Annotated in this window: 201 protein-coding genes, 2 tRNA genes and 1 pseudogene; 124 read left to right on the top strand and 80 right to left on the bottom strand. The window is 66.0% G+C overall.

Annotation, left to right across the window (positions count from 1 at the left end; translation table 11 throughout):
- Positions 1–397: 397 nt before the first annotated feature.
- Both ACIBK2_RS18760 and ACIBK2_RS18755 read right to left on the bottom strand, forming a co-directional pair.
- Complete coding sequence (locus ACIBK2_RS18760; RefSeq protein WP_396968800.1) at positions 398–916, bottom strand: DUF1990 family protein; 519 nt, start codon at positions 914–916, stop codon at positions 398–400.
- 235 nt (positions 917–1,151) lie between these two features.
- Positions 1,152–1,673 (bottom strand): M23 family metallopeptidase, encoded by a 522-nt coding sequence (locus ACIBK2_RS18755; protein WP_396968799.1) that lies wholly within the window; start codon positions 1,671–1,673, stop codon positions 1,152–1,154.
- A gap of 856 nt (positions 1,674–2,529) precedes the next feature.
- Here ACIBK2_RS18755 and rpsB point away from each other — a divergent pair.
- The 7 genes from rpsB to ACIBK2_RS18720 all read left to right on the top strand — a co-directional run bounded on the left by rpsB (position 2,530) and on the right by ACIBK2_RS18720 (position 8,638).
- Positions 2,530–3,432, top strand: a complete 903-nt coding sequence (gene rpsB, locus ACIBK2_RS18750) for a 30S ribosomal protein S2 (protein ID WP_396968798.1) — start codon at positions 2,530–2,532, stop codon at positions 3,430–3,432.
- 100 nt (positions 3,433–3,532) lie between these two features.
- The gene (gene tsf, locus ACIBK2_RS18745) at positions 3,533–4,357 is read left to right on the top strand and encodes a translation elongation factor Ts (protein WP_396968797.1); all 825 of its coding nucleotides are present in this window, start codon (positions 3,533–3,535) and stop codon (positions 4,355–4,357) included.
- 253 nt (positions 4,358–4,610) lie between these two features.
- On the top strand, positions 4,611–5,339 hold the full coding sequence (pyrH, locus tag ACIBK2_RS18740; RefSeq protein ID WP_396968796.1) for a UMP kinase: 729 nt from the start codon (positions 4,611–4,613) through the stop codon (positions 5,337–5,339).
- Positions 5,340–5,389: 50 nt separating this feature from the next.
- Positions 5,390–5,947 carry a ribosome recycling factor gene (gene frr / locus ACIBK2_RS18735; protein ID WP_357378401.1) on the top strand — a complete coding sequence of 186 codons (558 nt, stop codon included), beginning with the start codon at positions 5,390–5,392 and terminating at the stop codon, positions 5,945–5,947.
- A 387-nt stretch (positions 5,948–6,334) separates the two neighbouring features.
- A complete protein-coding gene (locus ACIBK2_RS18730) occupies positions 6,335–7,177 on the top strand; it encodes a phosphatidate cytidylyltransferase (protein ID WP_396969221.1) in 843 nt (280 codons plus the stop codon).
- 52 nt (positions 7,178–7,229) lie between these two features.
- Positions 7,230–7,910, top strand: a complete 681-nt coding sequence (locus ACIBK2_RS18725; RefSeq protein WP_396968795.1) for a hypothetical protein — start codon at positions 7,230–7,232, stop codon at positions 7,908–7,910.
- A complete protein-coding gene (locus ACIBK2_RS18720; protein ID WP_396968794.1) occupies positions 7,907–8,638 on the top strand; it encodes a hypothetical protein in 732 nt (243 codons plus the stop codon). Before ACIBK2_RS18725 ends, ACIBK2_RS18720 begins: the two co-directional genes overlap by 4 nt.
- Before the next feature lie 45 nt (positions 8,639–8,683).
- Here the strand turns inward: ACIBK2_RS18720 and ACIBK2_RS18715 are convergent, their stop codons facing one another.
- Positions 8,684–9,058 carry a lipopolysaccharide assembly LapA domain-containing protein gene (locus tag ACIBK2_RS18715; RefSeq protein WP_396968793.1) on the bottom strand — a complete coding sequence of 125 codons (375 nt, stop codon included), beginning with the start codon at positions 9,056–9,058 and terminating at the stop codon, positions 8,684–8,686.
- Between the two features lie 126 nt (positions 9,059–9,184).
- Here ACIBK2_RS18715 and rlmN point away from each other — a divergent pair, with 126 nt between their 5' ends.
- Positions 9,185–10,294, top strand: a complete 1,110-nt coding sequence (gene rlmN / locus ACIBK2_RS18710; RefSeq protein ID WP_396968792.1) for a 23S rRNA (adenine(2503)-C(2))-methyltransferase RlmN — start codon at positions 9,185–9,187, stop codon at positions 10,292–10,294.
- 32 nt (positions 10,295–10,326) lie between these two features.
- On the opposite strand, the gene ACIBK2_RS18705 is transcribed toward rlmN, so the two are convergent.
- Complete coding sequence (locus ACIBK2_RS18705) at positions 10,327–10,956, bottom strand: nucleotidyl transferase AbiEii/AbiGii toxin family protein (protein WP_396968791.1); 630 nt, start codon at positions 10,954–10,956, stop codon at positions 10,327–10,329.
- 28 nt (positions 10,957–10,984) lie between these two features.
- Positions 10,985–11,326: a hypothetical protein gene (locus tag ACIBK2_RS18700; protein WP_396968790.1), complete on the bottom strand. Its 342-nt coding sequence runs from the start codon at positions 11,324–11,326 to the stop codon at positions 10,985–10,987.
- 382 nt (positions 11,327–11,708) lie between these two features.
- Here ACIBK2_RS18700 and ACIBK2_RS18695 point away from each other — a divergent pair, with 382 nt between their 5' ends.
- The 5 genes from ACIBK2_RS18695 to ACIBK2_RS18675 all read left to right on the top strand — a co-directional run bounded on the left by ACIBK2_RS18695 (position 11,709) and on the right by ACIBK2_RS18675 (position 17,262).
- The gene (locus ACIBK2_RS18695; protein WP_396968789.1) at positions 11,709–12,410 is read left to right on the top strand and encodes a Crp/Fnr family transcriptional regulator; all 702 of its coding nucleotides are present in this window, start codon (positions 11,709–11,711) and stop codon (positions 12,408–12,410) included.
- Positions 12,411–12,536: 126 nt separating this feature from the next.
- Positions 12,537–13,313 carry a hypothetical protein gene (locus ACIBK2_RS18690; protein ID WP_396968788.1) on the top strand — a complete coding sequence of 259 codons (777 nt, stop codon included), beginning with the start codon at positions 12,537–12,539 and terminating at the stop codon, positions 13,311–13,313.
- Positions 13,310–15,580 carry a hypothetical protein gene (locus tag ACIBK2_RS18685; RefSeq protein WP_396968787.1) on the top strand — a complete coding sequence of 757 codons (2,271 nt, stop codon included), beginning with the start codon at positions 13,310–13,312 and terminating at the stop codon, positions 15,578–15,580. Before ACIBK2_RS18690 ends, ACIBK2_RS18685 begins: the two co-directional genes overlap by 4 nt.
- A gap of 84 nt (positions 15,581–15,664) precedes the next feature.
- Complete coding sequence (locus ACIBK2_RS18680) at positions 15,665–16,669, top strand: hypothetical protein (RefSeq protein ID WP_396968786.1); 1,005 nt, start codon at positions 15,665–15,667, stop codon at positions 16,667–16,669.
- A 122-nt stretch (positions 16,670–16,791) separates the two neighbouring features.
- Positions 16,792–17,262: a Pycsar system effector family protein gene (locus tag ACIBK2_RS18675; protein WP_396968785.1), complete on the top strand. Its 471-nt coding sequence runs from the start codon at positions 16,792–16,794 to the stop codon at positions 17,260–17,262.
- 244 nt (positions 17,263–17,506) lie between these two features.
- On the opposite strand, the gene ACIBK2_RS18670 is transcribed toward ACIBK2_RS18675, so the two are convergent.
- Entirely contained in the window at positions 17,507–17,821 is a 315-nt protein-coding gene (locus tag ACIBK2_RS18670) for a hypothetical protein (protein ID WP_396968784.1), read from the bottom strand.
- A gap of 412 nt (positions 17,822–18,233) precedes the next feature.
- Between ACIBK2_RS18670 and ACIBK2_RS18665 the strand changes: the two genes are divergently transcribed.
- Positions 18,234–18,572 carry a DUF397 domain-containing protein gene (locus ACIBK2_RS18665; protein WP_396968783.1) on the top strand — a complete coding sequence of 113 codons (339 nt, stop codon included), beginning with the start codon at positions 18,234–18,236 and terminating at the stop codon, positions 18,570–18,572.
- Positions 18,573–18,647: 75 nt separating this feature from the next.
- The gene (locus tag ACIBK2_RS18660; RefSeq protein ID WP_396968782.1) at positions 18,648–19,544 is read left to right on the top strand and encodes a helix-turn-helix domain-containing protein; all 897 of its coding nucleotides are present in this window, start codon (positions 18,648–18,650) and stop codon (positions 19,542–19,544) included.
- Positions 19,545–19,593: 49 nt separating this feature from the next.
- Here ACIBK2_RS18660 and ACIBK2_RS18655 read toward each other — a convergent pair whose 3' ends face one another.
- Positions 19,594–20,394: an SAM-dependent methyltransferase gene (locus ACIBK2_RS18655; protein WP_396968781.1), complete on the bottom strand. Its 801-nt coding sequence runs from the start codon at positions 20,392–20,394 to the stop codon at positions 19,594–19,596.
- A gap of 455 nt (positions 20,395–20,849) precedes the next feature.
- Here ACIBK2_RS18655 and ACIBK2_RS18650 point away from each other — a divergent pair, with 455 nt between their 5' ends.
- From ACIBK2_RS18650 to ACIBK2_RS18635, 4 genes are all read left to right on the top strand, one after another.
- Positions 20,850–21,491, top strand: a complete 642-nt coding sequence (locus ACIBK2_RS18650; protein ID WP_396968780.1) for an Rv3235 family protein — start codon at positions 20,850–20,852, stop codon at positions 21,489–21,491.
- Positions 21,488–23,161 (top strand): cytochrome P450, encoded by a 1,674-nt coding sequence (locus ACIBK2_RS18645; protein WP_396968779.1) that lies wholly within the window; start codon positions 21,488–21,490, stop codon positions 23,159–23,161. Before ACIBK2_RS18650 ends, ACIBK2_RS18645 begins: the two co-directional genes overlap by 4 nt.
- A gap of 237 nt (positions 23,162–23,398) precedes the next feature.
- Positions 23,399–24,703 carry a cytochrome P450 gene (locus ACIBK2_RS18640; protein ID WP_396968778.1) on the top strand — a complete coding sequence of 435 codons (1,305 nt, stop codon included), beginning with the start codon at positions 23,399–23,401 and terminating at the stop codon, positions 24,701–24,703.
- 335 nt (positions 24,704–25,038) lie between these two features.
- Positions 25,039–25,824 (top strand): SAM-dependent methyltransferase, encoded by a 786-nt coding sequence (locus ACIBK2_RS18635; protein WP_396968777.1) that lies wholly within the window; start codon positions 25,039–25,041, stop codon positions 25,822–25,824.
- Between the two features lie 4 nt (positions 25,825–25,828).
- Here ACIBK2_RS18635 and ACIBK2_RS18630 read toward each other — a convergent pair whose 3' ends face one another.
- Both ACIBK2_RS18630 and ACIBK2_RS18625 read right to left on the bottom strand, forming a co-directional pair.
- Positions 25,829–27,253 (bottom strand): ATP-binding protein, encoded by a 1,425-nt coding sequence (locus ACIBK2_RS18630; protein WP_396968776.1) that lies wholly within the window; start codon positions 27,251–27,253, stop codon positions 25,829–25,831.
- Positions 27,254–27,438: 185 nt separating this feature from the next.
- Entirely contained in the window at positions 27,439–28,116 is a 678-nt protein-coding gene (locus tag ACIBK2_RS18625; RefSeq protein ID WP_396968775.1) for a hypothetical protein, read from the bottom strand.
- Positions 28,117–28,371: 255 nt separating this feature from the next.
- Between ACIBK2_RS18625 and ACIBK2_RS18620 the strand changes: the two genes are divergently transcribed.
- The 4 genes from ACIBK2_RS18620 to ACIBK2_RS18605 are packed head-to-tail and all read left to right on the top strand — an operon-like array spanning position 28,372 to position 36,499.
- A complete protein-coding gene (locus ACIBK2_RS18620; protein WP_396968774.1) occupies positions 28,372–29,658 on the top strand; it encodes a TIGR02679 family protein in 1,287 nt (428 codons plus the stop codon).
- Positions 29,659–29,694: 36 nt separating this feature from the next.
- On the top strand, positions 29,695–31,233 hold the full coding sequence (locus ACIBK2_RS18615) for a TIGR02677 family protein (RefSeq protein ID WP_396968773.1): 1,539 nt from the start codon (positions 29,695–29,697) through the stop codon (positions 31,231–31,233).
- Positions 31,230–32,480, top strand: coding sequence for a TIGR02678 family protein (locus ACIBK2_RS18610; RefSeq protein ID WP_396968772.1), 1,251 nt, complete (start codon positions 31,230–31,232; stop codon positions 32,478–32,480). The genes ACIBK2_RS18615 and ACIBK2_RS18610 overlap by 4 nt, the downstream gene beginning before the upstream one ends.
- The gene (locus ACIBK2_RS18605) at positions 32,477–36,499 is read left to right on the top strand and encodes a TIGR02680 family protein (protein ID WP_396968771.1); all 4,023 of its coding nucleotides are present in this window, start codon (positions 32,477–32,479) and stop codon (positions 36,497–36,499) included. Before ACIBK2_RS18610 ends, ACIBK2_RS18605 begins: the two co-directional genes overlap by 4 nt.
- Positions 36,500–36,517: 18 nt before the next feature.
- Here the strand turns inward: ACIBK2_RS18605 and ACIBK2_RS18600 are convergent, their stop codons facing one another.
- Positions 36,518–36,703, bottom strand: coding sequence for a hypothetical protein (locus tag ACIBK2_RS18600; RefSeq protein ID WP_396968770.1), 186 nt, complete (start codon positions 36,701–36,703; stop codon positions 36,518–36,520).
- A 99-nt stretch (positions 36,704–36,802) separates the two neighbouring features.
- On the bottom strand, positions 36,803–37,276 hold the full coding sequence (locus tag ACIBK2_RS18595) for a DUF6194 family protein (protein ID WP_396968769.1): 474 nt from the start codon (positions 37,274–37,276) through the stop codon (positions 36,803–36,805).
- A gap of 61 nt (positions 37,277–37,337) precedes the next feature.
- Between ACIBK2_RS18595 and ACIBK2_RS18590 the strand changes: the two genes are divergently transcribed.
- From ACIBK2_RS18590 to ACIBK2_RS18580, 3 genes are all read left to right on the top strand, one after another.
- Complete coding sequence (locus tag ACIBK2_RS18590; protein ID WP_396968768.1) at positions 37,338–38,060, top strand: MerR family transcriptional regulator; 723 nt, start codon at positions 37,338–37,340, stop codon at positions 38,058–38,060.
- A gap of 159 nt (positions 38,061–38,219) precedes the next feature.
- On the top strand, positions 38,220–38,492 hold the full coding sequence (locus ACIBK2_RS18585; protein ID WP_396968767.1) for a hypothetical protein: 273 nt from the start codon (positions 38,220–38,222) through the stop codon (positions 38,490–38,492).
- A 233-nt stretch (positions 38,493–38,725) separates the two neighbouring features.
- Positions 38,726–39,013: a hypothetical protein gene (locus tag ACIBK2_RS18580; protein WP_396968766.1), complete on the top strand. Its 288-nt coding sequence runs from the start codon at positions 38,726–38,728 to the stop codon at positions 39,011–39,013.
- Positions 39,014–39,164: 151 nt separating this feature from the next.
- Here the strand turns inward: ACIBK2_RS18580 and ACIBK2_RS18575 are convergent, their stop codons facing one another.
- The 4 genes from ACIBK2_RS18575 to ACIBK2_RS18560 form a co-directional block, all read right to left on the bottom strand.
- A complete protein-coding gene (locus tag ACIBK2_RS18575) occupies positions 39,165–40,115 on the bottom strand; it encodes an alpha/beta fold hydrolase (RefSeq protein ID WP_396968765.1) in 951 nt (316 codons plus the stop codon).
- 103 nt (positions 40,116–40,218) lie between these two features.
- Complete coding sequence (locus tag ACIBK2_RS18570) at positions 40,219–40,917, bottom strand: BTAD domain-containing putative transcriptional regulator (RefSeq protein WP_396968764.1); 699 nt, start codon at positions 40,915–40,917, stop codon at positions 40,219–40,221.
- A 279-nt stretch (positions 40,918–41,196) separates the two neighbouring features.
- Positions 41,197–41,670 carry a calcium-binding protein gene (locus ACIBK2_RS18565; RefSeq protein WP_396968763.1) on the bottom strand — a complete coding sequence of 158 codons (474 nt, stop codon included), beginning with the start codon at positions 41,668–41,670 and terminating at the stop codon, positions 41,197–41,199.
- 55 nt (positions 41,671–41,725) lie between these two features.
- Complete coding sequence (locus ACIBK2_RS18560; RefSeq protein WP_396968762.1) at positions 41,726–42,901, bottom strand: FAD-dependent oxidoreductase; 1,176 nt, start codon at positions 42,899–42,901, stop codon at positions 41,726–41,728.
- An 84-nt stretch (positions 42,902–42,985) separates the two neighbouring features.
- Here ACIBK2_RS18560 and ACIBK2_RS18555 point away from each other — a divergent pair, with 84 nt between their 5' ends.
- Positions 42,986–43,573 carry a TetR/AcrR family transcriptional regulator gene (locus ACIBK2_RS18555; protein ID WP_396968761.1) on the top strand — a complete coding sequence of 196 codons (588 nt, stop codon included), beginning with the start codon at positions 42,986–42,988 and terminating at the stop codon, positions 43,571–43,573.
- Positions 43,574–43,647: 74 nt separating this feature from the next.
- Here ACIBK2_RS18555 and ACIBK2_RS18550 read toward each other — a convergent pair whose 3' ends face one another.
- Positions 43,648–45,642, bottom strand: coding sequence for a glycosyl hydrolase family 18 protein (locus tag ACIBK2_RS18550; protein WP_396968760.1), 1,995 nt, complete (start codon positions 45,640–45,642; stop codon positions 43,648–43,650).
- A gap of 406 nt (positions 45,643–46,048) precedes the next feature.
- Positions 46,049–46,906, bottom strand: coding sequence for a C1 family peptidase (locus tag ACIBK2_RS18545; RefSeq protein WP_396968759.1), 858 nt, complete (start codon positions 46,904–46,906; stop codon positions 46,049–46,051).
- A 57-nt stretch (positions 46,907–46,963) separates the two neighbouring features.
- On the opposite strand from ACIBK2_RS18545, the gene ACIBK2_RS18540 reads away from it, so the two are divergent.
- The 3 genes from ACIBK2_RS18540 to ACIBK2_RS18530 all read left to right on the top strand — a co-directional run bounded on the left by ACIBK2_RS18540 (position 46,964) and on the right by ACIBK2_RS18530 (position 49,995).
- The gene (locus ACIBK2_RS18540; RefSeq protein WP_396968758.1) at positions 46,964–47,836 is read left to right on the top strand and encodes a papain-like cysteine protease family protein; all 873 of its coding nucleotides are present in this window, start codon (positions 46,964–46,966) and stop codon (positions 47,834–47,836) included.
- Between the two features lie 735 nt (positions 47,837–48,571).
- Entirely contained in the window at positions 48,572–49,423 is an 852-nt protein-coding gene (locus ACIBK2_RS18535) for an inositol monophosphatase family protein (protein WP_396968757.1), read from the top strand.
- Between the two features lie 14 nt (positions 49,424–49,437).
- Entirely contained in the window at positions 49,438–49,995 is a 558-nt protein-coding gene (locus tag ACIBK2_RS18530) for a hypothetical protein (RefSeq protein ID WP_396968756.1), read from the top strand.
- 214 nt (positions 49,996–50,209) lie between these two features.
- On the opposite strand, the gene ACIBK2_RS18525 is transcribed toward ACIBK2_RS18530, so the two are convergent.
- Positions 50,210–50,623: a DUF5997 family protein gene (locus ACIBK2_RS18525; protein ID WP_396968755.1), complete on the bottom strand. Its 414-nt coding sequence runs from the start codon at positions 50,621–50,623 to the stop codon at positions 50,210–50,212.
- 36 nt (positions 50,624–50,659) lie between these two features.
- Between ACIBK2_RS18525 and ACIBK2_RS18520 the strand changes: the two genes are divergently transcribed.
- Positions 50,660–51,601 (top strand): LysR family transcriptional regulator, encoded by a 942-nt coding sequence (locus ACIBK2_RS18520; protein WP_396968754.1) that lies wholly within the window; start codon positions 50,660–50,662, stop codon positions 51,599–51,601.
- A 238-nt stretch (positions 51,602–51,839) separates the two neighbouring features.
- Here ACIBK2_RS18520 and ACIBK2_RS18515 read toward each other — a convergent pair whose 3' ends face one another.
- Positions 51,840–52,172: a hypothetical protein gene (locus tag ACIBK2_RS18515; protein ID WP_396968753.1), complete on the bottom strand. Its 333-nt coding sequence runs from the start codon at positions 52,170–52,172 to the stop codon at positions 51,840–51,842.
- Positions 52,173–52,310: 138 nt separating this feature from the next.
- Positions 52,311–52,580 (bottom strand): DUF2631 domain-containing protein, encoded by a 270-nt coding sequence (locus tag ACIBK2_RS18510; RefSeq protein WP_357378463.1) that lies wholly within the window; start codon positions 52,578–52,580, stop codon positions 52,311–52,313.
- Between the two features lie 153 nt (positions 52,581–52,733).
- On the opposite strand from ACIBK2_RS18510, the gene dxr reads away from it, so the two are divergent.
- The 6 genes from dxr (at position 52,734) to ACIBK2_RS18480 (ending at position 60,358) form a co-directional block, all read left to right on the top strand.
- Entirely contained in the window at positions 52,734–53,873 is a 1,140-nt protein-coding gene (dxr, locus tag ACIBK2_RS18505) for a 1-deoxy-D-xylulose-5-phosphate reductoisomerase (RefSeq protein WP_396968752.1), read from the top strand.
- A gap of 188 nt (positions 53,874–54,061) precedes the next feature.
- Positions 54,062–55,255, top strand: a complete 1,194-nt coding sequence (locus ACIBK2_RS18500; RefSeq protein WP_396968751.1) for a M50 family metallopeptidase — start codon at positions 54,062–54,064, stop codon at positions 55,253–55,255.
- Positions 55,256–55,479: 224 nt separating this feature from the next.
- Positions 55,480–56,079 carry a hypothetical protein gene (locus ACIBK2_RS18495; protein ID WP_396968750.1) on the top strand — a complete coding sequence of 200 codons (600 nt, stop codon included), beginning with the start codon at positions 55,480–55,482 and terminating at the stop codon, positions 56,077–56,079.
- A gap of 246 nt (positions 56,080–56,325) precedes the next feature.
- Positions 56,326–57,483, top strand: a complete 1,158-nt coding sequence (ispG, locus tag ACIBK2_RS18490) for a flavodoxin-dependent (E)-4-hydroxy-3-methylbut-2-enyl-diphosphate synthase (protein WP_396968749.1) — start codon at positions 56,326–56,328, stop codon at positions 57,481–57,483.
- A 111-nt stretch (positions 57,484–57,594) separates the two neighbouring features.
- Complete coding sequence (locus ACIBK2_RS18485; RefSeq protein ID WP_396968748.1) at positions 57,595–58,461, top strand: GNAT family N-acetyltransferase; 867 nt, start codon at positions 57,595–57,597, stop codon at positions 58,459–58,461.
- Positions 58,462–58,549: 88 nt separating this feature from the next.
- Entirely contained in the window at positions 58,550–60,358 is a 1,809-nt protein-coding gene (locus tag ACIBK2_RS18480) for a penicillin-binding transpeptidase domain-containing protein (RefSeq protein ID WP_396968747.1), read from the top strand.
- On the opposite strand, the gene ACIBK2_RS18475 is transcribed toward ACIBK2_RS18480, so the two are convergent.
- The 6 genes from ACIBK2_RS18475 to ACIBK2_RS18450 all read right to left on the bottom strand — a co-directional run bounded on the left by ACIBK2_RS18475 (position 60,352) and on the right by ACIBK2_RS18450 (position 63,821).
- A complete protein-coding gene (locus ACIBK2_RS18475; RefSeq protein WP_379284663.1) occupies positions 60,352–60,510 on the bottom strand; it encodes a hypothetical protein in 159 nt (52 codons plus the stop codon). The two genes, ACIBK2_RS18480 and ACIBK2_RS18475, sit on opposite strands and share 7 nt — an antisense overlap.
- A gap of 347 nt (positions 60,511–60,857) precedes the next feature.
- Positions 60,858–61,358: a peroxynitrite isomerase gene (locus ACIBK2_RS18470; RefSeq protein ID WP_396968746.1), complete on the bottom strand. Its 501-nt coding sequence runs from the start codon at positions 61,356–61,358 to the stop codon at positions 60,858–60,860.
- Positions 61,359–61,551: 193 nt separating this feature from the next.
- Positions 61,552–61,749: a hypothetical protein gene (locus ACIBK2_RS18465; RefSeq protein ID WP_396968745.1), complete on the bottom strand. Its 198-nt coding sequence runs from the start codon at positions 61,747–61,749 to the stop codon at positions 61,552–61,554.
- 145 nt (positions 61,750–61,894) lie between these two features.
- On the bottom strand, positions 61,895–62,371 hold the full coding sequence (locus ACIBK2_RS18460) for a hypothetical protein (protein WP_396969220.1): 477 nt from the start codon (positions 62,369–62,371) through the stop codon (positions 61,895–61,897).
- A gap of 25 nt (positions 62,372–62,396) precedes the next feature.
- Positions 62,397–63,449 carry a MerR family transcriptional regulator gene (locus ACIBK2_RS18455; protein ID WP_396968744.1) on the bottom strand — a complete coding sequence of 351 codons (1,053 nt, stop codon included), beginning with the start codon at positions 63,447–63,449 and terminating at the stop codon, positions 62,397–62,399.
- Positions 63,450–63,491: 42 nt separating this feature from the next.
- Positions 63,492–63,821, bottom strand: coding sequence for a winged helix-turn-helix transcriptional regulator (locus ACIBK2_RS18450; RefSeq protein WP_396968743.1), 330 nt, complete (start codon positions 63,819–63,821; stop codon positions 63,492–63,494).
- A gap of 72 nt (positions 63,822–63,893) precedes the next feature.
- On the opposite strand from ACIBK2_RS18450, the gene ACIBK2_RS18445 reads away from it, so the two are divergent.
- From ACIBK2_RS18445 to ACIBK2_RS18435, 3 genes are all read left to right on the top strand, one after another.
- Positions 63,894–64,646, top strand: coding sequence for an SDR family oxidoreductase (locus ACIBK2_RS18445; RefSeq protein ID WP_396968742.1), 753 nt, complete (start codon positions 63,894–63,896; stop codon positions 64,644–64,646).
- Positions 64,647–64,752: 106 nt separating this feature from the next.
- Positions 64,753–65,688: a phosphotransferase family protein gene (locus ACIBK2_RS18440; RefSeq protein WP_396968741.1), complete on the top strand. Its 936-nt coding sequence runs from the start codon at positions 64,753–64,755 to the stop codon at positions 65,686–65,688.
- 255 nt (positions 65,689–65,943) lie between these two features.
- Complete coding sequence (locus ACIBK2_RS18435) at positions 65,944–66,387, top strand: DUF4254 domain-containing protein (RefSeq protein WP_396968740.1); 444 nt, start codon at positions 65,944–65,946, stop codon at positions 66,385–66,387.
- 1 nt (position 66,388) lies between these two features.
- On the opposite strand, the gene ACIBK2_RS18430 is transcribed toward ACIBK2_RS18435, so the two are convergent.
- The gene (locus ACIBK2_RS18430) at positions 66,389–66,889 is read right to left on the bottom strand and encodes a hypothetical protein (protein WP_396968739.1); all 501 of its coding nucleotides are present in this window, start codon (positions 66,887–66,889) and stop codon (positions 66,389–66,391) included.
- A gap of 92 nt (positions 66,890–66,981) precedes the next feature.
- Entirely contained in the window at positions 66,982–68,364 is a 1,383-nt protein-coding gene (locus ACIBK2_RS18425; RefSeq protein ID WP_396968738.1) for an APC family permease, read from the bottom strand.
- Positions 68,365–68,574: 210 nt separating this feature from the next.
- On the opposite strand from ACIBK2_RS18425, the gene ACIBK2_RS18420 reads away from it, so the two are divergent.
- Together ACIBK2_RS18420 and ACIBK2_RS18415 are read left to right on the top strand one after the other, a co-directional pair.
- Positions 68,575–69,390: an ABC transporter permease gene (locus tag ACIBK2_RS18420; protein WP_396969219.1), complete on the top strand. Its 816-nt coding sequence runs from the start codon at positions 68,575–68,577 to the stop codon at positions 69,388–69,390.
- On the top strand, positions 69,387–70,217 hold the full coding sequence (locus ACIBK2_RS18415; RefSeq protein WP_396968737.1) for an ABC transporter permease: 831 nt from the start codon (positions 69,387–69,389) through the stop codon (positions 70,215–70,217). Before ACIBK2_RS18420 ends, ACIBK2_RS18415 begins: the two co-directional genes overlap by 4 nt.
- Here ACIBK2_RS18415 and ACIBK2_RS18410 read toward each other — a convergent pair.
- Positions 70,214–71,077, bottom strand: a complete 864-nt coding sequence (locus ACIBK2_RS18410) for a helix-turn-helix domain-containing protein (RefSeq protein WP_396968736.1) — start codon at positions 71,075–71,077, stop codon at positions 70,214–70,216. The genes ACIBK2_RS18415 and ACIBK2_RS18410 overlap by 4 nt on opposite strands.
- A gap of 253 nt (positions 71,078–71,330) precedes the next feature.
- Here ACIBK2_RS18410 and ACIBK2_RS18405 point away from each other — a divergent pair, with 253 nt between their 5' ends.
- Positions 71,331–71,759 (top strand): ribonuclease domain-containing protein, encoded by a 429-nt coding sequence (locus tag ACIBK2_RS18405; RefSeq protein ID WP_396968735.1) that lies wholly within the window; start codon positions 71,331–71,333, stop codon positions 71,757–71,759.
- A 523-nt stretch (positions 71,760–72,282) separates the two neighbouring features.
- Positions 72,283–72,642 carry a DUF4254 domain-containing protein gene (locus ACIBK2_RS18400; RefSeq protein ID WP_357379344.1) on the top strand — a complete coding sequence of 120 codons (360 nt, stop codon included), beginning with the start codon at positions 72,283–72,285 and terminating at the stop codon, positions 72,640–72,642.
- Positions 72,643–72,852: 210 nt separating this feature from the next.
- On the opposite strand, the gene ACIBK2_RS18395 is transcribed toward ACIBK2_RS18400, so the two are convergent.
- From ACIBK2_RS18395 to ACIBK2_RS18360, 8 genes are all read right to left on the bottom strand, one after another.
- Positions 72,853–76,146, bottom strand: a complete 3,294-nt coding sequence (locus ACIBK2_RS18395; protein WP_396968734.1) for a hypothetical protein — start codon at positions 76,144–76,146, stop codon at positions 72,853–72,855.
- Positions 76,147–76,262: 116 nt separating this feature from the next.
- Entirely contained in the window at positions 76,263–76,859 is a 597-nt protein-coding gene (locus ACIBK2_RS18390; RefSeq protein WP_396968733.1) for a DUF4126 domain-containing protein, read from the bottom strand.
- A 137-nt stretch (positions 76,860–76,996) separates the two neighbouring features.
- A complete protein-coding gene (locus ACIBK2_RS18385; protein ID WP_396968732.1) occupies positions 76,997–77,794 on the bottom strand; it encodes an ABC transporter permease in 798 nt (265 codons plus the stop codon).
- Between the two features lie 4 nt (positions 77,795–77,798).
- Complete coding sequence (locus ACIBK2_RS18380; protein WP_396968731.1) at positions 77,799–78,695, bottom strand: 2-aminoethylphosphonate ABC transporter permease subunit; 897 nt, start codon at positions 78,693–78,695, stop codon at positions 77,799–77,801.
- A gap of 112 nt (positions 78,696–78,807) precedes the next feature.
- On the bottom strand, positions 78,808–79,998 hold the full coding sequence (locus ACIBK2_RS18375) for an ABC transporter ATP-binding protein (RefSeq protein WP_396968730.1): 1,191 nt from the start codon (positions 79,996–79,998) through the stop codon (positions 78,808–78,810).
- 28 nt (positions 79,999–80,026) lie between these two features.
- On the bottom strand, positions 80,027–81,100 hold the full coding sequence (locus tag ACIBK2_RS18370; RefSeq protein ID WP_396968728.1) for a 2-aminoethylphosphonate ABC transporter substrate-binding protein: 1,074 nt from the start codon (positions 81,098–81,100) through the stop codon (positions 80,027–80,029).
- An 83-nt stretch (positions 81,101–81,183) separates the two neighbouring features.
- Positions 81,184–81,873: a phosphonatase-like hydrolase gene (locus ACIBK2_RS18365; protein ID WP_396968726.1), complete on the bottom strand. Its 690-nt coding sequence runs from the start codon at positions 81,871–81,873 to the stop codon at positions 81,184–81,186.
- 8 nt (positions 81,874–81,881) lie between these two features.
- Positions 81,882–83,009, bottom strand: a complete 1,128-nt coding sequence (locus ACIBK2_RS18360) for a TIGR03364 family FAD-dependent oxidoreductase (RefSeq protein ID WP_396968724.1) — start codon at positions 83,007–83,009, stop codon at positions 81,882–81,884.
- 98 nt (positions 83,010–83,107) lie between these two features.
- Between ACIBK2_RS18360 and ACIBK2_RS18355 the strand changes: the two genes are divergently transcribed.
- On the top strand, positions 83,108–83,887 hold the full coding sequence (locus ACIBK2_RS18355) for a GntR family transcriptional regulator (RefSeq protein ID WP_396968722.1): 780 nt from the start codon (positions 83,108–83,110) through the stop codon (positions 83,885–83,887).
- A gap of 829 nt (positions 83,888–84,716) precedes the next feature.
- Positions 84,717–84,954 (top strand): annotated as a pseudogene (locus tag ACIBK2_RS18350) (UTRA domain-containing protein); the annotation flags it as partial.
- Here ACIBK2_RS18350 and ACIBK2_RS18345 read toward each other — a convergent pair.
- Complete coding sequence (locus ACIBK2_RS18345) at positions 84,899–85,879, bottom strand: C1 family peptidase (RefSeq protein WP_396968720.1); 981 nt, start codon at positions 85,877–85,879, stop codon at positions 84,899–84,901. The pseudogene ACIBK2_RS18350 and the gene ACIBK2_RS18345 sit on opposite strands and share 56 nt — an antisense overlap.
- A gap of 140 nt (positions 85,880–86,019) precedes the next feature.
- On the opposite strand from ACIBK2_RS18345, the gene ACIBK2_RS18340 reads away from it, so the two are divergent.
- Positions 86,020–86,661 carry a papain-like cysteine protease family protein gene (locus ACIBK2_RS18340; protein ID WP_396968718.1) on the top strand — a complete coding sequence of 214 codons (642 nt, stop codon included), beginning with the start codon at positions 86,020–86,022 and terminating at the stop codon, positions 86,659–86,661.
- A complete protein-coding gene (locus tag ACIBK2_RS18335) occupies positions 86,658–87,239 on the top strand; it encodes a hypothetical protein (protein WP_396968716.1) in 582 nt (193 codons plus the stop codon). The genes ACIBK2_RS18340 and ACIBK2_RS18335 overlap by 4 nt, the downstream gene beginning before the upstream one ends.
- A gap of 285 nt (positions 87,240–87,524) precedes the next feature.
- Here ACIBK2_RS18335 and ACIBK2_RS18330 read toward each other — a convergent pair whose 3' ends face one another.
- Positions 87,525–88,535 (bottom strand): LLM class flavin-dependent oxidoreductase, encoded by a 1,011-nt coding sequence (locus tag ACIBK2_RS18330; protein WP_396968714.1) that lies wholly within the window; start codon positions 88,533–88,535, stop codon positions 87,525–87,527.
- A 142-nt stretch (positions 88,536–88,677) separates the two neighbouring features.
- Here ACIBK2_RS18330 and map point away from each other — a divergent pair, with 142 nt between their 5' ends.
- The 5 genes from map (at position 88,678) to ACIBK2_RS18305 (ending at position 92,578) form a co-directional block, all read left to right on the top strand.
- A complete protein-coding gene (gene map, locus ACIBK2_RS18325) occupies positions 88,678–89,541 on the top strand; it encodes a type I methionyl aminopeptidase (protein ID WP_379284638.1) in 864 nt (287 codons plus the stop codon).
- Between the two features lie 100 nt (positions 89,542–89,641).
- On the top strand, positions 89,642–91,186 hold the full coding sequence (locus ACIBK2_RS18320) for a cobyric acid synthase (protein ID WP_396969218.1): 1,545 nt from the start codon (positions 89,642–89,644) through the stop codon (positions 91,184–91,186).
- Between the two features lie 95 nt (positions 91,187–91,281).
- The gene (locus ACIBK2_RS18315) at positions 91,282–91,578 is read left to right on the top strand and encodes an AbrB/MazE/SpoVT family DNA-binding domain-containing protein (RefSeq protein ID WP_396968712.1); all 297 of its coding nucleotides are present in this window, start codon (positions 91,282–91,284) and stop codon (positions 91,576–91,578) included.
- Positions 91,575–91,967 (top strand): PIN domain-containing protein, encoded by a 393-nt coding sequence (locus ACIBK2_RS18310; RefSeq protein WP_150405688.1) that lies wholly within the window; start codon positions 91,575–91,577, stop codon positions 91,965–91,967. The genes ACIBK2_RS18315 and ACIBK2_RS18310 overlap by 4 nt, the downstream gene beginning before the upstream one ends.
- 47 nt (positions 91,968–92,014) lie before the next feature.
- Positions 92,015–92,578 (top strand): alpha/beta hydrolase, encoded by a 564-nt coding sequence (locus tag ACIBK2_RS18305; RefSeq protein ID WP_396968710.1) that lies wholly within the window; start codon positions 92,015–92,017, stop codon positions 92,576–92,578.
- Between the two features lie 84 nt (positions 92,579–92,662).
- Here the strand turns inward: ACIBK2_RS18305 and ACIBK2_RS18300 are convergent, their stop codons facing one another.
- On the bottom strand, positions 92,663–93,700 hold the full coding sequence (locus tag ACIBK2_RS18300) for an alpha/beta hydrolase (protein WP_396968708.1): 1,038 nt from the start codon (positions 93,698–93,700) through the stop codon (positions 92,663–92,665).
- A gap of 206 nt (positions 93,701–93,906) precedes the next feature.
- Here ACIBK2_RS18300 and mqo point away from each other — a divergent pair, with 206 nt between their 5' ends.
- The 7 genes from mqo (at position 93,907) to ACIBK2_RS18265 (ending at position 101,350) form a co-directional block, all read left to right on the top strand.
- Positions 93,907–95,436, top strand: a complete 1,530-nt coding sequence (gene mqo, locus ACIBK2_RS18295) for a malate dehydrogenase (quinone) (protein ID WP_396968706.1) — start codon at positions 93,907–93,909, stop codon at positions 95,434–95,436.
- Positions 95,437–95,454: 18 nt separating this feature from the next.
- Positions 95,455–95,904, top strand: a complete 450-nt coding sequence (locus tag ACIBK2_RS18290; protein ID WP_396968704.1) for a GNAT family N-acetyltransferase — start codon at positions 95,455–95,457, stop codon at positions 95,902–95,904.
- A 151-nt stretch (positions 95,905–96,055) separates the two neighbouring features.
- Positions 96,056–98,083, top strand: a complete 2,028-nt coding sequence (locus tag ACIBK2_RS18285) for a magnesium chelatase subunit D family protein (RefSeq protein ID WP_396969217.1) — start codon at positions 96,056–96,058, stop codon at positions 98,081–98,083.
- A 58-nt stretch (positions 98,084–98,141) separates the two neighbouring features.
- Complete coding sequence (gene cobO, locus ACIBK2_RS18280) at positions 98,142–98,756, top strand: cob(I)yrinic acid a,c-diamide adenosyltransferase (RefSeq protein WP_396968702.1); 615 nt, start codon at positions 98,142–98,144, stop codon at positions 98,754–98,756.
- Positions 98,757–98,868: 112 nt separating this feature from the next.
- Complete coding sequence (locus ACIBK2_RS18275) at positions 98,869–100,416, top strand: cobyrinate a,c-diamide synthase (RefSeq protein ID WP_396969216.1); 1,548 nt, start codon at positions 98,869–98,871, stop codon at positions 100,414–100,416.
- 95 nt (positions 100,417–100,511) lie between these two features.
- Entirely contained in the window at positions 100,512–100,898 is a 387-nt protein-coding gene (locus ACIBK2_RS18270) for a cobalamin biosynthesis protein (RefSeq protein ID WP_396968700.1), read from the top strand.
- Between the two features lie 83 nt (positions 100,899–100,981).
- Positions 100,982–101,350 (top strand): VOC family protein, encoded by a 369-nt coding sequence (locus ACIBK2_RS18265; protein ID WP_396968698.1) that lies wholly within the window; start codon positions 100,982–100,984, stop codon positions 101,348–101,350.
- A 1-nt stretch (position 101,351) separates the two neighbouring features.
- On the opposite strand, the gene ACIBK2_RS18260 is transcribed toward ACIBK2_RS18265, so the two are convergent.
- Together ACIBK2_RS18260 and ACIBK2_RS18255 are read right to left on the bottom strand one after the other, a co-directional pair.
- Positions 101,352–102,449, bottom strand: coding sequence for a hypothetical protein (locus ACIBK2_RS18260; RefSeq protein ID WP_396968696.1), 1,098 nt, complete (start codon positions 102,447–102,449; stop codon positions 101,352–101,354).
- A gap of 9 nt (positions 102,450–102,458) precedes the next feature.
- Complete coding sequence (locus ACIBK2_RS18255; RefSeq protein ID WP_396968694.1) at positions 102,459–103,589, bottom strand: phosphotransferase family protein; 1,131 nt, start codon at positions 103,587–103,589, stop codon at positions 102,459–102,461.
- Between the two features lie 320 nt (positions 103,590–103,909).
- Here ACIBK2_RS18255 and ACIBK2_RS18250 point away from each other — a divergent pair, with 320 nt between their 5' ends.
- Positions 103,910–105,289 carry a DoxX family protein gene (locus ACIBK2_RS18250; RefSeq protein WP_396968692.1) on the top strand — a complete coding sequence of 460 codons (1,380 nt, stop codon included), beginning with the start codon at positions 103,910–103,912 and terminating at the stop codon, positions 105,287–105,289.
- 17 nt (positions 105,290–105,306) lie between these two features.
- On the opposite strand, the gene ACIBK2_RS18245 is transcribed toward ACIBK2_RS18250, so the two are convergent.
- A complete protein-coding gene (locus tag ACIBK2_RS18245; protein ID WP_396968690.1) occupies positions 105,307–106,266 on the bottom strand; it encodes an isopenicillin N synthase family dioxygenase in 960 nt (319 codons plus the stop codon).
- A gap of 6 nt (positions 106,267–106,272) precedes the next feature.
- Positions 106,273–106,755 carry a nucleoside deaminase gene (locus ACIBK2_RS18240; RefSeq protein WP_396968688.1) on the bottom strand — a complete coding sequence of 161 codons (483 nt, stop codon included), beginning with the start codon at positions 106,753–106,755 and terminating at the stop codon, positions 106,273–106,275.
- 97 nt (positions 106,756–106,852) lie between these two features.
- Here ACIBK2_RS18240 and ACIBK2_RS18235 point away from each other — a divergent pair, with 97 nt between their 5' ends.
- Complete coding sequence (locus ACIBK2_RS18235) at positions 106,853–108,376, top strand: PucR family transcriptional regulator (protein WP_396968686.1); 1,524 nt, start codon at positions 106,853–106,855, stop codon at positions 108,374–108,376.
- 6 nt (positions 108,377–108,382) lie between these two features.
- Here ACIBK2_RS18235 and ACIBK2_RS18230 read toward each other — a convergent pair whose 3' ends face one another.
- Positions 108,383–109,768, bottom strand: a complete 1,386-nt coding sequence (locus ACIBK2_RS18230) for a purine-cytosine permease family protein (RefSeq protein WP_396968684.1) — start codon at positions 109,766–109,768, stop codon at positions 108,383–108,385.
- Between the two features lie 94 nt (positions 109,769–109,862).
- The gene (locus ACIBK2_RS18225) at positions 109,863–110,834 is read right to left on the bottom strand and encodes a hypothetical protein (protein ID WP_396968682.1); all 972 of its coding nucleotides are present in this window, start codon (positions 110,832–110,834) and stop codon (positions 109,863–109,865) included.
- 239 nt (positions 110,835–111,073) lie between these two features.
- Here ACIBK2_RS18225 and cobA point away from each other — a divergent pair, with 239 nt between their 5' ends.
- Both cobA and ACIBK2_RS18215 read left to right on the top strand, forming a co-directional pair.
- On the top strand, positions 111,074–112,279 hold the full coding sequence (cobA, locus tag ACIBK2_RS18220; RefSeq protein WP_396969215.1) for a uroporphyrinogen-III C-methyltransferase: 1,206 nt from the start codon (positions 111,074–111,076) through the stop codon (positions 112,277–112,279).
- A 47-nt stretch (positions 112,280–112,326) separates the two neighbouring features.
- Positions 112,327–113,787, top strand: coding sequence for an MFS transporter (locus ACIBK2_RS18215; protein ID WP_396968680.1), 1,461 nt, complete (start codon positions 112,327–112,329; stop codon positions 113,785–113,787).
- Between the two features lie 19 nt (positions 113,788–113,806).
- Here the strand turns inward: ACIBK2_RS18215 and ACIBK2_RS18210 are convergent, their stop codons facing one another.
- From ACIBK2_RS18210 to ACIBK2_RS18200, 3 genes are all read right to left on the bottom strand, one after another.
- A complete protein-coding gene (locus ACIBK2_RS18210; RefSeq protein WP_396968678.1) occupies positions 113,807–114,220 on the bottom strand; it encodes a PPOX class F420-dependent oxidoreductase in 414 nt (137 codons plus the stop codon).
- A gap of 97 nt (positions 114,221–114,317) precedes the next feature.
- Complete coding sequence (locus tag ACIBK2_RS18205; protein WP_396968676.1) at positions 114,318–115,685, bottom strand: aspartate aminotransferase family protein; 1,368 nt, start codon at positions 115,683–115,685, stop codon at positions 114,318–114,320.
- A 44-nt stretch (positions 115,686–115,729) separates the two neighbouring features.
- Positions 115,730–117,220, bottom strand: coding sequence for a CoA-acylating methylmalonate-semialdehyde dehydrogenase (locus ACIBK2_RS18200; protein WP_396968674.1), 1,491 nt, complete (start codon positions 117,218–117,220; stop codon positions 115,730–115,732).
- 167 nt (positions 117,221–117,387) lie between these two features.
- Here ACIBK2_RS18200 and ACIBK2_RS18195 point away from each other — a divergent pair, with 167 nt between their 5' ends.
- From ACIBK2_RS18195 to ACIBK2_RS18175, 5 genes are all read left to right on the top strand, one after another.
- Complete coding sequence (locus tag ACIBK2_RS18195) at positions 117,388–118,956, top strand: PucR family transcriptional regulator (protein ID WP_396969214.1); 1,569 nt, start codon at positions 117,388–117,390, stop codon at positions 118,954–118,956.
- Between the two features lie 85 nt (positions 118,957–119,041).
- Complete coding sequence (locus ACIBK2_RS18190; RefSeq protein ID WP_396968672.1) at positions 119,042–119,719, top strand: NADPH-dependent F420 reductase; 678 nt, start codon at positions 119,042–119,044, stop codon at positions 119,717–119,719.
- Between the two features lie 581 nt (positions 119,720–120,300).
- Complete coding sequence (locus ACIBK2_RS18185) at positions 120,301–121,350, top strand: hypothetical protein (RefSeq protein WP_396968670.1); 1,050 nt, start codon at positions 120,301–120,303, stop codon at positions 121,348–121,350.
- Entirely contained in the window at positions 121,337–122,386 is a 1,050-nt protein-coding gene (locus tag ACIBK2_RS18180; protein ID WP_396968668.1) for an iron-containing redox enzyme family protein, read from the top strand. Before ACIBK2_RS18185 ends, ACIBK2_RS18180 begins: the two co-directional genes overlap by 14 nt.
- Positions 122,359–123,318, top strand: a complete 960-nt coding sequence (locus ACIBK2_RS18175; RefSeq protein WP_396968666.1) for a DMT family transporter — start codon at positions 122,359–122,361, stop codon at positions 123,316–123,318. The genes ACIBK2_RS18180 and ACIBK2_RS18175 overlap by 28 nt, the downstream gene beginning before the upstream one ends.
- 469 nt (positions 123,319–123,787) lie before the next feature.
- On the opposite strand, the gene ACIBK2_RS18170 is transcribed toward ACIBK2_RS18175, so the two are convergent.
- Positions 123,788–124,519, bottom strand: a complete 732-nt coding sequence (locus tag ACIBK2_RS18170; RefSeq protein WP_396968664.1) for a hypothetical protein — start codon at positions 124,517–124,519, stop codon at positions 123,788–123,790.
- Positions 124,520–124,722: 203 nt separating this feature from the next.
- Here ACIBK2_RS18170 and ACIBK2_RS18165 point away from each other — a divergent pair, with 203 nt between their 5' ends.
- Positions 124,723–125,352 (top strand): metal-dependent phosphohydrolase, encoded by a 630-nt coding sequence (locus tag ACIBK2_RS18165; RefSeq protein WP_396968662.1) that lies wholly within the window; start codon positions 124,723–124,725, stop codon positions 125,350–125,352.
- Between the two features lie 163 nt (positions 125,353–125,515).
- Here ACIBK2_RS18165 and yaaA read toward each other — a convergent pair whose 3' ends face one another.
- Entirely contained in the window at positions 125,516–126,259 is a 744-nt protein-coding gene (gene yaaA, locus ACIBK2_RS18160; RefSeq protein WP_396968660.1) for a peroxide stress protein YaaA, read from the bottom strand.
- A gap of 58 nt (positions 126,260–126,317) precedes the next feature.
- Between yaaA and ACIBK2_RS18155 the strand changes: the two genes are divergently transcribed.
- Both ACIBK2_RS18155 and ACIBK2_RS18150 read left to right on the top strand, forming a co-directional pair.
- Positions 126,318–128,075: a proline--tRNA ligase gene (locus ACIBK2_RS18155; protein WP_396968657.1), complete on the top strand. Its 1,758-nt coding sequence runs from the start codon at positions 126,318–126,320 to the stop codon at positions 128,073–128,075.
- A 1,146-nt stretch (positions 128,076–129,221) separates the two neighbouring features.
- The gene (locus ACIBK2_RS18150) at positions 129,222–130,973 is read left to right on the top strand and encodes an acyl-CoA dehydrogenase family protein (protein WP_396968655.1); all 1,752 of its coding nucleotides are present in this window, start codon (positions 129,222–129,224) and stop codon (positions 130,971–130,973) included.
- 56 nt (positions 130,974–131,029) lie between these two features.
- Here the strand turns inward: ACIBK2_RS18150 and ACIBK2_RS18145 are convergent, their stop codons facing one another.
- Entirely contained in the window at positions 131,030–131,464 is a 435-nt protein-coding gene (locus ACIBK2_RS18145; RefSeq protein WP_396968653.1) for a ferritin-like domain-containing protein, read from the bottom strand.
- A 73-nt stretch (positions 131,465–131,537) separates the two neighbouring features.
- The gene (locus ACIBK2_RS18140) at positions 131,538–132,140 is read right to left on the bottom strand and encodes a hypothetical protein (RefSeq protein ID WP_396968651.1); all 603 of its coding nucleotides are present in this window, start codon (positions 132,138–132,140) and stop codon (positions 131,538–131,540) included.
- A gap of 195 nt (positions 132,141–132,335) precedes the next feature.
- Between ACIBK2_RS18140 and rimP the strand changes: the two genes are divergently transcribed.
- From rimP to ACIBK2_RS18100, 8 genes are all read left to right on the top strand, one after another.
- Positions 132,336–133,010, top strand: coding sequence for a ribosome maturation factor RimP (gene rimP / locus ACIBK2_RS18135; protein ID WP_396968649.1), 675 nt, complete (start codon positions 132,336–132,338; stop codon positions 133,008–133,010).
- Complete coding sequence (gene nusA / locus ACIBK2_RS18130) at positions 133,007–134,038, top strand: transcription termination factor NusA (protein WP_396968647.1); 1,032 nt, start codon at positions 133,007–133,009, stop codon at positions 134,036–134,038. The genes rimP and nusA overlap by 4 nt, the downstream gene beginning before the upstream one ends.
- 68 nt (positions 134,039–134,106) lie before the next feature.
- Positions 134,107–134,466, top strand: a complete 360-nt coding sequence (locus ACIBK2_RS18125) for a YlxR family protein (RefSeq protein ID WP_396969213.1) — start codon at positions 134,107–134,109, stop codon at positions 134,464–134,466.
- A 110-nt stretch (positions 134,467–134,576) separates the two neighbouring features.
- The gene (gene infB, locus ACIBK2_RS18120) at positions 134,577–137,615 is read left to right on the top strand and encodes a translation initiation factor IF-2 (RefSeq protein WP_396968645.1); all 3,039 of its coding nucleotides are present in this window, start codon (positions 134,577–134,579) and stop codon (positions 137,613–137,615) included.
- Positions 137,616–137,712: 97 nt separating this feature from the next.
- A complete protein-coding gene (locus ACIBK2_RS18115) occupies positions 137,713–138,003 on the top strand; it encodes a DUF503 domain-containing protein (RefSeq protein ID WP_357378586.1) in 291 nt (96 codons plus the stop codon).
- A gap of 24 nt (positions 138,004–138,027) precedes the next feature.
- Positions 138,028–138,471 (top strand): 30S ribosome-binding factor RbfA, encoded by a 444-nt coding sequence (rbfA, locus tag ACIBK2_RS18110; RefSeq protein WP_357378588.1) that lies wholly within the window; start codon positions 138,028–138,030, stop codon positions 138,469–138,471.
- A gap of 13 nt (positions 138,472–138,484) precedes the next feature.
- A complete protein-coding gene (locus ACIBK2_RS18105) occupies positions 138,485–139,486 on the top strand; it encodes a bifunctional oligoribonuclease/PAP phosphatase NrnA (protein WP_396968642.1) in 1,002 nt (333 codons plus the stop codon).
- A gap of 256 nt (positions 139,487–139,742) precedes the next feature.
- Positions 139,743–141,158 carry an MATE family efflux transporter gene (locus ACIBK2_RS18100; protein WP_396968640.1) on the top strand — a complete coding sequence of 472 codons (1,416 nt, stop codon included), beginning with the start codon at positions 139,743–139,745 and terminating at the stop codon, positions 141,156–141,158.
- Positions 141,159–141,202: 44 nt separating this feature from the next.
- Here ACIBK2_RS18100 and ACIBK2_RS18095 read toward each other — a convergent pair whose 3' ends face one another.
- Positions 141,203–141,607, bottom strand: a complete 405-nt coding sequence (locus tag ACIBK2_RS18095; RefSeq protein ID WP_396968638.1) for a hypothetical protein — start codon at positions 141,605–141,607, stop codon at positions 141,203–141,205.
- Between the two features lie 228 nt (positions 141,608–141,835).
- Between ACIBK2_RS18095 and ACIBK2_RS18090 the strand changes: the two genes are divergently transcribed.
- The 4 genes from ACIBK2_RS18090 (at position 141,836) to ACIBK2_RS18075 (ending at position 145,178) form a co-directional block, all read left to right on the top strand.
- Positions 141,836–142,792, top strand: coding sequence for a metallophosphoesterase family protein (locus ACIBK2_RS18090; RefSeq protein ID WP_396968636.1), 957 nt, complete (start codon positions 141,836–141,838; stop codon positions 142,790–142,792).
- A gap of 123 nt (positions 142,793–142,915) precedes the next feature.
- Positions 142,916–143,584 carry a 4'-phosphopantetheinyl transferase Npt gene (gene npt, locus ACIBK2_RS18085; protein ID WP_396968634.1) on the top strand — a complete coding sequence of 223 codons (669 nt, stop codon included), beginning with the start codon at positions 142,916–142,918 and terminating at the stop codon, positions 143,582–143,584.
- A complete protein-coding gene (truB, locus tag ACIBK2_RS18080; RefSeq protein ID WP_396968632.1) occupies positions 143,584–144,501 on the top strand; it encodes a tRNA pseudouridine(55) synthase TruB in 918 nt (305 codons plus the stop codon). The genes npt and truB overlap by 1 nt, the downstream gene beginning before the upstream one ends.
- Positions 144,502–144,755: 254 nt before the next feature.
- Positions 144,756–145,178, top strand: a complete 423-nt coding sequence (locus ACIBK2_RS18075) for an EF-hand domain-containing protein (protein WP_396968630.1) — start codon at positions 144,756–144,758, stop codon at positions 145,176–145,178.
- A 9-nt stretch (positions 145,179–145,187) separates the two neighbouring features.
- Here ACIBK2_RS18075 and ACIBK2_RS18070 read toward each other — a convergent pair whose 3' ends face one another.
- From ACIBK2_RS18070 to ACIBK2_RS18060, 3 genes are read right to left on the bottom strand one after another with little or no spacing between them, the layout of a single operon-like run.
- Positions 145,188–145,877, bottom strand: a complete 690-nt coding sequence (locus ACIBK2_RS18070; RefSeq protein WP_396968628.1) for a GntR family transcriptional regulator — start codon at positions 145,875–145,877, stop codon at positions 145,188–145,190.
- Positions 145,864–146,595 carry a maleate cis-trans isomerase gene (locus ACIBK2_RS18065; RefSeq protein WP_396968626.1) on the bottom strand — a complete coding sequence of 244 codons (732 nt, stop codon included), beginning with the start codon at positions 146,593–146,595 and terminating at the stop codon, positions 145,864–145,866. The genes ACIBK2_RS18070 and ACIBK2_RS18065 overlap by 14 nt, the downstream gene beginning before the upstream one ends.
- Positions 146,596–146,610: 15 nt before the next feature.
- Positions 146,611–147,351 carry an Asp/Glu/hydantoin racemase gene (locus ACIBK2_RS18060; RefSeq protein ID WP_396968624.1) on the bottom strand — a complete coding sequence of 247 codons (741 nt, stop codon included), beginning with the start codon at positions 147,349–147,351 and terminating at the stop codon, positions 146,611–146,613.
- Between the two features lie 86 nt (positions 147,352–147,437).
- Here ACIBK2_RS18060 and ACIBK2_RS18055 point away from each other — a divergent pair, with 86 nt between their 5' ends.
- From ACIBK2_RS18055 to ACIBK2_RS18045, 3 genes are all read left to right on the top strand, one after another.
- Entirely contained in the window at positions 147,438–148,403 is a 966-nt protein-coding gene (locus ACIBK2_RS18055; RefSeq protein ID WP_396968622.1) for a D-2-hydroxyacid dehydrogenase, read from the top strand.
- A gap of 14 nt (positions 148,404–148,417) precedes the next feature.
- On the top strand, positions 148,418–149,818 hold the full coding sequence (locus ACIBK2_RS18050; protein WP_396968620.1) for an amidase: 1,401 nt from the start codon (positions 148,418–148,420) through the stop codon (positions 149,816–149,818).
- A 187-nt stretch (positions 149,819–150,005) separates the two neighbouring features.
- Entirely contained in the window at positions 150,006–150,800 is a 795-nt protein-coding gene (locus tag ACIBK2_RS18045; protein WP_396968618.1) for an alpha/beta fold hydrolase, read from the top strand.
- A 146-nt stretch (positions 150,801–150,946) separates the two neighbouring features.
- Here ACIBK2_RS18045 and ACIBK2_RS18040 read toward each other — a convergent pair whose 3' ends face one another.
- A complete protein-coding gene (locus tag ACIBK2_RS18040) occupies positions 150,947–151,441 on the bottom strand; it encodes a DUF3830 family protein (RefSeq protein WP_396968616.1) in 495 nt (164 codons plus the stop codon).
- A gap of 89 nt (positions 151,442–151,530) precedes the next feature.
- Positions 151,531–152,772 carry an aspartate aminotransferase family protein gene (locus ACIBK2_RS18035; protein WP_396968614.1) on the bottom strand — a complete coding sequence of 414 codons (1,242 nt, stop codon included), beginning with the start codon at positions 152,770–152,772 and terminating at the stop codon, positions 151,531–151,533.
- 145 nt (positions 152,773–152,917) lie between these two features.
- Between ACIBK2_RS18035 and ACIBK2_RS18030 the strand changes: the two genes are divergently transcribed.
- Positions 152,918–154,387: an NAD-dependent succinate-semialdehyde dehydrogenase gene (locus ACIBK2_RS18030; RefSeq protein ID WP_396968612.1), complete on the top strand. Its 1,470-nt coding sequence runs from the start codon at positions 152,918–152,920 to the stop codon at positions 154,385–154,387.
- The gene (locus ACIBK2_RS18025) at positions 154,384–155,469 is read left to right on the top strand and encodes a tartrate dehydrogenase (protein ID WP_396968610.1); all 1,086 of its coding nucleotides are present in this window, start codon (positions 154,384–154,386) and stop codon (positions 155,467–155,469) included. Before ACIBK2_RS18030 ends, ACIBK2_RS18025 begins: the two co-directional genes overlap by 4 nt.
- A 122-nt stretch (positions 155,470–155,591) precedes the next feature.
- On the opposite strand, the gene ACIBK2_RS18020 is transcribed toward ACIBK2_RS18025, so the two are convergent.
- Positions 155,592–156,260, bottom strand: coding sequence for a metal-dependent transcriptional regulator (locus tag ACIBK2_RS18020; RefSeq protein ID WP_396969212.1), 669 nt, complete (start codon positions 156,258–156,260; stop codon positions 155,592–155,594).
- A 236-nt stretch (positions 156,261–156,496) separates the two neighbouring features.
- On the opposite strand from ACIBK2_RS18020, the gene ACIBK2_RS18015 reads away from it, so the two are divergent.
- From ACIBK2_RS18015 to ACIBK2_RS18000, 4 genes are all read left to right on the top strand, one after another.
- On the top strand, positions 156,497–157,468 hold the full coding sequence (locus ACIBK2_RS18015) for a bifunctional riboflavin kinase/FAD synthetase (RefSeq protein WP_396968608.1): 972 nt from the start codon (positions 156,497–156,499) through the stop codon (positions 157,466–157,468).
- Positions 157,469–157,654: 186 nt separating this feature from the next.
- A complete protein-coding gene (gene rpsO, locus ACIBK2_RS18010) occupies positions 157,655–157,924 on the top strand; it encodes a 30S ribosomal protein S15 (protein ID WP_194834828.1) in 270 nt (89 codons plus the stop codon).
- 373 nt (positions 157,925–158,297) lie between these two features.
- Entirely contained in the window at positions 158,298–160,577 is a 2,280-nt protein-coding gene (locus tag ACIBK2_RS18005) for a polyribonucleotide nucleotidyltransferase (RefSeq protein WP_396968605.1), read from the top strand.
- 86 nt (positions 160,578–160,663) lie between these two features.
- Complete coding sequence (locus tag ACIBK2_RS18000; RefSeq protein WP_396968602.1) at positions 160,664–161,959, top strand: M16 family metallopeptidase; 1,296 nt, start codon at positions 160,664–160,666, stop codon at positions 161,957–161,959.
- A gap of 131 nt (positions 161,960–162,090) precedes the next feature.
- Here ACIBK2_RS18000 and ACIBK2_RS17995 read toward each other — a convergent pair whose 3' ends face one another.
- A complete protein-coding gene (locus ACIBK2_RS17995) occupies positions 162,091–162,420 on the bottom strand; it encodes an ArsR/SmtB family transcription factor (RefSeq protein ID WP_396968600.1) in 330 nt (109 codons plus the stop codon).
- Between the two features lie 93 nt (positions 162,421–162,513).
- Here ACIBK2_RS17995 and ACIBK2_RS17990 point away from each other — a divergent pair, with 93 nt between their 5' ends.
- Complete coding sequence (locus tag ACIBK2_RS17990; protein ID WP_396968598.1) at positions 162,514–163,734, top strand: MFS transporter; 1,221 nt, start codon at positions 162,514–162,516, stop codon at positions 163,732–163,734.
- Positions 163,735–163,807: 73 nt separating this feature from the next.
- A tRNA-Gly gene (locus ACIBK2_RS17985) sits at positions 163,808–163,879 on the top strand.
- 127 nt (positions 163,880–164,006) lie between these two features.
- Here the strand turns inward: ACIBK2_RS17985 and ACIBK2_RS17980 are convergent.
- The gene (locus tag ACIBK2_RS17980) at positions 164,007–164,477 is read right to left on the bottom strand and encodes a MarR family winged helix-turn-helix transcriptional regulator (RefSeq protein ID WP_396968596.1); all 471 of its coding nucleotides are present in this window, start codon (positions 164,475–164,477) and stop codon (positions 164,007–164,009) included.
- A gap of 85 nt (positions 164,478–164,562) precedes the next feature.
- Here ACIBK2_RS17980 and ACIBK2_RS17975 point away from each other — a divergent pair, with 85 nt between their 5' ends.
- Positions 164,563–165,444 (top strand): VC0807 family protein, encoded by an 882-nt coding sequence (locus ACIBK2_RS17975; RefSeq protein ID WP_396968594.1) that lies wholly within the window; start codon positions 164,563–164,565, stop codon positions 165,442–165,444.
- Here the strand turns inward: ACIBK2_RS17975 and ACIBK2_RS17970 are convergent.
- The 3 genes from ACIBK2_RS17970 to ACIBK2_RS17960 form a co-directional block, all read right to left on the bottom strand.
- Positions 165,431–166,345: a transglutaminase-like domain-containing protein gene (locus ACIBK2_RS17970; protein ID WP_396968592.1), complete on the bottom strand. Its 915-nt coding sequence runs from the start codon at positions 166,343–166,345 to the stop codon at positions 165,431–165,433. The genes ACIBK2_RS17975 and ACIBK2_RS17970 overlap by 14 nt on opposite strands.
- 92 nt (positions 166,346–166,437) lie before the next feature.
- Complete coding sequence (locus ACIBK2_RS17965; RefSeq protein ID WP_396968590.1) at positions 166,438–167,373, bottom strand: FAD-dependent oxidoreductase; 936 nt, start codon at positions 167,371–167,373, stop codon at positions 166,438–166,440.
- Positions 167,374–167,766: 393 nt separating this feature from the next.
- Entirely contained in the window at positions 167,767–168,174 is a 408-nt protein-coding gene (locus tag ACIBK2_RS17960) for a hypothetical protein (protein ID WP_396968588.1), read from the bottom strand.
- A 207-nt stretch (positions 168,175–168,381) separates the two neighbouring features.
- On the opposite strand from ACIBK2_RS17960, the gene ACIBK2_RS17955 reads away from it, so the two are divergent.
- Entirely contained in the window at positions 168,382–169,785 is a 1,404-nt protein-coding gene (locus ACIBK2_RS17955; protein WP_396968586.1) for a pentapeptide repeat-containing protein, read from the top strand.
- Positions 169,786–169,985: 200 nt separating this feature from the next.
- On the opposite strand, the gene ACIBK2_RS17950 is transcribed toward ACIBK2_RS17955, so the two are convergent.
- The 3 genes from ACIBK2_RS17950 to ACIBK2_RS17940 all read right to left on the bottom strand — a co-directional run bounded on the left by ACIBK2_RS17950 (position 169,986) and on the right by ACIBK2_RS17940 (position 172,424).
- The gene (locus tag ACIBK2_RS17950) at positions 169,986–170,381 is read right to left on the bottom strand and encodes a VOC family protein (protein ID WP_396969211.1); all 396 of its coding nucleotides are present in this window, start codon (positions 170,379–170,381) and stop codon (positions 169,986–169,988) included.
- 139 nt (positions 170,382–170,520) lie between these two features.
- Positions 170,521–171,603 carry a sensor histidine kinase gene (locus tag ACIBK2_RS17945; protein ID WP_396968584.1) on the bottom strand — a complete coding sequence of 361 codons (1,083 nt, stop codon included), beginning with the start codon at positions 171,601–171,603 and terminating at the stop codon, positions 170,521–170,523.
- Positions 171,600–172,424, bottom strand: coding sequence for a response regulator (locus tag ACIBK2_RS17940; protein WP_396968582.1), 825 nt, complete (start codon positions 172,422–172,424; stop codon positions 171,600–171,602). The genes ACIBK2_RS17945 and ACIBK2_RS17940 overlap by 4 nt, the downstream gene beginning before the upstream one ends.
- A 494-nt stretch (positions 172,425–172,918) precedes the next feature.
- Here ACIBK2_RS17940 and ACIBK2_RS17935 point away from each other — a divergent pair, with 494 nt between their 5' ends.
- Both ACIBK2_RS17935 and ACIBK2_RS17930 read left to right on the top strand, forming a co-directional pair.
- The gene (locus tag ACIBK2_RS17935; RefSeq protein ID WP_396968580.1) at positions 172,919–174,040 is read left to right on the top strand and encodes a DUF418 domain-containing protein; all 1,122 of its coding nucleotides are present in this window, start codon (positions 172,919–172,921) and stop codon (positions 174,038–174,040) included.
- Positions 174,041–174,512: 472 nt separating this feature from the next.
- Positions 174,513–175,625 carry an alcohol dehydrogenase catalytic domain-containing protein gene (locus ACIBK2_RS17930; RefSeq protein WP_396968578.1) on the top strand — a complete coding sequence of 371 codons (1,113 nt, stop codon included), beginning with the start codon at positions 174,513–174,515 and terminating at the stop codon, positions 175,623–175,625.
- 231 nt (positions 175,626–175,856) lie between these two features.
- Here the strand turns inward: ACIBK2_RS17930 and ACIBK2_RS17925 are convergent, their stop codons facing one another.
- Positions 175,857–176,297, bottom strand: coding sequence for a MarR family winged helix-turn-helix transcriptional regulator (locus tag ACIBK2_RS17925; RefSeq protein WP_396968576.1), 441 nt, complete (start codon positions 176,295–176,297; stop codon positions 175,857–175,859).
- A gap of 87 nt (positions 176,298–176,384) precedes the next feature.
- Between ACIBK2_RS17925 and ACIBK2_RS17920 the strand changes: the two genes are divergently transcribed.
- Genes ACIBK2_RS17920 through ACIBK2_RS17910 form a run of 3 tightly spaced genes read left to right on the top strand, consistent with a single transcriptional unit; the run spans position 176,385 to position 177,581 of the window.
- Positions 176,385–176,807, top strand: coding sequence for a MarR family winged helix-turn-helix transcriptional regulator (locus ACIBK2_RS17920; RefSeq protein WP_396968574.1), 423 nt, complete (start codon positions 176,385–176,387; stop codon positions 176,805–176,807).
- 49 nt (positions 176,808–176,856) lie between these two features.
- Entirely contained in the window at positions 176,857–177,138 is a 282-nt protein-coding gene (locus ACIBK2_RS17915; protein WP_379284547.1) for a type II toxin-antitoxin system Phd/YefM family antitoxin, read from the top strand.
- Entirely contained in the window at positions 177,138–177,581 is a 444-nt protein-coding gene (locus tag ACIBK2_RS17910; RefSeq protein WP_396968571.1) for a type II toxin-antitoxin system VapC family toxin, read from the top strand. Before ACIBK2_RS17915 ends, ACIBK2_RS17910 begins: the two co-directional genes overlap by 1 nt.
- Here ACIBK2_RS17910 and ACIBK2_RS17905 read toward each other — a convergent pair whose 3' ends face one another.
- Positions 177,582–178,403 carry an alpha/beta fold hydrolase gene (locus tag ACIBK2_RS17905; protein WP_396968569.1) on the bottom strand — a complete coding sequence of 274 codons (822 nt, stop codon included), beginning with the start codon at positions 178,401–178,403 and terminating at the stop codon, positions 177,582–177,584.
- Between the two features lie 134 nt (positions 178,404–178,537).
- Between ACIBK2_RS17905 and dapB the strand changes: the two genes are divergently transcribed.
- From dapB to ACIBK2_RS17870, 7 genes are all read left to right on the top strand, one after another.
- Positions 178,538–179,284: a 4-hydroxy-tetrahydrodipicolinate reductase gene (gene dapB / locus ACIBK2_RS17900; protein WP_396968567.1), complete on the top strand. Its 747-nt coding sequence runs from the start codon at positions 178,538–178,540 to the stop codon at positions 179,282–179,284.
- 13 nt (positions 179,285–179,297) lie between these two features.
- The gene (locus tag ACIBK2_RS17895) at positions 179,298–179,807 is read left to right on the top strand and encodes a hypothetical protein (protein ID WP_396968565.1); all 510 of its coding nucleotides are present in this window, start codon (positions 179,298–179,300) and stop codon (positions 179,805–179,807) included.
- Positions 179,808–179,984: 177 nt separating this feature from the next.
- Positions 179,985–180,440, top strand: coding sequence for a flavodoxin family protein (locus ACIBK2_RS17890; protein WP_357378660.1), 456 nt, complete (start codon positions 179,985–179,987; stop codon positions 180,438–180,440).
- Positions 180,441–180,605: 165 nt separating this feature from the next.
- Positions 180,606–181,292: a response regulator gene (locus tag ACIBK2_RS17885; protein WP_150405770.1), complete on the top strand. Its 687-nt coding sequence runs from the start codon at positions 180,606–180,608 to the stop codon at positions 181,290–181,292.
- A gap of 22 nt (positions 181,293–181,314) precedes the next feature.
- Complete coding sequence (locus ACIBK2_RS17880; protein WP_396968562.1) at positions 181,315–182,598, top strand: ATP-binding protein; 1,284 nt, start codon at positions 181,315–181,317, stop codon at positions 182,596–182,598.
- The gene (locus ACIBK2_RS17875; RefSeq protein WP_396968560.1) at positions 182,591–183,610 is read left to right on the top strand and encodes a hypothetical protein; all 1,020 of its coding nucleotides are present in this window, start codon (positions 182,591–182,593) and stop codon (positions 183,608–183,610) included. Before ACIBK2_RS17880 ends, ACIBK2_RS17875 begins: the two co-directional genes overlap by 8 nt.
- Positions 183,611–183,640: 30 nt before the next feature.
- Positions 183,641–184,840 carry a winged helix-turn-helix domain-containing protein gene (locus ACIBK2_RS17870; protein ID WP_396968558.1) on the top strand — a complete coding sequence of 400 codons (1,200 nt, stop codon included), beginning with the start codon at positions 183,641–183,643 and terminating at the stop codon, positions 184,838–184,840.
- Between the two features lie 171 nt (positions 184,841–185,011).
- Here ACIBK2_RS17870 and ACIBK2_RS17865 read toward each other — a convergent pair whose 3' ends face one another.
- Positions 185,012–185,455, bottom strand: a complete 444-nt coding sequence (locus tag ACIBK2_RS17865; protein ID WP_396968556.1) for a hypothetical protein — start codon at positions 185,453–185,455, stop codon at positions 185,012–185,014.
- A gap of 282 nt (positions 185,456–185,737) precedes the next feature.
- On the opposite strand from ACIBK2_RS17865, the gene dapA reads away from it, so the two are divergent.
- Positions 185,738–186,586 carry a 4-hydroxy-tetrahydrodipicolinate synthase gene (gene dapA / locus ACIBK2_RS17860; protein ID WP_379284854.1) on the top strand — a complete coding sequence of 283 codons (849 nt, stop codon included), beginning with the start codon at positions 185,738–185,740 and terminating at the stop codon, positions 186,584–186,586.
- Positions 186,587–186,746: 160 nt separating this feature from the next.
- Positions 186,747–188,780: a ribonuclease J gene (locus ACIBK2_RS17855; RefSeq protein WP_396968554.1), complete on the top strand. Its 2,034-nt coding sequence runs from the start codon at positions 186,747–186,749 to the stop codon at positions 188,778–188,780.
- 62 nt (positions 188,781–188,842) lie between these two features.
- Here the strand turns inward: ACIBK2_RS17855 and ACIBK2_RS17850 are convergent, their stop codons facing one another.
- Both ACIBK2_RS17850 and ACIBK2_RS17845 read right to left on the bottom strand, forming a co-directional pair.
- Positions 188,843–189,403: a hypothetical protein gene (locus tag ACIBK2_RS17850; RefSeq protein WP_396968552.1), complete on the bottom strand. Its 561-nt coding sequence runs from the start codon at positions 189,401–189,403 to the stop codon at positions 188,843–188,845.
- Between the two features lie 29 nt (positions 189,404–189,432).
- Positions 189,433–189,813 carry a DUF4189 domain-containing protein gene (locus tag ACIBK2_RS17845; protein ID WP_396968550.1) on the bottom strand — a complete coding sequence of 127 codons (381 nt, stop codon included), beginning with the start codon at positions 189,811–189,813 and terminating at the stop codon, positions 189,433–189,435.
- A 219-nt stretch (positions 189,814–190,032) separates the two neighbouring features.
- Between ACIBK2_RS17845 and ACIBK2_RS17840 the strand changes: the two genes are divergently transcribed.
- Positions 190,033–190,656: a TIGR03085 family metal-binding protein gene (locus tag ACIBK2_RS17840; protein ID WP_396968548.1), complete on the top strand. Its 624-nt coding sequence runs from the start codon at positions 190,033–190,035 to the stop codon at positions 190,654–190,656.
- A gap of 223 nt (positions 190,657–190,879) precedes the next feature.
- On the top strand, positions 190,880–193,471 hold the full coding sequence (locus ACIBK2_RS17835) for a DNA translocase FtsK (protein WP_396968546.1): 2,592 nt from the start codon (positions 190,880–190,882) through the stop codon (positions 193,469–193,471).
- A gap of 59 nt (positions 193,472–193,530) precedes the next feature.
- On the opposite strand, the gene ACIBK2_RS17830 is transcribed toward ACIBK2_RS17835, so the two are convergent.
- On the bottom strand, positions 193,531–194,793 hold the full coding sequence (locus ACIBK2_RS17830; RefSeq protein ID WP_396968544.1) for a hypothetical protein: 1,263 nt from the start codon (positions 194,791–194,793) through the stop codon (positions 193,531–193,533).
- Between the two features lie 441 nt (positions 194,794–195,234).
- On the opposite strand from ACIBK2_RS17830, the gene ACIBK2_RS17825 reads away from it, so the two are divergent.
- A complete protein-coding gene (locus ACIBK2_RS17825) occupies positions 195,235–195,768 on the top strand; it encodes a hypothetical protein (RefSeq protein WP_396968542.1) in 534 nt (177 codons plus the stop codon).
- A 104-nt stretch (positions 195,769–195,872) separates the two neighbouring features.
- Here the strand turns inward: ACIBK2_RS17825 and ACIBK2_RS17820 are convergent, their stop codons facing one another.
- Positions 195,873–196,919: an alpha/beta fold hydrolase gene (locus tag ACIBK2_RS17820; RefSeq protein ID WP_396968540.1), complete on the bottom strand. Its 1,047-nt coding sequence runs from the start codon at positions 196,917–196,919 to the stop codon at positions 195,873–195,875.
- 440 nt (positions 196,920–197,359) lie between these two features.
- Between ACIBK2_RS17820 and ACIBK2_RS17815 the strand changes: the two genes are divergently transcribed.
- A complete protein-coding gene (locus ACIBK2_RS17815; protein WP_396968538.1) occupies positions 197,360–198,349 on the top strand; it encodes a M48 family metalloprotease in 990 nt (329 codons plus the stop codon).
- Positions 198,350–199,203: 854 nt separating this feature from the next.
- Positions 199,204–199,593 carry a helix-turn-helix domain-containing protein gene (locus ACIBK2_RS17810; RefSeq protein ID WP_396968536.1) on the top strand — a complete coding sequence of 130 codons (390 nt, stop codon included), beginning with the start codon at positions 199,204–199,206 and terminating at the stop codon, positions 199,591–199,593.
- 288 nt (positions 199,594–199,881) lie between these two features.
- On the opposite strand, the gene ACIBK2_RS17805 is transcribed toward ACIBK2_RS17810, so the two are convergent.
- On the bottom strand, positions 199,882–200,397 hold the full coding sequence (locus tag ACIBK2_RS17805; protein WP_396968534.1) for a hypothetical protein: 516 nt from the start codon (positions 200,395–200,397) through the stop codon (positions 199,882–199,884).
- A gap of 69 nt (positions 200,398–200,466) precedes the next feature.
- Positions 200,467–201,153, bottom strand: coding sequence for a GAP family protein (locus ACIBK2_RS17800; protein WP_396968532.1), 687 nt, complete (start codon positions 201,151–201,153; stop codon positions 200,467–200,469).
- A gap of 384 nt (positions 201,154–201,537) precedes the next feature.
- Between ACIBK2_RS17800 and ACIBK2_RS17795 the strand changes: the two genes are divergently transcribed.
- Positions 201,538–202,281: an MBL fold metallo-hydrolase gene (locus ACIBK2_RS17795; RefSeq protein WP_396968530.1), complete on the top strand. Its 744-nt coding sequence runs from the start codon at positions 201,538–201,540 to the stop codon at positions 202,279–202,281.
- A 42-nt stretch (positions 202,282–202,323) separates the two neighbouring features.
- On the opposite strand, the gene ACIBK2_RS17790 is transcribed toward ACIBK2_RS17795, so the two are convergent.
- The 3 genes from ACIBK2_RS17790 to ACIBK2_RS17780 all read right to left on the bottom strand — a co-directional run bounded on the left by ACIBK2_RS17790 (position 202,324) and on the right by ACIBK2_RS17780 (position 203,644).
- Positions 202,324–202,491, bottom strand: a complete 168-nt coding sequence (locus tag ACIBK2_RS17790; RefSeq protein WP_396968528.1) for a hypothetical protein — start codon at positions 202,489–202,491, stop codon at positions 202,324–202,326.
- Positions 202,492–202,608: 117 nt separating this feature from the next.
- Complete coding sequence (locus tag ACIBK2_RS17785) at positions 202,609–203,028, bottom strand: hypothetical protein (protein ID WP_396968526.1); 420 nt, start codon at positions 203,026–203,028, stop codon at positions 202,609–202,611.
- 540 nt (positions 203,029–203,568) lie between these two features.
- Positions 203,569–203,644: transfer RNA gene (locus ACIBK2_RS17780), tRNA-Arg, on the bottom strand.
- A 489-nt stretch (positions 203,645–204,133) separates the two neighbouring features.
- On the opposite strand from ACIBK2_RS17780, the gene ACIBK2_RS17775 reads away from it, so the two are divergent.
- The 7 genes from ACIBK2_RS17775 (at position 204,134) to ACIBK2_RS17745 (ending at position 217,678) form a co-directional block, all read left to right on the top strand.
- Positions 204,134–205,027 (top strand): RHS repeat-associated core domain-containing protein, encoded by an 894-nt coding sequence (locus ACIBK2_RS17775; protein WP_396968524.1) that lies wholly within the window; start codon positions 204,134–204,136, stop codon positions 205,025–205,027.
- 1,849 nt (positions 205,028–206,876) lie between these two features.
- Entirely contained in the window at positions 206,877–213,263 is a 6,387-nt protein-coding gene (locus tag ACIBK2_RS17770) for a PA14 domain-containing protein (protein ID WP_396968522.1), read from the top strand.
- Positions 213,264–213,867: 604 nt separating this feature from the next.
- Positions 213,868–214,356 carry a hypothetical protein gene (locus ACIBK2_RS17765; RefSeq protein WP_396968520.1) on the top strand — a complete coding sequence of 163 codons (489 nt, stop codon included), beginning with the start codon at positions 213,868–213,870 and terminating at the stop codon, positions 214,354–214,356.
- 446 nt (positions 214,357–214,802) lie between these two features.
- Positions 214,803–215,150, top strand: coding sequence for a GntR family transcriptional regulator (locus tag ACIBK2_RS17760; protein WP_379284505.1), 348 nt, complete (start codon positions 214,803–214,805; stop codon positions 215,148–215,150).
- Positions 215,147–215,464, top strand: coding sequence for a hypothetical protein (locus ACIBK2_RS17755; protein ID WP_396968518.1), 318 nt, complete (start codon positions 215,147–215,149; stop codon positions 215,462–215,464). The genes ACIBK2_RS17760 and ACIBK2_RS17755 overlap by 4 nt, the downstream gene beginning before the upstream one ends.
- 496 nt (positions 215,465–215,960) lie before the next feature.
- Positions 215,961–216,275: a hypothetical protein gene (locus tag ACIBK2_RS17750; protein WP_396968516.1), complete on the top strand. Its 315-nt coding sequence runs from the start codon at positions 215,961–215,963 to the stop codon at positions 216,273–216,275.
- A 1,178-nt stretch (positions 216,276–217,453) separates the two neighbouring features.
- Positions 217,454–217,678: a hypothetical protein gene (locus ACIBK2_RS17745; RefSeq protein WP_396968514.1), complete on the top strand. Its 225-nt coding sequence runs from the start codon at positions 217,454–217,456 to the stop codon at positions 217,676–217,678.
- Positions 217,679–217,979: the final 301 nt, after the last annotated feature.

The following is a 217,979-nucleotide window of genomic DNA, read 5'->3' as shown; positions in this document are numbered from 1 at the left end:
GCGCGCGATTGCCCGCGACTCTGCTGGCCGCGCGCGCGATTGCCCGCGACTCTGCTGGCCGCGCGCGCGATTGCCCGCGACTCTGCTGGCCGCGCGCGCGATTGCCCGCGACTCTGCTGGCCGCGCGTGGGATTGGCCGCAGCCGTGCTGGCCGCGCGCGCGATTGCCCGCGACTCTGCTGGCCGCGCGTGGGATTGGCTGCAACCGTGCTGGCCGCGATCGTGCTTGGCCGCGTGCGGGAGTTAGCCACGACCGCGCTGCCGCTCGCGGGATTGGCCGTATGCGCGATTGCCTGCAACCGTGCTGCCCGCTCGCGGGATTGGCCGTATGCGCGATTGCCCGCGACCCTGCTGCCTGCACGTGCGACCGTTCTCACTCTCGGGTCATGCAGTCCAAGTCACGCTGAGGTGGGCAGGGTTTTGATGTATCGCCCTGCGATGAAGCGTTGGATGAGGCGGACCACCGGACCGCCGAGCCGGGTGTACCAGGTCCCGGGACGCGAGAACGCGGTCACGATGCCGTAGACGGACTCGTCGGCCGGGTCGTATTCGACCGCGAACAGCTCCTCACCGATTTCCGGATGCCCGGGCAGCGTGCCGTAGGCGAACCCGCGCTGATCTGGCGCGGCGAGCACGTACACCACCCGGCACGGCGCGATGATCGCCAACGGCCCGACGCCGAGTCGCACCGTCAGCCGCGTACCCGGCTCGGCCTGCACGGTCGACGCATCATGAAAGATGCCCGTGCCCTTCTGCATCCGATAGTCGAGAATCGCCGTCCCCGCATGCTCGAACAGCGCGCGCCCGTGCCCGATCCGCCGCCGCAGCCGAAATCGGTGATACCCCTCCGGTAACTCGCTACTAGTGGCACCGACTTCCGGATAGGTGAACGGCGGATCACTGGACGGATGCTCCATGCTCTGATCTTCACCCTCCGCCGACACCGTTGGGAAGCGTTCGGCAGCGTCTGTTCGGACACGCCGCACGCCTCGCGCGGGCCATCATCGCTCCGATGCGACGCGGGTTCGACGCGCCGGACGTTACTGCCCGGCACTGGCTCGGCCGGATGCGCGGTTGTCAGAAATCGGGCGGTCTCGTCTGGACTATCTCGAGACGCATCGCATCGGCGCGATGGGCGCAGAGCAGGCGAACTCAGGGCGGGGCAACCGGCTTCAGCCGGAGCGGGCTCAGATGTAGCAGGCCGAGCGGGTCCAAGTACTCACGTCGTCGCCGACCGCCACCCTCGCTGCGTAATCCCCAGTGCAGACAAGTCCCGCACCCTTCGTGCCCGGCTTCTAAGGTGCCGATCCATGTACCCCGCGTGACCCGGCGCCCGACCGAAACCTCGGCGCGCACCGGCTCATACGTGGTCCGCAGCCCACCTGGATGATCAATCGACACCACCGGCTTGTCGGCCACCATCCCGGCGAACACCACGATCCCGTCCCCAGCCGCCAGTACCGCCTGCCCTGGCGCACCGGCCAAATCGACCCCGCGATGCCCCGGCAGCCAGTCCTGCGCAGGCTTGTCGAACCGCCGCGACACAGTCGGCCGAGGCTGCAGCGGCCAACTGAACGACACCGCGGGCGCGGCAGTCGCGACCGGTTCCGCACCGGTCAGCAGGACAAGAGCGATGAGTGCTGCCGCGAAGAGCCGTGCCCGGTTGCTCGACATCACCCGAGATCACTTGGTCGGCAACGCCAACGGAGCCGGCGACACGAGCCCGCAGAACTCAGAATCACTCGGCGACATGAAAAATGTTGCGGGACCGACATATTCGCAGAATTCGGGATCCAGCGGAGATATCGCAAACGGATCGAGACCGCAGTCCGCCGCATCCGACGACGCGAATAACCCAGTCGGACCGAAGGACGCGCACAATCGCGGAACACCCGGCGGCGGCGATATCCGAACCCCGTCCGCCACCCGCAGCGGCGCCGGATGCACCAGCCCGCAGAACGAACCCGTGCACGCCCCGGGCACGGGTTCGTTCCGCGGCCGCCCGCCGATCAAGGCCGCCGTGCTCGGCTCGACCGCATCGTGCGCGGCCGCAGTGGAAGGCGGCGCAGTCAACACGGCGAGCACGAAGAAAAGCGGTATGACCAGCGTCGTCATCGAAGAAATCGGATTCGAAGGCATGCCACAAAGCCTCATCCGGCCAACCGGATCGCGGTACCCCCACCGCCCGGATTGTGGACAACTTTCCCAACTGTGGACATCGCCCGTTCCACCTGTCGCGACCACCGCCACGTGCCCCTGACAGGCCGATTTAGCAGCTGGACTCCTAAGACGTAGACTGATCGGGCGGTCTGTGCGTGCATGGACCGACTTCGCGCGCCACCCCGTGCTTGTTCGCAACGGCGCTGTTCGAATCGACTCAGCAAAACTCGGTTCGTAGCGGTGCCTGTGCGGAGCAGGGAGTCGTCGGCTGGTCCCACCCTCGAGGTCGGGTCCGACGGTTCGGAGGCGCCAGGGCAGCGAATCACCGATTCGCTGCGTCAACCGGCAACGAAAGAGAGATACGGGAGCTATGGCTGTCGTAACAATGAAGCAGCTGCTTGACAGCGGCGCACACTTCGGACACCAGACACGGCGCTGGAACCCGAAGATGAAGCGGTTCATCTTCACCGACCGCAACGGCATCTACATCATCGACCTGCAGCAGACGCTGACCTACATCGACAAGGCCTACGAGTTCGTCAAGGAGACTGTCGCCCACGGTGGCACCGTTCTCTTCGTCGGCACCAAGAAGCAGGCCCAGGAGTCGATCGCGGCCGAGGCGACTCGCGTCGGGATGCCCTACGTCAACCAGCGCTGGCTGGGTGGCATGCTCACCAACTTCTCCACCGTGCACAAGCGCCTGCAGCGCCTCAAGGAGCTCGAGGCCATGGAGCAGACCGGTGGTTTCGAAGGTCGCACCAAGAAGGAAATCCTCATGCTCACGCGTGAGATGAACAAGCTGGAGCGCACCCTCGGTGGTATCCGCGACATGGCCAAGGTGCCCTCGGCCATCTGGGTCGTCGACACCAACAAGGAGCACATCGCCGTCGGCGAGGCGCGCAAGCTGAACATCCCGGTCATCGCGATCCTGGACACCAACTGCGACCCCGACCTGGTCGACTACCCGATCCCGGGTAACGACGACGCGATCCGTTCCGCCGCACTGCTCACCAAGGTCGTCGCCTCCGCGGTGGCCGAGGGCGTGCAGGCGCGGGCCGGCCTGTCCTCCGGCGACGACAAGCCGGAAGCGGGCGCGGGCGAGCCGCTGGCCGAGTGGGAGCAGGAGCTGCTCGCGTCGGCCGCACCGGCCGCTGAGGCCCCTGCCGCACCGGCCGCCGAGGCCCCTGCCGAAGCCGCCGCTGAGGCCCCTGCCGAAGCACCGGCCGAGGCCGTTGTCGAGGTTGCCGCTGTGGAGACCCCGGCCGAGGCCTGAGTCTCGTAACTCGCTGTTCCAGCGGTGATCACCAACGCGTGCGATGGTGATCACCGCTGCCCAGTACTCAAGCACTTTCTCCGAAGGAGGCTCGCCACCGATGGCGAACTACACCGCTGCCGATGTGAAGCGGCTCCGGGAGCTCACCGGCTCCGGGATGATGGACTGTAAGAACGCGCTGGCCGAGACCGACGGTGACTTCGAAAAGGCCGTCGAGATCCTGCGCATCAAGGGTGCGAAGGACGTCGGCAAGCGTGCCGAGCGCACCACCGCCGAGGGCCTGGTCACCGCCAAGGGCGGCGTCATGGTCGAGATCAACTCCGAGACCGACTTCGTCGCCAAGAACGCGGAGTTCCAGGCGCTGGCCGATCAGATCGTGGCTGCCGCCGCGGCTGCCAAGCCCGCCGACCTGGACGCGCTCAAGGCCGTCGACCTCGGCGGCCAGACCGCCGACGAGGCCGTGCAGGCGCTCGCCGCGAAGATCGGCGAGAAGCTCGAGCTGCGTCGCGTGATCTCGCTCGACGGCCCGGTCGCCACCTACCTGCACAAGCGTGCCTCGGATCTGCCGCCGGCTGTCGGCGTGCTGATCGAGTACCAGGGTGAGGGTGACGCGGCGGCCGAGGCCGCCCGCGCCGCCGCCATGCAGGTTGCCGCGCTCAAGGCGAAGTACGTTACCCGCGACGAGGTTCCGGCCGACATCGTGGAGAACGAGCGCCGCATCGCCGAGCAGACCGCTCGCGAAGAGGGCAAGCCCGAAGCCGCACTGCCGAAGATCACCGAGGGCCGCGTCAACGGCTTCTTCAAGGACGTCGTGCTGCTCGAGCAGTCGTCGGTCACCGACTCGAAGAAGACCGTCAAGGCCCTGCTGGACGAGGCCGGGGTCACCGTGACCCGCTTCGCCCGCTTCGAGGTCGGCGCCAACTGATCGCGCCCCGCGACCGCCCCGGTGCCCACCGAGATGGACCCGCGGGACCGGGTCTAGCCGCACTCATAGCACCATAGCGAGCAGGCCCCCCGTCGACCGATTTGCCGGTTGACGGGGGGTCTTCTTATGCCGCCGAACACACATAGGGCAGGATAGGGGCCGCTCCGTGTTGAGGAGCCTTTCCGAGCTGCCGAATTCTGTGACGCACTTGTCTGCCGAGAACAACGTTGACCGCCGAAGGAGAAGAACACCCATGACGGACCCGGGGATCGATCGCCCAGGATATCGCCGGGTGCTTCTCAAGCTAGGTGGGGAGATGTTCGGCGGCGGCCGGGTCGGCCTCGACCCGGACGTGGTGCAGACGGTCGCCGAGCAGATCGCCGAGGTGGTCGCCACCGGCGTGCAGGTGGCCGTGGTGATCGGCGGCGGCAACTTCTTCCGCGGCGCCGAGCTCGAGGAGCGCGGCATGGAACGCGCCCGCTCGGACTACATGGGCATGCTCGGCACCGTGATGAACAGCCTTGCGCTGCAAGACTTTCTGCAGAAGCAGGGCATCGACACCCGGGTGCAGACTGCGATCACCATGGGCCAGGTCGCCGAGCCCTACCTCCCGCTGCGCGCCAAGCGCCACTTGGAGAAGGGCCGCGTGGTCATCTTCGGCGCGGGCATGGGCATGCCGTACTTCTCCACCGACACCACCGCCGCCCAGCGTGCGCTGGAGATCGGTGCCGAGGTGGTGATGCTGGCCAAGGCCGTCGACGGAGTGTTCACCGCCGATCCCAAGATCGACGAAGCCGCCACCATGTACTCCGAGATCACCCACAAAGAGGTCATCGAGCAAGGGCTCAAGGTCGCCGACGCGACGGCCTTCAGCCTGTGTATGGACAACCAGATGCCGATTCTGGTGTTCAATTTGTTGACCAAGGGCAATATCGCCCGAGCGGTCGCCGGTGAGAAGATCGGCACATTGGTTCGGTCCTGACCCCGCGACCCGCGGATCATGACGATGACGACGCTGTGGAGGAAACGGTCGTGATTGATGAAGCGCTCTTCGACGCCGAGGAGAAGATGGAAAAGGCTGTCACGGTAGCGAAAGACGATCTCGCAGGCATCCGCACCGGACGTGCCAACCCGGGGATGTTCACTCGGATCGTCGTCGACTACTACGGCTCGCTGACTCCCATCACCCAGATGTCCAGCATCACGGTGCCGGAGCCGCGCATGGTCGTGATCAAGCCGTACGAGCAGGCTCAGCTCGGCGCGATCGAAACCGCCATCCGCAACTCCGATCTCGGTGTCAACCCCACCAACAACGGTGACATCATTCGCATTTCGGTGCCGCAGCTGACCGAGGAACGTCGCCGTGAACTGGCCAAGCAGGCCAAGGGCAAGGGGGAGGACGCAAAAGTGTCGATCCGCAATGTCCGCCGCAAAGCCATGGACGAACTGTCGCGCATCCAGAAGGATGGCGAGGCGGGTGAGGACGAGGTCGGGCGTGCCGAGAAGGACCTCGACAAGACCACCGCCAAATATGTCGGCCAGATCGACGAACTGGTCAAACACAAAGAAGCTGAACTGCTCGAGGTCTGACGCTGACGACGGCGCGCCGCCGATCGAACGCAGCAGGCCCGCCGGGCGGGGGACGAACGGAACGACGAGTTGAGCGACGGGACAATCGTGGCCGAGAACGCCGCCGCGACCGGTGCGGCTGAGGAGCCGAGGCCGGTGAACGGCACAGCTGAGACGAGGCAAGAGCGCGTGCGCGATGCGGAAGCGTCGAGTTACGAGCCTTTAGCCTCGGCTGTGGCGTCCGATCACGACGCTCCGGCCACCGATGGTGTTTCGTCGTTGGGCGCGCACGATGGTGCTGCGCCGTCCAGCGTGTCCTCTTGGGGACCTGATGCGGTGATCACCGAGCAGGCTGTTCCGGCTGTCTCCGCTGCTGAGCACGACCCCGAGGCACATGGTCCCAACGCGGTGCTCGCTGCCGCTCCGGCGTCCGGTTCCCGCGCGGGCCGGAATCTGCCCGCGGCGCTCGCCGTCGGTTTCGGGCTCGGCCTCTCACTCATCGCGATCCTGCTGTTCGTGCCGAAGGTGTTCATCGGTGTCGTCGGAGTCGCGGTCGGCGTCGCCACCTGGGAGGTCGCCAAACGGCTTCGCGAAGCCGACGTGCTGGTGCCGCGGATTCCGCTCATCATCGGCGGCCAGGCCGTGTTCTGGCTCGGCTGGCCCTACGGTGCGAGCGGCGTTGCCGGTGCCTTCGCGGCCACCGCGCTGACCTGCATGGTGTGGCGCCTCTTCGACCACGGACTGCAAACCGCACCGCGAAACTTCCTGCGCGACACCGCCATTGCCATCTTCACGCTGGCCTGGATCCCGCTGCTCGCCTCGTTCGCGACGCTGCTGCTGCTCGAACCGGACGGCAACCTGCGGGTGCTGACCTTCATGATCCTGGTCGTCTGCTCCGACGTAGGCGGTTACGTCGCCGGGGTGCTGTTCGGCAGGCATCCGATGGTGCCGTCGATCAGCCCGAAGAAGTCCTGGGAGGGCTTCGGCGGCTCCCTCGTCTTCAGCGTCATCGGCGGCCTGCTCACCGTCACCCTGCTGCTCGACGCCAACTCGATGATCGGCGTCGTCCTCGGCATCGGCCTCGTCCTGGTAGCCACCTGCGGCGACCTGATCGAATCCCAGATCAAACGCGAACTCGGCATCAAGGACATGGGCACCCTGCTCCCCGGCCACGGCGGCATCATGGACCGCCTCGACTCCATGCTCCCCTCCGCCTTCGTCTCCTGGCTCGTCCTCAGCACCCTCCTCTGACCAGGCACTATAAATTCTTGCCAGTCTCTCTATAAGAATTTATACTCGCAAGATGTCCGAGACCAGGCTGTCGCGCGCTGAGATCGCTGTGCTGTCGTTCCTCCTCGGCAGCCCGGCTCCCCAACGTCAGGTCGGCATCGCGGGAGCCACCGGCGTGACGCAGGCGCGAGTCTCACAAATCCTGTCTGCCGCCGATGCGCTCGGCTGGACGGAGCGGGCCACGGACGGCTGGCAGGTTCGGCGTCCACGTGAGCTGTTCGAACGCCTCGTCGCCACTCGCCCACCCAAGGTGGACGTCGTCGAGGCCTGGTACAGCCTCGACACCATGTCGCGACAGATCGAACTCGCGTTGGAACACGCATCCGCTCAACGAGTTTCGCTCCAGGTCTGCGGCGACTGGGCGGCGGATCGGGTAGCGCCGTGGCGTATCCCGGACATCGTCTATCTGCATGCCGACGCGCGTGTGGAGCTGGAAACGGCCGGTTTCGTCCCGGTCGAAACGGGTCCCGCCGATGCGACCGTCGTGGTGACCGTCGGCAAGATCGCGCCAGGACTACACCTCGACCCGGCGATCGCCACGGCGATGGGCGGGCCTCCTGCGCAAGCGTGGCCGCTCGCACCCATCACCGAGATAGCCCGGCATGTCCTCGCCGGCGACGGGCCCGACGCTGCCGAGGCCGTAGCCGAGCTCGAACAGCGGTTCCTCAGCGCACGCAGCGAGCTCGTCGCATGATCGAACTGGAGATCGAGAGCAGTTCGCGGGCCGAGGACGGTGCCTATCTGGCGCTGGCCGATGCCGCCGCCGCGGCGACCGCGCTGGATTCGTGGGCAGTGGTCGGCGGCCACATGGTCAATCTCCATGTGCTGCGCAGCGGCGTCTCGATTCCGTTGCGCGCGACCAGAGATGCCGATCTCGCCGTAGAACTGGTCACCATTCGAGACGGTGCCCTGCTGGATCGATTGCGCGGCATGGGCTATGACAATCCGCGGGCCGGCAACCGGTTCGAACGTTCGGTCGGTGGCACCGCCGCGACGATCGACCTGCTCGCGCCCTCGTTCACCAACCGGCACGTCCCCGATCTCGACGCGGGACCGATCGCCGTCGACGGCATCCCCGCGCTGCACGTGGCGCTGGCGCGTACGCCGGCGTGGATCGCCCTCAGCGCCACACTGATCGACAGCACCCGGGTGTCCGCCCGAATCGCGATCCCGGACATCGCGACCGCCCTCTGCCTCAAGGTCTTCGCTTACGCACAGCGACTCGCGCCGCGTGATGCCGAAGACATCGGGCGGCTGCTGGAGTGTGGATATGCCGACCGGGCATCCTGGCCCAGCGGAACCACCTTCACCGAAGCACTCGACCTGTTGCGGGAGTACTTCGACAAGCCGGGACACGCGCTGCGGAAGTGGACCGGAAATCCGGCACGCATCCGTGCCCTTGTTCGTGCGCTTACTCCTTGACGGTCCAGCGGTGCCGCCTGTCTGATGCCCCGAACCTACTCGCGACTACTTCTTCGCGGCGCGACGCAGTTGGAGGATGCGGACGCCGCCGACCAGGGCCATGACCAGCGCGCCGCCGATTACCGACAGTAGGACGGCGACGCCGAGTGGCAGGGAGAAGTGCCAGAAGAACAGGCTGACGTCGACCTGGTCGAGGTTCTGCAGGATGAAGACCAGCAGCACGATCAGGATCAGTGCGCCTGCGATCAGGCCGATCCAGGTGTTGCCGGTGCGCGAGGACAGCGACTGGCGGTGCTTGGCGGCGGGGACCGCCGGTGGGGTGGTGGTGGCGGGCGGCCCGGCTGCCGGGGGAGCCGTGGTGATCGGCTCGTCCGGGAAGGCCGGTTCGGGATCCGGCAGGTGGTCAGCATTGGTGGACATATCCCGATCATTGCCCACTGCTATGACAGTTACACGTATTTCCCGGCAACGAACTGGTCATGTCGGAGGCGCCAGCGCACGGGCGAGTGTGCGGCCTATTCGCCCAGATGGGAGAATGGAGGAACTATGACCGTCTCCCTGCCCCTCGTTTTCGATGCTCCGCGCCGTGGCATGCCGCCCCGGCACCTCGCCGACCTCGACGCCGAGGGCAGGCGGGCGGCCATCGAGGAGCTCGGATTGCCGAAGTTCCGCGCCGACCAGATCGCCCGCCAGTACTACGGCAGGCTGCAGGCCGACCCGGAACAGATGACCGACTTGCCCGCGCCGGTGCGCGAAAAGATCGGCGCGGCGTTGTTCCCGCCGCTGATGTCGGTCGTCAAGCACGTCGCCTGCGATGCGGGCGAGACGCGAAAGACCTTGTGGCGCGCGGGCGACGGCACCCTCCTGGAAAGCGTCCTCATGCGCTACCCGGACCGCGCCACCCTCTGCATCTCCAGCCAAGCAGGCTGCGGCATGGCCTGCCCGTTCTGCGCGACCGGCCAGGGCGGTCTGAACCGCAACCTGTCCACCGCTGAAATCGTCGACCAGGTCCGCGCCGCGGCCGCCGCCATGCGCGACGGCGAGGTCGCCGGCGGCCCCGGCCGCCTGTCCAACATCGTCTTCATGGGCATGGGCGAACCCCTGGCCAACTACAAGCGAGTAGTCGCCGCGGTCCGCCGCATCACCTCCCCGTCCCCCGACGGCTTCGGCATCTCCCAGCGCAACGTCGTCGTCTCCACCGTCGGCCTGGCCCCCGCCATCCGCAAACTCGCCGACGAAAACCTCTCGGTTACCCTCGCCGTCTCCCTGCACACCCCCGACGACGAACTCCGCGACACCCTCGTCCCGGTCAACAACCGCTGGCCGATCTCCGAGGTCCTCGACGCCGCCCGCTACTACGCCGACAAGTCCGGCCGCCGAGTCTCCATCGAGTACGCGCTGATCCGCGACATCAACGACCAGCCATGGCGCGCGGACCTGCTCGGGCAGAAGCTGCACAAGGCGCTGGGCTCACGCGTGCACGTCAACGTGATCCCGCTGAACCCGACCCCGGGCAGCAAGTGGGATGCCAGCCCGAAACCCGTTGAGGCCGAGTTCGTTCGGCGCGTTAATGCGCAGGGTGTGCCGTGTACCGTCCGCGACACCCGCGGCCAGGAAATCGCCGCTGCCTGCGGGCAGCTCGCTGCCGAAGGCTAGATTGCCGCGTCAGCGTGCGGTCCGGGCTGTTCCTACTCGGCCAAGAGTTCCTGTCGCCAGTCAGCGAATCGTCGCCGCATGAGGGTAATGAGATCGAGCGGGATCGCGTACTCCGCGAATGCGTCGTCGGTGATCTGGCTGAGTGCGCCAAGTGCGTCAGCGAACATTCGAGGGGTGAAGCCGTTGTCTGCGTTCCCGGCGAGTTCGAGCAGTCGATCGCGGCTGTAGTGGCCGCTGGTGATCGCGGCGTCGATGTCGAGGAAATCTCGGGGAAGTGCTCGCCCGTAGAGTGCGCACATCTTGTTGGCGACGGCATCGTCGGGATGCAGGACCGGTCCGATGTCGAGCAGGACCGGAGGGTGCGCTCGCCAGTCGGCCGACAGCTCCAGTTTGTCTGCGCTGGCGTTGGATTCGGTGGGTGAGGAGACCAGGAGACGTGCGAATGTGTCGCCGTTCATTGTCGTGTCGACAACGTATCCGTGTTGTTCGAGGGCGGCGATGACGGCCTTGACTGCTCCGGGAAAGTCCGCTCGGCGGTGCCAGTCGGTGAACAGGTCGACGTCGCCGCTGGGACGGTTGCCCATGCCGTGGGCACGGATGGCGTAGCCGCCAGCGAGGGCGAAGCCGTGATTGCCGGCTACCGCGAGTGCGATTTCTGCCAACTTGCGATGGCGTGGTTCCACTGGATACCTACGCCGAGGCCAGTCGGCTGAGTTGCGCGAGTTCGGGGAACCGGTTTTCCCAGGCGCGCTTGATCTGCAGGGGAAGCCACATGTAGGACCAGAGCCGTTTGAGAACTGCTTCGTTGAGGTAGGAGTTCAGGTCGGTTGGGTTGGCGGCTTCGTTGATCACTGTGCGGTAGAGGTCGACGATTCTGCCGGGACGGTCCAGGTCGTATTCGGCGTGGCCGGACCAGTCGAGATGCGACGGGAGATTGACGATGCCACTGGTCGGGCCGGTAAGGAGGTGCAGATCCTCGGGCACAGCGACAGGCTTGTGGTACCTCGGCTGGTCGTTTGTTGGTTCTGGCATCTTCCCTCCCTATTGGCATGTTGCTCGCCTGGTCAGCTTACCGTCGGCGTCCGACGGACGGTGTGGGACGACGCGCACGTATTTCCGCAGGTCAACTCGTTTGTAGGAAGGTAGTTACGGGCGAACCCTTGGCCAACTACAAGCTTGGGCAGATGCTGCACAAGGCGTTGGGCTCGTGAGTGCACGTCAGTGTCATCCCGCTGAACCCTGCTTTCGTGGCAGTACTGGAAAGCACTCCAACGTTGTTGATCTGCAGTATCTTTCACAGGCAAGGTGTCCGCGACGGCGTCGTGGTGCGGAACGGCGGGGCGGATTCGCAGAGTGCTTCTTGAACGTGTTTGTTGAAGACTCGGCGATAGGAGTTGTCGGGGAGGAGTTCACCATGGACAGCTCGACGTGGCCCGTTGGCACCCTGATGGCTCGGCTGACCACGGAATCTGGCCGTGACCTGCTCGGATTGGCGAGACCGCAGCGGTTTCCGGTGGGTACTGTCTTGATCAGCCAGGGTGATCTGCGGAACCATGTTTTGTTACTGAGGTCTCATGATCCGGCGCGGTCGGCCTGCGTGAAGATCACCGCTGCTTCTCGCAGTGGCCAGCAAGGTCTGCTCGGTATCAGGGTCAGTGGCGATGTGGTGGGGGAACTCGCGGCACTGCGTGGCACGCCACGCATGGCGACGGTGACCACTTGCACCGATGCGGTCGTGCACACCATCGCGCAACGCGACTTCCTCGATTTCCTCAACAGCCGCGCCGACGGGTGGGAGGCGTTGTGCCGAATGATCGCGGATCGACTTGACTGGGCAAACCGCCGCCGCCTCGACTTCGCAGGATATGAGGTACCGATCCGATTGGCCAGGGTGCTGCTCGAACTTGCTGAACAGTATGGCAAGGCGGTCGCGGGCGGTTACGAGCTCGGCGTTCGGCTTTCCCAGACGGAGCTCGGCGCGCTCATCGGGGCACGTGAGGACACCATTAGTTCGGCTTTACGGCAGCTACGTGCACGGGGCCTGGTATCCACGGCGTACCGCGCCGTCACGATTACTGACCTCGAGCTTTTGCGGGCTTACGCCGACGACTTCTGAACTTCGCAGCAGAGTCCTGATTTATCCGGGGTCTCGGTATGCGAACCATGTCACGCTCGGAGTGTTCATGCGAGTGCGGCAGTGCGGAACCGCCTTCGGCGCATCAGTTGAGGAAGGACGGCGGCCTTGGCCAGGAATACAGAATTCAGTCTGCGAGTACTGCTTTCAGTGGACGCGGTCGGTTACGGGGCCGGTGACGATCAGCGTCATCGAGCAATCCAGACCGGTCTACTTGCTGTACTGGACCGTGCCGCTGCCCAGGCAGGACTCGATAGGTCCGAATGGGCGAAGCAACAAGCCGGGGACGGGGAACTGGCGATTCTGCCTGCCGATCAGTCCGATCGAGAGCCGGTAATCGTTGATGACTTTGTCCGGGAGTTGAGCGCAGCGCTCGCACGGCACAACGAAGATCTGAAGGACGAGGCGCGACTGCGCTTGCGCCTCGCAATACATTTTGGCGCTGCGGCTCCCGGGGCCAACGGGTATGTGGGGAAGGGGGTCGTCGTTGTTTCTCGCCTAGTCGAGTGCACCCAGATCAAGAATGCGCTGCGCGTGATGCGCACAGCGAACTTGGCGGTGATTATCTCTGCTCAGGTGTTCAACGACGTGGTGGTGCCGAGATACACCGCACTTCCCAGGACTGCGTTTCGTGAAGTGCCGGTCCGGCATAAGGAGTTCGCCGAATCAGCGTACCTACTCCTGCCTGGATATGACATGTCAGCCGTCGAGTTCCCGCCGATGGAAGGCGACGAGGATCCGGGTGCCACCGAGACCCAAGCCGGTAGTGGGTCGCCCGAGCCCGGACCATCGTCCGGCGGTAGACAAGCCACTGTGTCGACAACGGTCAACGGTAACGTCGCGATGCCGCACGGCGTCATCGGAATGGTGTGGAACGAGCGATGACCGACTCCGAGGAAAAGGTTGCGGAAGCCGTTCCGGATCCTTCGCACAGCGAGCAACCTGTCGGTGCCGAGAGTCCGCAGCCTGCTGGGAAAATGGCGAACAGCGATACGTCTGCTGAGTCGCCGTCCACACCCGAATCGCCGGCAGCGAGTCCAGGGGGCGACGCCTCCGATGACAAGCCACCGAAGCATGATTCGAATCGTAGTTCGGAAAAGCGCACGGTCTACTTCAACCAGTACTTCAACGGCACGGTCCAAGCGTCCGGTTCTCGGTTCGGCGTCTCGGACCCGTCAGCCACTCCGGGGCCATTGACAGGGAAGCTCAACAACTCTGATATCGAAGATCTCGCCCTGGGGTATGTCCGGCCGAAAGCATTCAGCAATGCATTCGAGGCGTTACAGCGCGCTCACGCCATCGTGCTCGAAGGTCCGTCCGGCATCGGGAAACGGGCCGGTGCAACGATGCTATTGCGTGAACTGGCGAGTGGTCCTTTGATCGCGCTGCCGCCGACGATGTCGGCGAAACAGCTTGCTACCTATGACTACGAGGTAGGCAGAGGATACCTGGTGACCGATAGCGAACACACCGGCCGCCGGGCGGACTCCGAGCACGAGTGGCATGCCGTTCGCGATCAGGTCTGTGATGGCGGCGCTTGGTTGGTGGTGACCGGACCGGTGACCACCGGACGAGACTCGGAGTTCGTTCCCAGAGTCGGTTGGCAGCGCCCGGATACGCGTGCTGTTCTCAGGGCTTGGCTGGGGTCGAGTGACATCACCGATGCCGAGTTCGATGTGAAGATCGCCGAGATCGAGTCATGGGTGCCTTCCGAGTTCGCTTTCGCGGACCTGCGGCAGATCGTGGTGCTGAGCGGAGATGGGGCCGAGCCGATGGTACTGAGTGAGGTGTTCGATGAAGGTGCCCATCAACGGGTGATCGAATGGTTCGACACGGTCGGGCAGGCCTCGCGACGAAATCTGTTGACCGTCACTGTCGCTGCTTTTCTCGGCCGTTGCGGGCAGCGCACATTCGAATCGTGCTTGATTGAGTTAGAGCAACGCTTCGCGCACACTGAGGCGAAATCGGATGATAAGCCCGAGTCGTCCTCTCAGCGCGCCGACTCGTCTCCTCAGCGCGTCGATACAATCCCGGAACTTCGCAGCGCCATGCTCGATGACAAAGCCCTGCTGCATCTCTCGGTCGAATCAGGCATCACACCACGGTCCTTCGTCGACTTCCGAGAAAGCAGGTACCGGGAGCATGTCATCGCAGAGTTATGGCTACGGATGGATGTCGCTTTCTGGAACACGGTGCGTGATTGGTTGTGCCATACCCTATCTGGCTCCCCGGAAGGTGACGCGACTCTGCACGAGCGCACGATCGCGGAAGCCCTGCTGATGCTCGCAAGCATCTCCTTCGATGAGGTCGCTGATGCCTATCTCGAACCTTGGTCGCGTGGCGAGCATGGTTTTGCCTGCCGGGATATGGCGATCTTCCTGCTTTGGGATATGTGTGCGGGCACGGTGTTAGCGCCTGCCGCACTGCAGATCGCGGTGCGTTGGGCCGAATCAGGCACTGCCCTCCAGAAGTGGACCGCTGCGTTTGCCTTGAGCGGTGTCCTCGGAGTCCGGTACCCCGAGGAAGCGACTCGACAGTTGTGGCGGTTGATCGTTCGAAGCGGCAACCAAGACGCGGTAGAACGATGCCAAGTAATGGCAGAACTGTTCGCGAGGTTGGCAACGCGGTCCCCGCAGGCGGACACGGTTCTAGTCTTTCTCGAGAGCAAGCACCGCGATGCGCGGCTAGGTCCGAGGAGTCGGTTGCTGGTCGAATGCGCGATTGCTGAGACGCTTGCGGTTCAAGACGGGGTCACGGAGCGATCGGCTGTATTCGGCCACCTGAACAATACCCCAGGCGGACTGGAACCGGTCGTTCGACTATGGGCTATTACACTGCGCGGCAGTGTCTTTAGAAAAGGGGCGCTCGACGCACTGCTCGACGGCCTCCGCGATCTCACCGAGATCTGCACGGAACCCGAGCAAACCGCCCGGGCGCTCGCCGCGGAGTTCACTCGGATACTGCCGACGCGTGAACGCCGAATGCTCGCACACAACCTCGCGTTCCGTCACCGGCAGCGCATCGCTGTGGTCTCGAAGCGGCGGGCCATCCGGCATACCACAGTGTCCGCAAAGGTGGCTCAGCGCGAAGTGCGCGTCGCTGAGTTGGTGCGAATCATGTTGACACTATTGACAATTGACCACGTGGATTGAGGTATTGAGATGCGATATCCGATTCTCGACCAACGGCATCTCGACAGGGTTCCCCGGCGAGCGTTGCGCCGAAGGGTACGTGAAATGAAGGATCTACCGAGACCGAGTGCGCATCAGGTCCTGGTCTATCGAGCCAACGGTGAGTTCTTTGTTGACAAAGGGGAGATGAGGGCATCGGATAGTGTCGTAGTGGCGGCGACGCACGTTAGTCTCGTCGATATCAGCCTGCATGCCCCGGTTGTCGTCGAGATCGTGGTACCGGCCGCCGACGCAACGACTTTCACCATTCAGGTCACCTACGAGTGTACGGTCACGGATCCGATACTGGTCGTGCAGCACGGCCGAGCGGATGCCCGCTCCTTCTTGGAGGGGCATCTCCGTGCGAATCAGCGGATCTCCGAGCTCGCTCATGGCCATACCTTTGCCGAGATCAACACGGTGCGCAGGAAACTCAATGCGTGGCTCCTTGATGACGCCGTGCATAACCCACCGGTGGAACCGGGCATCGAAATCAGGGTGTCGAGCGTCGAAGTGCTGATGCCGTCCGAATTGACGTTCTTCGAGCGCAGGCGACGAGAAATTTGGCAATCGACGATCCTGGCGGCAGAACGTGCGAGCCTTGTCTACTCGCTGACAAGCACACTTGAAGCTCATGGTCTGGAAAGACGAGAGTTGCGCCAGCAGCGCGAGCGGAAACTGGAAGCGGGACTGCGTGGCTCACACCTGGACGAGGTCGAGAAACACCTCGAAAAGCTGGGAGCAGGACCACAATCCGCGCTCTATTTGGCGTATATCAGCGGGGAACTGACATCGGAAGAGCTCGCGACCCGGTTGCGGGACGACGCGGACCGGGACGAGACGCGTCGACGGGAGGCGGCGAAACATGCTGTGACTGAATACGTCAGTGTGCTGAAGGAGTGGTTCAGCCGCGGTGGGGCCGACTATGTGAACGTCGATCCGGACAAATTGGACGGCCTGATCAACCGGCTGATCGACGACACAACGGCAGCGATTCACGTGCTTCCGTTCGACGAACAGCTCGAGGAGATCCAGGCAGGATTGTCGGATGACGGCGATGAAGCGGACTGAAATCGATGAAGGGAATATGGAGTCCGATGCGAAGATCAGTGGCCGATAGATGGCGCATCACGCTGCGGCGGATGAATGGAGGCCGAGACGGTCTCGAGAATTCTTGGAAGACACTGGACTTGGTGCTCCTACTGATCAAGCATGCCGAAACCAAAGCGATAGCCACGCTTGCCGCGGCAGGAGTTCTCGGCCAGATACTCTTCGTCGTGGTCCAACCACGAGCTGGAGAGGTCATCGTCGTGGTTCTCGTTGTGGCCTGCGTCAGTGCGTTATTCGTTGTCGGGTCCGGTATCTGTGCGGCGTGCGTGCTGTGGCCACGGTTGAAGTCCGGCGACGCACCGCTCAACCTGCTCTATTTCGGAGGTTTCGCGGCGGATCGTGGTATCACCCGGGACAGGTACATACGAGCGATATCGGAGCTGAGTTGGCGGCCAGATGATTTCATCGAGCAACTGGCGGAACAGGTTTGGGTGAACGCGGAAGTGGCACGGCGCAAGTATCGGTTCGCCAATCTCGCTGTTGGGTGTCTGCTTATTGCGTTACCGGGGTTGGCATTGACAGCGTTCCTGTCTGTACTGCTGGGGCGGGCCTAGCGGAGGTCGGTTGGGTGCGCCGAGGGCAGGTGATGACGGCCGTGACCGCTCCGGGAAAGTCCGCTCGGCGGCGCCAGTCGGGCAACCGGTCGACGTCGCCGCTGGCGCGTTACCCATTCCGTGGGTGAGATCCTCGACGCCGCTCGTTATTACGCCGGCAATTCCGGCCGCCGCGTCTCCTTCGCCGCATACGGACAGTTGGCAGCCGAAGGCTAGTGGCCCGTTCGTGCAGGTTGCGGATTCGTCAGGCGTCGCCTGAGGCTGCGGGGAGCTCGCTGGTATCGAACAGGGTTGTCCAGAACTCGTGTTGTACGGCGTTCCACAGGTCTTGATGCTGCGGTAGCTTTTCCCGCGCGTCGGCGAGATCCAGTGAGGATGTGTCGAAGACGATCGTTCCGGGCTGCGCCAGCGGTAGCGGTTTGTCCGGCCATTCGACCGCAGGGCCCGGGTCACTGAACAGTGTTATCCGCAGAATCCATGGGCGTCGCTGAATCAGTTGCCAGTCAGCGGCTTTCCGTCCGTCGGCCGTTGTGGTTGTGCGTAGTCCTCTGCGTCTCATCGCAATTCCCCCGGTCGGTGATGCTTCCCGATGCCGGGGGAAACGCCACCCCGGCATCGGGAAGATTCGTGCGCTGACCTGCGGGCCGCGAGCGCGCAGGCACTCGGCAGGTCGGCTGAGGGACACGTGGTTGTCGATGCGGAATCCGAACTCGCTTGTCCGCCAGCATAAGTGGCGCAGCTTTCGCGCCCAGAGTGTCTCGACCACGCTCGGGCATTCGCCAGCACCGCGACTTGGCGGCAGTGCGCGCGCGGATGGGCATCGGTCCTCGGGACAGGAAGCGAGTCGCCTGCCTGTTCGTCGAGACGATCCATGCCGTGTGTCCTTCTGTGGTGCAACAGCGTTCGGCCGCCCACGCCGCACTCCCATGGAGCGATAGGGGCGATCACAGTGTTTCAGACACCGCGCGCAGATGCAACGGCACCTGCGCCTGCACCTGCGAACGCACGTACATCTGCACGTGCGTTGGTGTGTACAGTGTTTGGGGAGTGGCGTTAACCAGAAAGTCGAGAGTGTCATGTCGGAGAGAACTGCGGCGCACGAGCTACCTTCGAGCGAAATCGCCTGGCGGAAGAGCTCATACAGTGGTCCGCACGGCAATTGTGTTGAGGTGGCACAGCTTTCGGCCGATCGGATCGGAGTGCGCAATTCGCGGTACCCACAAGGAACGGTGCTGACGTTTGCCCGTGCGGAGTTCGATGCGTTGGTTGGGGCGATCAAGCACGGCAGCCTCGATAGCCTGATGCTGTAAAGTATTTCGTTGGCGTGGCTACTGTGACGTGGCTCCCACGCGCATCGGCGGCGACACAACATCGGAGACGACTTGATGGCAATCAGGCCGGAACAGGCAAGTCCTGTGGTACCGGAGCTCTCCGCCGCAAGGGGACCGACGGTTTTGCGGATCGCGCTCGGCGGCCAACTGCGCAAGCTCCGTGAAGAGTGCGATATCAGTCGGCGCGTCGCCGGTGAAGCACTGCGGGCGTCCGAAACCAAAATCACGCGTATGGAGCTGGGGCAGACCGGGTTCAAGGAACGTGACATGGGGGACTTGCTCACGTTGTACGGGGTGCTCGACCTGGACGAGCGTGAGCGCTTCCTGGACTTGGCCCAACAGGCGAACCAGCCCGGCTGGTGGCATCGCTACAGTGACCTGCTCCCCTCCTGGTTCGAAACGTACGTCGGCCTGGAGCAGGCCGCCCAGCGCATCCGAATCTACGAAACCCATTACATCCCGGGCCTTTTCCAGACCGCCGACTACGCCCGATACATCTTCGGGCTCGACTCGGCGCAGGAAGCGCAGCGCTTGGTCGACCTGCGGATGCGACGGCAGCGGATCCTGACTCGCGAACCGGACGCACCGGCGGTGTGGGCGGTCGTCGATGAGCATGTGCTGCGCCGGCAACCCCCGAACCCTCGGATTGCCCGCGATCAGCTGGAGCATCTCCTCGAGCTGATCGAGCGGCCGAACATCACCCTGCAGGTGCTGCCGGAGACGGCTGGTCCCACTCCGGCCGAAGGCGGCTCGTTCAGCATGCTTCGTTTCCCCGAATCGGAGCTGCCCGACATCGTCTACCTCGAACAGCTCACGGGCGCACTTTATCTGGACAAGAGATCGGATCTGCAGCACTACCGGCAGCTGATGGACGTCCTGAGTGCGGTCTATGCCGCACCACCGGAAGAGACACCCGCCGTGCTGAAGAAGCTTCTCGCGGCCCTGCCGTGACGACCGGCGGCGCACCGCGCGCTGGAGTTACGCGCGCGGGCCGCCGAGGTCAGGGTTTGCGCGCGATCGCGCCGATCATGAGGCGTTCGGCGATGGTCAGCTTGTCGCGGACGATGCGGTCCGGGCGCCATTGCGGCAGGTAAACCAATCCGGGGTCGACCATCTCGAGGCCGTCGAACAAGGCTGCGACTTCGTCGTGCGTGCGGAAGCGGCCGGTGCCGAGGAAGGTGAGGAACGTCTTTTCGAGTTCACGAGCCTCGGGACCCGAATCGCAGAAGTGGGTCAGGAACAGGTAGCTGCCCGACGGCACCGCATCCATATACGCGTCGACGATGCCTTTTGGGTCCTCGTCGTCGTGCAGGTGATGCAGCATGCCCACCAGCATCACCGCCACCGGTTCGGTGAAGTCGATCAGTTTCTGGACCCGGGGCGAAGCCAACACCGCCGCCGAGTCGCGCAGATCGGCCGTTTCCACGTTGGTGAGTCCATTGGTGGCCAACAGGGCTCGCCCGTGCGCCAACACGATCGGGTCGATGTCGACGTAGACCACCCGCGCGTTCGGGTCGACGCTCTGGGCGACCTGGTGGGTGTTCTCCATTGTCGGCAATCCCGCACCGAGATCCAGGAACTGCCGGATCCCGGCTTCGCCGGTCAGGTATCGCACACCGCGGCCCAGGATCGCCCGGTTGTACCAGGCGAGTTCGCCGATCTGGGGCATGGTCTCCCGAAGCCGATCAGCCACTGCTTGATCGACATCGTAATTGTCCTTGCCGCCCAACACCGCGTCATAGGCCCGCGCGATACTGGGCCTGCTCAGGTCGATCCCTTCCGGCACTTCAGGATTGGCCACAACCCCCACCTCTCTCAATGTGCGGCCCAGCGGGTCGCGATCGGACACCACAGCTGGTAGTCCGGAACCGATCATGCTGCTGCTCAACAACATTAGCACCGTGCTTCTGGGGCGGTGGCTTAGCACACAGGCACGCCAATCTATGGGCAACGCCCGGAATGTGTTGCGGATGTGTCGAAGTCGCAGAAGGCGGCGAGTATGGATTCGCCAGAAGCCGGAGGAGTTCGCCAAGTAGATCTGCGCGCCACGGCTGGTCGTTGATGTCTCGGATGAGTGGCGTACTCGATCCAGGTACGTCGGCCGGTGCTGCCCCGTCAGGAGTGCAGTCCTTAGGAGTGCAGTCCTAAGGACTGAGGGAATCGGATGACGACGAAGCCAGAGCACATGCGGTGTCGGCTTCAGCGGTGCGCTTCGTGAGCGCGCTGATCAGGACTCGGACGGGCTCGCCCAGTTGTATGGCCGAACATGAGTGGTCGCTTGGTAGGTGGACGGGGATCGGTGTGCGTGGGATGCTTTCGCGATCCGATCGCGGGGGACGCGACGTGGGCGTAGGGGGATTCGAAGTGGATGGATTTGTCGCGCCGTCACCGGTGCCGAATATCGAGCCGCCACCGGCGGACTATCGGCGATGTGCGGGGGTGGCGGGCTTGCGTGCGGGCCCGTCTTGTCACCCTCGACCGACAGCGCACGGCGACCGGTGTCGGCGGGCCGACCGGACTGATCCGTGTCGCGCGCCGCGCCCAGGGCAGGTCGGGTCGCGGCTGATCGATGAATCAGATAGCGATGCAAGGCAATTCGCGCGTCGTGCGTTGCGACTCGCGCTCGAGGTGCTCGATCGCCGCCGACCGGTCGCACACCTCGACACCATGGCCGACGCGTCGGTGGTGTCGGCGGTAGGCACGTTGGTCAGTGGCGGTTTGGTGCCGGGCCGCGCGATAGGCGTGGCGATACTGACCCGAGTCGACGTCGTGATGGTCAACGATGTCGCGGCGGAACTGTTCGCCGCGTACGACCGCGGGCACCGCCATTTCGCACTGGCCGCACGCATTACCCGCACTCGCGGCGGCTGGCGCCTGGCTGCCATCCGAGTACGGTGACCAGAAATTGCCTCCCGGACGCGCGCAGCACCTCTGAAGAGTTCCGGACTGGTCGAGCCCAGCTCGCGGGAGAGGCTTGGGACATCCAGCCCGCAGTCCTGGCCGAGCAGACTCGCCGCCTCGGAGTCAAGGACGGTCGTGTCGGGCGAGGGTACAGGGCCGATGCATGCCGGCGGAGAAGCCTGTGTCCGCTTGTCAGGGTCACCTCCCAGGATTCATCGAGGGCTAGATTCGGAAGCGGGCTTGCTTGCGCCTGGATCCGTATCGTGTGTTCCGCGATCGAAGGGAAATATCGCGCTGTGAACGAGTTTCCGTACCCGCCTGGCAGACTTCCCGTGCTCGGTGACGTGTTGTCGATGAACCCTCGTAAGCCGGTTCAGTCGATGGCCAAGCTTTCGGAGAAGGTCGGCCCGATCTACGAGTTGCGGTTCGGTCCGATGCGGATGGTAGTCGTCAACAGCGCGGACCTCGTTGACGTGGTGCAATCGGAATCCCTGTGGGAGAAGGAGTTCGGGCCGCCGATCCGGCGTCTGCGGAAAGTGGTACCCACCGGGCTGATTGCCGCGGCCACCGAGGATCCGCAGTGGGGGGCCGCGCACCGCGTACTCGTGCCGGGGTTCACTCGTGAGGCGATGCGTGGGTATCACGCCGTGATGGTGCAGGTGGTCGGCGAGCTGATACGAAGGTGGGAATGCAGCAGCGATTCCGTCGATGTAGTGGGCGAAATGAATTCCATGGCACTGGAAGTCATCGCCCGCGCGGGATTCGGGCACAGCTTCACGAAGCTTGACCAGCCGTCCGCCGAGCATCGACTACCGGTCGTGAAACTGATGCTCGACGTGCTCCGGTATGCCAGTCGACCGGTCTCGATCAAGTTCCTGGATGCGACGATCGGTCGATTCGCCCTGCGCCGCCACCAGCGCGACGTCGCGAAGCTGCGGCGCATTGCAGATGACATGATCGATAATTGCCGGACGGCTGCCGCCGAACCCCCAAATCTTCTGCAGCGCATGATGGAAATCTCGGATCCGACCACCGGGCAACGACTGTCGCGGACGGTCGTGCGGGACCAGGTACTCACCTTTCTGATTGCCGGCAACGAAACAAGTGCAGGCACATTGACTTTCGCGCTCCACGCGCTGGGGAGCCGGCCCGACATCGTCGAACGGGTGCGCCAGGAGGTCAACACCGTCGCCGGTGGCGACCCGACGACACTCTCTTACGAGCAAGTGCCGAAGCTTCAGTATCTACGTCAAGTAGTCGACGAGACTCTACGATTGTGGCCGGTTGCGGGCGGATACTTCCGGCGCCCCAAACAGGACACACACCTGGGCGATTACTACATTCGGCGCGGCGAATGGGTGTATGTGAATCTCCTCGCCGTCCATCGTGACAAACGCGCGTGGGGACCCGACGCCGACCGGTTCGATCCGGATCGGTTCGCCCCGGACGCAACCCCGCGGCGCACGGCGGGAGCGTACAAGCCATTCGGTATCGGATTGCGTTCGTGCATAGGGCGCCAGTTCGCTATCCACGAAATCGTCCTGACCCTGGCGCACGTGCTGTGCGCGTTCGACCTGGAGCCGGATCCGAAGTATCAACTCGAGGTCGATGAGCTCGTAACTCTGAAGCCCGCTGGACTCAGGATGCGGTTGCGCTCCCGGAATTAGATCCCAGCCCCGGGAGGTGTGCTGGGTTTTGTCAGATCGCGCTGACACTTGGTGTAGCACGCGGTGATCCGAACCCAATTGGTCAGCGGTTCAGCAGGTTTCGGTGCGAGAGGGCGGAAAACTGGAACCTGTTGCGGTTTTTGTTGCATGATCGTCTGTGGCGGGGTTGACCCCTTGCTGCAGGGGAGGGCACCACTGTGCGCGCCTGTGCCGATCGAGACAAGCAGGGGCTCGCAGATGACCACCTCGCATAATTCGCCGCCGCGGGTGCAGTTGCCCGGTGATTTCTTCCGCCGCGCGTACGAGATCTATCCGAGCTTGCGGGAAGCCGGCGGCGTCCATGAGGTGACGTTCCCCGGTGGTGGCACCGCGATCCTGGTCACCGATTACAAGCTGGCCCGCCAGGCGCTGGGCGAGGAGAGCCTGCGGAAGAATCCCGCCGCGACCACCAGCCCCGAGGTCAAGGAGTTCGCTGAGCTCACGTTGCCTGCGCTTGCGCTGGGGGAGCGACTGCCGTGGTCGGATCCGCCCGAGCACACTCGCCTGCGGGCGCTGGTGGCCGACGCGTTCACGCCCCGGACCGTGGCGGCACTCCAGCCGCGTGTGCAGGAGATCGCCGAGCAACTGCTCATCGACCTCGCCCCGGCCGAGGAGCCGGTCGATCTGCTACCCACGTACGCCACACCGCTACCGGTGCAGGTGATCTGCGAAATCCTCGGTGTGCCGGCCAGTGATCACCAGCAATTCGGCGAATGGGTGCAGACGATGTTGCTGTCCCAGAGCCCGGGTCTGGAACGCGCTCGCGCAAGCAAGAAGTTCGCCCACTACCTGATGGAGCAGGTGCGTCACCGTCGACAGCGAGCCGACCTGGCGTGCTGGACACCGGATGACCCGTTGCCGGCAGACCTGCTCGGCACGTTGATCATTCGCTGTGATGCTGCGGTCGCAACGGACCCCGCGACTGCCGGGCTGCCGACCGCCGACCAGATCACCGCGGCCGATCGCGCAATCGCAACGAACACCACCGTGCTCCTGGCCGCCGGGTACGAAACCACCCGCGGGCTGATCGCCAACAGCATCATGCTCCTGACACCCGGGATCCGCGACGAACTTATTGCGGACCCGGATCGCATCGACGCCTATGTCGAGGAGGTGCTTCGCATCCTGAGCCCAGGACCGTTCGCCACCATGCGATACACCACGGCCCCATTGCTGTTGGGGCAGGTGGAGATTCCGCCGGGCCGGGTCGTCATCGTGGGGCTCGGCGCGGCCAACACCGACCCCGCGGTTTTCGACGACCCCCTGCACGTGCACTTGGCCGACCGCACCGGCCCGATCCACCTCGCATTCGGCCTCGGCATGCACTACTGCATCGGTGCACGACTGGCCCGACTCGAAGGACAAGTGGCACTGCGGGCCCTGCTCGCGCGCTACCCAGATTTCTGCCTCGCCGCCGCCCCCGCCACCCTCCCGTTGACCGAGTCGATTCTCACCGCAGCTCCGCAGTACCTACCGGTCCGGCTCACTCCCTCTCGAGTTTGAGCTCATGCCGCACTATCGTTCGGCGCCGATGAGCCGACCACTACCGCCAGGTTGCCTGGATCAGCGGCGCGGCAGTCAGAGATTGCGCCGAAAACTACAGGTAAGGAATCCATAACTGCGTTTGCGGTACGAAAAGTAAGCTATGGCCGGCCGTCTGCTCACCGGCATGTCAAGGCGTTGTGTTTCCGACCGCGGCCGCCCAACGCTCCAGAATCCGTTACCGTGGCATGCGTTTGGGCTGGCCGTTGAAGGCTGAGTGTCGTGCCTATCCTGCGTGAACGCCCAGGCTGGCCCCTACCGCCTTGCTAGGATCGGCGCGCTACCGAGGAGGTGGGGTGTCGGACTTCAGGCGGGAGCCGATGGGGGTCGATCCGTATAAGCCGAGTTCGGCGCGGATCTACAACTACATGCTTGGTGGCAAGGACTACTACGACGCGGATCTGGAGTTCGCCGAGCGGGTGCTGAAGGTTGCGCCGGACTCGAAGGCGTTGGCGCAGATGAGCCGTCGGTTTTTGCTGCGGGGTGTCAGGGTGGCCGCCGACGCAGGCGTCAAGCAGTTCATAGATATCGGTGCGGGGATCCCGGTATCACCGTCTGTCCACGACGTAGCTTGCAAGATCGACCCGTCTGCGCGGGTGGTCTCAATCGATTTCGACCCTGTTGTTTTCGCGCACGCCACCGTGTCGAGTTCGTCCGGCGATACGCCGATGTTGGCCGACCTCCGGCAACCCGACACGATCATCGACCGGCTGGCCGCAGAAGGGCTGATCGACTTCGCACAGCCGGTCGCGTTTCTGATCGTCGGCGTCCTGCATTTCATCATGGACGACGAACATCCTGCCGAGATCATCGCCCGATTGCGTGCCGTCATGGCTTCGGGCAGCTACCTGATCGTCACCCATGCCTCGACTGACTCCGACGCGAACTTCATCAGACAGGCCATGTCAGCGACCAAAGGCAGTTCAGCCGTTCCGGCGCTGCGCTCGCGCGCCGAAATCGCGTCCCACTTGGACGGATTCGACATTCTCGATCCCGGATTGGCGCCTATCCAGGACTGGCTCGACGATGACTCACCCGCCACGTGTGTAGAGATCCTGGGCTGCATCTGTCTGAAGTCCTAGATCTTCAACCTCGCGGTTCCCATGCCTGAAGTAGGTCAGCAGGTGTGAACACTGCGTCGAGATGTCCGGTTGTCACGCCGGATCGGGTGACAGCGATCAGTGGGACCGGTTCATCGGTGACTCGATAGCGGTGACGCTGGAGTTCGCTCAAGTCGTGGTTGTCGAACGGTGAATTCTCCAGCCACTTGATTGAACCTAAGAAGTAAAGCTCATGTGCGACGGGCTCTCTGTCCGCGCCAACGATGTCGATTTCCACATCGTTGCTTCGCGTCCAGTATCCACCGATGGCAGGGGCTGCCGGGATGCCGTGCGCCGGTAACAGGCGCGCCAGTGATTCCCGGACCAGCGGTTCCACGGCGCGGCCACGCCAGCTTGTCCACCCGCGGTGAATTCGCTCGAGCGTGAGGTCGGGGCGCATGCGGTCCAATTCGGCGAGGTTCGGGCCGAGGAACGTCAGCCAAAAGCGCAGGTACGGGTCAGTTATCCGGTACCGGCGTTCCTTGGACGGCGTGAGGCTGATCGGCAGCTCCGCCGCGACGATGCCTTTGTCGGTCAACAGTTCCGTAGCACGGGACAGTGTGGAATGTGCGATGCCGCCAGCAGCCCTGGCGACGTTCGTGAATGTGCGCTCGCCGCTGCCGATCGCCGCCAAGACGTGCCGGGCTTGGGTTTGATCCGGGAATTCGGCGGCCAGCGACAGTTGCGCGGAAACGACCAACGGGCTCACCGGATCGGCGAGCTCTCGGGAAAGGAACTCCCAAATATCTTCGCCTGAATGCCAGCGCGCGCAGATGACGGGCAGCCCCCCTGTCACCAGGGTGGCGTCGAAGGCGGCCGCCGGTTCCAGGCCGGTCATCGTAGCTACGTCGTTGGGGTTGAGCGGGCCGAGTCGCATCTCGGTGCCGCGCTGGTGGAATGGTCGTCCGTATGAGGTGAGTGCGTGCATCATCGCGAGATCGGAGCCGATGAGGATCAGTAGCACCGGCTTGCGTGACAGTTCACGATCCCAGGTTCGCTGCAGAACACTCTCGAACGCCCCGGCGGGGTCCATCAAATACGGCAGTTCGTCCATCACGACGACACACGGATGGTCGTCGGGCAGAATGCTCGCGAGTAGACGGAACGCGGCCGTCCAGTTGCCGGGTACAGCCTCGGCGAATACCTCGGCGTCTGGCAAAGAGGAGCTGCGCACGGCGTCGACGAACTCCGTCAATGGGTCAGTGCCGAACCCGATCTCACTGGTGTGAAAGACGTTCGGCACTCGGCGCCGATGCACGAACTCTTCCACTAACGCAGACTTTCCGATTCTGCGTCGTCCACGCAGAATCAGGCAACGCCCCGGCTTTGCCGTGCCGATTTCTGCCTCTACCCCGGTCAGCGCGGCGTCAAGAGTGTTCAGTTCGCGCTGACGTCCGATGAAGTCGACCACGCGACGCCTCCCCGGCATTGACTTCCGTTAGAGATACTATCGCGTTCGATAGTATCTCAGGCGATACCTTCGTGGCGGGTTTGAAGTCATACTCGTCGGTCGTGGGGTGCTATGACCTGATCCAGCGACGAGCAGATCGTCGCGTGTTGAGGCAGGTTAGGTGATTTATCGGGTGGCCAGGCTCTCTAGGCGGCCAGTGCGCCGCCGAGCAGGATCCCGCCGAGGATGATCGCGGGCACACCGAAAACGATGGTGCCGACGATGGCGCCGAGGGCGGCACCTGGGATGGCGGTCACGATGCAGCCGCCGAGGAAGCCGGGGATGGTGAGTACGCCGAAGGTGGGGAGGGTTGCGGCGCCGCCGACCAGCAGGCCGCCGAGCAAGCAGCCGAGGGAGGCGCCGACGAGGGTGCCGATGACCGTGCCCAGTGCGGTGCCGATGCCGATGATGGTGGAGAAGGTCGACAGCGCCGCGCCGAAGGCGGGAGACTGCGGGTCCAGGGCGATGTCGTTCAACTGGTCGGTGGTGCCCGGCGCCGGTGTCGCGCTCGCCGGGTCCACACTCGGTGTCAATGTGGCGGTGTTGCCGTCGATGCGGGCCGCGATCGGCCACCGCTGGTTATCCCGGTAGTAGCCGAGAGGGAACGCGACCATCAGATTGCCGTCGTCGTCGCGGATCTCCAGCCGGTCGTCGGCGGTATCGAGCGAGCCCGCGTCTGTGGTCAGGGTCATCGAGCCGCCGACTGCCTGTGCTGTGTAGTGCAGCCCGGCCGGCTCGTCGTCGGCCTGCGCCGTGGTCAGTGAACCCGCCACGATGGCGGCCGTAAGCACTGACACGGCAACGAATTTCGTCGATACATTCATGCGCACACCACCTTCGATTCGGCCTGTTGGCACGGTGGTACCGCGCATCAGATCGGGTTTTGGACATGTCACGAGACATCGTGGATGCCTCGCAGACCCGCTGACGATAGCTATCCCGAATGACGATATAGGTTAAACCTAAGTCGGCGAGTCGCCATAGACAAGGCTTGCTGATTGTTAACTATCGCACAGTGTCGTTGCTGGTCGGCGAAGCCGAAGCAATCGGCAGCCGCATCAACGAATTACGATCGGCGAATGAACGCCGAGGACCCGGCCGGGCAAGTGGACGGTCGACGGGTGACCGACCGAAGTCGCGTTCGGCAGCTGTCACCTGCATTGAACCCGCTGTGGCGGGCACTGCACGAGCGATTCTCAGCGGGCCGCGTTGTGCAGAAGGTGCGGGTCGGGCCGCTCGATGCGGAGCAGCGAGGCGCGATCGCGGATCTCTTCGGACTCCTGCGGCTCCCCGGCGAGTACACCACCGTCACGCTGGCCCACCTCGATGACGTGCTCGACGATGTCACCGGTTGCACCGCCTACGAAGTCGTAGCACAGCTGGTGGGACCGATCGGCGACCGTGCCGCCGAACGTCGAGGCGCTACCGCGGCGCGAAATAGGCTGTGGGAGTGGCTGTCTGGGCATGAGGTCGTAAAAGCACAGCCCGCGCTGGCGGCCTGGGTAGTGGCGACGCGGCGGACCGGACTCATCGAAGGATCGGTCGAACGGACACGCGAACTGCTCGACCACGCCCTTTGCGTGTTGAGGGAACTGCCTGGTGTCGGGAGTCCGCTTCCGGTGTTCGCCGACACGGTGCTCGGCGATCCACACGGCCTCGACGAGGGCACTCGACTGCATACGACGGTGGTCCGCGCATTGGCTGCGCTCTACGGCGTCGATCCACCGTCGGATGCCGGTGGCCTTCGCGCGCTGTGGGACCGGGCCGGTATCGCCGATGACGAGTTGTCCTCGACAGTTCTGACCGCTGGGCTGCGTATCACCACCGAACGCGCGGCAATCGGGCAAATCCTGCACCTTTGTGCGGAGGCAGGGCAGGCCGCCGCGCTGACTTTGCAGCAGCTCCGCGCATGCACCCAGATCGTCGGCGCACCGACCCGGGTCTGGGTGGTCGAAAATCCGAGCCTGCTTGCGTTGGCACTGGCCAGATTCGGAGTTCGATGCCCGCCGATGATCTGCACGTCCGGGTGGCCGAGCAGCGCCGGCGTGCGGTTGCTTCAGCAGCTGAGCGCCGGGGGAGCGGAGCTGCACTATCACGGCGATTTCGATGGTGAAGGGTTGCGCATCGCGGCAAACGTTGTCGCCAGAGTCGGTGCCATTCCCTGGCGGATGAGCAGCGTCGACTATCTCGCCGCGGTCGGTGGTGCGGGCCCTTCCGTCGGGCGGGTAACGCCGGTGCCTTGGGATCCGGATCTCTCGGCACACCTGATTCGACTGGGCACGGCGGTGCCGGAAGAGCGTGTCGCGAATGTGTTGCTGGACCAGCTCGAACAGCGGCAGGTATCGCGTGTCGGCACCGAGGTCTAGTCTGGACCGCTGTACCACCAGCCTAGGGGAGGCGCCGTGGACCCCATTCGTGTTCCGCCCGAGATGTTCCGCTTCACCAGCGGTGATCGTGCCGGCCTGTATGTGTCGGTGCTGCACGCTTTCGGTGAGGCCAACGAGCGACTGATAACGGCGCTCGGCATCGATGACATCAGAGCTCGACTCCGGTCGGTCGGTTGGCTGGCGGCGCTCGAGGACGACGACCTCACCACGGCATTGGATCAGCTGCGCGCCTGGAAACTCGTCGATGTCATCCAGAACCACTCCGAGAACTACCGGACCGCCGCCGAATACGAACGCCGCAACCTGCAGTACTCGCTCACCCGGCAGGGGGAGGCCGCGTTCGCCGGTGTGGTGCATGCGATGACGGTGCTCGCGTCTACCGGTGCGCTGCAGACCGCAGTGCTGGACGCGATCGCCGATCGACTCGGTGACCTGATCGAGGAGTTGGCGTCCGGCATCGACCGGCGTGTGTTCAGCACACTGAGTGAACTCGAGTCGCATCTCGATGCTTTACGCGGAAACACCAAGCAGTTCAATGGTGAATTGCAACGCCTGTTGCGTGCGGAGGGCGCGGACTTGGCGGTCTTTCACGAGGTCAAGGCCGCGACGGTGGCCTATTTGCAAGAGTTCCTCACCAACATCGAGCACCGAAGAAATGCGATAGCCACCCGAATTCGCACGATCGACGATTATGGCGTCGGACGGATGCATCATCGTGCCCTGCTCGGTGCCGAACTACCCCAACTGACCGGCACCGACCCTGGATTGGCGTGGCTGGAACACCGCCGGGCGCGCTGGGAGGGGCTGCAGGCCTGGTTCCTGCCCACCGACGGTTCGGTACCGCGCATCGAACAGCTGCATCTTGTCGGCCGCAAGGCGATCATCACCCTGCTGCAAGTGCTCGACCGGATCACCGAGTCACGTCGGCGCTCCAGTAGCGCCGTGGCCGACTTCCGCGAATTGGCCAGGTGGTTCACCCTGGTGCCGGAGCAAGATGATCTGCACCGGCTGTGGTCGACAGCGTTCGGGCTCAGTTCGGCGCGGCACGCCCACTTGGCGCACCCAGATCCGGAATTGGTGAGCTCGACAGCCGCATGGCCCGACGCACCGCCCGTCGAAGTATCTCCGTTGCTGCGTACGGCTGGCCGCACGGAACGTTTCAGCCGGACCGGTCGGGTGCGGGACGTGTCCGCGATCAAAGCCGCCCGTGCCGAACAAGCGGCCGCCGAGCGCGTCGAGCTGGAAGCGGCCTGGGATCTGCTGAATACCGATGGCGCCGTTCGGCTTTCCGCATTCGGCCGACTCGACCACGCGGTATTCGAGCGACTGCTCGACCTGCTCGGACGAGCGCTCGGCAACGCGCCGGAGCCGGACGGCACCCGGCGCGGCAGCACCACCGACGGACGGATCGAGATCGTGCTGCGACCGCCGCAGGACCGCGCTCAGGCCGAGCTGAAGACTCCGCGCGGCGTATTCCACGGTCCCGATTATCTCCTCGACATTGTGGTGCCAGGGGAGCGAAAAGGGCGGCGCGCGAGCGGAGGACGGGCATGAGCGAGCTCGCGAATCAGCTGGTGATTGCCGAACGCGAGGAGGTGTCGCGCGGTATTCGGCAGCTGCTGGCCAGCCCGCTCATCACCGAACGCGGTGCGCCGGAACCGTTCGACCTGGTCCGCCGTCGGCGCGAACCGATCGCGAAATGGTTCGACTACTACTGTGGTTGGACGCTCACGGTCGAGCCCCGTCTCGGCTACGCGCGCCTGGTCAAGGTGCGTCCCGCCACCGACCCCACCCGCCCGGCTCGCCGATTGCGTTCGGCGCGAGCCCCTTTCGACCGCAGGCGCTACGTCCTGCTGTGTGTGGTTTCGGCAGAACTTTTCGCGGCGCCAGTGACGACGATCGGACTGCTCGCCGATCGGGTGCAGTCCGCGACCGCCGCGGATCCGGTGCTGGCGAACTTCGAGACAGCGAGCCGCAGCGAGCGGATGGCATTCGTCGACGCACTTCGGTTGCTCGAATCGTATGGAGTACTGGACGCCATCGATGGTTCCGCCGACTCCTACATCGAATCGAACTCGGCGAAAGTGCTGTACCGCGTGGACACCACACTGCTACTGCGTCTGCTGGCGGCACCGGTAGGCCCCTCTCAGCTCGGCGTACCTACCGACGAAGTCCCGCTGCGGGTCGAGCAGTTGCTCGGCGAGGTAACCCGCGAACGCCGCTACGGTCTGGCGTCAGGCAGGCACGCGGACACCGCGGGTGTCTCCGATGTGCAACGCAATCTGTGGTTGCGCCACTCCGTGTTTCGTCGATTGGTCGATGACCCAGTCGTCTATTACGACGAGCTGTCCGACGATGAACGTGCCTATCTCGCCTCGCCGACGGGTCGGCGGTTGCTGCGCCAAGCCGCTGAGCAGGGCGGCTTTCTGCTCGAGGAGCGGGCGGAGGGCGTGCTTCTTGTCGATGTCGACGGCATCGCGACCGACGGCCGGTTCCCCGACGACGCGGCGACCGCAAAGGTGGCGGCACTGCTGCTGCTCGACGCGATCCCCGGGTCGACGACGGTCGAGCAGCTGCGGCGGTCGGCAACCGAACTGCTGGAACGATTTCCGCGCTGGGCCCGCAGCTATCGAGGGGCCGACGGCGTCCGCCAGCTCGTGTCCGACGCGATCGCCACGTTGTCGGCCTTCGGTCTGGTCCGGACCACGGCGTCCGGGCTGGTAATACCGCTGCCCGCTGCCGCGCGCTATCGCGTCAGCGGTGTGCGAACTTCCGACAATACCGAGGAGTCGTCGTCATGACCGTGACAGCGTTACCCCGTCCCGCCACCGATGCGGATAACGAGCGCCCGGTGCGGTGGATCCCTTCGCGCGCAGGCATTCTCAATGTGTGGCGGTACTACGACGAGGTCTTCGAATTCCACGAGGGCCGACTGCTGTTGCGTGGCCCGAACGGTAGCGGCAAGTCCAAGGCGCTGGAACTGTTGCTGCCGTTCTTGTTCGACGCGAACCTACGCGCCAATCGGCTCTCCACTTTCGGTACCGGCGAGCGGACCATGCACTGGAACCTGATGGGGGAAGGCGCAACCGGGACTACTCGGGTCGGCTACGTATGGTTGGAATTCCGACTGCCCGGCGCCCCCGAGCGGTGGTTCACCTGTGGTGCGAGACTGCAGGCCAGCAGTCATACCACGGCCGTTCATCCCGACTACTTCACCACCGATCTGCGTATCGGCGATGGCCTGGGACTGACCATCGACGGCCGGCCGTTGACCCGCTCGGCGCTGGAAGAACGGCTCGGCGCCCGCGGTGTCGTCCACTCCAACGCGAGTGACTATCGTGACGAAATCCGCTCGGTGCTTTTCCCTGCCCTGAACGAGCAACGCTACGACGCGCTCATCACGGCGATGCTGCAGCTACGGACCCCGAAGTTGTCGCAACGACTCGATCCCGCGCTGCTGTCGACCCTGCTGTCGCGGGCCTTGCCGCCGCTGGGGCAGGACGAGATCGCTGACCTGGCAGAGGGTTTCGAACGGCTCGACGCGCAACGGGAACGGCTCACGCGATTGGAAGAAGAGGTCGCCGCTACCCGCACACTCGCCCGTCAACAGAAGACATACGCCCAGCGTGTTCTGCGGGCGGGTGCGGCAGCGCTCATCTCCGCGACCACCGACTTGGAGAGATTGTCGAACGCTGCCAAAAGATCTGCCGCGGAATGCGAGTCTGTCGCTCAGCGCAAACAGGAGACCGAAGCTCAACTGGAAAGCCTGGAGGCGGAACGCTCGCATGCGGAGTCCCGCAAGGAAGGGCTGATGGTGTCCGAGGCCTACCAGAAGGGCCAGCAGCTGGATCGGCTGCGCCAGGACACCACCAAGGCAAAGGACCGCGCCGCTGACATCCGCGTCGACGCCACCTCGCGCCGAACCGCCGCACAGGACGACGTATCGAAGCATCAGGTTGCTGCCGCAGCCGAACAGCGGCAGGCGCAGATAGTCACTGAGCTCGCCACCGAGACCAGGCAGGCGGCGGTCCGCGTCGGCATGTCGAGTGTGTACGAAGAGATATCGGCGGCACTCGAGTCCGGCCGGACGCGGTCATTGCTGCGGGGTGCCGTGCGTGGCAAACGAGATCAGATCGGTGCCACCGTTCGGGCGCTGGACGCGCACGAGCGTGCGGTGATCCTGCGGGGGCAGGCCGAGCAGGAGCTGGAGCAGGCAAGGGATGCATATGCCGACGCCGAGGCCGCGCGGATAACAGCGGTCGAGGGACGCCAGCAGGCGCTGGAGGCATTGCGAATCAGGTTGCGGGAGTGGGTCGTCAGCTGTCGTGAACTCGGTCTCCTCGATTCCGAGGCGCTGGCCGAGGTGGCCGATTCCGAGTCGGCGGTGGTCGATGCGGTCAACGCGGCGGCGACCGCGGTCCTGGAGGGGATCAGCAAGCAGGAAACGCTCCGGGAATCCGCTGCGAGCACCGCGCGCGCCGAGCGGGAAAAGCTTGTCGCGGAACGGGCTCGACTGTCCGATGAGCAGGACATCCCCCCTGCCGCGCCGCCGTGGCGCACGACGGATCGTGCGCACATGACGGGCGCTCCGTTGTGGCAGCTCGTCGATTTCGCGGACGACGTTTCCGAGTCCGCGCGAGCCGGGGTCGAATCCGCGCTGGAGGCGGCTGGATTGCTGGACGCGTGGGTCGGGCCGCGCGGTACCGTCGTCGGCCACGACGTCTTCGCCGATCCCGCCCTGCTGCCCGCCGTGACCGGACGTTCTCTCGCCGATGTACTGATTCCGTTGCCGGACACGGTGATCGAGACCGCAGTGGTGCACCGGCTGCTGTCCACGATCGCTTTCGACGATCGGTTGCCCACCGATTCGATCGTGGCTGTCGCAGCCGACGGCGCCTGGCGAACCGGCAATCTCACCGGCAGTTGGTCCAAGGAACAGGCCGCATTCGTGGGCGCGCTCACCCGCCAGCGCGCGCGGGAACGCCGTATCGGTGAAATCGACGAGCAGATCGCGGAATACGACGCTGTGTTGGCCCGATTGGCCGATGATGTGCGGGTGCTGAGCGCACGTCGCCGAGCCGTACAGGCCGAGCGTGCTGCGAAGCCGAGCCACGAGGAGCTGTCGGCCGCCCAATTGCTGCTCACCAGAACCGAATCGGATCTGGCCGCAGCGGATGGCGTTGTCCGGCGGCGCGTCGACGATGTTTCCAGCCGCGAGCACGCCGTGAAATCCGCGTTTTTGGAACTGGTGAGCCTCGCCGGCGAGAACGGGTTACCGACCGAGCGGGTAGCCCTGGCAAGGGTGACGGACGCGCTCGACGCTTTCGGCGGCCAGGCCGAGGCCTGGCTCGACGCTTTCGGTGCGTTGCAGTCCGCGCGCAGCCAGACCGAGCTGCGCGCCGAACAAGCCAGGAACTCAACGGGTCTCGCCGAACAGCGGGAGAACGAAGCGGACCGTGCCGAGGACGAACACCGGCAGTTGGCCACGAGACTCGACGCCATCGAAAGTGCCGTCGGGCTCGGCTACCTCGAGGTGCTAGACGAGATCAACAGGCTGCGAATCAGGATCGGTGAACTCAACGGCCGTATTCGTGCCGACGGCGTGACGATGAACGGCCTTGCGGAGAAGTTGGGTGAGTTGGGGAGCAGGCGGATCACCGACGCGCAGGCGCACGACCTCGCCGAAGCCGCGAGAGATACTGTGGGGCAACGATTCCGCCACTTGGCAGCCGGAGTGCTTCCCGCCGACAGTGAGATCGCCGAGCTCGTCAAGTTCCGGAACACGCTCACCGGATCCGAAGGGGTGCGTGCCGCACTCGACGCCGCACGCTTGGTGGCCGCGGCCTGGCCGACCATCCCGCACGCTCCTGCCAATCTCGGTGAAGCGCTGCGCAGGTTGGCCGATTCCGTGCACGACTGCCGCACCGCCCTCAGCTCCCGCGCCGACCTGGACCTCGAAACCGACGAAGACATCCAGGTTTTCACCGCCGTGGTGGACGGCGTCCGCGTGGGCGCCGCCGAATTGCTGCAGATTCTTCGCTCGGAGGCCGACCAGGCCAAGAACGAAATCACCGATCAGGAGCGGCAACTCTTCGACCAGACCCTGACCGGCGACACCCGCCGCCACCTCGCGGCACGGATCCGCCAGGCCAACGAACTCGTCGATGGGATGAACGCCCGCCTGGAGCGCGTCCGCACCGCCTCGAATGTCGCTGTGCGGCTGGTCTGGCAAATCGCACCCGACCTGCCACCCGGCACCAAGGCTGCCCGCGATCTCCTTCTCAAAGACCCGGTGCGTCTCACCGAGGCCGATCACCAGTCACTGCACCGGTTTTTGCGCGATCGCATCGAGGAAGCCAAGGCCGACGACACCGCGACCAGTTGGGAGCAGCAACTCGCGCAGGTCTTCGACTACACCGCGTGGCATCGGTTCGTGGTCAAGGTCGACCGGGGCGGCGGCGAAGGCTGGCAATTGCTCACCAAGAAGCTGCACGGCGCGCTGTCCGGTGGCGAGAAGGCCATCGCATTGCATCTCCCACTGTTTGCCGCGGTGGCCGCGCACTATCAGGCAGCACCGGAGGCACCACGAGTGATCCTGCTCGACGAGGTGTTCGTCGGGGTCGACACCACCAATAGAGGCCAGATCTTCGCGTTGCTGTCGGCGTTGGATTTGGACCTGATGCTCACTTCCGATCATGAGTGGTGCACCTACGCGGAGCTCAGCGGGATCGGTATCCATCAAATTTTGACCGGGGATGGCGACGATGCGGTGACGACGGCGCGGTTCACGTGGGACGGCCATGACCTGCATGCGGATTGATCGTGGTGGTTCGCGAGGTTACGCCGCGGGCTGATGAAGTTCCATGCGTCGTTCAGCGATGAAAGTCATCATATGGTCGGTGGTCTGGTCGTCGAACCCGATCTCGGACACTCGCTCTCCCCATGGCTCTGCCGCCTCGACGATCCGCGCCAAGCTGCGGTTGATAGCACGCTTCGGAACACCGAGGTGGGCCGCCGCCTCCACCCACCACCGGTACGTGAGCTTTCGGTCGCGTTAGCATCGTCAGCCGCGAGATTGTCCGAGATGTCCTGGTCTAATCGTTGCTATGAGAGTGTTAAGCCGTCAGCGTGCGTCTGACCCGGCACGTCGCTCGTGACGGGAACGGGCGCGGTGATAGGCCGTTTGCAGGAGCTCGCGGGTTGGGGCGTCGGTTCGGGTACCGGGGTTGACTACTGCGAGCCAGCCGGCGGAGCTGTAGGTGGGGTGGGGGATGACGGTGTCGGTGACGCTGTAATCCACATCGGTGACTGCCTGTCTCGGCGCATGGCCGATCCAGTTGGTGAAGGCCTCTTTTCCGGCGACGATATTGACTCGGAAGGTGTTGGGGCGGTTCAACTGTGAGCTGGGTTCGTCGGGGTAGTCCTTGGTCACGATGGTGGCGAAGGGTTGGGTGTTGGTGGGGATGACGCCGTCGGGGGAGTAGTAGAAGAAGGTGTCGCCCCAGCTGATTTCGGGCCATTGGTCGCCGGCGGTGGGGTTGAGGGTCAGCACGCCGTCGAGGTCGGCAACGAAGTCGATGATTTCGTCTATGGTCATGCTTCCAGCGTCTCATTCAAGTGCTGGTGTGGACTTGGTGCGGAATTACGAGGAGATTCGCGTGGAAAGCCTCAAATCGCAGTTCAGGCGCACTGTCGATATTGCCCGGCATGCTGGTTACTCGGTGCAGCAGGTGCGCAATCTCGAGCGGGACGGTGTGCTGCCGGCCGCAACCCGCACCGCGACCGGCCACCGGATCTACGGGGAGGTGCACCTCCGTTCGGCACTTGCCTACCGAGCACTCGCGGTCGGCGCGGGCCCGACCGAAGCCAAGAAGATTCTCCGAGTGGTCCACTCGGGTTCGATCTCGGAAGCCCTCGCGCTGCTCGACGCGGCACACGCTCGACTGCACGCCGAGCGCATCGAACTCGGGCAGGCCAAGCGGGCCGCCGCATCGATATCGGGCGAGCCGATCGATGACGTGCACAGCTCCGACTCGATGAGCATCGCCGAACTCGCCGACGCACTCGGCATCCGCCCATCGACGTTGCGGCACTGGGATTCTGAAGGTCTGGTCACCCCGGACCGCACCCGACAAGGCGCGCGTCACTACACGCCGAATCAGGTTCGAGACGCCCGGATCGTTCATCAACTCCGAAAAGCGGGCTACCCGATCGAACAGCTCCGCGCCGTGCTGCCGGAGTTGCGGCGCGCACACAGATCCGAGGACGTGCAGTCCGCGCTGGCCGCCAGGGACGCCGGCATTACCGCCCGCGCCACCGCATTCCTCGAGGCCGCAGCGGAACTACATGCCGTGGTTTCGCTCACCACGCCGATCGAATGACGCCGCCTTAGAACGAAACAGGTTGAACATAAACAGAATTCGGCGCTGTGCTGCCCGCTGACTTGCGGTCGCTCGGCGGCAATGGCACGATTCGCACGTTCGGGGGGCTCGTTCGGAATCGCCCAACTCTGTGTTCGACTACTTCTATGGGGGAAATTCGTGAATCTGGACTTCAGCGCCGACCCGCAGTTCTCGTGGTACGTGGTCCTGCTGTTGGTGAGTGGTGTGGCAATGATCGCCCTGTCCTTCGCCAAATCCCAGGGCAACGTGGGTCAGATACTCAACGCTGTCTTCGGCACCCTGTTCGTGGGTTACGGCATCTATCTGGCGTTCATTTTCGAGGGCGGCTCGTACTGGATGTTCTTCCAGGCCTTCATCCTGCCCGTGCTGCTGGTGTTCCAGTGGTTCAAGTCGCGGACCCGTTCCGCGTAGCGTCGGCCGCTGACCGCTAGCTGAGCGGATGCGGCTAGCGTCACAATTCGCCCCTGACCAGGGTGAATGTTCCGGTCGCCGAGAAGAATGGTTTCGCCGACCAGCATGTGGCTACCCCTTGGAGAACGCCAGTGCTGGTCGGCGACGCCAATGACGGCGTCGGTGGCTGGTCGGCGGAATGGAGTTCGCCAGTACTTGGCGGACTGTCACGACAGCGGGAAGGAACCACATTCATGTTGATGCTCACCCCCACCGCCATCGAGGTCGTTCGCAACATCACGTCCGGGGAGGGCGCGCCGGAGGAGGCCGGCCTGCGCATCTCCACCGCGGACGGCGCCGAAACGCTGCAACTCGAAGTGACCGCGGTACCGGCTGAGCAAGACCAGGTCTTGACTGCCGAAGGATCGCGAATCTTCTTGGACCGAGCGGCCGCCGAATTCCTGGACGACAAGGTCCTCGACACCGGAACTGATCAAAACGGCGAAGGTGGCTTCGTCATTGCCCAGCAGAGTCAGTACTAGCCCGCCTCTCCGCGTAGTTGGGCCAGACTTAGGCATCGGGCGCGGTGACGTTGGCGTCAGTAGAGCGGCTTCTTATCTCGGGATAGGAAGCCGTTCTCTGTAGGTGCGGTTGCTGTTCCGTGCCGGAACTCGCTGCAGATCTTGCGCACAATTACGCGACGAGTGCGAGGTTCGTGGCCTTGCCGCTACCTGCACCGCCCGCTCGCGTCATCAGCCGAGCGACGGACTCGGCGACCCGCTCCGGCTGCTCCATGATGACCGAATGTCCGGCACCCTCGACCAGTACGAAATCCGAATACTCGACGGCTGCGGCCATCGCGACGGAATGCGACGACGGTGTCATCAGGTCGGCGGAACCGCACAGCACCAACGTCGGAATCCTCGACAGCACCGCGAGCGCGTCGGTCTGGTCGTAGACCATGAACCCGCTCAAGAAGCTCGCCATCGTCACGATCGGCGTCTCGTTGTGCATCGCGTTCGCCAGGGCCAGCACCCTGGGACTGACCTTGCGATCGCCGAACTCGGCGGTCCGGATGATCGGCGCGAAAACCTTGCAGGCCAACAGCTTTGCGTGCTGCATCAGCACCGGGGCCCGCCGCACCGCAGCCTGGAAGACCGAAACGACCGGGTTGCGCAGCAGGCGCCCGAACCCCGCGTCGGCCAGCCCGCTCGCCGCGGTCGCGATTAGCGCGACACCGACGATGCGAGTACCGATCTCGTACGGACGCTGGCTGACGTAGGTCAGCACCGCCATGCCGCCCATCGAGTGACCGACGAGAACAACCGGCCCGGTGGGCGCGACAGCATCGAGGACGTCACGCAGATCGTGCCCGAGCTGCTCGAGGTTATAGGTCTGCCGCGACGCCGCGGCCGAATCGCCGTGGCCCCGATGGTCGTAGCAGACCACCCGAGCGTCGGCGTACTCGCGCAGCAGCGCATCGCGAACGTCGGTCCAGGACTCCGTGCGCAGGCAATGTCCGTGCAGCAGAACGACTGTCAGATCCGCGTTGCGCGGCCCGTACTCGCGAACCGCGAGCGTCACCCCGTCTTCGGTCGAAACCGTGGCATGACGTGCTGCCGAGGTGGTGCTCGAGATCGACATCGGAGACTCCGGTTCGCTGGGGTGACAGGTTCAACTGTCCGCCACGGCCGCCGCCGATATCAGGACCCCGAGTGCTGAGCTCGGTCCTCCAAGGTGGAGCAGATCACCACCCTGGGTGCGATAGATCCGCGACGAGCTCAGATAACTGAGGTGTAGGTGCCAAACCCAGGTCGTTCAGCAGGAGATGGCTGAACGTATCGAATGCGCGAAGCGCCTCGGAGCGGTTGCCCTCGGCGAGATGAACCCGGATGAGTGCGGCTTGGGCGCTCTCCCGGAGCGGATCGGCGCTGACGGCAGCGCAGGCGGCGGCCGTCGCAGCGCCGAAACGTCCGGCGGTGGCGAGGTCGCGCGCCAGCGCCTCCAGTGCGTGCAGCCGGAGCTGGCGCCAGTTCTCCGCCTCGTCCAGAACCCAGTCCTCATACCAGAGCGGCAGCAGATCCAGCGACAGACTGGTGATCGCCGCGGCACTGAGATCCGCTTCGGCACAAGAGGATCCGCCGAGGATGCGATGGGCGAGGGCGCGCGCGTCATGGAGATCGACGGCTACGCCGGTGGCCAGTTCCAGGCTCAGCGGCGTGACTTCCAGTGCGCTGCGGCAGGCCCGATCCATCCGGGCCAGTGCCGAGCGCAAGGCCGCGTAGGCGCGACATTCGGATACCTCGGACCACAGCGTTCCGGCAACGAGCAGCCGCCCGACCGCTTGATGGTGCAATGCGATGAAGGCCAGCAGACGTTCCGATCCGACCGGGATGGCGAGGACGTCGTTTCCCGAGAGAAGTCGAAAGCCACCGAGCAGCGCCACATGCACGACAAGGCCGGTGCCGGCGCGGTGACCGGCTTGTGTCATCGACGGAATAGGAGGCATTTATCGCTCGACCAACTTCTTCGCCTGGATCAGGAGCCGGATTGCGGTGTCGCTGCATGAGCTGCCGGACTCGCTTCGGAATCCAGGGAGAGGTCGTACCCAAAAATCCGTCTCCTACGATCCTCGCTGGTAGAGCAGTGCGCAACCCCGGTTACGGCCCGACCCCTCAGGGGCCGGGCCGCGTGTCACCTTTCCTGGAGGCGTGGGCTCGCGTTGCTACGACTCGCAGCTGTCCCGGATGTCCGGAGGCACGCCGACCGGTCCACAGGAGTCGGTGTCGGTGCCGCCGCTCAGGGTGTCCGCGGCATTGTCGTCGCCGGGACCGCTGAGCGTGTCGTTGCCCGCGCCGCCGCTCACAGTGTCCTCGCCGAGGCCGCCGTTGAGGGTGTCGTTGCCTGCCCCGCCCGTGAGGGTGTCATTGCCCGCGCCGCCGTTGATGACGTCATCGAAGGCGGTCCCGGTGATCGTGTCGTTGCCGCCGTTGCCGTTGATCGTCTTTCCGGGATTGGCGTTGGTGCAGTCGATCGTGTCGTCGCCCTCGGACCCTTCCACGGTGGTGTCGGTCTGCGTGACGCCGGGGCCGATGGTGCACGGTGCCGATAGTTCGTCCGCGGAACCGGTCGCGGTGGTGAACCCGCCGACGACCAGGGTGCCCGCGGCAAGGAGCGTGAACAGCGCTCGTTTTCTCATCTTCGTCTCCAGGCTCGTAGTGGGATCGGACCACCACATCCTTTTCGCGCAGGCGTCACCCGTGCGTGACGGACGGGTCCGCGGACGCCTGGAGGAGGCGTTCGTTGAGCTGTTTACGCACCGCGTCGACGTCGATCGGTTCGCCGGTGGCGATGGCCTCGCCCAACTCGACGCAGGCTTGGGCGGCCGCGGCGGAGCGGGGGAGCATGATGGATTCGTAGGCGCGCACGGCTTCGTCGAGGGTGGGGTGGGCGGCGATGGCGGCGGCCAGATCGATGCCGTCGAGCATGGCGAGGTTGGCGCCGATGCCGAATGGGGGCATGAGGTGGGCGGCATCGCCGAGCAGGGTGAGGGCGGGGCGGTGGTTCCAGGTGTGGCCGACGGGCAGGACGAACAGCGGGCGGTTGACGAATCCGCCGTCGCTGCAACGCAATAGGTCGAGCAGGCGGTCGTGCCAGCCATCGAACATGGTCAGTAGGTATTCGCGCACTGCCGTGCTGTCGTTCAGGTTTACCCCCGCGGTGACGTGCCAGTCGTGCGGGATCTCCAGCCCGGTGTAGACGCGCAGGTGACCGCCGCTGTTGCGCTGCGCGGACAACATGGTGCGACCGGACTTCGCGATGACGGTGCCGTCGCCGACCAGGTCGGCCATCGCGGGGTGGCGGGTATCGGCGTCGTCGAGGAAGGTTTCGACGAGAGTGGTGCCGGTGTGGGTCGGGACGGCGGCGGAGAGGACGGGCCGGATCCGTGACCAGGCGCCGTCGGCACCGATGACGAGATCGAACTGCTCGGTTGCGCCATCGTGGAACCGCAGGGTAGCGCCGTCGTCGAGCGGACTGACCGACTCGACGGTTCGGCCCCAGCGGATGGTGTCGGGCGTGAGGGATTCGAGGAACAGACCGCGCAGCTGGCCTCGATCGATCTCCGGCGCGTAGTCGTCGGCGGGTTGCTGATGGTGCAGGATCTCGGCGGTGCGGGGATCGAGTGCGCGCAGCTCCTGGCCTTCGGGTCGGGCCAAGGCGCTGAACTTCTCGAACAGCCCGGCCGCGCGCAGGGCGACCTGCCCGGTGTCGGCGTGCAGGTCGAGGGTCCCGCCCTGGGTGCGAGCGGTGGGGGAGATCTCTTGTTCGAAAACGGTGACGGCGTAGCCATGCAGTTGGAGACCACGGGCGCAAGCCAGGCCGCCGAGACCGGCGCCGACGACAGCGATGCGGGGATCTGAAGAGCTCATACTGCCCATGAAACCTGACTCACTAAAAAAGTTCAACCACTAAACTTTTGTAGTGAATGAACCTATGTTGGGTAGGATGGCACTGTGGACGAACCGATCGGGCGCCGCGAGCGCAAGAAGGCCCAGACCCGCACGTCGCTGGCCGACGCCGCGCTGCGATTGTTCCTCGAACACGGCTACGACCGGGTCAGTGTCAAAGACGTCGCCGAAGCCGCCGACGTCTCGGTAACCACGCTGTTCAAGCATTTCCCCAGCAAGGAGGCGCTGCTTTTCGACCTCGACGAGGATTTGGAAGCCGGACTCGTCGCAGCGGTCCGCGACCGGGCCCCCGGCCAATCCATCCCACAGGCCTTACGCGAGCACATCCTGTTGCGGGCGAACAAGGTCCGAGCGGAGACCGCGCAAACGGCCGCCTTCACTCGTATGATCGCCGACACCCCGGTTCTGCGCGAATACGCCCGCCGCATGTGGCTGCGGCACGAAACCGTTCTGGCCGAGGCGATCGCAGCAGACATCGGGGCAGTCAGCGACGACATCTCCTGCGCCGCGCTGGCCCGCTTCGCCCTTGATGCCAGCGGCCTCATCGAACGTCATCCCGACCCATCTCACGCCGCGAACGAAGTCTTCGCCCTCCTCGAAAATGGTTGGAATACAGCGCATTCCGTGCGGTGAGCGAACTGGGTGGTCTTTAGACGGCGAAAAGGTGGGCCTCGACGAGCGAGGCCCACCTTTGTGTTCGCGGGGTCTTACTTCAGGGTGATGTCATCCGCGCTGTAGGAACCTTGGCCGTACCAGCCGTGGACCCAGACGGTGACCTTGGTGGTGGAGGCGCCGGTGGTGAATTTGGTCGAAAGTTGTTGGTACGCACCGCCGGTTCCTGGAGTCCAGGTGGATGTGTCGGTGGTGCCGGAGCCGGTTACGCCGAGGTAGACGTAGTTGCCGTTCACCCATGCTGCCAATGTGTAGGCGTGATTCGGTTCGACGGTGATCTGTTGCGAGCATTGGGCGGTGTCGCCGCTGCTCGCCGCACCGGTGAGGGCGTTCTTGCCGCCGTGTACCGGGCTGGTGACGAGTGAGCCGAGGTTGCCCGTGCAGGTCCACGGGGACAGTGCGCCGCTTTCGAAATCCCCGTTGATCACGCCGTTTCCGGTGGGTGGCGTGGTCGTGGTGGTCGGCGGAACGGTTGTTGTGGTGGTCGGCGGAACGGTTGTTGTGGTGGTCGGCGGCACCGTGGTTGTCGTCGACGTCGGCGGGGTGGTCGGGGTGGTGGTCGGCGGGGTGCAGCCGGCGGCGCTACCGTCGACGGTCTTGATCACCTGGTTGAACAGGGTCGACGCCGGATCCAGGTTTTCCAGCGAGTACATCATCGCGCCGCCGAGTCCCTTGCAGTGCAGGTAATCCGACTTGGCCTGGATGGATTGCAGCGAGTCGCCGCCCCAGAAGTTGGTGCCATCGTAGAAGTAGGCGGCCTGCGCTACCGGGTCGTAGAACGTGCGTGACGGATTGTCGACGACGCCGGCCAGCTCCTTGTACATCCGGATGCCGGGGACGTTCCCGGAGGAGGGTCCGCCCGGCGCAGGACCGGTCGCGGGCTGGAAAAGGCCATGGTTATTGCCGGGCTGCACACCCGTCCAGCCGCGGTAGTAGAACGGATAGCCGATGGTCAGCTTGTTCGCCGGGAACCCACCGGGGATGCCGTAGGAACTGTCACCCGTGGTCCACGCGGTGACCGCCTCGTCGATGTTGTATTTCGCGGTGCCCGGCGGGACCGGGTTCATCGGGTCGTCCGGCCTGCTGTAGATCGGATCCTGGAAGTTGGTCGGGCCCTTGGCATCCCACGCTCCGTGCATGTCATAGGTCATGACATTGACGAAGTCGAGGTTGGCACCGAGCTTGTCGGTCTCGTAGTTGCGGATCTTGTCCTGCCCCGCTCCCACGGCCGCGGTCAGCGCGTAGTGCTTGTTGTCCACCACGCCCTGCGCGTCAAGCTGCTTGCGCAACTCGGCCGTCAGCAAGGTGAAGTTGGCCCGGTCGGCGGGCGAGGCGTGGTTGCCGAGATGGCCGCCACCGCCGGGATACTCCCAGTCCAGATCGAGACCGTCGAAGATGCCCTTACCGGTGCCCGGGCCGCCGTAACCATCGGCCTTCGGCAGGTTGCCCTTGATGAACATGTCGATGCAGGAGGACGCGAACTTCTTGCGCGAGGCATCGGTCGCGGAGATATCGGAGAAGAACTTCGAGTACGTCCAGCCGCCGATCGACAAGAGCACCTTCAGGTTCGGGTGCTTCGCCTTCAGCTGCTTGATCTGCTTGAAGTTGCCGACGATCGGATCGTTCCAGGCGTCCGCGGTGCCGTCGACACTGATGTCCGCGCCGAATGACTTGCCGTAGTCGGCGAATGAATCACCCGCGCCGTCACCGGCATTCGGGTTGTTCTCGTCCTGGCTTGCCGCCTTGTTCGCCTCGAAGCAGGTCAGGTCGGTGGGGTGGATGTTCGCGAACGCGTACATCATGTAGTCGAGCTTGCCCGCCATCCCCGAGGTGTCGACGTTCTTGGGGTAGAAGGCGTTCTCGTAGACCGACCACTGGTTGTAGTAGCCGATTTTGACACCGCCGGAGGTCGGGGGAGCCGCGGCCGCCGTCTGGGCCGGCGCGTTGGTAAATCCCACCAACACCGCCGCTATGCCGATCAATAGACTCGCGACCATTGCGACGAGCCCGGTAGATTTCGCCGTTCGCATGGGGTCCTCCCTATGGGGACGTTGGATCGGTCCCCGATGAACGAAGTCGCGGAAAGGTCAGCGAATCGTTCACCGCGACATTTCTGTGTGCGCGCGGCGATGGCCCGAAGATCGTAGGCGAACGAGAACCGAAATATGTTGTGCTAGTGGTTGTTCCGAGCCGAGGGGGGTGCCGCCGAGCCTGGCCAACCGTTTGAATCATGACATGAATACAGGCGTCCGGATCCCCAGTGTGAGAGTGGGGAACTCGGCACGTCAGCGCGTAATTTCCCCAGTTCCAACGGTATAGACGCGCGGGTGCCCGCGGGGGATTCTGGTGCCGATCCGGCTCGGCGAAAACGCCCGGTTCCTGCCGGCGGGGCAGCCGGCAGGAATCAGGACATCGCACTTCGCATAGCAGGATCAATCATCCGGTGACGAGGCGTCCCATCGAGTGAACCTCATCGACGTCACTGCTGGTGATGAAGGACCACGGAGCGGTAAAGAATCCGTTGGCACCCCAGCCCGAGCCCCAGGAATTCTCGATGGTGACACCGTTCTGGTCGTATCCGACGATCGTCACCTCGTGGCCGCCCACCGTGCGCTCGTTGCGTGACGGGTTGTAGCGGGAGTTGCTCGAGTTCAGATTCATGAAGCTCTGCCTGACCTCGAACCCGATCGGGACCGGCAGGCCTGACGAGATCGCATTCTTGATGTTGGTCACCCGATCGCCGGAGGACAGATCCTTGGCGCCGGAGAGCTTGTAGTGCGCGGCATTTGCGCGTTCCGACGCATCGGGCTGGGTGGTGTAGTCGAAATCGCCCTGCCAGTAGTGGGATTTGGTGTCGATCCCCTGGCTGGTCTCCATCGGCAGTGCGACACCGGCCCAGGTGCCCTCGTCATCGCCCTTCGCGATCTGCGCGTAGATGAACATCGGCGCCATCGGACCGCCGGCGATCTGCTGCTCGTTCATCAAGATGCCGTAGCCGGTGTAACCGGTCGCCCAGGTCACGCAGGACCCGACCGCGCCTTGGTCGCCGGCGGGCGCCGCGTACTGCTTGAGCGAGTAGGACGCCGGCGCCACGGCGGAGCCGACCTGGACGGGCAGCGCGAATCCGGTGCTGGTGTCCTTGCCCTTGTTGGCCTTCGCGGCCTGTACGTCGAATCCGAAGGCATGGTGCTTGAGTTCGGGTGACGTGGGCGGTTGCGCGTTCGCGAGTCCCGCTGACACGAGTCCGACGCCCACCGCGAATGCCACGGCGGCAGGCATGAATGAGTAACGCATGATGACTCCTGAATTTGGTGATTTGTCCGTTTTGTCGACTTGGGGCAAATTGCCCCGATGCGCACCGGACGTCGGGAATTGTTGAACTGTGGAACAGTTCGGACGTTCCGTTGCTACATTGCGAATGCTCCTCGCAAAACATCAGTGCGGCAACAGCATTCGGTGTTGACATCTTGTTTCGGATTGGGGACGTTCCCCACTTGCCGCCGTCGGAAGTCGCGGCGTAGCTTTTCCAGAAATTTCTGCAACCCGAAAGAGGGTGCCCGAGTGCTGCCGCGAAGAAAACTCCATGCCTTACTCATCGCCGCGACAGTGGTGATCCTTTCGTTCGGTCAAGCCACCTCGATCGCCGAACCGATTTCTGCCGGAAAGGATTTCGGATCGCGCTCGACCGGGCTGAAGGTCACCACCGCGCTACCCGGCGTGATCGAACCACGAGTCATGGCCGCCGGTTCGAAAACGCTTCCCTACGCCCAGCAGGTGCAAGAGTGGAATCAATGGTGCTGGGCCGCCGACGGCGCCTCGATATCCACCTACCTCGGCCACCGAATCGCACAGACCGACTACTGCAAACTCGTGCACGACTCCGCCAAGGGCAAGCCATGTCCCAACGAGAGCGCGTCACTCGAAGAGATCGCCAGCGCATTCAAAAAGATCGGCTTCACCGCCTCGGTGGGCTCACCGTTCTCCATGACCAAAATCGCCGCGGAAATCTCGGCAAATCGCCCGATCCTCACCGGAATAGCCTGGGCCGCAGGCGGCGGCCACGCCCAGGTCGTCTACGGCTATGACGCGGACGCAGGCACCATCACCTACGGAGACCCGTGGCCGACCTCGCAACGAATCGTCACGCAAACGCTCGCGTCGTATACCCAGAACTCCGAATGGGCGTGGTTCGGCGAAGATTACGGAATAACGAAAAACAAATGAGCTGGCGCTCGCTCTGCGCAGCAGCACTCCTGTGCGCCGCCTTGGCAATTCAGGGTTGCGCGGCCTCGCCGCCCACCCCGGCAAATGCCGATGTCAGTCCGGCAATCGCTCCGGATGCCGACACAATCGACCGAGTACTCGAATCACCCGCGACAACCCAATTGGCCGCTTCATTCCTCAAATCGCAAAACCCACCCACCACCGAAAACCCGCCGACTCTCCACCGAACCGGCCCCCACGTAATGGTCTACGCAACCAACCCAACCTTCGCGACCGATCCCCAGTCCCCCCTGCACAACGCAGGCACCCCGTCCTACATCGCCATACCAGCAAAAATCGGCCCACGACCCGAGCCAGACACAGTCCAGCTCAACCCAACAGCTCCCTACACCCCCCGAGCCATCGCAACAGGAACCGAGGAATCCCAAGCAGCCCAAGCCCTACCCCCCGACGCCCAACTACTCCTGGACTACCCGTCCCACACCTGGTTCGCCTGGACCGAAACCCACGTCACCGCAATCTCATCCGGCACCTACACCGACCTGAAGGGCCAAGAATTCGACACAAACCAATTCAAGCATTGGCTGACGTCACGGTGAGTTCCCGCCACCCGAATGTGCCCTTGGGGCGGAGCCAGTGGAGTGGTGGCCGGACCTGATCGAACCCGCAGGTTATGGCCCTCGGCGGTCAGCAGAACCGCTACGCTCAGGTGACAACACTGTGCGGGAGGGCGCCTTGAGCGACGTCGGATCGTTGTGGAAAGCACTGGACGAGTTGTTGCTGCCGTTGCTCCACCGATACCGCCGCAACCTCGCGGCGCTCCAGGTCGATACGAAAGCTGACAACACGCTGTTGTCGGAGGCTGATCTGGCCACTCAGACGGCCATCATCGAAGCCATCAGGCGACACTTTCCCGGGTCTCGATTCGTTGCGGAAGAAGACGCGGAGGAGCTGCCTGGTTCGGGCGAGCTGACTTGGATCGTCGACCCGATCGACGGCACGAGTGAGTTCGTCGCACCCAATGGACGCGAATTCTGCAGTGTTGTGTGCCTTCTCCAAGACGGTGTACCGACGGCTGCGTACGTCCTGGCGCCCGAACTAGGTTTCGATCGCACGCCGATTACGATCCACTGGTCGGGAGCGGTACTCGTGAACGGACAATCGGCTGAGCCGCTTAGCCGTTCAGCGACACCGCGGCGGGCTTCGGTCACGCGAAGTAAGGACTCCGCCGCGCGGAAGTTCGAGATCGATCTCGCCGACGTCGGCTGTGTTATGAAGACCCGCACCACATCCCAAACTCTCGACATGGTCAGAACCTGCATCGATCTCTCCGCATCGACGCAGGCTCCGGAACACCAGTTCGACCTGTTCTACCGGCCCAATCAGAAGGTATGGGACGGAGCGGCGGGCATCGGACTGGCGATGGCGATGGGTCGTACAGCCACCGACGGCCGCGGGATCAGCCCGTTGCCACTCGGTGTTCAGTTTCTGAACCAGCGTGAGCCGACCTTCCCTGAGACGATTGCCGGCGACCCGGATTGCGTGCGGTGGTTCGTCGACTTGCTGGCGGAGTCTCGGAGCGGCTGATGTCGAATCGTGTCATGGTGGACGTCACGACGTTCATCAGCGCAGAGGAATTCATCCTCTCCCAGAACCACAGCTCGCCGTCCCGACCTCGCGATCCCTTTGCGCAGCAGTGCTACGCGGAGCTTGTCCAGTCGCTGATCTATTTCGATGAGGTGCTCGTACCGCATCCGACCGCGCTCAATCCGGTTCCAGCCGATTACGGCGACTTTCCTCGAATACTTCGCCATCTCTTCGATCTGCGAATCGCTATGCCGTTGTCGATCGGTCCCAGCGAAGAGCCGGCCCTGGTCACAGCCGAGCGCGCCGCGATGGAGACGCTCAAAACGACCGGCGTCGAGACCAGGCTTCGGTTCATCGACAAGACCCGTCGTGCCGATCGTGAGGTGCAAGAGCGCGGTGGCGGGCAGCGGATGCTGGCGAACATAGCGGCGTGGGCGGACTATCAGTGGGAGAACGTCAGGGTCGAAGGCCATCACCGTGCTCGCATCGGCGGCGCCGATGGTGTGGAACTCGACCCCTTTGGGCAGTGGGCACGGGCATCTTCGTTCGCGATGGAGGGGCAATTCGGCTGAGCCGAACGAGACAGAGACCACGTTGATCGAGGCTGCAGCTTCGGTGGCGGAATTAGTCGGCCCGGGGATACCCATCACCAGGCCGCTCCGTCTCGCTTTGGTCCCCTTCCGGCGATATTCGGGAACTCTGGAGAGCTTGCACCAGAAGTTCCTCTACCGGGAGTTTGTGAGCGGGATGTGAGGAGTCCGAGAGCTTACGAAGGGCGTTCGGCCCCTATGTGCGGTTTTTGGCGGGGCGGTTGGTGGCGGCGCGGCGGTCGGCTTCCTTGGCGGCGATTCGCTCGTTTTCCTTGAGGACTTCGGCGTAGTTTTCGCGTTCGCGGATCAGCCATTCCGGCGGGTCGGCCAGGAGGGTGGCGATTTCGTCGGCGGTGAGGGCGTCGGAGACTTCGGCGCGGGAGAGGCCGGAGTTGGAGACGCCTAGTTTGCGGGCGGTGATGTCGCGGGGGAAGGGGCCGGTGCGGCGGAGGTCGGTGAGCCACTCCGGCGGGGCGGTGCGGAGGGCGTCGAGGTCGGCGCGGGAGAGCGGGGTGTTGCGGAAGGATTCCGGGGCCGCGGGCAGGTAGATGCCGAGCTTGTTGGCTGCGGTCAGGGGCTTCATCATCTGGGGGTTCGGGTCCGGGCTCACCGAGACAGCCTATCGGGTGGCGATATGGTTCCTGGCATGAGCCGGTTGGAGTCGATTGATGTCGTGCGGCTGCGGTGGTTTGTCGCGGTTGCCGAGGAGCTGCATTTTGCGCGGGCGGCGAAGGGGTTGAACATTGCGCGGCAGCGGTTGAGTCAGACGGTGATCGAATTGGAGGAGGAGCTGGGGACGAAGCTGTTCGTGCCCGGGGCTCAGCCGACCCAGCTGACTGCAGAGGGGGAGCAGCTGCTGGAGGAGGCGCGGGAGTTGATCGCGCGGGCGGCGGAGGCGGCTGTCGACGAGACGCCGGAGGGGCCTGCCGCGTTGCGGGTCGGGTTCGTGCCAGGGGTGACGGTGTCCAAGTGGACGCGGATCTGGAGTGAACGTTTTCCGGATACGTCGCTCGAGGTGGTCGCGGTGCCGATGGGGGAGCAGGAAGCGGCGTTGCGGGAGGGGCGGGTCGATCTGTGCTTTGTTCGGCTGCCGATCGATCGGGACGGGATGAGTGCGATTCCGCTCTATCGGGAGTTGCCGGTGGTGGTGGTGCCGAAGGATCATCCGATCTCGGTGTTCGAGCAGGTGAGCATGGCGGAGCTGGCCGACGAGCGGATGCAGGATGCCTCCGACATCGACACCGTCGAGGGTGCTATCGAGCTTGTCGCGGCCGGTGTGGGCGTTGCCGTGGTTCCGCACTCGATCGCTCGACTGCACGCACGTCGCGACCTCGTATATCGCACCGTCACCGATGTCGCGAGCACCGAGATCTCCTTGGCGTGGCCGACTGATCGGACGAGTGATTTGGTCGAGGATTTCGTGGGGGTTGTGCGAGGTCGTTCCGAACGGAGTTCTCGGTCGCCCGCTGCTCGCGCCAAAACTCCTGAGCCGCAGAAGAAGTCGGCGGCGAAGCGAACCGGTGGACGGCCGAGTCCGGCAAGGAATTCGGTCGCCAAGAAGAAGCCCGCGAAGCGTCGCGGGCGTTAGTTCCTGGTCTAAGGAACTAGACCGTCTCGACAGTCCGGTTGAAAACGTTCCTGGACGGGCGGGGGCAACCGGATCCGGTCCGTGGAGCGGAACATGACTGCGGCACAACAAAAGTGCGATCATGGCCCGCTCGACGGCGTCAGATCAGCCTGAATACCGTTCGGCCGCAACATCATCGAGCCGTATCTGAACGGCGTCGGTTATGGAAGAGCCGAAACCGGTTCGCCTACAGGAGAGTTCAGCTGTTGGCTCCGCAGACACGGTTGAGCTGGTCGGTGACGGGGTCCAAGTCGGTGACGTTGTCATCGGCCAGCGCGTTGGCGTAGGCGATGATGACGTCCTTCTCGGCTTGCTCGCCACCACTCGCGGCGATGGACAGCAGCGTGACGTGCAGCGCCTTCGCAACGGTGTCCTCCAGAACCCCGTTCGGAGATCCGGCAATGGCCTTGTTGATCGCGTCGACGGCGCGGCCACAGGTCTCGGACTGGGCGTGGGCCGGAGCGGCGGGCAGCAGCAACAGCGAACCGACGGCGCTGGCGGTCAGCAGCGCGGCGGCGAAAATCTTGGGCATAACATCCTCACGGTCTGGTCAGCAGCGAAGGTCCGCGACCCGAATCGGGTCGCGGACCTCTCGACGCAAAACCGTACTAGACCGTTCGGTCTGGTGAAAGCCGATACGTTTCAGGGCATTCGGCTGGCGCCGACCCGACTAGCGCGGCTTGCGGCGCAGGAACGAGTCCCGGACCAGGATGCCGACGATGGCGAGCGCGAAGCCGACCAGGAAGATGTCCTCGACATGTCCCTTGTGGTTGCCGATGACCATCGCGACCAGGATGAACGCCACGATCCAGCCGGCGGCGCGGAAGGTGCGGGGCGATTCACCGCTCCACCCCCACGCGGCGGACGGAACCTCGGCGGTGTCCACGTGAGTGACGATGGCGCGCTCGGTGCTGGCGGGTTCGAGTTCCGTGGCGGCCACGATTCGCTCCTTAGCTGGTTCGGGATGGACTACTACTCGATATCGTGACATACGACGGTGCGTCGTTGTAAGTCGGGACACGCCGCTCGGGCGACGGTGGGCGCCGGGGCGGGTAAGCATCGGGCCCGTTTTCTGGTGCGCCACAATGAACCCGTGTCCGACATCGTGAGAGTCCTGCTCCTCGGCAGTACCGGATCCATCGGTACCCAAGCGCTCGAGGTGATCGCCGCCAACCCCGACCGGTTCGAGGTGGTCGGCCTGGCCGCGCGCGGCGGCAATACCGAGCTGCTTGCCGCGCAGATCGCGGCCACCGGGACCCGCAATGTCGCGGTCGCCGACCCGAAAGCCGCGCAGCAGCTGGGCATTCCGCTGGCGGGGCCGGACGCGGCCACCGAACTGGTCCGCCGCACCGAGGCCGATGTCGTGCTCAACGCGCTGGTCGGCTCGCTCGGCCTGGAACCGACCCTGGCCACCCTGCAGTCGGGCACCCGGCTCGCGCTGGCGAACAAGGAATCGCTGGTGGCGGGCGGCTCGCTGGTCACCCGCGCCGCGGCGCCCGGCCAGATCGTGCCGGTCGATTCGGAACATTCCGCGCTGGCCCAGTGCCTGCGCGGCGGTCGCGCCGAGGAGGTGGACCGGCTGGTGCTCACCGCCTCGGGCGGCCCGTTCCGCGGCTGGACCGCCGAGATGCTGGAATCGGTGAATCCCGCTGAGGCCAAGACGCATCCGACCTGGTCGATGGGCCCGATGAACACGCTGAACTCGGCGTCGCTGGTCAACAAGGGCCTGGAGCTGATCGAAACGCACCTGCTGTTCGGCATTCCCTACGACCGCATCGACGTCACCGTGCACCCGCAGTCGATCGTGCACTCGATGGTCACCTTCACCGACGGCTCCACCCTCGCCCAGGCCAGCCCGCCGGACATGAAACTGCCCATCGCGCTGGCCCTCGGCTGGCCCGACCGGGTCCCCGGCGCCGCGCTGGCCTGCGACTTCGGCACCGCCGCCACCTGGACCTTCGAACCGGTCGACAACGAGGTCTTCCCGGCCATCGACCTGGCCCGCCAGGCCGGCGAGGCGGGCGGCAGCGTCACCGCCGTCTACAACGCCGCCAACGAGGTTGCGGTACAAGCCTTCCTGGACGGAGCCATCCGCTTCCCCGGCATCGTCCGCACCGTGGCCGCCGCCGTCGAGGCCGCCGATCAGTGGCACACCGAACCGAACTCCCTCGAAGAGGTACTCGCCGCCGACAGCTGGGCTCGCCAGTTCGCCCGGGCGCGGGTGGTCGCCTAACCCGCCTCGGACTCGCCCGCCGACCACCGCCTGGCACACTGAACACGCAGGCCCGGGAGAGGTCCGGTTACTGTGGTCGGGGTGCTCGCGGCCGTGACGGGATGTGCGGGTCCAGGTTTGTGGGCGGCCGATCCGGCGGTCGCACTTCATCAAGGCGAGCTGCGCTATGCAGGAGGGCTGCTAAACACATGGTCTACGCGTTGGGGTTCGTGCTGTTCGCGCTAGGCATCACGATTTCGATCGCGTTGCATGAGTGCGGGCACATGTGGACCGCTCAGGCCACTGGCATGAAGGTGCGGCGGTACTTCATCGGTTTCGGGCCGAAGGTGTTCTCGTTCCGGCGCGGTGAGACCGAGTACGGCCTCAAGGCGCTGCCGCTGGGCGGGTTCTGTGACATCGCGGGCATGACCGCCCTGGACGAGCTGGAGCCGGAAGAGCTCGACCGCGCCATGTACCGGCAGGCGACGTGGAAACGACTCGTGGTGATGTCGGGCGGCATCGCGATGAACTTCGTGCTCGGCTTCGTTCTCATTGTGATCATGGCGGTCGGCTGGGGGCTGCCGCTGTTGACCGAGCCGCCGGTGAAGGTCGGTGCACTGCAATGCGTGTCCGACGACAACCCCGATCTCTCCCTGCAGCCGTGTTCGGGCGTCGGCCCGGCGCAGCAAGCGGGATTGCAGCTCGGTGACACCATCACCGCCGTGAACGGCAAGTCTGTCGATACTTGGTCCGATTTCACCGCCGAGACCCGGAAAGCGACCGGGGAGATCACCTACACGGTGGACCGCGGCGGGCAGCAGCTGAGTTTCCATGTGAATCCCCAGCAGGTGGTGCGCCATACCGAGGCAGGGGACAAGCTCCAGGTCAGCGCGGTCGGCATCATCCGTGATCTGCCGAAGAGTCCCGATTACAACGTGCTGACTGCTATCCCGGCGTCGCTGTCCTTCACCGGTGACCTCACCGTCCGCACCGTGCAATCGCTCGCGCAGATGCCCGCGAAAGTAGCGTCGCTGTGGACCGCGGTGACCGGTGGTGAACGCGACGCGGATACTCCGATGAGTGTCTACGGCGCAAGCCGAATCGGCGGTGAGACGGCTGAGCGTGGGCTCTGGGGGGTGTTCATCCTGGTGCTGGCCAGCCTGAACTTCTTCCTCGGCGCCTTCAATATCCTCCCGCTGCTTCCGCTCGACGGCGGACACATCGCCGTGGTGATCTACGAGAAGATCCGCGACGTGTTCCGTCGCTGGCGCGGTCTCGCACCGGGCGCACCGGTCAATTACCTGAAGCTGCTGCCCGCCACCTACGTGGTCGTGGTCATCGGTGGTGCGTACATGCTGCTCACCCTCGCCGCGGACATCGTCAATCCGATCAAACTGTTCTGACGCTGGTAGCGACATTTGGCAGTCCATTCGGAAATGGCAGTCGACGGCGCTTACCCGAACCGGACGAATCGCCTAGGCTGATCACGAGGCACCGAGACCGAAGGGAGTCGGTTGAGGGTGGACAGTTCAAATAGATCGACTGGATAAGACTGCGCTGTTCAGTCGGATTTCATGACAACCGTCGCCTCGCGAATGTTTGCATGTCTATTCGAAGGGGAATGAAGTTGCGAATTCGGAAACTTGCGTCCGTTGTGTCGCTGGCCGTGGTGTTGACGGCAGGCCTGAGCGCCGCGGGGATCGGCGCCGCCGCCGCGGCAACGCCGGAACGGGTAGACGCTGCTACAGCTGCGAAAGACGCTGTCGTGCAGGTCATCGAGGCACGCGAGGTGGCGTTGCAGACCGATGCCGCCCGCCTCGACACCGCACAACTGTCCAGTGTCGACACCGAAATGGGCTTGCAGCTGGTGTCGGTGCCGATCGCATATTCCGAAGGGAACGGTGGGGTCGTCAAGTTTATTGTCGAAGGCTCTCGCGTATTGAGTTACGTCGAGAAGCAGGTGCGTAATCTCGATGGCGGATCGCGTCTGGTCAGTACTTGGCAGGACGGATCGCTGCTGTCCAGTGGTCCCGTTCGGACAATCGGCGGTGACCCGTTCACCGATTGCCTCGAAGGACAGGCGGCGCGCGGCGCCATCGCGAAATGGGCGCTGCAGAAGTGCTACAGCGGCACCTTGATTTCGCCCGCGCAGGGCGCGGCATGCCTGCTCGGACTCGGCGTCACCCGACAGCAGATCGAACAGTGCCAGCAACTTTCGATGGCGTGACATAACACAGTGCGAAATGCTGCCGCACGCAACGACGTCCGCTACCGCGTCGTTGCGTGCGGCAGCTTCGTGTTCGCTCCGGGCGGGGGTCCGGCCCGGCTGTTCGCCCGGTGACGCGGTACCCTGTCGCCGGCACTTGGGGGACAGCACGTTGTCGTGGGCGTCACAGGGTGGTCGTTCGGCGTGCGCGACTAAGCTCGGAAGGCGAACGGCCCACAATGTATGTACGAAAGTAGGCAGCCGGAAGTGACCAGCACAATCGGATTGGGGATGCCCGCCGCACCTGCGGCCGTTCTCGCTCCTCGACGCAAGACTCGCCAGTTGAAGGTGGGCAATGTCGGGGTCGGAAGTGATCACCCGATCTCCGTGCAGTCGATGACCACCACCAAGACCCACGACATCAACGCCACCCTGCAGCAGATCGCGGAGCTCACCGCGTCCGGCTGCGACATAGTCCGGGTGGCCTGCCCGCGTCAGGAAGACGCGGACGCGCTGGCGACCATCGCGCGCAAGAGCCAGATCCCCGTCATCGCCGACATCCACTTCCAGCCGCGCTACATCTTCGCGGCCATCGACGCCGGTTGCGCCGCGGTGCGGGTGAACCCGGGCAACATCAAGGAATTCGACGGCCGGGTCGGCGAGGTCGCCAAGGCCGCGGCCGCGGCGGGCATCCCGATCCGCATCGGCGTCAATGCCGGTTCGCTGGACAAGCGGATGCTGGAGAAGTACGGCAAGGCCACTCCGGAGGCGCTGGTGGAATCCGCGCTGTGGGAGGCGAGCCTGTTCGAGGACCACGGCTTCGGCGACATCAAGATCTCGGTCAAGCACAACGACCCGGTGATCATGGTGGAGGCCTACCGCCAGCTGGCCGCGCGCAGTGACTACCCGCTGCACCTCGGCGTGACCGAGGCGGGCCCGGCGTTCCAGGGCACCATCAAGTCCGCAGTGGCGTTCGGTGCGCTGCTGTCGGAGGGCATCGGCGACACCATCCGCGTCTCGCTGTCCGCGCCGCCCGCCGAGGAGATCAAGGTCGGCGATCAGATCCTGCAGTCGCTGAACCTGCGCCCGCGCAAGCTCGAGATCGTGTCCTGCCCGTCGTGTGGCCGCGCCCAGGTGGACGTGTACAGCCTCGCGAACGCGGTCAGTGCCGGTCTGGAGGGCATGGAGGTGCCGTTGCGGGTGGCCGTGATGGGTTGCGTCGTGAACGGGCCCGGCGAGGCACGGGAGGCGGACCTCGGTGTCGCGTCCGGCAACGGTAAGGGCCAGATCTTCGTCAAGGGCGAGGTCATCAAGACCGTGCCGGAGGCGATGATCGTGGAAACCCTGATCGAGGAGGCGCTGCGCATCGCCGAGCAGATGGGCGTGGAAGCGGGCGCGGGCGAACCGGTCGTCACGGTCGGCTGACGCCGTTCATGGACGGTAGCCGGACTTCGTCTGGTTCAGTTGAACACTCTGCGAACTGTTGCGTTCGGCATAGCCGTACCACATCGCCGATTTTCGTGGCAGGCTAACAACGTGCGGAGTCTGCTGGAGCCGACGCGCAGGGCGAAATACGTCCCCGCGCGCCAGCTCGCGAACCGGGACCTGGGACAGGTCCTCCGAGTGCTGGATGCCGATCCGGTGGCCTCGTGCATGGTCGCCGCCCGGCTCCAGGAATTCGGCCTGGACACCACCAGGTGTGGGCAGGGCGAACTGTGGAGTCGAGGCGGCCCGTCGGAGTCGCTGTGTTTCTCGGGTGCGAACCTGGTCCCGCTGCGCGGTGACCACGACGCGCTGCGGGCGTTCGCGGACCGCGCGTTGCGTTGGCCGCGGATCGCCTCGTCGGTGGTCGGACGCCGTGAACTGGCGTTACCGCTGTGGGAGATGCTGGCCGACCACTGGGGCCCGGAGCGGGAACTGCGCGGCGAACAGCCGCTGCTCGCCCTCGCCCAACCGCCGCTGGTCGCCCCCGACCCGAATGTCCGGCGAGTGCGACCCGACGAACTCGAACGCTACCTCTGCGCCGCGATCGCCATGTTCATCGAAGAGGTCGGCGTCGATCCCAGAGCAGGCGACGGCGGTCGAGGTTACCGCCGCCGCATTCAGAGCCTGATCGAATCCGGCCGCGCCTGGGCACGTTTCGAGGACGGCGAGGTCGTCTTCAAGGCCGAGGTCGGGTCGTTGTCCCGGCGCACCGGCCAGATCCAGGGCGTCTGGGTGCATCCCGAACATCGCGGCACCGGACTCGGCACCGTCGGCACGGCCGCCATCGCCAATGCGGTGGTGGCGTCCGGTCGCACCGCGAGCCTGTACGTGAACGACTACAACGAAGTCGCGCGCCGCGCGTACGGCCGAGTCGGCTTCCAGCAGATCGCTACTTTCGCCACCATCCTGCTCGACTGAGCGCGCCCACGCTGAAAGCTGTTTCAGTGGAAAGAAACACGGAGCGGCGCGGAGGTTTGCTCAGCGTTGGCTACTACCATCGGTGCCGATGTCGACCAGGACCGATCCGCTGAGGACACCGCTTATTGTCACGCTGGCTGTCGCGATGCTCGCGTTGCCGGCGGCCGGTTGCGCGCGCGGCCCGCAGGGACCGGTGCCCGCGGCGGACGACTTCGTCACGGCGTTCGCGAAGCACGACCTGGCGGCCGCGGCCGACCTCACCAATCAGCCCGAAAAGGCCAGTGCCGCACTGGGTTCCGCGTGGGACCACCTGCAGGCGGAGAAGCTCTCGGCGCACACCGGCTCGGCCAGGGTCAGCGGCGACACCGCGACCGTCGACTACACCTATGAGTGGCACTTGCCCAAGGATCGCACCTGGCGCTACATCGGTCAGTTGCAGATGGGGCGCAGCGGCGGCCGCTGGAAGGTCCGCTGGACCTCGTCGAACATCCACCCCAAGCTCGGCGACACCCAGACGATGTCGCTGCGCGCCAACCCGGCTCCCCGCGCGCGGGTGAACGAGCAGGCGGGCAGCGATGTGCTGGTGCCGGGCAAGGTATCCCGGGTCGCGTTCACCGCGGCGAACGCCGCCGACCCCGGCGCGGTCGCGACCTCGCTGGCGGCGGCACTGAGCCAATTCGACCCGCAGCTCACGCCGGAATCCGTCCGGGACGCGGCCGTCGCCGCCAAGGGCGCGTACACCGTGGCAATGCTCAGCGAGAGCGAATTCGACCAGGTCAGTACCGATCTCATCGGTTTGCCCGGCGTCATGATCACCCCGGAGTGGGATCTGGTGCCCACCGACCGCGCGTTCGCGCCGGACCTGATGGCCCAGATCCGCAAGACGGTGATCGCCGAGGTGGACGGCAAGGCCGGCTGGAGCGTGGTCACCATGAACGCCAACGGCGCCGACACCGACGTGCTCACCGAGGTGCCCTCGCAACCGGCACCGTCGTTCTCGCTCAGCGTGGATCGCAACGTGCAGAACGCCGCGCAACGCGCCGTCGACCTGCGCGAAGAGCAGACGATGCTGGTGGCGATCCGTCCGTCCACCGGCGCGATCCTGGCGATCGCGCAGAACAAGGCGGCCGACCAGGACGGCCCGGTCGCGACCATCGGTCAGTACCCGCCGGGTTCGGTGTTCAAGACGGTGACCGCGGCCGCCGCCATGTCCACCGGACTCGCCACGCCCGACACGGTGCTGCCCTGTCCGAGCCGAATCACCATCGGGGACCGCACGATTCCCAATTACAACCTGTTCACCCTCGGTGACGCACCGATGATCACGGCCTACGAGCGTTCATGCAACACCGCGTTCGCCAACGTGGCCAGCAGACTGCCGAGCGACGCGCTGCACGAGGCCGCCGCGAAACTCGGTGTCGGCCCGAGCTATACGGTCGACGGGCTGCCGACGTTCTCCGGCTCGGTGCCGCCCTCGGATGAGCTGATCCAGCGCACCGAAGACGGCATCGGCCAGGGCAAGGTGGTGGTCAGCCCGCTCGGCATGGCGTTGATGGCGGCCACCGTCGCGCACGGCTCGGTGCCGGTCCCGTACCTGATCGCGGGCCGCGCCACGACGGTCGACGGCGCGGCGCCCGCCCTCGCGCCGCAGGTGAGCACCGGGCTGCGGGCGATGATGCGCAGGGTGGTCACCGGCGGCACCGCCGAGCGGATCGCCGATCAGGGGGAGGTGTACGGAAAAACCGGTGAGGCCGAGGTCGACGGCGGGTCGCACTCGTGGTTCGTCGGCTACCGCGGCGATATCGCGTTCGCGACGTTATTGGTCCGGGGTGGCAGCTCCGACAACGCGGTCGCGGTCAGTCGCGATATGTTCGCCGCGCTGCCACCGGGTTACTGAGCCGCGCGCTCGTGCGCGGCTGCCGGGTTGCTGGACGACGCGGCGTTATCCATGATCACGGCACCGGCGTCGCCGCCGTCGAGGATCTGGACGGTCGCGGCGCCGCCGAGGACGATGGCCACGCTGGCCAGAATTGTGGTGGAACGCTTCATTGTTCGGCTCCCTCAGGGTCAGGGGTGTCGACGGGGGAAGGTTCTAGCTGTTCCGCGCAGGGATGACCGCGCGAAGTTATCTGAAAGTTTGCTGACTTTCGAACCGTAGACCGGGATCGATTCACCGAACAAGCGCGAGTGGCCGATGGCACATGGCAGCAAAAACATGCCGCGGGTCACATTTCGGACGAATCCCGGTGAGAGTACCCCTGAGCGCGTCGGTATTTTCGTGGAATTCGCCGATCACGAAACAACTCCGTGGAACCGGCCGTTCGGCCAGATAATGTTCCGGATCCTGCACCGCTCGGCGGAGGGTGTGCGGATTCTCGCGATCGAGTCGAGTCGAGTCAGTCGGCGCGGCGCAGGGTGGCGGCGAGGTGGTGTTGCAAGGGCTCGCCGACCGCCGCCATGCGCAGGGTGTAATCGATGGTGTCGCCCTTCAGTTGAAAGGTGCGGCCGAGGGCGGTGACGAGTTTGGCAGTGCTGGTGCGGCCGATGCTGGTGGAGTCGAATTCCATGTGCAGCGCGCCGTCGGCGACATTCAGTGCGCCCTCGCATATTTCGGTGATGCCGGTGGGGTGCGCCAAGATCAATTCGACCCGGTCCGGGCTCGGGCAGCGCAGATAGCCGGTTTCGGCGTGCATCGGGCGGCTGCCGTCGGCGGCGCGGGTGCGCTGCCGATAGGTGAGGAACGGGCGGCCGAGATGGCCGAATCGGACTTCTTCCAGGTAATCGAACGACTGGATGGTCGGGTATTCACCGTGCCCGTCGCCGCGCCAGGTGCCGAGCAGCGGCGCCAAGGGGGCGATGTCGGGATGGGGCGCGATGCAGGGTTGGGGTTCGACCACGGCGCACAGCCTAAACCTGTTGGTGCACGGTGGGTTCGTATACTGCCGAATTCGGTGCGTCGCTGAGGTTAGCGTCGCCTGAACGCCAATTGTGTTGTTTGGCAGAAATTCCTGGTCGGCAAGTTCGCGGCTATGGCTGCGCCGATGCGACGAACGGCCCGCACGCCGAGCAGCGCGGGCCGTTCGTGTTCGCTCAGAAGCTGCAGTCGGCGTTGCCACCGCCCTTCAGGATCCAGAGCACCCCGCAGAAGATATCGGCCGACGACGAACCGGTCGGCGGCCCCGCGACAGGGCTGGCCTCGGCCGTTATGGAGACGGGTGCCGCGGCGGCGAGTCCGGCTGGTGCGACGAGCCCGGCGATCATGGCAGCTATCACGACTGTCTTCTTCATCAGGCGTCCCCTTTACGTCGTATGATCCTGTCCACGAGCAGTATTCGGTGGATCAAGTGCAGACGCATGCCCCCAATTACTTGGCCGTGCGGTGCTGCCTGGCAAACGCCGAGCGTGTCAGTACCGAGCGATGCTGGCGCTTCGGCTAGCCACGACCGGTCGGGGCGGAGGCTCGTGGGCGGGTGTCTTGCGCGTGGATCGCTGCTTCGATTTCGTCGACCGCGGTGCGAATCGTGGTGCCGTACGCGGTGTCAGGGAGGGCGTGCAACGTGGCTCTGGCGGCGGCGAGTTCGCGTTGGGCGGCGGTGAAGGAGCTCAGCCTGCGGTAGTTGTCAGCGAGGTTGAGGTGCAGGGACGGGTAGAAGCCTTGGACGTCCAGCGACGAGTGGTATTCCTGAGCGCGGGCGTTGGTCAGCGAATCGGCGGCGTCCAGGGCGCGAATGTCCCAGGTGAGTGCCTCGGCCGCGTCGTCGTGCAGGTCGGCGAGGTAGTGCGCGAGGGTGCAGCGGTGCAGTGGATCGCCCTGTGGGCCAAAGGAATTCCACAGGGCGAGCAGCGCATCGCGAGCCGCGTCGGGTTGACCTTCGCGCCCGAGGGTTATCGCGCGGGTGATGGCGGCCATGGTGTCGTCGGTCACGGTAAAGGGCCTATCTGTTGGCTGGCTGCCAGGTCGGCATGGCCAGGGTGGTGAGGTCGCCGTCGGTGGCGGAGCGCAGGACGACCGGGTGGTCGGCTGCGGAGATGTCGAGCATGAGATCGGGGCCCAGGGCGGTGTGAATCGCGGGGAGCAGGGTCGTGACGTCGAAGTAGAGGTCGATGTCGGAGCCGGTGACCGTGGCGGGCAGGTGGTGTCGGTTGCTGCTGTCGGACACCGTGAGACCGGCGTTGTCTATCTCGAATTTGACTGTGGGGGAGGTGTTTTCGAGGAGCGCCAGCAATGGCAGGCGGGCTGTCAGCACGCGGGTTCGGACCGGTGCCAGACTCGACAAGACCGCTCGATAGTCAGGGAACGGCTCATCGATCAGTTGGCAATGTCGCTCGGCACCGTCGCCGACGAGCAGCAAGCCCTGATCGGTTGGGGCGGCGACGATTTCGTCCAGCCGGCGAAGCCAGCTGATGATCGGCGCGAGATCGGCATCGACGACCACCGACCAGTCACTGCCCTGTCGATCCCGCGACACCACCGTCCGAGTCGAGAGCCGGTAGCGATCGGTGGCGGTGAGCGTCAACGAATTCGCGCTCGCCTCCAGCAAAATGCCCGCGAGAACAGGGATTTCACGATTACCCGCTGCGGCGGACCGCACCTGCTCGAATGCCTCCGCTAACAGTGCGGCAGGCAACGCGACGCGATCATCCAGCGACCCGACCGTGAGTGTCCGCTTGATCTTCGCAGCAACGTTGGCGGCCGTCCGCGCTCGTCGCTGTAGCTCACCGACGTGCTCGTCCAGCAGTCGCTCAGCGCGCTCGACATCGCCGGACAGGATGTCCGAGATGGATTCGAGCGGTACCTCGATCGCCCGCAGGCGACGGATCAACGCCGCCCGTTCCTGCTGAGCCTCGGTGTAATACCGGTACCCGGTGAGCGGATCGACCCGTGCGGGCACCAGCAACCCGCAGTCGTCGTAAAACCGCAGCGCACTCGCCGTGAGCCCACTCGCTCGCGCCAGTACGCCTATCGTGATCAACCCGTCGTCTGCCACCCGGTCATCATGGAGTCTCAGGTAGGCCGAAGGTCAACACGCTCAGTCGGTGAGTGCGGCTTCCCACTTCCGCGACCACTTCCAGACGTCCTGCAGCGCGGTGCCGAGTTCTGTTCCCGCAGTGGTGAGTTCATAGGACTTGTCCGCGTTCTTCACGATCAGCCCCGCACTCTGCAGATGCTGCAGGCGCACCGAAAGCATGCTGGACGAGCAGTTGTCCATCCGCCTGCGCAGTTCGAGGAACCCGAGTGGTCCGGGCGCCAGCTCCCACAGGACGCGCAGGATCCACCGCTGTCCCAGCAGTTCCATCGCGGCCAGTACCGGCGGATCGGCCCGGCCGGTGGGCGGCTTCGCCCCGCTTGCGCTTCTCATTCAGAACTACCATAGTGATTCTGATTTAGAAGCAATCCGCCGGGCCGACGGTCCGTAATCGAGAGGGAAACGGTGGGTCATCCAGCCGGACAGCGAGTCGTTCTGATCACCGGTGCCTCCCGCGGCATCGGCGCCGAAACCGCGCGCATCCTCGCCGCTCGCGGCGACCACGTGATCATCAACTACCGCGAAAAGCTCAGGCGCGCTGAGATACTCGCCGACGAGATCAACGCCGCGGGCGGCAGCGCCTCCACCGCGGGCGCCGACATCTCCGACGAAGCCTCCGCCCGCACCCTCGTCGAAACCATCACCAAGGAATTCGGCCGCCTCGACGTCCTGATCCTCAACGCCTCTGGCGGTCTCGAACGCAACGCCGCCCCCGACTACGCCATGTCGATCAATCGCGACGCCCAAACTCGCCTCGTCGAACTGGCCGTACCCCACCTACCGTCCGGCTCCCGAATCGTCTTCGTCACCAGCCACCAGGCCCACTTCCACGGCCGCAAACCGGTCCCCGCCGAATACGAACCCATCGCCGCCAGCAAACGCGCAGGCGAAAACGCCCTCCGCGCCATGGTTCCCACCCTCACCACCCACGGCATCACCCTGCACACCGTCTCCGGCGACATGATCGACGGCACCATCATCGTCCAACTCCTGGAACGCCGAAACCCCGCCGCCGTCGCCGCCCGCCGCACCCAAGCCACCCTCCCCACCGTCGCCGAATTCGCCACCGCGGTAGCCGACGCCACCACCAGCCCCGCCGAATCCGGCGACACCACATACGTCGGCGGCCCGGACTATCTGGCCGCCCACTCTCACTGACACACCAGACCGGTGTGCAGGATCGCCCTCGATAACGAGGCCGTTCCTTCGAGCGGTCGCGCTTTAATCGGTGGAGACCTGCACGTTCAGGCCCGAGGATGACCGCATGGACTATGGGGATACGGCGTGCCGGATCGAATGGGATCAGCTGCCAGGGGAGGTGCGTGCCGGTATCGAGCGGCAGCTCGGGAGTGAGGTGGTGCGGGCGGACGGGCAGCGGGGTGGGTTCAGTCATGGGATGGCGGCTCGGTTGTTGTTGGACAACGGGTCTCGGGTGTTTGTGAAGACGGTTCGCGGGGACGATGAGCTGGCGGGGATGTATCGGCGGGAGGCGGATGCGGCGGGGCGGTTGCCTGCGGCGGTTCCGGCTGCGCGGTGCCGGTTCGAGGTCGAGCTGGCGGGTTGGTTTGTTGCGGCGTTCGAGGATGTCGAGGGGGCACGGCCGCGGTTGGCGGAGCCGGGGGAGTCGGCGGATGTGCTGCGTACGGTGGGGCTGTTGGCCGAGGTGCTGACGCCGAGTCCGCTGCGGGATGTGCCGGAGTTCGAGGCGGAGTTGGGGTCCGCGTTCGCCGGGTGGCGCGGGTTCGCCGAGATGGGTGTGCCTGAGGATCTGGATGACTGGTCGGTGCGGAATCTCGATCGGTTGGCGGAGTTGGCGGCGGGCTGGGCGGTGGGCGCGCAAGGGGAGACCTTGTTGCACGCGGATCTGAGCCCCGGGAATATGGTGCGGCGGCCGAATGGTGAAGTCGTCGTTGTCGATTGGGCTTGGGCCTGCCGAGGTGCGGCCTGGGTGGATCTGGTGTTGCTCGCCCCGTATTTCGAAGACTGCGGTGTCGATGCGGACCAGATCATCGCCGGCCATCCGGTCACCAAGGACGTCGATCCGGCCGCCATCGACGCGTTCGTGTGTGCGCTGGCGGGGTACTGGGCGGTTGGTTCCCGGCAACCACCACCGCCCCGCTCGCCGCACCTGCGCGCGCATCAAGCGAGATTTGCCCGGCTTGCGCGGGATTGGTTGCGGCGTCGGGTCGGCTGGGCATAGCCGCAGGTGATTACTTCCGAGTGGCAGATTAAGGTGTGGTCACTCGAGGTTTGCCGAGCTCGATCGATGCGGCGGCAGGCTGGTGGGGAGGCGGTTGACCAGCGCGTGTCGGACGAACGGAAGTTGGTGAAATCTACGTGAAGGGGGGAAGTCTCGTTCACGCTATCGATGTGTGCCAGGTGCGGGATGTGCTGCGGCGACGTCACCACCCGAGGGGCGGGGCGTACCGACGCGCGGCCTGGTGGGGGTGCTGAGGTGAACCCGGACCGGACGCTGCCCGCGAAAGATCTGCTGCTCGCCGCCTTCCGCGGCTTCCCGCACGACGACCATCCGATGCTGGAGGCGGCGGGCGAACTGGCCCAGCTGCACCTGGTGCGCGAACGCACCCCGGCCGCCGAGGCGGTCAAGATCGATCAGCGGCGGCTGCAGTTGGTGCGCACCATCGATCGCTGGGTCACCTTGGCGACCCCGGTCCCGGAGATCGCCGCACCCGAGCACACCGAAACCGTCGGCAGAATGGTGGACCGGCTCGCCTGCATGACCGCGCAGGCGTTCGCCGCGCTGGCCTTCGCCCCGGAGGCGGTCTTCTACGACGCCTGGGTGCAGATCGAGGAGATGGCCGACGGCTACCAGGACCTCATCGAGGATCTGCGCATCGGCATCCGGCGGCTACCGGACGACCCGTACGACCGCTGGTGACTTACTTTCCGCGCCCGAACAGCCGGAACGACCGATTCCGGCGCTGCGGCAGGGTGGCGTAGACCATGGTCATATCGGCGAACACCTCCGCCTCCCGCTCCCGATCGACCCCGAATTCGCTGCGCCCGAGCACATGCTCGACCGACTGCGGCGAAATCGAGGGCAGCATCAGGGTCAGCGTCGGCGGCACCGGTGTGCGGCGATCGGCCTCCTGCGTGCCATGACCGAGCAGCATGTGCCCCACCTCGTGCAGGATGATGTGATCGGCGTTGCGATCGGTCGCGTCGCCGTCGTAGACGATGAGATCGTCGTGTTTGCGCGCGACCCACAGACCGCCTCCGCCGCAACCGATCTCGTTCACCAGCGCCTTGGACGCGGTGTGCAGGCTGATGGAGCGGCCACGGTGTGCGGCAACGGCGGCGAGGTAGGCGGTCAGATTCCACGGATTGGGGAGGGGCACGGTCCGGGTCGCGTCACCGAAACGAGCTTCCATGCTGGTCATCTCCGCACACATTACTCACAGGGTTGCGCGTAGTCACCTACCGATCCGGACTTCCTAGACATGGGAATTGTCTCGTCCGACAACAAGATCCACTACTCGGCGGGCGGTTCCGCCGCCGGGGGCTCGGCGTGCAGGTACCGGATCAGCAGCTGATTCACGCCCCACAGCACGACGCCGATGGCGAGCAGGATCCCCGCGATCGTGTACTGCTGCGGATTGCGATCGGTCCACGGAGTCACCAGGAATCCGCAGGTCAACGCGCCGATCACCGGCAACGCCGTCGGTGTGTGGAAGTGCTCGTGTTCCACCCGATCTCGACGCAAGACCAGCACCGTGACATTCACGATCGTGAACACCGCGAGCAGCAGCAGCGCGGTGGTGCCGCCGAGTTCGGGCACCTCGCTGACGAAGGCGATCAGGAACAGCGCGAGCAGCGTGGTGAACAGGATCGCGATGTACGGCGTGCGCCGACCGGAATGCACCCGCCCGAGTGCCCGCGGCAATACGCCCTGCTTGGCCATGCCGTAGAGCAGGCGACTGGCCATCAGCATGTTGATCAGCGCGGTGTTGGCGACCGCGATCATGCTGATGTACGCGAAGACATGCGTCGGGAACGACGGCCAGCCCACCCGCACCACCTGCAGCAACGGCGTGTCACCCTGGCTGAGTTCGGGCACCGGCACCAACGCGACCGCGGTGATCGACACCAGCACGTAGACGACGACGGTGACGGTCAGCCCGGCCAGCAGCACCTTCGGAAAGATCCGGCTCGGCTGCTTGCACTCCTCGGCCATATTGACCGAGTCCTCGAAGCCGACCATCGCGTAGAAGGCCAGGGTGGTGGCCGCGATGACACCGCCGACCGCGGTCCGGTCGCCGGTGTCGAATTCGGTGATCCGGCCGAAATCGCCGTCACCGGCCCCGAGTGCCCAGCAGCCGATCCCGATGACGATCAGCAGCCCGGTCAGCTCGACGCAGGTGAGCACCACATTCAGCTTCACGCCCTCGCTGACGCCACGCAGATTGATCACCGCGATCACCGCCATGAACGCCAGCGCGATCACCGTCACCACGATGCCCGTGCCGATATCGAGGTTGAAGGCCTCGGCGAAGTTGGCCGCGAAGGCCCGGGACGCGGTCGAGGCCGAGGTGATCCCGGAGCACATCACCGCGAACGCGACCATGAACGTGAAGAATTGGATGCCGAACGCTTTGTGCGTGTAGAGGGCGGCGCCCGCGGCATTCGGGTATTTGGTGACCAGTTCCAGGTAGCTCATCGCGGTGACCAGCGCGACCAGGAAGGACACCACGAACGGCACCCACACCGCGCCGCCGACCTCGTGCGCCACCTTGCCGGTGAGGGCGTAGACCGAGGAGCCGAGGATGTCGCCGATGATGAACAGCAGCAGCAACCACGGGCCCATCACCCGCTTCAGCTCCGTCTCCGCTTCCCGCTGTGCGGTGACGTCGGCCATGTGGTCCCCTCCCACGATGTTTCGCAACAGATCGTTGAAGTACCCCGAATAGTCGAAAATAGTCGACCGCCCCGTACTTCCGGCGCGAAACCACCGACCCGATGAACCGAACCGGACGCTATCTCGGTATCTCCCAGGACAGCCGCGACATGCGGACAAGTGCCGGGTCCCGGCAACCGGCGCGGATATCCGCAGGATGAGAGCGTGCAGATGAGCCTGCTGACGGTGCCGTCGCGGCCGCGGATCGGCGCGGTCGGGCAATGGTGGGTGCTCACCTGCCGACTGATCCGGCCGTCGTGGCGCAACGGGGAATTGGTGACCGCCGTCGTCGCGCCCACCGTGTTCACCCTCGGGTTCTATGTGCCGCTGAACCTGGTGATGAGCGTGTACGGGCACGGACTCAGCAGCTACGCACAGTTCCTGATGCCGATGATCGTGATGCAGGCGGTGGCCTTCTGTGCGACCTCGGCCGCGTTCCGGGCGGCCAGCGACGCCAAGGACGGGCTCACCATCCGATTCGGATCGATGCCGATGCCCGCCGCGGCACCGCTGGCGGCCCGGATCACCGCCGCCATGTACCGCGCGGCGATCTCGTTGGCCGTCGCGGTGCTGTGCGGCCGGGTGATCGGTGTCGAGTTCTACGGGAGCTGGTGGGAGACAACGGGATTTGTGGCGTTCGCGTTGCTGGTGGCGTTGGCGCTGTGCCTGGGCGCGGACCTGATCGGCAGCCTGGCCAAGAGTCCCGAGGCGATCACGCAGGTACTCATCTTTCCGCAGTTGATCCTCGGCCTGGTGTCCACCGGTCTTGCGCCCGCGCGCCAATTCCCGCCCTGGCTACAGGGTTTCGCTCGCAATCAGCCGGTATCGCAGTTCGTGTACGGGCTGCGTGCGCTGGCCGGTGATCCGAGTGGCAACGCGGGAGTCGTCGGCTGGCCGGTGCTCGGGCCCGGCTTGGCCTGGGCGACAGGGATACTCGTGGTGTTCGGGGTGCTCGGCGCGGTGGTCGCCGTGCGGAGGTCGGAATGACCAGGACGGACAACCACATCGCGGCCGCGAACCTGCCGCTGGTGTACGGCAAGACCGAGACCTGGCGGCTGCTGGTGCCGCAGACCGTCATTCAGACCAGGCGGTTGCTACTGCGGTGGTGGCGTGACCCGTTGACGATGGTGCAGTCGCTGGTTTTCCCGGCGTTGCTGCTGATCGTGTTGAATACTGTGCTCGGCAAGCAGATTTCGACGTTCTCCGGCGCGAGTGCGCTGTACGGCTCGGTGCCGATGGTGGCGCTGGTCGGAGTGATGTCGGGGTCGCTGGCCGGCGCGATCACGCTCGGCCGCGAACGCGATCAGGGCCTGCTGGCCCGACTGTGGGTGCTGCCGGTGCATCGCGCGTCCGGGCTTGCCTCGCGAATCCTCGCCGAGGGCGTCCGAATCCTGTTGTGCACCATGGTGTTGTTCGCGGTGGGTATGGCACTCGGCTTCCGGTTCGAGCAGGGCGTGCTCGCCGGTATCGCCCTGTTCGGTGTGCCGCTGCTGTACGGGCTCGGCTTCGCGACGCTGGTCACCGCCGTCGCGGTATTCAGCGCGAAAACCGCACTGGTGGAGGCGGTTTCGCTCGGATCGTCGATCATGATGTTCTTCAGCACCGGATTCGTGCCGCTGACCGCGTATCCGCGCTGGGCCAAACCGATCGTCGCGCATCAGCCGATGACCTACGCGATCGATGCGATGCGCGGGCTGTCGCTGGGCGGGGCGGTCCGCGCTCCGCTGCTGGCCACCATCGCGTGGTCGGTCGGCGCGATCGTGGTGTTCGCGGTGCCCGCGGCCGTCGGTTACCGGCGGGCCAGCCGGAGCTAGCGGCCCATCCGCGCCGCGGCCTCTATGATCATCTCCGCGGAGTCGCGCGGGCTCAGCGCCATCGCGCGCAACTGATCGAAAATCACGCCGAAGCGCCGGATCTCGGGATGACCCTCGATCAGCTCGTCGCCCGCGATGCCCTCCACGTACACCAACTCCGGATCGGCCGGGTCGTGGAAATCCAGCAGCGTGAACGAACCCGCCATGCCGGGATGGGCGCCCGCGTCGAACGGCAGGATCTGCAGAATCACGTTCTTACGCTTGGTTTCCTGTAGTAGCCGATCCAACTGGCCGTGCATCACGGCGGGCCCGCCGACGGTGCGCCGGATCGCCGCCTCGTCCATCACCACCCACAGCTCGAGCGGCTCCTCCTTGGTCAGATTGGCGGCCCGATCCATCCTGGCGCGCGCCCGGTCCTCCATGATCGCCGCCTCCACCTTCGGCATCGAGGTGTCGATCACCGCCGTCGCGTACTCCATCGTCTGCAAAAGCCCTGGGATGGTGGAGGTCTGATAATGCCGCGCGGACAACGCCTCGGCCTCGAAGTTGATGTACGCCGCGTACACCTCCGACACACTGCCCTCGTACGCCCGCGACATACCCGGCTTCAGCGCGTCGGACAGCAACTCCATCGCGTCGTCGCGCTGCTCCTCGCTCACCGCGTACAGATCGAGCATCGCCTGGAGGGTGCGCCGCTGCGGCCGCGCCTGCGCCGTCTCGATCCGATACAACGTGGTGACGTTGATCCCGGTCTGCGCACTCACCTCCTCTTTACTGAGCGAGGCGTGTTCGCGCATCTCGTGCAGCATCGCGGCCAACCGGCGCAATCGCACGGTCAGCACGGTGCGCTTGCCTGCCATGACACCATCCCTTCGATCCACGCACTCGGCACGCACTATCGCGTTCGCGCCTGGGGGAGAGCCCGCGTGCGGCGGCAAATATGCGACCACGGGCGCGTTCGTAGGACGAAAGCGTACGCTGTCGAACCCGCCGGGTTCCAAGGTTTCCGGTTCCAGGATCGGCGGTTCCCCCGAAAGGATCGGCACCAAGGCTTCACGGATCGGAAACCTGCGGAAACCTGGTGTTCCACTTGGGCCCGTAGGTTCACGCGGTATGACTGGGGCGGGTTCGACCTCGAAGCGGTTCGTGCACATTCTCGCTGTCGTCGCGGCGGTGTTGTCGATGGTCCTCGGACTGTCGACGGGTGCGCAGGAGCATTCGCCGAGGTCGGTGCGGGGTGAGGCGGTCACGCTGGTCAGCGCCGCCGTTCCGCAGCGGGCCTGGGACACGCTGGCGCGGATCGACGCGGGCACCTGGCCGCCGAACGACGGGTCCGGCACCAAAGGTGGTGGGACCTGGTCGAATCGGGAGGGGACGCTGCCGAGTACCGATGCGTCGGGGCGGCGGATCGCGTATCAGGAGTGGGACGTCAATATCAAGAAGCCGGGGCAGAACCGCGATGCCGAACGCATCGTCACCGGCAACGATCGATCTGCCTGGTACACCGGCGATCACTACGTCTCGTTCACCCGAATGCGCTGAGCGGGAATCAGACTAGGGCGCTGTTCGCAACCCGCCTTGACATGTTTCGCGGCGGCGACCGCCGCCTTCGCGGCCGGTAAGCAACCGGTCGGCATCCCTTCCGACGCATACTGATCCGCTATCAGGACTCGCGACCGGCGCGCCGCGACCACGCCCGCGCCCACATGCGAAGTAGGCTCTCGCATCGCCCGAGGTCATCGGCGACGCCCCTGTTCACCAGGCGCTGAAGCTGTTGTCCAGCTGAGAAACCGAGCGCCTGAAGGTGCGCTTACAGACGAGTCGCAGCAATGCAGACGCACTCTTGCGTTCTTGCATCGGTAAGTGCATGATCCAGCTAGCCTAGTTGTGAACAACCGATCCGATGACCGGGATAACCGAATCGAGAGCCAATTATGTTGGTACAAAGCGTGTTGGTGTCGGGCGAACTCGAGGTGCAGATATGAGTGCGCCAACGGTAGGAGTCCTGCCGACTGCTCCGCAGCTATTGTGTGCCTTTCAAGGGCGCCGTTTCCAAGATCGAGAAATGCTGCGTTCCGCGCACGCGCTCGCGGAGCTGCACGCGCGCAGGCAGCAGGTGCGCGATACCACATTGATCGTCGAAATCGACTGCCGCCGCAGCGAACTCGTCGACGATATCAATGATTGGATCGGCAAGGAGATCCCGCAGCACCGCAACGGCGCCTCGCTGCACACGGAAAGCCTCGGTGCGGTGGTGGACCGGATGGCGCGCAGCTGGGTGGACGCGAACCAGGCCATCGACGTCGACGGCGCGCGCAGCGACAATACCCATAAACATTGGTACCACTTGGCAGAACTCGTCGATGGGTACACTGATTTGGTAACCGACGTGGCCGGAGGCCGTCGTCGTTTGCCCGAGCAGTGATCTTTCGACTGACGGATTTCACCGCGATAGTGACACTGCCCCGACAGCGTCGCTTGCACCAAGGCGATGTCCCAGGTTTGTCATCCGACCAGTGACTCCCTCTGGACGATTACGTCGCCTGCACAGTGACGGCGGGCGCAACGGGGCGCCCCGCCCGGCGTGCCGCGTGGTCGACTGGCGCGGCACGCCCGCTGAGAATTTTCTCGGCAATCACTCGGCAATAGTGAAGATCTCGTGCGCCGCCACCCGGACAATGCTCTGCCCGTGCGTGCGCATTCGAGCGAGTAGCTCCAGCCAGGTGGCCGTCCAGCCGAAGTGATTGCCGCACTGCGCGATCAACGTCAGCGCGGTCAACGCGGTCGCACTGTCCACATCGGTGGACAGGTCGCGCGCCACGGTTGCCATGGTCTCGGCATCGACCATCTGCCCGGTCCGCGCCAACTGCATCCGCAGCTGTTCGGCCGGATAGACCACCAGGGCGCCCCGCGCCAGACCACACGCCTGCTGGATCGATCGCGCGCTCGACGCGGTATCGGCCCACCGGATCTGGGCGAGCAGCAGATCGATCGCGAACCGTCGCCACTGCGTCTCGCCCGCCAGCCGCTGGGCCACGACCACCGCCGTCGCGCGCGCCTCATCCGAGCTCGATGCCGAGGCGCCGAGACTGGTGACCAGCGTCGAGAGTCGCTGGCGCGCAGGCAGATCCCGACCGGCGATGACGATGTCCTCGGCGGCGAGCAGTCGATCCACCGCTGCGGGCAGCTCCGCCCGGAAATCCCCGCCGACCAGCACCTGCGCGGCCTGCCGCCACAGCCCAGCCTCACCGAGATCGGCGAGCCTGCGCACGAGCATCTCGCCGGTGTCGGCGGGCGCCCAGCGCTGCCACGCGCTGAGCACCCGCATCGCCTCGGTGGCCAGCTGGACATCGGCGCCGCCCGCCATCTCCCGCACCAACTCGGCCATCTTGCGCCGCTGCGGAATCGGCAGCAGCGCGGGTGTGAGATGCAGGGCCTCGCCCGCTACGGCCGGGTCATGCGAGGCCTCGGCGAGGATCTGCCAGGCCTCGTCCTGGTCGAGCAGCCAGCGGCACGCGAAGACCACTGCGCGTTTGACGTCGCGATGCTGGTTCGGGCGGTCCCAGATCGCCCGGATGGTGGCCATCGCCTCGGGCACGTGCAGTGCCGCGAGCAGCCGCACGCCCTCCTTGAGCGAGGTGATCTTCGGCGAATCCAGCAGTCGCGTGAGCGCGCCGGCGAGGCGATCCGGGGCGATGCTCCTGGCGCGGGAAGCGATGCCGCTCACCGCGACTCGCGCGCGATCGGAGTCGACATACCGGCCGAGGACGCCGATCGCGGCCTCGGCCTCGTCGCTGCGGCCGAGCGCGGTGAGCGCCGCCTCGGCCACCGTCAGCTCGGGGTGATCGGTGTAGCCGACGAGGCGCGCGACGCTACCCGGTAGATGGCCCAATCGCCGGACCGCCCACGTCTTTTCCCACAGCGAGGACTCCTTCGACCGCACCAGTCCGGTGAGTGCTCGCGCGTACAGTTCGACCTGCCGTGGCGTCCAGCCGTCGAAGCCTGCCGAAAAGTCGGGCACCAGACGCACTTTCGGCGTGATGAAGCGGCCAGGTGTGGCACCGCTGAGCACCATGTCGAGCAGATCCGTTCGGCGCGTGGCGATCACGTGCTGCACCCGCGGCAGTGAGATGAGGGAGCGGTCCCGGTTCAGCAGAGTCGCGAGGTGCTCGTCGCGGGTGGCGGGGTTGGCCAGTACCAGGTCAACGGCGCGGTGGATCACGGAGTCGTTGCGCGCGCCGCAGGCCCGCAGCAGGAGCTGCTGCAAGGGCGCGACGTGCCATGCGCGCTCGTTCAGCCCCATGGCGAGGCCGAGCGTGAGGCTCCACTCATCGCGCACCGCGTCGCCGTCCAGCCGCCGACGCAGTGCCGCGAATAGTCGATGTTCCGCGCCGTGCGGCAGATTACGGTCCAGGCCCCACAGTGAAATCGAGCTGGCATGCGCCGCAAGGCTTTCGATCAGCCGCAGCGCCGACTCCGTGCGGGCCGGGTCGTCGGCGCGGGCACCGTGCACCAGCAGCCCGCGCGCCAGCACACCGACCGCGTCGGTGGTCATCGACGATCGGTCGCGGGCTTGCAGCGCGTCTGTCGCCAGGATCTCCAGCGCGGGCAGGTGTTCGGCGCGCAGCAGCGTCGGCGGGATCTGATTGATTGCCTGTAACGCGGTGCGCCGCACCGGGTCCTGCTCATTGCGCAGGCGACGCAGCGATTCGAGCAGCGTGCCGACCACCGCGGGATCACGGCTGCCGATGGCCGCGACGATCAGCAGCGGATAGGCCTCGGCGCGCTCGTCGGCCGTTGGGCGGCGGATGCTTTCGTGCAGGACGGGTTCGGCTTCCTCCCACGACAACCGGGCGATCAGCCGCTCCCGAACCGGCCGATCATCGGAACCTCCTTGACGAGAAAGCAATTCACGGGCAAGCGTCGCTCGATCGTCCCGGGGCAGGCTGTCGAGCGCGTCGAGATCGACCTGCGCGGCATCGACGCCGGGTCGGATGAACACCTGCCGCACCAGCTCAGTGCGCCGGCTCGGCGGCAGGGCATGCAGGAATCGTCGCCGGTGATAGCTGGAATACGCGGCGCACACGGCGATCAGCCGATCTTCGGGGAGCTCGCGCAAGGCCAGGAACACCGCGCGTCCGGCGAGGCAGTTGCCGCGACCGCTCGGATGCAGGATCAGTTCGACGACGGCATCGGAGGCGTGCCGAGTCAACTTGCCCGCGATCGCGTCCAGGCCGCGGATCTGCACGTACCGCACTGCCTGCGCGGCCAGCGCCAGCAGGCGGTCGGGGTCGTGCAGCGCGAAGGCGCCCGCTCCGGCGGCGATGCGCGGCCACAGCTCGGGCCAGTCGGACTCACCCGCCTGTGCTGCCAGGTCGGTCAGATAGGTGAGCACCGCCTCGGTGTGCCTGCGGCTCAACGTCTGCCAGTTCGGCGCGGTGTAGGCGAACTCGGGCAGTTGCTCGACGACGAGCCGGGGCGAGCAATAGGGCAGAATCCGCGCCGCCTCGGCGTCCCCGAACAGGCGCCGGACCTCGGGCAGCAAGCCATCGGCAAGGCCTGCGTCGCGGGTGCGGCGACCGACCGCGCGATACAGCACCTGCCGCGTCCGGTGCGCCATCCGCGGCAACCGCTCGACCAGCAGTTGGGGCTCGACACCGAGCCGGACCAGCGCGACCACCGCGCGCGACACGAACTCCTGACCCGTCGAATCCAGTTGCCCGACAAGATGTTCGCGGTCGGCGGCGATCGAGGCCAGATGAATCGACAGGATCCGCTCGTAGCGACCCCGCCCCGCCAGATCGGTCACCAGCGCGCCGAGTTCCGCGGTACCGGCCAACCGCAACGCCACCGCCGCGATGGCCCGCCGCCGCTGCGGTGCGGACAACGGCTCGATGTCCTTCACTAGCTTCGTCGCCGGTGCTGCCATTGTTGGACCGCCAACCTTCTCTCAGATGCGGAGGGAACCCCCGTAGTGGTTGTGAGGATATGTCGCGCACAGCGGGTTTCGCCGGACCGAGATCTAAAACGGCACCCGCCCGGCGGTCAGAACGCGGCTGCGCTGCGTGCCTCCCGGCGCTGTCTGCGGCGGCGCAGGTAGCGGCGGATGCGGGTGGCGAGGAACGACAGCAGCAGCAATCCGATCACCAGCAGCACGCCCGCGATGATGGCCGCGGGGAGCGGGTGGAAGATCGCGAGGGTCACCAGGCCTGCGACGGAGACGTCTTCGGCGGTGCTCGTCACGATATTGGTGACCGGTTCCGGCGAGGTGTTGATCGCCATCCGGGTGCCCGCCTTGACCAGGTGGCTCGCCAGCGCGGTCACGCCGCCGACCGCGCCCACCGCGAGCTCGGGCAGCGAACCATCTTGTCCCGCAAGCAATGCCGCGACGACGGCGCCGGCTGCGGGCCGGACCACGGTGTGGAACGAATCCCAGAACGAATCGAAGTACGGGATCTTGTCGGCGACCGCCTCGATCAAGAACAAGACCGCGGCGGCGATCAGCACGTCGGTGCGCTGCAGGGCGTCCGGCACCGCATCGGAGAGGCCGGTGCGGCCGAACAGCCCGAGCAGCAGCACCACAGCGTAGGCGTTGACCCCGCTCGCCCAACTCGCGGTGAAGATCAAGGGAAGTGCTGACACGTCGCCATCCTAGGTCGACTCGCGACCCCGCGCCCGGACCGCCGCGCGCCGCAAGACGCCCGCACCACCCCTGATTTCCGGCACCGGGAATCGCATGCAATTCCCGGTGCGGGGAATCAGGAGACGTGCGGCTGCGGTCAGCGCACGGCGGCGCGGCTGCGTACGCGGCCGAGGAGGATGAGCGCTACGAGGGTGACCAGGACCAGGAGCGTGGTGCTCGCGGCGGCGTCGAAGACCTCGCCGCGGTCGGTTTCGGCGAAGATGCCGACCGGCAGCGTCTTCCAGGTGGCCGGATAGACCATGATGGTGGCGCCGAGTTCGCCCATGGACAGGGCCACGGCGAGTCCCGCGGCCGCGCCGAGTGCCGGCAGCAGCAGTGGCAGCGTGACCTGGCAGAGCACGCGGATGGGACTGGCGCCGAGCGATTCCGCGGCCTCGCGGTAACCGGGGTCGAGGCGGTCGAGGGCGGCGGCGACCGCGCTGAACGCGTAGGCCAGCACGAGCACCGAATGGGCAAGGATGACAATCCATTTGGTGCCGCCGAGCAGCACGGGGCGCTCGTTGAACGCGATCAGCACGCCGAGGCCGATGGCCACCGACGGCACCGCGACCGGCAGATGGAACACCGCGTCGGTGCAGCGCCGCCACCAGCCGGGCGCCTCCCGCGAGGCCAGCGCCGCCCAGGTGCCGAGGATCAGCGAGACGGCACCGGCCAGCAGCGCGGTCTGCAGGCTCACCGAGAGGCTGGCCGCCTGCTCGCCGGACAGCGCGCGCCCGAAGTTGGCGAAGCCAAGGTCCGACGGCAGCGGGCCGGTCCAGTGCCCGGCGAACGCGGCCCCGACGACGGTGGCGATCGGCGCGACGAACACCACGAACACGACGAGCGCGAAGACGGCGAGCACGATGGCCCGGCCGCGCTTGGTCCACATCAACATCGCGTCAGTGCCCCTTCCTGGCCATGAACCGGGCGAAGATCAGCCGGTAGCCGATGTACAGCGTGAGCGACAGCAGCACCTGGACCGAGGCGAGCACCGCCGCGCCGGGTAGGTCGAAGGTGACGATGCCGCGGGTGTAGATCAGCGCGGGCAGCGTGATCACGCCCTTGGCACCGGTGAACAGGACGATGCCGAACTCGTTGAGCGTCAACAGCAATACCAGGCTGCCGCCCGCCGCGAGCGCGGGCCACGCCTCTGGCAACACCACCTGGCGCAGCACCCGCCACGGCGATGCGCCGAGACTCGCTGCCACGTCGAGTTGTTCGCGCGGCAGTTGGGCGAACGCGGCGAGCAGCGGGCGTACGACGAACGGCGTGAAAAAGGTGATCTCGGCGAGGATTACGCCGAGCGGGGTGCTCAGGAAGTTCAGGGTCGGTTCGTTGTTGCCGGTGAGGTGGGTGATGAGCGCGTTCACCGCGCCCGCCGTGCCGTAGAGGAAGGTGAACGCCAGCGTGACGAGAAACGACGGCAGCGTCAGCACGGTATCGATGAGCCGACCCACCACCTGCGACCCGGGAAACGGCACGAAGGCCAGCACGATCGCCAGAAACGTGCCGAGCACTAGGCAGCCCGCGACCGAGCTCACCGCGATGAACACGGTGCGCCACAACGCATCCCGGAACGACTCGGAACCGAGCACCTGCGACCAGACCGACGTGCCCCTGCCGGTCGGCGTCACCGTCGACTCGGCGAGCACCCGCACGATCGGGTACACGGCGATGAACAGTACGACCAGCAGCGGCGGCAGACTCCACAGCACCGGCTTCCAGTTGCGCTGGCGCGCAGGCTGACTCGCTGGCTCAGGCGCTGCGATCGGATCGAGGACCGCGGGGATGCTCATGACTGCCCGCCTTCCACTGACCCGCCGCACACCCCGTGATCTCCCGCACAGCGAATCGCGTGCGATTGCGTGTGCGGGAAGTCAGCAGGCGTGCGCGAACTCTGGTTGCGCGTCATTGCGGGACCTCGATGGGGGTGGTGCGGCCGACCGGGCGCGGGATCAACACTCCGGCCGGATCCGGGAAGCGGACGCCGACCACGGCACCGATGGCGGTGTCGACCTGGCCGGGGACGTCGGCGGTGACCTCGTCGGCCAAGCCGTCGACCGCCACGGTCAGGCGGGTGGAGGCGCCGCGCCAGACGGCGGAGACCACCATGCCGCGCAGCGCGTCGCGCTCGGAGGTCGCGCCGATGCGCACGGTGTGCGGGCGCACGCACAGCAGGGCGGGGGCGTCGAGAACCCAGTTCTCTTGGCCGACACCGGGTGTGGGTGCCTCCGCGCGCAGGGTCTGAGTGCCGACGGTGACCAGGGCCGACCCGCCCGAGAGGCGGTTCACCTTGCACGGCAGCAGATTCGCGCCGCCGAGGAACGCGGCGGTGAAGTCGCTGGGCGGACGCCGCCAGAGGTTGTCTGCGGTGTCGATATCGACCAGGCGCGAGTCGCGCATGACCGCGATGCGGTCGGCCAGCGCGAGTGCCTCGGACTGGTCGTGCGTGACGTACAGCATCGCCGTGTCCGGCAAGGCCTTTCGTAGCTGCTGCAGCTCGCCGAGCATGGACTGGCGCAGTTGCGCGTCCAGCGCGGCGAGCGGCTCGTCCAGCAGCAGCACCTTGGGCCGGATGGCGAGGGCCCTGGCGATCGCCACCCGCTGCTGCTGGCCGCCGGACAGTTCTCTCGGCAGCCGCTTGGCGTAGGCGTCCATGCCGACCATGGCCAGCGCCTCGGTCACCCTGGCGCCGATCTCGTTGCGCGGCACCCGATGTGACTTCAACCCGAAGGCGACATTGCCGTGCACGCTCATATGCGGGAACAGCGCGTAAGACTGCACGACAACGCCGATCCCGCGTTTGGCGGGCGACAGGTCGGTGACGTCGCGCCCGGCCAGCCGGACCGCGCCCGAGGTGGGCCGGACGAATCCGGCCAGGGCCTTGAGCGCGGTCGACTTGCCGGAGCCGCTCGGTCCGAGCAGGGCGACGGTCTCGCCCGCGGCGACGCGCAGCGTGAAATCGGCCAGCGCGACAGTGGTTTTGCGGCCGCTGCGGTAGCTGACTCCAACCCGATCGAACACGATCGCCGGTTCGGTGGCGGCGGGTAGAGACGGGGCGGTGGTGGATGATTTCGTGAGCGCGTCACCGGTGGACATGTCGACTCCCTTAGTGGTTGACGGCGTTTCAGCTACCGGTGGCCTTCTGGTACGCGGCGATGTCGCCGTCCAAGTCGGTGAGCACCTTGTTCCAATCGACCGGAAGCACCTCGACACCCTTGAGCGCCGCACTCGGCGACGGGCCCGATCCGGTGACCGGGGCGTCGCGCAGTTCCGCGCGGGCGGGCACCGCGAAAGCGTCCGGGCCCAGCGTCTTCTGCACCTCGGCGGAGAGCAGGAACTCCATCAGCTTCGTCGCGTCGGACTTGTGCGGGGCACCCTTGGCCAGGCCCATTACGTAGGGGACCGCGACGGTCGACTTCTTGCCGTCGGCGGCGGCCGGGAAGAAGACGCTGAACTTCGACGCCTTGTCCTTGATGGTGCTGAGGTTCATCTGCACATCGCCGTTGGCGACGTTCAGCTCACCCTTGTCCACCTTGGCCTGCAGCTTGCCCGTCGAGGAGGACGGCCCGACATTGTTGGCCTGCAGCTTGTTCAGGTAGTCCAGCGCGCCCTGCTTACCGAGCAGCTTCTGCAGCAGGATCAGCACGGCGGTGCCGTCACCGGCCTGGCCGGGCGTCGAATACTGCAGCTTGCCCTTGAATTCCGGCTTCAGCAGGTCGTCCCAGGTGAGCTTGGTGGCGTCGACCGACGGGTTGGCGATGAAGCACAGGTAGTTGTTGGCCAGCGTGACGTACTTGCCCTCGGCGTCCTTGTCGGTCGCGGGGACGGTGCTGGTGTCGACGCCGCTGTCCTGCAGCAGCCCACTGGCTTTCGCCTTCTGGATGAACGGCGGCAGCGTCACGAGCACGTCGGCCTGCGGGTTGGCCTGCTCCTTGTCGACCCGGTTGACGACCTCGCCGGAGCCCGCCTCGACCAGGTTGACCGCGATCCCGGTCTGCTTCTGGAACGCCGCGAACTGGGTCTGGTACCAGGGGCCGACACCGTCGGCGGAGTAGACCGTGACGGTCTTGCCGCTGGCGCTCTCGGTGCCGGTGCCGCCACAGGCCGCGGTGGCCGCGACGGCGGTCGCGGTCGCGACGACCAGCGCGGTACGGGCGAGGGTGCGTGCCAGCTCGGCCGGCTTGTACGAAGTACGCACGATGACTACAACTTTCGGTTCGTGAGGAGTGTCGGAGTCGGAGGGGTGGGTGGACCGTCGGCGGCGCGGGCCGGTCGACGGAGTCAGGTGTGCTCGGCGAGCACCAGGTCGGCGAACTCGACCACCGAGGGCACGACATGGGTGGCGCCCGCCGCGCGCAGCTGCGCGTCGTCGTGCGCGCCGGTGAGTGTGCCCGCGACGATCCGCGCGCCCGCGGCCAAGCCGGTGGTGATGTCGCTGGTCGTATCGCCGAGCACCGCAACACGATGCACGGCATCGGCCTGCAAGCGCAGCAGCGCGGTGAGGACCATGTCGGGGTAGGGGCGCCCACGCCCGGCGTCGGAGGGGGCCAGCGTGAGGTCGGCGATGTCTTTCCAGTCCAGTGCGTGCAGCAGGCGGTCCTGGGTGCCCCGGCTGAAACCGGTGGTGAGCGCGACCTTGACACCGGCGTCGCGCAGCTTCGTAATAGCCTCGGCCGCACCGGGAATCGGAGTGATGTCGACCTCGTCGATCAACGCCTCGTAGGCGGCCTCGAAGGCCAGGTTGGCCTCCTGGGCCCGGTCTTCGTCGCTCAGCAGCGCACGGAAGACGGTGATCTTCGACTGACCCATCGTGTCCAGCACGTACTTTCGGGCCCGTTCACGTTCCGGCCCCTCGGCGTCGATGCCCGCCGCGGTGGCGGCGGCGTCGAACGCGCGCAGCACCAGTCCGCCGTCGGCGACGGTGGTGCCTGCCATGTCCAGCACGGCCAATTGAATGGTGTTGTCAGACAACGCAATCCTCACAAGTTCAGCAGGTCGGCGGTTTGCTCGCCGAGCGCGGGGCCAAGGGTCATGCCGCGGCCGCCGGGGCCGGTGATCACCCAGGTGTGCTCGCCGGCCTCGGCGCGGGTGACGAGCGCGGTCGGGTCGAGGCTCTGGCTGTACACGCCGGCCCAGCGCCGAACCACCTGCGGCAGTTTGCGTCCGAGCAGTTCCTCGGTGACGGCGGTGAGGTGCTCGTAGGGCGCCTCGTCCACGTCGAACGCGAACGGCTCGTCGTACTCGTGGGTGTCGCCGATGGTGAGCCCGCCGTGCAGCCGCTGCACGCAGAGCAGCTGCATCTTGTGCTCGGCGGCGGTAGCCGATTGGGACTGTTCGCGATTCAGCGTGTCCACCTCGTCGCCCGCGAAACCGGGGTAGTAGCGGAAGCTGTCACCGTCGGCGATGGCGGTGGTGAGCGGCTCGCCGAGCGGCGCGGTCTGCATCATCTGCAGCCGGACCCGGCGCACCGGCAGGTCGTCGACCAGTTCGCGGGCGAGGCCGCTGTGTGCGGCGCCGGGGCAGGCGAGCACCAGGTCGGCGTCGAAGCGGCGGCCCTGATCGTCGCGCACGGTGGCGCCGGCGGCGGTGTCGATGACCGACCTGGCCTCGGTGCCTGCGTGGAAGGTGTAGCGGCCGGTGGCCGCCAGGTAGGCGCGCAGTGCGGGCAGCGCCTGCCGCGACTCGACCGCGGCGTCGGTCGAACAGTGCAGTCCGGCAAAGAATTTGCCGCGCAGCGCCGGGTTGATCGCCCGGACCTGCTCCGGTTCGAGCAATTCGAACCCACGGGCCTCGGCCGAGGCGCTTGCCGCGGCGGCTTCGGCGACGGCCAGCTCGACGGGGGTGCGGACCAGCGTGATGGAGCCGTTGGCGCGGAACCCGACGCCGGGGACCTGGCCGCCGATCTCCTCCCACAGCTCGCGGGAGCGCAGTGTCAGCGCCAATTCGGCGGCCGAGCGCCCCGAGACCCAGACCAGGCCGAAGTTGCGTACCGTGGCGCCGCGGGCCTCGGTCTCCCGCTCCAACTGCACGACCTCGTGACCGCGGCGGACGGCGGCCAGGGCGTGTGCGGTGCCGAGGATCCCACCTCCGATGATGACCAATCGCATGGTCCCTATGGTGCACATTGGTCTAGACCAAGGGGTGTTTCCTGCGCAAACGCCAGGTTAACAATTGGTATAGACCAATTGTGGGTATGCTGTGCCACATGGAAGCAACGGAGGTGGACGGGGTCGGCGCCGCGGTGGCACCCGACGAGATACCCGGCGGGCGTGCCGAATTCGCGCTGCCCGACCGGCTGCCGAAGTCGTATCGCGTGCGCACCGAGCTCGAAACGATCCTCAGCGATCTGGCCGAGGGCGATCCGGTGCCCTCGGAACGCGATCTGGCGGTCCGGTTCGAGGTGGCGCGAGAGACCGTCCGCCAGGCGCTGCGAGATCTGCTGGTGGAGGGCCGAATTCGCCGACAAGGCCGCGGCACCGTGGTGTCCCGCCCGAAGATGGTGCAGCCCTTGTCGCTTCGCTCCTACACCGAGGGCGCCATCAGCTACGGCCGCGTCCCCGGCCGCCTGCTCGTCAGCTGGGACGACGTGCCCGCCGACGCCGACACCGCCCGCGATCTCGCTGTGCCGGTGGGCACTTCGGTCATGCACCTGGAACGAGTACTGCTGGCCGACGGCGAACGCATCGGCCTGGAGAGCACCTTCCTCCCGCTGCACCGCTTCGCCGGCCTGCGCGCCACCTACGACCCGACCACCTCGCTGTACGCCGCGGTCCGCGGTTCGGGTGTGATCTTCGGCCGCGCCACCGAACGCATCGAAACCGTCCTCGCCTCCCCCCGAGAAGCCGCGCTCCTCGAATGCACCACGGCCCTACCACTTTTGCTGCTACACCGTCGCAGCCAGGATGCCGCAGGCGACCCGATCGAGCGAGTCCGCGGCCTCTACCGCGGCGACCGCATCGCTTTTGAAGCCCACCTCACCAAATAGAGCGGCTCGCGACCAGCAGCTATTTACAACTGTCGGAAAAAAGGGGGAGCCCCAGGTCGCATACCTTGGCAGAGGCCGGCCTGGGGCGTTCATGAACAAGGCTAGCATTGTCCGGTGGCCTTCACCTGCTCCGGAACGCAGTGGACCGCGAATTATCTGTGTATGCGGAGGAATCCAAGCGGAAGCTGCCATGGTTCCTCTGTCCGTCGATTACCGGCGAGGCGACCGAGGCAATCACTCGCAGTATCGAGGCGACCAGAACGCGCCTACGAAACATCAGCCCTGCTCGGGATTCTCGGGACCAGATCGTAGCGGGGCAGACGTTTGGATTCTGGAGCGAATTGTTCGGTGGTAAGCACGATGCCCGTGGACACATTGGTCGTTCCCGCACAATCTGCGTGGAGCTTGTACGAGAAATGTTTCGCGTACATCTGCCCGCCCGCTCGGAACTTCCGGCCGGCGACATACCTGGCGTTCTATGCCGACAAGGAGATAAAACCGGCGGTTCCGCGGATCCTGTATCACCGAGACAACGTCGAATGGACGGCGGCTGAGGCGGCCAGATTGGCTGGTCTGCAAGGGGATTCATACCGGAACGATCGTAAGATCGGCACGTTGATCAGCGCGAGTCGGTCTCTCGGTCCCTGGACCGACGGTCGATATCAAGTCTTTCTGCTGAGCGGGAACGGCGATCCGAGTCACATCCAGTGGAAAGCTGGGATCCCGCACCGCCAAGTCGGTCGTGGTTCGGCCTTCGTCCAACGGCATCGTTATCTGTCGCATCATTCCCTGCAGTCGGCCAGCGATACCAGTCAGCTGAAGTAGGCAGGCCGCTACCGAACACATCGAAACGGTGCTCGCCTCCCCGCGTGAGGCTGCGCTGCTCGAATGCACCACGGCCCTACCGCTATTGCTGCCGCAGCCTGGACGTCGACGGCGACCCGATCGAGCGGGTCCGCGGTCTTTACCGCGGCGACCGGATCGCCTTCGAAGCGCACCGCACCAAGTGGCTCAGGCGGGGAGTAGTCGGCCCATTGAGTGGATTTCGTTCACGTCGGCGCTGGTGATGAAAGACCAAGGGGCGGTGAAGAAGCCGTTCTTGGCCCAGTTCGGGCCCCAGGAATTCTCGATTGTCACCCCTTTTGCGTCGTAGGCGACGATGGTGACTTCGTGGCCGCCCAGGATTTTCTCGTTGGGGGAGGGGTTGTAGTTGTCATTGGTGCTGTCGAGGTCCTCGAAGCTCTCTCTGACGTCGAATCCGAAGGGGACCGGCAGGCCGGAGGCGATCGCTTTCTTGATGTTGGTGACGATGTCGCCCTTGGTGAGATCGAGTGCTCCGGACAGTTTGTAATGGGCGGCGTTCGCGCGTTCCTTCGCGTCGGGCTGGGTCGTGTAGTCGAAATCGCCTTGCCAGTAATCGGATTTCGTATCGATGCCCTGCTGCTGCTCGATCGGTAACGCGACTCCGGCATAGGTGCCTTGATCGTTACCCTGGGCGATCTGCGCGTAGATGAACATTGGGGCCATCGGGTCGCCCGCGATCTGCTGCTCGTTCATCAGCACGCCGTACCCGGTGTATCCGGTCGCCCAGGTGACGCACGATCCGACCTGACCCTGATCGCCCGCGGGTAAAGCGTACTGGCGCAGCGAATACGAGGCGGGTGGTGCACCGATCGTGCCCACCTGAACCGGCAGCGCCGAACCGACGGTGGTGTCCCGGCTCAGGCTGTCGTGGGCGGCCGCGCGGTCGAGTCCGAACGCATGGTGCTTGAGCTGCGGGGCGGGTACGTCCGGGGCGGCGTGCGCGGTGGCGGATACCGCGAGTCCGATTCCCAGGGCTGATACGAAGGCGGTGGACAAGCGCGAATAATGCAAGGTTCCTCCTGCTGAGCCCCCATGATCCATCGCTTCTGGATGGAATGATCGGTGAACTGAACAGGGAGTGTTCCACGGCATTTCGGCGGCGACAATATAAAAGTCAGCCTGATTCATTTAAGTCGTTGTTAACGGCGATGTCTCGCAAGTAAATTCACCCAAGTCGCCCAAATGCCCTGTGATTCGATGCGGCGGTATTGCGGCCGAGTGTGCGGATATGTAGCGTGCCATGGTATTTCCGCTCGGAAGGATGAGGCGTGGCGTCGAAATGGAAGTTGTTCTGCTGCCTGGTCGCGGTATTCCTCGCCTTCGCGCTGCACGGCTCCGCTGCGGCCGAGCCGGGTCCCGCGGTCGGGCATCCGCACGGTTTGGTGGTGACGCCGAACCTGCCCTGGGTTCCGGAACCGCGCAGCGCCGTCTTCGGTGCGCAGACGCTGCCCTATCTGCAACAGACCCAGACTGCGGATCAGTGGTGCTGGGCTGCCGATGGGTCGTCGATAGCGACGTATTTGCACCGGCCGATAAGTCAGAATCGGTACTGCGCACTGGTACACGGCGTCAGCGCGGAGGGCGCCTGCCCCAACGAGGAGGCCTCGCTCGAGCAGATCGCCTCGGCTTTTCGGGGGATCGGCTTCGACGCGGCGGTCGGCGCGCCCTTGTCGATGACGAAGGTCGTCGACGAGATCTCGGCAGATCGGCCGATCCTCACCGGCATCGCGTGGGCGGCCGGTGGCGGGCACGCGCAGGTGATCTACGGCTTCGACGTGGATGCGGGCACCATTACCTACGGAGATCCCTGGCCGTCCTCGCGGCGCAGCGTCACGCAGTCGATCGACTCCTACACCCGGAATTCGGACTGGACGTGGTTCGGCGAGGATTACGGCATCGCGCTCCGATGAGCGCACCGGTCTCGCGCGTCGCGATCGGCCTGTGCGCTGTCGGTCTGGCCTTGTCGGGTTGTGCGAATGACGGTCCACCCGCGACAGCGTGGGAGAGCGAGCCGGACAACGGTGCCATCGACCGCGCGATCGATACTCCGGCGGCGCAGCGCCTCGCGGGATCGTTCCTTCGATCGGTGGATGCGTCGAATGATGTCGGGGCCGCGGTATTTCGGCGGGATGGCACACCGGTCACGGTCTACGCGACCGATCCGGCGTCCCGCGACGAGCCAACCCTCGAGCGCGCCGGAAAGAAGTCCTATATCGCGGTCCCGGTGCACGTAGCCGGACGCAGTGCCACCGACACAGTGCAGTTGGAACCGTCGCCGCCGTATCTACCACGAGCCATGGCAACGGGAGTGGAAGAGACGAGCCAACCACATGCTGCCGAGGTCCGGCTCCTACTCGACTATCCGACCCACACTTGGTTCGCCTGGACGCAAACCCGGGTCACCGTGATCTCCTCGGGGACGACCCCCGCATTGGCAGGCAAAGAATTCGACAGCGCGCAGTTCCACGCCTGGCTCCAATCCCGTTGACCCACCATCGTCGCCGGTGTCGGCAGCCACCGCATCGCCTTCGAAGGACACCTCACCCGCGCCGCGCGTCTTTTCGCCCGCCGCGCAGAAAACAGCCAGCAATTTCGTACGCGTGACGCGATGATGTGCGCCGCACTGAGCCGCGCACCGACTGGCGTGCCGCGCACCGACTGGCGCGGCGCGCACCGACTGGCGTGCCGCGCATCTTGTTGCTTGCCGCGCACAGAATCGTCAGCGATTTCGTGCGCGGGGGGCCAAAGTGTGCGCGGCTCAAGGGGTTTCCGCTCAGCTGACCTGCGGTGCGACCTTTGCGCCGAGCAATTCGATGTTGTGCAGCACGTTTTCGTGCGGCAGGGTGCCGACGCTGGTGTGCAGCATGAAGCGGTCGAGGCCGAGGGTGTCGCGGATGTCGGCGATCTTCTCGGCGACGTAGTCGGGGGTGCCGACGAACAGCGAGCCCTCTTTCGAGCGCAGGCCATCGAACTGGGCCTTGGTCATCGGGCCCCAACCGCGTTCCCGGCCGATGACGCTCATGGCGAGGGCGTACGGCTCGTAGAAGTCGGCGACCGCCTGCTCGTCGGTGTCGGCGATGTAGCCGTGCGCGTGCACCGCGACCGGCTGCTTCTCATGGCCGCCCTCGGCGAGCGCGCGGTGGTACAGATCGACCAGCGGCTTGAAGCGGGCGGGCTGGCCGCCGATGATCGCGATGGCCAGCGGCAGGCCGAGCAGTCCGGCACGAACCACCGATTCGGGGCTACCGCCCACGGCGATCCAGACCGGCAGCGGCCGGTTGTCGGTGCGCGGGTAGACGGTGGCGTTGCGCAGCGGCGCGCGGAACTTGCCGTTCCAGGTGACCGGCTCGTCCTCGCGGATGTGCAGCAGCAGGGCCAGCTTCTCCTCGAAGAGCTCGTCGTAGTCCGACAGGTCGTAACCGAACAATGGAAACGACTCCGTGAAGGAGCCGCGGCCGGCCATGAGCTCCGCGCGACCGTTGGACAGTCCGTCCAGGGTCGCGAAATCCTGGTACACCCGTACCGGATCATCCGAGCTCAGCACGGTGACCGCGCTGGTCAGCTGGATCTTCTCGGTCCGCGCCGCGATGGCGGCCAGCACCATTGCGGGCGAGGAGGCGGCGAAATCCTTGCGATGATGCTCGCCGACGCCATAGACGTCCAGTCCGGCCTGGTCGGTGGCGACGGCTTCCTCGACCACCTGGCGCAACCGCTCGGCCGCCGTCGGCGCGGGCCGGTCGCCGACCGGATACAACTCGGCGAAGGTCGTGAGTCCCAATTCCACGGTCGAGCCTCTTTCCTCAGTAGTGTCGATGTCAACCAATACCGTAAACGGACCGCAGTCCGTAGGTATTCCGCCTGGCCTCCGCCATCGCGTCGGTCTGGCGCTCGAGCACGCGCGGCGAGCTCCGATTACGCTGTTCGCTATGTCTGTCCGCACTCGCAAGCCGCTCGTCCCCGGCACCCAGTCGCCCACCCGCGAGGTCCCGCGCACCATCGAGCGCCCGGAGTACGCGTGGAAGAAGACCGTCAACGAGGGCCGCGAGCCCTGGGTGCAGACGGCCGAGACGATCGACAAGATGCGGATCGCGAGCAAGATCGCGGCGCAGGCGCTGGAAGAGGCGGGCAAGGCGGTGGCGCCCGGCGTCACCACCGACGAGCTGGACCGGATCGCGCACGAGTACATGTGCGACCACGGCGCGTACCCGTCCACCCTGGGCTACAAGGGCTTTCCGAAGTCCTGCTGCACCTCGCTGAACGAGGTCATCTGCCACGGGATTCCGGACTCCACGGTGATCGAGGACGGCGACATCGTCAATATCGACGTCACCGCCTATATCCACGGCGTGCACGGCGACACCAACAAGACCTACCTGGCCGGCGACGTGGACGAGGACGTCCGGCTGCTCGTCGAGCGGACCGAAGAGGCCACCCTGCGGGCGATCAAGGCGGTCCGGCCCGGCCGGGCGTTGAACGTGATCGGGCGCGTGATCGAGTCCTACGCCAACCGATTCGGCTACGGCGTGGTCCGCGACTTCACCGGGCACGGCGTCGGCCCCACCTTCCACAGCGGCCTGGTCATCCTGCATTACGACCAGCCCGCCATCGAGTCGATCATCGAACCCGGCATGACCTTCACCATCGAGCCGATGATCAACCTGGGCGGTATCGACTACGAAATCTGGAATGACGGCTGGACCGTGGTCACCAAGGACCGCAAGTGGACGGCTCAGTTCGAGCACACCCTGGTGGTCACCGACACCGGCGCGGAAATCCTCACGCTGCCGTGACGCAGCCCAACAGTCGCACGCTTCTTGATTTCCGGCACCCGAAATCGCATGCGAATTCCGGTGCGGCACATCAGAAGGCGTGCGGCTGTCGGTCGGCGCGGTGAAGGGCGCGCTGCTCGTCGCGGGGACCACCTCGGACGCGGGCAAAAGCGTTGTGGTGGCGGGCATCTGCCGGATGCTGGCGCGGCGTGGGGTGCGGGTAGCGCCGTTCAAGGCGCAGAACATGTCGAACAACTCCGTCGTCACCCTCGACGGCGGCGAGATCGGGCGGGCGCAGGCCCTGCAGGCGCAGGCGTGCGGGCTCGAGCCGAGCGTACGGTTCAACCCAGTGCTGTTGAAGCCGGGCAGTGATCGGCGCTCGCAGCTGGTGGTGCGGGGCAAGGCGGTCGGCACGGTTGGCGCGCGCGACTACTTCCAGCATCGGCAGCGGTTGCGCGAGGTGGTCGCCGCCGAACTCGCCTCGCTGCGGGCTGAATTCGATGTGGTGATCTGCGAGGGCGCTGGTTCGCCAGCTGAAATCAATCTGCGGGCAACGGATCTGGCGAACATGGGCCTCGCGCAGCCCGCCCGCCTCCCGGTGCTGCTCGTCGGCGATATCGATCGCGGCGGCGTGCTCGCCCATCTCTTCGGCACCGTCGCCATCCTGGAACCCGAAGACCAGCAACTGATTTCCGGGTTCGTGATCAACAAGTTCCGCGGCGACGTCGAACTGCTCCGCCCCGGCCTGGATCGACTGACCGAGTTGACCGGCCGACCCACCCTGGGCGTGCTCCCGTACGCCGAGGACCTCTGGATCGACGCCGAGGACTCGCTGAGCACCGTCGCGGACGCACCCGTCGGTCGTCCGCGCCCACCGGTCGGCACCGAGTGGCTGACCGTCGCCGCCATCCGCCTGCCACGCATCTCCAACTCCACCGACATCGAGGCGTTGGCCTGCGAGCCAGGGGTTTCGGTGCGCTGGGCGAGCGAGCCGTCCCGGCTGACCGAGGCCGACCTCGTCGTGCTGCCCGGCAGCAAGGCGACCGTGTCGGACCTGGAGTGGCTGCGGCGCAACGGAATTGCCGACGCCCTGCGCGCCCGTGCCTCGGCGGGCCGTCCGATCCTCGGCATCTGCGGCGGCTACCAGATGCTGGGCAAGCGGATCGTCGACCCGATCGAGTCGGGCGCGGGAACCGTCGACGGACTGGGCCTGCTCGACTTGGAGATCGAATTCGCCGATCCGAAAGTGTTGCGCCACAGCAGTGGCCACGACGCGACGGGAATCCCGGTGCACGGCTACGAGATTCACCACGGACGAGTGGTCGGCAACGGCGATCCCGCCTGGCTCGACCTCGACGGGGCGCCGGAAGGCAGTGTGCGCGGCGCACTCTGGGGTACCCACCTGCACGGCCTGCTCGAATCGGACGAATTCCGCCGCACCTGGCTACGTTCGGTGGCCGCCGCGGCCGGACGAACGGGTTTCGTTGTCGCCGAAGCCACTTCCGTCGCTGACGTCCGCTCGACCCAACTCGACCTACTCGCCGACCTGATCGAGAACCACCTCGATCTAGCCCAGCTGGACCGCCTGCTCACCGACGGCGCACCCCTCGAGCTGCCCACCCTGGCGACCCAGGCGCTCCCCACCTCGGCAACCTCGCGTACCTGAACTGTTGACGCGACGTACGCCGCCCCTTACCTTTCAGTAAGGAATTCGGCTCCGGGTAAGGCGCGGGTCGGTGGGCGTGGGAGAAGCACGGGTCGGTGAGCGAAGTGGCAGCAGACAAGAAGACCAGCGGCAGGGCGGGAAACGTGGTGTCCGCGACCGTGACCAGCAAGGGACAGATCACCATACCGATCGACGTTCGGGTCGCGATGGGTCTGCGTGCCGGGGTCCGGGTCGCCTTCGTGCCCACTGTCAACGGTACTTACGAACTGGTGCCGGAGACCCGAACCATCAAGTCGCTCAAGGGCATAGTCGGCTGGTCCGGCTCGCCGATAGGCCTCGACCAGATGAACGAGGCGATCACCGGAAACGTCGTGGAAGGCAAGCAGAAATGATCGGTCTGGACGCCAATGTGCTGATCCGCTACCTCACCCAGGACGATCCGGAGCAGTCCGCGCGCGCCAATCAGGTGATCGACGGACTCAGCGAGAGCCGTCCCGGTTACGTGACGATGATCGTGCTCGCGGAGATCCACTGGGTGCTGCGCCGCGGCTACAAGCAGGACCCGGAGGCGGTCACCGACGTGCTGCTCGGCCTGCTCGATTCGACCGAGATCGTGGTCGAGCGCGCCGACACCGTGCGTCAGGCGTTGCGTCAGGCCGCCGACGGCGCGGATTTCGCCGACGCGCTCATCCAGCAATTGGGCCAGGAGGCGGGCTGCGACCTCACCGTCACCTTCGACCACAACGCCGGCGAACGCGCGGGTATGCGGCTACTGGCCTGACAAGAAGACAGGACTTCGTTCAGGAGACCCGTGTAGCGTCATTCGGCATGAAATCTCGGCAGATCACGGTGGGCGATCGGGCATGGACCGTGCGGGTAGACGGCCCGGAAACCCGGCACAGCGTGCTGTTGCTGCCCGACGCGAATGACCCGGCGGACGTTTACGACCAGGTATGTGCTCGATTGCACAATTCGGATCTGCGGACGGTGGTGCTGGAGTCCATCGACGGCCTCGACGCCGCGGGCGTCACCGCGATCCTGGACCAGATCGGCGTGCCGTGGGCGAACGTGGCCGCGCGCGGCACCGGCGCGGAACTGGCGTGGCGAGCGTGCGCGGCCGGCTTCGGCCGCTTCATCAGCCTCGTGGTGGCCGATCACGGCCATCCGGCGGCTCCGGGTCCGGACGGCACCGTGGCCGACGCCACGATCCGTCCAGTGGAGTTGCCGACCACGGTGCTGGTGACCAAGAACCTGCCCCGCTCGGTAGCCGACGCCTCCGGCCGCTTCGTCTACGGCGAGTTCAGGGTGGTCGACATCGACGTCACCAATGTGGCGACCGAGGCCGACCACGAGCTGGCGACCGAGATCGTGCTACGCACCAGCACTTGGTGAGCCGGACTTGGCCCGGTAAACCGTGAGCGAGCGTAGCGAGTGAACCAATAACACAGCGCCCATGGCGCAAGACGGAACCGAGCGTCAGCGAGGTGCAGTCTTGAGCCAGTCCAGCCAGCTGTCGAGTTCGGCGAAGGCGTGTGCCAGCGGCTCGGCCGAGGACAGGAACACGTCGTGCTTGGCCCCGTCGATCGGCACGATGTTGGTCCGGTCGCCCAGGCAGCCCGACCAGCGCTGAATCTGCTTGACGTCCAACACCGCATCGGCCACGTCGACGGCGGGGCCGTAGCGGCGGGCGAACTTCGTCATCCTGGACCGCAGGATCAGCGACGGAACGCCGATGTCGAGCCCGGCGTGCAGCTGCGCGTGGCCGTTACGGATCGCGCGCAGCCAGCCGAACCGAATCGGGAAGCCGTGCAACGGTTTCCAGTCCAGGTTGTAATCCCATTCGCCTGCCACGCTCTGATGCAGGCTGTCGCCGTAGGTGCTGACCTTCGCGCTGGGCAGCTGGAACTGCTTCCGAAAACGGCCGATTCCCTTGATGATCGGCGTCCCGACGGTCCGGTAGTAGGACGGCCCGTGCAGATCGAACCAGGGGCTGTTCAACACCAGACCGGCGATCCCGGCCGCCGCGGTGCCACCCGCTCGATTGAGTCGATCCAGCCACAGCGGCAGGATCAGTCCGCCGGTCGAATGCGCGTTCAAAACGACCGGAGCGCCGGTCTCTTCCCGAACGATTCGCAATGCTTCGTTCAACTCGTCGTCATACAGTGCGAGATCGGTCACATAATGCGGTGTCTGCCCGTCGCGCAGTGACCGTCCGCACTTACGCAGATCGAGTGCGTAGAAGTGGTACCCCAGTGCCGCGAAATGCTCCGCGAGATGTTCCTGAAAGAAGTAGTCGGTGAACCCGTGCACATAGAGCACGGCCCCCGCGGTGGCCTCGACCTCGCCGCCCGGCAGATAGCGCACCAAGGTGGCCACTGCCTCGCCTTCTCCATCGGGATCGGGCCCGAAAGTCAGCGTGCGCTGCTGGTACTTCTCGCCGAGGACATCGGCTTTCCACTGGCCATCGCCCTGGGTGTCGGTTTTCGGAGCGGCAAGTGAAGTTTCCTTTGTCACATACACAATCTAGGTCACATTCGGCGGGTTCGGCGCGGGGGATCGACGTGGTGAGGTGCACAATTGGGGCTAGGTGAACGGCGGGTAACCTAACTCCCGCCATGGTTTACGAACCCGAACCGAGGCAATAACACGCAAGCACCGTGCCCAGGCAGGTCCACCCGCCCGGTGGGCCCGCGTAGAAGGACAAGGAAGTCGATCTAGCCGTGCCGAACGCTGCCATGACTGAAAAGACCGATGTTGTACTCATCGGCGCCGGCATCATGAGTGCCACCCTCGGTGCGCTGCTGCGCCAGCTGCAGCCCGATTGGTCGATCTCCCTGTTCGAGCGGCTCGACGCCGCGTCGGCGGAGAGCAGTGACCCGTGGAACAACGCGGGCACCGGACACTCCGCGCTGTGCGAACTGAACTACAGCCCGCAGAACGCCGACGGGTCGGTGGACATCAGCAAGGCCATCGACATCAACGAGCGGTTCCAGGTGTCGCGCCAGTTCTGGTCCTACGCCGTCGAGAACAACGTCCTCGGTGACCCGTCCCGGTTCATCAACCCGATCCCGCACGTGAGCTTCGTGCACGGCGCGGACAACGTCGACTACCTGCGTAAGCGCTACGAGGCGCTGTCGCGGCATCCGTTGTTCGAGGGCATGGAGTACATCGACAGCCCCGACGAATTCGCGCGGCGGCTCCCGCTGATGGCGCGCGGCCGGGACTTCTCCGATCCGGTCGCGCTGAACTGGACCGACGGCGGCACCGACATCGACTTCGGTTCGCTCACCAAGGAACTGCTCGCCTACCTCGGCGCCAGCGGCGCGGACCTGGCCTTCGGTCACGAGGTGCGCGACCTGTCCAAGCAGTCCGACGGGTCCTGGCTGGTGAAGGTGCGCAACCTGCGCACCCGCGAAACCCGCACGCTCCTCAGCAAATTCGTCTTCGTCGGCGCGGGCGGCGGCGCGCTGCCGCTGCTGCAGAAGTCCGGCATCAAGGAGATCGACGGCTTCGGCGGCTTCCCGGTGAGCGGTCAGTTCTTCCGCTGCACCAACCCGGACCTGATCCAGCAGCACGAGGCCAAGGTGTACGGCAAGGCCGCCGTCGGCGCGCCGCCGATGTCGGTGCCGCACTTGGACACTCGCGTCATCAAGGGCGTGCCCGGCCTGCTGTTCGGCCCGTACGCGGGCTGGACGCCGAAGTTCCTCAAGGAGGGCAAGCTCACCGACCTGTTCAAGTCGGTGAAGCCGAACAACCTGTTCTCGCTGCTCGGCGTCGGCGTCACCGAACTGGGGCTGACCAAGTACCTGGTGAGCGAGCTGCTCAAGTCCGAGGCGGGCAAGGTGGACACGCTCAAGGAGTTCATCCCGCGCGCCGACGGCCGGGACTGGGAGCTGATCACCGCGGGCCAGCGCGTGCAGGTGATCCGGCGCAAGGGCGCGGGCGGCGTGCTCGAATTCGGCACCGCCGTGGTCGCCGCGGCCGACGGCTCCATCGCGGGTCTGCTCGGCGCCTCGCCGGGCGCCTCGACGGGCGTCACCGCGATGCTCGACGTGATGCAGCGCTGCTTCCCCACCGAGTACGCGGGCTGGACGCCGAAGCTCGAGGAGATGATTCCCTCACTGGGCGTCAAGCTGTCCGAGGACCAGGCGTTGTTCCACGAAGTGTGGGATTGGACGTCCAAGACGCTGAACCTCACGGGTGGCACGGATAACACGCCCAAGCACGCGGGGGTCGCGGCAAACCGCTAGGTGTGATAGCAACAGGCGATGATGTCAACGGTTGCTCTCAAACGGTCATGGGCGTTGGATCTCGACACCGCCACCCTCTATCAGCTGTTGAAACTTCGCGTAGAAGTCTTTGTCGTCGAGCAGAAGTGCGCGTACCCGGAATTGGACGGGCTCGACCTGTTGCCGGAGACCCGGCACTTCTGGCTCGATGACGAGGGCGAGGTGATCGCCACGCTGCGGTTGCTGGAGGAGCACGAGGACGGGGTGAAGTCGTTCCGCATCGGCAGGCTCTGCACCGTCCCGCCTGCTCGTGGCCACGGCTACACCACCCGCCTGCTGCAGGCCGCGCTCGCCGAGGTCGGCTCGGCGACCGTGCGGTTGAACGCGCAGAGCTATCTCATCGACATGTACGCCAAGCACGGGTTCCAGCCCGACGGCGAAGAATTCGACGAAGACGGGATCCTGCACACGCCCATGCGCAAGGGGTGATCGTCGGGCCGTTGTTCGGTCACCGCCCTCGTCGCAGATCTGCGACGAGGGCGGTTGTCTGTCCGGGAGGCGACACGATGCGCAGGGCAGCGTCGGTCGGCGCGGCGAGCGCGCATAGAGTTGGGGCGTGTCTTTGTCCCATGCCGAAACTGTGCCGTCGCCGCATTCGCTGACCGGAGCACGCACGCGTCCGGCGAGCGACGGGGAGGTGGGTTTTCCGTTCTCCGCCGTGGTCGGTCAGGAGCGGCTGCAACTCGCGCTGATCCTCTGTGCGGTGCATCCCGGCATCGGCGGTGTGCTGGTGCGTGGCGAGAAGGGCACCGCGAAGTCGACCGTGGTGCGCGCGCTGGCGCAACTGCTGCCGCCAGTGGTGGACGAGACCGGTGCACGGCCCGCGCGGCTCGTCGAGCTGCCCGTCGGCGCCACCGAGGATCGCGTGGTCGGCTCGCTGGATTTGGAGCGGGTGCTGCGGGACGGGGAGCAGGCCTTCCGGCCCGGGCTGCTGGCGGCCGCGCATCACGGCGTGCTCTACGTCGACGAGGTCAATCTGCTGCACGACCATCTGGTCGACGTGCTGCTCGACGCCGCGGCGATGGGCCGGGTGCACATCGAGCGCGACGGCGTCTCGCATTCGCATCCGGCGCGCTTCGTGCTCGTCGGCACCATGAATCCGGAAGAGGGGGAACTGCGTCCGCAGCTGCTGGACCGGTTCGGGCTCACCGTCGACGTGGCCGCCTCGCGGAACGTGGACGTGCGAATGTCGGTGGTGCGCAGGCGACTCGACTACGAGGCCGATCCGGCGGGGTTCGCCGACAGTTATGCCGCCGCCGACCGGGCGGTGGCCGAGCGCATCCTGGGCGCTCGGGATCGGGTCGCGCAGGTGCTGCTCGACGACGGGGAGCTGCGCCGAATTGCCGCGCTGTGCGCCGCATTCGACGTCGACGGCATGCGCGCGGACCTGGTGGTCGCGCGGACCGCGACGGCGCACGCCGCGTGGCGTGGTGCGGACGCGGTGACCGAGGAGGACGTGCGGATCGCCGCCGAACTCGCGCTGCCGCATCGGCGTCGGCGGGACCCGTTCGACGAGCCGGGGATCAGCGAGGACCAGCTCGACGACGCGATGCGGGATGCCGCTGAGGAAGTGGATCGCGAAGCGCAGTCGCCCAGTGAGACAGAAGAATTCGAGTCGAGCGAGGGTGATCGGTCACCCAGGGAGTTGGACGGTGCCGATCAGTCGCCGCCCGACGCGTCCCCATCGGCGGGTGACAGCGATACCGATCCGGATGACGACCCGGACTCGCCGCCCGACGGCCCCGGTGACGGGCAGCGGCCGAGCGCTCGCGAAGGTCGCAGTGGCGCACCGACTTCCGCCGCCGCGAAACCGCCGCGCTGGGAGGTGCCCGGCATCGGTGAAGGCGCTCCCGGCCGTCGTTCCAGGGCCGAGTCGCGGCACGGTCGTGTCGTTCGTCCCAGCACCGACACCTCCACCGGTCTACACCTGCTCGGCACCGTCTTCGCCGCCGCGCCGCATCAATGGTCGCGTGGCCGCGGCGACGGTCCGCTGAAGCTGGCCGCCGAGGACCTGCGTGGCGCGTATCGCGAAGGGCGCGAGGGCAATCTGGTGGTCTTCGTGGTGGATGCCTCCGGGTCGATGGCGTCCAGGGATCGGCTGTCCGCCGTGACCGGCGCGGTTGTCACCTTGTTGCGTGATTCTTACCAGCGGCGCGACAAGGTTGCCGTCATCACCGTGCGTGGGCAGGAAGCCGAACTTGTGCTGCCGCCGACGTCTTCGGTCGATATCGCTGTGCGCCGACTGTCCGGGATGCGCACTGGCGGCAAGACGCCACTCGCCTCGGGTCTGGTGAAGGCGCGGGAGATCGTGCTGCGGGAGCGGGTCCGCGACCCGCGCCGCCGCCCGATGCTGGTGCTGCTCACCGACGGTCGCGCCACCGGCGGCGTCGACCCGCTGCCGCGGGCCCGTGCGGCCGCCGCCCGACTCGCGAACGACGGGGTTACCTCGATCGTGGTCGACTGCGAGCGCGGGATGATCCGGCTCGGTCTCGCCGCCGAGCTGGCTCGCGAACTCCGCGGCGGATATCTGAAATTGGCCGAGCTGACCGGAGATTCGGTCGCCGACGTGGTGCGCTCGGGCGTCGGGGCCGCGACCCGCGCCGCTTGACCCGCGGCGTGCCGACGACGGTGCAGTAGCGGTTTACCAGGACTATCAAGGAGATTCGATGCCCAAGGGTGTTCCGGAGACCGTGCCCGAGGACGGACTCACCACGCGCCAGCGCCGGAACCAGCCGGTGCTCGCGGTGCATACGGGGCCGGGCAAGGGGAAGTCGACTGCGGCGTTCGGGATGGCGCTGCGGGCCTGGAACCAGGGTTTCGACGTCGCGGTATTTCAGTTCGTGAAGAGCGCCAAGTGGAAGGTGGGGGAGGAGGCGGCTTTCCGCACCCTCGGCACCCTGCACGACGAGACCGGTGCGGGTGGCGCGGTCGAGTGGCACAAGATGGGCGAAGGCTGGTCGTGGACCCGCAAGCAGGGCACCGACGAAGACCATGCGGCCGCCGCGCTCGCCGGATGGCAGGAGATCGCTCGCCGACTGAAGGACGAGCAGCACCGCTTCTACGTCCTCGACGAATTCACCTACCCGCTCAAATGGGGTTGGGTCGACATCGATGAGGTCGTCGAAACTCTCACCAACCGGCCCGGCAACCAGCACGTGGTGATCACCGGCCGCGACGCACCCCAGGCGCTCATCGACGCCGCCGACCTCGTCACCGAGATGACCAAGCTCAAGCACCCCATGGACGCGGGCCGTAAGGGCCAGCGCGGCATCGAATGGTGAACTCCCGCACTCTTTCTCGGGATCCGCACCCGGTACGGAGCCCTAGAGTCGGTGCAGATCCCGAGAGTCGGTGCGGATTCCGCCACCGGGTGCCACTCGCCGAGGGGCGTGGCTGGTGAGCGCGGGTGTGCCTGCGGTGGTGATCGCGGCTCCCGCGTCCGGGAGTGGGAAGACCACGGTGGCAACGGGGTTGATCGGAGCGCTGCGGCGGGTCGGGCATCGGGTCGCGCCGTTCAAGGTGGGGCCGGATTACATCGATCCCGGGTATCACGGGTTGGCGGCGGGGCGGCCGGGGCGCAATCTCGACCCGGTGCTCGTCGGCGCGGAACGTGTTGTGCCGCTGTATCAGCACGGTGCGCGGGACTGTGATCTCGCGGTCGTAGAGGGCGTGATGGGGCTGTTCGACGGCCGCATCGATGAGAACCATGCTGGGCCGGTGGCCGAAGGGTCTACCGCACAGGTCGCGAGTCTGCTTGGTGCGCCCGTGGTTTTAGTGGTCGACGCGCGTGGGCACAGTCAGAGTTTGGCCGCGCTGCTGCATGGTTTCGCTACTTTCGACAGCAGTGTCCGCCTCGGCGGGGTGATCCTGAATCGGGTCGGCAGCGAACGGCACGATCAGGTGTTGCGCGCGGCCTGTGACCGGGTCGGACTTCCGGTTCTCGGCTCGTTGCCGAGGATGACCGAATTGGAGGTGCCCTCGCGGCATCTCGGGCTGATTCCGGCCGTAGAACACGGTACGGCCGCCACCGCCGCCGTGTCCGCGATGACGGATCTGGTCGCGGCGCACGTCGACCTATCCGCGATCGCGGCGCTGGCCCGCTCGACCGCGAGCGGTCCAGCCTGGGATCCGGTGGAAGCCGTGCGAGCGGAGTACGCCACGGACGGGGCGAATGACGATACGGACAACACTGTAACTGCGCTCGGCACCAACGAATTCGGCGTTGCCGATGTATCGACCGGGGGAGTCGGCGGTCTGACGCACCGTCCGGTCGGAGACCGATCTGCTGCTATCGCGGACCCGTTCGTAGGCCCCGGACCGCTGATTGCGATGGCAGGCGGGCCCGCGTTCACTTTCGGCTATGCCGAGCACCGCGAACTGCTGCTGGCCGCTGGAGCACAGGTGGTGGTGTTCGATCCCCTGCGGGACGAATTGCCCAGCAGGACGGCAGGTTTGGTGCTGCCCGGGGGATTCCCGGAGGAGCATGCACCGGAGCTGGCCGCGAACACGGATTTGCTGACCGCCGTGGCAGCGCAGGCCCGGCGCGGGATGCCCGTGCACGCGGAATGCGCGGGATTGCTCTACCTGACGCGCTCACTCGACGGACATCCGATGGCCGGGGTGATCGCCGCCGACGCGGAGTTCGGTCCACGACTCACCCTCGGCTACCGGGATGCGGTGGCACTGGCGGATTCTCCGCTGTGGCGAGCCGGTGAACGCGTCCGTGGGCACGAGTTCCACCGGACCCGCCTGACTGCCGCCGCCTCGGACAGCCCGGCCTGGGGCTGGCACGGCAGCGACGGTGCACGCATGCTCGAGGGCGCGCTCGTCCACCAGGTGCACGCCTCTTACCTGCACACCCACCCCGCCGGAAACCCCCAAGCCACAACCCGTTTCGTCGAAGTCGCGGCCGAGTACGCGGGTGCTCGTGCCAGCCGTTGAAAGGACCGCTGTCCCCGGCCGGAAATCCCTGAGCCACAAGTCGTTTGCCGCGTGCGACTGCTGGACTCTCCGCTCCACTGAGCTCGAAGGTGATCATGGCTGAATTGATCGTTGGACTGGGACTGCGTCCCGGTACTTCTGCCGACCGCATCGTAGTGGTGGTGCGTAAGGTGTTGGCTTTCAACGAGATCACCTGTTTGGCGACCATCGATCGACGTGCTGCCGAGCCCGGCCTGCTCGACGCGGCCGCTGTGCTCGGCGTGCCGATTCGGACCTTCACCGCCGCCGAACTGGCCGAAGTGTCCGTGCCCAACCCGGACTCGCGGACGGTGGCCGCGGTGGGCACCGCGAGTGTCGCCGAGGCGGCCGCCATCCTCGCCGCCGGGGGCGGCACCCTCGTGGTCCCCAAACGCACCGTCCACGGCGTCGTTATCGCTGCGGCACAACGTGACGTACCCCCGGCCGGGCGGCGGCCCGCGTAGCCGCGGCGGGGTGTCCTGAACCAGGTGAGCCCACGGCCATCGAGTGGTTTGATGACGGAGTGGATATCCGAGGGATCGATAACGTGCTGGTTCCCGTGGGGGACTTGGCCGCAGCAGTGGAGTTCTACGAGAACCAGCTCGGGCTCTCACTGCGGTTCACGGTGCCGGAGCGCGGGATCGCACTGTTCGGCGTCGCGGCGGAAACGCCGGGGATCATGGCGATGGTCGAGCCTGATGCCGGGCAGGGCGCGCCGCCCGCGATGCGGGTCTGGCTGGAGGTGCCGGACGCGCAGGCCGCTGCGGCCGAACTCGAAGAGCGCGGTGTCGAAATGCTTACCGCGCCCTTCGAAGTCGGTACCGGATGGAGTGTCGAGGTGTCCGACCCGTGGGGCAACGTGATCGGGCTGACCGATTACAGCAAGCGCCCCGAACTGGCCAGGCCCGAACTCTGACCTACGGCGCGACCGAACCCCAGTCGGCGAAGCCGGTGGGATCGTGGCGGCCGAGGCTGGCGTGTTCGAACAGCCCCCAGCCCTCCGCGTCGCCGCAGCGGGCGCGGGCCACGTGGTCGATGACGCCATAGGGCGCGCGAGCGACGATCGCCGGATCGGTGAGGTCGTACAGGCTGGACAGTGACCAGTCACGCCCCTTCCACTGACCGTGCTGCCAGTCCGGATCACCGCCGTACCCGCAACCAACATGCAGCGGCACATTGGTGCCCGTGGTCACCTCGATCTCCAGCGGCTTGCCGTCCGGCGTGGTCAGCTCCAGCCGCGCGCCGACGGGAAGCCTTGTGCCGGAACGGTAGTCGATCGAGATGCGCGGCCAGCCGAGCTGCTCGGTGCGCCCGTCCGGCCAGATCCGCACGGCGTCGTTCAGCGTGCGCTTGCCGTCCGGCTCCTCCTGCACGATGACCACGACCGCGAAATCGTCGAACCGCAGCGGCACATACATCCACCAGAAGCCGCCGGACGGCTCACTGGCGGTCCGCCCGGGCGGCTCGCTCTCGCCGACCGGGCGGATGCCCCACGACCGATCCCTGGTCCCGGTCCACACCGCCGGGTCCACGGTGAGGTCGTCCCCGTCGACGTGCAGTGTGCCCGCCCACGAGCCGAGCTGGGCGAACCGGCTCGCCTCGATGATCGGCCGGTTGCCGGACAGGATCAGATGCGGCTGCTCCTGCACGGTCGGGAAGGCGCCCTCCCAGGTGAGATCGAACGACAGGTCGTCGTGCTCGCAGATCACCCGGAGCCGCTGCAGCGGCTCGACCACCTCGATGCGATAGCCGCCGACCTTTTGCTCCAGGCTGCGGTCACCGAGCGCGTCGGAGAAGCGGACGGACCGTTGCGTATCACCGCGCCGGACGAGGGCGTAGGCATCGGTCACCCCGAGGTTCGGGTACACGCCGAACCCGGTGATGAAGAAGGTGCCGCCATCGCGGTTGTGACCGTTGAAATAGCTGCGGTCATAGAAGTTTCGGTCGCTGCTGGCCACCCGGGCCAGCGATAGGCCGGTTTGGTGAATCGGGTACTCGTCCAACGGAACTGGCATGACTGAATCTCAATCCCACTCGTAGGTTCCATCGAGCAGCCGTTCCAGGCTCGCTCGGTGCATCACATAGTCGTCTCGGTCCGGGGTGTCGGTGTCTTCGCCGAAATGGATCATCCGGCGCTTCACCCTGGCCATCACGATGCCGTGCCGCAGCGCGGCGTAGACGATGTGCCAATCCAGGTTTTGCACCGTATGACCGGTCAGCTCTTCGTATTTCGCGACGACGTCGGCGCGGCGCAGGAAGTCGGGCAGGCCCGGCTGATCGAACCGGGTGGCGATGTCCTGGAAGAACCGGTGGATGAAGATCACCCAGGCGACGTCGAGTTCGCGCGGACCCAGCGCGGCCATCTCCCAGTCCAGCACCGCCGCGGGCTCGAATTCGCGGAAGATGATGTTGCCTGGTCGCGCGTCGCCCCAGCTGAGGACATCAGGTCCCGGATCGGCGGGCCAGTGCTCGTCCAACCAGGCGAAAGTCCGCTCCAGCAAAGGGATCTCGAAACCGTCGTCGGCCAGAGCCCAGCGATACCACGCCTTCTGGGCCTCTACGTGCCGACGCAGCGACTGGCCAGGCCCGCGCAGGGCCGGGAAGCGGATCGCCGGATCCGGGATGGCGTGCACCTTCGAGATCACCTCGACGGTGTTCGCGGTGAGCAGCGCGCGTTCCTCGGCGCTCGCGTCGAACAGCCAGCCGATGAACACGTACGGCGGATTGTCCGTCGGCACCCGTCCGTCGACCCGCTTCATCACGAAAAACGGTGTACCGAGCGGCTTCTCGTCCTCTTCCAGCCAGCATAGTCCCGGCACCGGTATGTCGGTGGTCTCGGTGACACCGGCCATCACCTTGTACTGGGTGGCCAGATCATAGGTCTCGAACACCGGGAACGACCCCGCCTCCGGCGCCATCCTGGCGACGAACGACCCGCTCTCGTGCCGCCCGTCCACGCTCCACTCGGCGTCGAAAAGGATGGAGGTGCTCGACATCCCGCCCGCCTGCGGGCGCGACAGGTTGGAGACCTTCGGCGGATGATCGGCGGAGACCCTCGAATCCAGCCAGCGCGCCAAGTCCTCGGCGAGCGCATCGAGATCGCGCTCGCTCACGGTCAGCTGCTGCCGCTTGGCGGGATCCGGATCTTCGGCCATCGTTGTCCTCCTGACGCCATGAAGCGCGGGCCTGCCTGCGCACAGCCCACATCAGCGGCGGTGCCGCGATACGCGACAGTAACTCGTTCCAGTCGGCCCGTGGGTGGAAAACGATCGAGGTTCTCGAACCCGCTCACTGGTCGGAACCGGGCCTTGACATGGGAGTACTCGGCGGTGCTCGGGCAGGCACGAGTGCCTGGGTGTGGGTAGCACGTACGACTGATTACCTAGGGAAAGACCGGGGATTTCCTGGAGGTTCGCGACACCTCGCCGCAATACCGTTGCCTGCACGCGGAGGTTGTCGGATTGAGGGGTTCGTTGTGAGTGCTGTCAGCACGGCGTCGGTTGATCGGGACAGTGGAGCCTTGGCTGTCGGCCCGGACTCGCGGTGGAATCTGCTGACCCGCATCGCATTCCGGTTCTGCTTCACCTACTTCGGCCTGTTCTGCGTGATATTTCCGCAGTTCCTGTTCGTTTACACCGGGGTGCTCGGGCCGAAGCTGCCCGAGCGCGCGATCAATGGGTTTCTGTACCCGCTGAGTCCGATCTGGGAGTGGGTCGGCCGGCACGTCCTCGGCGCGGACGTCCAGTTGCATCTGGATTCCGGCAGCGGCGACCAGGCGATCATCTGGGTCTTCTTGTTCTGCAACCTGGTGGTCGCCGTAGTGGCGACTGGGGTGTGGTCCGTGCTGGATCGCCACCGCCCGAACTATCAGCGGCTGAACGCCTGGTTCATGCTCTTCATACGGCTCTGCCTCGCCGGGCAGATGCTCTTCTACGGCATGGCCAAGGTCATTCCCACCCAGATGCCGGAGCCGGCACTGACCACGCTGCTCATGCAGTACGGCGACTTCACGCCGGCGGCGGTGCTCTGGACGCAGGTCGGTAGTTCACCCGTCTACGAGATCCTGCTCGGATCCGCGGAAGTGCTCGGCGGCCTGTTGCTGTTCCTGCCGCGGACCGCGACGCTGGGCGCGATGCTCAGCCTGGTGAGCATGGCGCAGGTGTTCGTGCTCAACATGACCTTCGATGTGCCGGTGAAGATCCTGGCCGGTCACCTCGTGCTGATTTCGCTGGTGCTGCTCGCGCCGCAGGCCAGGAGGCTGGCGAATGTGCTTGTGCTGCAACGCTCGTCGGAGCCTGCTGGACAGCCCGAGCCGTTCCGTTCGCGTCGAATCCGGTTGGTCGCAGTCGGTGTGCAGGTCGTGCTCGCCGGGTGGGTGCTGGTCGGCCAGGTTCAACAAGACATGGAGTTCTGGAACGAAGGTGGCGGTGGCACCGAAAAGCCTGCCCTGTACGGGATTTGGACGGTGTCGGAGTTCACTCAGGACGGTCGGCCGCTCGCGCCACTGACCACCGACCAGGACCGCTGGCAGCGTGTGGTTTTCGACGTCGGTGGCATGACCTACCAGAAGATGGACGGCAGTCTGGTGCCTGTCGTCGGCGCGGTTGACACCCAGGCACACACCGTCACAGTGTCGAAGGCGGCAGGTGATGCCTTGCCAGGCCAGATCGCCCAGGCTCAGCCGGCCCAAATCGGCACCTTCACCTTCGCCCAACCCGCACCGGACCGGTTGCGACTGGACGGTCAACTCAACGGCCACCAGGTGACCCTGACGCTGGAGCAGGTGGACCTCAACTCATTCCCCTTGCGCAGCACCGGCTTCAAATGGGTCCAGGACTATCCCCACTTCAGCTGACAGGCGTGCGGCTGCGTTCAGCCGATGGTGATGGCGTCGAGGCGGGTGCGGAGGAACTCGGCCGAGACAACCGGAGGTAGGCCGGTGACTCGTCCGATCGGTGGTTCGAGTGGGGTGACGATGGCGTCGTGGTCCAGTTCGTAGAAGTAGATCAGCGACACCAGGTCTTCCTCGGGAGCTTCCGCCTGTGGTGGTAGCACGCGGTGTCGGCCGGACGGCCAGCGCTCGCCGCTCCAATAGGCAAGTAGGTCACCGATGTTCACCGTCAGGGCGGCGGGATCGTACGGTGCGTCGGCCCAGCCCTCCGCCTCGGTGAATACCTGAAGTCCGCCTGCGCCGGGCTCGCGGTCGAGCACGGTGACGGTGCCGAAATCGGTGTGTGGGCCGATGCGGAACTGGCCCGGCTCCGGCGCGCCAACCACAGTCAGTGGTGGGTAGTGGTTGATGTTGCAGGTCCAGGTGGGGCGGGCAGCCAAGTCTTGAAATGGGTTGGCGGGCAGGTGAAGTGCTGCTGCGAACAGCGCGAGCAGCTCGTCGGACAGGGTGTGCACGGCGTCGGTGTAGGCGGTCGCCAATTCGCGCAGCTCGAGCACCTCGTCCGGCCAGACGTTGGGCAGGAACCAGACGTCGTCGACCTGTCGATCACCGGTCGCGGTGTCCGCGCCGATTGCGAAGGTCTCCTTCAGATCAGGCGGCGTCTCGGTGCCCTCCGCGTAGCCGTTGGCCTCCTTGCCCGGCCCGATCCACCCGCGCCCGCCGACCGTGACGGCGTACTTCTCTTTCACCGAGTCCGGCAGCGCGAAGAACCGCCGCGCCGCCGCGCGTACCTGACCGGCCAGTCCCTCCGGCACACCGTGCCCGTGCACCAGCAGAAACCCGGCGCGCCGCAACCCCTCGTCCACCTCGCGCTCGACCTCGTCGGCCGCGGCACCTCCGGCACGCCACTTGGCCAGATCGATCGAAGCGATCGCGTTCATGTCGACTCACTCTCTGCCGGAGGTGTTCACTTCATCTGCGACGCCGATGTCTTCATTCCAGACTGCGGGGTTCTCGGTGATGAACTTGGTCATCATCTCGACGCAACGATCGTCCTCCAGCACGGTTACCGCGACGCCGTTCTCGGCCAGCCAGTCGTGGCCGCCGTAGAAGGTCTGCGATTCGCCGACGATGACCGAGCCGATGCCGAACTGCCGGACCAGACCGCTGCAGTACCAGCACGGCGACAGGGTGGTCACCATGATCGTCGACCCGTAGTCGCGGCGGCGGCCCGCGGCGCGGAAGGCGTCGGTTTCGGCGTGGATGCTGGGATCGCCGGACTGCACGCGACGGTTGTGGCCGCGGCCGAGCAACGTGCCGTCGGCCGCGAACAGCGCCGCGCCGATCGGGATGCCGCCCTCGGCCAGCCCGAGCTGAGCCTCGTCGTATGCCACCTCGAGCAGTTGTCGTGCCGGTATCGACTGCGTCATCGCTCAAGCCTCCAAGGGGACCGCCCCTTTCCGCAACGTACAGATCGTCCGCACAGTCCTGGGGCCTGGATGACAGGATGACCATATGTTGCCTACCGTGCGTGAATTGCTCGACGATCAGTTCGTCGCGGCCGATCCGCTCGTTTTGGCAGGTCACAGCGCGCTGCGGCGAGCGGTGCGCTGGGTGCATTCGAGCGAGATCTACGAGATCAGCCCGCTGCTGTCCGGTGGTGAACTGCTGCTCACCACCGGGCTCGGCCTGGCCGGGATGGATGCGGGAACGCGGCGGCACTACCTGCGGGAGATCGCCGGTCGCGAGGTCGCCGGGGTGGCCATCGAGCTCGGCCGCACCTTCGACGCCATCCCGCCGGACATGGTGGCGGAGGCGTCGCGGCACGGTCTGCCGTTGATCGCGTTGCGCAGCGTGGTGCCGTTCATCGACCTGTGCCGGGCCGCGAATACCGAGATCGTGTCGCGGGAAGTGCGTTCGCTGCGGCTGCTCAACGAGCTGGCGCGCGACCTCACCGGGGAGCTGGCGGCGGGCAATGGGCTCGCGCAGCTGCTCGCCCGGATCGGCGAGGTGACCGGTTGCGCGCTGATCGTGACGAGTGGCAACGGGGCGTTGATCGCCGCGCACGGCGTGGACGATGATCGATCAGCTTGGGCGGCAGTCGAATCCGCGGCCGCTTCGGCATCGATCCGGGCCAGGGAGAACACCTGGGGGACGCTCACCGCGGGGCCCGGCTCGTCGCTGGACGGCGCCACCCTCGCCACCGTCCTCGACCAATCCGCGCCGAGTCTCGGTCTCGCGCTGGCCAACTCGGGTGCGCCGACGGGGCGTCCGCAGCTCGCGGCGACGACATTGCTCGCGGATCTGCTGGACGGCAAGCCGATTCGGCAGGCCGATCTGAAAGTAAGGGCCGCTGGTGCCGGTGTGCCCGCGCTGGCGCGGCGCACGCTGGTGCCGGTGGCGATCGACGCACCCGACGCCCGCATCGCGACCCGCCTGATCGACACCGCGGCAAAGGAACTCGGCAGGCCCGGCCTGGTCGCCGAGGTGCACGCCACGACCTACGCGGTGCTCGCGCTGGACGAGGCGACCGCGGACCCGGTCGGCGAGACGGTCCGACTGCTACGAAACGCCTTCGCCACCAACACCATCGAGGGCGTCACCCTCGTGGTCGGCGATCCCTGCGAGTTCACCTCCGCCGCACTCACCGGATCACTGGAAGCCACCAGGTCCGCCCTACGCCTGGCCACCCGGCACCGCCGCGACTGGCTGGCGGGCAGCCCCATCTCCACCTGCCGCGAACTGGCCACCGAACTCGTCGTCGAATCCCTGCCCGCAGCCGAACGAACCCGCCTGATCGCCACCACCGTCGCCCCGCTGATCGCCTGGGACACAACCCATCACAGCAACCTGACCCGCACCCTTGAGGTCTACCTACGCCACGGCGCCAGCCCCACCCGCTGCGCCACCACCCTGCACATCGGCCGCCAATCCCTCTACCAGCGCCTGGACCGCATCCGCGACCTCCTCGGCTACGACCCCGCCACCCCCGCCCTCACCGGCACCCTCCTGCTGGCTTTATGCGCCCACCGCCTCACAACCACTGCCTGATAGCGTTCAGGAGGAGGTGACGCGGCGGCGGGCGAGGACGAGGTAGGCCGTGGCGGCGAGGACGAAGCCTACGAAGAAGGTGATGTCGCCCAGGTCGGGGAGTTCGCGGACGACGTAGCCGGTGAACTTGGCCTGGTTGGAGAACAGTAGGACCGAGATCGCCAGGCCGAGTAAGAAGGCCGCTACGCCTTGCCAATTGGTGTAGGTCCGGTTGTAGAGCAGGTCGTCGATTTTGCGGCCGCGGCGCAGGTACTGGTCGACGAACATCACGCCGAGCCACGGGCCGATCCAGTACGCGACGATCAGCAGGAACGCCTCGTAGCTGGCGGCGGCGTCGGGTAGTGCCCACCAGGCGACCAGGAATCCGATGGCGCCGAAGCAGATCGAGACGACGGCCCGTTGCGTGCGGATCGGCAGCTTGAGGCCGATCGTCACGAATGCCATTGCGCCCGAGTACACATTCAACGCATTGGCTGCGACGGCGCCGAGCGCGATGGCGAGCAGAGTCAGGTTCGCTAGTGCGCCAGGTAGATTCGCGGTGAATACATCCGTTGGACTGCCCTGCACCGAGCCGACGATGGTGGCCGAAGCCGCGCCCAACGCGGACAACCACAGGCACGAGACGAACAGCCCAGCGCCGGCATAGCCACCGGTGGCGACCCGCGACGCAGTCTTGGGCAGGTAGCGGGAGTAGTCCGCCGCGTAGGGATTCCAGCCGCCCGCATAGCCGAACGCGGTGCCGACCGTCAGCAGGAACCCGCCGATCCCGCCGACGCCACCCGACGGCGCGGCGGCACCGAGGTCGGCCTTGCTGAAGATCACCACGGTCACCAGCAGGAACACGACCGCGAGCACCGGGAACACGAACCGCTCGAACGCGTGCACCAGGTTGTGCCCGAACGCGGCGAAACCGGTCTGCACCAACACGATCAGGATCAGCGCGGTGAGCTTCGGCATGCCGGTCAGTGTGCTCAACGCGAACGCGCCGCTCACGCTGTTGGTGGCGAACCAGCCCACCCCGCACATGATCGACATGAACGCCGCGGGCAGCGCGTTGCCCCGATATCCGAACGCCAAGCGCCCCAACACCATTTGCGGCACGCCGTGCGCGGGCCCACGCGCGGACAGCACGTAATGCGCTGCCGCGCCGAGCCCGACGCCCACCGCGAGACCGAGCGTCGCCTGCCAGAAGTTCATGCCGAACGCGGTGACCGACAGCACGCCGATGAAGATGGTGGCGAATTCCAGGTTCGGCGACATCCAGGTCCAGAACAGCTGGCGCGGGCCGCCGTGCCGGGCGTCGTCGGGGATATGCTCGTTGCCGCCCGGTTCCACCGCGATGACGCGGTCGGCGTATTCGGACGCCAGCGGCGTGTCATCGGTCAAAGCCATATATGAACACTGGTCGGTGTCGGGCCGGTGGGCAACGGACGAACCGTACGCCAGTCGGCACCACGAAGTGGACAGTTCGCCCACCCGGCGCGGCTCAGCCGATGGCGCTGACCTGGTTGCGCCAATTCGGCGACGGCGTGAAGAACTCACCGCCGGTGCGGAAGGCGTCGCGCGCGGTGGCATCGCCTTGCAGCTGCGCCATCAACCACGCGGTCGGATACCCGAGGTAGCCGTACACCCCGGTCGTGCACGGCGCCGACGCGGCCGCGCAGTCCGGCTGCCCCTGTACGTCGTTGTGGTTCGGGCCGTTGAGCGTGCCCCACGCCTTGGGCAGATTCGCCGGAGTCGCCTCGTAGTAGGCCTGATTCGACTGCAAGCCCTCCGCCTGCCATGGCACCAGTTGCTGCGACGGCGAGATGAGTCCATCGGAAGACCCGTTCACCAGGAACACCGAACCCGTTGTCAGCGAACGGGTATCGGCGCAAGTGGTCGAGGTGGAGCAGAAGTGCTGCGCCGGAAGCTCCAGCGGCACCGCGGTTTTGATCACCCCGCCCGAATCGCGCAGCGCGTTCAGCACACCGGAAGCGCCTTGCGAATGTCCCATCGCGCCGACCGCGTCCTTGTCCAACTTCCCGTAGAACACGCTCGCCGGATCGTCACCCTGCGCCAACAGGTAGTCCAGGGACTTCCGAATGTCGGCCCCGGACCCGGTGCTCTGGTTCTCGGTGCCGATCACGACAAAGCCCCACGACGCCAAATGCCGCAGCAGATAGGCATATTGGCCCGGCACCGCACTGGTCCCGTCACCCCACACCACGATCGGATGCCGACCGGCTCCCAGATCGGTCGGATACCAGACATCGAACTTCGCCCCGGTGGAATCGCAGCACCCGAAGCCGAGCTGCTCGGTCACCGCCGCCGGACCCGGCTGGAAGTACTTCGACTCGACACCCTGCGTCGGCACATACGGCGCCGGATCAGCGTGTGCCACACCGGCTGTGGCGGGCACGAAGGCCAGCGCTATCGAGGCGACGACCATCTGTACTGTCCGACTCCAGCGGTTCATGCGCCCGAGTATAGGAACGTTCCTCGCCGTCTCGCCTGGTGGTCGACGCACGGCCGTTTCCCGCTGATCGAGCGCGGCTTCCGGGCTCGCCATGGGCCCCGGACCAGCGGTTACCGAGTCGATTGCCGTCGCGTCGAACCGAGGCCGTAGGCTCGAAAACTGTGCCGAACACGTCAGACCACACCGCCGACCAGGCGGTATCCGATACCGCCGCGCCGCATGAGGGCGACCCGAACTACCTGGTCGGGCTCGATCTCGATGGGCGCCGGGTCGTAGTGGTCGGCGGCGGCTCGGTGGCGCAGCGCAGGCTCGGATTGCTGATCGCCTCCGGCGCGGATGTGCACGTGGTGAGCCGCGAGGTCACGCCCGCGGTCGAGGGCATGGCGACCTCCGGGCAGATCACGGTCACGCTGCGGGCGTACGCCGACGGCGACCTGGACGGCGCTTGGTACGCGATCGCCTGCACCGACGAACCGACAACCAACGCGGCCGTCGTCGAGGAGGCCACCCGCCGCCGGATCTTCTGCGTGCGCGCCGACAACGCGCGCCTCGGCACCGCGGTCACCCCGGCGACCGCCCGCTACGACGGCATGACCCTCGGCGTGCTGGCCGGCGGTCAGCACCGGCGCTCGGCCGCAGTGCGCAACGCACTGCTGGAAGCGCTGCAATCCGGTGTGGTGACCGATGATTCGACCCCGATCACGCCGGGCGTCGCACTGGTCGGCGGCGGACCCGGCGACCCGGACCTGATCACGGTGCGTGGCCGCCGCCTGCTCGGCCGCGCGAATCTGGTGGTCGCCGACCGCCTCGCCCCGCCGGAACTGCTGGCCGAACTCGGCCCCGACGTCGAGGTGATCGACGCGGCCAAGATCCCCTACGGGCGCGCGATGGCCCAGGACGCGATCAATGCCGCGCTCATCGAGGGCGCCAAGGCAGGCAAGTTCGTGGTCCGACTCAAGGGCGGCGACCCGTACGTATTCGGCCGCGGCTTCGAGGAACTCGAGGCCTGCGTCGAGGCGGGCATCCCGGTCACCGTCGTTCCCGGCATCACCAGCCCGATCTCGGTCCCCGCCGCCGCGGGCATCCCGGTCACCCACCGCGGCGTCACCCACGAATTCGTAGTGGTCAGCGGCCACGTCGCCCCCGACCACCCCGACTCCCTGGTCGACTGGCCCGCCCTCGCCCGCCTCCGCGGCACCATCGTCCTGATGATGGCCGTCGAACGCATCGAACAATTCGCCACCGTCCTCATCGACAACGGCCGCGCCCCAACCACCCCCGCCACGGTCATCCAAGAAGGCACCATGCGCACCCAACGCGTAGTGCGCGCCGACCTCGCCACCGTCGCCGCCCGCGTCAAAGAAGAAGCCATCCGCCCACCCGCCATCGTGGTCATCGGCCCCACCGCAGGCTTCTCCGCGCCCAGCACCACGGAATCGGCGTAGCTCATCCTCTACAGTGGCTCACTGTGCTCCAGAATCCCGCTGCGCGGATGCAGTATCCAGTGACAGACCGGGCTTTCGGGCTCGCGATTCTCGTGCTCAGCGGGATGCAGCTGATGAGCGTGCTGGACGGCACGGTCATGATTCTGGTGGTCCCGCGGTTGCAGGCGGATTTCGGGATGTCCGCGTCCAGCGCGAACTGGGTGATCACGTCCTACGCGCTTACCTACGCCGGGCTCATGCTGCTCGGCGGGCGGGTCGGTGACGCGTTCGGGCGCAAGAAGATGTTCTTGCTCGGGGTCGGACTGTTCACCTTGTCCTCGCTGCTGTGCGGTCTGGCGATCAACGGCGGGATGCTGATCGGCATGCGGGCCCTGCAGGGCGTCGGTGCGGCGTTCGCCTCACCCACGGCACTGGCCTTGGTCGCGACGACCTTCGCGCCGGGCAAGGCGCGCAACCAGGCCATCGCGATCTTCGGTGCGATGGTCGGTGTCGGATCGGTCGGCGGCCTGGTGGTCGGCGGTGCGCTGGCCGATGTCTGGTGGCGCGGTATCTTCCTGATCAACGTGCCGATCGGCCTGCTGGTTTTCGTCGGGGCGTTGCGCTGCCTGCGCGATACCGAGCATCATCGCCTCTCCCTCGACGTGCGCGGCGCCGTGCTGGCCACCATCGGCGTCGCCACCCTGGTGTTCGGCGGCATGGAAGGGCCGGTACTGGGTTGGGGACACCCCGCGATCATCGGTTCGCTGGTGACCGGTGGCGTCCTGCTGATCACCTTCGTCCTGACCGAGCGCAACGTGGACAATCCGCTGCTGCCCTGGTCGCTGTTCAGCAGCCAGGATCGGGTCGCGACCTTCATCGCGGTGCTGCTGGCCAGCGGGGTGATGGGCGGCATCTCGGTCTTCGGTGCGCAGTATGTGCAGAATGTGCTGGGCTACACCGCTTTACAGGCCGGTCTGATCTTCATTCCGTTCACCATCGGCATGGGCATCGGCGGCGCGTCGACCTCCAAACTTGTCATGCGGTTCGCGCCACGGATCCTGATCGGTGCCGGCGCGGGCCTGGCCGCCGCCGCCCTGCTGTTCAGCTCGACCCTGGACCGCACCGCGAACCTGCCGACGCTGCTGGTGCTGTTCCTGGTGATCGGTACCGGCGTCGGCATCGTGCTGGTCATCGTGCCGCTGTGCCTGATCGTGGGCGTCGAGGTCACCGAGATCGGCCCGCTGAGCGCGGTCGGCCAGATGTTGCTGGCGTTCGGACCGGCCTTGGCCCTGGGTTTCCTCGGCCCGGTCGTGATCTCGCGCAGCCTGGCGCTCGGCGGCAGCGACACCATCAAGCCCAGCGCCATGAACACCGCCCAGCTCGATGCATTGAGCAGTGGCTACACCCTCGCGCTGTTCCTATGCGGCGTCGGCGTGCTGCTGACCCTGCTGATCGCGCTCGCCATCCGCTACACGGCGGCGCAGGTCGCGCAAGCGCAGCACGCGCAGGAAGAGACCCAGCAGGCCTGAACCTGCCGGGCCTGCGGTTTCAGAGGCGACCCGCGACCTTGCGTGGCGTCACGCGGACGATGACCCGCGGGCCGTCGTTGACCGAGGCGGGATTGAAGTCTAGGTACTTCTGACCTGTGTACTTCGACGACAACTCGTCCGGCAGTGTCTTTTCCGGATCCGCCGTGAGCGTCGCGGTGCCGCGGATCTCCGCGTATTTGTACGGCTCCTCCGGCGGGTTGATCATCACCGTGATCCGCGGATCGCGCGCCAGGTTCTTGCCCTGCTGGCGATCGGTGGTCGTGGAGAACACGAGGTCGTCGCCATCGCGCTTCAGCCAGATGACGGTCAGGTGGGGTTGCCCGTTGGGTCCGATGGTCGCCGCGGTCGCGAACACCTTGGACTCGTCCAGATACTTCTTCAGGTCTTCGGAAAGCTCAGTGGTATCGGTCACGCACAGGTGGAACACCGCGTGAGCCAACGGCATTCCGGACCGGCGAAAGCTGGGACCGACCATGCGGTCGGCCCCGGCCGTCGCCAGGACGTGTTCGTCAGGAAGCGTGCTGGTCGGCCACGGTCAGCGTCTGGTCGAGAATGGCCAGCCCTTCCTTGGCCTCGGCCTCGGTGACGATGCACGGCGGTACCACGTGCAACCGGTTGAAGTTGACGAACATCAGCAGCCCGGCGGCCTTGCACGCGGCGACGACCTCGTTCATCGCCGGACTCGTTCCGCCGTAGGGCGCGAGGGGTTCGCGAGTCGCCCGATCGCGGACGAGTTCCAGCGCCCAGAACACCCCGGTGCCGCGCACCTCGCCGATGCTCGGGTGCCGATCGGCGAGCTCACGCAGGCCGGGGCCGAGTACCCGGGCACCGATCTCGGCCGCGTTCTCGATGATGCGTTCGTCCGCCATCGCGTTGATCGTCGCGACCGCGGCGGCCGTGGCCAGTGGATGGCCCGAGTAGGTGAGCCCGCCGGGGTAGGGGGTGTCGTCGAAGGTCGCGGCGATCGCCGGGCTGATAGCCACCCCGCCGAGCGGCACGTAGCCGGAGTTCACGCCCTTGGCGAAGGTGAGCAGATCGGGGACGACGCCCTCGAAATGCTCTATCGCGAACCACTTTCCGGTGCGCCCGAAGCCCGACATCACCTCGTCGGCGATGAAGATGATGCCGTACTTGTCGCACAGCGCCCGGACACCCGCCATATAGCCGGGCGGCGGAACCATGATTCCCGCTGTGCCCGGGATGGATTCGAGCACGATCGCCGCGATGGTGGACGGCCCCTCGAACGCGATGGTCTGCTCGAGGTGCGCCAAAGCGCGCTCGGTTTCCTCGGTTTCGTCCGTCGAGTGGAATTGCGTCCGATAGAGGAACGGGCCGAAGAAGTGCACCACGCCGCTGTTGCCGTGATCGTTGGGCCAGCGCCGCGGATCACCGGTCAGGTTGACCGCGGTCTCGGTGCCGCCGTGATAGGAGCGGTAGCGCGCCAGCACTTTATAGCGGCCGGTGTGCAGCCGGGCCATCCGCACCGCGTGCTCGACCGCCTCCGCGCCACCGTTGGTGAAGAAGATCCTGTTCAGCTCGCCCGGTGTCCGCTCGGCGATCAACCGGGCCGCCTCCGAGCGGGCATCGTTGACGTGCGGCGGTGCGATGGTGCACAGCTTGGCGGCCTGCTCCTGGATCGCCGCAACGACTTTCGGGTGTTGGTGGCCGATATTGGTGTTCACCATCTGGGAGGAGAAGTCGAGCAGCCGGTTGCCCTCCCCGTCCCAGACGTAACAGCCCTGGGCGGCGCTGATCGTCATCGGGTTGAGATGCGCCTGGGCGGACCAGGAGTGGAAGACGTGGCGGCGATCGAGTTCGTACGCGCGGGCGGCCGCCGCGCGTACGGTCTCCGGTGTCGATCCGTTCGGAAGGGTCATCGGCGAGTTCTCCTGCGTCGCTGGGGTTGTCGGTTACTTGTGTGCTACTTGTTCTCGGGGAACCCGAGATTGATCCCACCGTGACTCGGATCGAGCCAGCGCGTCGTCACCGCCTTGCCCCGGGTGAAGAAGTGCACCCCGTCGGCGCCGTGCGCGTGCGAGTCGCCGAACAGCGAGTTCTTCCAGCCGCCGAAGCTGTAGTAGGACATGGGCACCGGGATCGGCACGTTGATGCCGACCATGCCGACCTCCACTTCGTTGTGGAAGCGCCGCGCCGCGCCGCCGTCGTTGGTGAAGATGGCGGTGCCGTTGCCGTACGGGTTGGCGTTGATCAGCGCGAGCGCGTCGTCGTAGCTGTCCACCCGCACCACTGAGAGGACGGGACCGAAGATTTCGTCGGTGTAGACGCTCATCTCCGTGCCGACATGATCGAGAATCGTTGGCCCGAGCCAGAATCCGTCCGCCGCGCCGTCGGCCTCGATCCCGCGACCGTCGAGTACCACACTGGCACCGGCGGATTCGCCCGCCGCGATGTACTCGGCGACCTTGTCGCGGTGCGCGCGGGTGACCAGCGGACCCATGTCGGTGCCGCGAGTCCCGTCGCCGGTCTTGATGGTGCCGGCCCGCTCGGTGATCTTGCCGACCAGTTCGTCGGCCGCGTCGCCGACCGCGACCACCACGCTGATCGCCATGCATCGCTCACCCGCGGAACCGAATCCGGCGTTCACCGCGGCGTCGGCGGCCAGATCCAGGTCGGCGTCCGGCAGCACCACCATGTGGTTCTTCGCGCCGCCGAGCGCCTGCACCCGCTTGCCCGCGGTGGTTCCGCGCTGATAGACGTACTTCGCGATCGGGGTCGAGCCGACGAACGAGACCGCCTTGATCGCCGGGTTGTCCAGCAGCTCGTCGACCGCGACCTTGTCGCCCTGCACCACGTTGAAAACGCCTGCGGGCAAACCCGCTTCGTCCCACAGCTCGGCCAGCCACAGCGACGCCGACGGATCCTTCTCGCTCGGCTTGAGCACCACCGTGTTGCCGGCCGCGATGGCCAGCGGGAAGAACCACATCGGCACCATCGCCGGGAAGTTGAACGGCGAGATGACGGCCACCGGGCCCAGCGGCTGGCGGATGGAGAAGATGTCCACCTTCGTCGACGCGTTCTCGGTGTAGCCGCCCTTCAGCAGATGCGGTACACCACAGGCGAATTCGACGACCTCCAGGCCGCGACTCACCTCGCCCATCGCGTCGGCCAGCACCTTGCCGTGCTCCGCGGTGATCAGCTTCGCGAGGTCTTCCTTGCGCTCGTTGAGCAGTTCGCGGAACCGGAACAGGATCTGGGTGCGCCGCGCCAGCGAGGTGTCCCGCCAGGCCGGGAAGGCGGCGGCGGCGGCGTCGATCGCCGCGCGGGTGTCCGCGACATTGGCGAGCGCGACCTGTCCGGTCACCACCCCGGTCGCCGGATTGGTCACCGGTGCGGTCGCCTCGCTGGTGCCTGCGAAAGCCTTGCCGTCGAGCCAGTGCGCGATTGTCTGCATGTCTCCTCGATTCGATCCGTGAGCGTCGCGGTGCGTCGGCGGGATGGACGCCTCCTCGGTACTACTCTCCGGCATCAACCTTCCTGGATGACCCGACGATCTGTACGTGATTTCGGATTTCGTATTACGATTCGTCGGTGCTTCCCTCTGTGGCCGATGTGCTGGCGATGCCGGTGGTACGCGCCGGGGAACCCGAGGTCGTCGCGGGCGGATCGTTGGATCGGCCGGTGCGCTGGGTGCACGTCAGCGATGTGGCGGACGTGGCGCAGCTGCTGGTCGGCGGGGAGCTGATCCTCACCACCGGCCAGGCCATGAGCCACGGCGACATCGCGACGGTCGGCTATCTGACCGCGCTGGCCGCCGCCGGGGTCGCGGGACTGGTCATCGAGCTGGGTGGGTACGTGCCGGAACTCGCGCCGGTCGTCGCCGCGACCGCGGACGCGCTCGGCCTGCCGTTGATCGTGCTGCACAAGATCACCCGGTTCGTCGAGATCACCGAGGCGGTGCACCGGGTCATCGTGGCCGAGCAGTACGCCGAACTCGAGTTCGCACGCACCGTGCACGAGACCTTCACCGACCTCAGCGTGCGCCGCGCCTCGCTCGCCGAAATCGTGAAAACCGCTGCGGACATGCTCGATTCGTCGGTGGTGCTGGAGGACCTGTCGCATCGGGTGCTCACCCTCACCGCCAAGCACGCGTCCACCTCGGCGCTGCTCGACGACTGGGAGACCACCTCGCGGCTGCTGCCCGACGGCTGGGACGCGGTGGCCGTCGGTCCGCACACCCAGCGGTGGGGACGGCTGATCCTGCCCGCCAACGACGTGCCGACCGCCCGGGCCACGATGGTGCTGGAGCGGGCCGCCCAGACGCTCACCCTGCACCGGATGATCGAGAAGGACCGCTTCGGCCTGCACCGGCAGGCGCAGACCGGACTCATCGACGACATGGTCAACGGCCGGGTGCTGGACGAGCGGGACGCGGTGGCCCGAGCCGCCGCGCTCGGCCTGGCCCGCCGCGCCGCGTACGTGCCGCTGGCCATCGATATCGCCGCGGTCGCGGAGACCGATCCGGTGGCCAGGCAGCGCCGGGCCGCGGGCATCCTGGACGCGGTCACGCACGGTCTCGGGCTGGCGAAGCTGACCGCGCTCGCCGCCGCCGATCAGGGCGACCGGGTCGGCATGATTCTGGCGCTGCCCCGCGGCGGCGAGCTCGACGAGAGCCTGACGGTCGCGTGCACCGCGATCACCGGTGAGGTGCGCCGGGTGGACGGCGTCGAGCGGGTGGTGATCGGCGTTGGCGCGGAATCGGATTCGCTGCTCGACACCGCGCACGAGCTGCCGCACGCCGCGCACGTCGCGGAAGTGGCACTGTCGCTGGCGACTTCGGCGCCGCGGCCGTTCTACCGCAGCGGTGACGTGCGGCTGCGCGGGCTGCTCTCACTGATCCGCAACGAACCCGGCGTGCAACGCTTCGCCGAGACCGAGCTGAGTGCGTTGCTGCGCTACGACATTCGGCACACCGCCGACCTGACCCGCACCCTGCGCCAGTTCCTCGACCTGGCGGGCAACAAGACCGAACTCGCGCGCAGGCTCAACATCAGCAGGCCCACGCTCTATGACCGGCTGGCCCGCATCGAGCGCATCCTCGCCGTCGATCTGGAGGACGGTGAATCCCGCACGTCGCTGCATGCCGCGCTGCTCATCCGCGACCTCACCGCCACCGCCGACGTACCGTAGCCGCCCCGCGTGACGTCGCTCACGCCGCTGAGCTGGCCGGGCTGCGCGCGGGAACATCGCAGGTCGTGGCGTCGTTCGACGGTGTATGACAACCGTTGGATTGATCGGTAGCGGAAACATCGGCAGTACCGTGGCGCGGCTCGCCATCGTTTCGGGACTGGATGTGGTGCTCAGCAACTCGCGTGGTCCGGAGACGCTGGCCGATCTCGTCGCGGAACTCGGCCCGCGGGCTCGGGCGGCGACCGCCGAGGAGGCGGGCGCGGCGGGCGACATCGTGGTGGTCACCGTGCCATTGCGCAATTATCGGCAGGTGCCGGTGGCGCCGCTGGCGGGCAAGGTCGTGATCGACACCAACAATTACTACCCGGATCGGGACGGCACCTTCGCCGAGATCGAGGACGGGTCGACCACGAGCAGCGAACTGCTGCAGAAGCATCTGCCGACCTCGAAGGTCGTGAAGGCGTTCAACAACATCTATTTCGCGCATCTCGGCCAGCTGGCCCGGCCGGTCGGCGCGCCGGATCGCACGGCGCTGCCCATCGCGGGCGATGACGCGACGGCGAAAGCCGCAGCGGCACAACTGCTCGACGTGCTCGGGTACGACGTCGTCGATGTCGGCCCGTTGAGCGAGAGCTGGCGCTTCCAAGTGAACACGCCGGTGTACGGGGACGTGTACTCGTCGGCACTTCCGTTCTGGGAGAACGACGGTGCACCGGCCAGTGCCGCGAAGATTCGCGCATTGGTGGACGCGGCCCAGCGGTAACGCCGGGCACTATCGGTTACCTCGAACCCGGGAGCGATGCGGCGCTCCCGGGTTCAGTTGTGTCCAGGGGTGCTTTACCCTTTCGATGTCGTGTCAGGTTTCGCAGACGCGGCTGATCCGTTGCCGTGCAGGCGAACTCGGTGAGATGCGAGTAAGTGACCACTCAATTACCGCCGCCTCCTTTGCTGTGCTGATTGCCTAGTCCGAGCCGCTGCAAAGGCGTTGAGCTTTCACCGCTGACAGAATGCGCTGTGTCATGCCCTGAGAAATGGGGGTGGACATTCCAAATGTTAAGGGGAGCAATAGATTTCGCTTCACTTCTGATGGTCCGCTGTTATTCTTGGGGCGTCCGGGAATCGGACATTCCGTTAGCCGCTCGGCGTCAGCCCACCCAGCGGTTGGCGCATCAGCGCATGGTCCCCGAGGGGAGGTTCTGTCATGAAAATTCGTCGTACTTCGAAGGTTGTTGCTCTGACCGCAGTTCACCTCTGAGTTCGCAGCAGAGTAAAGGGTGGGGCGGCCCCGCATCGGTGCGCCCCACCCGCCCCTTGAATTCTTTGGTACGAAAGGTCGACGGCGCGGTGACTCGAACAATCCCGGGCAAGCCCCAGCTCTTGGCGGAGGTATCGGACACCTCCGCCGACACTCTCGAATTGCGCAGTGGGGAGGTGACATTCGAGGTCGAGCCGGAAGGCGATATCACCGTCGAGCAGCTCGGCGCGGTGCTGCGCTCGACCGATGGTTCCACTTCCCTCGCGGACATCTCGGCGAAGACGGGCGTCGCGCCGGACCAGCTCGCGACGATCCTGCTCCCCGCGCAGATCGCCGGCCTGCTCGCCGACCGCTCGGTGCCCGAGGCCGAATCCCCGATGGTCGTGCTCAGCGCCGTCGAACACGTGGTGAATCGGCTGCTCGAAGAGCTGATCTACGACGGCCCGTTCTGGCGGGCGATCCTCGATCATCCGGAGCAGGTCGAGCCGAACGTGTATTACGGGTTCGGCCTGGAGAACTGGTTCTTCCTTTCTCGGGAAAGCGAATTCGACTCCGCGATCCTGTCCTATCCGAGCAGCGACGCGATCCGCACCATGGCGAACGACTTCTATCACGAGGAGCACCGCCACGACGACATCGTGGTCCGGGCCTTCGAAGGCTTGGGGATCAGCCGCCAGGACCTGGTGGCCGCCCGCCCGCTGTCCACCACGTCGGGTTTGATCAAATTGCTGTCCTGGTGGGCGCGGACCGATCCGCTGTTCTTCATCGCCACCATCGGCATTCTCGAAGGACGTCTCGAAAAGGCCGAAGGCGAAGGCGCTTACTATGATTCGTTCCTGCGCGCCTGCGCCACCGCGGGTATCGCGCCGCATTTTGTCGAGCCGCTGCGGCAGCACGCGAAAGTCAACGCCGGTCATGATCACGGCAGCGTGAGCCGGGAATTCTTCGCGGCGCTGCCGCCCCTTCCCATCGGCACCGAAGCGCGCCTGGTCGGTAAGGCGCATCTGTTCGTCGAGGCCTATGCCGAGTTCTTCAACGGAGTTCTCGACTATTACGGCGATCCCGGTCGGCCGCTGGTGCGCACGATCGGCTCGTCACCCGTTACTACCACCGCAGGAGTTGAAGATGGCCGGTCATGACATGTTGCGGCGCCCGACCTTGCGCCGTGAGGTCGAGCGGACCGAGACGGCCGACGGTATCCGGCTGTCCTATCTGGCGGACAAGCATTGGATCGAACTCGAATACCTCGAGGGACGCGCCGACGAATCCCGAAAGTTCTTTCTGTCGTTGGCATCCGGTGTCCGATCGGCCGACGATCTCGCCGCCGAATTCCCCGGGAGCCGGGAAGAATTCGACGCGGTACTAGAAGCACTCGACGAGCAGGGCATGCTGGCCGACTCGGATGCGGTCGATCCGGCGAGCGGAACCACCGGCGTCGGTGCTTATGCGCACCTCAAGCGCGCGGCCGACGCGGCGCGGGCAACCATCAACAGCCCGTTCAGCGACGCTCTCGTCTCCGGCGAGCTGAGCAGGGAGCAGATCATCGGCTATGCCATCGAATACTGGCACGTCACGCATTTGTGCCCGCGCGCATTGGCCCCGCTGCTGGCGCGCGACGATATCGGCATCGAGGTCTGGCAGCAGTTCATGGCGTTCTATCAAGCCGAACGCAACCACGACCGCATGCTGGAAAAGTCGCTGAAAGCCGTGGGCATCACCCGTGATCAGCTGCTGCGCATGCAGCCGTTGCCCGCGACCATGTCGATCATGGCAACGATGGGCGTGCACGCCTACCAATTCCCGCTCGGCATCATCAGCACGCTGTTCCCGATGGAGGAACCGGAGCCCGACTTCCTCGACCTGTTCCTCACGCGCTGCCGGGAACACGATCTGTCGGAGGAATTCTCCAAGCCGATCGCCGCGCATTCCGGCGTCAACGAGGACGAGGAACACGAGGCGGTCACCCTCGATCTGCTCGCTGAATTCTCGTTCGTCGGCCACGAGGAACTCAATGAATGTGCCAAGGCGGTCGTCGACATCATCGAGCTGCGGGCGCGGCTGGACGGCCAGATCATGGCCTGGTACGCCGACGGTGGGCTGCGCATCTTCACCGACAATTATCCGGTGGCGTCGGGAAGGGCGCTCACGTGCTCGCCGCTAGCCGCCTTGCTCTGATCGCACTCGCGGCCATCTGGGGATCCAACTTCCTGCTGGTCGATGTGGCACTGGGTGGCGCTGATCCGGCGCAGATCGTGGCGGCACGGCTGTGGCTGGGTGGGGCCATCCTGCTGGCCATTTGCGTGGCGATGCGGCGGCAGTTGCCGCGTGGGTGGGGTATCTGGGCGCGGCTGTTGCTGATGGGGGTGCTCGGGCAGGCCTTGCCGTGGATGTTGTTTGCCTGGGGGCAGCAGAACGTCTCGGTGAGCATGGCGGGCATCTACAACAGTGTGACGCCGCTGGCCTCGCTGCCTGTTGTCTGGTTGCTGTTGCGGCACAAGGGGAGTCGTGGCGAGGTGGTCGCGTCGGTGTTGGGGTTCGGTGGGATCATCGTACTGATGGCGCCGTGGGGTGAGCAGTCCCGGTCGTCGTTGACGGGGCAGCTCGCGTGCCTTGGCGGCGCTGTTTGTTACGCCGTCGCCTATGCGTACGCGAAGCACTTGATCAGCACGCTCGGCTATTCCAAGGTCGCGCTGGCGGCGAGTCAGGCGATCGTCGCCGGGCTGCTGATGCTCGTGGTCACCGCGCCGCAGTTGCTGGAAAAGATGAATCCAACGCCCGCAGTGACCGGTTCGCTGATCGCGATGGGCATCGGCACGGCGGTGGCGTTCCTGCTCAACTACTGGTTGATCGGTGCGGTCGGGCCGTTGCAAGCCGGGCTGGCCTTTTATCTGATGCCGTTGGTCGCCGTGGCGCTCGGGGTGGGAGTGCGCGGCGATGTGCTCTATGCGCATCAGATTGCCGGTGCCGTAATCGTATTCGGCGCGCTGGCACTGCAGTACGCCATCGATCGACGGGAGTCGGTCGAGGCCGGGCAAGACCACGAGGTGTCGGAGGGCATTGTGGTCGAGCAAGGAGAAACGTCGGCGGGTCGCAGCGGCTCGGGGTGAGCAACTGGCCTGTCGGCGAGGGGATTCCGGTGGTCTCGCGGACACCGGATATGAAGAACCCGGGAGCGTAGCCTGCTCCCGGGTTCCAGAATGCCGCCCAATTCGCACACCCCGGCGTCGGGATCGGATGAGCTTCAGGTTAGCGACGTGTCATACGGTTAGACCACCTCCGCATGGGCGCGGAAGGCTGGAGTTGAACCAGCATCTCGTCGCGGGCGTGTCCTTTCCTCGTCCCGCGGTGTTCGGCGGCGAATACTCGTGCTGGAGCGAGAGTCTGAGGTTGACCACGGTTGCCTCTACCAGTTGGGCCACCCGGACATGGATGCCCGGAGGGGGACTCGAACCCCCACTGACGCCGTGTGATTCAGCTTTAGCTTCAGATTGAGTTTTGCGCTCGTTGCGCTTCCCTCGCGCATGGCGAGGGAGTCTGTGGGGCTCGGGGCCGATGGCGGTCGGCCCCGAGCGGTTTTCAGCGGAAGAGGTATCCGAAGACCGCGTCACCGGTCTTGCGGTCGGTGACCTCGGCTCCGTTCGCCTCTTCGCGGGCGAACTGCACTGCCCGCTGTAGCTTTTCGACCCGAACCGCCAATTCGTTAATGCGGCGGGCCGGGAGTGCACCGGAGAAGCGCACCAGCGTCCAATAACCGACGGCGATGTCCTCGTAGTACACCTCCACCTGGGCCGGGTGCTTCTCGGTCGCCTCGGCCTTCACGTGGTTGCGCGGCACCTTCTTCGTGCGCATGGTGCGCACGGCGTCGGTGCGCCAGGTGTCGGAGGAGTCGTCGAACGACCACACCTCCGCCGCGTCGAGCACCGGCAGCTTCTTCACGAAGGTGTGCAGCTCGGCCAGCTGCTTCTCCAGGAACAGCAGGTAGGAGACCGGCACGTCGCGCAGCAACACCTCGCCGTCCACCGTCACATCGGCCTTGGCCGCGGTGTTGGCCCAGTCCTTGGTCGCGGTGACGTCGAACAGGCGGGTCAGGGTCGCCGCGGTCTGCCGCAGCACCTCCTCGGATTTCACCTGAACACGGGTGGACTCCGACGGAAGCTGCTCGCCCTCTTCGTCTTTCGGCTGATAGGTCCGCGCGAGTCCGGCCAGCAGCGGCGCCTTCTGCAGCGAGCCGTGCGCCTCGGACAGCTCGCGCAGGGCACCGCTCTTGATGCCCTTCTCGACCGCAATGATCTGATTCAGCTTCGTCATCTCTACCTCCCCGCCGCGCAATACCGCGCGGTGCACCAACATTCAGCTCGGGGCCGCCGAATCCTCCCGTTCCGGCAACCCCGAGCTCCTGTGCCACGGTACGGAACCATTGCTGGTCGGCGCATCTGATTTTCGGGGGCACGTGCTGTATGCCACAGGGGCGGCGCATTGTCGGCGGCCGGGTGGCTCGGCAGACTATGTGGATGGGGAGATCCACGGAGACAGACCTGCTCGAGCGGTGGGCGGAACTTGCGGGGGCCGAAGCCGGAGCGGTCGGGGCGGACCTGGTCCGCCGCTATCAGGAAGACCATCGGCGGTACCACACGGTTGACCACCTGGCTGCCATGTTGGGCGTCATCGATGAGCTCGCCGGGGACGCCGAAGGCGTCGACGCGGTTCGGTACGCGGCGTTCTTTCACGACGCGATCTATGCGGTCGATCGTGCGGACAACGAGGAGCGCAGCGCCGTGCTGGCCGAGGAGGTTCTCGAATCCCTTGGTGCAGCACCGGAACTCGTCCGTGAGGTCGCCAGGCTGGTGCGCCTCACCGCCACGCACGATCCGGCCGACGACGACCGCAACGGCGGGGTCCTGTGCGACGCCGACCTCGCGGTGCTGGCCGCCGACGAGGCGGGGTACGCCGCGTACACCGCCGCGGTCAGGGCGGAGTACCGGCACGTGCCCGACGATCTGTTCCGGGCCGGGCGGGCGGCCGTACTCCAAGGTTTGGCCGGGCAGTCGAAACTCTTCCGAACCCACACTGCCCGAACACGATTCGAGACGGCGGCGCGGGCCAACCTCGATCGTGAACTGTCGACGTTGACGGCGGGCTGATGCGGTCGAAGGGCGCGCCCGGTTCGCCGCCGGGCTTTATACGGCAGGACTGATCGCGCGGTGTGTGAGCCAGGGAACAAGCCGCGCGACTGCCGATCCACATCGACAGTCGCGGGACGGGTAGGTGGTGGAAGCGGTTTCGCGGCCGATGAGTAGCCGCCGCTCAGGTGATGATCAATAGCTCGGTGGGCGAGGCGATTTCGGTGCGCAGGCCTGCCTTGTCGGCGACCTTGGCGAGGCCGCGGACGTCGGTGGGTTCGGCGCGGGTGAGGACGAGAGCGCGAGCGAGCAAGCCTTTGTGGTGCTTGTTGAAGTGGCTGACCACGGTGCGCGAGCCGTTGGGGTGCTCGGTGAGGACATTGGCGGTGACGGCACCGGGAACGCGGCCGAGCTGCTGATAGGTGCCCGAACGCAGGTCCACGACAAGATCACCCGCGGCCTCGGCGAGCAGCGCATCCGCGAGCGAGTCCCGCCAGACGGCCGAAAGAGTCGGCAGGCCGGGCAGTTTCGAGCCGCCGGACAGCCGGTAGGCCGGAATCGGGTCGCTCGCACGAACCGCACCGAACAGCGCGGAGCCGATACCGAGCCGTGCGTACGCCTTGGCACGCTGGGGTTTGGTGAACGAGTTCGCGTCCAGCGCGTCGTAGAGCACGCCGGTGTAGCGCTCGAGCGCAGGCCGGGTGGGGGAGGTGCGCAGGGTCGCGTTGCGGGCGATCTCGCTGTCAGCCCCCTTGCCGAGGCCGAGCACAGCGCGCGAGGCGTCCGGGTCGGTCGCTAGCTTCGTGACCTCATCGATGAGCCGGTCGCGCACCGCCGTGAGCTGCGGCATCGACAGCTCGCCGAGGTCGAGCGGAACGTCCGTACCACCGTCGGACTTGGTTTCGGAGGGAGGCAGCAGCACCAGCACGAGCGATAACGGTAATGCGCTGTGAACATCGCTCGGCCAGCGACTACCCTGTGCATCCGTGATCACCCGCCTCTCTCGCCTTTTCCTGCGTACCCTGCGCGACGATCCCGCCGACGCCGAGGTGCCCAGCCACAAACTGCTCGTCCGCGCCGGATACGTGCGGCGCATCGCGCCGGGCGTCTACTCCTGGCTGCCGCTCGGCCTGCGGGTGCTGCGCCGAGTGGAGAACGTGGTGCGCGAGGAGATGGACGCGATCGGCGCCCAGGAGATCTCGCTGCCCGCGCTGCTGCCGCGCGACCCGTACGAGACCACCAACCGCTGGACCGAGTACGGCGACAGCCTGTTCCGCCTGCAGGACCGCAAGGGCGCGGACTACCTGCTCGGCCCGACCCACGAGGAACTGTTCGCGCTCACCGTGAAGGGCGAATACAACTCGTACAAGGACCTGCCGGTCACGCTGTACCAGATCCAGAACAAGTACCGCGACGAGGAACGGCCCCGCGCGGGCATCCTGCGCGGGCGCGAATTCATCATGAAGGACTCCTACTCGTTCGACCTGAACGAGGACGGCCTGAAGGCGAGCTACGCCGCGCACCGCGAGGCCTACCAGCGGATCTTCGACCGGCTGCACGTCAAGTACGTCATCGTCGCGGCCACGTCCGGCGCGATGGGCGGTAGCGCGTCCGAGGAGTTCCTCGCCGACAGCCCGGTCGGTGAGGACACCTACGTGCGCTGCATCGAATCCGGCTATGCGGCCAACGTGGAGGCCGTGATCACGCCCGCGCCCGCGCCGCTGCCCCTCGAGGGACAGGCCGAGGCCGTCGTGCACGACACCCCGGACGCCCCCACCATCGCGACGCTGGTCGACTGGGCCAATAGCGCCGGGATCGCGGAGCAGTTCGGCCGTCCGGTGACCGCGGCCGACACCTTGAAGAACGTGATGGTGAAGCTGCACCATCCGGACGGCAAGTCCGAGATCGTCGGCATCGGCCTCCCCGGCGACCGCGAGGTCGACGACAAGCGCCTCGGTGCTTCGGTCGAACCCGCCGAGGTGGAGTTGCTCACCGAGGCCGACTTCGCCGCCAACCCGTTCCTGGTGAAGGGCTACATCGGTCCGAAGGCGTTGCAGGCCAACGGTGTTCGCTACCTGGTCGATCCGCGCGTTGTCACCGGCACCGCCTGGATCACCGGCGCGGACGCGAAGGGCAAGCATGTCGTCGGCCTCGTCGCAGGCCGTGACTTCACCCCCGACGGCACCATCGAGGCCGCCGAGGTCCGCGACGGCGATCCCTCGCCCGACGGTCGCGGCCCGCTGGTCGCCTCCCGCGGCATCGAGATCGGCCACATCTTCCAGCTCGGCCAGAAGTACACCGACGCGTTCGCCGTCGACGTGCTCGGCGAGAACGGCAAGCCGGTGCGCCTGACCATGGGCTCCTACGGCGTCGGCGTCTCCCGCATGGTCGCGGTGATCGCCGAGCAGCAGCACGACGACAAGGGCCTGCGCTGGCCCGCCGAGGTCGCGCCCTACGACGTGCACGTCGTCATCGCGAACAAGGACGACGCCGCCCGCGCCGGTGCCGAGGAAGTCGTGGCCGGCCTCAACGCCCAAGGCCTCGACGTCCTCTTCGACGACCGCACCGCATCCCCCGGCGTGAAGTTCAAGGACGCCGAATTGCTCGGCATGCCACTGGTTCTCGTCGTCGGCCGCGGCTGGGCCGAGGGCAAGGTCGAACTCCGCGACCGCTTCACCGGCGCAGCCGACGAAATCCCCGCCGACTCGGCCGTGGCCACCGTCGTCGCCAAGGTCCGCGGCTAACCGGCACCCCCTCCACCGCGGCCCCGATGGACACACCATCGGGGCCGCACTGCTTTGCCCACCAGCAGCAGGCAACCCGACCCGCAATCAGCAACAGCCGCACCCTAACTCGGGCCCCGCACTCGCTCTAGGCACCTAAAGCCAGTGCAGATCCCGAGTCCCAGTGCAGATCCGCGCCGCCAACGGCAAGGAAGCCCTCCCCGCGCACGAGTTATGCAGCCGCGCACGGTATTGCTGGCAATTTCGTGCGCGGCTGCACAATTCATGCGCAGCGACCACCGCCGGACCACTCGACGGGCCGAATGCCGACATCCGGCCATCCGCTTGTTGTCCAAAGCGCTTGGGACGCAACCGCAACCCGATCGCGGCGTGAGAACCTATCCGTACACCCGTTGTGTCAGCCCCACACCGCCTGTACTGGGTGTGGGGCTGACGCAGTGGGTGTACGGCGGTAGCTTCACCACCTCGGGAGCCGAGATTTCGCTGTTTTTTGGGCTCTCGAAACGCCACCACAGCCAGATGACCACCTCGGGAACGCGACATCGCGCACCTGACGTGCACCTAAAGCCGGGTACGGCAGGCGACGCGCCCAGCACTACTCACGGGAAAATGTGGATAGGTCTTCAGCTTCTCTGGACTGTCCACCTCTGGAGTTCTAAGAAGCACTTGCCCGGATGGGTGCACTATTCCGGGGGTCTCTTTGTGTACTGGTCCGGGTTGGTGTGCCCAGAGATCTCCGGTGGGTGCTGTCTCCGAGGTTTTCGACTGGTTCATCGGATGACCGGAGTAGTGCTGGGCACGTGAGGTGGGGTCCCCGACCTTCTCTACCGCGGCTTGGTGATGACAGGTGCGGGTTGGGAGCGGGAGGACTGGCTGTGGTGCTGTTCTCGAGATTTTTCGGGTTGAATGCCGTCGAGTGATGGTGATCGATCGGGTGGGTGGGATTGCATCGGGTGGGATTGAGGGTGTGTACACCTTTTGTGTGAGGTGCACACCGGGTGCAGGGGGTGTGCGGCTTGTGAGAACGGTGTGAGGTTGTGGTGGGGGGAACAGACCGGGGGACCTACGGTGGCGTAGGGGGGATTTGCTGTGTGAAGTACGACGGACCCGCTCCGGAGTGCGATTACCCGCTGGTAAGTTAACGGCATGACGAGCACCGACGCGTTGTTGTTCAACCCGGCCACCTACGACCCGCAGCAGTTCGATGCCGAGACTCGGCGGCTGCTGCGCGCGACCATCGAGTGGTTCGAGTCGCGGGGTAAGCAGCAGCTGCTGGCCGATGATGCGGACGCGGTGTGGACGGCGGACTTCCTGGACTTCGTCGCGAAGGAGAAGCTGTTCGCGACCTTCCTGACCCCGGCCGCGTACGCCGACGGTGATGAGAACCGGCGCTGGGACGCGGCGCGCAACGCGGCACTGTCGGAGATCTTCGGCTTCTACGGTCTGGCGTACTGGTACGCCGAGCAGGTGACCATCCTCGGCCTCGGCCCGATCTGGCAGAGCGAGAACAAGGAAGCCAAGCAGCGGGCGGCCGCGGACCTGGCCGAGGGACAGGTGATGGCGTTCGGGCTGTCCGAGCGCGAGCACGGCGCCGACATCTACAACACCGACCTCGTGCTCACCCCGAGCGAGCCGGGCAGCGCCGACGCCGAGGCCGGAATCCTGTTCCGCGCCAACGGCGAGAAGTACTACATCGGCAACGGCAATGTGGCGAGCATGGTTTCGGTGTTCTCCCGGCGCGAGGACATCGAGGGCGCGGACGGTTACGTCTGGTTCGCCGCGGACAGCAGGCACGAGAACTACCGGTTGCTCGGCAACGTGGTGCACCAGCAGATGTACGTCAGCACTTTCCGTTTGGAGAACTACCCGGTGCGCGCGCAGGACATCCTGCACACCGGACCCGAGGCGTTCTCCGCGGCACTGAACACCGTCAACGTCGGCAAGTTCAACCTCTGCCACGGCGGCATCGGCATGGTCGAGCACTCCTTCTACGAGGCGATCACGCACGCGAACAACCGCATCCTCTACGGCAACCCGGTCACCGAGTTCCCGCACGTGCGAACGAATTTCGTCGACGCCTACGCCCGCATCGTCGCGATGAAGCTGTTCAGCGACCGCGCCGTGGACTACTTCCGCAGCGCAAGCCTGGAGGACCGGCGCTACCTGCTGTTCAACCCGATGACGAAGTCGAAGGTGACCTCTGAGGGCGAGACCGTGATGACGCTGCTGCTGGATGTGCTGGCGGCCAAGGGCTTCGAGAAGAACACCTACTTCGCCGAGGTGGCCCGGCTGATCAACACGCTGCCCCGGCTCGAGGGCACCGTGCACGTGAACGTCGGGCAGATCCTGAAGTTCATGCCGAACTACCTGTTCAACCCGAAGGACTACCCGGAGATCGGCACCCGTCAGGATGCCGCCGACGACGAGTTCTTCTGGCAGCAGGGCCCGGCGCGCGGCGCGGGCAAGGTGCAGTTCGCCGACTGGACCCCGGTCTACCAGCAGCACGCCGACATCCCGAACGTCGGCCGCTTCTTCGAGCAGGCCCAGGCGCTGCGCACGCTGCTGAGCACCGCGGCTCCGAGCGCCGACCAGCAGAAGGACTTGGACTTCATGCTGACCATCGGCCACCTGTTCTCCCTGGTGGTCTACGGTCAGCTGATCCTGGAGCAGGCGGCGCTCACCGGCCTGGATCGCGATCTGCTCGACCAGATCTTCGACTTCCAGATCCGCGACTTCAACGCCTACGCCACCACGCTCTACGGCAAGCCGACCGCCACCCCGGACCAACAGGGTTGGGCCGCTTCGGCTTTGCGTCCGCCGGTCGCCGACCGCCCCCGCTTCGACCGGGTGTGGGCCGAGGTCGTGTCCTATGATGGCGCGTACGCGATGCGTCCGTAAGCATTGACGCGAAAAGGCCGGTCCCACTGCGGGACCGGCCTTTTGTGCGTAGTGGGTCAGGCTTTGCCGGGAAAGGCGATCGTCGGTGGGTTGGTGCCCAGGATCGACTGCCAAGTGGCAAGCCGCACAGCACTTTCCGTCAATGCTTCGACGCCCATCCGCCGAACAGGTTCGGAGTCACCACGTTCGACCACCGAACGCCACGCGACGGCGGTATCGGTTTCGACCGTCGCGGCCAGGTGAGCGGCCGGAATCGGGTCGTTGACCGGGAACGGGACGGTATAGGCGGCGTCCGACGGTGGCGCGGTGACACCGGCGGCCGTGAGGGCGTCGATCGTGGCGTCCCGGCGGGCGCGGTGCGCAGCGGTGTTCTCGGCGACAAGGCGACCACGTTCCGCAGAGGCGTACGCGGCGATCACCCCGTAGGCGTACACCGCCCCGTATTCGGCCCGCAGCGCATCGAGCAACGCTTGGCGTTCGGCATCGGTCATTCCTGCACCTCGCTAGCGCTCGGCTCCGGCCTGACCGAGGTCGCTGTGTCGTTGATTCGCTCGCTGCGCTCCCTCATGAAAGCAACACTCCTGCCTGAACGGCGCAAGCCGCGCTGATCGAGGCGAGCAGCCCCGCCCGGTAGCCGGACTGACCGTGCGCCAGCTCGGCGGCCGACTGCTGTGATTTGGTGAGCTGAGCGCGCAGCATGTCGACGGACGGCGGCGGACTGGGCGGAATCGCCGTCCCGGTTGCCACCGCGGACGGGCCGGTAGCCTGCCCGGGCCCGTTCGTCCTGGTGTGATGGACCGGCTTGGTGCCGTCGCCGTAAACACCGATCAGCCGATCGATCTCGGCCTTCAAAGCGTCTGCGTGCGCGGTCCTTTCGGTCGCGATCGCGGTCAGCGCACTGTGCCGCTGCGGTGCCAACGCGATGGCCGCGGTCGCCGCCGCGGCATCGGTGCGGGCTTGAACCTCTTGGGCGGCAAGCGGATCCGGCTCATACACCTTGTCATCGCCGCAGCCGGTCACCGCGCCGAGCGCGAGCACGCCGACCGCGCCGCCGCCGGCAAGCCGTAACATGCCGCGACGGTCCATGGCGAACCGGGAAGCGTGCCGGTCGGAAGGGATGCCGGAGGTGCACAGGACGATCGGCTGCGCGGGAAGGCGGATGGGCACGGCACCATCGTGCCAGATTCGCGAGGCACCCCTGGACCAGGCATAGACGTGGCGCGCGTAGTGCCTGCCCGTTGGTCCTTTACACTCTCTGGGCGCGTTACGCTAGACCCTCGGTAGAAATTCCCACCGCTAGTGACTGCTCGCAGGTCGCTAGAGATAACACCGCCGTGACAACTGAACCAGGAGCCGCCCCATATGCCGATGCCGACCGAGGAAAGGCTGAGCCAGCTGGTAGCTGGACTCGTCGAACGCCGAGGATTCGACCTCGAGGGCGTCGAGATTTCGACGACCGGCAAGCATGCGGACGCGCAGGCTCGACTGAAGGTGACCGTCGACAGCGACGGCCCTTCCGATTTGGACACCATCGCCACCCTCAGCACCGAACTCTCGGAGTTGCTGGACGAGGCAGGCGATTTCGGCGAGACGCCGTATCTGCTGGAAGTCACCACACCGGGCGTGGACCGTCCGCTCACCGCCGACCGGCACTGGCGTCGCGCGCGCGGGCGCAAGGTGCGCGTCCACCTACGCGAGGGTGCGCAGCCTCCCGAACCGGGTGGCTCGGCGAAGTTCGAGGCCAGGGTGGGTGAGCTGAGCGGCGATACAGTTGCCCTGGTACTCGGCGGCAAACACAAACCCCACGTGGTGCAGGTCTCGCTCGCAGCTGTCGCGGAGGCCGTGGTGCAAGTGGAATTCTCCAAGCCGGGCGCCAAGGAATTGGAACTCGCCGGGGGCATCATCCCCGGCCGCCCGGTACCTGGCCAGCAAGATGATGAGCCGGCGGTCGACGCCGCGGATGTTCGAGGATCAACACCATTACTACCCGAATCAGTAACAGCGTCCGATTCGCCGACCGAAGGGATCGTGGAATGAACATCGAAATCGAAGCCCTGCGCGCGATCGTCGCCGACAAGGGGATCTCGATCGAGACCGTGATCTCCGCGATCGAGTCGGCGCTGCTCACCGCGTACCGGCACACCGAGGGCCACCAGCCCAACGCGCGCATCGACATCAACCAGAAGACCGGCACGGTCCGGGTGATGGCGCGCGAGCTGGACGCCGACGGCAACATGGTCTCCGAATGGGATGACACCCCAGAGGGTTTCGGCCGGATCGCGGCGACCACCGCCCGCCAGGTGGTGCTGCAGCGGCTGCGCGACGCCGAGAACGAGAAGTCCTTCGGCGAGTTCTCCACGCACGAGGGCGACATCGTCGGCGGCGTGGTGCAACGCGATGCCAGAGCCAACGCCCGCGGCACCATCGTGGTCCGCATCGGCAGCGAGATCAACGGCGCCGAGGGGCTGATCCCGCCCGCCGAGCAGGTGCCCGGTGAGACCTACGAGCACGGCGACCGGATCAAGTGCTACGTCGTCGGTGTCTCGCGCGGCCCGCGTGGTCCGCAGATCAGCCTCTCGCGCACGCACCCCAATCTGGTGCGCAGGCTGTTCGCGCTCGAGGTACCCGAAATCGCCGACGGCTCTGTCGAAATCGTCGCGGTGGCCCGCGAGGCCGGGCACCGTTCCAAGATCGCGGTGCGCAGCACCGTGTCCGGCGTCAACGCCAAGGGCGCCTGCATCGGCCCGATGGGGCAGCGGGTGCGCAACGTGATGAGCGAGCTGGCCGGCGAGAAGATCGACATCATCGATTACGCGGAGGATCCGGCGACGTTCGTCGGCAATGCGCTGTCGCCGTCGAAAGTGGTGTCGGTCACCATCGTTGATCCCGAGGCGCGCGCCGCGCGGGTCGTGGTGCCGGACTTCCAGCTATCGCTGGCCATCGGCAAGGAGGGGCAGAACGCCCGCCTGGCCGCCCGGCTGACCGGCTGGCGGATCGATATCCGCAGCGACGCCGCCCCGGACATGGGCGGCGGCTCGGTGCGGACGGAGGCGCACCGGAGTTGACCGGAACCGACGCGGCGCACCGTCCGTTAGGCATCGCGGGTCGGGAATCGGACCGTCGGGATGACATGTTGGTAACTTCCGCGGGGGAGCGGTTCGTTGATCCGACCGGGTCGGCGGTAGAGTGGACACAGGTTCAGCACGCGCAACCGATTCGGACCTGTATCGGATGCCGGAAGCGCGAGTTGGCCGCCGATCTGTTGCGGATCGTGGCACGGGAAACGGATACCGGAAACGGCCCGCATTCCATCACGATCCTTCCCGATCCGCGGCGCAGACTTCCCGGACGGGGTGCCTGGTTGCACCCCGTCTCGGCTTGTCTGACCGCGGCAGAGCGGCGCCGAGCATTCGGCAGAGCACTAAGAGTGTCCGGAAATCTGGATATCTCAGCCCTGGAGAAGTACCTCGAGAACAGGCACGAGCACTCATGAGCACACCGTGAAGCACCAACGATGAACGTCCATCGGAGATAACCCGAGGTCGTGCGGGCCCCGTCCCTGAACAACGGGTGCACCTGCTCGACCTCTCAGTGAGGAGAGCAGTGGCAGGCAAGGCCCGCGTGCACGAGTTGGCAAAAGAACTCGGTGTCACCAGCAAGGAACTACTCGCACAGCTCAAAGAGCAGGGCGAGTTCGTGAAGTCGGCGTCCTCGACGGTGGAAGCTCCCGTCGCGCGCCGGCTGCGTGAGTCGTTCGCATCCAAATCAGCCCCCGCGAACGGCACCAAGTCGGGATCACGCCCCGGCCCGTCCTCGTCGGCTCGTCCGGCCGCGAAGCCCGCAGGAAACGGTCCCCGTCCGGGCCCGCGTCCGCCGGCTCCCGCGCCCGCCCCGGCAGTGGCGGCTCAGCAGGAAACCGTCCGCGAAGCCCCGCGGACCAGCGAGGGACCGGCCGTGAAGCCGGGACCCGCAGCACGTCCGACCCCGGCTCCGGCGCCCAAGCCCGTCGCCGCCCAGGAAGTCGCACCGGCACCCGCCGCGGCGGCGTCCACCGAGGCGACCGCGAGCGCCGCGCCCGCAGCGCCGGCCGGGCCGCGCCCGACGCCGAACGCCGCGCGTCCGGGTCAGCAGCAGCAGCGTCCCGGTGCCCCGGCACAGGGTGCGCCGCGTCCCGGTGGTTCGGGTCCGCGTCCGGGTCCGAAGACTCCGCGCGTCGGCAACAATCCTTATTCGTCGGCTCCCGAGCGTCCCGCGCCGCGTCCGGCCCCCGGTCAGGGTGGCCCGCGTCCGGGTCCGGCCCAGGGCGGTCCCCGTCCCGGCCCGGCTCAGGGTTCGCCCCGTCCGGGCACTCCGGCACAGGGTGGCTCGCGTCCGGCTCCCGGCCAGGGCGGTCCCCGTCCCGGCGGTCCGCGGCCGAGCCCCGGCTCGATGCCGCCTCGTCCTAACCCGGGTGCGATGCCGTCTCGTGCGGCACGTCCGGGCGGTGCCGGTGGACCCGGTGCCGGTCGTCCGGGTGGTCCCGGCGGTCGTCCCGGCGGCGGTGGCGGCGCAGGTCGTCCCGGTGGCGGTGGCGGTGGCGGTGGCTACCGCGGCGGCGGCGCTCCCGGTGGTGGCGCGGGTGCGGGCACGGGTGCGCCCGGTGCCGGTGGCGCTCCCGGTGGTTTCCGCGGTCGCCCCGGTGGCGGTGGCGGCGGTCGTCCGGGTGGTCCCGGTGGTCGTGGCGGAGCGGCCGGTGCGTTCGGTCGTCCCGGTGGCGCACCGCGTCGTGGCCGTAAGTCGAAGCGGGCGAAGCGCGCCGAGTACGAGAGCATGCAGGCTCCCGCCATCGGTGGCGTCCGGCTGCCTCGCGGCAACGGCGAGATCATCCGTCTCGCTCGCGGCGCCTCGCTCTCGGACTTCGCGGAGAAGATCGACGCGAACCCGGCTGCCTTGGTACAAGCCTTGTTCAACCTCGGCGAAATGGTCACCGCGACCCAGTCGGTGAACGACGAGACCCTCGAGCTGCTCGGCAGCGAGATGAACTACGTCGTGCACGTGGTCAGCCCGGAGGACGAGGACCGCGAGCTGCTGGAATCGTTCGACCTGACCTACGGCGAAGACGCGGGCGGCGAAGACGATCTCGAGCAGCGTCCGCCGGTGGTGACCGTCATGGGTCACGTCGACCACGGTAAGACCCGACTGCTGGACACGATCCGTAAGGCCAACGTCCGTGAGGGCGAGGCCGGTGGCATCACCCAGCACATCGGTGCCTACCAGGTGATGACGCACCTCGGCGAGAACGATCGCCTGATCACCTTCATCGACACCCCGGGTCACGAGGCGTTCACCGCCATGCGTGCCCGTGGTGCGAAGGCCACCGATATCGCGATCCTGGTGGTCGCCGCCGACGACGGCGTCATGCCGCAGACGGTGGAGGCGATCAACCACGCGCAGGCGGCCGACGTGCCGATCGTGGTGGCGGTCAACAAGATCGACAAGGAAGGCGCGAACCCGGACAAGATCCGGCAGCAGCTGACCGAATACAACCTGGTGGCCGAGGAATACGGTGGCGACACCATGTTCGTCGACATCTCCGCGCGGGAGAACATCAACATCGATGCGCTCCTCGAGGCCGTCCTGCTCACCGCGGACGCGGCGCTGGACCTGCGGGCGAACCCGGACATGGACGCGCAGGGTGTTGCCATCGAGGCGCACCTCGACCGCGGCCGTGGCCCGGTGGCGACCGTGCTCATCCAGCGCGGCACGCTGCGCGTCGGCGACTCGATCGTGGCGGGCGACGCCTACGGTCGCGTCCGGCGCATGGTCGACGAGCACGGCGAGGATGTCATCGCGGCGCTGCCGTCGCGGCCGGTCCAGGTCATCGGCTTCACGTCGGTGCCGGGTGCCGGTGACAACCTGCTGGTTGTCGACGAGGACCGGATCGCTCGCCAGATCGCCGACCGCCGCAACGCACGCAAGCGCAATGCGCTGGCCGCACGCAGCCGCAAGCGGATCAGCCTGGAAGATCTGGATGCCGCACTGAAGGAGACTTCGGAGCTCAACCTGATCCTCAAGGGCGACAACTCCGGTACCGTCGAGGCCCTCGAAGAGGCGCTGCTCGGTATCCAGATCGACGACGAGGTTCGCCTGCGGGTCATCGACCGCGGTGTCGGTGGTGTCACCGAGACCAACGTCAACCTGGCGTCGGCGTCGAACGCGATCATCATCGGGTTCAACGTCCGGGCCGAGGGCAAGGCCACCGAGCTGGCCAACCGCGAAGGCGTGGACATCCGGTACTACTCGGTGATCTACCAGGCCATCGACGAGATCGAGAAGGCCCTCAAGGGCATGCTCAAGCCGATCTACGAAGAGGTCGACCTGGGCCGGGCGGAGATCCGCGCGATCTTCCGTTCGTCGAAGGTCGGCAACATCGCCGGCTGCATGGTCCTCGAGGGTTCGGTCAAGCGCAACGCCAAGGCGCGCCTGCTGCGCGACAACGTGGTGGTTGCCGAGACAGTCACGATCTCTTCCTTGAAGCGGGAAAAGGACGACGTCACCGAGGTCCGTGAGGGCTTCGAATGCGGTTTGACGTTGACCTACAACGACATCAAGGAAGGCGACATCATCCAGGCCTACGAGCTGCGCGAGAAGCCGCGCGACTGAGTTCACTCGCCGCACGTCACGCCGGGCACCCGCCCGGCGTGACGTGCGGGATGAGCTCTCGAAAGCTCGGGCCTTTTCGACACAAAGAGGTGCGTAGTTGTTCCTGGGGGCACTCGAGTTCGACCTCCTGCTCGGAGACGTGCACTCGCTCAAAGAGAAGCGTTCGGTGATCCGGCCCATCCTGGCCGAATTGCAGCGCTTCGGGGTGAGTGCCGCCGAGGGCGGAGAGCAAGACCGCCATCGTCGCTCATTGCTGGGGGTGGCCCTGGTCAGTTCCGGTATGGATCACCTGACCGAGGTACTCGACCGCTGTGAGCGGCACGTCGCGGCACGTCCGGAGTTACAGTTGCTGGCAGTGCGCCGCAGGATCTTCGGACCCGAAGACTAACTATCTAGTGAGGAAGGTTCAGCCATGGTGGATCAAGCCAGGGCACGCCGACTCGCCAAGCGGATCTCCTCGATCGTGGCCACCGCGATCGAGTACGAGATCAAGGATCCGCGGCTGGGTTTCGTGACCATCACCGATGCCAAGGTCACCGGCGATCTGCGCGACGCGACGGTGTACTACACGGTGCTCGGTGAAACCTTGGACGCCGAACCGGACTATACGGGCGCGGCCGCGGGCCTGGAGAAGGCCAAGGGGGTGCTGCGCTCGAAGGTGGGTGCGGGCACCGGCGTGAAGTTCACGCCGACCCTGGCGTTCGTGCTCGACAAGGTGCCCGAGGTAGCCAAGGATATGGAAGAGCTACTGGCCAGGGCCAAGGCCGCGGACGAAGAGGTGGCGAAGGTGGCCGCTAACGCCAGGCACGCCGGCGACGCCGACCCGTACAAGGTCGAACGCGACGACGCAGAGTGACATGCGGTAGACGATGACGACAATGCGGGACGCGGTTGACCTCGAATCTGCCGTCGAGGCGTTGAACGCCGCCCGTTCGGTCACCATCGTCTGCCATGTACAACCGGACGCCGACACTGTCGGCAGCGGTCTCGCGCTGGCGTTGATCCTGCATCGGCGCGGGGTGCCGGTGTGGGTGTCGTTCGCCGAACCGGCCGAGCTGCCCGAATCGATGCGGTCGCTGCCGGGTGTGCATCATCTGGTGGCGCCTGCCGACGTGCCCGCCGAGGTCGATCTGCTGATCGCGGTCGATTGCGGTAGCGCCGGTCGGCTCGGTGCGCTGGTCGATCGAATGGCCGGGGCGGCAAAGACTTTGGTGATCGATCACCATCGGTCCAATGGTCGGTTCGGGACGATCAATGTGGTCGACGCCGGTGCGGAATCGACGACCAGCCTGATCGTGCGGTTGCTCGATGTGTGGGGCGTGGCGATCGATCCCGAAGTGGCGCATTGCCTTTACGCCGGTCTGGTGACCGACACCGGCTCGTTCCGGTGGGTTCGGCCCGGTACGCACGAGTTGGCCGAGCGGCTGTTGGCCACCGGCATCGACGGTGCCGAGATCGCCAGGGCGCTGCTGGACACCCATCCGTTCGGGTGGTTGACCATGTTGTCCCGGGTGCTCGGTACCGCGCAGCTCGTGCCGGGGGTGCGCGGCGGCATCGGGCTGGTGTACGCGTTCGTGCGGCTCGATGACATCGCCGAGGTGAGTTCCGAAGAGGCGGAGAGCGTTATCGACATCGTCCGCACCACCTCGGAAGCGGGGATTGCCGCGGTGTTCAAGGAATCCAGTACCGGCGGGGACCGGTGGACGGTGTCGTTGCGTGCTCGCGACAGTCAGTCCGGAGCCGACGATGGGGTGGACGTTGCCGAGATAGCGTCCGCGCTCGGCGGTGGCGGTCATCGGTTCGCCGCGGGATATACGGCTTACGGCAGTCCCGACGACCTGGTTGCCGGGCTGCTTGCCGCACTGGGTTGAGCGTCGGCGGCGCGTTGTCGTCCTCGCGCACTGACCTTCGCTGCCGGAGATACCTCGCGTCCGGCCATCCGATATGCGCGCGGCGATGAAGGGTGTGAAGTCGCTGGTCTGTCGGTGCCGCATGGCAGGGTAACGGGAAGAGTCGCGGCCCCGGCCCGTCGCGACAGGGCACGTTGCCGAGTGCGCGGATGATCGCGATCCGATCGTGGGGCTGGTCTGTCCGGCGCGCTGGATGCGTTGTGGTGAGGGAGGTTTCATGAGTGGCAGGTTGTCGTCCGAGGGCGACCCGGCGGAGGGTGCTGCGCCGTCGACGGTCGCCACCGGCGCGATCGACCCGGCGGCCGAAGCCGGGCCGGGGCGGATACTGCGGCTCGCGGTGCCGACCCTCGGTGTGCTTGTCGCCGAGCCGATTTATCTGCTGTTCGACCTCGCCGTGGTCGGGCGGCTCGGCGCGCTCGCGCTGGCCGGGCTCGCGGTGGGCGGATTGATTCTGGCGCAGACGAGTTCGCAGTTGACGTTCCTGTCCTACGGCACCACCGCGCGGGCCGCGCGCAGGCACGGTGCGGGCGACGAGCGCGGTGCGGTGGCGGAGGGTGTGCAGGCGACCTGGCTGGCCATCGTGGTCGGCCTGCTGATTCTGCTGCTGGTTCAGCTCTTCGCGGTGCCGTTGACCAGTGTGATCGCCGGTGGTGGCGACATCGCCGCCGAGGCGCGCGACTGGGTGCGGATCGCGCTGTTCGGGGTGCCGCTGATCCTGATCTCCATGGCGGGCAACGGGTGGATGCGCGGGGTGCAGGAGACCCGTCGTCCGCTCATCTATGTCGTTGCCGGGCTCGGTGTTTCGGGTGTGCTGTGTCCGGTGCTGGTGCACGGGCTGCTCGGTGCGCCACGGTGGGAGTTGCCCGGCTCCGCCGTCGCGAACGTGGCCGGTCAGCTGGTGATGGCCGCGCTATTTCTGAATGCCCTTGTGCGTGAGCGGGTTTCGCTCGCGCCGCACTGGTCGGTGATGCGCGCGCAACTGGTCCTCGGCCGGGACCTGATCGTCCGCAGCCTCGCGTTCCAGGCCTGCTTCGTCTCCGCCGCCGCGGTCGCCGCACGGTTCGGCGCCGCGTCGGTCGCCGCGCATCAGCTGGTGCTGCAGCTCTGGAATTTCCTTGCGCTGACCCTGGATGCGCTCGCCATCGCCGCGCAGACCCTGGTCGGCGCGGCCCTCGGCGCGGGCGACGCACCCGGTGCCCGCGCGCTGGCCCGTCGGGTCACCGGCTGGTCGGAGATCTTCGCGCTCGCCCTTGCCGCGTGCTTCGCCGCGGGTGCCGGACTGATCCCGAAACTATTCACCGACGACCCTGCGGTGCTGGACCGCACTCACGTCACGTGGTGGTTCTTCGTGTGCATCATCCCGGTGGCAGGCATCGTGTTCGCCCTCGACGGTGTCCTGCTCGGCGCGGGCGACGCCGCGTACTTGCGTACCACCACCCTCGGCTCGGCCCTGCTCGGCTTCCTCCCCGCGATCTGGCTGTCGCTGGTCTTCGACTGGGGGATCGCCGGAATCTGGTCCGGCCTGGTCGCTTTCATGCTCCTACGCCTGGTCGCCGTCTCCTGGCGAGCCTGGTCCGGCCGGTGGGCTCGCGTCGGCGCGGAGGTCCCCGGACACGTTCGGAGCTCTGGATAACTGACGAAACCCCGGACAGTGCCCGGGGTTTCGTGTTCAGCGAATCAGCTGTTGGTGAGGAAGCACTGGTCGTTCGGCAACGATTCGACCGTTGCGGCCGGCACCGTCACCTTGGCGCAGGCCAGCGTCGGGTACGAGCTCGGCGTATCGGAGCCGAGCGGGAAGTCGGCGCAGTAGGTGAGGGCCAGATGCTCGCCCGCGGCCAACTGGCGGGTGAGCGTGAAATCGGCAGGCGCGGGCTGTCTGGGAGACAGGGTGTTCTGCCGGGTGTCACCGTCGACCAGCAGCGTGCACTGCACGGTGCCGCCGACGAGGTCGGTGCTGATCCGGCTCGGCGTCGCGGTGAGGGTCTCCCCGGCGACGTGCAGCGATGCGGTACTCGGTGGACTGATGGTTGCCCCGGCTAGACCTGGAACGGCGATGCAGGCTGCCGCAGCCGATGATGCCACGACAATCCCTCGGAATGTGTTGCGTGCGATCATGTTCGAACAACATAGTGGGTCGTGCGTCGAGATTTGCGCGGGTTGCCTGTTCCGAGATAAATGCCTCATTCCAGTTTGGCCGGGCTCTTGATGGTTACCCGCAGCTGCGACGGACTCTCCCCGGTGTGCCACTCGCCGGGGACGCGCGGCGGGGTGGCGGGCGCGGATCGGGGCGGGTGTGCCAAGGTAGGTGTGGTGATACCCAAGTTGATGGCGGTGAGCGACATTCACGTCGGGCACCAGGGGAATCGGCCGGTGGTCGAGCAGATTCATGCTGACTCGCCGGAGGACTGGCTGATCGTGGCCGGGGACGTGGGGGAGAAGACCGACGACATCCGATGGGCGCTCGAGCTGCTGCGCGGCCGGTTCGCCAAGGTGATCTGGGTGCCCGGCAACCACGAGCTGTGGACGACGGCGAAGGACCCGGTGCAGATGACCGGCGTCGCGCGCTACGACTACCTCGTGTCGATCTGCCGGGATCTGGACGTGCTGACCCCGGAGGATCCGTTTCCGGTGTGGGAGGGCGCGGGCGCCGAGCAGCACGGCGGCGCGGTGACGCTGGCCCCGCTGTTCCTCCTGTACGACTACTCGTTCCTGCCGAAGGGCGCCACCACCAAGGCGGAGGGGCTCGCCATCGCGCGAGACCGCAATGTGGTGGCCACCGACGAATACCTGCTCTCCTCGGACCCCTATCTCACCCGTGATGCCTGGTGCCATGCCCGCGTGCAGGTCACCAAGCGCAAGCTGGACGCGCTGCCGGAAGGCACGCCGCTGGTGCTGATCAACCACTTCCCGATGGTCCGCCAGCCCACCGACGTGCTGTTCTACCCCGAGTTCGCGCTCTGGTGCGGCACCGAACTGACCGCCGACTGGCACACCCGCTACAACGTGCTCTGCTCGGTCTACGGCCACCTGCACATCCCGCGCACCTCGCACTACGACGGCGTCCGCTTCGAAGAAGTCTCCCTCGGCTACCCGCGCGAATGGCAACGCCGCGGCCTCCCCGAACGCCTCCTGCGCCAAATCCTCCCCGCCCCCGAGTACCCGCCCGGCTCCCTGAATGACTGGGGCGGCCACTTCAAGGTCACCCCCGAAATGGAAGCCGCCGCCGCCGAGATGCGCGCCAAAGCCGAGCGTCGCCGCGGGGTCTGATCAGGCAGCGCCGCACGGTCTCTGATTCCCCGCACCGAAGATCGCATGCGATTCCAGGTGCCGGAAATCAGAAACCGTGCGGCCGTGACAGGGGTGCGCGGGCCTCGTCTAGGCTCGTCGGTGATGATCGAGACAATTTTGCCGTCCGGTGTCGCGTCGGCTGAGCTGCTGGAGTATCCGGAGGACCTGAAGGCGCATCCGGCGGAGGAGCATCTCATCGCGAAGGCGGTGGAGAAGCGGCGCCGGGACTTCATCGGGGCCAGGCATTGCGCGCGGCTGGCGCTGGCCGAGCTCGGTGAGCCGCCGGTGGCGATCGGCAAGGGCGAGCGGGGTGCGCCGATCTGGCCGCGCGGGATCGTCGGCAGCATGACGCACTGCGACGGGTATCGGGCCGCGGCGCTGGGGCACAAGATGCGCTTCCGCTCGATCGGGATCGACGCCGAGCCGCATGCGGCGCTGCCCGAGGGCGTGCTGGATTCGGTGAGCTTGCCGCCGGAGCGGGAGTGGTTGAACACCACCTACTCCGGGCTGCACCTGGACCGATTGCTGTTCTGTGCCAAGGAAGCGACCTTCAAGGCGTGGTGGCCGCTCACCGATCGCTGGCTCGGCTTCGAGGACGCGCACATCACCTTCGAGATCGCGGACAGCACCGAGCAGTCCGGCCACGGCACCTTCCACAGCGAGCTGCTGGTGCCCGGGCAGACCAATGACGGTGGGGTGCCGCTGGTTTCGTTCGACGGCCGTTGGCTGATCGCCGACGGGTTCATTCTCACCGCGATCGTGCACGTCTGATGGACGGTCTCGGCGGATTGCTGATCGTCGACAAGGACAGTGGCATGACCAGCCACGACGTCGTCGCGAAGTGCCGGAAGCTGTTGCACACCAAGAAGGTCGGGCACGCGGGCACGCTCGACCCGATGGCGACCGGCGTGCTCGTGCTCGGCGTGGAACGGGCCACCAAACTGCTCGGCCTGCTCACCCTGACCACCAAGGCGTACACCGCGACTATCCGCCTCGGCCAGGCCACCACCACCGACGACGCCGAGGGCGAGGTGCTCGCGACCACTCCGGCCCTGCATCTGGCCGACGACGAAATCGCCGCGCACACAGCGAAACTCACCGGCGATATCGAGCAGGTGCCCGCGACGGTCAGCGCGATCAAGGTGGACGGCGAACGCGCCTACGCCCGGCACCGCGCGGGCGAAGAAGTACAACTGGCCGCCCGCCCGGTCACCGTGTCCCGCTTCGACATCCTCGCCCGCCGCGACGTCACCGACGGCGAGTTCGTCGACCTCGACGTGATCGTCGAATGCACCTCCGGCACCTACGTCCGTGCCCTGGCCCGCGACCTCGGCGCCGCCCTCGGGGTCGGCGGCCACCTGACGGCCTTGCGCCGCACCAGAGTCGGCCCGTTCACCCTCGAACACGCCCGCACCCTCGCCGAATTGGCAACAGCCGCCGACTCCGCCGCCCCCATGCTCAGCCTCGACATGGACGAGGCGGTACGAACGGCGTTCCCGCACAGGGAGATCGACGAAGCCCAAACGAACGACCTCCGCAACGGCCGCTGGCTCGACCCCATCGGCCTCCCCGGCGTCTACGCCGCTATCGATCAGGAAGGTCGCGCGATCGCCCTGCTCCAGGAAAGCGGCAAGCGCGCGGCATCCGTCATGGTCGTGCGTCCGTCGAATCTGTCGACCGGTTCATAGGCGCGGAAGTCGCAGTGGCGCAGCGATTACTGTCGGGTTTCTCCCGGCGGGAAGTCTGAGCCGAGGATCGGGCGCAGTGCGCCGAGCAGCGCACCGACGCTCGCCCGCGAAGGGGCCTGGTGGTCGCGAAGTGCGGGGCAGGCGTGGGCATGTCCCGCTCGCATGACCGATGACAGCTGCGCTGCTGGGCGGCAAGGGAATCCGTACAGTGTGGATTGGCCGCTCGACGGGGCGGCAGTGGGAGGCAGTGGGCAATGGGTGAACGACCGGTCGATACGTTCGAGCTATGGGATCGGGACGGTGACGGGCTCGTCTCGGTCGCCGACATCACCGAGGGCATCCGGTCGCTCGGCCTCGAGGTCGATGAGGATGCGGTGGAACGGATGGTCGCCGCCGCGGACACCAACGGCGACTTCCTCGTCTCCCGAGCGGAATTCGATGCCGCGCTGGTCGGCGGTCGCATCGAGGTAACCGATGCCGACGCCGCATTCAAAGTCTTCGACACCAACCAGGACGGCCGCATCTCCGTCGATGAACTCGAATCCCTCATCCGCCACGTCGGCGCAGGCCGCATCCACGAACCCGCCGCCGACCTCCTAGCCGCCGCCGACCAGGACAACGACGGCTACCTCTCCCTCCCCGAATTCCGCACCCTCCTGGACTTCCTCTCCCGCTGATCGTGGGTCTCAGGCCTCGGCTGGCACGGAGCTCTGGCTGGTGCGGTCGGCGGCTATGGCGCGGATGGCGTCCTGCATGTGATCGATCAATAACTTTCGAGCGCGCGCGGCGGGGCCGGAGCCGATGGCGGCGCGCAGGTCGACGTGTTCGCGGGCTTGTTCGGTCAGGTCCGGGTTCGTTGTTTGCAAGGCGCCCAAGCACATTCGCGTTTCGATCAGCAGGGTGCGGGCGGCGCGGGCCAGGCGGGGACTGCCTGCGCTGTCCACCAGTGCGACGTGGAAGGCTTGGTCGGCATCGGAAAGTCCGGCGGCATCACCGATTTCGGCGGCCGCGCACATCTGGGTGACGCTGTCGGCGAGTGCCGCGTAGGCGATCTCGCGGCGGCCGTCCAGGATCAGTTCCAGCGCACCGCCTTCGATGGCGGTCCTGGCCTGGTAGATGTCGACGACGTCGTCGATCGTGAGGTCGATGACGAAGATGCCGCGATGGCGAATGCTGTGCAGCAGACCCTCGGACACGAGTCGCTGCATCGCTTCGCGCACCGGCCCGCGCGACACGTCGAAGCGGGCCGCGAGGTCGGCCTCGCCGAGTTGGTCGCCGGGCGCGAAGCTGCCGCGCATGATCGCCTCGCGGAGCCGATCGGCGATCACCTCGGCCGTCGACTGTCTGCTGACCGGCTCGATCTCAACGAGCGGCATGCGCCTGCCTTTCTGTGAATAAGGTGCCGAGGGCCGGGCAGGTCGCGGCGACGCCGGCCAGCCGCAGCCCCGCCCAGATGGTGACCTGGTTGGCGGTCAGTACCGGCTTGCCGAGGGCGGCCTCGAGTTCCGGCAGCACGGCAAGAGTATGCATGGCGGTATCGGGGATCAGCAGCGCCTCGGCCTCGGGATGATCGTTGGCGATGGCCAACTGCCGGACCTGGTCGGCGTCCAGGGTGCCGACCTCGGCGGCGGTATCGATCCCCGCGCTGCGCATCGAGACCACCCGGATCCCCGCGTCGGCGAGGAATTCGACGAACAGTTCCGCGACGTCGTCGGGATAGCTGGCCGCGATGGCGACGGTGTGCACGCCGAGCGCGCGCACCGCATCGACGAACGCGAGGCTGGTGCTGGTCGCGGGCACACCCGCGGCCGCGGCCAGCGCGTCCACCTGATCACGCGCGCCGCGCGGTCCGTAGACGAAACTGCCTGAGGTACAGGCCCATACGACGGCCTCGGGCGCGTACGGTGCGAGCAGTTCGGCCCCGTGCCGCAGCTTGTCCGGGCTGCCCAGATCGAGCAGTTCGGGAATCGCGTGTAGATCGGTGCCATAGATATGCGCCACCGGCAGGCCCGCGCCGAGCGCGGCGGCGGCCAACGGGTAGTCGTCCTCGGCCGCGTGATCCGGGTAGATGAAACCGATGGTGGGTGTCTGCATATGTTGTTCTCCCGATCAGAAGACGTTCAGTAGCCACTTGCCCGGACCCATCATCGGCAGCTTCATCCGGCCGAGGCAGGCCCACATGGTGAGCTGGTTCGCGGTGAGCACGGGTTTGCCGAGGGCCTGTTCCAGCGGCTCGATCACGTCGTAGGTTGGCAGGTTGGTACAGCTGACGAAGATGGCCTGGGCGGCCGGATCATCGGCGCCGACGATGCGTTCGGCGATGGTGCGGTAGTTGACTTTCCAGATGCCACCGCCCAGCCCGAGATGGTCGGAGCGGATGACGTCGCAGCCCGCTTCGCCGAGGAAGTCGTGCAGCTTGTTGGTCAGGATCTCGTCGTACGGGGTGAGCACCGAGACCCGGCTGATGTCGAGATGCCGGATCGCCTCGATCAGCGCACCCGAGGTGGTGACCGCATCCAACGCCCCTGCCGCACAGATCGTTTCGCGCAGCGACCGCTCGTACTCGAGACCTTTGATGAAGCTGCCCGAAGTGCACAGGTAGGCAACTACTTCCGGTTCCACATGCAGCACATCCCGCGTCGCGGTGGTCAAATGCGCAGGGTTGGAGACCAGTTCGGCCATCGCCAAGGAGACCGGAACCGGTTCATACGGCGTTCGGGCCAGATGAAGACTCACCTCCATCGGCGCCCAACGCCAGAGCTCACGTTCGAGCGCGAGGTCGAACGGAGCGATGATGCCGATGCCCCGTTGTGCGACGGGGCCCTCGATATCCGGGAAGCTGAGTTCCACTGCGGCCCCTCTCGCACTCAGCCGGACAGTCCTCCGAGCACAGTCGGATTGTTGACAATCATACGATGCGATCTTAGTGTGTCAATGTGGAAACGGGCCCCATTGTCACCGTCCTGCACAGTGACCGCGTGCCCGAGGCGGAACTGCTGGCCGCCGTGTCAGCTCGGGCGACTGTGCGCTACACCGAGGCCGCCGGTCTCGCGGTGGCGCTGCGCGGTGCCGACGTGCTGTTCGTCTACGACTTCCGCACCCGCGCGATCCCCGGCGCGTGGCCATCGGCCGACCGGCTGCAATGGTTGCACATGGGATCGACCGGGGTGGACCCGGCGATGTTCCCCGAACTGCGGGCCAGCGACGTCGTCGTCACCAACACACGCGGCCTATTCGATACGGCCATCGCGGAATACGTGCTCGGGCAGATCCTCGGTTTCGCCAAGGACCTGCCCGGATCGCTGTGCAGGCAACTGCGCCACGAGTGGGAGCATCGCGAGAACGAACGGGTCGCGGGCAGCACGGTTCTCATCGTCGGCACCGGCTCGATCGGCCGTGCCATCGCGCGCTTGCTGCGCGCGGCTGGGATGAACATTCGCGCGGTCGGGCGCCGAATGCGCTCGGACGACCCCGATTTCGGCACGGTGGGCACGGACCTGCACGCCGAGCTACCGGTGGCCGACTACGTGGTGGCGATCGCCCCGCTGACGCCGCAAACCCGGAACATGTTCGGCGCCAGAGAATTCGCCGCGATGAAGCCACACGCCATGTTTGTCAACGTGGGCCGCGGGGAACTCGTAGTTACCGACGATCTGGTGGCCGCACTCGGCGCCGGATCGATAGCGGGGGCGGCGCTCGATGTAGTCGACCCCGAGCCGCTGCCGCCCGACCACCCGCTGTGGGATCTGCCGAACGTGTCGATCACCCCGCACAATTCGGGCGATTTCCGCGGCTGGCGGACCGATATCGTCACCGCGTTCGCCGAGAACTTCGACAACTGGATCGCCGGCCGGCCACTGCAGAACGTGGTCGACAAGGAGCTGGGGTACGTGCCCGGCTGAAGGAGCCCTTTTCGATGAGCTACCCCGACATCAACATTCCCACCGACCCAGCGGCGATGACTGCTGTCCAGCTGGTCTCGGCCTACGCGGCGGGCGCGCTCTCCCCGGTCGAGGCGACCGAGGCCGTCCTCGATGCCATCGCGACCCGGGATCCGGACGTGAATGCGTACTGCCTGGTCGACCCCGACCGTGCGCTGGTGCAGGCGAAAGACGCCGAGGCGCGCTGGCATTCGGGCCACGCCCGCGGGCTGCTCGACGGCGTGCCGATCTCGATCAAGGACATCTTCCTCACCGAGGGCTGGCCGACCAGGCGCGGATCCACCTCGGTGGACCCTGTCGGACCGTGGACGGTGGACAGTCCGGTCGCGGCCCGGCTGCGCGAGGACGGCATGGTGTTCCTCGGGAAGACGACGACGCCGGAGATCGCTTGGAAGGCAGTCACGGACAGTCCGTTGACCGGGATCACCCGCAATCCCGTCGACCCGAGGACGACTGCGGGCGGTTCTTCCGGTGGTAGTGCCGCCGCCGTTGCCGGGGGTATGGGACCGGTCTCGGTCGGCACCGATGGTGGTGGCAGCATCCGCATTCCGGCATCCTTCTGCGGCATCGTCGGCTTCAAGCCCACGCACGGCCGGATTCCGCTCTACCCGGCGAGCCCGTTCGGTCCACTCGCACACGCCGGGCCGATGACGCGGACCGTCGAGGACGCCGCGCTACTGATGGACATCCTGTCGCTACCTGACCCCCGCGACCCGACCAGCCTCGCGCCGACCCTGACTACCTTCCGCGGACAGGTGGTGCGCGAGGTTCGCGGCCTCACCGTCGCCTACTCGCCGACACTCGGATACGCCACAGTCGATCCCGAGGTCGCCGAACTCGTCGACGCGGCCGTACAGCAGCTCGCCGACGCCGAATTACGCGTCGTCGCAGCCGATCCCGGCTTCACCGATCCCCGCGAGGCCTTCGAACTACTGTGGGCAGCGGGTGCCGCCACCATGCTGTCGAAGTTCCCCGAGGGTTCGCGCGAACGAGTAGATCCGGCACTACGCGAGGTCTGGGCCCAAGGCGACGCCGTCCGTGCCGTCGACTACCTCGACGCCCGCAATGTAGCCGCCGAAATCGGAATCACCATGGGCGCCTTCCACACCGCCTACGACGTCCTGATCACCCCCACAATGCCGATCACCGCTTTCGAAGCAGGCCACAACGTCCCACCGGGCAGCGACCAGACAACCTGGCCCCAATGGACCCCATTCACCTACCCGTTCAACATGACTCAGCAACCAGCCATCAGCATCCCCGTCGGCACCACGAAAGACGGCCTCCCCGTAGGCATGCAGATCATCGGCCCCCGCCACTCCGACGACCTAGTCCTCGCCGTCGCCCGCTACGCCGAACACATACTCACCCCGTAACCGACCGAAGGCGCCCTTCATCCGCCCAGACAGGCTGAAGGCCGCCTTCGGTTAGTTCTGTAGTGGGAGGTTTGTCGATTCTGAATGCAACTCTGCGGGAATAGTTTCGGAAGTCCTGAAATTACTTGTCTTGATGGGTCTTTGCCTCGTCGGTATCGTCGATGAAGACAGCAGGGGGATGAGGCCGGTGGAGGCCATTGTCGAGGGCGTTTTCCAGGGCGGCGAGCCATATCTTCGGGTGGGTAGTGGTCGGCCGCTCGTGTATCTGGCCGGGTTCGCACTCGACCACGCCAACCCCACGGGCCGGATGCGCAAGATCGCGTTGGTGAGCGTGCGAGCGCTGGCTCTAGCGGGTTTCGAGGTGTACTACACAAGCCGGGCGCCCGGCCTCTCGGTCGGCACGGCGTTCGCCGACATTGCCGCCAGTCACGCGGCGGGCCTGGCCGCGCACTTCGGCGAGCCGGTCGACGTGCTCGGCCACTCGACCGGCGGCGATCTAGCACTGCAGCTCATTGCCGATCATCCCGAGGTCGTAGGCCGGGCCGTCGTGGCGAGTGCGGCATACCGTTTGGGGCCAGTGGCCAAGCAGGCGCAGTTGGCGATGATCGCCAGCCTGGAGCGGGACGGCCGTTTTCGCGCCGACGCGCTCGTCGCCGGATTCACGCAGCACCGCCTACTGCAACGGCTACTGGCGATACCGATGCGGCTGACCGTATTGATGAAGGTCCCGAATCCCACCGACCCCATCGCGTTGCTCCGCGCCGAGGATCAGTTCGACGTCTACGACCGCCTCGGCGCGATCGAGACCCAGACCCTGGTGATCTGCGGTGCGCGAGACTACTTCTGGACGCCGGAGATGTTCGCCGAAACCGCGCGCCTGATGCCGCACGGAAGGTTGGTGATGTACCCCGACGCGGGGCACGCGATCGTCGCACGAGAGGACTTCGTCGCCGACGTCACAGCGTTCCTCAACGCACCCTGAAATACGAAATCGTCGCGCGCACGTTTCGTGCCGCCGCGCATGAATCCGTCAGCGATTTGCTGCGCGGGGCGCGAATTGGTGCGCGGCGAGAACCGTTCGCGGTGAAGCGAATGCGGCTCACGCCGCGCGATCAGCCGAGGCGGTGGTCAGGCGCGGGCGAAGGAGAGGGTTTCGCCGGATACTCCGTGCAACCACAGGTCGTTGCAGGCTGTGGCGATGTCGGACAACCCTTCCTCGATCGTGGCGAAGACGTTGCCGGGGACCCAGCCCATGTCGCCGTTGATGAGTAAGTTGTTGCGGCCGTAGAAGATTGCGAGGTCGGTGGCGCCTTGGTCGTGGTGGGCGGTTGAGCCGGGGTCGTAGCCGTAGGCGGGGTTGCCGATTTCCCAGGGCTCGAAGTCGAAGAGGCAGACGTCGCCGGGGATGGGGGTGACGGTCGGGTTTTCGCGGTGGGGAGCTGCGGTGATGCGGGGGACCAGGGTGTACACCTCGTTGCGGGCGTACTTGGCGTGGAAGGCGTCGCCTTCCTGGGGCAGCGCGTCCCATACTGCGGCGCAGGTGTGCGGTGCTTCCGCGTCGAGCAGCCGGGCACGGCAGGTGACGGCGGCCTTGGTCAGGGTGATGGTGATGTAGCGGGCCATCGGTTTCTGCTTTCTGGTCGTCGGTCGGGGCTTTCTGTTCGGTCGGGCAGAGCGCGAGCGGCCGGGCGAGAGCTCGGCCGCTGCCAGGGCTAGAGCTCGGCCAGCACTTCGGTCCAGATCGCGAGCGCGTCCTCGATCTGAGTATCGGTCACGATCAGCGGCGGGATCATCCGCACCACGTTCATGTGCGCGCCGCAGGTGAGCAGCAGCAAGCCCTTCTCGACCGCGCGCCGTTGCGCGGCACTCGCGGTCTCGGTGTCGGGTTCACCTGTCGCGGTGGTGAATTCGGCACCGGCCAGCAACCCGAGGCCGCGCACGTCACCGATCGCCTTGGTGGCACTGGCCCGCAGCCCGTTCAACAGCTGCTCCCCGCGCGCCGCCGCGTTATCCACCAAGTGCTCGGATTCGATGACCTCGAGCGTCGCCACCGCCGCCGCACAGGCCACGGCATTGCCACCGTAGGTCCCGCCCTGCGAGCCGGGCCACGCCTTCGCCATCAGCTCGCGCGAGGCCGCGATACCGGACAGCGGGAACCCGCTGGCGAGCCCCTTCGCGATGGTGATGATGTCCGGCCGCACCCCGAAGTGCTGATGCCCGAAGAACTTTCCGGTCCGCCCGAAGCCGGTCTGGATCTCATCGATGACGAGCAGGATGCCGTGCCGATCGGCCCGTTCCCGCAGTCCACGGAAGAACGCGGTGTTGCCCGGAATGTATCCGCCTTCGCCGAGCATCGGCTCGACCACGAACGCGGCGGTCTCCGCGGGCGAGGTGATGGTGGCGAACAGGTAGTCGAGCTCGCGCAGCGCGAACGCGGTCGCCTCCTCTTCGGTCCAGCCGTAGCGGTAAGCGGTCGGGAATGGCGCAACGTGCACACCCGACATCAGCGGGCTGAACCCGGCCGAGAACCGGGTGCCCGAGGTCGTCATGGTCGCCGCCGCGACGGTGCGGCCGTGGAAACCGCCGTGGAAGACCACCACATTCGGCCGTCCGGTCGCCTGGCGGGCCAGCCGCAGCGCCGCCTCGATCGCCTCGCTGCCGGAGTTGGCGAAGAACAGCGTGTCCAATCCGTCCGGCAGCACCGTGCCTAGGCGTTCGATGAGCTGCAGCATCGGCCGGTGCATGACGGTGGTGTATTGCCCGTGGATCAGGCTCGCCACCTGGGCTTGCGCCGCCGCGACCACGTGCGGATGGCAGTGGCCTGTGCTGGTCACGCCGATGCCCGCGGTGAAGTCGAGATAGCGGCGCCCGTCGGTGCCGTAGAGGTAGCAGCCGGATCCGTGGTCGACGGTCACCGGGGTGGCCTGCCGCAGAACGGGCGAAAGTTCGGTCATGGTGATCCGCCTCCCGGAAAGTGGTGCGCTCGCAAAATCCGCAGATTGTCTATTGTCGGATTGTTGACAATATGCATAACATGGCGACAGAGGCCGCAGCAATAGCCCGCGGCCCGCGTCCGGTAGCGAAAGGAGGCCAGCGCCGATGCTCACCGAGACCTTGTCCGCCGCGGAGCGAGCCGTAATCGACACTGTGCCAACGGGTTTGTACATCGACGGCCAGTGGTGCGAGACGAAGGCCGAGCTGCCCGTCCTGGATCCGGCCACCGGCCAGCCGCTGTGCGCGGTCGCCGACGCGAGCCCGCGGGACGGACTCGACGCGCTGGCCGCGGCACACGCGGCCCAACCGGCTTGGGCGGCGACACCGCCCAGGGCGCGCGCCGACGTCCTCATGCGCGCACACCACGCGCTACTCGACGACACCGACCGACTCGCGCTGATCATGACGCTCGAAATGGGCAAGCCCTTAGCTGAGGCACGCGGCGAAATCGCCTATGCGGCAGAGTTTTTCCGTTGGTTCGCCGAAGAGGCCGTCCGCCTCGACGGCGGCTATATGCCTGCGCCGACCGGTGGCGCCCGGTTCCTGGTGACCAAGCAGCCGGTGGGCCCGAGCCTGCTGATCACGCCGTGGAACTTCCCGATGGCCATGGGCGCCCGCAAGATCGCGCCCGCCCTGGCCGCCGGATGTACCTGTGTGGTGAAACCCGCTGAGCAGACACCGTTGTCGATGCTCGCGCTCGCCGACCTGCTCGATCGGGCCGGGGTGCCGCGCGGAGTCGTCAACGTGCTCACCACCGCCGACCCCAGCGCGCTGATGACGCCGCTCATCCTCGACACCCGTTCCCGCAAGCTGTCTTTCACCGGCTCGACCGCAGTCGGTAAACGCCTGCTCGAACAGTGCGCGCAGACAGTGATGCGCACCTCGATGGAGCTCGGCGGCAACGCCGCATTCATCGTGTTCGACGACGCGGACCTGGACGAGGCCATCGAGGGCGCCCTCGCGGCGAAGATGCGCAACATCGGCCAGGCCTGCACCGCCGCGAACCGAATCTTCGTGCAGCGCGGCATCATCGACGAATTCTCGACCCGCCTCGCCACCCGGATGGCCGCCTTGCCGATGGGCCGGGGCACCGAGCCGGGGATCGTCGTCGGTCCGCTCATCGACGCGGACGCGGTGACCAAGGTAACCGAATTGGTCGCCGACGCATGCCGCCGCGGCGCGCGGGTCCTGACCGGTGGCACCGCGATCGAGGGGCCGGGCAACTTCTATCCCGCGACCGTGCTGACCGGCGTGCCCGACGACGCGGCGATGTGCCACACCGAAATCTTCGGCCCGGTCGCGTCGATCGCCGTCTTCGATACCGAGGACGAGGTCGTCGCGCGCGCCAACAACACCCCGTACGGACTGGTCGGCTACGTCTTCACCGAGCACCTCCGCCGCGGCCTGCGGGTCTGCGAGGCCTTGGAAACCGGCATGGTCGGTCTCAACCAGGGCGTCGTGTCCAACCCCGCCGCCCCCTTCGGCGGCGTCAAAGAATCCGGGCTCGGCCGCGAAGGCGGCGCGATCGGCATCGACGAGTTCCTGGAGACCAAATACATCGGAGTGCGCCTGTGAACGACCCCCGCTACCGCATCGCGACGATTCCCGGCGACGGCATCGGCGTCGATGTCACCGCGGCGGCCGTCACGGTGCTCGACACCGTGCTGCCCGGAATCGAGTGGACCGAATTCGATTGGTCCTGCGCGAATTACCTGCGCACCGGCCAGATGATGCCCCCGGACGGTCCCGATCTGCTGGCCGGTTTCGACGCGATCCTGCTCGGCGCCGTCGGCTTTCCCGGTGTGCCCGACCATGTTTCGCTGTGGGGCCTGCTGATTCCGTTGCGGCGCGCCTTCAGTCAGTACGTCAACCTCCGTCCGGTCCGACTGCTGCCCGGCACCGAGTCGGCACTGCGCGACCGGACCGCCGCGGACCTGGACATCCTCATCGTGCGGGAGAACTCCGAGGGCGAATACTCCGAGATCGGCGGCAAGCACAATCCCGGCCGGTACGACGAATTCGTGCTGCAGGAGTCGGTTTTCACCCGGGTCGGCTGCGAACGGATCATCCGGTACGCCTTCGAGCGGGCCCGCGAACGCGGTGGCCGCTTGTGCTCGGCCACCAAGTCGAACGGCCTCATCCACTCGATGCCGTACTGGGACAGCGTGTTCGACCAGATCGCCGTCGAATACCCCGATGTGCGGACCCGGCAGATGCACGTCGACGCGCTGGCCGCGGAGATCGTGCTGCACCCGGACCGCCTGGATGTGATCGTCGGCTCGAACCTGTTCGGCGACATCCTGTCCGACCTGGCCGCCGCGGTGACCGGCGGGCTCGGGCTGGCACCGTCGGGCAATATCAATCCCGAGGGCGCCGCGCCGTCGATGTTCGAGGCGGTGCACGGCAGCGCCCCCGATATCGCCGGGCAGGGCATCGCTGATCCGGTCGCGCAGATTCTCGCGGGCGCGATGCTGCTCGAGCATCTCGGCGAACACACCGCGGCCGTGGCGGTCGACCGTGCCGTTTGCGACGTACTCGGCGCGGGCCACGTACTGACACCGGACCTGGGCGGCACCGCGACAACCACGGAACTTGCCGCGGCAATCGCCAGTCGCGCAGCCGAATTGGTGGGCGCGATAGGCGCCGAACCGCGCTGACGCTCGCGCCGGACGCGAGCCGCATGGCGGTGCGCCACACTCTCGAGCGACGAGCCGCCCGACTACGCGGTGAGCCGAATGGTCAGGTGAGGCGCCGCACCATCAGCCGGTGAGCCGCACCCTCAGGCGGTGAGCCAGATCGCTTCGGCGGCGGGACTGCCCAGGTCGGTAGGTGTTTCAGCGCTACCGATGCGAATCGCGATGGTACCCGCGAAGTCTCGGCGTTCCACGACGGTGATCGCGGTGTCCAACGCGATACCGACGGAGTCGAAGTACCGCAGCATGTCGGGATCCGAGTCGGAGATGCGCGCCACCCGACCGGACTCGCCCGCGTGGAAGTCGCTGAGCTGCCGAGCCGGCGGCGTCGGCACCGCACCGTCGACCGACGGGATCGGGTCGCCGTGCGGATCACGGTCGGGGTAGCCGAGTTTGGCGTCGATCCGGGCCATCAGCAGCTCGGAGACCGCGTGCTCGAGCACCTCGGCTTCGTCGTGCACCTCGTCCCAGCCGTAGCCGAGCTCGTTCACCAGGAACGTCTCGATCAGCCGATGCCTGCGCACCATCGCGATCGCGGCCAGGCGCCCACCCTCGGTGAGGGTGATCGAGCCATAACGGGCGTGCTCCACCAGCCCTTGATCGGCGAGCTTGCGCACCGCCTCGGAGACGGTGGACGCGGACACGCCGATCCGCTCGGCGAGCAGCTTGGTCGACACCTTCTCCTGCGACCACTCCTGTGCGGTCCAGATCACCTTGAGATAATCCTGGGCCACTGAGGAGAGCACGGGCGCGATCGTCGCGGTGCCGCCGGTGGCTTGTCTCGGCGCAGCAGCGTCGGCTAGCTCACGGCGGGTGGCGATGTCTCGTTTACCGGGCACATACTCGAGCTTAAGCACATGCCTCCCGAATGACACAGCTCGCCGCACAGTGGAACCAGGGATTCACCACCCGTACACAACACCGGAAGCGTTGCGTGACATCGCAGGCTTCGGTCGAACCCCGTTCAGCTGCGCGATATAAGCTGCCGACTGTGCAGAGATGGCGAGGGCTGGACGACGTTCCCGCGGACTGGGGCCGATGTGTACTCACGATCGGCGTGTTCGACGGCGTGCACCGCGGACACGCGCAGCTGATCAGCAGAGCGGTGAAATCGGCCGCCGCGCGGGGCGTCCCCGCAGTGCTGATGACCTTCGATCCGCACCCGATGGAAGTGGTGCGACCCGGCTCGCATCCGGCGCAGCTCACCACGCTGACCCGTCGTGCGGAATTGGCCGAGGAACTCGGCATCGACGTGTTCTGCGTGATGCCTTTCACGCAGGCTTTCATGAAGCTGACCCCCGCGCGCTACGTGCACGATCTGCTCGTCGAGCGGCTGCACGTGGTCGAGGTCGTGGTCGGCGACAACTTCACCTTCGGCAAGAAGGCCGCGGGCACCATCGACACCATGCGTGAGCTCGGCGGACGCTGGGGCTTCGAGGTCGACGGCGTGAAACTGCTCGGCGAACACGCGGTCACCTTCTCCTCCACCTACATCCGCGCCTGCGTCGACGCGGGCGACATGGCCGCCGCGGCCGAGGCGCTCGGCCGCCCGCATCGGGTCGAGGGCGTGGTGGTGCACGGCGACGGCCGCGGCCGTCAGCTCGGCTTCCCGACCGCGAACGTCGCGCCGCCGATGCACGCCGCGATCCCGGCCGACGGCGTGTACGCGGGCTGGTTCACCGTGCTCGGCCCCGGCCCGACCATCGGCACCGTCACGCCGGGCCAGCGGGCGATGGCCGCCATCTCGGTCGGCACCAACCCCACCTTCTCCGGCCGGGCCCGCACGGTCGAGGCGTATGTGCTCGACGGTGAGGCCGACCTGTACGGCCAGCACGTCGCGGTCGATTTCGTCGACCATGTGCGTGGCCAGCGCAAGTTCGACTCGATCGACGAACTCATCGAACACATGGGCCGCGACGTGGAGAACACGCGCAAGATCCTCGCCGCCGCGGACGACCGATAACCCTGCCGCGCTGATCCCTTTTGTCCGCTCGATACATTGGCGCGGATTCGGACATGCCCCGGCCGATTCGGTCGGCAGAATTCGATCCGGTAAGGTAGATCCTCGGGTTTGCTGCGGTCCGCGGTGGCACCCGACCCGGGTAACCGGAACTTCGAGCGCGGTACTGAAATAGAGAGTGGATGCCTCATGGCCCTGACCACCGAGCAGAAGTCGGCGATTCTCAAGGAATACGGCTTGCACGAGAAGGACACCGGTTCACCGGAAGCCCAGATCGCGATGCTGTCCAAGCGGATCTCCGACCTCACCGAGCACCTGAAGGTGCACAAGCATGATCACCACACCCGGCACGGCCTGCTCGCGCTGATCGGTCGCCGTCGTCGGCTGTCGAAGTACCTGGCCGCCAACGACATCCAGCGCTACCGTTCGCTGATCGAGCGTCTCGGCCTGCGCCGCTGATAGCTCCACACGCCGGCTACCCGAGGTAGCCGGAGACCCGGCCAACGGGGAGACGTACAATCTCCCCGTTGGCTATTCGTGTATGCGGGCCGCAGTCTTTTGCGTGGGCCCGAAATACGACGACATTGCACAGCCGTAAGCACCCGCCTGCGTGGCGTCGGTCTTCGGTAGTGGCCTCCCGGCAGGGCAGATACCGCCGGCGGGCTTCGATCGATGACCGCCTCCGCGTCGCCGTGATCCAAGGGGATTCGGCCGGGTGCACGTGCCGCAGCCAGGATGGTTGCCGCGCGTCCGTACCAGGTACGGCTGACGAAGAGCCGGATCGCGCCAGATGGCGCTCGATCCGGCGAAGACGAGAGGTTGAGAGCAGAGAATGACCCAAACAACAGAACGCAAGTCCTCGGCCGTCGAGGTCGAGCCCGGTGTGTTCGAATCCGTCGCGCTGATCGACAACGGCAGCTACGGCACCCGCACCATCCGCTTCGAGACCGGCCGCCTGGCCCGTCAGGCCGCCGGTTCGGTCGTCGCCTACCTGGACGACGAGACCATGCTGCTGTCCGCGACCACCGCGGGCAAGCACCCGAAAGACCAGTTCGACTTCTTCCCGCTGACGGTCGATGTCGAAGAGCGCATGTACGCCGCGGGCCGCATCCCCGGCTCGTTCTTCCGTCGTGAGGGCCGTCCGTCCACCGACGCGATCCTGACCTGCCGCCTGATCGACCGCCCGCTGCGCCCGTCGTTCGTCGACGGCCTGCGCAACGAGATCCAGGTCGTCGTCACGATCATGAGCCTGGACCCGAACGACCTGTACGACGTCGTCGCGATCAACGCGGCTTCCGCGTCCACCCAGATCTCCGGTCTGCCGTTCTCCGGCCCCATCGGCGGCGTGCGGGTCGCGCTCATCGAGGGCCAGTGGGTCGCGTTCCCGACCGTGGAGCAGCTCGAGGGCGCCGTGTTCGACATGGTTGTCGCGGGCCGCGTGGTCGAGTCCGGTGATGTCGCGATCATGATGGTCGAGGCCGAGGCCACCCTGAAGGTCATCTCGCTGATCGAGGGCGGCGCGCAGGCGCCGACCGAGGCCGTCGTGGCCGAGGGCCTGGAGGCCGCCAAGCCGTTCATCGCCCGTCTGTGCAAGGCACAGCAGGATCTGGCCGAGCTGGCCGCCAAGCCGGTCGGCGAGTTCCCGCTGTTCCCGCCGTACCAGTCCGATGTCTACGAGGCCGTCGAGGGCACCGCCAAGCGTGAGCTGGGCGAGGCGCTCGGCATTGCCGACAAGCAGGAGCGCGAAGCGAAGATCGACGAGATCAAGCTGGACGTGCTGTCCCGCCTCGGCGACGACTTCGTCGGCCGGGAGAAGGAACTGGGTGCCGCGTTCCGCTCGGTCACCAAGAAGCTTGTCCGCCAGCGCATCCTGACCGACGGCTTCCGCATCGACGGCCGCGGTCTCGCGGACATCCGCGCGCTGTCCGCCGAGGTTGCCGTTGTCCCGCGCGCCCACGGTTCGGCGCTGTTCGAGCGTGGCGAGACGCAGATCCTGGGCGTCACCACCCTCGACATGGTGAAGATGGCCCAGCAGGTCGACTCGCTCGGCCCGGAGACCAGCAAGCGCTACATGCACCACTACAACTTCCCGCCGTACTCGACCGGTGAGACCGGCCGCGTCGGCTCGCCGAAGCGTCGCGAGATCGGCCACGGCGCGCTCGCCGAGCGGGCCCTGATGCCGGTGCTGCCGAGCCAGGAAGAGTTCCCGTACGCCATCCGTCAGGTGTCGGAGGCGTTGTCCTCCAACGGTTCCACCTCGATGGGCTCGGTCTGCGCCTCGACCCTGTCGCTGCTGAACGCCGGTGTGCCGCTGCGGGCGCCGGTCGCCGGTATCGCGATGGGCCTGGTGTCCGACACGATCAAGAACGACAAGGGTGAGGACGAGGTGCGCTACGTCGCACTCACCGACATCCTCGGCGCCGAGGATGCCTTCGGCGACATGGACTTCAAGGTCGCGGGCACCCGCGAGTTCGTCACCGCGCTGCAGCTCGATACCAAGCTGGACGGCATCCCCTCGCAGGTGCTTGCCGGTGCGCTGAGCCAGGCGTACGACGCACGCACCGCCATCCTGGAGGTCATGGCCGAGGCCATCGACACCCCGGACGAGATGAGCCAGTACGCGCCACGCGTCACCGCGATCAAGATCCCGGTCGACAAGATCGGCGAGGTGATCGGGCCCAAGGGCAAGGTGATCAACCAGATCACCGAGGAGACCGGCGCCAACATCTCCATCGAAGATGACGGCACGGTTTACGTCGGTGCGACCAACGGTCCTGCGGCGCAGGCGGCGATCGACATGATCAACGCCATCGCGAACCCGCAGCTGCCGAAGGTCGGCGAGCGCTTCCTGGGCACGGTCGTCAAGACCACCGCCTTCGGCGCGTTCGTCTCGCTGCTGCCCGGCCGCGACGGCCTGGTGCACATCTCCAAGCTCGGCAACGGCAAGCGCGTCGCCAAGGTCGAAGATGTGGTGAACGTCGGCGACAAGTTGCGCGTCGAGATCGCCGATATCGACAACCGCGGCAAGATTTCGCTGGTCCCGGTCGAGGAGAACGCCGAAGAGCCGGCCGAAGCCGAGACCGTTGATGCGGGCGCGGCAGCGACCGAGTAGTACTTGTCTTTGTGACGACGAAGAAGACGACAGCCCCTCTGCTCCGACGCGAGCAGGGGGGTTCGTCACTGGAGCTGCGAGCCAACATGATCGATCCCGGCGTACAACGCACCGTGCTACCCGGCGGGCTGCGTGTGGTGACCGAGCATGTCCCCGGCGTGCGCTCGGCCTCGATCGGCGTCTGGGTGGGCGTCGGTTCGCGCGACGAGGGCCCCACCGTCGCCGGTGCGGCGCACTTCCTCGAACACCTGCTGTTCAAGGCGACCCCGACGCGAACGGCACTGGACATCGCGCAGGCGATGGACGCCGTCGGCGGCGAGCTCAACGCGTTCACCGCGAAGGAGCAGACCTGCTACTACGCGCACGTGCTCGACGAGGACCTGCCGCTGGCCGTGGACATGGTCTCCGACGTGGTGCTCAACGGGCTGTGCCGGGCCGAGGACGTCGACCTGGAACGTCAGGTGGTGCTCGAGGAGATCGCCATGCGCGACGACGATCCCGAGGACCTGGTCGGCGACGCGTTCCTGTCCGCGCTGTTCGGTGACCATCCGATCGGGCGGCCGGTGATCGGTTCCATCGAATCCATCGAGTCGATGCACGCGGCGCAGTTGCGCGGCTTCCATTCGCGGCGGTACCGGCCGGACCGGATGGTTGTCGCGGTCGCGGGCAATGTCGAGCACGATCACACGGTGGAGCTGGTGCACCGTGCGTTCGAGAATCGGCTCGATCCCGCGGCCACACCCGCCAAGCGGCGGGAGGGCCGGTTTCGGCCGGCCAGCGATCCGGAGCTGCACTGGAGCCACCGCGACAGTGAGCAGGCGCATCTCGCGTTCGGCGTGCGGGCCTTCGGGCGGCACGAGGGGGAGCGGCGCTGGCCGCTCTCGGTGCTCAACACCGTGGTCGGTGGTGGGCTGAGTTCCCGGCTGTTCCAACGGATTCGGGAGGAACGCGGGCTGGCGTACTCGGTGTACTCCAGCGTGGACACCTTCGCCGATACCGGCGCGTTCTCCGTGTACATCGGCTGCCAGCCGGAAAACCTCGGCAAGGTGGCCACCTTGGCTCGTGGCGTGCTCGAAGAGGTTGCGGCGAACGGCATTACGGATGCCGAATGTGCTCGCGCCAAGGGGTCGCTGCGGGGTGGGCTCGTGCTCGGCCTGGAGGATTCCGCGTCGCGGATGAACCGCATCGGGCGCAGTGAACTCAGCTACGGCAATCACCGCAGCGTCTCGGAGACGTTGGCGCGGATCGACGCGGTCACTACCGATGAGGTCTGCGCCATCGCGAATACGCTGCTGTCGCGGCCGTTCGCGGCGTCGATTGCGGGGCCCTACCAGCGAACTCGCGAACTGCCCGCCGCGGTGCGCAGGCTCGTCGAGGGCTGACGGGTCAGTTCTCGGCGCTGAAATTGGTGGGGGCGTAAGCGATACGGGTGCGGCCTCGCCTTTCAGCGTGTGCGCTGCGGGGCTCAGGCATCGTGTGCGCTGAGTGCTCAGCCAGCGTGTGCGCTGAGCGCTCAGGCGTCGCTGGCGCGGTTGGCGTTGTCGACTACAGAGGTGAGTAGGCCGGGCAGCGCGGTTTCGACGTCCGCGGCGCGCAGGCGCTGCCAGATCTGGCCGTCCACGATCACTCGCTCGATGACGCCTGCCTCGCGCAGGATCTTGAAGTGATGTGTCGCGGTCGACTTGTTGATCACCTCGTAGAGCTCGTTGCAGCGGACCGCGGTGCCCGCGTTGCTCAGGCGGCGCACCATCTCCAGGCGGATGGGGTCCTGGATCGCGCCGAGCACGGTGGACAGCGGGGCCACCGGCGGGGCTTCGGCCGCCGCCTCCTTAGCTTCGGTCATGATCTACCTCACTCGGGGGTTTGATGATCGTCATACTAACTGTACTGTCGTACGAGGTTCGATCATTATCAAACTTACCTGATCGGAGTTTCGATGGCAGCGACGATAGCGGTGCCCGCCGCTGACGAGCGGACATCACAACGCTGGGCCTACGGGCTCATCTTGGCTGCGGGTGGGGTCGCGCTTGGTGTCTCCGGGGTACCTGCCCCGCTGTATGGCATGTATCAGAAGGAGTGGCATTTTTCGCCGCTGACGACGACCTTCGTGTTCGCGGTGTACGCGTTCGCGGCGCTCGGCGCGGTGCTGGTGTCCGGCAAGATCTCCGATGTGGTCGGGCGTAAGCCGGTGCTGCTCGGTGCGTTTGTGACGATGATCGCAGGGCTGGCGGTTTTCCTGCTGGCAGATAACGTGGTGATGTTGCTGATAGCGCGCGCGTTGCACGGTTTCGCGGTCGGCGCGACGGTGGTCGCCGGTGCTGCTGCGCTGTTGGATCTGCGGCCCAAGCATGGCGCGCGGTCCGGTCAGCTCACCGGTGTCGCGTTCAATATCGGTATGGCCGTGGCGATTCTGGGCTCGGCGCTGCTCGCGCAGTACGCGCCGCATCCGCTGCGCACGCCGTACGTCGTCATCACCGTCGTGTGCCTGCTGATCGGTATCGGCGTCATCGCGCTGGAGGAACCACACACCGGTCGTATCCCCGGCCGCATCCGGATCGCGAAACCCTCTGTGCCGTCAGAGATTCGGGGCGACTTCTGGTTCTCCGCGCTCGGCGTGATGGCGGCCTGGTCGGTGCTCGGCGTGCTGCTGTCGCTGTACCCGTCGCTGGCCTCGGCCGAAACCGGCATCCACAACTTGGTTTTCGGCGGCGCGGTGGTCGCGTCGACCGCGCTGGCCGGCGCTACCTCGCAGCTGTTCGCGACCAAGATTCCGGCCCGCCGCGCGGCCATCGGTGGCGACACCGGCATGGCGGTGGCGCTGTTGCTCACCGTGCCCGCGTTGCACACCGGTAACTGGGTCGTGGTGTTGCTGGCCGGTGTGCTGCTCGGTGCCACCTTCGGGCTCGGCTTCGGCGGTTCGCTGCGCCACCTGTCCGAGGTTGTGCCGCAACACAAGCGGGGCGAAACCATGTCGGCGTACTACCTGCTCGCCTACACAGCGATGGCGCTGCCGACCATCCTGGCCGGTTGGGCCGCCACCACCTGGGGCCTGAGCACCGTGTTCCCCTGGTTCGTCGTGGTCGTCGCGCTGGCCTGCCTGAGTGCCGCCGGACTCGGATTGCGCAGCACCCGCGCGGCCGCCGAGCAGGGCGCCTGAGCACGGATTGGCATTTTCCGCCGCCGATCGGCTAAAGTTTTCAACGCATCGCGGAGTCACCCGGGATGCGCACGCGGATGTAGCGCAGTGGTAGCGCATCACCTTGCCAAGGTGAGGGTCGCGGGTTCAAATCCCGTCATCCGCTCTTATTCAGCACCGGACTATTCGTCCGGATCAGCAGTTCTGCGATGTGCCTGCCGAATCTTCCCGGCGGCACCGAACTTCCGAAGCGGCAGCCTCGCTACTGCGAGTTCCGTTCTGCCGCAAGCGACTCAGTGCTCGAAGTCGGGGTCGGAGATTCGACGCGTGTTGGCCACCAGGATGTCGGTCGTTCGGTCGATCCAATCGCTGATCGCCTGCAGTTCCGCCGGGGAGTACCTGGACACCAGTTCCGTCATCTCCGCGCCGAACGGGACGAAGACCGCGGCGAGTAGTGCGTCGACCCGCTCGTTGGGCACGAGCTCGACGAGGACCTTGCGCCTGTCCTGCGGATCACGGGTGCGCTTCGCGTAACCGGCCTTCTCCAGTCGGTCCACCAGGCCGGTCACCGCGCCGGTGGTCAGGCCAGTGTGCTCGGCGATGGTTCCCGCGGGCACCGGGCCGAGGATGCGCAGCGTGTCCATGCACTTGCGCTCGACCGCGCTGAGACCGAGCAGCTTGCCGGTCGCGGCATGAAAGTTCACCATGGCCGATGCGAATTCGCGGCCGAGGAGGGTCGGGTCCGCTGGCACCTCTTGCGTCATGTCACCAATATACCTTAGTCTCTCGTTATCTTAGAGACTAAGAAGATTATCTCCTGAGAGATCTCGGGGGAACGGGGTGAGCTTCATGCACGGCACGATCGAGAAGCGGAAGAAGGCCGGGTGGCTGATGCTGACGGTCGCGAACGCGGCCATCGACCTGTTCCTGCCGACGGTGGTGTTCGCGTTGCTCGCGCCGACCGGGTTGCCTGCCGCGATCCGGTTGTCTATCGGCGGGACGTTGCTGGCTGCCAAGGCCATCGGTGGTGGACTGCAGACCGGCCAATTCCGTTGGCGATTCGCCATTGTCGTGACCGCGATGCCTACTGCGGTGCTCGTCGGGTGCTACCTCGGCGGGCTGGGGGACATGACGAGCATGGTGGCGAGTGCGGTCGTCGCCGGGCTGATCATCGTTGGTGATCTCCTGCGAACCCGGTTGCGAGGCAGTGGAACACACCCGATCGACCGGTTCGCGGTTCTGGTGCTGGCCGAAGTCGTGGCCGGTGTCGTATTGACCTCGATCAGCGGCGACGCGCGGTTCGTGCTGGCACGCAGCTCGTTGTATATCGCGGTCGGTGGGATCGTCGTGCTCGCCAGTACCTGGACGGATCATCCGTTTATGCGTGACGCGCTCAAACCCATTGCCGCGAAGGGGGATCCGCTGCGGGCCGAGGGATTCGACCGAACCTGGCTGAAGTCGGCGCGGTTTCGGACGATCTACCGGTTCGTCACCGCGACATTGGGTTTGGTGTTGCTGGCCGACGCGGTATTGCGGGTCGTGGTGATCTACGGCTACCCGGCCGACGAGGCAGGGGAGTCCTCGTTGGTGTCAGGTCTGCCGCTGATCGTGTTGGTCGGGCTGTGGCTGTTCATCAACCGCACCGTCGTGGTGCCTCGTGCCGAGCGGTTACTCGATCTGGAAATGGCTCAGGCGCAGCAGATTCCGGCTGTGAAGCTCAGCGCAGGGTGATCGGGCGCGGTACTCCGGCGGGTGGGGTCGCGGTGTGAATCACTGCGGGCACCCGCAGCGCTCCATCATCGAAAATCGCACGGACACGGTCGATTTTGGTTGCCGGGTCGCGGAGTAGGTCGCTCAGAGCGTCCATTTCGGTGATCGTTTCTGCATCGACTTCGGTGGAGAGGTCCAGCGGTCCCCAGATGTCCCAGAGGATCATCTCGTACTTGTTCAGTGCGGCGAGATCGAGCACGAGGTTGTGCCGTAGGTAGGGCCTGCCGCGCAGGAATGGTGCGGGCTGGTCGGGGGAGACGACGAAGCGGGCTGGGTCGGATTCGCCGTTGCGGCAACGGTTCCAGGCGTCGGCGGCGACGAGGAAGCGGTCCCTCGGCAGGTCGAGCAGGTCCAGGGGTGCGCCATCGGTGGGATCTTGATAACCGAGCGCGAACTGCGGGTCCATGAGTCGCCAACGGCGCTGCCCGGCATCCCATACCTCGGCGATCGTGTGGTCCACCGCCCAGCCCGGCATCAAGTACGTGGCGAAACCGGTGCGGCTCCGGGCCGGAATGCCGTGCTCGCGGGCCATGGCGACGAATAACAGCGTGAAGTCCCGGCAGCACCCGATCACCCGCTCGGTCGGCGCGCGTTCCGTATCGAGCGGTGCCGGATTCAGGTCATGGAGCCTGGCGAAGATGTCCTCGGCGTAGCGGAGGTCGATCTCCTCGCGTCGCTGTGGGGCGAAACCGTGCTCGGTGATGTCGCCGTTGCCCCAGAAGTGGAACACCAGCCCGGAGGCGACCTCGCGCAGTGCTGCCGGGTCAGGGGCGAGCGCGGCGACCCACTCCGCGAACGGGCCTGGCCCGGTGAACGTGCTCTGCGTCGTGTACCAGCTGATATCGAGTTCGGTGCTGTTCATGGACGTGGCCCTCCGGTCGAAGTGGTGACCGTCTACGTCTATGGCCTGACACGGTGTCAGAGTCAACGAATCAGCCGGAGTTCCACGACCGCTCAGTCGGCGAGCATCCCCGCGACCTCGCGCGCACTGCCCCACGAGAGGCTGACGCCCAGCCCGTCGTGACCGTAGTTGTGCACGACCCTGGACGCGCCGATCCGTTCCTCGTCGACCCGGGCCTGCGTGCGGCCGGGACGGAGACCGACCTCGTGGCCGACCACCTCCGCGTCGGCGAGTTTCGGCTCGACCGCGATGCAGCGGCGCAGAATCTGGTCGGCCACTTCGGGATCCGGGGCCAGACTCCACTGCCCGCGCTGCCGCACGCCGCCGAGGATCAGGCGATCGCCGTGCGGGAAGAAGCCCGCCCATTCGCACTCGCCACCGATCTCGACATAGAAGTCGACGAGGCCGGGATTGCGCACGATCACATGCTGTCCGCGAACCGGTTGCACGGCATCATCGGCGGCGAGTTTGCCCGCCGCCACCCCGGTGCAGTTCACCACGACAGGTGCGGCGGCCGCGGCCTCGGCGAGATCGCGCACCGTCCGCTGCTCGATCTCGACGCTCTGCGCCGCCAGCCGTCCGGTCAGGTATCGCAGGTAGCGCGGCAGATCGATGAGCGGTGCCGTGCACCAGAAGCCGAACAGCATGCCATCGGGCAGTTCGTCCGGGGCACACATGTCCACGTCGGCGAAATCATGCACCCAAGAAGGCGGTTCGGACCAGGAGCTCGAAACCTGAAGTCCGCGTTCGAAATGCAACCCGGACGCGGGATCGTCGGCCAGCCGCGAGAATTCGTCGAACGTCACCCGGCTCCACGCCGAATCCCTCGGCGTAGTGCCGGGCCCCCACAACCCGCTGGCCACCGCCGAGGTCGTCCGCTCCGGCAACCGCTCCGCCCACACCCGGACCTGATGACCTTCCTCCGCCAGGCACACCGCAGTGGTCAACCCGATAACACCCGCCCCGAGTACCAACACATCATTAGCCATATTCGGACGGTACTCACGAATCCCGTTCTCCGGCTTGGAAAGAACGAATGAGCACGGCTCACGACCTGGCACGCCCACCGCCCCGCACCGTGCGCTGAGCACGAGACGACCTGTCGCGCACAGGCCAGCCTGCCGCGCACGAAACTGCCAGCAATTCTCTGCGCGGACGAACAATTCGTGCGCGGGGCTGCGCTCGCGGAGCCTGCGCCTGCGAGCGCCGGCGGCCACGAGTTCCGGGACCAATCGTCCGCCGATATAGCCGGTCGCGCCGAACACCACACATCTCATGGAGAGCCTCCGAGTCGCGGTGCGCTGGGACAGTCCGGTGCGCGGACCGCTGGGTGCCGCACGTTCGCTGCACCCTTTCTACCGGACGCGAGCGGTACGGCCGGATCAGTCGCCGGGGGCGTCGGTCTCGTGCAGTACCCGCCAGCTGTAGCGGGGCGGGATGGACTCGGTGGTCAGCACCGCGGTCGTCCAGCGGTCGGCGTGCTTTCCGGAGAAGTGGTGTCGCTCCATGAAACGAACAACGGTCACACTGCCCTCGGCGAGCAGCACCTCCACCTCGGAGATCTCGATATCGAGGCCGGGCCGGGAATTGCGCGCGCGACGCAGTCCCGACAGCAACTCGGAACGACTCAACCGTGTGCCGGACGTGGTCACCATGGACATCGTGTCGTGCTGGGTCGCGGCGAAACGTTCCAGGATGTCCGGTTCCGCATCGGTCCCCAGCCAGGTGGCGAGCAGCGCGTGCACGGCCTCGACCTCGGCGACCGGGTCGAGCGAATCGGAAGCAGACATCTCCGCAGACTACTCGAGCGGGACGTCCGCGTAACCCAACGACGCGGCCGCCCGCTGTCCGTATTGGGCCACTCGACGCCTACGCGTCGCGCTCGACGGTAGCGCCGCTGGCCCGCATGGATAGAGGACATTTGAAAGCGTTTGGGGCGCAGCGATAGCCGATCTTGTCCGGTAGTCGACGGGCGGCAATGCGGCTACCATGCGCTAATGCGATGGGGGAGGTTGGGCGACCGACTGCACCGCGCGGCGTTGCTGCTTGCGGTGCTGGTGGCGGTTGTCTGCGGCCTCGGTATCGCGGCGCTCACCTGGTGGCTGCTGTGGCTGGCGCTCGGGGCGAAGGCCGAGACGCCGAATCAGCTGGACCTCACCAAGATCGCCTTGGCGGTGGCCGCGGGCGTCGGCGGCGCGGTCGCCCTGGTGGTGGCCTACCGGCGGCAGCGCGACCTCGAACGCGGGCGTTTCGCCGAACTGTTCGGGGCGGCCTCGCGGCAACTGGGCGATTCCGATGTGGCGGTGCGGATCGCCGGGGTCTACGCGATGACCGGGATCGCCGACGAGTTCCGTTCGCCGAGCCGCCGCCAGCAGTGTGTCGACGTGCTCTGTGCTTACCTGCGGCTGCCCTACGACCCGGTCGCCGGCGCGAATCACCTTGTCTCGCAGGCGGAAACGGTGGATGAGTCCGGCCTGAAGGTCGAACGGGTCTATCAGTTCCGGCAGAACGATCGGGAGGTGCGCCGCACCATCGTGCAGGTGATCGCCGATCATCTGCAGCGCTCGGCCGATACGTCCTGGTCGGACTGCGAATTCACCTTCAACAACGCCGTCCTCGAACGCGCGGACTTCCGGCACTCGGTGTTCACCGGGCGCAACATCTCGTTCGCCCGCGCGGTATTCATCGGCCGCACCACCTTCGAGCACGCGATCTTCGCCGGTCCGCACGTCACCTTCCGCGACGCGATCTTCGAAGACGGTCCCGTGCTGTTCGAGCACGCACAGTTCGGCTCGACCCGACCGGAAAAGGCCGAACGCGCCAGTTACGGGACGACTTTCGACGGCGCGACGTTCGACGGTTCGGTGTCGTTCGAGAAGGCCGGCTTCGTCGGGTCGCGGACGACCTTCAACGGAGTGCGCACCACCGGCGCGCGAACCTCGTTCCAGGACACCAAGTTCCACGCCGAACTCACCTCGTTCGAGCGCGCCGTCCTGGACGGTCAGCACCTCGCCTTCACCGGTGCCGATATCTCGAGCCCGCGAATCACTTTCGCGGGCGCCCAGTTCGAAGCGGGCATCGTCGACTTCGACGAGACCCGCATCGGCGCGCCCGCGCGCATGCGTAACCGCGGCACCCGCGAAACCGACTTCAGCCGAGCCGAATTCCACGGCACGACCACCTTCGCGGGCACCACCTTCGCCGGCCGCTCCGTCGATTTCAGCGAGGGCGACTTCTTCGGCGACATCTCCTTTGTCGACGCGCGCTTCACCGCAGGTGAGGTCACCTTCGATCGCCCGAGGGCTTGGGTCGGTACCCATTTCGACTGGGACGATATCCCGACCCGCAAGCCGGGCAACGTCAAACCGAATCCGTGGCCGCCGGAGCTGCTCGCCGACTGACGGGTTATCCGTCCGCAAACGCGAACCATCGCAAGGTCTTCCGGAGTACGTCAAAGGTTACTCATCCGCAAGCAACGGCCGAAATAGTCTACTGAAAGCGATCAGTCGGTTTATGTAGCGGTTCTGCGTAATTGCCCACCGAGTTCGGTCGAGTGGGCGACGAGAAGGGCGGCGTCCGGCTGGACGCCGCCCCTGGTCTATCAGCTCGGCCAACCGCCGTACGGGACGGTGATCAATTCCATGAAGTGCCCGTTGGGATCCAGGAAGTAGACGCCGCGGCCGCCGTCGTTGTGATTGATCTCGTTGACGCCCTGCTGACGTGGGTCGGCCCAGTGATCCAGCTTGTAGCGCTGGATCTTGGCGTAGGCCACGTCGAATTCGGGTTCGGAGATCAGGAAGGCGTAATGCTGCGGCGCGATTTCGGTGACGTGCGGTGGCACGTTCGCGAAATCGAAGGTTACCGAGTTATCCAGCGGGAGCGGAATGAATGGGCCCCATTCGGGTCCGAGTTCCGCGCCGAGGATGTCTGACCAGAATTCCGCGGTTACTCGACTATCGCGGCAACCGACAATGGTGTGATTGAACTGTACTGACAGGGGATTTCTCCTTGTGCCGTGACGGTCCCGACCCCGGGCTCGGTACAAGGCGGCCAACGGGAGCACCGTCACAGTCCTCGACGCTAGCAAACGTCCCATGGATTTCGCCACTATCCAGTGACGCAGACCATCTTTCGGGTCAGCGGGGCAGGCGCAGCACGGCGCGATAGCCGCGCTCGGCGGTCGGCCCGGATTCGAAACTGCCGCCGAGCAGTTCGGCGCGTTCGGCGAGGCCGACCAGTCCGTGTCGCGAGCTGGGCAGCGGCACCGCGGGACGGGTCGGCTCGGTGTTGGTGACGGTGACGCCGAAGTGGTCGCTGTCGTGCCACAGCGACACCGTCGCGGTCGCGCCGGGTGCGTGCTTGCGGACGTTGGTGAGCGCCTCCTGCACCGTTCGATAGATGGTGCGCTGGCCGGGCGCGGCGAGCTCGTCGGGCAGCTCGCCGCGCAGTTCGATCTGAATACCGCTGGAGTCGAGCAGCTTTCGCAGGTCGGCGAGCGTCGGCTGCGGCGTGAGCTCGGTGCTCTGACCGCCCGCGGCGCGCAGCAGTGTGACCATGTGGCGGAGTTCGTCCAAGGTGTCGACGCTGAGCCTGCGGATGGTGCGCGCCGCCTCGGCCGCGTCGGGATCGGTCGCCGCGACCTGGAGCGCGCCTGCGCGCACGGCGATCAGACTGACCTGATGTGCGACCACGTCATGCATTTCGCGGCCGATCTGCGCGCGTTCGCGGGCCAGCACCGCCTGCGCGTGCAGTTGCCGTTCGTGGTCGCGCGCCTCCTCGATCTCGACCAACCGGGCGGACAGGTCTCGGCGAGTCCGCACCAGCTGGCCGAGCAATACCGGGGCACCCGCCCAGGCCAGCGAGTACGCGAAGGTGACGAGCGAGCCGCGCTGGTCGAGGGCATGCCCGGGCGGCCACGGTGCGGACGCGGCGATCGAGGTGACGAGTACGGATCCCCACAGCAGCGGGCGATTGCTGGTGCGTTGGGCCAGGGCGTAGAGCGCGATGGCGGGGGCGGCGAGGTTGGCGAGCATCCAGCTCGCGGGGAGCGTCAGTGCGAAGGCCAGCAGCGGGAAGCGGCGGCGCAGCAGTAGGGCGGCGCACGCGATACCGCCTGCGATGTATTCGACTCGAGAGGTGTCCTCGCCGTCGACGAGCACATCGGCCACGGCCACCGCGACCAGCGCTAGGTCGATCAGCCACGGCGGGAGCCGATTCACGGCAGGATTCCGGCCCGCTGCGCGAGCAGTGCCGCTTGCACGCGGCTGGTCACCCGCAATTTGGTGAAGATCCCGCTGACATGGTCCTTCACCGTGCCGACGCTCAGGTGGATCCGCTGACCGATCTCGGCATTCGACAGGCCGGTGGCGATCAGCACGAGCACCGCGCGTTCCCGCTCGGTGAGCCGCTCGACGCGCGCGGCATCGGCGTCGATGTCCGCGGTGGTGGCGGGCTCGGCGTTGCGCAGCAGCGTGGCCGAGACCTTCGGCGACAGCACGACACCGCCCGACGCGAGGGTGCGCGTCAGCTGGGCGAGCTGTTCGGGTTCGGTGTCCTTGAGCACGAAACCCGCTGCGCCGGAACGTAATGCGGACAGAATGTAGTCGTCGGTGTCGAACGTCGTCAGCATCGCGACCACCGGCGGGTCCGGCAGCGCGCGCAACAGCCGCAGCACCGTCAGACCGTCGACGTCGGGCATCCTGATATCGAGCAGCACCACGTCCGGTCGCGTCGTCTCGACCGCCCGCAGCGCCGCCGACCCGGTCGCCGTCGCCACCACCTCGATATCGGCGGCCGCATTCAAGATCAACTCGAACCCGGAGCGCACCAGCGCCTCGTCGTCGACGACCACCACCCGGATCACCCGCCACACCTCCAACACATTCGCCGTTTCCGCACGTGAGCCTAGATCCGGCCGGTAAGACAACCTGTCGGCGAGGCGGTCGGACGGCCGATCGGCGGGGATGATCCAGCCGACCGGCGGGTCACCGTCCGCCGATGAGCGGAGGTGGACCGGACGCGTGCCGGATACCGGATACATCGAGCGTTCTCAACGCTGAACGTATGGGACACAACGGACTTCCGACATCCGGCGGTGTCGGTCAGCCGACTGAGGTCGACGGTGATGACGGGCGTGTTGACGGCGGGGTGCGCGTTGGAGGGCACACGCGGACCGATGATGCGATGCGGGTTGGCGACGTAGCGAGGGCGGGTGACGTTGAGCGGGCCTGCGGCACAGTGCGGGTCGGTGGTGCAGCGCGTGCTGATGATCGAGCGCGAACTGGTGGCGTAGTGCGGGTTGGTGATGCAGCGCGTTCTGGCGACGCCGCGTTGGCGGGTGCTGCAATGCGGTCCGGCGCTGTGATGCGGAGCGATGCCTCGGTGCGGGTGGGTGATGCGGTGCGGACCGGCGACGCAGTGGGTGCTGGCCATGCTGCGCCGGCGGGTGCGGCATCGAAATCCAGTGCTGCAATGCGGACCGATGATGTGGCGCGGGCCAGTGATGGGGTGCGGTCAGGTGCTCGGTTACTTGGCGTGGATCTTGCGCGTGGGCTTGCGGTGCTTGGGATGTATGCGGCGCACGTGGGGCCGAATCCGGATGCGGGTGGGGTGATCGGGTTTGTGATGGAGGTGACGCATGGGCGGTCGTCGGCGTTGTTCGCGTTCCTTGCGGGGTTCTCGATTCTGCTGATCACCGGGCGGCGGGTGCCGAAGACGGGGCGGGCCGGTCGGCAGGCGCGGGTAAAGATACTGATCCGGGCCGGCATCTTGCTGGTGGTGGGTACCGCGTTGACTGCGTCCGGGACGAAGGTCGAGGTGATCCTGGCCTACTACGGGTTGTACTTCCTGATGGCGTTGCCGTTGGCTCGGTTGCGCGCCGGCACGTTGGCCGTGCTCGCGGCGGTGAGTGCGGTGGTGTTGCCGCAGATCGTGTTCGCGGTGATCGCGACGGACTCCGGCTGGACCGCGGCCGTCAATCGGTTCGATCCGCTGGCGTGGCTGAGTGGGCGCGGCGATCCGAGCTCGAGCAACGACGGGTTGGTCGGGTTGCTGCTCAACGGTAGTTATCCGGCGCTCTGCTGGCTGCCGTTCGTGCTCGCGGGTATGGCCGTCGCTCGACTCGACTTGTCCGCCACCGTGATTCGCGCGCGTCTTGCGATGCTCGGCATCGGCTTGGCGGTGCTCGGTTACGGCGGCTCCGCGCTGGCCCTACATTTCGCGTCCGGTGTGGCGGCGCGGCCCGGGATCATGTACGCGCCGTGGTGGTCCGACCTGGCCGAAGATCCGTCAGGCTGGCGATACCAGCTGGTGGCGATGCCACACAGCGAAACCACGTTGTCGATCATCGCGAACACGGGTGTCGCACTCACGGTGCTCGTCGCCTGCCTTGCCGCATGCGCCGGGTCCGAGCAGTTCCAGCGGCTGGCCACGCCACTGATCGCAGTCGGCAGCATGTCATTGACCGCCTACGTATTCCACGTACTCGCGATCGCAGTGCTCGGCTTCGACGTCCTCCCCGCCGATTCGCTCCCCGTCCTGCTAGGACTGAGCGCAATCATCATGATGTTCGCCTACTGCTGGACCCGCTTCTTCCGCCGCGGCCCCCTGGAATGGGTGCTGTACCGCGCGACATCCGTGGCCGACCGCGTGCGATAGCCCCGCTCGACATCGTCGGGGTCCACTCGCCCGTCGCACACGAATTCCCAGCCTATGTACGAACCTGTCGGCTGTATGCACCCGCTCCGAGCCACCCGCACCGAGCGCACTCCGCGCGTGAATTGTCGAGCTGCGCACGGAATTGCTGGCTGTTTCGTGCGCGGCGGGCCAGCATGTGCGCGGCTGGCTGTTTCGCGCGAGTAGCGAGTATGTGCGCGGCGGTACGAGTACTGGGTCGTAGCCTTTGCCGGTCGCGGTGAGTGCAACCCGCGCGCGATTTGGTGGGCTGCGCACGGAATTGCTGGCTGTTTCGTGCGCGGCGGGTCAGCATGTGCGCGGCTGGCTGTTTCGCGCGAGTAGCGAGCATGTGCGCGGCTTGTTGTTTCGCGCGGCAGCCGAAGTTGAGCGCGGGGGCGGGTGGCTGCGGGGTGAACCCTGTGCCTGGGACAGTGCGGACGGTAGCGTCGGCGGAATGAAGATTCGTGGGGCGGTCCTGGAGCGGATCGCGGCGCCCGTGCCGTTCGCCGAGTCGGCGCCGATCAGTGTGGGTGAGTTGGAACTCGGGGAGCCGGGGGCGGGCGAGCTGCTGGTTCGGATCGAGGCGGCGGGGCTGTGCCACTCGGACCTGTCGGTGGTCGACGGGAATCGGGTGCGGCCGGTGCCGATGCTGCTCGGTCACGAGGCGGCGGGGCGCGTCGAGGCGATCGGGCCGGGCGGCAGTGATCTCGCGGTCGGGCAGCGCGTGGTGATGACGTTCCTGCCGCGCTGCGGCGAATGCGCGGGCTGCGCCACCGATGGGCGGACGCCGTGCGTGCCGGGCAGCGTCGCCAACAATGCGGGTGAACTGCTGGGCGGTGGGCGGCGGCTGAGCCGTGACGGCGAGGCGGTGCATCATCACCTCGGGGTCTCCGCCTTCGCGACACATGCGGTGGTCGATCGCAGGTCGGTGGTTCCGGTGGACGACGACGTGCCGCCCGAGGTGGCGGCCGTCCTCGGCTGCGCGGTGTTGACCGGCGGTGGCGCACTGTTGAATTCGGCCAAGCCGGGACCGGGGGACCGGATCATGGTGGTCGGGCTCGGCGGTGTCGGCATGGCGGCGGTGCTGGTCGCGGTGTCGTTGGCGGCCGACGGCCACGAGGTCATCGCCGTCGACACAGTTCCGGAAAAGCTCACCCTGGCAAAGGAATTGGGCGCGACTGCGGCCTACACTCCGGCCCAGGTAGCCGAGTCGGGTGTGCAGGCGGAAATCGTCGTGGAGGCCGCAGGCAACATCCGCGCCTTCGAAACCGCCGTCGCCGCAACAGCTCCCGGCGGCACCACGGTCACCGTCGGCCTGCCCGCCCCCGACGCCCGCGCCAGCATCTCCCCACTCGCCCTTGTCGCACAGGGCCGCTCGATCGTCGGCAGCTACTTGGGCTCGGCAGTCCCGGCCCGCGACATCCCCACCTACGTCCGAATGTGGCGCGAGGGCCGCCTCCCCGTCGAACGCTTGGTTTCCGCCCACATCGGCCTCGACGAAATCAACCGCGCCATGGACGAACTCGCCGCAGGTCACGCCCTCCGCCAGGTAATCGTCTTCGACTGACGAGAGCCACCGTCCGCAACCGAGCGTCGGTTTGCGTGCACCGGCCGCCAGGGTACGGGCGTTCGATGGGCCGCCGCGATTCAACTACGAACCGCCTCATTCCTGAACCGAGACCTCGTCAACGTCGTACCGACTCGGTAAGCACGGGCGCCCAGTCCCGCGCGCGGATTCGTGCGGCGCGCGCGGATTTGCCGACTGTTTCGTGCGCGGCGGGCCGGAACGTGCGCGCGGTCAGCGGGGGGTCGGTGCGTCCATGGCGTCGACGAAACGGTTCAGTAGGCGGGCGAATTCGCTGCGTTCGGTGGCGGTCCAGTCGGACATGGCGGCGGCCATGGCGGTGCGGCGGCCGGTTCGGGCGGCGGTCATGGCCTGCTGGCCGTCGCCGGTGAGGCGGAGGACGGCGCGGCGGCCGTCGTGTTGGTCGGCGACTCGTTCCAGTAGGCCGTGCGAAACTGCCTGGGCGACAAGGCGACTGGCGCGCGGTTGATCTACGCCGAGGGTGGGGGCCAGGGTGCTGACGGTGGGGGATTCGGTGGCGGCGACGGCGTCGAGGACTCGATGCAGGGCGATCGGGATCGGGGAGTCGCCGGCGAGTGCCCCTCGGGTCTGTCTGCGCCGGATCCGGACCATCGCCGCTTCGACGGCCTCGGTGATCGCGTCGTGCTCGTGCATCGGTTCTCCTGTCGTGCGCTCTTCCGTCCGCCGGAGTTTCATGTAATAGTACATGCAGTTGTTTTGCTACATGCTTTGGAGGACATCATGGCCGTTCGACGCCACATCGGTTACTGGCTCGTCGAGCTCGATCGACTGATCACCGAGCGCTTCGACGAGGATCTCGCCGCCGGCGAACTGAGCCGCAGGCACTGGCAGATCTTGCACTCCCTGTCGGACGGTCCGCAGCAGGCGAGCGAGCTGCACGCCGCGCTCGACACCTTCCTGAACGGTCAGGCGGAGTGGGAGGCCGAGCTGGCCGCGGTCGCCACCCGTGGGCTCGTGGTCGAAGAGTCGGGCACGCTCTCGCTGACCGACGCGGGCCGAGAGGTCCACGATCAGGCCTGGATTCGGATCGGCGCGCGCCGCAGGCAGATGACCGCGGGCATCACCGACGAGCAGTTCGCCGAGACCATGCGGGTGCTGGAAAAGATGGCCGCGAATATGTCTGGCGTCGAGCCGGTTCAGTAGGTAGCCTGATCTGGTCAGAGTAGTCAAAATGGTCGAAACGGGTGATCAGATGGCTAGAAAGCGATCGGAGCGACCTGATGTCGCATGGCCCCTTGCCGACGCGAAGGCCAGATTGTCCGAGTTGATCGACACGGTGGATCGGGAGGGACCGCAGGTGATCAGCAAGCACGGGCGTGAAGTCGCCGTCGTCGTAGCCATCGATGAATGGCGACGCCGGAACGCGCGGCAGGGGAGCCTGGCCGAATTCTTCGCCGACTCGCCGCTACGGGATTCCGGCCTAGTGGTCGAGCGTGACAGAACGGATCCGCAGCACCGCGACGTGACCCTGTGATGGCGTTGGAGGTCGAGCCCGCAGGCTATCTCCTGGACACCAACGCCGTCTCGGAGTGGATCAGGCCGCGACCCGACCCCGGACTGATCGGTTGGTTGCACGAAGCGGACGAGGAACGAATGTTCCTGAGCGTCATCACGATCGGCGAGATCCGCCGCGGCGTCGATCGGTTGTCCGACGGACGGAAGAAGGCTCGCCTGACCACCTGGCTGACGGATCAGGTCGCCGACAGATTCGATGCGCGACTACTGCCGGTGGACTTCGGCGTCGCGCAGGCGTGGGGGCGCATCCGCGCCCGAGCCGAGGGTGTCGGCCAGCGCGTAGAAGCTGTAGACGCACTCATCGCCGCGACAGCCGAAGCGCACGGACTCGCCGTTGTCACGCGCAACGGCAAGGACTTCCGTGGCACCGGGGTGCCGTTACTGTGCCCCTGGGGTGAATAGTCATGCGCGGGTGAGGGATTCGGTCACCACCTCGATGTAGTCGGCGGTTCGACTGATCAACAAGGAATGACCGCCCTCGGCGAAGGTCCGGAGTTCGCAGCCGGGGTGCAGGTCGCGTAGGCGCCCGGTATGGGCAGTGGTGATCAGCGGATCGTCGTCCGCGCGGAAGATCAGGGCGGGGCCATCCCAGGCGGGACCCCGCACGAGATCGTCGACACCCTCGGCGAGCTCGAGCAGCAGACGATACGAATTGGCGGCACCGGCGCTCCCGGCCGCGTCGGTGGCCGTCACGACCTGCTCGATCCAGAACTCGGCTTCCTCGGAGTCCGCCCAGGCGCTCCGCAACGCGGTACGAATCGCCTCCTGCGTCTCCGGCCACGGCGTCGCCAAGGTGGTTTCGACCCGCATCCGCAACCGATCGATATCCTCCGGCCCATACAACCCGGTGCTCGACAAGGTAAGCGACCGAACCCGATCCGGCGCACGACGCGAAAGGAGCTCCGCATACATGCCACCCGCCGACTGGCCGACCACATGAGCCCGATCGATCCCCTCCGCATCGAGCACCGCGACAAAACCGTCGACCAACTCGGCGCAGGACCCGACACTCGACGGGTAGTCGGGCGCGATCGTGCGGAACCGCGGCACCAGCGCATCCGCCAAATCCAGCCAGCCGATACCGATCCCCGAGCCGCCACTGAGCAGCAACACCGGATCGCCCGCGCCGCCCGCGTAGTACTGCCAATCATGCTGCCCGACAGCCAGTTTCTTGCGTTCGTGCTGCCGTAGGAAAACCGCTGCCCGTTCCCGAATCGAAGTCACGCCCGCGACGGTAGGGCAGATCCCGGCCGCTCGCAAACATGCGCATGTAGCAATGTGAATCACAGAGGTCAGCGGACCGCCGCCCCGACACGGTCGATAGGCTGACACCGACGAAAGCGGAAAGAGGAGGTGCGGTGACCATACGGGTCGGAGTGCTCGGAGCACGCGGCAAAGTCGGACAGGCCATCATCGCGGCGGTAGACGCGGCGGCCGATCTGGAACTGGTCGCCGCCGTCGACAAGGACGATTCGCTCGACGCGTTCACCGCGGCGAACACACAGGTCGTCGTCGACTTCACCCACCCGGACGTGGTGATGGGGAACCTGAAGTTCCTGGTGCAGAACGGCATCCACGCGGTGGTCGGCACCACCGGCTTCGACGCCGCCCGCCTCGACGAGGTGCGCGGCTGGCTCACCGACCGCCCCGACACCGGCGTGCTGATCGCACCGAACTTCGCGATCGGCGCGGTGCTGTCCATGCGCTTCGCCGAACAGGCCGCCCGGTTCTTCGAATCGGTCGAGGTGATCGAACTGCACCACCCGAACAAGGCCGACGCACCCTCCGGCACCGCCTACCGCACCGCGGGCCTGATCGCCGCCGCCCGCGACAAGGCGGGCGTCGGCCGCAGCCCCGACGCCACCACCACCGAACTGGACGGCGCCCGCGGCGCGGATGTCGACGGCGTGCGGGTGCACTCGGTGCGGCTTTCCGGACTGGTCGCCCACCAGGAGGTGCTGTTCGGCACCCAGGGCGAAACCCTCACCATCCGGCACGACTCCATCGACCGATCCTCCTTCGCCCCCGGCGTGCTGCTCGGCGTGCGCGAGATCGCCAACCGTCCCGGCCTCACCGTCGGGCTCGACCCGTTCCTCGACCTGTGAACGAGGTGTCGGCGTGAACGCCGCGGGATCGGCCGCGGACGGGGCCAAGCAGAACCGGGAAGTCGTCAAGGTCGTCGCGTTCCTCGCGGTCCTGGTCCTCGTGCTCGGCTTCTACTTCCTGCTCCTCGGCCGAATCGCGTTCAGCCTCATCGGCACCGGCAATGTCGCCGCCATCCTCATCGGCATCGGCGTGCTGATCCTCCCGTTCGTCGGCGTCTGGGTGGTCGCCGCCACCGTGCGCGCCGCCCTGGCCCACCAGCGCCTGGCCCGCCGCATCCACGAGGAGGGCCACGAACTCGACACCTCCGAGCTACCGCACCGCCCCTCCGGCCGCATCGAACGCGACGCGGCCGACGAACTCTTCGCCCAGGTCAAAACCGAATGGGAAGCAGACCCCGACAACTGGCGCGTCTCCTACCGCCTGGCCCGCGCCTACGACTACGCCGGCGACCGCACCCGCGCCCGCGCCACCATGCGCCGCGCGGTCGCACTCGAAAAACTCGAACGGGATCAAGCAGGGTAGAACCTGCCCGTTGCGCAATTCGGAACGATCCCGCGGATATTGACCGACACGCCGTCGCCGATGACAAACTTCACACGGCGATAGCCGATTTCTACTATTTCGCCAAACGGGGTACGCATTGCGTACTGGACGGCCTGCGTCGACCGGGTACCGCACCACGCACACTAAGCTCGTCCCGTGACGCAGTTGCTGATCATCCACCACACCCCGTCCCCGCACATGCAAGCCATGTTCGAGGCGGTGGTCTCCGGCGCGACCGACCCGGAGATCGAAGGAGTGCAGGTCGTGCGCCGCGCGGCCCTCGCCGTCACGGCCTCGGATGTGTTGGCCGCCAACGGATATCTGCTCGGCAGCCCGGCCAACCTCGGCTACATGTCCGGTGCGCTCAAGCACGCCTTCGACACGTTCTACTATCCTTGCCTCGACTCGACCACCGGCCGGCCATTCGGGTATTACTTACACGGCAACGAAGGCACCGAGGGCGCCGAACGCGGTGTGGAACGCGTCACCACCGGCCTCGGCTGGCAACAGGCGGCCGCACCGGTGATCGTGTCGGGACCGCCGACGAAGGACGACATCCAGCGCTGCTGGGAGCTCGGTGCGACCATTGCCGCGCAACTAATGGGCGACTGACAGTTTTTGTCCCCGAAATAGCTGGCAGTGACAATCTATGCCGGAAGCGATTTGGGGTCGGCCCCGATTTCTGGTGTCTGACCATTCGGTGCTTCGGCCCGGCATACTGACAGAACGTTGTTGCGGTGGGGATGTGACGAGTTTGCTCGGGAATGGAGATTTCAGGTGACGTTGGCCGAAGGGGGCAATAACGCACCGCGCCGGATCGGAGTGGTCGAAGACCACGAATCAGTAGCGATCGGACTGGCCGCCATGCTTGCGCCGGAACCCGATCTCGACCTGGTGTTGACCGCTGGCACGGTACCGGAGTTATTGGCTGCCGCTCAGGATCTACCGCAACTGGATCTGGTCGTACTCGACCTGCGTTTGGCCGATGGGTCGACGCCCGAAGACAACGTGCGCGCCCTGCGCGATCGCGGCATCGAGGTGCTGATCTTCACCGGCGCGGACAACGCGTTCCTGGTGCGGTCCGCCGCGCGGGCCGGGGTGCTCGGCGTGGTGCGCAAATCCGAGGACGTGCAGACCGTGGTCGCGGCCGTGCGCCGCGCGGGTTCCGGCGAGCAGGTGGTGACCACCGACTGGGCCGCCGCCATCGACGGCGACCCGCAGCTGTCCGACGTCGGGCTCAGCCCGCGTCAGGAAGAGGTGCTCACGCTGTACGCGTCCGGTGAGAAGGCTTCTCGGGTGGCGCGTTTGACCGGCCTGTCCGAACAGACGGTCAACGACTACCTCGGCCGCATCCGGCAGAAGTACGCCGACGCGGGACGCCCGGCGCCGACCAAGACCGACCTGTACAAGCGGGCAGTGGAGGACGGGTGGCTTCCGGTGCCCGAGCGGCATCCACGCGGATGAACGAGCGCAGCGAGGCGCGGTCATGATCGCGTCCAGCATGCTGGACACCACCGCTGCTCCCGTGTCGCTCGATCACATCGCACCGAGCCGTTGGCGCAGGGGAGCAGCTCCGGTGTCCAAGAAGAGTGGGTACGAGGGCGCGTCCGATCGAATTCTGCGTCGCTTCGGATTGGCGATCGGGATCGCCGGGGTGATCGTCGCGGTGGTCGAGCTGCCGGAGATCGCGGACCAGAGCAGGCTCATCGCCGGCGGCTGGACGGTCCTCACGGTGGTCCTGGCTTTCGGGCTGTTCCCGGTGCTTGCCGCGGTGTCGATCGCGTCGAGCAGGCAGCTCATCCAGTTGGTGTCCGGTGCGGCGGCGGTGAGCTTTCTCGCGGCGATGGCCGTGATCCCGTTCGCGTATCCGAATCCCGCGCCCGAGGCGTCCTCGGTGTGGCTGTATCGCGTGCTCGCGCTGGGTGTGCTCGCGGCGGTGCTGGCGTGGCGTCCGATATACGCGGTCGTCTACCTCGTGATCGGTGCGGCACTGTCGGCGTTCGCCAACTCTTTCGTGCTTCCGGACGCGACGCCCGTGGTGTGGGCCGGTGACTTCGTTCGCGCAGCCGGTTTGTGTGCACTGTTCCTCTGGTGCGCGATCTACGCCAAGGCCGCTGCGGATCGAGTGGATCGGGAGTCGGCGATCGAGAGCAGGCGTGCGGCGGCGGTGGCCGGTGCCGCGGCTCGTGACCGCGAACGCGCGCGATTCGCCGCGCTGATCCACGATGCGGTGCTGTCCACCCTGCTGGACGCGTCGCGCGCGGGTACGGATTCGCCGGTGCTGCGCAGGCAAGCCGAGCGGACGCTCGAGCAGCTCGACGAATGCCGCGTCGGCGACGTGGAACCGAATCGGCTGGACGCGCAGTCCGCTACCGGTTTCCTGCGTTCGGCCGTGCACGAAGTCAACCCGGGTATCCGGTTCACCGCCCGGCGCTGGTCCGGATTCGACGACCTCCGGCTGCCGGTGGACGCGGCGGGCACCATCGCCGCGGCGCTCACCGAGGCGGTGCGCAACAGTTTGCGCCACGCCACCGTGCCGGGCCGTGAGGTGCAGCGCACTGTCACGGTGACCATCAGCGCGGGCGGCATCCGGGTCGTATTCCGGGATGACGGTGCGGGTTTCGAGATGGGGCAGGTGCCCGCCGATCGCCTCGGCATCTCGGTGAGCATTCTCGGGCGGATGCGGCAGCTGGCCGGCGGCGCGGGCTTCGTGGAATCCCAACCGGGCGAGGGCACCACGGTGACCTTGGTGTGGGGCAGTGATGGCTGACACCGATACCGAATTCGGGTTACGCGATCTGCTCGGACTGCGCGACCCGGCGGCCGGACTGTTCCTGCTCATCCTGCAGGCGACCATCGTGCTGTACATGGTGCGCAATTTCGGCGATTCGCCGCTGCTCGCGGCGGTGGGCGCGCTGGTGCTGCTGGCCGCGGCCGGGGTGCTGGTGCTGGTGATCCCGGTCGATCCGCTGCCGTTGCCCGCGACGATATTCATCGCCGCCTCCGGACCGTTGGCGACCGCGCTCACCTCGTTCGATGTCGAGCACGGTTGGTCGAGGCAGGTGTGGACCGCGTTCGCGTCGTCCTATGTGCTCGCGGTGCTCGTGCTGCGCGGCAGGTTGGGCGCGGCGTGGCTCGGGGTCTGTGGTGTGGCGATCGTGATCGCGGCCGTCGGCGTGGTGAACGGGTTGAGCGGCGGCGTGATCGCCGGATCGATCGTGCCGATCTCCACGGTGGCCGGCGTCTCGCTCTTCGCGGTGATCATGCGACCCACCCAGCGCTCGCTGCGGTTGCTGCGGGAGGAGTCGACGATGCGCGCCGCCGCCGAGGCCACCATGGCTGCGGAGAACGGCGAACGCGACCGTCAGCTGGCCCGCCTCGACAAGGTGGCCAGGCCCATCCTGGAACGCATCGCCGACGGTGTCGAACTCACCGCCACCGAACGCGAACAATGCCGCCTGCTGGAGGCCGAACTACGCGACGGCCTGCGCGCCCCGCAACTGGTCACCGACGAACTCAGCAGCGCCGCCCGCGGCGCCCGGAGTCGCGGCGTCGAGGTGGTCCTCCTCGACGACGGCGGTTTCGCCGGGGTCCCCCGCTGGGTCCGCCAGCAGGTAATCGAAGCCGCGACAAAGGAATTGGACGCCGCCAACGCAGGTTCGGTCACCGTCCGAGTCCTCCCGATGGGCCGCCGCATCCTCGCCACGGTGCTCGCCAACGCCCCGCATCAAGACCGCCGCACCGAGATAGACGCCGCAGGAAGCATCAAAGTCTCCACCTAGGTTGTCGGACCCGCGTGGCATTGTGCGGGTATGCGGAAGATCAGTGTGGGGGTGGCGCGGCGGGTCGCGCTGGCGGCGCAGGGGTTTGCGGCGCGGAAGCCGGTGCGGACGACGCGGCGGTCGGTGCTCGGGGTGGTCGAGAAAACGCAACTGTTGCAGTTGGATTCGGTGTCGGCGGTGGTGCGGGCGCACTATGCGCCGGTGTTCAGCCGGATCGGGGCTTACGATCGGTCGCTGGTCGACGAGGCGGCGTGGAGTCACAATGCGCGGCGGCCGCGGCGACTGGTGGAGTATTGGGCGCACGAGGCGGCGCTGATCCCGGTCGAGGACTGGCCGCTGATGCGGTGGCGGATGGCGCAGTTCGAGAACGGCCGGTGGTCGGAAGCGCGCAAGGTGGTCGAGCGCAATCCCACTCTGGGCCAAGACGTCCTGGATGTGATCGCCGAGGTCGGCGCGTGCACCGCCGGTGAGGTGGAGCGGCATCTGGAACTGGACAAGCCGCGCGCCAAGGGTTCCTGGTGGAATCTCAGCGATACCAAGGTGATCTGCGAGCAGCTGTTCGCCTCCGGTGCGCTCTCGGTGGACAAGCGCGTCAGCTTCGCGCGCCACTACGACCTCGTCGAACGCGTGATCCCGCCGGACATCTTGGCGCGCACCGTTTCCGAGGAGGACGCGGTGCGCGAACTGGTGCTGCGCGCGGCCACCGCCCACGGCATCGGCACCGAAACCGACCTGCGCGACTACTACCGACTACACCGCCGCCAAACCGAACCCGCCATCACCGACCTCGTCGACGCGGGCGAACTCCTTCCGGTCGAGGTCGAGGGCTGGGACAAACCCGCGTACCTGCGCGAGGGCACTGCCATCCCGCGCCGCGTCGAAGGCGCCGCCCTGCTGTGCCCGTTCGACCCGCTGATCTTCTTCCGCGCCCGCACCGAACGCCTCTTCGACTTCCACTACCGCATCGAGATCTACACCCCGGAACCCAAACGGGTACACGGCTATTACGTCTTCCCGTTCCTACTCAACGGCGAACTCGTCGGCCGCGTCGACCTCCGCGCCGAACGCGCCGCAGGCCGCCTCTCGGTCCCCGCCGCCTTCGCCGAACCAGGCCACGACACGCCAGGAACCGCGCACGCCCTCACCGAGGCCTTGCGCGACATGGCCGACTGGCTCGAACTGGACAAGGTCGTAATCGGCCCCCGCGGCAACCTCGCCCCGCTGTTGTAGCCGACCGCACCCCACCGCCTCAGCCCCGAACTTCGCACACCCCTTGAGACTTCGCATACCCCACGACCGCCAGGCAGGCATGCGATGAAACAACCTGCACCGCCTCTCGAGATCCGCACCGCTCTGGCGCCCAGAGCGAGTGCAGATCCCGAGAACGAGTGCAGCTGTCGATCAGACGTCGCGCTTCTGCCCGTACCCGCGCATCTGGTCACGCAGCGCCCCCGAAACCGCCCCGGACAACCACGAATTCAGCGACTGATTGCTCTGCGCCGCCGCCTCTTCCGCCTTCGACTTCAACGTTTCGACCAATCGCAGGGTGACTCGGCTGATATCGCCGGTCATTTCCTCGAAGGTCGCATGGTCATCGGTGGACGACTGCTTGCGCAAATCGACCTTGGCCTCGGTGCCGTCGAAGGAGAGGTGCACCGTGCGGTCACCCAGTTCGGTGTTGAGCTCGGTCGCGAGTTCGGACAGCGCGGCAAGTAGCACCAGCCGGGCCGAGCTCTCGGTCGCCGCGGCCAACGCCGCCGCGGTGGCCTGGGTCTTTTCGTCGCCGAGGGCGGCGGCCGCGATCAGGTCCTCGCGCAGGCGGGCGGTGTACTTGTTCAGATCCATGACATCAGTGTGACGCCATATTTGATGTCACGCAAGGACGCGAATGACATCATGATCGCGTGCGGGGCGGCCGCGCACCCGACCGGCCGGTCCATTCAGTGGCGACGGTGTCGAGGGCGTTCCTCCGACCGGGTAGCCTTTCTGACCATGACGAACGGTGAATCGACGCCAACCCACGGAGCGAGCGTGGAGCCCGAGGGCGGCAGCGTGCGTAACGAGGGCGTGGCAGCGAGCACCGCGAGTCAGACCGAGCTGCGTGCGTCCGGCACGGTGGGTGTCGCGATGGTGACCCCGTTCAGTGCCGACGGCAAGCTCGACATCGATGCCGGCGTCGCGCTGGCCGCCCGCCTGGTCGATCGCGGCGTCGATCTGCTCGCCATCTCCGGCACCACCGGCGAGTCGCCGACCACCAGCGAGCAGGAAAAGGCGGACCTGCTCCGCGCCGTCGTCGACGCGGTCGGCGACCGCGCCACCGTGATCGCGGGCGCGGGCACCTACGACACCGCGCATTCCATCGAACTGGCCCGCAACGCCCAGCGCGCGGGCGCGCACGGCCTGCTCGTGGTGACGCCGTACTACTCGCGTCCCTCGCAGGAGGGCCTGCTCGCGCACTTCACCGCGGTCGCCGACGCCACCGACCTGCCGGTCACCCTCTACGACATTCCGCCGCGCTCGGTGGTGCCGATCGCCAGCGACACCATCCGCCGGCTGGCCGAGCACCCGCGCATCGTCGCGGTGAAGGACGCCAAGGGCGACATGAACGCGGGCGCCGACCTGATCGCGAACACCGGCCTGGCCTTCTACTCCGGCGACGACACGCTGAACCTGCCGTGGCTGTCGATCGGCGCGACCGGATTCATCAGCGTCATCGGACATCTCGTGCCCGAACGGTTGCGCGAGTTGCTTACTGCTTACACCTCTGGCGCGGTGGCACGCGCCAGGGAGATCAACGCGGCCTTGGTGCCGTTGAACTCGGCAATGTTCCGTTTGGGCGGTGTCGCGATGAGCAAAGGCGGCCTCCGCCTGCTCGGGATCGATGCGGGTGAACCGCGATTGCCGCAGTTGATGCCGAATCCTGAACAACTCGAGCTCCTTGCCGCTGATCTACGGGCGGCGGGGGTGCTCGGATGAGAGAGCGGAGCGAGCGAATCACCACACAGCAGAGCGAGCTAAATACCCAGAGCGCCGAGCGCGTGACGGCTAGCGAGGTATCCATGAGGGAGCGCAGCGAGCGAATCAAAGACACTGCGACTTCGGTCAGGCCGGAACCGAGCGCTAGCGAGGTGCAGGCATGACCGAGCCTGTCGCACGTCGTCCCCGTAGAACCGCGTCCCGCGCCGCGGGAGCACCGCCGCCTGTTCCGGCCGAACAGCCTGCGCGCATCGTGAAGCCGAAAGTCGCGGCGCAGCCCGAGGTTCCGGTGCAGGCCGAGGTGACCGCACCGGCCGAGCAGCCTGCGAAGACCTCGCAGCCGAGGAAGGCGACCGCGGCGAAGAAGTCCGCGCCCGCGAAGAAGTCGGCCCCGCGCGCCGAGGCGCCGCAAAACGGCCAGCAGGCCAGGAAATCCGGCCGTGGCCGCCAGCAGTCCGGCCGCGGTCGCGCCGAACAGTCCGCGCCCCAACAGGATTCGCGTCCCGCATCCCTCGCGCACGAGCGGTTGGGTGCCCCGCCGAAGCTTCCCAAGAACGGCCTGCGCATCTTCGCGCTCGGCGGCATCGGCGAAATCGGCCGCAACATGACCGTTTTCGAGTACGGCGGCAAGCTGCTCATCGTCGACTGCGGCGTGCTGTTCCCCGAGGACCAGCAGCCCGGCGTCGACCTGATCCTGCCCGACTTCCGGCCCATCGAGCACCGGATCAACGATGTCGTCGCGGTCGTGCTCACGCACGGTCACGAGGATCACATCGGCGCGATCCCGTTCCTGCTGCGGCTGCGCGCCGACATCCCGGTGGTCGGCTCCAGGTTCACCCTCGCGCTGGTCGCGGCGAAGTGCCGCGAGCACCGCCAGCAGCCGAAGCTGATCGAGGTCATCGAGGGCCAGCACACCGAGCACGGCCCGTTCGACTGCGAATACTTCGCCGTCAACCACTCCATCCCGGACGCGCTGGCCGTCGCCATCCGCACCCCGGCGGGCGTCGTGCTGCACACCGGCGACATCAAGCTCGACCAGCTGCCCCTCGACGGTCGCCTCACCGACCTGGCCGGTTTCTCCCGGCTCGGCGACGAGGGCGTCGACCTGTTCCTGGTGGACTCCACCAATGCCGAGGTGCCCGGCTTCGTCACGCCGGAACGCGAGATCGGCGGCGTGCTCGACACGGTGATCGGCAAGGCCCGCAACCGGGTGATCGTCGCCTCGTTCGCCAGCCACGTGCATCGCATCCAGCAGGTCGTCGACGTCGCCCAGAAGTACAACAGGCGAATCTGTTTCGTCGGCCGCTCGATGGTCCGCAACATGCAGATCGCGCAGGACCTCGGCTACCTGACGGTGCCGGAGAGCGTGGTCGTCGACCTCGACCAGGCCGCGACGCTGCCCGGCGATCGACTGGTGCTGATCTCGACCGGTTCGCAGGGCGAGCCGCTGTCGGCGCTGTCCAGGATGGCCCGCGGCGATCACCGCCAGATCAATATCCGCGAGGACGATCTCGTGGTGCTGGCCTCCTCGCTCATTCCCGGCAACGAGAACTCGGTGTTCGCGGTGGTGAACGGCCTGGCCAGGCTCGGCGCCACGGTGATCACGCAGCAGAACGCGAAGGTGCACGTCTCCGGGCACGCGTCCGCGGGCGAGCTGCTGTACCTGTACAACGCGGTGCGGCCGACCAATGCCATGCCGGTGCACGGCGAATGGCGGCACCTGCGCGCCAATGCCGCGCTCGCCATCGCGACCGGCGTGCCGGAGGACCGGGTCATGCTCGCCGAGGACGGCGTCGTGGTCGACCTGGTCGACGGCATCGCCTCGATCGTCGGGCGGGTGCCGGTCGGGCACGTGTACGTCGACGGCCTCTCGGTCGGTGACGTCGGCGAATCGACGCTGTCGGATCGGCTGGTGCTCGGCGAGGGTGGTTTCATCTCGATCACCGTCGCGATCGACGAGACCACCGGCAAGGCGGTGAGCACGCCCGAGGTCAACGGACGCGGTTTCTCCGACGATCCGACGGCGCTCACGGTCGCGGCCGAACTGGTCGAGGCGGAACTGCAGCGGCTGGCCACCGAGGGTGTCACCGACATTCACCGGATCGCGCAGAGCGTGCGGCGCGTCGTCGGCCGCTGGGTCGCCGACACCTACCGCCGCCGCCCGATGATCGTGCCGACGGTGATCGGCGTCTGATCGACGGATACTGAAAAGCGCCGGGAGCCAATGGCTTCCGGCGCTTTTTCGTAGCTGCTAGCTCATTCCTGGCAGGCCGCGGATTCGATCTTCGCGCTCTTGACGATGTTGCAGGCGAAGGTGTGATCGACCTTCCATTCGCCGCCCTCGGAGACGAAGGAGACGAACGCGTCGTCGACCGGGCTGCCGTTGATGGTGACCTTGGCGTCGGCCTTCAGCTTGCCGTCGCTGGGATCGTTCACCTTGGTGATCTCGACCTTGACGCCCTGCTTCTTGGCGGCGTCGACCAGGTTGGCGACCAGGTACGGATCTTGTTCCGCGGCTTGGATCCAGCTGATCTTTTCCTTGTTCGGCACCGCGGGATCGAACGCCTTGGTGAGGCGGTCGTTCAGCTGCTGTGTCGACGGCTTGGCCAGCACCGGCGAGGACGGCGTGGTCGGCGCGGAGCCGGTTTCCTTGTCGCCCTTGTCACTTCCGCCCTGCAGCTCGCCGGGCTTGGTGTCGGCGTTGGCGGTGGTGCTCGGCGACGAGGACGCCTTGTCACCGGAGGCGCACGCGGTGAGCGTGCACGCGGCGGCGGTCAGCACGACGCCCACGGCGGTCCGGAAAGTGCGGTGTTTCACGATGTTTCCCCTGAATCGATTCGCGGACATCAGCCGTGGTTGGACGTGCAGTTCCAGTGCACGATGTAGGCGTCGGAGGAGTTGTTCGCCCGCGCCTTGCTCTGCGCGCCACCACGCGAGGCCGCGTAGGCCCAGCTGTAAGAGCCGGTACGGCTGGAATAGGCTACCGCCCCACAGCCATTGGCGAACCAGACCACCGTCTCGCAGTCGCCGGCCCCGCAGCTGCGGACCGCGCGCGCCTGCGCCGCCCCCGAATCGGGGTAGTCGTAGGAGTAGCCGATCAGTCCGGTAGAGGTGGACAGCGCGATCGCACCGTAGTTGTACGCCTTGGCTTGTGCGACAGGCGCGCTGATAGCCAGCGCGCAACCGGCGGCGGCCACGATGGCTGCACCAGTAACAAACTTCTTCACAGGGAATTTGCCCTTCTTGTAATTAGGCCCACGACCCGATGGACCGAGTGACAAAGTACATAGCGAACACTCATTGCGCTACCCAAGAATTCGGGGCTTCGGGTGTCGCAACCGGAGACAGTCGCGCACCTTTTCCCGTGCCGCAGACGCACTCACCCGCGATTGGGTATGCGAGAACCAGAAGGTGTGCGGGCATGGGCTGGTCGGTATGTTCAGAGGGTGAGCATCGCGCAGCGGGAACGTCAGAAGCTCGTCGAGACGATGACGGCCGTCGGGCCGGAGGCGCCGACGCTCTGTGGGACATGGACGGTCCGGGACCTCGCCGCGCACCTGGTGGTTCGGGAGCGGCGAATCGACGCCGCGCCGGGCATCATGCTGCAGCCGTTCGCCGGGTATCTCGAACGCGTACAGACGAAAGTAGCCAGCCAGCCGTTCCCCGAGCTGCTGGAACAGGTCCGGACCGGGCCGCCGTGGTGGTCGCCGCTGCGTCCGGTCGACGCGCTCGCGAATCTGACCGAGATGTTCGTGCACCACGAGGACGTGCGCCGCGGCAGCCCCGGCTGGATGCCGCGCGAGATCTCGCAGGCCGATGAGGACAAGTACTGGTCGCTGGTCAGCAAAATGGCGCGCCGGTCCTACCGGAAATCACCGGTCACAGTCGTGTTGGAGTCGCTGGACGGCAAACGGGCGGTTGTTCGTTCGCGGCCCGGCGAGGAGGTGACGTTGACCGGCGCGCCGTCGGAGCTGCTGCTGCACTCGTTCGGTCGCGACGAGGTCCGCATCGAGACCACGGGTGAACCCGACGCCGTCAGCACGGTATTGGGCCTCGATCGCTCCGTTTAACCGCTCTTCGCAGACCTGCTTGGTTCCTGCGCCTTGGGCGAAGACACGTTTGCTGTGTGAAATCGGACCCGACCGGTCGGGTCCGACACGCAGGATCAGCGGCTGGGGGCGCGCGACTCGGATCCGCAGCGACCTGGGCATCTGCACAGTTCGGCACTGCTGAGACGGGCGATACCAGTGTTGCGGATGGTCTGGAAGGGGCGTTTGCGGCTAGCCTGGGTCCATGGCAGGTAAGTCCCGCAGCACCACGACTACTCGGGCGCGGGCGGGATCGGCGCGGGGGAGGACCACGGCGGCTCGGTCCCGCGCGGCGACGCCCCGCACCACCGCGACGCCCCGCACCGCGACGACCCCGCGCGGACGCCGCCCACCGGCCCGCAGGCCGGTGCGGCGCAAGTCGAACACCGCGCCGCTCGCGGTGCTGACCCGCGGCATCAGCAGCGGCTGGAACATGCTCGCGCGCGGCCTCGGCGCCACCACCCGGACTCTGAGCAAGGCCGGCGAGATCGAGCACGGCCACCGTCGCGACGGCATCGCGCTGGCCCTCATCGCGTTGAGCGCGGTGATCGCCGCTGCCGTGTGGCTGTCGGCGGGTGGACCGGTGGGGCATTGGGTGGGCGAAGCCATCCGGGCCGTGTCCGGATCGGCGTCGGCCGGGCTGCCCTTCGTGGCCACCGCGATCGCGGTCATTCTCATGCGCACCGAGGCACATCCAGAGATCCGGCCGCGGCTGGTGCTCGGCGGACTGCTGGTCGGTCTGCCGATTCTCGGACTGTGGCACGTCATCGCCGGCGCGCCGACCGACCCGCACGGGCGTTCGCGCGCCGCGGGTTTCGTCGGTTTCGTGGTCGGCGGGCCGCTCACCAACGGCCTCACCGCCTGGCTGTCGGTGCCGATTCTGTTGCTGGCCATCGTCTTCGGCGTACTGCTCCTCACCGGCACCACGGTGCGCGAGGTGCCCGCCCGGTTGCGCGAGTACTTCGGCACCGGCAGCGGTGGCGACGAATACGGTGAATACGACGGCGAATTCGGCTACGACCCGGCCAAGTACGACGCCGACGGTTTCCCGCTGCACTCGGCCAAGGCGAAGCGGCGCGGCCGCACGCCCGTGGAGAACTATCCCGCCGACGAATTCGGCGATCCCGACGCGGTGACCGAGGTGATCGGCGAGCCGCCGTTGCAGGACGCCAAGCCGATCGCGACGGAAGAGCCTGCCGCCAAGCCGAAACCGAAGAAGCAGCGCCCGGTGGTGAAGGTCGAGGACCAGACCCCGCCGCCGCCGAAGCAGCTCGAGTTCGTCGCCGACCGGGAGGTCGAGGGCGACTACATCCTGCCGCCGATGTCGCTGCTCACCGACGGCGATCCGCCCAAGAAGCGCAGTGCCGCCAACGAAACGATGATCGAGGCGATCACCGAGGTGCTGGTGCAATTCAAGATCGACGCCGCCGTCACCGGTTTCGTGCGCGGCCCGACGGTCACCCGCTACGAGGTGGAGCTCGGACCCGGCGTGAAGGTCGAGAAGATCACCGCGCTGGCCCGCAATATCGCGTATGCCGTTGCTACCGAGAATGTTCGGCTGCTCGCCCCGATTCCCGGCAAGTCCGCCGTCGGCATCGAGGTACCCAACTCCGACCGCGAGCTGGTTCGGCTCGCCGACGTGCTCAAGGCGCCGTCGACCCGAAACGACCACCATCCGTTGGTGATCGGGCTCGGCAAGAACATCGAGGGCGACTACCTCGCCGCGAACCTGGCCAAGATGCCGCACCTGCTGGTCGCCGGTTCCACCGGTTCGGGTAAGTCGAGTTTCGTGAACTCGATGCTGGTCTCGCTGCTGCACCGGGCCACCCCGGACGAGGTCAGGATGATCCTGATCGACCCGAAAATGGTGGAACTCACCCCGTACGAGGGCATTCCGCACCTGATCACGCCCATCATCACCCAGCCGAAGAAGGCGGCCGCCGCGCTGACCTGGCTGGTGGAGGAGATGGAGCAGCGCTATCAGGACATGCAGGCCAACAAGGTTCGCCACATCGACGACTTCAACAAGAAGGTCAAGTCCGGCGCGATCACCGCGCCGCTCGGCAGCGAACGGGTGTACCGCCCCTACCCGTACATCCTCGCCATCGTCGACGAGCTCGCCGACCTGATGATGACCGCGCCCCGCGACGTCGAGGACGCCATCGTACGGATCACCCAAAAGGCCCGCGCCGCAGGCATTCACCTGGTGCTGGCCACCCAGCGCCCCTCGGTCGACGTGGTCACCGGCCTGATCAAGACCAACGTGCCGTCCCGGTTGGCCTTCGCCACTTCGTCGTTGACCGACTCCCGCGTCATCCTGGACCAGCCCGGCGCCGAGAAACTGATCGGCATGGGCGACGGACTGTTCCTCCCGATGGGCGCGAACAAGCCGACCCGCCTGCAGGGCGCGTTCATCAGCGACGAGGAAATCCACGCCGTCGTCGACTTCGCCAAGAACCAGGCCGAGCCCGAATACCAAGAGGGCGTCACCGCGGCCAAACAGGGTGAGAAAAAGGACGTCGACCCCGACATCGGCGACGACCTCGACGTCTTCATCCAGGCGGTCGAGTTGGTCGTCACCTCCCAATTCGGTTCCACCTCAATGCTGCAACGCAAACTCCGCGTCGGCTTCGCCAAAGCAGGCCGCCTCATGGACCTCATGGAAACCCGCGGCGTAGTCGGCCCCAGCGAAGGCTCCAAAGCCCGCGACGTCCTCATCAAGCCCGACGAGCTCGACGGTTTGTTGTGGACCATCCGCGGCGGTGGCGACGAGCCGCCTCCGGAGGAGACCGACTAGAAACCATCTACGCCTGGCCTGAATCGACCCCCGTCGCTGGGAGTTCTGACGGTCCGGGGTCATTTGGGTGGTTCCAGGAGCCCGTCCCTGATGTTCGGGTCGAGTTTGCCGTCGGCGCCGACGGTGCCCTGACGGAGCCGTAGCGCGGACTCGCCATGATCGATGAAATTGCGGGCCTTGCCGCGTCGATGTGCTTCCAGCATGACGTTGTTCACCGTTTCCAGCGCGGATTGTTTCCCTCTGGCCATCAGCTCCTTGAACCAGTTGCCCGAACCGTCGCTGGGCGGTGCGTATTCGGACTGGAGCGTCCGGTCGGCCATTTCCACAAAGTTGTAGTAATCCCAGGCTTGCACGTTGTATACGACTGTGTAGCTGATGGACTTGTCCGGATTCTGCGTGAGAATCATCGTTCCGGATGCTCCGGCGGTGTAATGACCGAGCGCGTTGTGGATATCGGCGCCGGATCCCGCCGTATCGGCCTTGTCCGCCTCGTAGCCTCTGTCGGTGGTCCGCATCCATGGCACGGTGAACGGAATGGGCGTATTGAGGAGGGATTCGTCAGTGCGTGCGCGGGTTACGGTGTTTGCGATGATTTCGTTCATGCCTGGGTTGTGTCGCACACCGTCCCCCTTCGTCCCAGGCGGTACCCATTTCAGGTCGGGATGTGCCCCGGGATTGACCAGTATGAAATCTTGGCCCGCGTACAACGCTTCTTTTATCCAAGGGCTGTTGACGATCTTTTCCATCTGTGAATTACGGAAGATGTACTCCTCGCCGAGGTCGAACATCCCCTTCTCGTTCGACAGGAAGTGTGCGAGCAGGCTGGCCGCGAAGGTGAACCCCTGGTCCATCATGTAGGAAGCCGCCGCTTTCCCGACGGTGACGGCGGATTCCGCACTGCGCTTGTCCTCGGGCAACTTGTTGTATTCGCTGACGCCGTAAGGGGAAGGCTCCCCGAACTCGTCGCTTCCGTACAGGACGTCGTCGGGTCCTTGCAGTGTGGGGGCCGGATTCTGCAGGGCAGGAAACGGTGGAACGATTACCGTCCCCTGGTCGATCGGCTGAATTCGGTTGTGCGGCAACATCGGCTGGACAATGGTCGGGATGACTGCCTCGAATGCCTCGACCATGGCACGGGCGGAGTCGACACGCTCGACCATCCGCGCTGCGGAGGTAGGGGTCATCCCATGGAAATCAAATACTCGCGCGCGTTCGTCGCCAGATTGATCAGTTGCCGGTTCGGAGTTGGGGGCCGGGGTCATTCTGGTGATCCATCGGTCGAGGCCCCAGCCGGTCGGTCGTTGTTCTGGCGGATTGGACATAGTGGAGCACCTCACAAGGCTGGATTTGGCATGGCTGACGCGGAATGCGTGCAGCTGCAACGAGTTCGGGACATGCCGAACGCGTGTGGTGGGGGCACTGAATGTTGGCCAGGCAGCATAGAGCAGCGGGACGGTAGTCCGGGGTCTCTGAAGGAGCGCGAAAGGCGATGGGACGCTGAAGATTCGGCGAATCCCAAGAAGAGGGCGCAGCTCTGGCGCTGCCAAGAGCTTCACCTATCACCGGGCCCCGCGTCAAGGCGCCGATCTGGCCGCTCGAAGAATGCGCAGGTAGATGGGCTCGATCGAAGGTAGAATCGCGCGGTTTGTCGCAGGAGGTTCGAGATGACACGTACTCGTGCGCCGAGGTTGTCTCGGTCTGATCTATGGCGGAGACTGGGCGATGTGCTCCGTCTGCGGCCCACTGGCCGAATCGTGTATCTGATGGCTTGTGTCGCTGGTGTTTTCGCGGTGGGCGGATGCGGCGGCAGTGATTCGCTGCCCGATGTCGAACAGTCGCTGACCTTCAGTGGTTCGGTCGAGGGGCATCTCACCCGCGGTGTCAACGTTCACGCGACGCGCGACACGGGTTCCAATGATCTGACGATGACTCAGTGCGCGATCTACGACTCGGTCGACAATTCCGCCGGCAGGACACACCGGTATTTCACGGCCACCATTGTCGGCGACCTGCGGCCGGACTATCGGGTCGCCTTGCAGTTGTGGACCGATCGGGACAGCGACCCTGCCTATCAGAATCCAGGGCAGGTGTACCCGCTGACGTCCTTGGCAGATCTACACCTTCCGGATCGAGGCCAGAACGCGCCGCCGCTGCGCGGGACCGGCGACCCCGCTTTCGGATCGACGATCATGTACGACGCTGATCACAAGAGCGGGACCATCAACGCGTGGTTAGGGTCCCTCGGTCTGCCGAGGGACCAATGGATCAATGTCGCCGGCCATTGGCGTTGCGGTTGAGCGGCGTCGTCTGCGGCCCAGTGGCCGGATCGTGTGTCTGATGGTGTGTGGCAAGCCCTTTCACGCTGACCAAATCATAAGGGCGACACTATCGATCCCGGCGTTCACAGGTGATCGGCGTCGATGATCGCCTGGGCGAACGGATGTGGCGCCTCCTGCGGGACGTTGTGCCCGATGCCGTCGAGCACGCGGTGTTCGTATTTGCCGGAGTACTTGCCGCGGTAGGGTTTTCCATCCTTGGCCGAGCCGTCGAAGTCGCTGCCGATGGTGATGGTCGGCACGGTGATGGCGGGCCCTGCGGCGAGTTGCTGTTCATAGGCGTCGTATTGCGGCTCACCGGGCGCCAGGCTCAGTCGCCACCGGTAGTTGTGGATGACGATGTCGACGTGGTCGGGATTGTCGAACGCGGCGGCGCTGCGGTCGTAGGTGGCGTCGTCGAAGTGCCATTGCGGCGAGGCGCGTTGCCAGATCAGCTTGTTGAAGTCGTGCCGGTTGCGGGTGTAGCCGAGGCGGCCGCGTTCGGTGGCGAAGTAGTACTGGTACCACCAGCCGAGTTCGGCTTCCGGCGCCAACGGCTGCTGCTGGGCCGCCTGCTGGGTGACGATGTACCCGCTGACCGCGACGATCGCCTTGCAGCGTTGCGGCCACAATGTCGCGATGATATCGACCGTCCTTGCGCCCCAGTCGAATCCGCCGAGGACGGCCTTGTCGATGTGCAGTGCGTCCATGAAGTCGACGATGTCGCGGGCGATCGCCGTCTGCTGACCGTTGCGGACGGTTTCCGCGGACCGGATGGTGGTCGCGCCGTAACCGCGCAGGAACGGGACGATCACCCGGTATCCGGCGGCCGCCAGTAGCGGCCCGACATCGGCGTAGCTGTAGGGGTCGTAGGGCCAGCCGTGCAGCAGGATGACGGGTTGCCCGGTGCCGGGGCCGAATTCGGCGTATCCGACGTTGAGCGATCCGGCGTCGATCTGTTTGATCGTGCCGAGCGTGGTGTTCGCCCCCGATCCCACCCGCAGATCCGAGCCCGGCACCGTGGTGGCCGGCGCGGTGGCGGAGTCGGTGGCGCAGGCAGTGATCGAAGCCGTGGCCAGGCCCGCGGCGCCCGCTGCCAGCGCGCCACCGAAAAATCGTCTGCTGATATGCATCTGCGCTCCTGCTTTCGTTCGTGGGCGGGTACGCGGCGCGGACCGAGACCGTCACCGCTGGTACCACCGACGCTAGATCGTGCGCGGGAGCCACCGCGAGCGTCGGATGACGTAATCAGTGTCGGTCGGCCGACCGGTGACCGCCGTCGGATTCCACGCGATGGAGGAAGTCAGCGGCAAGGTGAAGCGGTTGGTGGGCACGCGAGATCTGGCTGAGTACAGTGGGATTGGAGTGACACTGCGGGGGGCGGGAAGAGCATATGCCTCGGTATCAGGGAGACGGTCGAGGGCGCGTCGGAGCCTATCGGCGACGGTTGCCGCCGCCGGGCCAGCGGACGGTGACGGGTGGGCAACATCCGAATCGGCACCCTGGTTCGGGGGTGCCGACGGGGTTGGACCGGAAGGCGTTTCGGGCGCGGTTGCGTGAACAGTATCCGGATGTGTTCGGTTCCGATGCTGTTGATTCGTCTCCGGAACCGCAGTTCCCGCTGGTCGGGCTTCGCTGGCGGATCGGTGCATCGGTTGCGGCGCTGGTGGTTTCGCTGCCATCGCTGGTGTTGAGTGCGCTGATCGTTGTCGCTATTCCTTACGTGCTGCTCGCCCCGTGGGTCGCGGTGGCCACCGGGGCGATCTGGTTGCTGTCCGGCGCGGTGCTGTTTTCGCGGGAGGAGGCCATGTTGGCGCGGCTCGCGTTCAGGTTTCGTCGGCCGACCGGTCGTGAGGTGCTGGCGTTGGCTACGGCGTGGGACAACGTGACACGAGCGGCTCGGGTGGACGGATCCGTGTATTCGTTGTGGATCGAAGATTCGCGTGCGGTGAATGCGTTCGCGGGCGCCGGACACGTTGTCGGAGTGACTAAATGGGCCGTTCTCATGCTGGGGCAACGGCAGTTGGAAGCGGTGCTTGCGCATGAGCTCGGCCACCATTTGGACGGCCGGTGGTGGATGGACGCGCTCGTGCGGTGGTATTCACTCCCGTTTTCTGTCGCCTACAACGTAGTCGGCCAGGTAGTGATGCTGCCACTTCTTGGCATCGCCCGGGTTGTGGAACGGAACGAACTGACGAGCAGAATCGTACTGCTCATGGTGATGGTAGCGGTGGTCGTCGCCCCGACGGTCGTCGTCGGTATGACGGTCGGCTTGGTCTTTCTGCTGACACCGTTGGTCGGTCTATCCGCGGCACTCTGGTTGACCGGCGCGTTCGTGGTGGAAGAGTCCGCGCAAGCGCTGCTCTCGCGGCGGCGCGAAGCCCTGGCCGATAGGGTGGCGGTGGATCTTGGGTATGGACGTGAGCTCCGCGGCGTACTGTCGCAGCACGCAGACTCGGCTAAACGTGCCCCCTTGTGGTGGCTCGGCGACACGCATCCGCCGGTGGACGCACGCAGCGCCGCGATCACGGACCGCATGGACGTCATTCGGCGGCGACAGTGACGACGAGATAGGTGCGCTCGGAAGGATTCGAACCGCCAACCCCCCGGCTCGTAACCCAGGTCCTCTATCCGTTGATGGAGACCGTACCGACCAGCAGCTTCTCGGTGGACAACTGGTTGTTGAAGCCGATTTCATGCTGTCGACCGATTGATGTTCGACGTCTCGCAAACGTCCGGTATAGGCGCGGAGCGCGTGTTCCGGGGGCAGGTGGTAGCCAGGGGCGAATCCTGACCGCCAATCTGGCTGGACCGGATTCCAGCGACGAATCGACCCGAGGCTCACTAACTTTCGTGTCGCGACGCGATCGGCGTGCAGTCATCGAGCCCGTTGAGGCGTGGATGTTCGTCGGGAACGTTGAAGCGGACAGTGCACAGACCGTCGCTCCGGGCGAGTTCGATGCCGGGCACGGGGGATCGCGGGCCGTCTACCAGCGCATAAACCACCATCGGGACAGCACATAAGCCTGCATCGCAGACGGAAAAAATCTATCGTGGTGAGTGTAGACATTCTCTGAGGTTGGGTATACAGTCGGTGTCGTCGAACAGAGAAGTCCAGAGGCCGGGCAGGCGAGCTGCCCGGAACATCAAGTTCCACCGTCCCCTCCGGCGGAGACGAGAATCCGGTGCACTCGGCCGGACCGCCGGAGGGGGACGAAGAAACACACCGAATACCGCAGGCAACACCGGATACCCAGGAGGTGGTCACTGACTAGTCACCTATCAGTCCCCGCATCCCGCGAATGTCGGGAGCGGTGCACGACATCGGCCCCCGTGGCCGGTGGGCCAGAATACGAAATCAATCCCCCTCTTCCGTAGATCCCAGGCCCCGGCGCACAGCGCCGGGGCCTGCCAACGTTGAATCCCGAGAGGTGCTGTGCAGCAACCGAACACCGACCCGCCGACGATGACACCAGCGCCGCCGACAAACTCGACGACGACACCTATCCCGCCTACAGCATGGGCCGCGCCGCGGAAATACTCGGCGTCACCCAAGCCTTTCTGCGCGGCCTCGACGCCGCTCATCTATTGACCCCGCAGCGCTCCTCCGGTGGACACCGGCGTTACTCCCGCTACCAACTGCGCATCGCCGGGCGCGTGCGCGAACTCGTCGACACCGGCAACACTCTCGAAGCGGCGTGCCGAATCGTCATCCTCGAAGACCAACTCGCCGAAGCCCAACGCCTCAACACCGACCAGCAGCACGCACTCGACAACCGGACACCCACCAACCCCTCCGCAGACTGATCCACCGCCGACGCGCAGGATGAAATCGCCTGTCCGACAGCCGCTTCCCAACGCACGATATTGCCGATGAGCGTGCTTCGCGAATGTTCGAACAGCATCCACACAAACGCCTACCCGTCGTGAACTGCAGATTTCCGCCGATATCGAGATGATTCGACGTCGTCGTGGTCATCGAAAAGGTGAATCGTCGTGAACCTCCGGGCTGCCGAAGGTGTGGCACCCTGGTATCAACGGAAATCCACGATAGCCCACCCGAGCGAGGCGAAGCGGCACGCTAGGGCGCTTCCTTTACTGGGCGCGGCAAGGTGCGGACCCGTTCAAGCGCCGCAGCTCGGCGCCCGCTTGTTGGTCACCGCGATCCAGTCCTTGCTGATAGAGCTGTGCGGCCCGCTCGCTGTTGCCGCCGCGTTCATAGCGGTAGGCGATTGTCCGCAACGGTTGGTGATCTCCGTGGTCCGCGGCGCGGCGCGCGAGGTCCTCCTTGCGTTCCCGATCAGCTGCTCGCCGATGGTGATTGATCAAGTCGCGCAGCGCCATCGGCGCGCCGGCCGCTGCCGCATCGAGTGCAAGTTGCTCAGCCTCTGCGCGCTTGCCTGTTGTCCAGAGCATGACGATCTGCTCGCGGCGAGTAAGCGTTCGCCCTTCGGACAGGGCCTGGACCAGTGGCTCGGTGCCCCCGTCCGGGTCAGCGGATATCGCTGTGACCAGTTCGTCCAGGCGATGAGCGGGTAAGGCGGGATGGCCGGCTTCGGCGCGGAACTCCTCGATGTAGGCCCGCAGTCGAGGCTGATCGTTGTCTGACATGATCTGGATGCTATTCAGCTCTCGGCCAGATGCGGTAGTCGAAAATTAACCGCCCGCGATTACTTCAGGTCACCAGAGCGACGAGTAGTTCCGCAACGCGTTCACGACGAGCGCGGCTCCGAAAACCAGGAAGAGAACGCGAACTGACATCGGCCCGAAGCGGCTGAGCGCCCGGACAAGTGCGCGGTAGAACCGTCGAGCTCGGGTCGAGCGGCGGGTTGCGGTGAGCAGCACCAGGATCGGTGGCAACAACGCGATCAGGCAGTAGGAAACCACGATCAACGGCCACAGCGCCGGTCGCGGTTCTCGCACCGCGAGCATCGCCAGCGCCGCTAGGTATGGGACCGCTGTCGGTGCCTGACCGAGACCGACACCGGCTCCGACCAGGCCGAGCAGCCACGGCCGCCGTCGTGCCTCGATCGCCCAGGACGGCATTGCGCCTGTCGCGCCTGCTGGCAGGCGAACGCCGCCGAGGGTCAACAGAACTGCGCCGACGATGAGTTCACCCCAGTAGCGGATGGTCGGTGTGATGTCGAAGTGGACGAGATCTGTCAGGAAGCTCAGCCCAAGCACCGCGCATATGCCGAATATGGTTGTGACAGCGAAGATTCCGGCGATGAAACTCAACGCTCCCGGGAGAGGCGAGCGGCGGCTCAACCGACTGTCGACGACCACCGCGGCCGTAACCCCTATGTTCAGGACGTGAAGGGAATCTAGGAAGGCGAACCCCGCGAGGGCCAGTAAGAAGGTCAACATGACGTCACCGACCATACGGATCATTGAACAGGCATGTGCTCGCCCGGTACCCCGGGCGCGGCCGATGACCGTCAACTGCCGATGAGTCGTCGCCGAGCTCGCGATGGCTGATCGGCTCGATCAGTTGACCGCGACGGTCGCCATCAACGGAAACATCTTCTCGCGCAGCGGAACCCATGGCATCCGTACTAGATGACCGAGGTCATCGCGCACGAGTCGCGCGGCGAGCAGCTTCATCGCGGCGAATTGATGTGCAGCGGCACCCTGCCGGGCGGCAGCGGTTCAGGGAACTGGGATGCTGGCTGTCACCGGGCGACGAACTGCGCCTGGAAATCGAAGGTATCGGCGTCATCGAACACCACATCAACCAGCAGCGAGGCATCCGTGAAAATCGATCAGGTTTCCGACTCCGTCTACGTGGTAGCCGGAACGAATGTCAACTGGGCGTTGGTCAGTGACGGCACCGCGGTCACCGTCATCGACGCGGGCTACCCTGCCGACACCTCCGATGTGCTCGACTCGGTCGCCCAGATAGGCCATCAACTCACCGACATCGCCGCCGTGCTGATCACCCACGCGCACCTCGACCACATCGGCGCGATTCCCACCCTCGTCGAACGTGTCGGCATGCCCGTCTACACCGGTGCCGAGGAGGTTCGGCACGCCAAACGCGAATACCTGCAACAGATCACCCCCGCAGGCATGATCAAGCAACTGACCACCCGTCGTGGCCGCCGCTGGGTCGCCCACACGCTGGGCGCGATCCGCGGCAACATCGGCATGACCATCCCGACAGCGACAACCGGCGAACCCGCCGTACTGGCAGCGCTGCCCGGCAAGCTCGTCGCGATACCGACCCCCGGCCACACCACCGGTCATACCGCCTACCTCCTGCCCACAGAAGGTGTCTTGTTCTCCGGTGACGCACTCGTCACCGGACACCCCCTGCTCGAACACACCGGACCGCAACTGCTGCCGACCGTGTTCAACCACGACGAAGCCCGCACCCGTACTACGGCCGTGGACCTGGGGAACCAGCCCGTGCGCACGCTGGTACCCGGCCACGGCCTGCCGATGACTGTCGAGGGCGACCAACTCGCACGTGCCCTACGCGCAGGTCGCCCTTGATGATCGACCCGAATTCCGGCCGAAATTCTACGGCGGCTGCGCTCACGAACCCTTCAGGAATCTCAAATAGAACGCCGCGAACACAAGCACGATTCCGACGTTCACCAACAGCCTCGCCCAGAACTGGTGCCCGAAGATCAGCACGTCCACGCCGACCACAACAGCCACCAGCGCGAGCACGTAGAGCACGATAACCGCAGATCTGCCCATATGCTCTTTCTACTCCGTATGGGCAGAGCCGGTAAGCGTGAAGCGTGCTGTCCGACGCCTGGGCAGATAACTTGGTAATCGCCCCAGGCGAGGCATGAGGAAGTTGGAGCAAAGCAGTCAGGGCACCGTCGTGGTCGTAGGCGGCACCGCAGTGCCGATCGTCACGGTCTCTGACAGAGAGTCGACCAACTCGCCGCTGATCGTGATGTAAGCCATGAGCGTGTGGTCGCCCGGGCTGAGCGGTGTCCAGCCGGTTTGTCCCCACTCGCCATAATCACAACTATTGGTGGCAAACGAAGCGTAATCCTGTCCATCGATCCGGACACCGATGCGTTCGGCCGGCGGGTAGCCGACGCAATCGCCCGTCAGAGTAATAGTGTCCGCTTGCCCTACCGCATTAGGGCCGGTGATCGTCATCTTGAGGTGGTAATCCCCGGGCACCGCTGTCGCGTTGGTAGGCACGATGAATCCGACGGTTAAAACCGCACCCGCGAGGGCCAACAGACCGCTCGAACGAGCAAGGACCGATGTTTTCATAATTCGCACTCCTGCTTCGCAAATCCCCTCCCCAAGAGGGCCTTTCGCAAATTACCATGGGCTAAACATTGGCGACGAGTGCCTGTTTCCCCAGTTGCCCGAAGCCGAACAATCTCTAACGGTCGTTTGTCATGGCTCGCCGCCAGTGTGGACGACCTAACGCGACGACAAGGTTCCGTGCTGCGCCAGGCGCAACATGGCGAGCCGGACGATCCGTTCACTAAGGCGCTTCGCAACACCTACAACGATCTGGAGACCGAGAAGTCTGTCGCCGTGGCCGCCATCGCAGCCCTCGACGCCGCTGACGATATGACCTGGGCCGCCCCAGCACCGCAGATATCGCCCTGCTCAACGCGCTGCCCTGACTCGAGACTCAATCTTTCCGCGGCACCAGCAACTGCTCCAGCGGCTTGTCGAAGTCACACAGCTCACCGTTCAGCTCCGCGACAAACTGCACGCATGTCACGATCACTATCAAGCTGCCTGCCGACCAGCTGCCGAGATCGGCCGCGTTGCGGCTGAGCCGTGGTTCGGCAGGAATGGTGCGCTCGGAAGGATTCGAACCTCCAACCCCCTGGCTCGTAACCAGGTGCTCTCTCCGTTGAGCTACGAACGCTTTGCTCGCGGGTGCGAGCTGGTTCCCTCGGGGCGGTTCGAACAGCATCCACAAACACGCCTATCCGTCGTGAACTGCAAATTTCCGCTGAAATCGAGATGATTCAACGTCGCCGCCGTCATCGAAAAGGCGAATCGTCGTGATCCTCCAGGCTGTCGAAGGTGGGGCGGTCGGCTGGTTGAACTTGGTCGGAGGTTCGGTATATCGGCGGGGCACCATATAGATGGGAACAGCACTGACCAGCATCTTCTTGGCGGTCGGTTGATGCTCGAAGCTGACTTCGCGCTGTGACGGCCCCCAATCCATCGTGTCGGTTCAAACCATGGGGGTCTACGAATCCCGCACGCGGCGTGAGCGATTCGCGGGCGAACCCATCGGCCGTCAGGTCAGCGCATGAGGGGGACGGCGATCCGGCCGAGGAACCGCGGGTTCTCTGCTTCGTCAAGCATGGCGGCGGCAACGGTGTCCCGGCTGACCATGATGCGGAAGATGCTCTTGGGGGCGGCATCGAGCCCGACCAACATCCACGGCGACATTCTGTTCACCGCTGATGGTGCAGGAACGCGCACCGGAACGATCCATCTCTACGACCCCTACGGCCAGAACGTCGACCCAGCGACCGGTGCGTTCGGCGACATCCCGATCCCGGCCACCGCCGAGGGCGGCATGGACTTCGGCTGGCTCGGCCAGCACACCGTCCCGATCGAACACATCGCCAGCCAGCAAGCCCTCGAAATGGGAGCCCGCACCTACCTGCCCATCCTGGGCCGATTCCTGCAAACCGACCCCGTCCCTGGTGGATCAGCCAACAACTACGACTACGTCAACGGCGATCCGGTGAACTCTCAGGATCTCAGCGGGAAATGCCCAGGATGCGCTGCTGCGGTCGCCGTGATTCCTACTATCGCGGACGCAGCGCTAATATATAGTCCTGGGGTGCAGGTAAAAGATCGTCCGATCGAAGCGGCAGGTGTCAACCCCTCGGGGAGCGGCGAGAAGTCGGCATCGGCAAGTTCACCAGCTCCGGAATCGGGAGCGTTGAATATCCGGCTACTGGCGGGAACATCAGATATTGCGCGCGGCAGTGAGATATCATCGAAAATATTTTTCGGCGACGGCAGCTATCTCGAGAGTCGCTGGTATGGCTTGCATATGCACCTAGATCCTGCGATGTCGCAAAAGATGCAAGGCGGTTTGTGGATGGGAGCCGGAGTTGCCACTCTTTTGGCGATAGGGACGGAAGATATTCCAGCGGTTATTGCTGCGGCACTTCTGGCGATACAGGCTGGCGCGGTTCAAGCAGGCTCGAACTCCGATGGTTCGTCGGACGTCTATTCTCTGGGTGGCGGCATTGAGGGCCCCTGGTTGCCGGGGATATTCTGAAATGAAATGGATGCAGTCAATTTCTACAATCAAATGGATACGCGCGGTTTCTGTCATTATATGTAGCGCGCTGCTGATGGTGTCTCTCTACTACGCTTTCACACGAGGTTTTGGTGACAAGGCACAAATCAGCTACGCCCAAGCCGCCGTTGTCGTCGGCCTTCTTTCCGTCGGTTTGCACGTTGCATGGCGGAAGAGAGGGCAACGATGATGGTACAATCATCGCCGGGCGCAGTCGTGAAAGTTGACGACGCGGAGTTCATCTGAATCCGGACTGGTCCTACGCTCAACTGAATCTGCCGCTGTTCAGTCTCGACCGCGAATGGATGATCAAGAACTGTAGAGATAAGCACGACTTCCTCAACGCTGCCTGCGAGAACACCGCTCTCGCAGGCAGCCCCGGCAGAACACTCTTGGCCGTTTCATGCGCGTTGATCCATACCATCAGAGAAGATTTTGCCCATCATCGAAGTGCTCTGAACGCACTGGTATCGGCATAAGCCCGCACAGCCGCATGGCCGTAGGCGCGAGGTCAATCCGTTACACGCGCTACACGACTTCGAACCTGCCAGGCTGAGGTCGGCGTGGCAGATCGGTCCAGTAGGGCCTCGGAGCTGTTCGTGTGGTGATTGTTGCGTCGGCGAATGGTCGCTGCGACGGCTGACCCTGTGCCGCCGATGGCCGCACGGGCGTCGTATTGTCGCACTCCCTGAGTTCGCGATCCAGGTGTTGAAGCGGTTGCGGGACGACCCCACGCACGGGCGGATGTGCGAAGTGAAGGCACTGCGTGGGATGGTGGTTCCTTGGCGGGCTGTGTTGTAACGACGCGGAGTTCCTGGGGTGTCGTACGCCGAGGTGTGTTAGGTGAAAGCTGTTGATTGCAAACAGGATTCGTATGGGGTCGGAGGGCCGCCTCCTCGGCGGGGCACCATATACATGGGAACAGGACTGACCAGTATCTTCCTGCTGGCTGTCTGGTGGTTGAAGCCGAATTCACCCTCTGATGGCAGCCGATCGTGCCGGTTCCGAGGCGGCGCGTATACCAAACGAACCCGGCTCAACTTATGCCGTTGTCGAGCGTGCTGATCGAGTCGGCCGGGTTGGGCTGGATCGCTACCCTCGGCTGTTCGCCAGCTTTCCTGCTCTGCGACGGATCTCGTCGCCGTTGGCAACTCGGCCTCCAGCGCCGGGGGCTTTGCGGCCGAGGTGTTATCCGTCGCCGACGTATTGCCCGGCTCCCCAGTGATCTTGGGCGTGCTCCCCATTTGATTCGACTGTACCGTTGTTCGGGTGGGGCGGCGGTCGCCTCGATATCGGTTCGGTATCAAGAAAGTTCATGGCGGGGGAGTGTGTATCGAGTCAATGACTCCTTGAAGAGAAGTTCTCGAAACAAGCTGCGTGGCAACGGTGTTTGCCATGGCATCGGTCGGACGTTGCGCATGGCAACCGTCCGCGTTTGCGGGGATATCCCGCCTCTAGGTCAATTCCCTATTCAGGTTCTCAGTTGAGAGTCACGCCTGACTCGAAGTGTCTAAAGGGATAGGGCGGCAACGTTTTTCGTGGAGCGATGGCAGGTCGCTCTGTGTTCATCCGCGACCTCACCTATATCTACTGGATTTGGAAAATTGCTGCTTGATGGAGGTATGAAATAAGCCACCGAGAGCTGTAGCGGTGACGTACTTGACGTCGTCCAGTTCAGCTGTACCTGTTCCGTCAGGAATTGTTCTGCCCGTGTTGTCGCGGCTTGATTCATTTGGGCCGGTCGTCGATAGGCTCATTATTAGGGAGTTTGATGAGTACTCACCGTCGGGGTGCCACGCTGCGTAGGTTGCCCTCATATTTACATGGCTTGAGCAGGATTTCGTGGGCGGCTGTATTGGTTGCCGCGCTGATTGCCACATCGGTACAGGTGGTTATGTCGCCGGAGGCTGCCGCCGCACCGAAACCGAAGAACTCGCACGATGTTCCGCTGATGTTGTCGAATGCCGTTCCGAAGCCTCCACCAACTGATGGACCAGCGGATCCGGAGGCGGATTTCACACCGTTGCTCGCCGACGGTGCAGCCGCAGCAGCTCCGGCGAAGGGCGGTTTCGATCCGAAGACGTCGAAAGAGTCGGCACGGACCGAGGATTCGGTCGAGTTCACCAACGTCAATAACACCAAAACGTTGGTGCTGTCGCAGGTACCGGTCAGTGTGCGTAACAGCAAAGGCGGCTGGGATCCGATCGACACCCGGCTGGTGGAGCAGAAGGATTCCAAGCGAGTCGCCGCCGCCCGCACCACCATCGGCATCGACCTGGCCGAGCTCGCCAACGACCCGAACTTGTTGCGGGTCAACCAGAACGGCATCCCGGTCACCCTCGAGTTGAAGAGCGCGGGCAAGGTCGGCCGCAAGGTGGCTGGATCGACAGCCACGTATTCTGATGCGTTGCCGAACACCGACGTGACCTATGAAGTGTCTGCGGATGCGATCAAAGAATCGATCATTCTTAAGTCCGCTTCTGCTGTGGGCGAAGGGCGTTGGGTCTTCAAGTTGAATACCGGTGCGCTGACGCCGAAGGTGGACGGTAAGTCCGTCACGATCAGCGACAAGGCAGGCAAGGTGGTCGCCGCACTGCCCCCGATCGAGGTCTGGGACTCGTCAGGCAGCGAGAAGGACAAGAAGCCCTCGGCCCGGACCAGCGGCACTTACACCTTGGCCCGTGACGGTGAAGCGTGGCAGCTCACGGTAGCTGTCGACAAGAAATGGTTGTCAGACTCTGCCCGCAAGTTCCCGGTGGTGGTCGACCCGACCTACACCTTCGGTTTCGGTCAGCAAGCTGAGGCCGTCGCGTATTTGAAAGGCGGGGCCCCGTGCGTGGCAGCGGATGACTGCGGCATCCGAACCGGCAACGCGAGGTCAGTGCTTGGACAGGATGCGTTGTGGCGCTCGGCAATTCGCTATGATCTCGCGCCGCTGGCGGGTAAGACCATCACCGGCGCGCGCATGGACCTGAAAGTGGCGACCCCGCTGACCGAGATGAAGCTCCCCTCCAAGGTGAGCCTGTATCAGCCCACCACCCCCTTGGGCTATGCCGCGATCGGTCCAGAGCTGGCCTCGGCCAGCATCGGCGAATCGGGCTCGTTGACGGCACCCGCATTAACTACCTACCTCGGTGATCGTGTCAAAGCTACAGACAAGAACACCTGGTTCATGCTCGGTGGCGCCGAGGGCACCACGTACACCTATAAACAACTACAAGCCGCGCTGGTCGTCGACTACGGTGACGGCACCAACCCGACCGATCCCACTCCGGGTCCACAAGTGAATATGATTGCACCGGTGGCGGATTCGGTGATCGCAACCGATGAACCGACGCTCGAGGTGAGCGCGGCCGCGTCCGGTACCAAGTACTGCTTCAAGATCTCCACCGGTTTCGACGGTCGCTCGGGCAGCGTGGTCGACTCCGGCTGTCTGAACACCCCGAAGTGGACGGTCCCCCGGTATGTGCTGCACGACGGTGCCCGCTATAGCTGGACCGTAGCGACGGTGGCATCCGGTGCGACATCGCCGACGCCGTCGAAGTGGGTGGGCAACTTTACCGTCGATAAGCGCATCGGTAGTGCGGGGCCCGCGCCGACCGACAAGGTCGGGCCGGTCACCGTCAACCTGTTCAACGGCAACGCCAAGACCGAGGCCGCAGGGCCGGTGTTCGAGGCGGTCGGTGGCGCCGCCGGGGTGACGTTCTCCTACAACTCGCGACAGGGCGGAGAGGGGCATGGTGTGCGGGCGTCGTATTTCAACGACGCTGATCACAACGGTGGCGCGGATACGACGCCGGTACTGGTGCGCGACGAAGCTCAGGTGAACCTGGACTGGGGAAACATCTGGAGCAACGTGCCCGAGAACTCTCCGTTCAAGGAGGATCCGATGCCGGCCGCGCTGGATAAGCAGTGGTTCGTGGTGCGGTGGGAAGGTTACTTCCGGGCTCCGGTGAGCGGTGACTTCAGCTTCGCGGGTTCGCATGTCGACGGCGCGAAAATCTGGATCGATGGCAAGACTGTCTACGACAATCCCAATCCGGCGGCGGTCGGCACGGATTTCTCCAAAGCTGCTGCCAAGAAGGACACCGATGTGTCGCTGACCGCGGGGCAGCGGGTGCCGATCAAGGTCGAGTTGTATCACCGTTCGACCGAGAAACCGAAGATGGTGTTGTGGGCCAAGAGCACCGCTGGTGCGAGTGCCTCGCGGACCCACAACTGGAATCCGCAGATCGTGACAACGGATTGGTTGTTCGCCCAGGACCCCTCGCCGTTGCCGGGTGGGTGGACGTTGGGGTTGATGGGCAGTGAGTACGTCGCGGCCGAGATGCTCGACGGGTCGGTGGTGCTCACCGACGCCTCGGGCGGCAAACATGGCTGGACCAAGGCCTCGGCTGGTGGTTATTCCCCGCCGAAGGATGAGGACGGTGTGCTCGCTGTCGATGCCGGTGGCCGGATCTCGGTGACCAAAGACGGTGTGGTGTCGACATTCAACGTCGACGGCACCCTGGCAGAGGTGTCGAAGGTGGCCGACAGCAAAAAGCCTGCCTCGCTGCAGTACATCTACAGCGGCACACCGACCCGGCTGACCGAGATCAAAGACCCGGTCTCGCTCCGAACACACACCCTTTACTACAACACCGACAACAGCAACAACTGTTACGGCGGGACATCGTTGCCGCCGGGGGCTTACTCGGCGCCAGCACAGAAGCTGTGCCGGATCAAGTACTGGGACGGCACCGAAACGCGGCTGTGGTACATCGTTGGTGCTCTGGGCCGGATCGAGAACCCCGGTGCCGAAATCCGTGACTACAGCTACCTGAACCTGGCAGCTGCGAAACTCGACTACGACCAGGCAGGTAATAACGCCGAGAAAAAGCAGAAGGCTTTGGATGCTGTCGGGCCGTTGGACGAGGTCCGCGACAGCTTGGCTGTGGACTGGCGGGCCACGTTACCGTCCTATAACTTGAACGCCGAACGCTATCTGATCGAGTACGACTCGTTCCAGGACAATCCTGAAATACCCCGGCCCCCGCATTCTCGGGCGATAAAGATCACCGCACCTAAATGGGACGGCAGTGACATGGGGTTCCGGCAGACGTACGGCTACCGCTACGACATCGCCCGCAAAACCGCCTATGTCGACATTGCTGGCATCGATAAAGTAGGTGTTCGGACCGCGACCTGGGACGATGCCGGTCGCCAACTCACCTCGACGGACGCCGTCGGAGACACTGTCCGTGCCGAATGGAATGCCAAAGACAAACAGACGGCCAAGATCGACGCGACCGGTCGGCGCTCGACATTGATCTATGACCACGCTGATCGCCCGACGGACGAGTATGGTCCGGCACCTGCGGATTGCTTCGACGGGCAATTGCCCAAGCCCGAGTGCGCGCAGTCTATGCCGCACGTCAGCAAGGGGTTTGACGAGAATCTGGTCGGGTTGGAGTCCGCGTTCTACGACAACCGGTCCTTGGCGGGTGTCCCGAAGGAGTGGGGCACTGGTGTCGGCAGCCCCGATGGCAGCCTGAAACGTAGCTGGGGTTCGGTGCCGCCCGTGGCGAACAGTGATGGTTGGTCGGGCCGGTTCATGGGTGAGGTCAAGTTCCCCGCGACCGGTGAGTACAAGCTCGGATTCACGGTCGTCGACGGTGTCCGGTTGTGGATCGATGACCTGCTGATCGTGGACAGTTGGACCGACAAAGCCGTCACCGCCACCGTTCCCGGCACCTACACCAGCACCACCCCCGGTGGCTGGCATCGAGTCCGGGTCGACTACTACAACCGCAGCGGCACCGCCGGTGCACTCGATTTCACCTGGACGCCACCGGGTTCCGGCAGTGCGGTGACCGTGCCGGGCCAGAACCTCGCGCCCCGTTACGGGTTGGAGACAAGCAACATCAGCCATAACGGTTCAGAACGCGCACCCGCGAAGAAGGTATCGACCGAGTTTTCAGATCCGGCAAACGGGATCGATCCGGTGTTCGGTCTGGCCGTTTCGACCATCGGTGACCCGGGCGGAGTCAACCTGATCGGCCGCAAGTTGTTCGAGAAGCCCGGTCAGGGGTTCCTGCGGCAACTCGCCGCTAACCTGCCGGCCGGCGACCTCACCAACCCGGACAAGCGCGGCACCTCGGTTTACTACGGCGGCGACGAATCCCGCGCTAATCCGTGTGAGGCCAACTCCGCAGCCGTCTATCAGGGCGGCCGGGTGAAAACCGCCACTGGAGCCAAGAACTCGGGTGGCGCGGCGAATGTAATCGAGACGGTGTACGACGCTCGTGGCTTTATGGTTGCCACTCGTACCAACAATGAACCCTGGTCGTGTGTCAGTTATGACGCCCGCGGACGCGTTGTCAAGAAGACGTTCCCGGCGATGGGTGACCAACCGGCGCGGACTGTCACATATGACCATGCTGTCGGTGGTGACCCGCTAAAGAAAAAGGTCAGCGACGGAAGTGGTTCCTCCACAACTGTCGTCGATCTCCTTCAGCGGTTGGTGTCCTACACCGACGTCAATGGCGCTACTACCGCCACTGCCTACGACCGAGCCGGTCGGAAGATCAGTGAGACCACCACAATCAAGAACGCGAGTTCGACTCTGAACTACGCCTGGGACGACGCCTTCAGGTTGACCCAGGTCAAGCTCGACGGCACTGTGGTTGCTACTCCCGCTTATGCTGCTGGTGTTCTGGCTGGTGTCGCCTACGGCAATGGATCGAACCTTGCGCTTTCCTACAACGATGCGGGCAAGTCGGCTGCCCTTGCCTGGAAGGTGTCGGGATCCGAGGTCACCAGCGCGGTAACCCGCTCGCAAGACCAACGCATCATCGACGAAAAGGTCACCGACACAGCCGATTCCGGCAAGACCTATGACTACGGCTATACCTACGACGGTGTGGGACGGCTGATCGGGGCCAACGTGCCGTTCCATCAGTTGACTTACCGTTTCGATGGCGATAACGGCTGTGGGCCGAACAAGAAGGCGGGATCGAACACCAACCGCAGCTCCTTCTCCGACATCTTCAACGGCGCCCCCGCAGTCACCACCAACTACTGCTACGACGACGCCGACCGCCTCCTGTCCACTACAGGCGCCACTGACCTGTCGTTCGCCTACGACAGCTATGGCAACGCAACCAAGGTCGGCACTGACACCCTCGGCTACGACTCCACTCTGCGGCACGTATCTACCAGTACGGCCGCTGGTCGCACCGTTATCTACACTCGCGAGGTCGATGACCGCATCGTGGCGCGGACGGTGAAGGACGGTAGCAAACCTGCAGAAGTCACCCGTTATGGTTTCACCTCGGACAAAGGTGGCCCCGATTTCATCCTCGACAGCTCGAGCAACCTTCGCCAACGAATACTGAAACTGCCTGGAGGGTCGGTACTTACCAAGAACTACACCGACACCGGCGTCAACTGGTCCTACCCCAACATCCACGGCGACATCCTGTTCACCACCGACGGAGCCGCCGCCCGTACCGGTGCCATCCGCTTGTATGACCCATATGGTCAAAACATCGACCCGGCCACCGGCGCTATCGGCGACATCGCGCAACCGGCCACCGCCGAGGGCGGCATGGACTTCGGGTGGCTCGGTCAAAACACCGTCCCGGTCGAGCACGTCGCCAGCCAGCAAGCGCAGGAAATGGGCGCACGCACCTACTTGCCCATCCTTGGTCGATTTCTGCAGGTAGACCCAGTCCTTGGAGGATCCGCGAACAGCTACGACTACGTTAACGCCGACCCCGTCAACACCTTCGACCTTGCGGGAACAACAGCCCAGGAAGATATCGAGCATGCGATCCAGAATGTAGTGTCCGCAGTCGCTGAAATCGGCGCGATGATCGGCGAGATATTCGGTACCCAACCATCCGGCAGCGAACGAGGCGCCGAAATCGGATCATCACGGCTCGAATTCGGCAACGGCAGCTACTACGAGGCGTTGCGGTTCGGCGAACACTTGCACCTGGATCCCGGGTTGGTAGGAAAAATCAAACCCGGGTTGGATCTAGGCACCGGATTGCTCGGCCTGATGTTTATGAACGATATGCCAGTTCCGGTGAAACTAGCTGGCTTTATAGTCGGAGTCCAAGTCGCCGTAATTTTGCTAGGCAGAAACGACGACGGTTCCTCGGACATATATAGAATCCCTGGGTACCCTTTCTGGGTGCCGGTTTTTGGCGGCGGTAAGATATACCGCTGAGGCGGTCGACGAAGGGGGTCGTCTTCCCGACGGTGCGCTCGCACGCCGCGACCCAGTTTGTGCAGCATCAACGAGTATGGGCTCTCGAAAGAGCACTGGACGCCGAGTGTCACAGTGCCCGCTCCTGTCATGAGCGGGCACTGCCGAGGTTTGATCGGCGGTCCGGCGGTGGGTCATTGATTGTCGTCGTCTGGCGTCCTCGTGCTGTATCGCCGACGTCACCTAGTCCCATACATAGTGCTAGTCTTATTGGCATCATGTTGTGGCATATTGATCAGGCGTCGAAGGTGTCGCTGCAAGACCAGATTGGCGGCGTGCGTCTGGCGTGCGGTCACCACGGGGGAGTTGGTGGTCAACGAACAGCTAGCTCCCGCAACAAAATTGGCGCACGCACTGGCTGTCGATCGCACTACCGTGCTGGTCGCGTGTCGGCGCCTACGAGAGGAGGGGATCGTGGATTTTCGACGCGACGCGGTGTCCGGGTCCCTGCGACCGCACCCATCTCGGCGCCGGTGGAGCAGGCCGTGCGCCAGCTGATCGAGTCCGCACGTGCCAGTGGTTACAGCAAGGCCGAGGTGCTCGGCTTGATCGAGGAGTTGATGTGATGTCCGCTGCGGTGGTCTATACGTGCCGCGTCACCAATTGGACGATGTTGTGGTTTGACATCTCCCTTCTAGTTCTCTGGACCTGCCTTCTTTGGGCGACAGGTTCCGGGGTGGTGAAGTTTCTGCTCACCGCGCTCATGGCCATCGCGCTGGTGAAGGTGACAGTGCAGGCCAGTCAACGCGTCAGCGCCGGGCCTGGTGGCCTGGCGGTGAATCTCGGTGCCTTCGGCTTCCCTCGCGTCACCATTGCCCCAGCCGATATCGCCCGCGCCGATATCATCGATCTGCCGGTCACGGCTTGGAGTGGTCAGGGTGTGTTCTGGAAGCGGAGACGCGGATGGTTCCTGACCCCGACTAGGGGGCCTGCGCTGCGTTTGACCTTGTCCAGCGGTCGAAGGGTCACCGTCTCGATGCCCGAACCCGCGGCCGCGCTGGAGGCGATGGGTATCGCACCGTGCGCGTCGTCTATTCCTGCCCGAGATGCCTGATTCGCTTTGCGCGCTGGGAGGTGGCGCGACGTCGGTGGCGTCGGACGGCCAACTCGGTATCAACGGAGTCAGCAGTTCACGACGTGGGAAACTCGGCGTAGATGCTGTAGCCGCGCGGGGAGCACGGACCCGACACTTGCAGTGCTATTGCTGAGTCCGGATACCAGTGTTGCGTGGTGAGATGCCGCGGCGTTGGAGTGCGGTGCGGATGGTGGTTTGTGCTACGCCGAGGCGTTTGCAGATTTGAACGCTCGTAGAAGGACTGCAGCGCATCGTGCGGATTCGCACCAAACACACCGGCCGACTACGACCCGGCGCGACTCGGCGAACCAGCCGAGCGGCAGCTGTCCGAGGCGGTGGGACTTTGATGAGGTGCCATCGCTGGTGCTTGCGCCACGCCGCTGACATCGCCGCGTCCCGTCAATAGTGCTAGGCTTATTAGCATCATGCTGTGGTATCTCGATCAGGCCTCCCGGGCGTCGCTGCAAGACCAGATCGCCGCGTGCGTCCGACGCGCGGTCATCACGGGGGAACTGGTAATCAACGAACAGCTGCCGCCTGCAACGGAATTAGGGCAGGCGCTGTCTGTCGATCGCAATACCGTGCTCGCCGCGTATCGGCGGCTGCGGGAGGAAGGGGTCGTGGACTTCCGGCGCGGGCGTGGCGTGCGGGTCACTGCGGCTGCTCCTACCTCGGCGCCGGTGGAGCAGGCGGTCCGCCAGCTAATCGAGTCCGCACGCGCGAATGGTTACAGCAAGGCCGAGGTGCTCGGCATGATCGAGGAGTTGATGTGACGCCCGCCGCGACGGTCTACACCTGCCGCGTCACCAATTGGGCGATGTTGTGGTTGAACATCTTCGTCCTGTTTTCCTTCACTCTCGCTTTCGTGATAGGTACTGGTCCGTGGCCGTTGAGGTTTCTGACTCTCGCGGCCGTGATCGTCGGCCTGGTGAGGGTGATTGCGCAGTCCAGCCTGCGCGTGACTGCGGGGCCTGGCGGGTTGACGGTGAATTTCGCTGTCTTCGGCTTTCCTCGTGTTGCTATCGGCCGGGCGAACATCGCCCGCGCCGAAATCATCGATCTGCCCGTCACATTTTGGAGTCATTAGAGTGTGTTCCACCAGCGAAAACGCGGATGGTTCCTGACCTCGACCCTGGGTCCCGCGCTGCGTTTAACATTGACCAGTGGCCGAACGGTCACCGTCTCGATGCCGGAGCCCAGGGCCGCACTGTGGGCGATGGGCATAACACCATGAGCATCGACTGTTCCTGCCCGAAACGCTTGATTCGCTCTGCAACGCTGTGAACAGAATGACTTTGGTGGCGTCGGACGACCAACCCGGTATCGGCGTAGATCGGCAGTTCACGGCGTTGGAAACGCGGAACCACCTACTGCTATGACAACACCGACAGACTGTTGTCGACGAGCGGGAGGAACGCCTTGTCGTTCCGCTACGACATGTACGGCAACGCGACCACAGTCGGGACCGATACGTGGGGTTACGACTCGACTCGTCGGCCGGAAACGGTACTACCCCGATGGCTTTCCACTTCTTTTGCGACTAACCGAGAGCTGGTATTCGACGGTGACGGGAAGCTACTGCATTGGGTGGTGCAGCTGCCCGGTGGTGCATTGTTGACCAAGACATACGGGCAGACTCCTGGCACGAACTGGTCGTATCCGGATGTGCACGGCACATCCTGTTCACCACCGACGGCAACGCAGTCCAAACCGGGAACATCCACCTCTACGACCCGTGCGGCCAGGACATAGACCCGGCTACCGATGCAGTCGGTGACGTTGCCATCTCTGCGACCATGCAGGGCGGCATGGGTTTGGGTTTCCTCGGCCAGCACACGATGCCGATCGAACACCTCGCCAGCCAGCAAGCGGGCGGTCAAGTGGTCAAGATCGGCTGAGTCGTGGCGGCCGGCTCATTGATAGGTATGTGCTCGCCGGGTTATCCGGTACCTCAGGCGCGGCCAGCGACTCGTCAACTGCTAGAACGAGGTTGAACTCCGGCGTGGGACCCACACCCGCCTCGGAGTTCGATTTCTGTCGTCACCGCGCGCGTTGAGCGTTGGCACGGTTGGCGTCTGTCGACAGGTACAGGCAGGGTGTAGGCCAATTGATGGTGGATCTGTGACTGAAAAACATTGGACACAAACGGTATTCGGATCAGGTCGGAGACCTGCCTCCTCGGCGGGGCACCATATAGATGGGAACGGGGACGACCTGCGGTTTCTCAGCGGGCAACTGGTGGTCGAAGCCAATTTTGAGTTGTCGGGCGGCTGACCGTTGGGAGTGGCTCGTATGGTTCCGGCATTGGCGGGTGCCCTTTCGTCCAATGCTCGCACCGACACTCTGCGGCAAGCTGGTCTCCGCTAGCAGCACCAACATATGAGGCGCAGTCCCAAGGTGATCGATGACCTGCTGGAGGTCGGATCATCCCTGCGTACGCGGGGAGCACTGCACCGACGCGGAGTTGATCATCCCGATCCGCGGATCATCCCCGCGTGCGCGGGGAGCACTTCCAGCCCGGCCCCTGGCGCGGCATCGACCCCGGATCATCCCCGCGTACGCGGGGAGCCCACCTACCGATACCCACCTAACGCAACTTACTTCGGATCATCCTCGCGTACGCGAGGAGCACCCGGGTCACCATCTCGAACGGGGTGAAGACGTCCGGATCATCCCCGCACGCGCGGGGAGCACCCACACCGCCAACTCGGCGGCGCGACGCTCGGCGGATCATCCCCGCGTACGCGGGGAGCACCCAGCGTACGAACGTCTCCATTCGCGCGATCCCGGATCATCCCTGCGTACGCGGGGAGCACCCCCAACCCGTCGAGGGGCGCGCGGTCATCACGGGATCATCCCCGCGTACGCGGGGAGCACACCACCGTGATCAGCAAAACGCATCTGGTCGACGGATCATCTCCGCGTACGCGGGGAGAACACTTCTCGACCTGGTGGTTCTCTACTGAGATCCCGATAATTCGATCGGTTTGCTCAACCTGTCTACCACTTGACTTGACGGCGCTGGATGGCAAGCGCCTCGTGGAAATCCTTCGCGTAGAAGGCGGATGATCCCCGAGTGCGGAGGAGAGCGCATCAGGTCGCCGAGGTTCGTGCCGTGCTTGATCGGATCATCCCGCGTCCGCGTGGCGGCGATTTGCTTGAGCAACGAAGCCGCCTCATCGGACTGTGCCGCCCGGTAGGCGCGCCGGGCGAGGTCGCTGTGGGCGGCCAGAGCGTCAGCGGACTGGAGATGATCACCGTGCCCGAGGAGGTAGCTGACGTAGTCGGTACCGTCGCCTGATCGTGTGCTCCCGCAACAGCATTCGTATACGCGCGTGCGCTAGCTGTATCCGCAGGTCATTCGGGTTCCACCTGCTGCCTCAATCGCATCGCGCACTCGATAGCCGGCGATGGAGACTGGATTGTGTGACCTGGTGGCAGCGCGGGACTATGAGGGTTCGAGTGGTCGAGTGAACGGGAGCGCTTCAGTGCAACGCCTTGAGTTGACGGGCCTTGACCCCGGAAGCTGGACACGGGGTTTGTGATTACGCGGCGTGTGCCAGGTTATCGGTTGTGTGAACGGATTCGTAGTCGGCAGGACT

The sequence above is a fragment of the Nocardia sp. NPDC050175 genome (assembly GCF_044459885.1).
Taxonomy (GTDB): Bacteria; Actinomycetota; Actinomycetes; order Mycobacteriales; family Mycobacteriaceae; genus Nocardia.
This window is presented reverse-complemented; position numbering and strand designations above follow the sequence as displayed.

What these genes read in the sequence shown, in the direction of transcription:
- ACIBK2_RS18760 (WP_396968800.1), bottom strand. Translation starts at nt 916, where the DNA reads ATGGAGCATCCGTCCAGTGATCCGCCGTTCACCTATCCGGAAGTCGGT.
- ACIBK2_RS18755 (WP_396968799.1), bottom strand. Translation starts at nt 1,673, where the DNA reads ATGTCGAGCAACCGGGCACGGCTCTTCGCGGCAGCACTCATCGCTCTT.
- rpsB (WP_396968798.1), top strand. Translation starts at nt 2,530, where the DNA reads ATGGCTGTCGTAACAATGAAGCAGCTGCTTGACAGCGGCGCACACTTC.
- tsf (WP_396968797.1), top strand. Translation starts at nt 3,533, where the DNA reads ATGGCGAACTACACCGCTGCCGATGTGAAGCGGCTCCGGGAGCTCACC.
- pyrH (WP_396968796.1), top strand. Translation starts at nt 4,611, where the DNA reads ATGACGGACCCGGGGATCGATCGCCCAGGATATCGCCGGGTGCTTCTC.
- ACIBK2_RS18725 (WP_396968795.1), top strand. Translation starts at nt 7,230, where the DNA reads ATGTCCGAGACCAGGCTGTCGCGCGCTGAGATCGCTGTGCTGTCGTTC.
- ACIBK2_RS18720 (WP_396968794.1), top strand. Translation starts at nt 7,907, where the DNA reads ATGATCGAACTGGAGATCGAGAGCAGTTCGCGGGCCGAGGACGGTGCC.
- ACIBK2_RS18715 (WP_396968793.1), bottom strand. Translation starts at nt 9,058, where the DNA reads ATGTCCACCAATGCTGACCACCTGCCGGATCCCGAACCGGCCTTCCCG.
- rlmN (WP_396968792.1), top strand. Translation starts at nt 9,185, where the DNA reads ATGACCGTCTCCCTGCCCCTCGTTTTCGATGCTCCGCGCCGTGGCATG.
- ACIBK2_RS18700 (WP_396968790.1), bottom strand. Translation starts at nt 11,326, where the DNA reads ATGCCAGAACCAACAAACGACCAGCCGAGGTACCACAAGCCTGTCGCT.
- ACIBK2_RS18695 (WP_396968789.1), top strand. Translation starts at nt 11,709, where the DNA reads ATGGACAGCTCGACGTGGCCCGTTGGCACCCTGATGGCTCGGCTGACC.
- ACIBK2_RS18685 (WP_396968787.1), top strand. Translation starts at nt 13,310, where the DNA reads ATGACCGACTCCGAGGAAAAGGTTGCGGAAGCCGTTCCGGATCCTTCG.
- ACIBK2_RS18680 (WP_396968786.1), top strand. Translation starts at nt 15,665, where the DNA reads ATGAAGGATCTACCGAGACCGAGTGCGCATCAGGTCCTGGTCTATCGA.
- ACIBK2_RS18670 (WP_396968784.1), bottom strand. Translation starts at nt 17,821, where the DNA reads ATGAGACGCAGAGGACTACGCACAACCACAACGGCCGACGGACGGAAA.
- ACIBK2_RS18665 (WP_396968783.1), top strand. Translation starts at nt 18,234, where the DNA reads ATGCAACGGCACCTGCGCCTGCACCTGCGAACGCACGTACATCTGCAC.
- ACIBK2_RS18660 (WP_396968782.1), top strand. Translation starts at nt 18,648, where the DNA reads ATGGCAATCAGGCCGGAACAGGCAAGTCCTGTGGTACCGGAGCTCTCC.
- ACIBK2_RS18650 (WP_396968780.1), top strand. Translation starts at nt 20,850, where the DNA reads ATGGCCGAACATGAGTGGTCGCTTGGTAGGTGGACGGGGATCGGTGTG.
- ACIBK2_RS18640 (WP_396968778.1), top strand. Translation starts at nt 23,399, where the DNA reads ATGACCACCTCGCATAATTCGCCGCCGCGGGTGCAGTTGCCCGGTGAT.
- ACIBK2_RS18625 (WP_396968775.1), bottom strand. Translation starts at nt 28,116, where the DNA reads ATGAATGTATCGACGAAATTCGTTGCCGTGTCAGTGCTTACGGCCGCC.
- ACIBK2_RS18620 (WP_396968774.1), top strand. Translation starts at nt 28,372, where the DNA reads ATGAACGCCGAGGACCCGGCCGGGCAAGTGGACGGTCGACGGGTGACC.
- ACIBK2_RS18610 (WP_396968772.1), top strand. Translation starts at nt 31,230, where the DNA reads ATGAGCGAGCTCGCGAATCAGCTGGTGATTGCCGAACGCGAGGAGGTG.
- ACIBK2_RS18605 (WP_396968771.1), top strand. Translation starts at nt 32,477, where the DNA reads ATGACCGTGACAGCGTTACCCCGTCCCGCCACCGATGCGGATAACGAG.
- ACIBK2_RS18595 (WP_396968769.1), bottom strand. Translation starts at nt 37,276, where the DNA reads ATGACCATAGACGAAATCATCGACTTCGTTGCCGACCTCGACGGCGTG.
- ACIBK2_RS18580 (WP_396968766.1), top strand. Translation starts at nt 38,726, where the DNA reads ATGTTGATGCTCACCCCCACCGCCATCGAGGTCGTTCGCAACATCACG.
- ACIBK2_RS18575 (WP_396968765.1), bottom strand. Translation starts at nt 40,115, where the DNA reads ATGTCGATCTCGAGCACCACCTCGGCAGCACGTCATGCCACGGTTTCG.
- ACIBK2_RS18565 (WP_396968763.1), bottom strand. Translation starts at nt 41,670, where the DNA reads ATGAGAAAACGAGCGCTGTTCACGCTCCTTGCCGCGGGCACCCTGGTC.
- ACIBK2_RS18560 (WP_396968762.1), bottom strand. Translation starts at nt 42,901, where the DNA reads ATGAGCTCTTCAGATCCCCGCATCGCTGTCGTCGGCGCCGGTCTCGGC.
- ACIBK2_RS18550 (WP_396968760.1), bottom strand. Translation starts at nt 45,642, where the DNA reads ATGCGAACGGCGAAATCTACCGGGCTCGTCGCAATGGTCGCGAGTCTA.
- ACIBK2_RS18545 (WP_396968759.1), bottom strand. Translation starts at nt 46,906, where the DNA reads ATGCGTTACTCATTCATGCCTGCCGCCGTGGCATTCGCGGTGGGCGTC.
- ACIBK2_RS18540 (WP_396968758.1), top strand. Translation starts at nt 46,964, where the DNA reads ATGCGCACCGGACGTCGGGAATTGTTGAACTGTGGAACAGTTCGGACG.
- ACIBK2_RS18530 (WP_396968756.1), top strand. Translation starts at nt 49,438, where the DNA reads ATGGTGGACGTCACGACGTTCATCAGCGCAGAGGAATTCATCCTCTCC.
- ACIBK2_RS18520 (WP_396968754.1), top strand. Translation starts at nt 50,660, where the DNA reads ATGAGCCGGTTGGAGTCGATTGATGTCGTGCGGCTGCGGTGGTTTGTC.
- ACIBK2_RS18515 (WP_396968753.1), bottom strand. Translation starts at nt 52,172, where the DNA reads ATGCCCAAGATTTTCGCCGCCGCGCTGCTGACCGCCAGCGCCGTCGGT.
- ACIBK2_RS18500 (WP_396968751.1), top strand. Translation starts at nt 54,062, where the DNA reads ATGGTCTACGCGTTGGGGTTCGTGCTGTTCGCGCTAGGCATCACGATT.
- ACIBK2_RS18480 (WP_396968747.1), top strand. Translation starts at nt 58,550, where the DNA reads ATGTCGACCAGGACCGATCCGCTGAGGACACCGCTTATTGTCACGCTG.
- ACIBK2_RS18475 (WP_379284663.1), bottom strand. Translation starts at nt 60,510, where the DNA reads ATGAAGCGTTCCACCACAATTCTGGCCAGCGTGGCCATCGTCCTCGGC.
- ACIBK2_RS18465 (WP_396968745.1), bottom strand. Translation starts at nt 61,749, where the DNA reads ATGAAGAAGACAGTCGTGATAGCTGCCATGATCGCCGGGCTCGTCGCA.
- ACIBK2_RS18460 (WP_396969220.1), bottom strand. Translation starts at nt 62,371, where the DNA reads ATGGCCGCCATCACCCGCGCGATAACCCTCGGGCGCGAAGGTCAACCC.
- ACIBK2_RS18450 (WP_396968743.1), bottom strand. Translation starts at nt 63,821, where the DNA reads ATGAGAAGCGCAAGCGGGGCGAAGCCGCCCACCGGCCGGGCCGATCCG.
- ACIBK2_RS18440 (WP_396968741.1), top strand. Translation starts at nt 64,753, where the DNA reads ATGGACTATGGGGATACGGCGTGCCGGATCGAATGGGATCAGCTGCCA.
- ACIBK2_RS18430 (WP_396968739.1), bottom strand. Translation starts at nt 66,889, where the DNA reads ATGACCAGCATGGAAGCTCGTTTCGGTGACGCGACCCGGACCGTGCCC.
- ACIBK2_RS18425 (WP_396968738.1), bottom strand. Translation starts at nt 68,364, where the DNA reads ATGGCCGACGTCACCGCACAGCGGGAAGCGGAGACGGAGCTGAAGCGG.
- ACIBK2_RS18420 (WP_396969219.1), top strand. Translation starts at nt 68,575, where the DNA reads ATGAGCCTGCTGACGGTGCCGTCGCGGCCGCGGATCGGCGCGGTCGGG.
- ACIBK2_RS18415 (WP_396968737.1), top strand. Translation starts at nt 69,387, where the DNA reads ATGACCAGGACGGACAACCACATCGCGGCCGCGAACCTGCCGCTGGTG.
- ACIBK2_RS18410 (WP_396968736.1), bottom strand. Translation starts at nt 71,077, where the DNA reads ATGGCAGGCAAGCGCACCGTGCTGACCGTGCGATTGCGCCGGTTGGCC.
- ACIBK2_RS18405 (WP_396968735.1), top strand. Translation starts at nt 71,331, where the DNA reads ATGACTGGGGCGGGTTCGACCTCGAAGCGGTTCGTGCACATTCTCGCT.
- ACIBK2_RS18400 (WP_357379344.1), top strand. Translation starts at nt 72,283, where the DNA reads ATGCTGCGTTCCGCGCACGCGCTCGCGGAGCTGCACGCGCGCAGGCAG.
- ACIBK2_RS18395 (WP_396968734.1), bottom strand. Translation starts at nt 76,146, where the DNA reads ATGGCAGCACCGGCGACGAAGCTAGTGAAGGACATCGAGCCGTTGTCC.
- ACIBK2_RS18385 (WP_396968732.1), bottom strand. Translation starts at nt 77,794, where the DNA reads ATGTTGATGTGGACCAAGCGCGGCCGGGCCATCGTGCTCGCCGTCTTC.
- ACIBK2_RS18380 (WP_396968731.1), bottom strand. Translation starts at nt 78,695, where the DNA reads ATGAGCATCCCCGCGGTCCTCGATCCGATCGCAGCGCCTGAGCCAGCG.
- ACIBK2_RS18375 (WP_396968730.1), bottom strand. Translation starts at nt 79,998, where the DNA reads ATGTCCACCGGTGACGCGCTCACGAAATCATCCACCACCGCCCCGTCT.
- ACIBK2_RS18360 (WP_396968724.1), bottom strand. Translation starts at nt 83,009, where the DNA reads ATGCGATTGGTCATCATCGGAGGTGGGATCCTCGGCACCGCACACGCC.
- ACIBK2_RS18355 (WP_396968722.1), top strand. Translation starts at nt 83,108, where the DNA reads ATGGAAGCAACGGAGGTGGACGGGGTCGGCGCCGCGGTGGCACCCGAC.
- ACIBK2_RS18345 (WP_396968720.1), bottom strand. Translation starts at nt 85,879, where the DNA reads ATGAATCAGGCTGACTTTTATATTGTCGCCGCCGAAATGCCGTGGAAC.
- ACIBK2_RS18335 (WP_396968716.1), top strand. Translation starts at nt 86,658, where the DNA reads ATGAGCGCACCGGTCTCGCGCGTCGCGATCGGCCTGTGCGCTGTCGGT.
- map (WP_379284638.1), top strand. Translation starts at nt 88,678, where the DNA reads ATGTCTGTCCGCACTCGCAAGCCGCTCGTCCCCGGCACCCAGTCGCCC.
- ACIBK2_RS18310 (WP_150405688.1), top strand. Translation starts at nt 91,575, where the DNA reads ATGATCGGTCTGGACGCCAATGTGCTGATCCGCTACCTCACCCAGGAC.
- ACIBK2_RS18305 (WP_396968710.1), top strand. Translation starts at nt 92,015, where the DNA reads ATGAAATCTCGGCAGATCACGGTGGGCGATCGGGCATGGACCGTGCGG.
- ACIBK2_RS18290 (WP_396968704.1), top strand. Translation starts at nt 95,455, where the DNA reads ATGATGTCAACGGTTGCTCTCAAACGGTCATGGGCGTTGGATCTCGAC.
- cobO (WP_396968702.1), top strand. Translation starts at nt 98,142, where the DNA reads ATGCCCAAGGGTGTTCCGGAGACCGTGCCCGAGGACGGACTCACCACG.
- ACIBK2_RS18270 (WP_396968700.1), top strand. Translation starts at nt 100,512, where the DNA reads ATGGCTGAATTGATCGTTGGACTGGGACTGCGTCCCGGTACTTCTGCC.
- ACIBK2_RS18260 (WP_396968696.1), bottom strand. Translation starts at nt 102,449, where the DNA reads ATGCCAGTTCCGTTGGACGAGTACCCGATTCACCAAACCGGCCTATCG.
- ACIBK2_RS18255 (WP_396968694.1), bottom strand. Translation starts at nt 103,589, where the DNA reads ATGGCCGAAGATCCGGATCCCGCCAAGCGGCAGCAGCTGACCGTGAGC.
- ACIBK2_RS18245 (WP_396968690.1), bottom strand. Translation starts at nt 106,266, where the DNA reads ATGAACGCGATCGCTTCGATCGATCTGGCCAAGTGGCGTGCCGGAGGT.
- ACIBK2_RS18240 (WP_396968688.1), bottom strand. Translation starts at nt 106,755, where the DNA reads ATGACGCAGTCGATACCGGCACGACAACTGCTCGAGGTGGCATACGAC.
- ACIBK2_RS18230 (WP_396968684.1), bottom strand. Translation starts at nt 109,768, where the DNA reads ATGGCTTTGACCGATGACACGCCGCTGGCGTCCGAATACGCCGACCGC.
- ACIBK2_RS18225 (WP_396968682.1), bottom strand. Translation starts at nt 110,834, where the DNA reads ATGAACCGCTGGAGTCGGACAGTACAGATGGTCGTCGCCTCGATAGCG.
- ACIBK2_RS18215 (WP_396968680.1), top strand. Translation starts at nt 112,327, where the DNA reads ATGCAGTATCCAGTGACAGACCGGGCTTTCGGGCTCGCGATTCTCGTG.
- ACIBK2_RS18205 (WP_396968676.1), bottom strand. Translation starts at nt 115,685, where the DNA reads ATGACCCTTCCGAACGGATCGACACCGGAGACCGTACGCGCGGCGGCC.
- ACIBK2_RS18200 (WP_396968674.1), bottom strand. Translation starts at nt 117,220, where the DNA reads ATGCAGACAATCGCGCACTGGCTCGACGGCAAGGCTTTCGCAGGCACC.
- ACIBK2_RS18195 (WP_396969214.1), top strand. Translation starts at nt 117,388, where the DNA reads ATGCCGGTGGTACGCGCCGGGGAACCCGAGGTCGTCGCGGGCGGATCG.
- ACIBK2_RS18190 (WP_396968672.1), top strand. Translation starts at nt 119,042, where the DNA reads ATGACAACCGTTGGATTGATCGGTAGCGGAAACATCGGCAGTACCGTG.
- ACIBK2_RS18180 (WP_396968668.1), top strand. Translation starts at nt 121,337, where the DNA reads ATGGCCGGTCATGACATGTTGCGGCGCCCGACCTTGCGCCGTGAGGTC.
- ACIBK2_RS18170 (WP_396968664.1), bottom strand. Translation starts at nt 124,519, where the DNA reads ATGACGAAGCTGAATCAGATCATTGCGGTCGAGAAGGGCATCAAGAGC.
- ACIBK2_RS18165 (WP_396968662.1), top strand. Translation starts at nt 124,723, where the DNA reads ATGGGGAGATCCACGGAGACAGACCTGCTCGAGCGGTGGGCGGAACTT.
- ACIBK2_RS18150 (WP_396968655.1), top strand. Translation starts at nt 129,222, where the DNA reads ATGACGAGCACCGACGCGTTGTTGTTCAACCCGGCCACCTACGACCCG.
- ACIBK2_RS18145 (WP_396968653.1), bottom strand. Translation starts at nt 131,464, where the DNA reads ATGACCGATGCCGAACGCCAAGCGTTGCTCGATGCGCTGCGGGCCGAA.
- rimP (WP_396968649.1), top strand. Translation starts at nt 132,336, where the DNA reads ATGCCGATGCCGACCGAGGAAAGGCTGAGCCAGCTGGTAGCTGGACTC.
- nusA (WP_396968647.1), top strand. Translation starts at nt 133,007, where the DNA reads ATGAACATCGAAATCGAAGCCCTGCGCGCGATCGTCGCCGACAAGGGG.
- rbfA (WP_357378588.1), top strand. Translation starts at nt 138,028, where the DNA reads ATGGTGGATCAAGCCAGGGCACGCCGACTCGCCAAGCGGATCTCCTCG.
- ACIBK2_RS18105 (WP_396968642.1), top strand. Translation starts at nt 138,485, where the DNA reads ATGACGACAATGCGGGACGCGGTTGACCTCGAATCTGCCGTCGAGGCG.
- ACIBK2_RS18100 (WP_396968640.1), top strand. Translation starts at nt 139,743, where the DNA reads ATGAGTGGCAGGTTGTCGTCCGAGGGCGACCCGGCGGAGGGTGCTGCG.
- npt (WP_396968634.1), top strand. Translation starts at nt 142,916, where the DNA reads ATGATCGAGACAATTTTGCCGTCCGGTGTCGCGTCGGCTGAGCTGCTG.
- truB (WP_396968632.1), top strand. Translation starts at nt 143,584, where the DNA reads ATGGACGGTCTCGGCGGATTGCTGATCGTCGACAAGGACAGTGGCATG.
- ACIBK2_RS18075 (WP_396968630.1), top strand. Translation starts at nt 144,756, where the DNA reads ATGGGTGAACGACCGGTCGATACGTTCGAGCTATGGGATCGGGACGGT.
- ACIBK2_RS18070 (WP_396968628.1), bottom strand. Translation starts at nt 145,877, where the DNA reads ATGCCGCTCGTTGAGATCGAGCCGGTCAGCAGACAGTCGACGGCCGAG.
- ACIBK2_RS18065 (WP_396968626.1), bottom strand. Translation starts at nt 146,595, where the DNA reads ATGCAGACACCCACCATCGGTTTCATCTACCCGGATCACGCGGCCGAG.
- ACIBK2_RS18050 (WP_396968620.1), top strand. Translation starts at nt 148,418, where the DNA reads ATGAGCTACCCCGACATCAACATTCCCACCGACCCAGCGGCGATGACT.
- ACIBK2_RS18040 (WP_396968616.1), bottom strand. Translation starts at nt 151,441, where the DNA reads ATGGCCCGCTACATCACCATCACCCTGACCAAGGCCGCCGTCACCTGC.
- ACIBK2_RS18035 (WP_396968614.1), bottom strand. Translation starts at nt 152,772, where the DNA reads ATGACCGAACTTTCGCCCGTTCTGCGGCAGGCCACCCCGGTGACCGTC.
- ACIBK2_RS18030 (WP_396968612.1), top strand. Translation starts at nt 152,918, where the DNA reads ATGCTCACCGAGACCTTGTCCGCCGCGGAGCGAGCCGTAATCGACACT.
- rpsO (WP_194834828.1), top strand. Translation starts at nt 157,655, where the DNA reads ATGGCCCTGACCACCGAGCAGAAGTCGGCGATTCTCAAGGAATACGGC.
- ACIBK2_RS18005 (WP_396968605.1), top strand. Translation starts at nt 158,298, where the DNA reads ATGACCCAAACAACAGAACGCAAGTCCTCGGCCGTCGAGGTCGAGCCC.
- ACIBK2_RS18000 (WP_396968602.1), top strand. Translation starts at nt 160,664, where the DNA reads ATGATCGATCCCGGCGTACAACGCACCGTGCTACCCGGCGGGCTGCGT.
- ACIBK2_RS17995 (WP_396968600.1), bottom strand. Translation starts at nt 162,420, where the DNA reads ATGACCGAAGCTAAGGAGGCGGCGGCCGAAGCCCCGCCGGTGGCCCCG.
- ACIBK2_RS17990 (WP_396968598.1), top strand. Translation starts at nt 162,514, where the DNA reads ATGGCAGCGACGATAGCGGTGCCCGCCGCTGACGAGCGGACATCACAA.
- ACIBK2_RS17980 (WP_396968596.1), bottom strand. Translation starts at nt 164,477, where the DNA reads ATGACGCAAGAGGTGCCAGCGGACCCGACCCTCCTCGGCCGCGAATTC.
- ACIBK2_RS17975 (WP_396968594.1), top strand. Translation starts at nt 164,563, where the DNA reads ATGCACGGCACGATCGAGAAGCGGAAGAAGGCCGGGTGGCTGATGCTG.
- ACIBK2_RS17970 (WP_396968592.1), bottom strand. Translation starts at nt 166,345, where the DNA reads ATGAACAGCACCGAACTCGATATCAGCTGGTACACGACGCAGAGCACG.
- ACIBK2_RS17965 (WP_396968590.1), bottom strand. Translation starts at nt 167,373, where the DNA reads ATGGCTAATGATGTGTTGGTACTCGGGGCGGGTGTTATCGGGTTGACC.
- ACIBK2_RS17960 (WP_396968588.1), bottom strand. Translation starts at nt 168,174, where the DNA reads ATGTCTGCTTCCGATTCGCTCGACCCGGTCGCCGAGGTCGAGGCCGTG.
- ACIBK2_RS17955 (WP_396968586.1), top strand. Translation starts at nt 168,382, where the DNA reads ATGCGATGGGGGAGGTTGGGCGACCGACTGCACCGCGCGGCGTTGCTG.
- ACIBK2_RS17940 (WP_396968582.1), bottom strand. Translation starts at nt 172,424, where the DNA reads ATGTATCCGGTATCCGGCACGCGTCCGGTCCACCTCCGCTCATCGGCG.
- ACIBK2_RS17930 (WP_396968578.1), top strand. Translation starts at nt 174,513, where the DNA reads ATGAAGATTCGTGGGGCGGTCCTGGAGCGGATCGCGGCGCCCGTGCCG.
- ACIBK2_RS17925 (WP_396968576.1), bottom strand. Translation starts at nt 176,297, where the DNA reads ATGCACGAGCACGACGCGATCACCGAGGCCGTCGAAGCGGCGATGGTC.
- ACIBK2_RS17920 (WP_396968574.1), top strand. Translation starts at nt 176,385, where the DNA reads ATGGCCGTTCGACGCCACATCGGTTACTGGCTCGTCGAGCTCGATCGA.
- ACIBK2_RS17915 (WP_379284547.1), top strand. Translation starts at nt 176,857, where the DNA reads ATGGCTAGAAAGCGATCGGAGCGACCTGATGTCGCATGGCCCCTTGCC.
- ACIBK2_RS17910 (WP_396968571.1), top strand. Translation starts at nt 177,138, where the DNA reads ATGGCGTTGGAGGTCGAGCCCGCAGGCTATCTCCTGGACACCAACGCC.
- ACIBK2_RS17880 (WP_396968562.1), top strand. Translation starts at nt 181,315, where the DNA reads ATGATCGCGTCCAGCATGCTGGACACCACCGCTGCTCCCGTGTCGCTC.
- ACIBK2_RS17875 (WP_396968560.1), top strand. Translation starts at nt 182,591, where the DNA reads ATGGCTGACACCGATACCGAATTCGGGTTACGCGATCTGCTCGGACTG.
- ACIBK2_RS17870 (WP_396968558.1), top strand. Translation starts at nt 183,641, where the DNA reads ATGCGGAAGATCAGTGTGGGGGTGGCGCGGCGGGTCGCGCTGGCGGCG.
- ACIBK2_RS17865 (WP_396968556.1), bottom strand. Translation starts at nt 185,455, where the DNA reads ATGGATCTGAACAAGTACACCGCCCGCCTGCGCGAGGACCTGATCGCG.
- dapA (WP_379284854.1), top strand. Translation starts at nt 185,738, where the DNA reads ATGGTGACCCCGTTCAGTGCCGACGGCAAGCTCGACATCGATGCCGGC.
- ACIBK2_RS17855 (WP_396968554.1), top strand. Translation starts at nt 186,747, where the DNA reads ATGACCGAGCCTGTCGCACGTCGTCCCCGTAGAACCGCGTCCCGCGCC.
- ACIBK2_RS17835 (WP_396968546.1), top strand. Translation starts at nt 190,880, where the DNA reads ATGGCAGGTAAGTCCCGCAGCACCACGACTACTCGGGCGCGGGCGGGA.
- ACIBK2_RS17830 (WP_396968544.1), bottom strand. Translation starts at nt 194,793, where the DNA reads ATGTCCAATCCGCCAGAACAACGACCGACCGGCTGGGGCCTCGACCGA.
- ACIBK2_RS17825 (WP_396968542.1), top strand. Translation starts at nt 195,235, where the DNA reads ATGGCTTGTGTCGCTGGTGTTTTCGCGGTGGGCGGATGCGGCGGCAGT.
- ACIBK2_RS17820 (WP_396968540.1), bottom strand. Translation starts at nt 196,919, where the DNA reads ATGCATATCAGCAGACGATTTTTCGGTGGCGCGCTGGCAGCGGGCGCC.
- ACIBK2_RS17805 (WP_396968534.1), bottom strand. Translation starts at nt 200,397, where the DNA reads ATGTCAGACAACGATCAGCCTCGACTGCGGGCCTACATCGAGGAGTTC.
- ACIBK2_RS17800 (WP_396968532.1), bottom strand. Translation starts at nt 201,153, where the DNA reads ATGTTGACCTTCTTACTGGCCCTCGCGGGGTTCGCCTTCCTAGATTCC.
- ACIBK2_RS17790 (WP_396968528.1), bottom strand. Translation starts at nt 202,491, where the DNA reads ATGGGCAGATCTGCGGTTATCGTGCTCTACGTGCTCGCGCTGGTGGCT.
- ACIBK2_RS17785 (WP_396968526.1), bottom strand. Translation starts at nt 203,028, where the DNA reads ATGAAAACATCGGTCCTTGCTCGTTCGAGCGGTCTGTTGGCCCTCGCG.
- ACIBK2_RS17775 (WP_396968524.1), top strand. Translation starts at nt 204,134, where the DNA reads ATGCTCTTGGGGGCGGCATCGAGCCCGACCAACATCCACGGCGACATT.
- ACIBK2_RS17765 (WP_396968520.1), top strand. Translation starts at nt 213,868, where the DNA reads ATGTCCGCTGCGGTGGTCTATACGTGCCGCGTCACCAATTGGACGATG.
- ACIBK2_RS17760 (WP_379284505.1), top strand. Translation starts at nt 214,803, where the DNA reads ATGCTGTGGTATCTCGATCAGGCCTCCCGGGCGTCGCTGCAAGACCAG.